The organism is Haloferax chudinovii, assembly GCF_042663345.1.
Classification (GTDB): Archaea; Halobacteriota; Halobacteria; order Halobacteriales; family Haloferacaceae; genus Haloferax; species Haloferax chudinovii.
This window is the reverse complement of record NZ_JBHTAB010000003.1, coordinates 111,566-306,185: the sequence shown is the minus strand read 5'-3', so window position 1 is coordinate 306,185 and position 194,620 is coordinate 111,566. Positions and strand designations below refer to the sequence as shown.

General features: G+C 66.0%; 191 protein-coding genes, 1 tRNA gene and 1 pseudogene (1 of these 193 only partly in view). 84 read left to right on the top strand and 109 right to left on the bottom strand.

What is annotated here, in order from left to right:
- The first annotated feature begins 287 nt into the window (after positions 1 to 287).
- From mvaD to ACFQI8_RS09040, 6 genes are all read left to right on the top strand, one after another.
- A complete protein-coding gene (mvaD, locus tag ACFQI8_RS09065) occupies positions 288 to 1,262 on the top strand; it encodes a phosphomevalonate decarboxylase MvaD (protein ID WP_390244035.1) in 975 nt (324 codons plus the stop codon).
- Positions 1,263 to 1,331: 69 nt separating this feature from the next.
- Positions 1,332 to 2,465, top strand: coding sequence for an NAD(P)/FAD-dependent oxidoreductase (locus ACFQI8_RS09060; RefSeq protein ID WP_390244034.1), 1,134 nt, complete (start codon positions 1,332 to 1,334; stop codon positions 2,463 to 2,465).
- Positions 2,466 to 2,629: 164 nt separating this feature from the next.
- Positions 2,630 to 4,339: a sensor histidine kinase gene (locus tag ACFQI8_RS09055; protein ID WP_390244033.1), complete on the top strand. Its 1,710-nt coding sequence runs from the start codon at positions 2,630 to 2,632 to the stop codon at positions 4,337 to 4,339.
- A gap of 87 nt (positions 4,340 to 4,426) precedes the next feature.
- Positions 4,427 to 5,161, top strand: a complete 735-nt coding sequence (locus tag ACFQI8_RS09050) for an HAD family hydrolase (RefSeq protein WP_390244032.1) — start codon at positions 4,427 to 4,429, stop codon at positions 5,159 to 5,161.
- Between the two features lie 85 nt (positions 5,162 to 5,246).
- On the top strand, positions 5,247 to 6,233 hold the full coding sequence (locus tag ACFQI8_RS09045; protein ID WP_390244031.1) for a phosphotransferase family protein: 987 nt from the start codon (positions 5,247 to 5,249) through the stop codon (positions 6,231 to 6,233).
- 100 nt (positions 6,234 to 6,333) lie between these two features.
- On the top strand, positions 6,334 to 6,642 hold the full coding sequence (locus ACFQI8_RS09040) for a non-histone chromosomal MC1 family protein (protein WP_390244030.1): 309 nt from the start codon (positions 6,334 to 6,336) through the stop codon (positions 6,640 to 6,642).
- 101 nt (positions 6,643 to 6,743) lie between these two features.
- On the opposite strand, the gene ACFQI8_RS09035 is transcribed toward ACFQI8_RS09040, so the two are convergent.
- A complete protein-coding gene (locus ACFQI8_RS09035; protein WP_390244029.1) occupies positions 6,744 to 8,081 on the bottom strand; it encodes a permease in 1,338 nt (445 codons plus the stop codon).
- Positions 8,082 to 8,527: 446 nt separating this feature from the next.
- A tRNA-Arg gene (locus ACFQI8_RS09030) sits at positions 8,528 to 8,602 on the bottom strand.
- Positions 8,603 to 8,696: 94 nt separating this feature from the next.
- Here ACFQI8_RS09030 and ACFQI8_RS09025 point away from each other — a divergent pair.
- From ACFQI8_RS09025 to ACFQI8_RS09015, 3 genes are all read left to right on the top strand, one after another.
- Positions 8,697 to 9,551 carry a geranylgeranylglycerol-phosphate geranylgeranyltransferase gene (locus ACFQI8_RS09025; protein WP_390244028.1) on the top strand — a complete coding sequence of 285 codons (855 nt, stop codon included), beginning with the start codon at positions 8,697 to 8,699 and terminating at the stop codon, positions 9,549 to 9,551.
- Positions 9,552 to 9,729: 178 nt separating this feature from the next.
- On the top strand, positions 9,730 to 10,341 hold the full coding sequence (locus ACFQI8_RS09020; RefSeq protein ID WP_390244027.1) for an RAD55 family ATPase: 612 nt from the start codon (positions 9,730 to 9,732) through the stop codon (positions 10,339 to 10,341).
- 132 nt (positions 10,342 to 10,473) lie between these two features.
- Positions 10,474 to 10,893 carry a CoA-binding protein gene (locus ACFQI8_RS09015; protein ID WP_390244026.1) on the top strand — a complete coding sequence of 140 codons (420 nt, stop codon included), beginning with the start codon at positions 10,474 to 10,476 and terminating at the stop codon, positions 10,891 to 10,893.
- Between the two features lie 51 nt (positions 10,894 to 10,944).
- On the opposite strand, the gene ACFQI8_RS09010 is transcribed toward ACFQI8_RS09015, so the two are convergent.
- The 6 genes from ACFQI8_RS09010 to ACFQI8_RS08985 form a co-directional block, all read right to left on the bottom strand.
- A complete protein-coding gene (locus tag ACFQI8_RS09010) occupies positions 10,945 to 11,925 on the bottom strand; it encodes a PLP-dependent cysteine synthase family protein (protein ID WP_390244025.1) in 981 nt (326 codons plus the stop codon).
- Between the two features lie 183 nt (positions 11,926 to 12,108).
- On the bottom strand, positions 12,109 to 12,438 hold the full coding sequence (locus ACFQI8_RS09005) for a DUF5798 family protein (RefSeq protein WP_390244024.1): 330 nt from the start codon (positions 12,436 to 12,438) through the stop codon (positions 12,109 to 12,111).
- Positions 12,439 to 12,536: 98 nt separating this feature from the next.
- Positions 12,537 to 13,595, bottom strand: a complete 1,059-nt coding sequence (locus tag ACFQI8_RS09000) for an ABC transporter permease (RefSeq protein WP_390244023.1) — start codon at positions 13,593 to 13,595, stop codon at positions 12,537 to 12,539.
- Positions 13,588 to 15,510 (bottom strand): ABC transporter permease family protein, encoded by a 1,923-nt coding sequence (locus ACFQI8_RS08995; protein ID WP_390244022.1) that lies wholly within the window; start codon positions 15,508 to 15,510, stop codon positions 13,588 to 13,590. The genes ACFQI8_RS09000 and ACFQI8_RS08995 overlap by 8 nt, the downstream gene beginning before the upstream one ends.
- Positions 15,507 to 16,493, bottom strand: coding sequence for an ABC transporter ATP-binding protein (locus ACFQI8_RS08990; RefSeq protein WP_390244021.1), 987 nt, complete (start codon positions 16,491 to 16,493; stop codon positions 15,507 to 15,509). Before ACFQI8_RS08990 ends, ACFQI8_RS08995 begins: the two co-directional genes overlap by 4 nt.
- A gap of 138 nt (positions 16,494 to 16,631) precedes the next feature.
- The gene (locus ACFQI8_RS08985) at positions 16,632 to 17,492 is read right to left on the bottom strand and encodes a 3-hydroxyacyl-CoA dehydrogenase family protein (protein ID WP_390244020.1); all 861 of its coding nucleotides are present in this window, start codon (positions 17,490 to 17,492) and stop codon (positions 16,632 to 16,634) included.
- Positions 17,493 to 17,616: 124 nt separating this feature from the next.
- Here ACFQI8_RS08985 and ACFQI8_RS08980 point away from each other — a divergent pair, with 124 nt between their 5' ends.
- From ACFQI8_RS08980 to ACFQI8_RS08965, 4 genes are all read left to right on the top strand, one after another.
- Positions 17,617 to 18,537, top strand: coding sequence for a helix-hairpin-helix domain-containing protein (locus ACFQI8_RS08980; RefSeq protein ID WP_390244054.1), 921 nt, complete (start codon positions 17,617 to 17,619; stop codon positions 18,535 to 18,537).
- 304 nt (positions 18,538 to 18,841) lie between these two features.
- Complete coding sequence (locus tag ACFQI8_RS08975; protein ID WP_390244019.1) at positions 18,842 to 19,735, top strand: class 1 fructose-bisphosphatase; 894 nt, start codon at positions 18,842 to 18,844, stop codon at positions 19,733 to 19,735.
- A 266-nt stretch (positions 19,736 to 20,001) separates the two neighbouring features.
- Positions 20,002 to 21,747, top strand: coding sequence for an acyl-CoA carboxylase subunit beta (locus tag ACFQI8_RS08970; protein ID WP_390244018.1), 1,746 nt, complete (start codon positions 20,002 to 20,004; stop codon positions 21,745 to 21,747).
- A gap of 190 nt (positions 21,748 to 21,937) precedes the next feature.
- Positions 21,938 to 22,297 carry a DUF5658 family protein gene (locus ACFQI8_RS08965; RefSeq protein ID WP_390244017.1) on the top strand — a complete coding sequence of 120 codons (360 nt, stop codon included), beginning with the start codon at positions 21,938 to 21,940 and terminating at the stop codon, positions 22,295 to 22,297.
- Here the strand turns inward: ACFQI8_RS08965 and ACFQI8_RS08960 are convergent.
- Both ACFQI8_RS08960 and ACFQI8_RS08955 read right to left on the bottom strand, forming a co-directional pair.
- Positions 22,281 to 22,736, bottom strand: a complete 456-nt coding sequence (locus tag ACFQI8_RS08960) for a DoxX family membrane protein (protein ID WP_390244016.1) — start codon at positions 22,734 to 22,736, stop codon at positions 22,281 to 22,283. The genes ACFQI8_RS08965 and ACFQI8_RS08960 overlap by 17 nt on opposite strands.
- Before the next feature lie 115 nt (positions 22,737 to 22,851).
- A complete protein-coding gene (locus tag ACFQI8_RS08955; RefSeq protein ID WP_390244053.1) occupies positions 22,852 to 23,352 on the bottom strand; it encodes a MaoC family dehydratase in 501 nt (166 codons plus the stop codon).
- Between the two features lie 208 nt (positions 23,353 to 23,560).
- On the opposite strand from ACFQI8_RS08955, the gene gdhB reads away from it, so the two are divergent.
- From gdhB to pyrI, 5 genes are all read left to right on the top strand, one after another.
- A complete protein-coding gene (gene gdhB / locus ACFQI8_RS08950; protein WP_390244015.1) occupies positions 23,561 to 24,847 on the top strand; it encodes a glutamate dehydrogenase GdhB in 1,287 nt (428 codons plus the stop codon).
- Between the two features lie 51 nt (positions 24,848 to 24,898).
- A complete protein-coding gene (locus tag ACFQI8_RS08945) occupies positions 24,899 to 25,738 on the top strand; it encodes an HpcH/HpaI aldolase/citrate lyase family protein (RefSeq protein ID WP_390244014.1) in 840 nt (279 codons plus the stop codon).
- A gap of 138 nt (positions 25,739 to 25,876) precedes the next feature.
- Positions 25,877 to 27,130 (top strand): Glu/Leu/Phe/Val family dehydrogenase, encoded by a 1,254-nt coding sequence (locus ACFQI8_RS08940; RefSeq protein WP_390244013.1) that lies wholly within the window; start codon positions 25,877 to 25,879, stop codon positions 27,128 to 27,130.
- Between the two features lie 187 nt (positions 27,131 to 27,317).
- Positions 27,318 to 28,232: an aspartate carbamoyltransferase gene (pyrB, locus tag ACFQI8_RS08935; protein WP_390244012.1), complete on the top strand. Its 915-nt coding sequence runs from the start codon at positions 27,318 to 27,320 to the stop codon at positions 28,230 to 28,232.
- A complete protein-coding gene (pyrI, locus tag ACFQI8_RS08930) occupies positions 28,229 to 28,696 on the top strand; it encodes an aspartate carbamoyltransferase regulatory subunit (RefSeq protein WP_390244011.1) in 468 nt (155 codons plus the stop codon). Before pyrB ends, pyrI begins: the two co-directional genes overlap by 4 nt.
- A 6-nt stretch (positions 28,697 to 28,702) precedes the next feature.
- Here pyrI and ACFQI8_RS08925 read toward each other — a convergent pair whose 3' ends face one another.
- Positions 28,703 to 28,828 carry a hypothetical protein gene (locus tag ACFQI8_RS08925; RefSeq protein WP_390244010.1) on the bottom strand — a complete coding sequence of 42 codons (126 nt, stop codon included), beginning with the start codon at positions 28,826 to 28,828 and terminating at the stop codon, positions 28,703 to 28,705.
- A 337-nt stretch (positions 28,829 to 29,165) separates the two neighbouring features.
- Between ACFQI8_RS08925 and ACFQI8_RS08920 the strand changes: the two genes are divergently transcribed.
- Positions 29,166 to 30,041 (top strand): hypothetical protein, encoded by an 876-nt coding sequence (locus tag ACFQI8_RS08920; protein WP_390244009.1) that lies wholly within the window; start codon positions 29,166 to 29,168, stop codon positions 30,039 to 30,041.
- Between the two features lie 239 nt (positions 30,042 to 30,280).
- Here the strand turns inward: ACFQI8_RS08920 and ACFQI8_RS08915 are convergent, their stop codons facing one another.
- The 7 genes from ACFQI8_RS08915 to ACFQI8_RS08885 all read right to left on the bottom strand — a co-directional run bounded on the left by ACFQI8_RS08915 (position 30,281) and on the right by ACFQI8_RS08885 (position 37,315).
- A complete protein-coding gene (locus ACFQI8_RS08915; RefSeq protein WP_390244008.1) occupies positions 30,281 to 30,997 on the bottom strand; it encodes a ThuA domain-containing protein in 717 nt (238 codons plus the stop codon).
- A gap of 72 nt (positions 30,998 to 31,069) precedes the next feature.
- Positions 31,070 to 31,879, bottom strand: coding sequence for an enoyl-CoA hydratase/isomerase family protein (locus ACFQI8_RS08910; RefSeq protein ID WP_390244007.1), 810 nt, complete (start codon positions 31,877 to 31,879; stop codon positions 31,070 to 31,072).
- Between the two features lie 67 nt (positions 31,880 to 31,946).
- Positions 31,947 to 32,999 (bottom strand): o-succinylbenzoate synthase, encoded by a 1,053-nt coding sequence (menC, locus tag ACFQI8_RS08905; RefSeq protein ID WP_390244006.1) that lies wholly within the window; start codon positions 32,997 to 32,999, stop codon positions 31,947 to 31,949.
- A 2-nt stretch (positions 33,000 to 33,001) separates the two neighbouring features.
- A complete protein-coding gene (locus ACFQI8_RS08900) occupies positions 33,002 to 33,940 on the bottom strand; it encodes a 1,4-dihydroxy-2-naphthoate polyprenyltransferase (protein WP_390244005.1) in 939 nt (312 codons plus the stop codon).
- Between the two features lie 187 nt (positions 33,941 to 34,127).
- Positions 34,128 to 35,057: an FAD-dependent monooxygenase gene (locus ACFQI8_RS08895; protein ID WP_390244004.1), complete on the bottom strand. Its 930-nt coding sequence runs from the start codon at positions 35,055 to 35,057 to the stop codon at positions 34,128 to 34,130.
- Between the two features lies 1 nt (position 35,058).
- The gene (locus ACFQI8_RS08890) at positions 35,059 to 36,276 is read right to left on the bottom strand and encodes an ABC transporter substrate-binding protein (protein WP_390244003.1); all 1,218 of its coding nucleotides are present in this window, start codon (positions 36,274 to 36,276) and stop codon (positions 35,059 to 35,061) included.
- Positions 36,277 to 36,397: 121 nt separating this feature from the next.
- A complete protein-coding gene (locus ACFQI8_RS08885) occupies positions 36,398 to 37,315 on the bottom strand; it encodes a 1,4-dihydroxy-2-naphthoyl-CoA synthase (RefSeq protein WP_390244002.1) in 918 nt (305 codons plus the stop codon).
- A gap of 122 nt (positions 37,316 to 37,437) precedes the next feature.
- Between ACFQI8_RS08885 and ACFQI8_RS08880 the strand changes: the two genes are divergently transcribed.
- Positions 37,438 to 37,902, top strand: coding sequence for a hypothetical protein (locus tag ACFQI8_RS08880; RefSeq protein ID WP_390244001.1), 465 nt, complete (start codon positions 37,438 to 37,440; stop codon positions 37,900 to 37,902).
- Entirely contained in the window at positions 37,895 to 38,431 is a 537-nt protein-coding gene (locus ACFQI8_RS08875; protein ID WP_390244000.1) for a DUF7965 family protein, read from the top strand. The genes ACFQI8_RS08880 and ACFQI8_RS08875 overlap by 8 nt, the downstream gene beginning before the upstream one ends.
- Before the next feature lie 25 nt (positions 38,432 to 38,456).
- On the opposite strand, the gene ACFQI8_RS08870 is transcribed toward ACFQI8_RS08875, so the two are convergent.
- The 4 genes from ACFQI8_RS08870 to ACFQI8_RS08855 all read right to left on the bottom strand — a co-directional run bounded on the left by ACFQI8_RS08870 (position 38,457) and on the right by ACFQI8_RS08855 (position 42,943).
- Positions 38,457 to 38,969: a hypothetical protein gene (locus ACFQI8_RS08870; RefSeq protein WP_390243999.1), complete on the bottom strand. Its 513-nt coding sequence runs from the start codon at positions 38,967 to 38,969 to the stop codon at positions 38,457 to 38,459.
- Between the two features lie 67 nt (positions 38,970 to 39,036).
- Positions 39,037 to 40,785 carry a 2-succinyl-5-enolpyruvyl-6-hydroxy-3-cyclohexene-1-carboxylic-acid synthase gene (gene menD / locus ACFQI8_RS08865; protein ID WP_390243998.1) on the bottom strand — a complete coding sequence of 583 codons (1,749 nt, stop codon included), beginning with the start codon at positions 40,783 to 40,785 and terminating at the stop codon, positions 39,037 to 39,039.
- Between the two features lie 80 nt (positions 40,786 to 40,865).
- On the bottom strand, positions 40,866 to 42,197 hold the full coding sequence (locus tag ACFQI8_RS08860; RefSeq protein WP_390243997.1) for an isochorismate synthase: 1,332 nt from the start codon (positions 42,195 to 42,197) through the stop codon (positions 40,866 to 40,868).
- Positions 42,198 to 42,349: 152 nt separating this feature from the next.
- Positions 42,350 to 42,943: a sulfite oxidase-like oxidoreductase gene (locus ACFQI8_RS08855; protein ID WP_390243996.1), complete on the bottom strand. Its 594-nt coding sequence runs from the start codon at positions 42,941 to 42,943 to the stop codon at positions 42,350 to 42,352.
- Between the two features lie 183 nt (positions 42,944 to 43,126).
- Here ACFQI8_RS08855 and ACFQI8_RS08850 point away from each other — a divergent pair, with 183 nt between their 5' ends.
- The 3 genes from ACFQI8_RS08850 (at position 43,127) to ACFQI8_RS08840 (ending at position 45,469) form a co-directional block, all read left to right on the top strand.
- Positions 43,127 to 43,339 carry a ribbon-helix-helix domain-containing protein gene (locus tag ACFQI8_RS08850; RefSeq protein WP_004043463.1) on the top strand — a complete coding sequence of 71 codons (213 nt, stop codon included), beginning with the start codon at positions 43,127 to 43,129 and terminating at the stop codon, positions 43,337 to 43,339.
- A 58-nt stretch (positions 43,340 to 43,397) separates the two neighbouring features.
- On the top strand, positions 43,398 to 43,676 hold the full coding sequence (locus ACFQI8_RS08845; RefSeq protein ID WP_390243995.1) for a UPF0058 family protein: 279 nt from the start codon (positions 43,398 to 43,400) through the stop codon (positions 43,674 to 43,676).
- Between the two features lie 140 nt (positions 43,677 to 43,816).
- Complete coding sequence (locus ACFQI8_RS08840; protein WP_390243994.1) at positions 43,817 to 45,469, top strand: rhomboid family intramembrane serine protease; 1,653 nt, start codon at positions 43,817 to 43,819, stop codon at positions 45,467 to 45,469.
- Between the two features lie 22 nt (positions 45,470 to 45,491).
- On the opposite strand, the gene ACFQI8_RS08835 is transcribed toward ACFQI8_RS08840, so the two are convergent.
- The 3 genes from ACFQI8_RS08835 to ACFQI8_RS08825 form a co-directional block, all read right to left on the bottom strand.
- Complete coding sequence (locus ACFQI8_RS08835; RefSeq protein WP_390243993.1) at positions 45,492 to 46,118, bottom strand: METTL5 family protein; 627 nt, start codon at positions 46,116 to 46,118, stop codon at positions 45,492 to 45,494.
- The gene (locus ACFQI8_RS08830; RefSeq protein WP_390243992.1) at positions 46,118 to 46,513 is read right to left on the bottom strand and encodes a DUF7961 family protein; all 396 of its coding nucleotides are present in this window, start codon (positions 46,511 to 46,513) and stop codon (positions 46,118 to 46,120) included. The genes ACFQI8_RS08835 and ACFQI8_RS08830 overlap by 1 nt, the downstream gene beginning before the upstream one ends.
- A gap of 252 nt (positions 46,514 to 46,765) precedes the next feature.
- Positions 46,766 to 47,749 (bottom strand): lamin tail domain-containing protein, encoded by a 984-nt coding sequence (locus ACFQI8_RS08825; RefSeq protein WP_390243991.1) that lies wholly within the window; start codon positions 47,747 to 47,749, stop codon positions 46,766 to 46,768.
- A 141-nt stretch (positions 47,750 to 47,890) separates the two neighbouring features.
- On the opposite strand from ACFQI8_RS08825, the gene ACFQI8_RS08820 reads away from it, so the two are divergent.
- Positions 47,891 to 48,841 carry a transcription initiation factor IIB gene (locus tag ACFQI8_RS08820; protein WP_390243990.1) on the top strand — a complete coding sequence of 317 codons (951 nt, stop codon included), beginning with the start codon at positions 47,891 to 47,893 and terminating at the stop codon, positions 48,839 to 48,841.
- Between the two features lie 65 nt (positions 48,842 to 48,906).
- Here the strand turns inward: ACFQI8_RS08820 and ACFQI8_RS08815 are convergent, their stop codons facing one another.
- A complete protein-coding gene (locus ACFQI8_RS08815) occupies positions 48,907 to 50,550 on the bottom strand; it encodes a flippase activity-associated protein Agl23 (protein ID WP_390243989.1) in 1,644 nt (547 codons plus the stop codon).
- A 103-nt stretch (positions 50,551 to 50,653) separates the two neighbouring features.
- On the opposite strand from ACFQI8_RS08815, the gene ACFQI8_RS08810 reads away from it, so the two are divergent.
- From ACFQI8_RS08810 to ACFQI8_RS08800, 3 genes are all read left to right on the top strand, one after another.
- Positions 50,654 to 50,941 carry a DUF7964 domain-containing protein gene (locus ACFQI8_RS08810; RefSeq protein WP_390243988.1) on the top strand — a complete coding sequence of 96 codons (288 nt, stop codon included), beginning with the start codon at positions 50,654 to 50,656 and terminating at the stop codon, positions 50,939 to 50,941.
- Positions 50,942 to 50,975: 34 nt separating this feature from the next.
- Entirely contained in the window at positions 50,976 to 51,458 is a 483-nt protein-coding gene (locus tag ACFQI8_RS08805; protein WP_390243987.1) for a universal stress protein, read from the top strand.
- Positions 51,459 to 51,564: 106 nt separating this feature from the next.
- The gene (locus ACFQI8_RS08800; protein WP_004969999.1) at positions 51,565 to 51,891 is read left to right on the top strand and encodes a 2Fe-2S iron-sulfur cluster-binding protein; all 327 of its coding nucleotides are present in this window, start codon (positions 51,565 to 51,567) and stop codon (positions 51,889 to 51,891) included.
- Between the two features lie 171 nt (positions 51,892 to 52,062).
- On the opposite strand, the gene ACFQI8_RS08795 is transcribed toward ACFQI8_RS08800, so the two are convergent.
- Both ACFQI8_RS08795 and ACFQI8_RS08790 read right to left on the bottom strand, forming a co-directional pair.
- Positions 52,063 to 53,211 carry an MBL fold metallo-hydrolase gene (locus ACFQI8_RS08795; RefSeq protein WP_390243986.1) on the bottom strand — a complete coding sequence of 383 codons (1,149 nt, stop codon included), beginning with the start codon at positions 53,209 to 53,211 and terminating at the stop codon, positions 52,063 to 52,065.
- Positions 53,212 to 53,274: 63 nt separating this feature from the next.
- Positions 53,275 to 55,053 (bottom strand): globin-coupled sensor protein, encoded by a 1,779-nt coding sequence (locus tag ACFQI8_RS08790; RefSeq protein ID WP_390243985.1) that lies wholly within the window; start codon positions 55,051 to 55,053, stop codon positions 53,275 to 53,277.
- A gap of 135 nt (positions 55,054 to 55,188) precedes the next feature.
- Here ACFQI8_RS08790 and ACFQI8_RS08785 point away from each other — a divergent pair, with 135 nt between their 5' ends.
- From ACFQI8_RS08785 to galK, 3 genes are all read left to right on the top strand, one after another.
- Complete coding sequence (locus tag ACFQI8_RS08785) at positions 55,189 to 55,824, top strand: rubrerythrin family protein (RefSeq protein WP_390243984.1); 636 nt, start codon at positions 55,189 to 55,191, stop codon at positions 55,822 to 55,824.
- A gap of 75 nt (positions 55,825 to 55,899) precedes the next feature.
- Positions 55,900 to 56,484 carry an MOSC domain-containing protein gene (locus tag ACFQI8_RS08780; protein ID WP_390243983.1) on the top strand — a complete coding sequence of 195 codons (585 nt, stop codon included), beginning with the start codon at positions 55,900 to 55,902 and terminating at the stop codon, positions 56,482 to 56,484.
- Positions 56,481 to 57,710: a galactokinase gene (gene galK, locus ACFQI8_RS08775; protein ID WP_390243982.1), complete on the top strand. Its 1,230-nt coding sequence runs from the start codon at positions 56,481 to 56,483 to the stop codon at positions 57,708 to 57,710. Before ACFQI8_RS08780 ends, galK begins: the two co-directional genes overlap by 4 nt.
- A gap of 168 nt (positions 57,711 to 57,878) precedes the next feature.
- Here galK and ACFQI8_RS08770 read toward each other — a convergent pair whose 3' ends face one another.
- Together ACFQI8_RS08770 and ACFQI8_RS08765 are read right to left on the bottom strand one after the other, a co-directional pair.
- Positions 57,879 to 59,117 carry a mandelate racemase/muconate lactonizing enzyme family protein gene (locus ACFQI8_RS08770; protein WP_390243981.1) on the bottom strand — a complete coding sequence of 413 codons (1,239 nt, stop codon included), beginning with the start codon at positions 59,115 to 59,117 and terminating at the stop codon, positions 57,879 to 57,881.
- Positions 59,118 to 59,200: 83 nt separating this feature from the next.
- Positions 59,201 to 59,647, bottom strand: a complete 447-nt coding sequence (locus tag ACFQI8_RS08765) for a luciferase domain-containing protein (protein ID WP_390243980.1) — start codon at positions 59,645 to 59,647, stop codon at positions 59,201 to 59,203.
- 404 nt (positions 59,648 to 60,051) lie between these two features.
- Between ACFQI8_RS08765 and ACFQI8_RS08760 the strand changes: the two genes are divergently transcribed.
- Positions 60,052 to 60,654 (top strand): hypothetical protein, encoded by a 603-nt coding sequence (locus tag ACFQI8_RS08760; protein ID WP_390243979.1) that lies wholly within the window; start codon positions 60,052 to 60,054, stop codon positions 60,652 to 60,654.
- Positions 60,655 to 60,683: 29 nt separating this feature from the next.
- Here ACFQI8_RS08760 and ACFQI8_RS08755 read toward each other — a convergent pair whose 3' ends face one another.
- Positions 60,684 to 61,904, bottom strand: a complete 1,221-nt coding sequence (locus tag ACFQI8_RS08755) for an HAD family hydrolase (RefSeq protein ID WP_390243978.1) — start codon at positions 61,902 to 61,904, stop codon at positions 60,684 to 60,686.
- Positions 61,905 to 62,042: 138 nt separating this feature from the next.
- On the opposite strand from ACFQI8_RS08755, the gene ACFQI8_RS08750 reads away from it, so the two are divergent.
- On the top strand, positions 62,043 to 62,486 hold the full coding sequence (locus ACFQI8_RS08750; RefSeq protein WP_390243977.1) for a DUF5799 family protein: 444 nt from the start codon (positions 62,043 to 62,045) through the stop codon (positions 62,484 to 62,486).
- A gap of 37 nt (positions 62,487 to 62,523) precedes the next feature.
- On the opposite strand, the gene ACFQI8_RS08745 is transcribed toward ACFQI8_RS08750, so the two are convergent.
- The 17 genes from ACFQI8_RS08745 to ACFQI8_RS08665 all read right to left on the bottom strand — a co-directional run bounded on the left by ACFQI8_RS08745 (position 62,524) and on the right by ACFQI8_RS08665 (position 78,432).
- Positions 62,524 to 62,673 carry a DUF7557 family protein gene (locus tag ACFQI8_RS08745; protein ID WP_004970780.1) on the bottom strand — a complete coding sequence of 50 codons (150 nt, stop codon included), beginning with the start codon at positions 62,671 to 62,673 and terminating at the stop codon, positions 62,524 to 62,526.
- A 200-nt stretch (positions 62,674 to 62,873) separates the two neighbouring features.
- Entirely contained in the window at positions 62,874 to 63,866 is a 993-nt protein-coding gene (fba, locus tag ACFQI8_RS08740) for a class II fructose-bisphosphate aldolase (protein WP_390243976.1), read from the bottom strand.
- A gap of 165 nt (positions 63,867 to 64,031) precedes the next feature.
- The gene (gene ptfB, locus ACFQI8_RS08735; protein ID WP_390243975.1) at positions 64,032 to 64,508 is read right to left on the bottom strand and encodes a fructose PTS transporter subunit IIB; all 477 of its coding nucleotides are present in this window, start codon (positions 64,506 to 64,508) and stop codon (positions 64,032 to 64,034) included.
- Positions 64,505 to 66,202, bottom strand: coding sequence for a phosphoenolpyruvate--protein phosphotransferase (gene ptsP / locus ACFQI8_RS08730; protein WP_390243974.1), 1,698 nt, complete (start codon positions 66,200 to 66,202; stop codon positions 64,505 to 64,507). Before ptsP ends, ptfB begins: the two co-directional genes overlap by 4 nt.
- 3 nt (positions 66,203 to 66,205) lie before the next feature.
- A complete protein-coding gene (gene ptsH1 / locus ACFQI8_RS08725; protein ID WP_008093366.1) occupies positions 66,206 to 66,475 on the bottom strand; it encodes a phosphocarrier protein HPr in 270 nt (89 codons plus the stop codon).
- On the bottom strand, positions 66,475 to 66,939 hold the full coding sequence (gene ptfA, locus ACFQI8_RS08720) for a fructose PTS transporter subunit IIA (protein WP_390243973.1): 465 nt from the start codon (positions 66,937 to 66,939) through the stop codon (positions 66,475 to 66,477). Before ptfA ends, ptsH1 (ACFQI8_RS08725) begins: the two co-directional genes overlap by 1 nt.
- Positions 66,940 to 66,984: 45 nt before the next feature.
- A complete protein-coding gene (ptfC, locus tag ACFQI8_RS08715) occupies positions 66,985 to 68,112 on the bottom strand; it encodes a fructose PTS transporter subunit IIC (protein ID WP_390243972.1) in 1,128 nt (375 codons plus the stop codon).
- Between the two features lie 105 nt (positions 68,113 to 68,217).
- Complete coding sequence (pfkB, locus tag ACFQI8_RS08710; RefSeq protein ID WP_390243971.1) at positions 68,218 to 69,135, bottom strand: 1-phosphofructokinase; 918 nt, start codon at positions 69,133 to 69,135, stop codon at positions 68,218 to 68,220.
- Positions 69,132 to 69,899: an HTH-type transcriptional regulator GlpR gene (gene glpR / locus ACFQI8_RS08705; protein ID WP_390243970.1), complete on the bottom strand. Its 768-nt coding sequence runs from the start codon at positions 69,897 to 69,899 to the stop codon at positions 69,132 to 69,134. Before glpR ends, pfkB begins: the two co-directional genes overlap by 4 nt.
- Before the next feature lie 203 nt (positions 69,900 to 70,102).
- Positions 70,103 to 71,077, bottom strand: a complete 975-nt coding sequence (gene leuB, locus ACFQI8_RS08700) for a 3-isopropylmalate dehydrogenase (RefSeq protein WP_390243969.1) — start codon at positions 71,075 to 71,077, stop codon at positions 70,103 to 70,105.
- Positions 71,070 to 71,678, bottom strand: coding sequence for a 3-isopropylmalate dehydratase small subunit (leuD, locus tag ACFQI8_RS08695; protein WP_390243968.1), 609 nt, complete (start codon positions 71,676 to 71,678; stop codon positions 71,070 to 71,072). The genes leuB and leuD overlap by 8 nt, the downstream gene beginning before the upstream one ends.
- Positions 71,675 to 73,096 carry a 3-isopropylmalate dehydratase large subunit gene (leuC, locus tag ACFQI8_RS08690; RefSeq protein WP_390243967.1) on the bottom strand — a complete coding sequence of 474 codons (1,422 nt, stop codon included), beginning with the start codon at positions 73,094 to 73,096 and terminating at the stop codon, positions 71,675 to 71,677. Before leuC ends, leuD begins: the two co-directional genes overlap by 4 nt.
- Complete coding sequence (locus ACFQI8_RS08685) at positions 73,089 to 73,352, bottom strand: hypothetical protein (protein ID WP_390243966.1); 264 nt, start codon at positions 73,350 to 73,352, stop codon at positions 73,089 to 73,091. The genes leuC and ACFQI8_RS08685 overlap by 8 nt, the downstream gene beginning before the upstream one ends.
- 11 nt (positions 73,353 to 73,363) lie before the next feature.
- The gene (gene ilvC, locus ACFQI8_RS08680) at positions 73,364 to 74,410 is read right to left on the bottom strand and encodes a ketol-acid reductoisomerase (RefSeq protein WP_390243965.1); all 1,047 of its coding nucleotides are present in this window, start codon (positions 74,408 to 74,410) and stop codon (positions 73,364 to 73,366) included.
- On the bottom strand, positions 74,407 to 75,063 hold the full coding sequence (gene ilvN / locus ACFQI8_RS08675) for an acetolactate synthase small subunit (RefSeq protein WP_390243964.1): 657 nt from the start codon (positions 75,061 to 75,063) through the stop codon (positions 74,407 to 74,409). Before ilvN ends, ilvC begins: the two co-directional genes overlap by 4 nt.
- Positions 75,060 to 76,823: a biosynthetic-type acetolactate synthase large subunit gene (gene ilvB / locus ACFQI8_RS08670; protein ID WP_390243963.1), complete on the bottom strand. Its 1,764-nt coding sequence runs from the start codon at positions 76,821 to 76,823 to the stop codon at positions 75,060 to 75,062. The genes ilvN and ilvB overlap by 4 nt, the downstream gene beginning before the upstream one ends.
- Before the next feature lie 364 nt (positions 76,824 to 77,187).
- Positions 77,188 to 78,432, bottom strand: coding sequence for a LeuA family protein (locus ACFQI8_RS08665; RefSeq protein ID WP_390244052.1), 1,245 nt, complete (start codon positions 78,430 to 78,432; stop codon positions 77,188 to 77,190).
- A 358-nt stretch (positions 78,433 to 78,790) separates the two neighbouring features.
- Here ACFQI8_RS08665 and ACFQI8_RS08660 point away from each other — a divergent pair, with 358 nt between their 5' ends.
- The 3 genes from ACFQI8_RS08660 (at position 78,791) to ACFQI8_RS08650 (ending at position 80,446) form a co-directional block, all read left to right on the top strand.
- Positions 78,791 to 79,078, top strand: coding sequence for a DUF5779 family protein (locus ACFQI8_RS08660; protein ID WP_390243962.1), 288 nt, complete (start codon positions 78,791 to 78,793; stop codon positions 79,076 to 79,078).
- 142 nt (positions 79,079 to 79,220) lie between these two features.
- The gene (locus ACFQI8_RS08655; RefSeq protein WP_390243961.1) at positions 79,221 to 79,907 is read left to right on the top strand and encodes a hypothetical protein; all 687 of its coding nucleotides are present in this window, start codon (positions 79,221 to 79,223) and stop codon (positions 79,905 to 79,907) included.
- Complete coding sequence (locus ACFQI8_RS08650; RefSeq protein WP_390243960.1) at positions 79,907 to 80,446, top strand: hypothetical protein; 540 nt, start codon at positions 79,907 to 79,909, stop codon at positions 80,444 to 80,446. Before ACFQI8_RS08655 ends, ACFQI8_RS08650 begins: the two co-directional genes overlap by 1 nt.
- A gap of 97 nt (positions 80,447 to 80,543) precedes the next feature.
- Here the strand turns inward: ACFQI8_RS08650 and ACFQI8_RS08645 are convergent, their stop codons facing one another.
- Positions 80,544 to 80,675: a hypothetical protein gene (locus ACFQI8_RS08645; protein ID WP_390243959.1), complete on the bottom strand. Its 132-nt coding sequence runs from the start codon at positions 80,673 to 80,675 to the stop codon at positions 80,544 to 80,546.
- 53 nt (positions 80,676 to 80,728) lie between these two features.
- Between ACFQI8_RS08645 and ACFQI8_RS08640 the strand changes: the two genes are divergently transcribed.
- A complete protein-coding gene (locus tag ACFQI8_RS08640; RefSeq protein ID WP_390243958.1) occupies positions 80,729 to 82,060 on the top strand; it encodes an RNA-guided endonuclease InsQ/TnpB family protein in 1,332 nt (443 codons plus the stop codon).
- Positions 82,061 to 82,109: 49 nt separating this feature from the next.
- Here the strand turns inward: ACFQI8_RS08640 and ACFQI8_RS08635 are convergent, their stop codons facing one another.
- Complete coding sequence (locus ACFQI8_RS08635) at positions 82,110 to 82,322, bottom strand: ribbon-helix-helix domain-containing protein (protein WP_004063282.1); 213 nt, start codon at positions 82,320 to 82,322, stop codon at positions 82,110 to 82,112.
- Positions 82,323 to 82,456: 134 nt separating this feature from the next.
- On the opposite strand from ACFQI8_RS08635, the gene ACFQI8_RS08630 reads away from it, so the two are divergent.
- Complete coding sequence (locus tag ACFQI8_RS08630) at positions 82,457 to 82,783, top strand: DUF5789 family protein (protein WP_007273686.1); 327 nt, start codon at positions 82,457 to 82,459, stop codon at positions 82,781 to 82,783.
- A 50-nt stretch (positions 82,784 to 82,833) separates the two neighbouring features.
- Here ACFQI8_RS08630 and aglJ read toward each other — a convergent pair whose 3' ends face one another.
- Positions 82,834 to 83,745: an S-layer glycoprotein N-glycosyltransferase AglJ gene (gene aglJ / locus ACFQI8_RS08625; RefSeq protein WP_390243957.1), complete on the bottom strand. Its 912-nt coding sequence runs from the start codon at positions 83,743 to 83,745 to the stop codon at positions 82,834 to 82,836.
- Positions 83,746 to 84,128: 383 nt separating this feature from the next.
- On the opposite strand from aglJ, the gene ACFQI8_RS08620 reads away from it, so the two are divergent.
- The 3 genes from ACFQI8_RS08620 (at position 84,129) to ACFQI8_RS08610 (ending at position 88,734) form a co-directional block, all read left to right on the top strand.
- A complete protein-coding gene (locus tag ACFQI8_RS08620; RefSeq protein WP_390243956.1) occupies positions 84,129 to 85,421 on the top strand; it encodes an RNA-guided endonuclease InsQ/TnpB family protein in 1,293 nt (430 codons plus the stop codon).
- A gap of 416 nt (positions 85,422 to 85,837) precedes the next feature.
- Positions 85,838 to 86,515, top strand: a complete 678-nt coding sequence (locus ACFQI8_RS08615) for an IS6 family transposase (protein WP_390243955.1) — start codon at positions 85,838 to 85,840, stop codon at positions 86,513 to 86,515.
- A gap of 854 nt (positions 86,516 to 87,369) precedes the next feature.
- The gene (locus tag ACFQI8_RS08610; RefSeq protein ID WP_390243954.1) at positions 87,370 to 88,734 is read left to right on the top strand and encodes a glycosyltransferase family protein; all 1,365 of its coding nucleotides are present in this window, start codon (positions 87,370 to 87,372) and stop codon (positions 88,732 to 88,734) included.
- Between the two features lie 138 nt (positions 88,735 to 88,872).
- Here the strand turns inward: ACFQI8_RS08610 and ACFQI8_RS08605 are convergent.
- Positions 88,873 to 89,220: pseudogene (locus ACFQI8_RS08605) on the bottom strand (IS6 family transposase); the annotation flags it as partial.
- A 77-nt stretch (positions 89,221 to 89,297) separates the two neighbouring features.
- On the opposite strand from ACFQI8_RS08605, the gene ACFQI8_RS08600 reads away from it, so the two are divergent.
- The gene (locus ACFQI8_RS08600) at positions 89,298 to 90,755 is read left to right on the top strand and encodes a sulfatase family protein (protein ID WP_390243953.1); all 1,458 of its coding nucleotides are present in this window, start codon (positions 89,298 to 89,300) and stop codon (positions 90,753 to 90,755) included.
- A 114-nt stretch (positions 90,756 to 90,869) separates the two neighbouring features.
- Here ACFQI8_RS08600 and ACFQI8_RS08595 read toward each other — a convergent pair whose 3' ends face one another.
- The 4 genes from ACFQI8_RS08595 to kdsB form a co-directional block, all read right to left on the bottom strand.
- The gene (locus ACFQI8_RS08595; protein WP_390243952.1) at positions 90,870 to 92,114 is read right to left on the bottom strand and encodes a polysaccharide pyruvyl transferase family protein; all 1,245 of its coding nucleotides are present in this window, start codon (positions 92,112 to 92,114) and stop codon (positions 90,870 to 90,872) included.
- A gap of 68 nt (positions 92,115 to 92,182) precedes the next feature.
- The gene (locus ACFQI8_RS08590) at positions 92,183 to 93,154 is read right to left on the bottom strand and encodes a KpsF/GutQ family sugar-phosphate isomerase (protein WP_390243951.1); all 972 of its coding nucleotides are present in this window, start codon (positions 93,152 to 93,154) and stop codon (positions 92,183 to 92,185) included.
- Entirely contained in the window at positions 93,135 to 93,950 is an 816-nt protein-coding gene (gene kdsA, locus ACFQI8_RS08585) for a 3-deoxy-8-phosphooctulonate synthase (protein ID WP_390243950.1), read from the bottom strand. The genes ACFQI8_RS08590 and kdsA overlap by 20 nt, the downstream gene beginning before the upstream one ends.
- A 9-nt stretch (positions 93,951 to 93,959) precedes the next feature.
- Positions 93,960 to 95,123, bottom strand: a complete 1,164-nt coding sequence (kdsB, locus tag ACFQI8_RS08580; RefSeq protein ID WP_390243949.1) for a 3-deoxy-manno-octulosonate cytidylyltransferase — start codon at positions 95,121 to 95,123, stop codon at positions 93,960 to 93,962.
- A 246-nt stretch (positions 95,124 to 95,369) separates the two neighbouring features.
- On the opposite strand from kdsB, the gene ACFQI8_RS08575 reads away from it, so the two are divergent.
- The 6 genes from ACFQI8_RS08575 to aglF all read left to right on the top strand — a co-directional run bounded on the left by ACFQI8_RS08575 (position 95,370) and on the right by aglF (position 101,676).
- Positions 95,370 to 96,356 (top strand): SDR family oxidoreductase, encoded by a 987-nt coding sequence (locus tag ACFQI8_RS08575; protein ID WP_390243948.1) that lies wholly within the window; start codon positions 95,370 to 95,372, stop codon positions 96,354 to 96,356.
- A 147-nt stretch (positions 96,357 to 96,503) separates the two neighbouring features.
- A complete protein-coding gene (locus tag ACFQI8_RS08570; protein WP_390243947.1) occupies positions 96,504 to 97,454 on the top strand; it encodes a glycosyltransferase in 951 nt (316 codons plus the stop codon).
- Between the two features lie 338 nt (positions 97,455 to 97,792).
- Positions 97,793 to 98,533, top strand: a complete 741-nt coding sequence (locus ACFQI8_RS08565; protein WP_390243946.1) for an alkaline phosphatase family protein — start codon at positions 97,793 to 97,795, stop codon at positions 98,531 to 98,533.
- A gap of 301 nt (positions 98,534 to 98,834) precedes the next feature.
- On the top strand, positions 98,835 to 99,272 hold the full coding sequence (locus ACFQI8_RS08560) for an acyltransferase (protein ID WP_390243945.1): 438 nt from the start codon (positions 98,835 to 98,837) through the stop codon (positions 99,270 to 99,272).
- 158 nt (positions 99,273 to 99,430) lie between these two features.
- Positions 99,431 to 100,867 carry a flippase gene (locus ACFQI8_RS08555; protein WP_390243944.1) on the top strand — a complete coding sequence of 479 codons (1,437 nt, stop codon included), beginning with the start codon at positions 99,431 to 99,433 and terminating at the stop codon, positions 100,865 to 100,867.
- Between the two features lie 95 nt (positions 100,868 to 100,962).
- Positions 100,963 to 101,676: a UTP--glucose-1-phosphate uridylyltransferase AglF gene (gene aglF, locus ACFQI8_RS08550; RefSeq protein WP_390243943.1), complete on the top strand. Its 714-nt coding sequence runs from the start codon at positions 100,963 to 100,965 to the stop codon at positions 101,674 to 101,676.
- Between the two features lie 15 nt (positions 101,677 to 101,691).
- Here aglF and aglG read toward each other — a convergent pair whose 3' ends face one another.
- Positions 101,692 to 102,633, bottom strand: coding sequence for a glucosyl-dolichyl phosphate glucuronosyltransferase (aglG, locus tag ACFQI8_RS08545; RefSeq protein WP_390243942.1), 942 nt, complete (start codon positions 102,631 to 102,633; stop codon positions 101,692 to 101,694).
- A 116-nt stretch (positions 102,634 to 102,749) separates the two neighbouring features.
- Here aglG and ACFQI8_RS08540 point away from each other — a divergent pair, with 116 nt between their 5' ends.
- Positions 102,750 to 105,884: an oligosaccharyl transferase, archaeosortase A system-associated gene (locus ACFQI8_RS08540; protein ID WP_390243941.1), complete on the top strand. Its 3,135-nt coding sequence runs from the start codon at positions 102,750 to 102,752 to the stop codon at positions 105,882 to 105,884.
- A 172-nt stretch (positions 105,885 to 106,056) separates the two neighbouring features.
- Here ACFQI8_RS08540 and aglM read toward each other — a convergent pair whose 3' ends face one another.
- On the bottom strand, positions 106,057 to 107,349 hold the full coding sequence (gene aglM, locus ACFQI8_RS08535; protein WP_390243940.1) for a UDP-glucose 6-dehydrogenase AglM: 1,293 nt from the start codon (positions 107,347 to 107,349) through the stop codon (positions 106,057 to 106,059).
- Between the two features lie 117 nt (positions 107,350 to 107,466).
- Between aglM and ACFQI8_RS08530 the strand changes: the two genes are divergently transcribed.
- Complete coding sequence (locus tag ACFQI8_RS08530; protein ID WP_390243939.1) at positions 107,467 to 108,435, top strand: DUF368 domain-containing protein; 969 nt, start codon at positions 107,467 to 107,469, stop codon at positions 108,433 to 108,435.
- Positions 108,436 to 108,558: 123 nt separating this feature from the next.
- On the opposite strand, the gene ACFQI8_RS08525 is transcribed toward ACFQI8_RS08530, so the two are convergent.
- Both ACFQI8_RS08525 and ACFQI8_RS08520 read right to left on the bottom strand, forming a co-directional pair.
- Positions 108,559 to 108,714, bottom strand: a complete 156-nt coding sequence (locus tag ACFQI8_RS08525) for a rubrerythrin-like domain-containing protein (RefSeq protein ID WP_390243938.1) — start codon at positions 108,712 to 108,714, stop codon at positions 108,559 to 108,561.
- Between the two features lie 170 nt (positions 108,715 to 108,884).
- On the bottom strand, positions 108,885 to 109,439 hold the full coding sequence (locus ACFQI8_RS08520) for a class I SAM-dependent methyltransferase (RefSeq protein ID WP_390243937.1): 555 nt from the start codon (positions 109,437 to 109,439) through the stop codon (positions 108,885 to 108,887).
- A gap of 175 nt (positions 109,440 to 109,614) precedes the next feature.
- Here ACFQI8_RS08520 and ACFQI8_RS08515 point away from each other — a divergent pair, with 175 nt between their 5' ends.
- Positions 109,615 to 109,803, top strand: coding sequence for an HEWD family protein (locus ACFQI8_RS08515; RefSeq protein WP_042663830.1), 189 nt, complete (start codon positions 109,615 to 109,617; stop codon positions 109,801 to 109,803).
- Positions 109,804 to 109,962: 159 nt separating this feature from the next.
- On the opposite strand, the gene ACFQI8_RS08510 is transcribed toward ACFQI8_RS08515, so the two are convergent.
- Positions 109,963 to 110,637 (bottom strand): phosphoglycolate phosphatase, encoded by a 675-nt coding sequence (locus tag ACFQI8_RS08510; protein ID WP_390243936.1) that lies wholly within the window; start codon positions 110,635 to 110,637, stop codon positions 109,963 to 109,965.
- Positions 110,638 to 110,769: 132 nt separating this feature from the next.
- Positions 110,770 to 111,972: a Cdc6/Cdc18 family protein gene (locus ACFQI8_RS08505; RefSeq protein WP_390243935.1), complete on the bottom strand. Its 1,203-nt coding sequence runs from the start codon at positions 111,970 to 111,972 to the stop codon at positions 110,770 to 110,772.
- Positions 111,973 to 112,327: 355 nt separating this feature from the next.
- Here ACFQI8_RS08505 and glpA point away from each other — a divergent pair, with 355 nt between their 5' ends.
- The 6 genes from glpA to ptsH1 (ACFQI8_RS08475) all read left to right on the top strand — a co-directional run bounded on the left by glpA (position 112,328) and on the right by ptsH1 (ACFQI8_RS08475) (position 120,010).
- Complete coding sequence (gene glpA / locus ACFQI8_RS08500; RefSeq protein WP_390243934.1) at positions 112,328 to 114,115, top strand: anaerobic glycerol-3-phosphate dehydrogenase subunit GlpA; 1,788 nt, start codon at positions 112,328 to 112,330, stop codon at positions 114,113 to 114,115.
- Complete coding sequence (gene glpB, locus ACFQI8_RS08495) at positions 114,102 to 115,370, top strand: glycerol-3-phosphate dehydrogenase subunit GlpB (protein WP_390243933.1); 1,269 nt, start codon at positions 114,102 to 114,104, stop codon at positions 115,368 to 115,370. Before glpA ends, glpB begins: the two co-directional genes overlap by 14 nt.
- A complete protein-coding gene (locus ACFQI8_RS08490) occupies positions 115,367 to 116,677 on the top strand; it encodes an anaerobic glycerol-3-phosphate dehydrogenase subunit C (RefSeq protein ID WP_390243932.1) in 1,311 nt (436 codons plus the stop codon). Before glpB ends, ACFQI8_RS08490 begins: the two co-directional genes overlap by 4 nt.
- A 364-nt stretch (positions 116,678 to 117,041) precedes the next feature.
- A complete protein-coding gene (gene glpK / locus ACFQI8_RS08485; protein ID WP_390243931.1) occupies positions 117,042 to 118,574 on the top strand; it encodes a glycerol kinase GlpK in 1,533 nt (510 codons plus the stop codon).
- 3 nt (positions 118,575 to 118,577) lie between these two features.
- Entirely contained in the window at positions 118,578 to 119,621 is a 1,044-nt protein-coding gene (locus ACFQI8_RS08480) for a DUF7973 family transport facilitator (protein ID WP_390243930.1), read from the top strand.
- A gap of 113 nt (positions 119,622 to 119,734) precedes the next feature.
- On the top strand, positions 119,735 to 120,010 hold the full coding sequence (gene ptsH1 / locus ACFQI8_RS08475) for a phosphocarrier protein HPr (protein WP_004976923.1): 276 nt from the start codon (positions 119,735 to 119,737) through the stop codon (positions 120,008 to 120,010).
- A gap of 89 nt (positions 120,011 to 120,099) precedes the next feature.
- On the opposite strand, the gene dhaM is transcribed toward ptsH1 (ACFQI8_RS08475), so the two are convergent.
- The 12 genes from dhaM to ACFQI8_RS08415 all read right to left on the bottom strand — a co-directional run bounded on the left by dhaM (position 120,100) and on the right by ACFQI8_RS08415 (position 132,378).
- Positions 120,100 to 120,486, bottom strand: coding sequence for a dihydroxyacetone kinase phosphoryl donor subunit DhaM (dhaM, locus tag ACFQI8_RS08470; protein WP_390243929.1), 387 nt, complete (start codon positions 120,484 to 120,486; stop codon positions 120,100 to 120,102).
- The gene (dhaL, locus tag ACFQI8_RS08465) at positions 120,483 to 121,181 is read right to left on the bottom strand and encodes a dihydroxyacetone kinase subunit DhaL (protein ID WP_390243928.1); all 699 of its coding nucleotides are present in this window, start codon (positions 121,179 to 121,181) and stop codon (positions 120,483 to 120,485) included. The genes dhaM and dhaL overlap by 4 nt, the downstream gene beginning before the upstream one ends.
- A gap of 123 nt (positions 121,182 to 121,304) precedes the next feature.
- Complete coding sequence (gene dhaK, locus ACFQI8_RS08460) at positions 121,305 to 122,303, bottom strand: dihydroxyacetone kinase subunit DhaK (protein WP_390243927.1); 999 nt, start codon at positions 122,301 to 122,303, stop codon at positions 121,305 to 121,307.
- A gap of 196 nt (positions 122,304 to 122,499) precedes the next feature.
- Complete coding sequence (gene ileS, locus ACFQI8_RS08455) at positions 122,500 to 125,631, bottom strand: isoleucine--tRNA ligase (RefSeq protein WP_390243926.1); 3,132 nt, start codon at positions 125,629 to 125,631, stop codon at positions 122,500 to 122,502.
- A gap of 492 nt (positions 125,632 to 126,123) precedes the next feature.
- Complete coding sequence (locus ACFQI8_RS08450) at positions 126,124 to 126,726, bottom strand: hypothetical protein (protein ID WP_390243925.1); 603 nt, start codon at positions 126,724 to 126,726, stop codon at positions 126,124 to 126,126.
- A gap of 32 nt (positions 126,727 to 126,758) precedes the next feature.
- Positions 126,759 to 127,064, bottom strand: a complete 306-nt coding sequence (locus tag ACFQI8_RS08445) for a DUF8036 family membrane protein (protein ID WP_390243924.1) — start codon at positions 127,062 to 127,064, stop codon at positions 126,759 to 126,761.
- Positions 127,065 to 127,191: 127 nt separating this feature from the next.
- Positions 127,192 to 128,595: a DUF4397 domain-containing protein gene (locus tag ACFQI8_RS08440; protein WP_390243923.1), complete on the bottom strand. Its 1,404-nt coding sequence runs from the start codon at positions 128,593 to 128,595 to the stop codon at positions 127,192 to 127,194.
- 185 nt (positions 128,596 to 128,780) lie between these two features.
- Positions 128,781 to 129,233 carry a hypothetical protein gene (locus ACFQI8_RS08435; RefSeq protein WP_390243922.1) on the bottom strand — a complete coding sequence of 151 codons (453 nt, stop codon included), beginning with the start codon at positions 129,231 to 129,233 and terminating at the stop codon, positions 128,781 to 128,783.
- 63 nt (positions 129,234 to 129,296) lie between these two features.
- Complete coding sequence (locus ACFQI8_RS08430) at positions 129,297 to 129,779, bottom strand: acyl-CoA thioesterase (protein ID WP_390243921.1); 483 nt, start codon at positions 129,777 to 129,779, stop codon at positions 129,297 to 129,299.
- 60 nt (positions 129,780 to 129,839) lie between these two features.
- Positions 129,840 to 130,283 (bottom strand): bifunctional nuclease family protein, encoded by a 444-nt coding sequence (locus tag ACFQI8_RS08425; RefSeq protein WP_390243920.1) that lies wholly within the window; start codon positions 130,281 to 130,283, stop codon positions 129,840 to 129,842.
- Positions 130,284 to 130,364: 81 nt separating this feature from the next.
- Positions 130,365 to 130,985, bottom strand: coding sequence for an ArsR/SmtB family transcription factor (locus ACFQI8_RS08420; protein ID WP_390243919.1), 621 nt, complete (start codon positions 130,983 to 130,985; stop codon positions 130,365 to 130,367).
- 64 nt (positions 130,986 to 131,049) lie between these two features.
- Entirely contained in the window at positions 131,050 to 132,378 is a 1,329-nt protein-coding gene (locus ACFQI8_RS08415) for a glycerate kinase type-2 family protein (RefSeq protein ID WP_390243918.1), read from the bottom strand.
- A gap of 53 nt (positions 132,379 to 132,431) precedes the next feature.
- Here ACFQI8_RS08415 and ACFQI8_RS08410 point away from each other — a divergent pair, with 53 nt between their 5' ends.
- Both ACFQI8_RS08410 and ACFQI8_RS08405 read left to right on the top strand, forming a co-directional pair.
- Complete coding sequence (locus ACFQI8_RS08410) at positions 132,432 to 134,111, top strand: TraB/GumN family protein (RefSeq protein WP_390243917.1); 1,680 nt, start codon at positions 132,432 to 132,434, stop codon at positions 134,109 to 134,111.
- Complete coding sequence (locus ACFQI8_RS08405) at positions 134,108 to 134,731, top strand: zinc metalloprotease (RefSeq protein ID WP_390243916.1); 624 nt, start codon at positions 134,108 to 134,110, stop codon at positions 134,729 to 134,731. The genes ACFQI8_RS08410 and ACFQI8_RS08405 overlap by 4 nt, the downstream gene beginning before the upstream one ends.
- A gap of 502 nt (positions 134,732 to 135,233) precedes the next feature.
- Here ACFQI8_RS08405 and ACFQI8_RS08400 read toward each other — a convergent pair.
- Complete coding sequence (locus ACFQI8_RS08400; protein ID WP_390243915.1) at positions 135,234 to 135,470, bottom strand: DUF8028 family protein; 237 nt, start codon at positions 135,468 to 135,470, stop codon at positions 135,234 to 135,236.
- Positions 135,471 to 135,885: 415 nt separating this feature from the next.
- Between ACFQI8_RS08400 and purM the strand changes: the two genes are divergently transcribed.
- Positions 135,886 to 136,860, top strand: a complete 975-nt coding sequence (purM, locus tag ACFQI8_RS08395) for a phosphoribosylformylglycinamidine cyclo-ligase (protein WP_390243914.1) — start codon at positions 135,886 to 135,888, stop codon at positions 136,858 to 136,860.
- A 72-nt stretch (positions 136,861 to 136,932) separates the two neighbouring features.
- Positions 136,933 to 138,237 (top strand): cytochrome P450, encoded by a 1,305-nt coding sequence (locus tag ACFQI8_RS08390; protein ID WP_390243913.1) that lies wholly within the window; start codon positions 136,933 to 136,935, stop codon positions 138,235 to 138,237.
- Positions 138,238 to 138,286: 49 nt separating this feature from the next.
- On the opposite strand, the gene ACFQI8_RS08385 is transcribed toward ACFQI8_RS08390, so the two are convergent.
- Both ACFQI8_RS08385 and ACFQI8_RS08380 read right to left on the bottom strand, forming a co-directional pair.
- Positions 138,287 to 138,826, bottom strand: coding sequence for a CBS domain-containing protein (locus tag ACFQI8_RS08385; protein ID WP_390243912.1), 540 nt, complete (start codon positions 138,824 to 138,826; stop codon positions 138,287 to 138,289).
- Between the two features lie 113 nt (positions 138,827 to 138,939).
- Entirely contained in the window at positions 138,940 to 139,299 is a 360-nt protein-coding gene (locus ACFQI8_RS08380; RefSeq protein ID WP_004970698.1) for a DUF555 domain-containing protein, read from the bottom strand.
- A 340-nt stretch (positions 139,300 to 139,639) separates the two neighbouring features.
- On the opposite strand from ACFQI8_RS08380, the gene ACFQI8_RS08375 reads away from it, so the two are divergent.
- Positions 139,640 to 139,813: a hypothetical protein gene (locus ACFQI8_RS08375; RefSeq protein ID WP_390243911.1), complete on the top strand. Its 174-nt coding sequence runs from the start codon at positions 139,640 to 139,642 to the stop codon at positions 139,811 to 139,813.
- 148 nt (positions 139,814 to 139,961) lie between these two features.
- Entirely contained in the window at positions 139,962 to 140,693 is a 732-nt protein-coding gene (psmB, locus tag ACFQI8_RS08370) for a proteasome endopeptidase complex subunit beta (RefSeq protein ID WP_390243910.1), read from the top strand.
- Between the two features lie 112 nt (positions 140,694 to 140,805).
- Here psmB and ACFQI8_RS08365 read toward each other — a convergent pair whose 3' ends face one another.
- Together ACFQI8_RS08365 and ACFQI8_RS08360 are read right to left on the bottom strand one after the other, a co-directional pair.
- On the bottom strand, positions 140,806 to 141,183 hold the full coding sequence (locus ACFQI8_RS08365) for a DUF8097 family protein (RefSeq protein ID WP_390243909.1): 378 nt from the start codon (positions 141,181 to 141,183) through the stop codon (positions 140,806 to 140,808).
- A gap of 112 nt (positions 141,184 to 141,295) precedes the next feature.
- Positions 141,296 to 142,825, bottom strand: coding sequence for a glutamate-cysteine ligase family protein (locus tag ACFQI8_RS08360; protein WP_390243908.1), 1,530 nt, complete (start codon positions 142,823 to 142,825; stop codon positions 141,296 to 141,298).
- Between the two features lie 118 nt (positions 142,826 to 142,943).
- Between ACFQI8_RS08360 and ligA the strand changes: the two genes are divergently transcribed.
- The 4 genes from ligA (at position 142,944) to ACFQI8_RS08340 (ending at position 146,822) form a co-directional block, all read left to right on the top strand.
- Positions 142,944 to 144,701: an ATP-dependent DNA ligase LigA gene (gene ligA / locus ACFQI8_RS08355; RefSeq protein ID WP_390243907.1), complete on the top strand. Its 1,758-nt coding sequence runs from the start codon at positions 142,944 to 142,946 to the stop codon at positions 144,699 to 144,701.
- A 73-nt stretch (positions 144,702 to 144,774) separates the two neighbouring features.
- Positions 144,775 to 145,125, top strand: coding sequence for a DUF8070 family membrane protein (locus ACFQI8_RS08350; RefSeq protein ID WP_390243906.1), 351 nt, complete (start codon positions 144,775 to 144,777; stop codon positions 145,123 to 145,125).
- A gap of 79 nt (positions 145,126 to 145,204) precedes the next feature.
- Positions 145,205 to 145,912 (top strand): MBL fold metallo-hydrolase, encoded by a 708-nt coding sequence (locus ACFQI8_RS08345; RefSeq protein ID WP_390243905.1) that lies wholly within the window; start codon positions 145,205 to 145,207, stop codon positions 145,910 to 145,912.
- Positions 145,913 to 145,988: 76 nt separating this feature from the next.
- Entirely contained in the window at positions 145,989 to 146,822 is an 834-nt protein-coding gene (locus ACFQI8_RS08340) for an alpha/beta fold hydrolase (protein WP_390243904.1), read from the top strand.
- 24 nt (positions 146,823 to 146,846) lie between these two features.
- On the opposite strand, the gene ACFQI8_RS08335 is transcribed toward ACFQI8_RS08340, so the two are convergent.
- Together ACFQI8_RS08335 and ACFQI8_RS08330 are read right to left on the bottom strand one after the other, a co-directional pair.
- A complete protein-coding gene (locus ACFQI8_RS08335; protein WP_390243903.1) occupies positions 146,847 to 147,947 on the bottom strand; it encodes a DNA topoisomerase IV subunit A in 1,101 nt (366 codons plus the stop codon).
- Positions 147,947 to 150,343: a DNA topoisomerase VI subunit B gene (locus ACFQI8_RS08330; RefSeq protein WP_390243902.1), complete on the bottom strand. Its 2,397-nt coding sequence runs from the start codon at positions 150,341 to 150,343 to the stop codon at positions 147,947 to 147,949. Before ACFQI8_RS08330 ends, ACFQI8_RS08335 begins: the two co-directional genes overlap by 1 nt.
- 254 nt (positions 150,344 to 150,597) lie before the next feature.
- Between ACFQI8_RS08330 and gyrB the strand changes: the two genes are divergently transcribed.
- The 3 genes from gyrB (at position 150,598) to ACFQI8_RS08315 (ending at position 155,314) form a co-directional block, all read left to right on the top strand.
- Complete coding sequence (gene gyrB / locus ACFQI8_RS08325; protein ID WP_390243901.1) at positions 150,598 to 152,517, top strand: DNA topoisomerase (ATP-hydrolyzing) subunit B; 1,920 nt, start codon at positions 150,598 to 150,600, stop codon at positions 152,515 to 152,517.
- Position 152,518: 1 nt separating this feature from the next.
- On the top strand, positions 152,519 to 155,074 hold the full coding sequence (gene gyrA, locus ACFQI8_RS08320) for a DNA gyrase subunit A (RefSeq protein WP_390243900.1): 2,556 nt from the start codon (positions 152,519 to 152,521) through the stop codon (positions 155,072 to 155,074).
- A 105-nt stretch (positions 155,075 to 155,179) separates the two neighbouring features.
- Positions 155,180 to 155,314, top strand: coding sequence for a hypothetical protein (locus ACFQI8_RS08315; protein WP_390243899.1), 135 nt, complete (start codon positions 155,180 to 155,182; stop codon positions 155,312 to 155,314).
- A 9-nt stretch (positions 155,315 to 155,323) separates the two neighbouring features.
- Here the strand turns inward: ACFQI8_RS08315 and ACFQI8_RS08310 are convergent, their stop codons facing one another.
- The 3 genes from ACFQI8_RS08310 to ACFQI8_RS08300 all read right to left on the bottom strand — a co-directional run bounded on the left by ACFQI8_RS08310 (position 155,324) and on the right by ACFQI8_RS08300 (position 157,719).
- Complete coding sequence (locus ACFQI8_RS08310; RefSeq protein WP_004041454.1) at positions 155,324 to 155,794, bottom strand: NUDIX domain-containing protein; 471 nt, start codon at positions 155,792 to 155,794, stop codon at positions 155,324 to 155,326.
- Complete coding sequence (gene rocF, locus ACFQI8_RS08305) at positions 155,794 to 156,693, bottom strand: arginase (protein ID WP_390243898.1); 900 nt, start codon at positions 156,691 to 156,693, stop codon at positions 155,794 to 155,796. The genes ACFQI8_RS08310 and rocF overlap by 1 nt, the downstream gene beginning before the upstream one ends.
- A gap of 105 nt (positions 156,694 to 156,798) precedes the next feature.
- Positions 156,799 to 157,719: an NAD-dependent epimerase/dehydratase family protein gene (locus ACFQI8_RS08300; protein WP_390243897.1), complete on the bottom strand. Its 921-nt coding sequence runs from the start codon at positions 157,717 to 157,719 to the stop codon at positions 156,799 to 156,801.
- A 165-nt stretch (positions 157,720 to 157,884) separates the two neighbouring features.
- Between ACFQI8_RS08300 and ACFQI8_RS08295 the strand changes: the two genes are divergently transcribed.
- Positions 157,885 to 158,418, top strand: a complete 534-nt coding sequence (locus tag ACFQI8_RS08295) for an Rrf2 family transcriptional regulator (RefSeq protein ID WP_004063234.1) — start codon at positions 157,885 to 157,887, stop codon at positions 158,416 to 158,418.
- Positions 158,419 to 158,671: 253 nt separating this feature from the next.
- On the opposite strand, the gene ACFQI8_RS08290 is transcribed toward ACFQI8_RS08295, so the two are convergent.
- From ACFQI8_RS08290 to cdd, 4 genes are all read right to left on the bottom strand, one after another.
- Positions 158,672 to 159,865, bottom strand: a complete 1,194-nt coding sequence (locus ACFQI8_RS08290; protein WP_390243896.1) for an NAD(P)/FAD-dependent oxidoreductase — start codon at positions 159,863 to 159,865, stop codon at positions 158,672 to 158,674.
- A 114-nt stretch (positions 159,866 to 159,979) separates the two neighbouring features.
- Positions 159,980 to 160,798: a nucleoside phosphorylase gene (locus ACFQI8_RS08285; RefSeq protein ID WP_390243895.1), complete on the bottom strand. Its 819-nt coding sequence runs from the start codon at positions 160,796 to 160,798 to the stop codon at positions 159,980 to 159,982.
- Positions 160,795 to 162,051, bottom strand: a complete 1,257-nt coding sequence (locus ACFQI8_RS08280; protein ID WP_390243894.1) for a M10 family metallopeptidase domain-containing protein — start codon at positions 162,049 to 162,051, stop codon at positions 160,795 to 160,797. The genes ACFQI8_RS08285 and ACFQI8_RS08280 overlap by 4 nt, the downstream gene beginning before the upstream one ends.
- A gap of 1 nt (position 162,052) precedes the next feature.
- On the bottom strand, positions 162,053 to 162,568 hold the full coding sequence (gene cdd / locus ACFQI8_RS08275) for a cytidine deaminase (protein WP_465261707.1): 516 nt from the start codon (positions 162,566 to 162,568) through the stop codon (positions 162,053 to 162,055).
- A gap of 54 nt (positions 162,569 to 162,622) precedes the next feature.
- Here cdd and ACFQI8_RS08270 point away from each other — a divergent pair, with 54 nt between their 5' ends.
- Together ACFQI8_RS08270 and ACFQI8_RS08265 are read left to right on the top strand one after the other, a co-directional pair.
- Positions 162,623 to 162,877 (top strand): DUF7520 family protein, encoded by a 255-nt coding sequence (locus ACFQI8_RS08270; protein ID WP_004970668.1) that lies wholly within the window; start codon positions 162,623 to 162,625, stop codon positions 162,875 to 162,877.
- 94 nt (positions 162,878 to 162,971) lie between these two features.
- Positions 162,972 to 163,241 carry a hypothetical protein gene (locus ACFQI8_RS08265; protein WP_390243892.1) on the top strand — a complete coding sequence of 90 codons (270 nt, stop codon included), beginning with the start codon at positions 162,972 to 162,974 and terminating at the stop codon, positions 163,239 to 163,241.
- Positions 163,242 to 163,272: 31 nt separating this feature from the next.
- Here the strand turns inward: ACFQI8_RS08265 and ACFQI8_RS08260 are convergent, their stop codons facing one another.
- Positions 163,273 to 163,854 (bottom strand): GNAT family N-acetyltransferase, encoded by a 582-nt coding sequence (locus tag ACFQI8_RS08260; protein ID WP_390243891.1) that lies wholly within the window; start codon positions 163,852 to 163,854, stop codon positions 163,273 to 163,275.
- A gap of 147 nt (positions 163,855 to 164,001) precedes the next feature.
- On the opposite strand from ACFQI8_RS08260, the gene ACFQI8_RS08255 reads away from it, so the two are divergent.
- Positions 164,002 to 166,002 carry an AMP-binding protein gene (locus ACFQI8_RS08255; RefSeq protein WP_390243890.1) on the top strand — a complete coding sequence of 667 codons (2,001 nt, stop codon included), beginning with the start codon at positions 164,002 to 164,004 and terminating at the stop codon, positions 166,000 to 166,002.
- An 18-nt stretch (positions 166,003 to 166,020) separates the two neighbouring features.
- On the opposite strand, the gene ACFQI8_RS08250 is transcribed toward ACFQI8_RS08255, so the two are convergent.
- The 8 genes from ACFQI8_RS08250 to ACFQI8_RS08215 all read right to left on the bottom strand — a co-directional run bounded on the left by ACFQI8_RS08250 (position 166,021) and on the right by ACFQI8_RS08215 (position 174,509).
- The gene (locus ACFQI8_RS08250; RefSeq protein ID WP_390243889.1) at positions 166,021 to 167,328 is read right to left on the bottom strand and encodes a dicarboxylate/amino acid:cation symporter; all 1,308 of its coding nucleotides are present in this window, start codon (positions 167,326 to 167,328) and stop codon (positions 166,021 to 166,023) included.
- Between the two features lie 137 nt (positions 167,329 to 167,465).
- The gene (locus ACFQI8_RS08245; protein ID WP_390243888.1) at positions 167,466 to 168,173 is read right to left on the bottom strand and encodes an AMP-binding protein; all 708 of its coding nucleotides are present in this window, start codon (positions 168,171 to 168,173) and stop codon (positions 167,466 to 167,468) included.
- A gap of 94 nt (positions 168,174 to 168,267) precedes the next feature.
- Complete coding sequence (locus ACFQI8_RS08240) at positions 168,268 to 168,588, bottom strand: cupin domain-containing protein (protein WP_390243887.1); 321 nt, start codon at positions 168,586 to 168,588, stop codon at positions 168,268 to 168,270.
- A 52-nt stretch (positions 168,589 to 168,640) separates the two neighbouring features.
- Entirely contained in the window at positions 168,641 to 169,798 is a 1,158-nt protein-coding gene (gene dnaJ, locus ACFQI8_RS08235; RefSeq protein WP_390243886.1) for a molecular chaperone DnaJ, read from the bottom strand.
- 153 nt (positions 169,799 to 169,951) lie between these two features.
- A complete protein-coding gene (gene dnaK / locus ACFQI8_RS08230; protein ID WP_390243885.1) occupies positions 169,952 to 171,838 on the bottom strand; it encodes a molecular chaperone DnaK in 1,887 nt (628 codons plus the stop codon).
- Between the two features lie 223 nt (positions 171,839 to 172,061).
- Positions 172,062 to 172,823, bottom strand: a complete 762-nt coding sequence (locus tag ACFQI8_RS08225) for an alpha/beta fold hydrolase (protein ID WP_390244051.1) — start codon at positions 172,821 to 172,823, stop codon at positions 172,062 to 172,064.
- Between the two features lie 126 nt (positions 172,824 to 172,949).
- Positions 172,950 to 173,645 (bottom strand): nucleotide exchange factor GrpE, encoded by a 696-nt coding sequence (locus ACFQI8_RS08220; RefSeq protein ID WP_390243884.1) that lies wholly within the window; start codon positions 173,643 to 173,645, stop codon positions 172,950 to 172,952.
- Positions 173,646 to 173,762: 117 nt separating this feature from the next.
- A complete protein-coding gene (locus ACFQI8_RS08215; protein WP_390243883.1) occupies positions 173,763 to 174,509 on the bottom strand; it encodes a proteasome assembly chaperone family protein in 747 nt (248 codons plus the stop codon).
- A gap of 161 nt (positions 174,510 to 174,670) precedes the next feature.
- Between ACFQI8_RS08215 and ACFQI8_RS08210 the strand changes: the two genes are divergently transcribed.
- The gene (locus tag ACFQI8_RS08210) at positions 174,671 to 175,612 is read left to right on the top strand and encodes an RsmB/NOP family class I SAM-dependent RNA methyltransferase (RefSeq protein ID WP_390243882.1); all 942 of its coding nucleotides are present in this window, start codon (positions 174,671 to 174,673) and stop codon (positions 175,610 to 175,612) included.
- A complete protein-coding gene (locus ACFQI8_RS08205; RefSeq protein ID WP_390243881.1) occupies positions 175,609 to 176,145 on the top strand; it encodes a DUF7122 family protein in 537 nt (178 codons plus the stop codon). Before ACFQI8_RS08210 ends, ACFQI8_RS08205 begins: the two co-directional genes overlap by 4 nt.
- A gap of 24 nt (positions 176,146 to 176,169) precedes the next feature.
- On the opposite strand, the gene ACFQI8_RS08200 is transcribed toward ACFQI8_RS08205, so the two are convergent.
- The gene (locus tag ACFQI8_RS08200; RefSeq protein WP_390243880.1) at positions 176,170 to 177,672 is read right to left on the bottom strand and encodes a DUF790 family protein; all 1,503 of its coding nucleotides are present in this window, start codon (positions 177,670 to 177,672) and stop codon (positions 176,170 to 176,172) included.
- A 176-nt stretch (positions 177,673 to 177,848) separates the two neighbouring features.
- On the opposite strand from ACFQI8_RS08200, the gene ACFQI8_RS08195 reads away from it, so the two are divergent.
- Positions 177,849 to 178,241, top strand: a complete 393-nt coding sequence (locus ACFQI8_RS08195) for a transcriptional initiation protein Tat (RefSeq protein ID WP_390243879.1) — start codon at positions 177,849 to 177,851, stop codon at positions 178,239 to 178,241.
- Positions 178,242 to 178,292: 51 nt separating this feature from the next.
- Here ACFQI8_RS08195 and ACFQI8_RS08190 read toward each other — a convergent pair whose 3' ends face one another.
- A complete protein-coding gene (locus ACFQI8_RS08190) occupies positions 178,293 to 179,669 on the bottom strand; it encodes a DEAD/DEAH box helicase family protein (RefSeq protein WP_390243878.1) in 1,377 nt (458 codons plus the stop codon).
- Positions 179,670 to 179,813: 144 nt separating this feature from the next.
- Between ACFQI8_RS08190 and ACFQI8_RS08185 the strand changes: the two genes are divergently transcribed.
- Positions 179,814 to 179,963 carry a hypothetical protein gene (locus ACFQI8_RS08185; RefSeq protein WP_390243877.1) on the top strand — a complete coding sequence of 50 codons (150 nt, stop codon included), beginning with the start codon at positions 179,814 to 179,816 and terminating at the stop codon, positions 179,961 to 179,963.
- Between the two features lie 45 nt (positions 179,964 to 180,008).
- Here the strand turns inward: ACFQI8_RS08185 and ACFQI8_RS08180 are convergent, their stop codons facing one another.
- The 3 genes from ACFQI8_RS08180 to ACFQI8_RS08170 are packed head-to-tail and all read right to left on the bottom strand — an operon-like array spanning position 180,009 to position 182,727.
- Positions 180,009 to 180,827, bottom strand: a complete 819-nt coding sequence (locus tag ACFQI8_RS08180; RefSeq protein ID WP_390243876.1) for an ABC transporter ATP-binding protein — start codon at positions 180,825 to 180,827, stop codon at positions 180,009 to 180,011.
- Positions 180,815 to 181,684 carry an ABC transporter permease gene (locus ACFQI8_RS08175; protein ID WP_390243875.1) on the bottom strand — a complete coding sequence of 290 codons (870 nt, stop codon included), beginning with the start codon at positions 181,682 to 181,684 and terminating at the stop codon, positions 180,815 to 180,817. Before ACFQI8_RS08175 ends, ACFQI8_RS08180 begins: the two co-directional genes overlap by 13 nt.
- Positions 181,681 to 182,727 carry an ABC transporter substrate-binding protein gene (locus ACFQI8_RS08170; protein ID WP_390243874.1) on the bottom strand — a complete coding sequence of 349 codons (1,047 nt, stop codon included), beginning with the start codon at positions 182,725 to 182,727 and terminating at the stop codon, positions 181,681 to 181,683. The genes ACFQI8_RS08175 and ACFQI8_RS08170 overlap by 4 nt, the downstream gene beginning before the upstream one ends.
- A gap of 256 nt (positions 182,728 to 182,983) precedes the next feature.
- Between ACFQI8_RS08170 and ACFQI8_RS08165 the strand changes: the two genes are divergently transcribed.
- Together ACFQI8_RS08165 and ACFQI8_RS08160 are read left to right on the top strand one after the other, a co-directional pair.
- A complete protein-coding gene (locus tag ACFQI8_RS08165; protein ID WP_390243873.1) occupies positions 182,984 to 184,105 on the top strand; it encodes a pyridoxal phosphate-dependent aminotransferase in 1,122 nt (373 codons plus the stop codon).
- A 130-nt stretch (positions 184,106 to 184,235) separates the two neighbouring features.
- Positions 184,236 to 185,804 (top strand): Na+/H+ antiporter NhaC family protein, encoded by a 1,569-nt coding sequence (locus ACFQI8_RS08160; RefSeq protein ID WP_390243872.1) that lies wholly within the window; start codon positions 184,236 to 184,238, stop codon positions 185,802 to 185,804.
- A 100-nt stretch (positions 185,805 to 185,904) separates the two neighbouring features.
- Here the strand turns inward: ACFQI8_RS08160 and ACFQI8_RS08155 are convergent, their stop codons facing one another.
- Entirely contained in the window at positions 185,905 to 186,324 is a 420-nt protein-coding gene (locus ACFQI8_RS08155) for a DUF5367 family protein (RefSeq protein ID WP_390243871.1), read from the bottom strand.
- An 81-nt stretch (positions 186,325 to 186,405) separates the two neighbouring features.
- Here ACFQI8_RS08155 and ACFQI8_RS08150 point away from each other — a divergent pair, with 81 nt between their 5' ends.
- Entirely contained in the window at positions 186,406 to 186,651 is a 246-nt protein-coding gene (locus tag ACFQI8_RS08150) for a hypothetical protein (RefSeq protein ID WP_390243870.1), read from the top strand.
- 209 nt (positions 186,652 to 186,860) lie between these two features.
- Here ACFQI8_RS08150 and ACFQI8_RS08145 read toward each other — a convergent pair whose 3' ends face one another.
- The 3 genes from ACFQI8_RS08145 to ACFQI8_RS08135 all read right to left on the bottom strand — a co-directional run bounded on the left by ACFQI8_RS08145 (position 186,861) and on the right by ACFQI8_RS08135 (position 190,019).
- Positions 186,861 to 188,036 (bottom strand): redox-regulated ATPase YchF, encoded by a 1,176-nt coding sequence (locus tag ACFQI8_RS08145; RefSeq protein WP_390243869.1) that lies wholly within the window; start codon positions 188,034 to 188,036, stop codon positions 186,861 to 186,863.
- Positions 188,037 to 188,196: 160 nt separating this feature from the next.
- The gene (locus ACFQI8_RS08140; protein WP_390243868.1) at positions 188,197 to 189,060 is read right to left on the bottom strand and encodes a DUF4349 domain-containing protein; all 864 of its coding nucleotides are present in this window, start codon (positions 189,058 to 189,060) and stop codon (positions 188,197 to 188,199) included.
- Positions 189,061 to 189,167: 107 nt separating this feature from the next.
- Positions 189,168 to 190,019, bottom strand: a complete 852-nt coding sequence (locus tag ACFQI8_RS08135) for a polymer-forming cytoskeletal protein (RefSeq protein ID WP_390243867.1) — start codon at positions 190,017 to 190,019, stop codon at positions 189,168 to 189,170.
- Positions 190,020 to 190,140: 121 nt separating this feature from the next.
- Between ACFQI8_RS08135 and ACFQI8_RS08130 the strand changes: the two genes are divergently transcribed.
- Positions 190,141 to 190,344, top strand: a complete 204-nt coding sequence (locus ACFQI8_RS08130; RefSeq protein WP_007274390.1) for a DUF5800 family protein — start codon at positions 190,141 to 190,143, stop codon at positions 190,342 to 190,344.
- Positions 190,345 to 190,416: 72 nt separating this feature from the next.
- On the opposite strand, the gene ACFQI8_RS08125 is transcribed toward ACFQI8_RS08130, so the two are convergent.
- From ACFQI8_RS08125 to ACFQI8_RS08115, 3 genes are all read right to left on the bottom strand, one after another.
- Positions 190,417 to 191,103, bottom strand: coding sequence for a dolichyl-phosphate hexose transferase (locus tag ACFQI8_RS08125; RefSeq protein WP_390243866.1), 687 nt, complete (start codon positions 191,101 to 191,103; stop codon positions 190,417 to 190,419).
- Positions 191,104 to 191,174: 71 nt separating this feature from the next.
- A complete protein-coding gene (locus ACFQI8_RS08120) occupies positions 191,175 to 191,516 on the bottom strand; it encodes a DUF8002 family protein (protein WP_390243865.1) in 342 nt (113 codons plus the stop codon).
- A 105-nt stretch (positions 191,517 to 191,621) separates the two neighbouring features.
- A complete protein-coding gene (locus ACFQI8_RS08115; protein WP_390243864.1) occupies positions 191,622 to 192,377 on the bottom strand; it encodes a ribonuclease H-like domain-containing protein in 756 nt (251 codons plus the stop codon).
- 107 nt (positions 192,378 to 192,484) lie between these two features.
- On the opposite strand from ACFQI8_RS08115, the gene ACFQI8_RS08110 reads away from it, so the two are divergent.
- A complete protein-coding gene (locus ACFQI8_RS08110) occupies positions 192,485 to 193,189 on the top strand; it encodes an SOS response-associated peptidase (protein WP_390243863.1) in 705 nt (234 codons plus the stop codon).
- 1,373 nt (positions 193,190 to 194,562) lie between these two features.
- Positions 194,563 to 194,620, top strand: the start of a protein-coding gene (locus tag ACFQI8_RS08105; protein ID WP_390243862.1) for a DUF5805 domain-containing protein. The gene runs 389 nt beyond the window's last position; the window shows 58 of its 447 coding nt (coding positions 1–58); the start codon lies at positions 194,563 to 194,565; its stop codon lies beyond the right edge, outside the window.

Below are 194,620 nucleotides of genomic sequence, written 5' to 3'. Positions count from 1 at the left end.
CACCGAACTCGACCAAACCAACCAACCAATCGAAACGAATCCGGCTAATCGACCACGATACTGTCACCACGATACGACAACCCACGTAACCGAACGAGCGACTGTACCGAACTCGACTGTCTCCCGCTGGAGAGGGAGACCATGCCACCTTCCTGCGCACCGATTGCGACCGACTCGCGCCGGCCGTCCCGCCGGCGCGCGCTCGATTTCCGACCGATTCTTTCCGTGAGCCGCCGGAGCCGACGCCTATCGGGACGTTTAACCCCGAGTCCGACGGGCGTTCGAACATGAAGGCCACCGCCAAGGCCCACCCGATTCAGGGCCTCGTGAAGTATCACGGGATGCGAGACACGGAGCGCCGAATGCCGTACCACGACAGCATCAGCGTCTGTACGGCCCCGAGCCACACGAAGACGACAGTCGAGTTCCGCTCCGACGCCGACGAGGACATCTACGTCATCGGCGGCGAGGAAGTCGAGGGCCGCGGCGCGGAGCGCATCCAAGCCGTCGTCGACCGGGTCCGCGAACTGGCCGGGTACGACCACCGCGTCCGACTGGAGAGCGAGAACTCCTTCCCCTCGAACATCGGCTTCGGGTCGTCGGCGTCCGGGTTCGCCGCGGCCGCGATGGCGCTCGCCGAGGCGGCCGGCCTCGACATGACGCGCCCCGAAATCTCGACTATCGCCCGCCGCGGGTCGGCGTCCGCCGCCCGCGCCGTCACGGGCGCGGTCTCGCACCTCTACTCGGGCATGAACGACACCGACTGCCGCTCCGAGCGCATCGAGACCGACCTCGAAGACGACCTGCGCATCGTCGCCGCGCACGTCCCCGCCTACAAGGAGACCGAGCAGGCCCACGCCGAGGCCGCCGACAGTCACATGTTCCAGGCGCGGATGGCCCACATCCACGCCCAGATAGACGACATGCGCGACGCGCTGTACGACGCCGACTTCGACGCCGCCTTCGAACTCGCCGAACACGACTCGCTGTCGCTCGCGGCGACGACGATGACCGGCCCCGCCGGCTGGGTCTACTGGCAACCGCGCACCATCGCCATCTTCAACGCCGTCCGAAAGCTCCGGAACGAGGAAGACGTCCCCGTCTACTTCTCGACCGACACCGGCGCGAGCGTCTACATCAACACGACCGAGGAGCACGTCGACCGCGTCGAAGAGGTCGTCGCCGACTGCGGCGTCGAGACCGACGTGTGGGGCGTCGGCGGCCCCGCCGAGGTACTCGACGAGTCTGAAGCGCTGTTCTGAGCGCGCGGCCGACCGCCGCGCACCGCGCCCGCCGTCACCCTCTTTTCTCTCGCGCCCCAGCGGTCAGTCATGCGTGTCCTGGTTCTCGGTGCCGGGTACGCGGGCCTCACGCTCGCCCGCGACCTCGAACGCCGACTCCCCGCCGACGCCGACCTGACCGTGGTGAACGACTCGCCGCATCACCTCGTCCAACACGAAGTCCACCGCGCGATTCGGCGGCCGGCGGTCGCCGACGCGATTCAGGTCCCTCTCGACGAGGCGCTCGACCGCGCCGAGGTCGTCGTCGACCGCGTGACGGCGGTGGACCGCGACGCGCGGACCGTCGAACTGGCCGCGGGCGACGCCCTCCACTACGACTACTGCGCGGTCTGTCTGGGCGCTGAGACCGCCTACTACGGCATTCCCGGCCTCGAATCGCATTCGGTCCCGCTGAAGCGCGTCGCCGACGCCGAAACCATCCGCAAGCGCTTCTTCGACGACTGCGACGAGGGCGGGACCGTCGTCGTCGGCGGCGCGGGGCTGTCGGGCGTGCAAGTCGCGGGCGAGCTCGCCGCGCTCCGCGACGAGGAGGACGCCCACGCTGATATCGTCCTCGTCGAGCAACTGGACGCCGTCGCGCCGTCGTTCGACGAGTCGTTCCAGCGGGCGGTCCGCGACGAACTCCTCGACAGGGGCGTCGAGATTCGGACCGAGACGACCGTCGAGTCGGTGACGGAGGCGACCGTCCAGACCGACACTGGGAACCTCGACTACGACCTGCTCGTCTGGACCGGCGGCATCGCCGGCGACGAGGCGATGGGCGGCGAGCGGCCCGCCGTCAGGGCGGACCTCCGACTCGACGGGCGGACGTTCGTCGTCGGCGACGCGGCCCGCGCCGTCGACGCCGACGGCGAGCCCGTGCCGGCGAGCGCCTCCGCGGCGCTCCGCGAGGCGAAGACCGTCGCCGGCAACATCGCCGCACAGGTCGAGTTCGAGGCGGACGCCGACGAGAACGAGTTCGCCCCGCGGCCCGACCCCTACCGCTTCGAGGTGCCCGGCTGGATCGTCTCGGTCGGCAACGGCGCGGTCGCGCAGGTCGGCCCGAGCATCTTCCGCGGGAAGGCCGCGAAGGCGATGAAAGCCACGGTCGGGGCGGGACATCTCACCTCCGTCGGGGCGATTTCGCGGGCGGTCGACCTCGTCGACGAGGAACTGCACGCCTGAGGCGTCACCGATAGTCGATACGCCCCGGCCGGCGGTCCGCTCGCGAAAAATGCTATATCCGTTGGCGGAGTATCTCCGTTTATCCGCTACGATACCGGGCACGACCACCGAGACTTCGCGTCCGCGGGCACTCCGCGAGGCGCGACCGCCGAGCGAGACGTTCGATGAACTGGCAGCACACGGCCTACGCCTACCCGATGGTCTTCGCGGCGGTCGTCGCCGCCGTCCTCTCGGCCTACGCGGTCCAGTTCGTCCGCCGCCGGGGGCGAAACCCGATTGTCGTCTCGTTCGCCGTGCTGACGGCCGCCGTCGCCTTCTGGACCGCGACGACGGCGGTCAAACTGCTTCTCGTCGACCCCGACGCGAAACTGCTCGCGTACAAGCTCCTCCACGTCGGCGCGATGACGGCCGCGCCGACGTTCTTCGTCTTCGCCCTCGCGTACACCGGCCGCCGAAAACTGCTCGACCGCTACGTCGTCGCGTCGCTGTACGTCGTCCCGGCGGTGTTCCTCGTCGTCCTCTTTACCAACCCACTGGAACTGGGCTACACCGGCTGGCAGTTGTCGACCGTTGACGGCGTGACGACGGTCTCCGTCACCGACGGCCCGGTGAGCGTGTTCGGCCTCGTCTACGGCTTCGTCCTTCTATTCCTCGGGTTCGGCGTCATCGGCCAGTACGCCCTCGAACTCGACCGCCCCTACCGGACGCAGGCGACGCTCCTCCTCGTCGGGATGGCCGTGCCGTCGGTCGTCGCCGCGCTCGAACTCACCGGCACGCCGCCGCTCGCCGGCGGCGTCAACCTCATCCCCGCCTCGCTCGCGGTTCCCGCGGTGACGTTCGGCATCGCCGTCTACCGCTACAGGCTCCTCGATATCCTCCCGCTCGCCTACGCGACCGCCGGCGCGCACTCGGCCGACGGGCTCGTCGTCCTCGACGCCGACGAAGTCGTCGTCCACGTCAACGACCACGTGCGCCCGCTTTTGGGAACCGGTGGCCCGCTTCTCGGCCGCCCGGCGAGCGAGGCCGTCCCGAACTACGGCGACCTCGCCGGCGACCCCCCATCGTGCGACGCGCTCGTCGAGGGCGGGCGCTACGTCGAACTGACGCGCATCCCGCTCGACCGAGCGGGCGACCCGCTCGGCTGGGTCGTCTCCGTCCGAGACGTGACGCCGCGGAAACGCTACGAACTCGCCTTGGAGTCGAGAAACGACGAGCTGGAGGTGCTCAACCGAATCGTCCGCCACGACATCAGAAACGACATGCAGCTCGTGACGGCGTACATCGACATCGTTCTCGAACACGAACCGCTGTCAGACGAGGCGCGGACCCAGTTGGAGACCGCGCTCCGGCGGGCGCTCAACACCGTGGACCTCACCGACGTGCTCGGACAGCTGATGCGCGCGACGAACGACGACGAGCGCCGCCGCGCCCTCGACGTCGGCGACGCCCTCCACGAGGCCGTCGAAGACGTGCGCGAGGGCTATCCGAACGCGACGTTCGCGGTCGGCGACCTCCCGTCGGCGACGGTGTTCGCCAACGACCTGCTCGACTCCGTGTTCGTGAACGTCCTGAAGAACGCGGTCGTCCACAGCGACCGCGACGAACCGTCGATTGCCATCGCGGCCACCGCGGACGGCGAGCGCGTCACCGTCCGCATCGCCGACGACGGCCCCGGCATCGCCGACGAACAGAAGTCGGTCGTCTTCGGGAAGGGCGCAAAGGGACTCGAAAGCCCCGGCACCGGAACGGGCCTGTACCTCGTCGACACCATCGTCTCGAACTTCGGTGGGACCGTCCGCATCGAAGACAACGAGCCGCGGGGGAGCGTCTTCGTCATCGAACTCCCGCTCGCGACCGTCGAGGCCGCCGACTGAGGCGACCCGTTCGACTTCCGGAACTTCGCCGCCGCTGTCGGCGTCGACCGTAGACGAGGTTTTACCGCCGCCGCGCCAAGAGTGAGCGTGGCACCGTTCGACGCGATTCTCTTCGACCTCGACAACACGCTCTGTACCAACGACCAGAGCGGCGAGACCATCTACGCCGGCGCGTTCGACGCCGCCGGTCTCGACCGCTTCGGCGAGCCGTCGGACCTCTGGGCCGCCCTCGACGGCCCGCCGGACCACGACGACCACGAGGGCTACCTCGCCGACGGCTTCGAGCGCGTCGCGGCGAAACACGACCGCGAGGGCGTCGACGTGCGGGCGCTTGCCCGCGGGTTCGTCGAGACGGTCGACCACTCGGCGGTCTCGTTCAGACCGGGAGCCGAGGCCGCGCTCGCCGCCGCCCGCGACCACGCGTCGGTCGGTCTCGTCACCAACGGCCCCGAGCGTCGGCAATCTATCAAACTCGACGCGCTCGGCATCGCCGACGCGTTCGACGCGGTCGTCTTCGCGGGCGACATGCCGCGTCGAAAGCCCCATTCCGACCCGTTCGAACGGGCGCTCGACGCTCTCGACGCCGAGGCGAACGCGAGCCTCCACGTCGGCGACTCGCTCGAGTTCGACGTGGACGGAGCCCACCGAGCCGGCCTCGACGCCGCGTGGTGCCCGGTCGAAACGGAGGCGGACGGCGCGGGCGGCGCGGACGGCGCGGACGGTCCGGACGCCCCGCGCGCCCCGGACGCCGGGTCGCACGCACCGGCGTACGTCCTCCGGTCGCTGGCCGACTTTCCGGCGATTCTGGACGGCGAGCCGTGACTCGGCTCCCTCGGCGTCGGCGTCGCCATCGACGCCCGGTTCGCGTCCGCTGGACCTTTGTTCGCGTCACCCTTAGAGTGGCTCCATGACCCCCGTCGCGACCGTGCTCGCCCGCGAGTTCCCCGAACGACGCGTCGCGGCGACGGCCCGCGTCCCGAACGGGAACCACAAGCAGACCGCAGTCGCGACGTTCGCCGACGGCGGAGAGGTCGTCGTCCAGACGGCGACCGACGCCGCGGCGCTGGCCCTCGAAGCCGCCCTCTCGCGGGCGGTCCGCGAGCGCACGTCGATTCCGGTCCCCCGCGTCCTCGCGTCGGGCGCGCTCGACGGGTTCGGATACGTCGTCGCCGAGCGCGCCCCGGGCGACGAACTCCACGAGCGGTTCGTCTCGCTCGACGCGACGGCCCAGCGGCGGGTCGCCCGGTCGTTCGGCGTCGGCCTCGGCCAACTCCACGAGCGGTTTTCGTTCGACGGCTACGGTCGGCTCGGTCGGCCGGCCCGCGGGAGACAACGAGCGGACGGGGGCGGCGCGGCCGAGTTCGAGTCGGGACCGGTCCGCGGGTTCGACGCCGTGAGCGCCGACGACAGCGACTGGGGAACGTGGTTCTCCGCCCACGCCCGCGAGGGAATCGCCGCGCTCCCGCCCGCGTTCGACGGGGTCCGAGAGCAGTTGGAGGAAGCCGTCGCGGCCGCCTCGCTTCCCCCGAACCCGCCGGCGCGCCTCTACCCGTGGGACTTCAGACCGGGGAACGCGCTGGTCACCGACGGCCGCGTGACCGCCGTGCTCGACTGGGGACAGCCGATGGCCGCCGCCCCGGGGCTCGCCGTCGCCAAGGTCGAACACCTCGTCGCCGACTGGTACGTCGAAGACGGTGCGCCGCTCCGCCGGGCGTTCCGAGCGGGCTACGAGTCGGTCCGGCCGCTCCCGGCGGTGCCGAGGGCCTATCGGGTCGCCGCAGTCGTCCGCTCGGCCGTCGATTCCGCGGGCGAAGTGACCCGCCCCGGCTACCCAGAACGGACCGGGTCGGCCGCGGTCGACTTCCACCGGGCGCGACTCGACGCGCTGTTGTGACCTCGCGTGGAGTCCCTCGGGGCGTCGCGACCCGTTCGAAGCCGCGCGGTGACTCTCGGTGACACGAACTACTAATTCGGAGTGCGTGGTATGGTCATGCATGGTACGAGAAGACGGCAAGCGAAACTTCGTCCTCGTCGAAGAGGGCGAGGAAACGAGCGTGTTCAGCGGAACGTATCCCCGGCAGGCGGCGCTGAAGGCGGCCCGACGCCTCCACCCCGCCCCCAGCCCCGACGATATCGACGGGAAGGCGATGCTCAGGCTCCGCGAGCGTGGGACCGACCGGGTCCACATCTACGAGGGGTGGGCGTGGACCGAGGCGAAAGACGACGACGCCCCCGAGTGGATGGACGACTACGTCACCCGGGCGAACGTCTCGAAGCAGGGCATCGAGCACCTCGAAGCGTAAGCCGGGGGTTCACGGGTCCGAGGGAACCCGGCGTCGGTCTTCGGTTTTTTCGGGTCGCGTGTCGCTCGCGCGCGTCTCACGTCGAGCGTCGAGCCGACGGCTCAGTCACCGGCCTGCGCCGCCTCGCCGTGACCGCCGCGGCCCTCGTCGCCGACCGAGTCCGAGCGGTGGAGCCAGTAGAGGACGCCGAACAGGCCGGTGGCGAACACGTTCAATACGAGTTTGTAGTCGGCCTCGATGCTCACCTCGGCGATTTGGACGCTCTCGGGCGACGGGATGACCCCCGCGCCGAGGAAGACGAAGTGGACGACGACGCCCGTCAGGACCGCCGCCACGAATATCATCCCCGAGAGGACGGCCGCGAACGTCGTCCCGTAGTACTCGCGGTAGGCGTCCATGATGGGCGGGACGATGAGGTCGGCGTAGATGTAGCTCAGGACGCTCCCGAACGGCAGGCCGTTCGAAAAGAGGACCGCCCCGAACGGGACGTTCCCGACCGAACAGACGAAGGTGGCGACGCCGATGACCGCCCCGAGGACCGCGGTCCAGAAGACGTACACCGGGAGCCCGAACGTCGGTCCCGAGAACACCGAGGTCCACACCGCCTCGGGGATGAAACCGGCGATGAGGCCGGCGAAGACGAAGCCGATGGCGATTTCGTCCCACAGCATCCCCCACTCCTTCCACTGCTTGTCGGCGAGCGCTTTCCACCCCGACAGCGACGTGGCCTGCTCGCGAACCGTCGTGTTGGCCGCCTCGGGGTCGAAGCTCTCCTTGCACGACTTCGAGCAGAAGTAGAACGTCCGCCCGTCGTGTTCGACGCTGTACTCCGTCTCGTCGGGGTCGACTTCCATCCCGCAGACGGGGTCGCGGACGGTCTCGCTTCCCTCGTCTTGGACGTTCTGTCGAGCCCGTTCGACCACCTCGTCGGGCACGACGTAGACGAGGCCGAACGCCATCAGCCCGATGAGCACGAACCCGCCGAGGATGTCGGCCACGAGGAACTGCCAGCCGAGCAGAATCCAGATGACCGCGCCGATTTCGATGACGAGGTTGGTCGAGGCGAACATGAACGCCCCGAGGGTCGCCGCGGCCGACCCGCCCTTCTTGAACAGGTTCTTCGCGGTGGCGATGGCGCTGTAGGAACACGACGAGGAGACGAAGCCGAAAAGCGAGCCGTAGCCGATTTCGCGCGGGCCGTGGCCCGCCAGTAGCTCCGAGACCTCCTCGCCGGAAGTCCACGCCTCCACGCCGCCGGCGATGGCGAAGCCGACGACGAGCGCCCACCACGTCACCCACGCCATGGCCGCGGTGGTCGAAAGCGCCTCTCGGGCGCTCTCGACGAGGAACGTTTCCAGCGGCTGTGTGGTCGTGAACACGCCGAGTCCGACCGTCGCGAGTGCGATGACCGTGAGTATCGCGTATTCGGTCCGGTCCATGTGGTTGTGTATGAGGGGAGCCGTCCCTAACTCGGTTGTGCCTAGGAGAATCGGCCTTTCGTCGGGGCGCGAGTTTGGGTTGTAAAGCCGAGCCAACGGCCGAGTTTAGAACGAAAAACCGAGCGTCGGTGCGACGGCCCCGACGCCCCTCGGAAGGTGAGCGATGCGCGCGATGGCGGGCGGTTCTCTCGAACCCAGCGGAGTAACTTCGCGTGGATTCTATCCCCGCCTCATGCCCTCACGACGGGTTCTTCACGGGGTGCGCACGAATCGATTCCCTGTTTGACTCGCGGGAGGAGGCCGCCCGACGGCGGCGACCCGTTACATGGAAGCAGTTGGAATGATTTTCTCGGTGGGTTCGAGAAAACACCGATTCGGCCGATATCGACGGCGGAGAGCCGTCTCTCGGCTTTTTAATTTCGGCTTCGAAGAACCTAAATTTCGGATGGGCGCTACAGGATTTGAACCCGTGGCAACTTGGTCCGAAGCCAAGCACTCTGTCCAGACTGAGCTAAGCGCCCTGCATCACTTCGTCTGTCGTGGACTGTTTTAAATGGATTGATTCGAGGCGGCGACTCCGCGCGATTTATACCCGACCTCGGAACAATACGGGGTATGTCTCTCGGAGCGCGGGCGCGCGGGTTCGCCGAACTCACCCGACCGGGAAACGCGGTCGCCGCGGGCGTGCTCACGTTCACTGGGGCGTTCGTCGCCGGGGCGTCCCCGAGCGATGCGCTCGTCGTCGTCGCGGCGGTGCTCGCCACCGTGTTCGCCACGGGCGCGGGCAACGCCGTCAACGACTACTTCGACCGCGACATCGACCGCATCAACCGACCGGACCGACCGATTCCCCGCGGCGCGGTGAGCGCCGCCGAGGCCAAGTGGTTCAGCGTCGCGCTGTTCGGCGGCGCGGTCGTCTCTGCGCTCGTCCTCCCGGTCGTCGCCATCGCCATCGCCGTGGTCAACCTCGTCGCGCTCCTCGCGTACACGGAGCTGTTCAAGGGTCTCCCCGGCGTCGGCAACGTCGTCGTCGCCGCGCTCACCGGCTCGACGTTCCTGTTCGGCGGCGCGGCCATCGGCGAGCCGTTGGGCGCGGCCGTCCTCTGCGTGCTCGCCGCGCTGGCGACGCTGACCCGCGAAATCGTCAAGGACGTCGAAGACATCGGCGGCGACAGAGCCGAGGGGCTTCGGACGCTCCCCATCGTCGTCGGCGAGGCGGTATCGCTGTGGCTCGGTGCGGCCGTCCTCGTGGTCGCCGTCGGCGCGAGCGCGGTGCCGTTCGTCTGGGGGGAGTTCGGACTGGCGTACCTCGGCGTGGTCGTCCCCGCCGACGCGCTCATGCTCGTCGCCGCCGCCCGGTCGTTCAGTGACCCGGCCGCGGCCCAGCGTCGACTCAAACACGGGATGTTCCTGGCGGCGTTCGCGTTCATCCTCGGCCGCGCGGCGGCACCGGCAGGAGGGATTTTATAAGTCGTGGGGTCCGTCAGTTCCCGGGGAACACCCCGACGAGCCGGAAGTGTTCGATCCTCCAATCAAAAAGAATATTACCGGCTCACTGTATGGTCGTACTATCCGATGACCCCCGGCGAGCGGAAGCGTCAGGCGAGTGCATTCCTCGGAGCCGACGACATCGAGCCGAGGTACCTGCATGTATAACCTGGGCGCTGATCTCGACGTCGAGGTCGAACCGGGCACGAACCTCCTCCTCGTCGGACCGCCGTTGACCGGCAAGCGCTCGCTGGCGCTCGATATCCTCGCGGCGGGGACTCGAAACGGCGAGGGGTCAGTCATCGTCACGACCAAAGACGGCGCGGACCGCATCCTCACTGACTTCGGCAAACGACTCGACTACGAGGGCAAACCCGTCGCCGTCGTCGACTGCGTCACGAAACAGCAGGGCGTCGGCGAAGTCCGCGACGACGAGCGAATCCGCTACACGTCATCGCCGGTCGACATGACCGGAATCGGAATCAAGCTCTCGGAGATTCTACAGGAGTACTACCAAGACCGCGGGCTCTCGGAGAACCGCATCATGCTCCACTCGCTTTCGACGCTCCTGATGTACGCCGACCTCCAGACCGTCTTCCGGTTCCTCCACGTGTTCACCGGCCGCATCCAGAGCGTGGGCGGCCTCGGCGTGTTCACCATCGACGCCGACGCCCACGACGACCGGACGATGAACACCATCAAACAGCTCTTCGACGGCATCATCACGACCCACGAGGACGCGCCACCGGACATCCGCATCGCGGACCACTAGACGAGGGGTCGCGCCGTCTGCGACTGTGGGACGACGACCGCAGAGACGGCTGACTAACACGGACGGAGTGGGACGGCGGTCGCGCCGCACAGCCGCCTGACGTTTTTATCCGAAGCCGGCCACGTCGTAGGTATGCCCATCACCAGCGATGACGGTATCCGCGCGCTGTTCGACGCCGAGACCGTCGCGGTCGTCGGCTGTTCGGCCACGCCCGGCAAGCCCGCCCACGACGTCCCGGCGTACATCCAGCGACAGGGCTACCGCGTCGTCCCCGTCAACCCGTTCCACGACGAGATTCTCGGCGAGACGGCGTACGACTCGCTCGCCGACGTGGACGAAGACGTCGACCTCGTGGACGTGTTCCGGCCGTCCGAGGAGGCGGGCGACATCGTCGACGCCGCAATCGAGCGCGCTGACGACCGCGGCGACGTGGAGACCGTCTGGCTCCAACTCGGCATCAGCGACGACGACGCGGCCGCCCGCGCCGAGGAGGCGGGGCTCTCGTTCGTTCAGGACCGGTGCTTCAAGGTCGAGCACTCGCGGCTCGCCTGAGAACTCCCGAACCGACGGTTCGGGTGGGGGCGGTGTCCGACCCGTCTTTCGTTATCCCTCCCACGATTCGAAGTCGCCGTAGACGCCCTTCGAGAGGTATCGCTCCGAGGAGTCGGGGAACACCGTGACCACGGCGTCGTGCGGGAGGTCGAGGTCGCCGGCGGCGGCCCGCTCGGCCACGTCGATTGCGGCCAGCGAGTTGGCGGCGGCGCTCGACGCGACGAGGTGGCCCTCCTCCGCGGCGAGGCGTTGCATCTCGGCGTGGGTGTCACGGTCGCCGATTTGGACGATTTCGTCCACCAGTTCGGGGTCGAACAGCTCGTTGGTCGCGGGGTCGTGCGTGCCGATGCCCTCGGTCTTGTACGACGCCTCCGGCACGTCACGGCCGTGGAGTCGGGCGTAGAGCGACCCCTCGGGTTCGACCGCGGTGACGAACGTGTCCTCGTGGCGCTCGCGGCCGTAGCGCGCCAGCCCCATGAGCGTGCCCGCGGTGCCACAGCCGGCGACGAGCGCGCCGACCTCACCGTCGAGGGCGTCGTACACCTCGGGCGCGGTCGTCTCGTAGTGCGCCTCGGGGTTGAGCGGGTTGGAGAACTGCTGGGGGACGACGGCGTCGTCGAGTTCGTCGGCGAGCTTGTGGGCGCGGTCGATAGCGCCACCCATCCCGTCGTCGGTGGGCGTGTTCACCACGTCGGCTCCGAGCGCGCGCATGAGCGTCTGTTTCTCCACGCTGAACCGCTCGGGGACGACGAACACCGCGCGGATGCCGAGCTGGCCGGCCGCGACGGCCAGCCCGATACCGGTGTTGCCGGCGGTCGGCTCGACGATGGTGCCGCCCGCGGGGAGTTCGCCCGATTCGAGCATCCGTTCGAGCATGTACTTCCCGATGCGGTCCTTGATACTCGCGCCCGGGTTGAACGATTCGAGCTTCGCGTAGACGGGTACCTCGTCGGGCGACGCGTGGACTCTGACGAGCGGCGTCTCGCCGATGGTGTCGAGCACCGAGTCGAGGGGGTCGCGGTGCGTGGTCATACGCGGGCAAAAGTTGCCCCAGACCCTGAACGTTTTCATCCCGGTCGGTCTCTCGTCGACGATTGACCCGCGGAAGGGGCGAATGACACCGGTCGAAAGCGCCGTTTTCGAGACAGACAACCGGGCTGTGGCGGGGGACGCGAGCCCGACAGAAGACGAAGAGAAACGGAGAGGACGGTCGGCTTACGCTTCGTCGGTGGCGTCACTCGACGCGTCGGCGGCAGATGCATCGGCGTCTGCGGTCTCGTCGCCGGCCGCGTCTTCTTCGGCCTCGGAGATGTGCGCCTGCGCGATTGCGGCGTCGATGTCGACGCCCTGTTCCTCCGCGACGGCTTCGAGAATCGCCCGCTGTTCGGCGTTCTCGGCTTCGAGCCGGTCGACGCGCGACTTCGTCTCGTTGACCGTCTCGCGGACCTCGACGACCTGCTCGCGCAGTTCGTTGAGCTTCTTGTACACGTCTTCGGCCATCTCTGCGACCTTCTGGAGCTTCTTCGCGGTTCCTCCGAGTGCCATGTGTCGCCTGTCGGACTCGGGGCTTGTACGACTTCCGGTGCGGCGTCGGCGGCCCCGAAAACGCGAGCGCCGAACCCCGGAAGCGACACGCGAGCACCTCAGCCGAGTTCGTTCGGGTCCACCCGGTCGACGAGGATTCGGAGGCCCACGAGCGCGACGACGCCGACGAAGACCAGCCCCGCGACGGCGGCCTTCGCGCCGACGCCCGCGGTCCCGAGCGCCAGTCGCGCGGCCGTGTTCGCGGGGTTCAGGGGCAGAAGCGACGTGCCGGCGAAGACGAGGAGCACGCCGATGGAGTACAGGAGCTGTGCCACCCGGCGGTCGGGCGAGGTAATCGCCACGGCCGCGCCGAGGGTGACGACGACCGCCGAGAGCCCGGCGACCATGCCGAACAGCCACGGCACGCTCTCGATGGCCGTCCCGTTCAGTTGGAGGAGGAGCATCCACGCGATGGCCTGCACCGGGGCCAGTCCGCCGGCCGCGAGGAGCTTCCCGTCTACGACGGCCGCGAAGCTCACGGGCGCGACCCGGAGGAGTTCGAGCGTCCCGCGGGCGACCTCCTCGGCGAGCGAATCGACCACCAGCGACCCGGAGATGAACACGGGCAGGAACAACAGAAGCGGGACGAGCACCGTGTAGGTAAAGCCGAAGTACGGGCTCGACTCCGTCGCCGGCGGGAGAGAAAGCGGGTCCGTGGCGAGGGACGCGCTCCGCTCCGCGCGCTCGGTGCGCTCCAGTTCGCGGAGCGCGTCCCGGAGGCGGACGACGACCGCCGTCGTCTCCACACCCGTATCGGGCGCGACCGCCGCGACTCGTATCCTGCCGTCCTCGCCCGTGGACGCCTCTAAGACGGCATCGACCTCCCGCCCTTGGAACGCCGTCAGCGCGTCCGACGAGGAGGCGTACGGCCGCCCGCTGAGTCCGTCTTCGGTCCCGACGGCGCGGAGCAGGTCCTCGACGGCTTCCTCGTCGCCCGTGACGGCCACGTCGACCTGATAGCTCGCCGCGCCGGGGTCGTACAGCGAGACGAGCCCGACGACGAGGAACGACGAGAACGCCGCGACGAACAGTTGGATAGCCAGCGCCAGCACGATGGTTTTCTCCTTGCGGAGACTGCCGAGTTCGCGGCGGGCGATGGCGAATCGCGGGTTACCCAAGGGCGCTCACCACCCGGAGGTTGTAGGCGAGGTGAATGGCGATTGCGCCCACGAGCGCGACGCCGTAGGCCGAGCGCCCTCGACTCGCTCCGAAGGCGGTCACGCTGGCGGTCACCGCGTGGAGCGCCAGCGGCGCGAGGAACAGGCCGAGGACGGCGAGGACGCCCACACCGGTTCCGTCGGCGATGCCGACGCCGGAGGGCGCGAAGGCGGTCTGCCCGAGGGTGAGCGACTGTAACCCGGCGAGTTGGGCGATGGCGGTGAACTTCTCGCCGACGAAGAAGCCGAGGCCGGAGAGCCCGCCGAGGACGAGCGACGACCGGAGCGTCCGGGAAAACCGCGCCTTCTCGAAGGCGGCGAGGACGTGGAGGCTCTTTGCCAACTCCTCGACGACCGCGACCGCGACGAGAATCATCGGGACGGTCAGGTCCACCGGGAGGACGAACAGCACGGCGATGGCCAGCAGTTCGGCGATGAAGACGAACGGAATCGACAGCGCCGACAGCGTCGCCACGGAGCGCGCCCGCGAGATGCGGCTGTCGAGCGCGTCGAGGAACTTCAGCGGGACCGACCGCTGGGTGAACATGTCCTCTTCGCGGTAGACGCCGACGCCGAGCAGGAACAACACGACCGCGGCGAGGAGAATCGGCCCGACCGAAAACAGGAACTCGCCGAGCGGAATCGACTCGCCGGCGAGGTCGCGGACGACGAGCGTCAACGGCGAGATGAGCGCGATGGGCGTGACGTTCGTGAAGATGGCCGGGACGAACGTGTACGTCGTCAGGAACACGGACACCGTCACCGTGACGAACGTAAGCTCCTTGAACGAGCGGGCGAACATCGCGCCGACGAACGTCGACGCGAGAAACAGCAGGCCGACGGGGACGACTGCGGCCACCGAGACGACGCCCCCGCCGACCGCCGCCGCGATGGCGACGGTAATCGCGACCGTGCCGAGCAGGTACGGAAGCGTCTTGCCGGCGACGATGTCGCCCGGCGAGATGGGCGCGACGAGGAGCAGTTCGCCGCGGCGGTTGATGCGCTCGTTGAGGACGCTCGACCCGTAGGCCTGAATCACGAAGTTCATCGGCACGAGGAAGGCGAAGGCGAGGACGAGCGAGGCGAACGGGAACGGCGGGCTGATGCTCGCCGGCGACCCGCTGGTGTCGCCGCCGAAGAGCCCCGCTATCCCGCCGAGCGACGGGGCGTCCACGCCGCCGTCGTCGGCCGCCGCGGCGTCGGACGCGCTCGGGCCGCCGCCGGCTGTCCCGTCCGCGCCGTCGTCGGTTCCACCGCCGCCCCCTGTTCCGGCGTCGGTTCCGCCGCCGCCAGCAGTCCCGGTGTCGGTTCCGCCGCCGCCAGCAGTCCCGGTGTCGGTTCCGCCGCCGCCAGCAGTCCCGGCGTCGCCGCCGCCACCGCTCGCGCCGCCGTCGACGCGGCTTCCGGTCGGCACCAGCGCGTCGCGCTCGCGGTACTGGAGGTCCACGACGACGGGGAACGCGGCCGACTGGTTCTCCTCGCGGGCCATCTGTCGCTCGTTGTACGACCGGACCGCGTCGCGGAACGCGCTGTAGGCGGCCCGGCCGGTCTGCGTGTCCGCGACCGAGATGTGCGTCTCGCTGACGACGAGTTCGACGTTCGGGTCCGAGACGGGGCGAGCGTCGAGCGCCGACGACTGGTCGACCGCGTCGTAGTAGGGGCTGTCGCCGGCGATGCCGACGCGGTAGAGGTCGCGGTCGAGCGCGACGCCGCCGACCGCCGCCCCGGCCGCGATGCCGCCGGCGACGAGGACGGCGACCAGGCCAATAACGGCGGTTCGGCGGTCGAGCGTCCCCGCCGAGCGCGACACCTCCCAGCGGGCGATGCGGAGGACGGCCCGGGCGTGTGCGACGAGTCGGGTTCGGCGGTCGGTCACGACTGCTCGTTCCCTCCGGCGACGCGGCGTTCGCGCTCGTCGACGGCGGTGGTCCCGCCAGCGCCTCCGCCGCGCCCGCCCTCGGCTTCGCTCGTCGTCGGTGCTTCCCGAGCGAGTCGGAGGAAGATGTCCTCCAGCGACGCCTCGTCGGTTCGGATGTCGGCGACGCGGCCGCCGGCGGCCTCGGCGCGCTCGCGGAGCGACTCGACGGCCGACATCTCGTCGACGACGGCGACGTGGCGCTCCTCGCCGCCGACCTCGTCGTCCGCGGGCAGGGTCTCCGCGAGCGGGACGGTCGTGAAGACCCGGTAGGTCGTCTCGCCGTGTTCCGCGCGAATCTCGGAGACCGTCCCGCGGGCGATGATCTCCCCGCGGTTCATGATGACCACGCGGTCGCAGATGGACTCGACGTGAAAGAGGTTGTGCGCGCTGAAGACGACGGTCTTGTCCTCGTCGCGGAGTTCGCGGACGAACTCCAAGACGACGTTCGTCGTCAGCGGGTCGAGGCCGCTGGCCGGTTCGTCGTAGATGAGCAGGTCGGGGTCGTTGACGAGCGACCGAGCGATGGCGACCTTGCGCTTCATCCCCTTCGACATGTCGCCGAGTCGGCGGTCGCGGTATTCGAGGTCGAGGCGGTCGAGCACCGCGCCGGTGCGCTCGTCGGCCACGTCGCGAGGCACGTCGTAGAGGTCGGCGAAAAATCGGAGGTACGACCGCGCCGTCATGTCCTCGTACAGCGGCGACTCCTCGGGGAGAAAGCCGAGTTTGCGCCGCATCGCCGGCTCCTCGGGGTCGTATCCGAGCACCGACGCCGACCCGCCGGTCGGTTCGACGAGTCCGGCGAGCATCTTCAGCGTCGTCGTCTTCCCCGCCCCGTTGGGGCCGACGATGCCGAACACCTCGCCCGACTCGACCGAGAAGTCGCTTCCCACGACGGCGGGGAAGTCGCCGTAGGTCTTCCGCAGGTTCTCGACCGTAATCATTGTGAGAGTTTCACGCGGGACAGCATAAAAGCGTTCGCGCGGGGTTTCAGGATTGATAGCCGTCCCCTTCGCGGGGCAACAGTTTCGCCGTCCCGCGGTCGGGGACGAGCGAATGGCCGCGACCGCCGGGAAGCGCCGTTAGTCGTACTCGTAGAAGCCCTTGCCCGTCTTCTTGCCGAGGTCGCCCGCCGCGACCTTGCGCTTGAGCAGGTACGCCGGCTTGTAGCGGTCGCCGAGTTCCTCGAACAGCGTCTCGGAGGCGTCCAGACAGATGTCGAGGCCGATGTGGTCGGCGAGGGTGAGCGGGCCCATCGGGACGTTCGTGCCGAGGGTCATGCCGCGGTCGATGTCCGCCTTGGAGGCGACGCCCTCGTCGTAGGCGCGGATGCCCTCGTTGAGCCACGGCATGAGGATGCGGTTGGTGACGAAGCCGGGCTTGTCGTCGGACTCCCACGTCTCCTTGCCGAGGGCCTCCGAGAACTCGTGGGCGAACGTGACGACCTCGTCGTCGGTCTTCTCGCCGCGGACGACCTCGACGCCCTTCATAATCGGCACGGGGTTCATGAAGTGGAGGCCGACGACGAGTTCGGGGCGCTCGGTCGCGGCCGCGATGGTCGTGATAGAGAGCGTGCTGGTGTTGGTCGCCAGCACGACGCCCTCCGGGACGATGTCGTCGAGGTCGGCGAAGACCTCGCGCTTGACGTCCATGTTCTCGACGGCGGCCTCGACCACGAGGTCGCAGTCCGCGAGGTCCGCGAGCTCGGTCGTCCCCGAGACGCGCCCTTTCGCCGCATCAGCCTCGTCCTCGGTCAGTTTCTCCTTGGAGACGAACCGCGAGAGGCTGTCGTCGATGGCCGACAGGCCGCGTTCGACGTATTCGGGTTCGAGGTCGCGCATGACCACGTCGTAGCCGGCCATCGCGGCCACCTGCGCGATGCCGTTGCCCATCGTTCCCGCGCCGACGACGCCCACCGTGTCGATATCTTCGGTATCGTACATGTCCGGGTCTGCGCGAGGCGGGGAGGTAAAACTTGCCGATTCGTTCGGAATAGTGACAGACTCGTGACTGTCACGGGAAGACTCAAGTCGGGCGCAAGAATGGGGATATGCAACGGTGACTGGGGTGAACGACGCCGGCAGATACGACGAAGACGACGCGGGCGGGGACGGAGGGGAAGCCGTCTCGAACGCGCGCCCGAGCGGCGGTGAGGGCGCAAACCGGGGGAACGGGCCGGACGAGGAACCGAAAGACCCCGATGAGGCGCTGACCCACCTGCTCAGACCGCGGGGCGACCGCGCGAGCGACGGCCTCCCGTCCGAGCGACAGGACCTGAAATACGTCGGCCCGGCGACCGCCGACTGTCTCGCCGAGGCGAACATCGACGCGGCCGCCATCGTCGACGGCGAGGTGTGCTACCGCGACCTCGTCGCCGCGGGGACGAACCCCGGCGTAGCGGCGAAGATTCGTCGCTGGCACTCGCTTTCGTGGTCGTTCAGCTCCGGCGACGACCTCGACCGGCGCTCCTCGCAGGTCCGCGGACTGGGCGACGACGAGCGCGCGTGGGTCGCCGCGAGTTCGGGCGACTGGGACGAGACCGACGGCGCAGACGCCGACGGCGGCGACAGCAACGGCGAGGCCGGCGATTGGACGCCGAGCGGCCGGGGCGAGGCGACGGGGACGGACAGGTCCGCGCGAGAGGGGGACTGGACGCCCTCGGGTTCTGGAGGCGAGTCGGACGCACGCTCGGGGGCGACCGCGTCGGGGGATTGGACCCCAACCGGACGAGAGGCGATCGACGCGTCGGCCGACGGCTCGGGGGACGCGCTCGCGGCCGAAGAAGTGTGGCGCGAGCGGTCGAAACCCGAGCCGCTCACGACGCTCGCCGGCATCGACGAGTCCGACGCCGAACTGCTCGGCGAGGCGGGCGTCCGCTCCGTCAGGCGACTCGCCACCGCCGACCCGGAACACGTCGCCGACGCCCTCCGAATCGACCCGACCGTCGTCAGCGCGTGGAAAGGTCAGGCGCGCGACGCCATGAAGTGACCGCCGGTTCTGACTGCCCATCCGAATTTTTACTATCTGAGTAGTAATTTCTATTCGGGTCGAATTAGTACGTAATATTTTGTTACGACCCTCATAACGACCGAATCCAGCAATATCTCCTAAACCACACTAGACGCAGTTTTTATATAGATAGTTACACCATTTTGAATCAGATGATGCCCGGTTCCGACACGGCCGTCGACGCCCCGCAGACGGTATCTCCCGCCCCGACGACGCTCGGGGTCAGCGCTCGACTCACCGACGATTCGCGTTCGACTCGCCGACGCCCCGAGGGGTGGGCCTGATGGCGACGACAGACATCAACACCGCGGAGACCGCCCGCGACGTGCGGACCATCGACGGTGTGGTCGACGTCATCGCGAGCACCGCGCCCGAGATTCGAACCGGCCTGCCCGGCCGCCGCGTCACCGCCGAAGACGAGAACCCGAGCGGCGAGACGCAGATGGCCGCCGACGTGTTCGCCGACGACCTCCTCTGTGAGCGCATCGGCGGGCTCGACGGCGTCGGCGAGTACGCCAGCGAGGAACGGCCCGAGTCGGTCGACGTGGGCACCGGTCGCCTGTCGGTCGCGGTCGACCCGCTCGACGGCTCGTCGAACCTGAAGCCGAACAACACGATGGGGACCATCTTCGCGGTGTACGAGGCCCCGCTTCCGGCCCACGGCCGCGACCTCGTCGCCGCCGGCTACGTCCTCTACGGCCCGGTCATGACGATGGTCGTCGCCCGCAACGGCACCGTCGACGAGTACGTCATCCACGACGACGCGAGCCGCGAACTCGTCCGCGAGGACGTCACGATTCCCGACGAGGGGTCGGTGTACGGCTTCGGCGGCCGCGTCCCCGACTGGACCGACGACTTCGAGGCGTTCGCTCGCGAGGTCGAACAGGACCCCTCGCGCAAGCTCCGCTACGGCGGGTCGATGATCGGCGACGTGAACCAGATTCTCACCTACGGCGGCATCTTCGCGTACCCGACGCTGGAGTCCGCCCCCGAGGGCAAGCTCCGCGTCCAGTTCGAGGGCTATCCCATCGGCTACGTCATCGAGACGGCCGGCGGCGCGACCTCCGACGGCACGAAGTCGCTTCTCGACGTGGACAAAGAGGAACTCCACGCGCGGACCCCGATGTACGTCGGGAACACCGACCTCGTGGCGAAACTCGAAGCCGCGCTGGACTGAGCGTGCACGCCCGACTCGTCGACCCGCGGGGCTGACGCGCTGGGCACGCCGGACGCGCCGAGCGCAGTAACCGCACCGACCGAACCGACCGCACCGACCGAATCGAGCGAACCGAAACGACCGGGCACACTCGTTTTCGCTGACTCCGCAGTCGATAGCGACAGGTCTCCGAACGGACTGCGGCCGGACTACCGCCGGCCCCCATTCGACCGACTGGCAAATCGTGCATGGAAAACCATTTTGAATACGGTGGTGCATCACCGAGTATGAAGGTCAGAATCGGCGACGGCGCGACCGGCGACGAGGCCGAGGCCATCGCCAACGCACTGGCGCGACACCTCGGAACGGACGTGAACGTCTTCGTCGGCGACGGCGAGGAAGCCGTCGCGGACGCCGAACCGCCCACGGACACCTTCCCGCTCGACGACGACATGGGACCCACCGAGCGCGAGGAGAGACTCCGCGAGGAAATCGCGGACATCCTCGGCGGCGGCCCCGAGAAGTACAAACAGCGCCTGCCGGAGTCGGGAAAGCTGTTCGTCCGCGACCGCCTCGACCTGTGGTTTCCCGACGGGCTGGCGTTCGAAGACGGCAAGTTCGCCAACTTCGACTCGTGGCACGAGAACTCCCCCGAGGTCGACGAGGCGGACCCGAACACCCGCCTCCCCGGCGACGGCCTCCTCACGGGAGCCGCCGAGTTCGAAGGGCGCGACCTCCACATCATGGCCAACGATTTCACGGTCAAGGCCGGGTCGATGGCTCGTCGCGGCGTCGAGAAGTTCCTCCGGATGCAACAGCGCGCCCTCAAGACGGGCAAGCCGGTGCTCTACCTGATGGACTCCTCGGGCGGCCGCATCGACCAGCAGACCGGCTTCTTCGCCAACCGCGAGGGCATCGGGAAGTACTACTACAACCACTCGATGCTCTCGGGGTACGTCCCGCAGATTTGCGTCCTCTACGGGCCGTGTATCGCCGGCGCGGCCTACACGCCCGTCTTCGCCGACTTCACGGTCATGGTCGAGGGGATGTCCGCGATGGCCATCGCCTCGCCGCGCATGGTGAAGATGGTCACCGGCGAGGAGATTTCCATGCAGGACCTCGGCGGCGCGCGGATGCACGCCGAGGAATCGGGGAGCGCCGACCTCGTCGCCCGCGACGAGGCCCACGCCCGCGAACTCGTCGCCCAGCTCGTCACCTACCTCCCCGACAAGGCCGGCGAGAAGCCGCCGCGCTCGGAGTCGAAACCGCCGCGGTACTCGCCCGACGGCATCGACGAACTCATCCCCGAGTCGCCGAACCGCCCCTACGACGCCCACGACCTCATCGAGCGCGTCGTCGACGCCGAGTCCGTGTTCGAGCTGAAGCCCGACTACGGCGAGGAAATCGTCACCGCGTTCGCCCGCATCGACGGCCGGCCGGTCGGCATCGTCGCCAACCAGCCCACCGAGCGGTCGGGAGCCATCTTCCCCGACGCCGCCGAGAAGGCCGCGGAGTTCATCTGGACCTGCGACGCCTACGAGATTCCGCTCCTCTACCTCTGTGACACGCCCGGCTTCATGGCCGGCTCGCAGGTCGAAAAAGACGCCATCCTCGAGAAGGGCAAGAAGTTCATCTACGCCACGTCGTCGGCGACGGTGCCCAAACAGACCGTCATCGTGCGGAAGGCCTACGGCGCGGGCATCTACGCCATGGGCGGCCCCGCCTACGACCCCGAGAGCGTCATCGCGCTCCCCTCGGGCGAAATCGGCATCATGGGCCCCGAAGCCGCCATCAACGCGGTGTACGCGAACAAGCTCGCCGACATCGACGACCCCGAAGAGCGGGCGCGGATGGAAGACGAACTCCGCGAGGAGTACCGCGAGGACATCGACGCCCACCGGATGGCGAGCGAGGTCGTCATCGACGAACTCGTCCCGCCGTCGACCCTCCGCGACGAGCTTGCGGCCCGCTTCGAGTTCTACGCGGACGTGGAGAAGTCGCTCCCCGACAAGAAACACGGGACCGTCCTCTGAGCCGACTCGGGGGTTAATGCTCCGTTTTTCCGGCGGGTAATCTCACGGTAACTGACCTAAGCGGCTCGTACTGAGGACGGTCGGGGTGCTACGGACTCTATCGTCGGCCGACGTCCCTCCCGTCCGTCCCATCGCGTCCCGACTGTCCCGTCTCGGCCCGGCGTCGGGAACCGTCTGCCGATAGCCCGCCATGAGCCACGAAGTTCCCCTCCCCGAGACGACCCGAACGGCACTCGCACACGCGATAAGCGACGAGCACGTCCTCTGGACCGTGACGATGCTGGCGTTCGTCCTCGACGTGTTGACGACGCTCTACGGACTCGGTCGGGGGCTGGCCGAACTGAATCCCGTCGTCCTCGCGCTCATCCCCGCGCTCGGCCCGGTGGGCGCGCTCATCTCGCTGAAACTCGTCGTGCTCGCGGTCGCGGTCGTCGCGTGGCGCGTCCTCCCGAGTCGCTACCGCGGGGCGATTCCAATCGGCGTGGCCGTCCCGTGGGGCGTCGCCGGGCTGATGAACACGCAACTCATCCTCGTCACGCTGTTCGGGTAGGCCGCCGGAGCGACTCGACCAGCACGGCCCACGCGAGCCCCGCCAGTCCGATGTCGCGGGCGAGCACGTCGCCGAACAGGCCGCCCTCGACGGCGAAGACGACCGCGAGGTAGAGACACGTCGCCGACAGCGAGACGGCCGCGACGGCGCTCGCGAGGGCGGTGTAGCGGTCGGCGACGATGGCCGCGCCGAACCCGACTTCGAGGACGCCGTTTGCGAGCATGAACGTCACGGGCGAGACGACGAGAAACGGCGCGAGCCACGGGACGACGTAGGCCGACCACGAAAGCGGGTCCAGAAGCTTGTGGACGCCCGCCGCGAACACCATCGAGCCGAGGCCGACCCGGGCGACGGTCGCCGGGTCGGGGGCGCGGTCGGCGACCGAGGTGGCCCGGTCGGTGGCCGACGCAACTCGCCCGGAGAGGCCGTCGAAGTCCATGCCCGACCTAGCGACGCCGGGGAGAAAACGGTGCGGGCGGGCGTGGAACCGCAGAGTGACACAGGCCGACCGAACCCGACCGGACCCGACCGAACCCGACCGAACCCGACCCGCCTCAGGCGTCGTCCGCGTCGGCGGCGAACTCGCGTTTCAGCGACAGCGCCGTGCGCTCGAACTCGCAGACGAGGTCGTCGTCCTGATTGAACACCTCGACGGTCATCGTCACCACGCCGCGCTCGCCGTCGGCGGTCTCGCGCTTGTCGAGGACGGTCGTCTGCGCCCGGAGCGTGTCGCCGTGGAACACCGGATTCGGGTGGGACACGTCGTCGTAGCCGAGATTCGCCACGATGGTCCCGTCGGTCGTGTCGGGAATCGAGAGGCCGACCGCGAGGCTCATCGTGTACAGGCCGTTGACCAGTCGCTCGCCGAACTGCGAGTCGGCCGCGAACTCGGCGTCGAGGTGGAGCGGTTGCTGGTTCATCGTCACGTCGCAGAAGCGCTGGTTGTCCGACTCAGAGACGGTGCGGCGCTTTTCGTGTTCGATGGTCCGGCCGACCTCGAACTCCTCGTAGTACAGACCGGTCATGGTGAATCGTGTGATAGACCGTGATAAAATCGTGCCGGTCGACCCTCCCGTATGACAACTATTGCCCCGAGCGAAACTAGATAACAACCATTATAATTATCCACAATAGAGGATTGCGAAAGCGCCCGATGGCGGCCGATTCGGTCGTCCGTTCGGTCGACGATTCGGCCGTCGCTACGGGCGCGGGACGGCGCGTCTGTCCCCCGGCACAGCCGGCGCTCGGCCGGCACGACCAACCATGGCATCCACAGTACCATCCACGGCGACGGACGACGAACCGACCGAAGAGACAGCCCTCCAGACGGCCCGCCGACAGCTCGAACGCGCGGCGGCGCACCTCGACGTCGACCCGGGCGTCATCGAGCGGCTTCGGCATCCGAATCAGGTCCACCGCGTCTCGGTGCCGCTCGAACGCGACGACGGCTCGACCGCGGTCTACACCGGCTACCGCGCTCAGCACGACAGCGTCCGCGGGCCGTACAAGGGCGGCCTCCGGTTCCACCCCGGCGTGACCGAAGCCGAGTGCATCGGGCTCTCGATGTGGATGACGTGGAAGTGCGCCGTGATGGACCTGCCCTTCGGCGGCGGCAAAGGCGGCATCGTCGTCGACCCCAAGGACCTCTCGACCGACGAGAAAGAGCGGCTCACCCGCCGGTTCGCCGAGGAGCTTCGGCCCTTCATCGGCCCCACGAAGGACATCCCCGCGCCCGATATGGGCACCGACGCCCAGACGATGGCGTGGTTCATGGACGCCTACTCGATGCAGGAAGGCGAGACGACGCCCGGGGTCGTGACGGGTAAGCCGCCGGTCGTCGGCGGGAGCGAGGGCCGCGACACCGCGCCCGGCCGCTCCGTCGCTATCATCGCCCGCGAAGCCATCGACTACCTCGGCTGGGACATCGAAGACACCACCGTCGCAGTCCAGGGGTTCGGCTCGGTCGGCGCGCCCGCCGCGCGACTCCTCAACGACGAGGGCGCGACGGTCGTCGCCGTCTCCGACGTGAACGGGGGCATCTACGACCCAGACGGCCTCGACACGCACGACGTGCCGACCCACGAGGAGGAACCGGAAGCCGTCATGAAGTACGACGCGCCGCGGAAGCTCTCGAACGAGGAACTGCTCGAACTCGACGTTGACGTGCTCATCCCGGCCGCCGTCGGCAACGTCCTGACCGCCGAGAACGCCCGCGACGTGCAGGCTGACCTCATCGTCGAGGGCGCGAACGGCCCGACCACGTCGGCCGCGGACGAACTCTTCGAGGCGCGCGAGATTCCCGTGGTCCCCGACATCCTCGCCAACGCCGGTGGCGTCACCGTCTCGTACTTCGAGTGGCTCCAAGACCTCAACCACCGCTCGTGGTCGCTCGAACGCGTCCACGACGAACTGGAGACCGAGATGCTCCGCGCGTGGACCGCCGTCCGCGAGCGCGTCGAGGAACACGACGCGACGTGGCGCGACGCCGCCTACATGGTCGCGCTCGAACGCGTCTCCGAGGCGCACGAACACCGCGGCCTCTGGCCCTGAGTCGGGTCGCCGACGAGTCGATATTTCACCGTCCCCCTCGATACACACACCATGCCCCGACGAAGTGTCCTGTTCTCGCCCGGCGACCGACCCGAACTCCTGCGGAAGGCCCCCGGCGCGGGCGCGGACGTGCTCGTCTTCGACCTCGAAGACGCCGTCTCGCCCGACAGGAAAGCCGAAGCCCGCGAGACCGTCGCCGCGGTCCTCTCGGACGCCGACTTCGAGCCCGACGCCGAGGTCGCGGTCCGCGTCAACCCCGGCGACGCCGGCCGCGACGACATCGCCGCTGTCTGCGCCACCCACCCGCCGGACGCGCTCGTCGTCCCGAAGGCGACGAGCGCCGACGACGTGACGAGCGTTGCCGGCGCGGCCCGGGAGGTCGGCGCTGACTGTCCCGTCATCGCCATCGTCGAGAGCGCGGCGGGCGTCCTCGCCGCCCCCGAGGTCGCGGCCGCGCCCGACACCGACGCCGTCGTCTTCGGCGCGGAGGACTTCGCCGCCGACGTGGATGCGACTCGGTCCGACGACGGGACCGAGGTGCTGTACGCCCGCGAGCGCGTCGTCGTCGCGGCCGCGGCCGCCGGCGTCGACGCCATCGACACGCTCCACGTCGACTATCGGGACGAGGCGGGCCTGCGAGAGGACGCCGCGTTCGGCCGGCGACTCGGCTACGACGGGAAACTCGCCATCCACCCCGCGCAGGTGCCCGTCATCAACGAGGCGTTCTCGCCCGACGAGGAGGACGTGGCGTGGGCCAAGAAGGTGCTCCGCGCCCGCGACGAGGCGGCGAGCGAGGGCAGAGGCGTCTTCGGCGTCGACGGCGAGATGATAGACGCCCCGCTCGTCAAGCAGGCCGAAAACATTCTCGACCGCGCCGGCGAGTCGTACTGAACGCGCCCCGGCCGGCCCGACGTCGACCCGGCCGAACGCCCGAGGACGGTCACTTTTTATCGATGAGTATGTGTCTCAATACTGTGGTACGCTAAAGTTCCCGCTACGCTTAACCGGATGCCCGGAGCGTATTAGAGCATGGCACAAGAGGCGAATCCCTTCGAGAGTCTGCAGGAGCAAATCGACGACGCGGCCGCCTACCTCGACGTGCGCGACGACGTTATCGAGCGGCTGAAGAACCCCGAGCGAGTCCTCGAAGCGAACCTCGCCGTCGAGATGGACGACGGCGACGTCGAGCTGTTTCGCGCCTACCGGTCGCAGTTCAACGGCGACCGCGGCCCGTACAAAGGCGGGATTCGCTACCACCCGAACGTCAGCCGAGACGAGGTGAAGGCGCTTTCGGGCTGGATGGTGTACAAGTGCGCCGTCGTCGACATCCCCTACGGCGGCGGCAAGGGCGGTATCGTCATCGACCCCAAGGCGTACTCCGAGTCCGAACTCGAACGCATCACCCGGTCGTTCGCGAAGGAACTTCGCCCCCTTATCGGCGAGAGCCGCGATATCCCCGCGCCCGACGTGAACACCGGCCAGCGCGAGATGAACTGGATTAAGGACACCTACGAGACGCTCGAAAACACGACCGCGCCGGGCGTCATCACCGGCAAGGCGCTCTCGAACGGCGGGAGCGAGGGTCGCGTCGAGGCGACCGGTCGCTCGACGATGCTCACCGCCCGCGAGGCGTTCGACTACCTCGGCCGCGACATCGAGGGCGCGACCGTCGCCGTACAGGGCTACGGGAACGCCGGCTCCATCGCCGCGAAGTTCATCGAGGACCTCGGTGCGACGGTCGTCGCCGTCTCCGACTCCTCCGGCGGCATCTACGACGCCGACGGCCTCGACACCCGCGCGGTCAAGGGGTTCAAAAACGAGACGGGCACCGTCTCCGACTACGAGGGGACGGAGGCCATCACCAACGAGGAACTGCTCACCCTCGACGTGGACCTGCTCGTTCCCGCCGCGCTGGAGAACGCCATCGACGGCGAACTCGCCCACGACGTGAACGCGGACGTCGTCGTCGAGGCCGCCAACGGCCCGCTCACGCCCGACGCCGACGACGTGCTCACCGAGCGCGAGGTCCACGTCTTCCCCGATATCCTCGCCAACGCCGGCGGCGTCACCGTCTCGTACTTCGAGTGGGTCCAGAACCGCCAGCGGTTCTACTGGACCGAAGACCGCGTCAACGACGAGCTGGAGCGCGTCATCGTCGACGCCTTCGAGGAACTCGTCGACGCCTACGAGAGCCACGACCTGCCGAACTTCCGCACCGCGGCCTACGTCGTCGCCATCCGGCGCGTCGTCGACTCATACGACTCCGCCGGCAACTGGCCGTAGAGCCGGCGTCAGTCGTCGCCTCGGCGTTTCGTCGTGCCGCCTCGGCGCCTCGTTTTCCGACCGCTTCGCCCGCCGTGCTGTGTCCGCCGCGGTCGCCGATATCGCCGATTCTGTGCATGGTGGTGAATATCACTCAGAGCGTCCGATGCCGGGGGATTCAAGTCGGTGTAGGTCGCGTCATTCATCGATGCGTCAGGACCACCTCATCTCCGCGTCGCACCTCTCGCGGGAGGACATCGAGGCGGTGCTCGACCGCGCGGCCGACATCGACGCCGACCCGGCCGCGTTCCGGCAACGACACGCCGGGAAGGTTCTCGGGCTCTGTTTCTTCGAGCCGAGCACGCGAACCCGGATGAGCTTCGACTCCGCGATGAAACGCCTCGGCGGCCAGACCGTCGATATGGGACCGGTCGAGTCGTCGTCGGTCAAGAAGGGCGAGACGCTCGCCGACACCGTCCGCGTGGTCGAGGGCTACGCCGACGCGCTCGTGCTCCGCCACCCGAGCGAGGGCGCGGCCACGATGGCCGCCGAGTTCGTCGACGTGCCCCTCGTCAACGCGGGCGACGGCGCGGGTCAGCACCCGAGTCAGACCCTGCTGGACCTCTACACCATCCGGGAGAACGCCGGCCTCGACGACCTCACCATCGGCATCATGGGCGACCTGAAGTACGGGCGGACGGTCCACTCGCTGGCCGAGGCGCTGACGAACTTCGACGCCAGCCAGCACTTCATCAGCCCCGAGAGCCTGCGGCTCCCCCGGAACGTCCGCTACGACCTCCACGCCTCGGGCGCGCAGGTCAGAGAACACACCGACCTCCACGAGGTGCTCCCCGAACTCGACGTGCTCTACGTGACGCGCATCCAGCGCGAGCGCTTCCCCGACGAAAACGAGTACCGTAAGGTCGCGGGACAGTACCAAATCGACTCGGAGACGCTGGAAGCGGCGTCCGACGACCTCACGATTATGCACCCGCTCCCCCGCGTGGACGAGATTTCGCCCGACATCGACGACACCGACCACGCGACGTACTTCGAACAGGCTCACAACGGCATCCCGGTCCGAATGGCGCTTCTGGACATCCTCCTCTCCCAAGACCGATGACAGACGACCACCAACTCCGCGTCTCGAAGATTCGAAACGGCACCGTCATCGACCACGTCGCCGCGGGGCAGGCGCTCAACGTCCTCGCCATCCTCGGCATCGACGGCACCAGCGGGGAGGCGGTCTCGGTCGGGATGAACGTTCCCTCCGACCGCCTCGGCCGCAAGGACATCGTGAAGGTCGAAGGCCGCGAGCTGAGCCAGTCCGAGGTGGACGTGCTGTCGCTCATCGCGCCCGCCGCGAGCATCAACATCGTCCGCGACTACGACGTGGTCGAAAAGAACCGGGTCGTCCGCCCCGACGCCGTCGCGAGCATCATCTCGTGTCCGAACAGGAACTGCATCTCCAACGCCGACGAACCCATCCAGTCGAGCTTTACCGTCCTCTCGGACGGCGTGCGCTGTGACTACTGCGAGACCATCGTCCGCGAGGACGAAGTCGCGGCCAACCTCGACGTGAACTGACCGTTTTCACTGCTCGTTCGACGCGCTTTTTCCCGCGGCGCTCGCCGGACAGCGGTGGTCCTCGTCGGCGAACTCGATGCCGTCGGCGGATAGGACGCGTATCGCGGAATCGAACATTTCCGTGATATCCATCAATTAATTAATACAATGATAGAGTGTATTCCGTTTTCCGCCGCCCGCCGCGGCTCCTCCCGGTGTCGTAATCACTTAGTGCGGTGCGGTCGAAGTTCTCGGTATGTCCAAGAAGGCCAAACTGGTCCTGGTACTGGCGCTCGTCGCGGTCCTCTACACCGTGTTCTCCGGAAGCGGAGAGACCGTCGAAGTCGAAATCGAAGAGTAACCGCTTTTCGGCGCTCGGTCGACCACGACCGAGTCCGCCCCACTCCCGACCGTCTAGCGGCGACGCCGGAACGCGAGCCGCACGCCCGAGAGCGAACGACTTACCCGACGCCCGCGCGAAGGCGGAGCCATGTACGGGGTCGTCACGCGCAACGAGGAGGAAGTCGACTGGCCGGAGTTCGACCGCGGATTCTACGAGGTCAAAGACGTCACCGGCCGGGCGGCCGAACCGCTGTCGAACGCCGTCAACATGATTTCGTGTTTCGGCGACAACGCCGCCGCCAACGAGAGCCCCGAACTGGTCCCCGTCGACGGCGAGGGGAACCCGGCGACGCGCGACCGCACGTACTTCGACTGGGCGTACATCTGCCCGACGAACGAGAAGTACCGCGCCGGCCTGCTCGAAATCGTCGCGGACGCCGCCGCGGCTAACGGCGACGTTCGCCTCGACGACGTGGGCTTCCCCCGCGACGAGTACTGCCGGTGTGACCGCTGTACCTCGCAGTTCGAGGCCTGGGCCGCCGACCGCGGCCGCGACGCCGACGACGAGGACGCGTGGTTCGAGTGGCGCGCCGAGGTCATCACCGACTTCGTCGCCGACGCCGCCGAGCGCGTCCCCGGCCGCCTGTATCTCACGCTGTATCCCGACCCCTATCCGGGCCACCTCTACCGACGCGCCGGCCTCGACATCGAGGCGCTCTCGGAGTACGTCGACGAGTTCGTCGTCCCGCTCTACGACACCCACTACGGGACGACCTACTGGCTCGAAACCATCGCCCGCGGCTTCGTCTCGCTTCTGGAGCCGTACGACGCCGACTTCTCGCTCGAACTGTACGCCGTGAACGTGGACGTGGACGACCTCATCCACGCCATCGAGGTCGCAGACGAGTACGCGAAGGACGTGCTGTTCGGCTACGACGCGAGCAACGCCGCCGCGACGCTCCGCCGGATGACCGCCGATGGCTCTCGCGGGAAGACCTACCACCCCGACGACGCGACCCGCTGAGCGCGCGACTCGGCGCGCCGGCGAGAGGGTCGGAGCCGGCCCGACCTCAGAACGCGCCGGCGAGGTAGCCGATGACGACGATGCCGAGGAGGAAGACGAGCGCCGCGAACGCGAACAGGGCGAACATGAGTCGCCGCTGTCCGCTCGTCGGTTGTGCCATGGGCGTTCTCCGAACCGCATCCACTTATGATAGTCGGCGCTCCGGACGATCCCGTTCGGGCGGTCCACCCCCCGTCGCCTCAGTCGAGGTCTTCGATTGGCTCCGCGTTGCCGAAGTACGGGGCGGGGCCGTCGCCGGGGGCCGCCCACGCGACGGCGTTGTCGAGGACGGTCCGAACCTCCTCTTGCTCGTAGATGGGGTAGGTCTCGTGGCCCGGCCGGAAGTAGAAGACCCGGCCCTTGCCGCGGGTGTAACAACACCCCGAGCGGAACACCTCGCCGCCCTCGAACCACGACGTGAAGACGAGGTCGTCCGGCGCGGGGATGTCGAACCGCTCGCCGTACATCTCGGCGCGGGGGACCTCGAACGACTCGGGAAGCCCGTCGGCGATGGGGTGGCCGGGCTCGACGACCCAGACGCGCTCTTTCTCGCCCGACTCGCGCCACTTCAGCGAGCAGGTCGTCCCCATCAGGCGCTTGAACGGCTTGGAGTAGTGCCCCGAGTGGAGCACGAGGAGTCCCATCCCGTCGCGGACGCGGTCGACCACGCGGTCGACAATTGCGTCTTCGACCTCGTCGTGGGCCTTGTGTCCCCACCACGCCAGCACGTCGGTGTCGTCGAGAACCGACTCGGTGAGCCCGTGTTCGGGTTCGTCAAGCGTGGCGGTCTGCACGTCGTAGCCCGCCTCGCGGAGTCCCTCGGCTATCGTCGCGTGGATGCCGTCGGGGTAGACCGCGGCGACCTCGTCGTCTTCCTTCTCGTGTCGGTACTCGTTCCAGACAGTGACGGTGACCATACTCCCGCCGTCGCCGGGTGGCGACAAGTATGCACCGAACGCGGGGCCGGTTGCGGTCGCCCGACGGCCCGACTACTGCCCTTCGAACTCCGGTTCCCGCCGGGCCATGAACGACTCCACGCCCTCGGCGTGGTCGTCGGTCTCGAACAGCACCGCCTGCGCCGACGCCTCGTGTTCGATGGCCGCCTCGATGGAGTCGTCGGGGCGGCGGAGCAGGCGCTTGGAGGCGGTGAGCGCCTTCGTCGGGCCGCCGGCGATGCGCTCCGTGAGGGCGTCGAGTTCCGCCTCGAACTCGTCCTCGCCCGCGACGCGGTTCACGACGCCGAGTTCCAGCGCCCGCTCGGGACCGAGTTTCTCGCCGGTGTAGACGAGTTCCATGGCGACGTTGCGCCCGACAAGTCGGGGGAGGAGGTAGGACAGTCCGGAGTCGACCGCGAGACCGACCCGGCGGAAGCCGAAGCTGACGGAGGCGTCTTCGCGGAGGAGTTGGAGGTCACAGGCGATGGCGAGCGCGCCGCCCGCGCCCACGGCCGGGCCGTCGATGGCCGCGACCGTCGGCAGGTCGCACTCGTAGACGCGGCGCACGCAGTCGGCGGTGTCGCGGACGACGTGGTCGACCGCCTCGGGGAGCGTCATCGCGTCGGCCTGTAGCTCTACCATGGCGTTCACGTCGCCACCGGCGCAGAACGCGCCCGCCGCGTCGCTCCCGCGGACGACGACACAGCGCGTCTCGTCGGGAAGCGAGTCCAGCGCCTCGCGCACGCCGGCGGTGACTTCGACCGTCAGCGCGTTCCGAACCGCCGGGGCGTCCAGCGTCACCGTCGCCACGCCGTCGTCGAGCGCGAGCCGTACCGCGTCGGAGTCGAGTTCGACCTCGGTCATCCCCCGGTTCGACGTGCAGAATCGTGAAAAACGTTTGGACCGTGGAGAGTTGATTTATATCTGCGCCTCAGGAGAACACCGCACCGACGTCGATGCCGAGTCCGGGTCCGTCGGGGACGCGCATCCGGCCGCCGCGCACGGGTGCCGGGTCCGCCGCGAGGTCGGCGTCGAGGAGCGACGCGGTCGCCAGCCCGTGCGCCCGGTCGCCGGGGAGCGACGCCGCGGCGTGGAGCGCGCCGAGTCGGGCGACGATGGCGTCGATGGTGGTCGTGACGACGACTTCGACGCCGGCGTCGCGGGCGCGGGCGGCGAGGTCGCGGACGCGGTCCGGGCCGCCGAGCGCCATCGGCTTGCAGACGAGCACGTCCGCCGCGTTCGAGGCGATGGCCCGTCCCGCCGGGAGCGCCGAAAGCGACTCGTCGAGCGCGATGGGCGTGTCGTGAAGCCGTCGGAGCGCGGCGTGGCCGTCGAGTTCGTCGGCCGGAAGCGGCTGTTCGAGGTAGTCGAGCTCGAGAGCCGACTCCTCGACCGACTCGAGAAATCTGTCGGCGGTCCAGCGGTCCCACGCGGCGTTCGCGTCGGCCCGGAGCGCCACGTCGGGGCCGACCGCCTCGCGGACCGCCCGCAGGCGCGCCGCGTCGTCGGTCGGGTCCCGCGCGCCCACCTTCAGTTTGAGGCAGTCGTACCCCGACGCGACGGCGGCTTCGGCGGCCTCGACGGTCGCCTCGGGGTCGTCGTCGCCGAGGGTCGCGTTCACCGGAAGCGAGGTGTGCGGGTCGGTGTCTAGGGCCGCGGCGAGCGGCCGGTCGGCGGCGCGAGCGCGGGCGTCGGCGACGGCGAGCGAGACGGCGTGTCTCGCCGCGGGCGCGTCCGCGAACGACCCGTCTTCGAGCGCGGCCTCGGGGTCGGCGTCACCCGTAGCGTCGTCTTCGGCGAGACCGGCGAGCGCGTCGCGGCAGTCGGCGAGCGATTCGGTCCAGCCCGGAAGCGGGGTCGCCTCGCCGACGCCGGTTTCGCCCGCGACATCGACCGCGACGAGGAATCCCTCGCGGCGCTCGATGTCGCCCGCGGCGGTCGAAAGCGGCGTTCGGAGGTCGACGGCGAACTCGCGGACGCGCATCGTCACGCGAGGACGAGGCCGACCGAAAAGAGGACGGCGTAGAGTGCGAGGAGTTTCCCCGTGTCTTCGAGCGCGGGGTTAAGCTTCTCGCCTCTCGTCTCGGTCACGACGGTCCGCGCGATGCGGGCCGCGACGGGCATCGAGAACACCGGCAACAGGACGTACCAGTCGAAGCCGGCACGGGTCCAGAGGTAGACGGGGACGGCGTAGGCGAGCGCGAGCATGGCGAGGTACTCGGCGCGGGCGAAGCCGTAGCCGAACCGGACCGCGAGCGTCCGCTTGCCCGTGGTCGCGTCTTCCTCCTTGTCGCGGACGTTGTTCACGACGAGGATGTTCGTGGAGATGGCGGCGATGGGGAGGCTGGCGAGGACGGCGGCGAGCGTGACGGTCCCCTCGGGAATCCCGACCGTGAAGGGGGCGGCGAGGACGCTCGCGGCCTGCACGTAGAACGTGCCGACGACGGCGACGAGGCCGAAGAAGACGAAGACGAACAGGTCGCCGAGGCCGTGGTAGCCGAGGGGGTACGGGCCGCCGGTGTAGGCGATGCCCGAGGCGACCGAGAGCAGGCCGATGACGAGGATGGGCACGCCGCCGACGTAGACGAGGGAGGTGCCGAGGAGGACGGCGGCCGCGAAGGTGAGGTACATCGCCCGCTTGACCTCGGCCGGGGGGATGAGTCCGCCCGCGGTGACGCGGGTGAACCCCTCGCGGGCCTCGGTGTCCGCGCCCTGCACCGCGTCGTAGTAGTCGTTGGCGAAGTTGGTTCCGACCTGGATGAGAAGCGCGCCCACGAGCGCCGCGAGCGCGGGGAGCGGGGCGAACAGGTCGGCGTGGACGGCGACCGCGGTGCCGACGACGACCGGCGCGGCGGCCGCCGGAAGCGTCTGCGGCCGCGACGCCATCACCCACGCCCGCCTGCGAGAGATGTCCTGCGTGCTCATTGTCTGCATGAGAGTGCCGGAGCAGTGAGTAAGTTCCTATCCGAAAGCGCGCGACCCCGAGGCGATGAGTGGGAGAACACGGTGGCTCGGCGGTCGCGCCGCCCTTGACGAGGCGGTTTCTCCCCGGCGTCGGCGACGACGTGGTCATCGCCGTCGCCGACCCGAGGATGGTGATGGTGGTTCCTCGCTACTCGGGACCGGCGTCGGAGTCGGAACCCGACCCGGCGGCGACGCCGAGGTGGCCGGCGAGTCGCTCGCGGCCCTTCTCGGCCCGGACTTCGACCGTCTCCTCGGAGACGTACATCTCGCGCTGGCGCTCCACGTCGGCCTCGCGGAGTTCGCGGAGTCGCTCCTCCGAGAGGTCGCAGTCGTCGGGGACGCGGCCGTCGAACCGCTCGCGCCAGTCGTCGCGGGCGGCCGCCTCGTCGGCGAGTTCCGCCTCGGGGCGCAACCAGTCCCAGTGGCGCGCGAGGTCCTCGGGGTACCCCCGTTCGAGGCGGTAGTCGGTGATGACCGACCGCCCGACTCGCGCGCCCTGCCCGGCCGACATGATGGCCTGCACGTTGACCTCGCTCACCGGCGCGGCGACGTACAGCCCGTCGATTGGCGTGCGCCCCTCGACGTCGGCGTAGTCGCGGTCGAACTTCGTCCGCGTCTCGCCGTCGTGCTCGTAGGTGACGAACATCTCTTCGTCGCCGAGCGGTTCGAGGAAGTCGCCGCCGTAGCGGGCGGCCGCGACGACTCGCCTCGCGGTGACGGTCTCGCCGCACTGCGTCGTGACCGCGAATCCGGGGCGGGTGGCGTCCGCGTCGTCGGCGTCCGCCGTCTCGCTCGCGTCGTCTCCGGCGGGTTCGACCGCCTCGACGAGCTCCGAAACGAGGTCACAGCCGGCCGCCTCGACGTGGTCGTGGATGAGCCCGTAGAACGTCTCGACGTCGACCCCGCCGGGGAAGCCGAGGTAGTTCTCCAGATACGCACAGCGCTGGAGCGACGACCGGCCGCGGTCGAAGACCACGGTGTCGAGGCCGTACCGGCCGGTGAAGACGCCCGCCGAACAGCCCGTCGGCCCGCCGCCGACGATGGCCACGTCGTAGTCGAACCCCGCGGCGTCCGCCATCTCAGAACTCCCCGGTGACGATGTCCGCGGCGCGCTGGCGGTCGAACAGTTCGGCGTCGCCGGTCACCTCGCCGAACTCCTCGGGGTACAACTGCTTCGCGGCGCGCTCGGTCAGGAACAGGTTGTGAATCGGTCCCTGATTGAGGTAGCCGCCGCGGTAGACCCGACCATTCCGGACGGCTGTCAGCTCGCCGCCGACGGGGTGGTCTTCCATGTACGCGAGGACGGTGTCGCGGAACTCCGCGGCCGTCTTGCGCTCGTGGCCGCGAATGAGCATCACGTCGGGGTCGACTTCGAGGAGGTTCTCGTAGTCGAGCTCGCCGCGGTTGGTCGTGCTGAGGTTCTCGATATCGGTCCCGGTGAGCGCGTCGGTGACGCCGAGGTCGTTCCACTGCTTTTTGCTCGTGCCCTTGTCGTTGAGGCGGTACGGCGAGAACGTCTCCGGCTCGGTCGTTCCCTCGTAGGTGAGAAAGACGTTCGGGCGCTCGTCCGCCGGCGGCAGTCGCGACTGTATCTCCGCGATGAACTCGCCGTGGAGCGCCGCAAACGCCTCGTAGCGGTCCTCGCGGCGAAACACCTGCGCGACCTTCTCGAACGCCTCGTAGAGCGTGTAGTAGCGGTAGTCGTGCCAGCCGTCGGACCGGCGGAAGACGAGGTTGCCGACGAACGGGGCGACGTTCTCCGCGATTTCGTCCACGTCGGCTTGGTCCCAGTCGAACCAGTTGATGAGCATGTTCGGGTCGTAGAGGTGGACGTCGTTGTCGAGTTCGTAGAACTCCTCTTTCGTCCTGACCTCGGGGTACGCCTCGATCTGCTCGCGGTCGACGCTCACGCCGGGAAGCTCGTCGTAGACGTAGGTGTAGTACCGGCCCGCGCCGCCGACGCCGGTCACCCCGTCGCCGACGCCGAGCGCGACGGCCATGTCGGCGTAGCCGCCGTCGTAGGCGGCCCACGACTCGGGGACCGACTCGAAGGTGACCTCGCCCATCGGCTCCATCGTCACCGAGTACGAGTCGTCGGCCTCGGTGGTCTGCGTCTCGGTCGCGACGGTCGTTTCGGCGGCCGCTTCGGTCGTCGTTCCGGCCGCGTCGGTCGTCCCGTCGCTCCCCGACGACTCCGACGTACAGCCGGCGAGCATCCCGGCCCCGAGCGCCGTGCCGCCGTACCGAATGTAGTTGCGTCGCGTGAGTCCCTCGGTCCCGGTGGAGTTCTCGTCCATAGAATTTAGGCTACCCTAAACACACAAGAGCGTTCCTATTTTTCGGCGCGCCTAAATCTTTGCGGGGCGACGTGTTTCGGCGCGGCGGCGGGGGCGGTCCGCTCCCGGCGGCGTCAGCGCCTCAGTAGTGCCACGGGTAGTCGCGGAAGCGGGGTTCGCGCTTTTCGAGGAAGGCGTCGCGGCCCTCTTGGGCCTCCTCGGTCATGTAGGCGAGTCGGGTCGCTTCGCCGGCGAACACCTGTTGGCCGACCATGCCGTCGTCGGTCATGTTGAAGGCGTACTTGAGCATGCGCATGGCCGTCGGCGACTTCTTCGTCATCTCGTCGGCCCACTCCAGCGCCACGTCCTCTAGCTCCTCGTGGGGAATCGCCTCGTTCGCCATGCCCATGTCGACGGCCTCCGCCGCGGAGTAGGTCTTGCCCATGAAGAACACCTCGCGGGCCTTCTTCTGGCCGACCTGTTTGGCGAGATACGCCGACCCGAAGCCGCCGTCGAAGGAGGCCACGTCGGGGTCGGTCTGGAGGAACTTCGCGTGCTCCTCGGACGCGAGGGTCATGTCACAGACGACGTGCAGGGAGTGGCCACCGCCGACGGCCCAGCCCGGCACGACGGCGACGACGGGCTTGGGCATGAATCGGATGAGCCGCTGGACTTCGAGGATGTGCAGGCGGCCGGCCTTCGCCTCGCGGACGAGCGGGTCGTCAGAGGTGTCGGCCTCGTCGTCGTCGCGGTACTCGTAGCCCGACCCGCCGCGGACCGACTGGTCGCCGCCGGAGCAGAACGCCCAGCCGCCGTCCTTCTCGGAGGGGCCGTTGCCGGTGAGCAAGACGCACCCCACGTTCGCGCGCTTCCGGGCGTCGTCGAGCGCGGCGTAGAGTTCGTCCACGGTTCCGGGTCGGAAGGCGTTTCGGACCTCGGGACGGTCGAACGCGATGCGGACCGCCGGCACGTCGAGGGCGCGGTGGTAGGTGATGTCGTCGAACTCGTCGGACCCCGGGACGGGCTCCCAGCGGTCGGGGTCGAAAATCTCCGAGACCATACCGAGAGGCGGCGCGGGCGGCGCAAAAAGATTCGCTTGCGGCGGCGGTTCGGGGGGCGGCCCGCCACCCGACCGCTCCCCCGACCCGGAGCTATTTGTCAGTTCGCGAATGACTTTCGCGCATGTCGGCCGCGACCTCCCTCCTCGTCAGACTCGTCCACCTCGTCGGGATGGCGCTCGTCTTCGGCGGCGCGGCGTTCGCGTGGGCGACGCTCAGAACCGGCGGTCCCGGACGCGCGGACGCCGGCGGCTCGACCGCCCCCCTCGGTGAACCAGCCACGCTCGCGGCCACGTACGAGTGGGTCTTCTGGGCGACGATGGGCGCGATGGTCGTCACCGGCGTCGGCAACCTCGGCGCGGTCGGCCCGCCCGGACCGTCCGGGCGCTGGGGGTCGGTACTGACGGTGAAGCTCCTCGTGGTGACCGCCTTCGTCTTCGGGTCGTTCGTCCGGACGCTCGTCGTGTTCCGACTCCGGCGAGGCGGCCCGCCTGGTTCGGGGCGCTCGCTCCTCGCGAAGAGCTACGGCGCGACCGCCGCCGCGCTCCTCGTGGTCGTCGCGCTCGCGGAGGTGTTGGCGCATGGCTGAGGCCGCCGCCGGCCGCGTCGGGGAGCGGGGGCGCTTCGAGGCGTGGGTCGTCTCGTCGTTCAACCTCGTCGCCCTGAGCCTCGTCGGACTTCTCGCCGCGCACGCGAGCGGCGCGCTCGAAGGCGAGCTCGCGGGGTTCGGGACGCTTCCCGGCGTCGCCATCTTCGCGTATCTGTGGCTCCTCACCGCGGCCGCGACCCGGTGGGCGCTAGCGGACGGCGGACTGGCGGACCTGCGGACCGGCCTCCGCGGACTGTGGCGACTCGTCGTCCGCGGGTTCGCGGCGGGCGCGCTCATCGGGGCGGCGTTCCTCCTCGGCGCAATCCTCGTCGGCGCGGTGCTGAACGGGGCACCGCTCCGTTCGCTGGCGTTCATCGCGCTCATCGGCGTCGCGGCCGCGGCCGTCGTCGGGGGAGTCGTCGGCGGCCTGTCGGTCCTCCTCGACGCCGGCTGTTACTGGGTGGCCGGTCGGCTCGTTGAACGGTGGGCGGAAACTGGTGTCTCGGGACGGGCCGCCGACGCGGAGTGAGTGAGTCTGTCAATCAGTTAGTCAGTCAGCCCCGAAGCGGTCCGCGAGGGCTCGTCAGCCACGACGCCAGCCCGACGAGTATCGCGCCCGCGACACCGACGAGAAAGGCTGTCGCCCCGGCCACGGAGCCGTAGGCGACGAGTCCGGTCCCGACGAAGGCGGTGGCGAGCGACCGGCGGCGACCCATCGACTCCGGGTAGCCGACGGCTTTGAACCGCGCGAGCCCCCACGCGGTCACGGCGACGAGCGGCGCGAGAGCGAGGCCCGTCAGGGGTCGCTGAAGGACGAACCAGAGGACGAGAACGGCGACCACGCCCGCGACGAGCGCGAGCGTTCCGCGACGGCCGAGCGCCGAGGGATAGCCGCGCTCCGCGAGGTCCGAGAGGAGTACCACGCCGAGGACGACGGTCCCGCCGGCGAACACCCCGGCGAGCGGTTCGTAGGCGATGACAGTCGCATAGGCGAACGCGAGGACGCCGAGGAACCCGGCGACGGCGTAGACGGTGCCGCGGTACTGACGGAAGCGGGCGGAGGACATGTCGCCACGATTCGGAGCGCGGGAGAAAAGTCAGTCGGTCGACTTGTTCGGTCGGTCGGACAGTCAGTCAGTCGGTCAGCCGCTCGACGGCGCGCTCGGCGATGCGCTCGCGCACCCGGTGCGAGGACTCGGCGTCGGTGCGGACCTCGATGACGTCGGTACCGTCGGTGGCGACCGACTCGGCGTAGGCGTCGCGGAAGTCGTCCGGGTCGACCGACGCGAACGAGAGGTCGTAGAGGTCCTCGGTGGCCGCGAAGTCGAGGCCGTGGGGCGTCTTGAACTGGTCGGTGAACGGCGGCTCGTACTCCTCGATGGGGAGCATGTGGAAGATGCCGCCGCCGTCGTTGTTGACGAGGACGACGGTCGCGTCCACGCCGAGGCGACCGAGCGCGAGCAGGCCGTTCATGTCGTGGTAGTACGCGAGGTCGCCGGTCAGGAGCGTCAGGTGGTCGGTCGCCGCGGAGCCGGCTCCGAGCGCCGAGGAGACGATGCCGTCGATGCCCGACGCGCCGCGGTTGCCGAGGACCGTCCGGGACTTCGTCGAGGGGCGCGCGAAGCGGTCGAGGTCGCGGACGGGCATGGAGTTCGAGACGAACAGCGTCGCGGGCTCGGGCGCGAGATCGGCCACGTCGGCCGCGAGTCGGCCCTCGAACGTGTCGGTCTCGTCGTCGACGAGGCTCCAGTAGGTCTCCTCCGCGTCGGTCCACAACGCGTTCCACGACTCGTCCGGGCGGTTGCGGACGAGTTGCGACAGCCGCCACGCGAGCACCGAGGGCTCGGCCTCCACGAGGTCGGTCGCGCCGAACTCGGCCTCGCGCCAGCGGCCCGTCGGGTCGACGAGATACTGTCGGGCGTCGGTGCGCGCGAGGTACGTCCGGAGCGCCTTCGAGGTCGGCGACGCGCCGATGCGGACGACGACCTCCGGGTCGGGCCAGTCGGCGGTGACGCGCTCGTCGAGGTAGGCGTCGTAGCCGCCGAGGACGGTCGTCGTCCGGGTGTGGCCGCCGAAACGGAGCCCCGAGAGCGGGTCGGCGACGACCGGGAAGCCGGTCGCGTGGGCGAACGCGGCGACGGCCTCGGCGTTGAATCCCGGCGGGTCGGCGGGGCCGGCGACGACGAGCCCCCGGTCGACCGCGAGGTCGTCGGCCAGCTTTCGGAGGTGGTCCTCGGAGAGTTCCGGCGCGCCCGCGGTCGTCTTGACGTAGGGTCGGCTTCCGCTCCGACCGTCGAGCGCCTCGGGGTCGAGGTCGGCGGGCACGTCGCCCTCGACGTACGTCGGTTCGAGCGGCTTTCTGAAGGGGAAGTTGAGGTGGACGGGGCCGGCGTCGACGCCGGTCGCCTCGGCGACGGCGCGGGCGGCGGTGGTTCGGAGGCCCCGAAGTTTCCTGTCGGTGGCCTCCGGTTCGGGCATGTCCTTGTACCAGCGGACGGCGTCGCCGTAGAGCTTCTCCTGGTCGACGGTCTGGTTGGCCCCGCTGTCGCGGAGTTCCGGTGGGCGGTCGGCCGTGAGGACGAGCATCGGCACGCGGGCCTGCGACGCCTCGATGACCGCGGGGTGGAAGTTGGCCGCGGCGGTGCCCGAGGTGCAGACGATAGGCGTCACTTCGCCCGTGCGCCGGGCGCGGCCGAGCGCGAAGTAGGCCGCCGAGCGCTCGTCGAGGTGCGAGAACGTCTCGATGTCGTCGTGGCGGTCGAACGCCTCCGTGAGGGGCGTCGAGCGACTGCCGGGTGCGATGCACACCGCGTCGATGCCGGTGCGTGCCAGTTCGTCGGCGAAGGTCCGTGCCCAGAGGGCGTTTCGGTTCGGTGCTGTCATCTCGTCTGTCTCGTCGTCAAATCGGATTGCGTCGAATCAGCGTCGGTCGTCGGCTCCGATGGCCGTCGTCGCTTCCCAACTCAATCGTCGCGTTCGAGTTCGTCGAGGATGGGTCGGTACTTCAGTTGCACCTCGTCCCACTCGGCGTCGGGGTCCGAGTCTGCGACGAGGCCGACGCCCGCGAACAGCGTCGCCAGCGTCTCCTCGACGATTGCCGAGCGGATTGCGACCGCGAAACTACCGTCGCCGTCGGCGTCGAACCAGCCGACCGGCGCGGCGTACCAGCCGCGGTCGAACGGTTCGGTGTCTCGAATCACGTCGAGGGCGGCCGCCGGCGGGAGGCCGCCGACGGCGGGCGTCGGGTGGAGCGCGTCCACGAGCGAGAGGACGTGTTCGTCGCGTTCGAGCGTCGCGTCGATGGGCGTCCAGAGGTGCTGGACGGTCGCGAGCTTCCGAATCCCGCGGTCGCCGACGCGAATGTCGGCCGACAGGGGCGCGAGCTGTTCCCGAATCGTCTCCGCGACGAGTTCGTGTTCGTGGTTGTCCTTCTCGCTTCCGAGCAGTTCGTTCGCCAGCCACTCGTCTTCGTCGTCGGTGTCGCCGCGGCCGGTCGTCCCGGCGAGCGCGCCGGTTTCGACCTCGCGGCCGCGGAGCGAGACGAGCCGCTCGGGCGTCGCGCCGAGGAAGCTCGCCCCGCCGTTCGGCTCGACGAGAAAGCGGTGGCAGTCGGGGTACGTCCCGCCGAGGCGGGCGAGTAGGTCGGGCGCGGCGGCGGGTCGGTCGAGTTCGACTTCGAGCGCCTGCGCGAGGACGACCTTCTGCAGGTCGCCGGCGCGGATGCGCGAAACCGCGGCGTCGACGCTCTCGTGCCACGCCTCGACCGAGGTCGTCCGGTGGCGGTCCGAGACGCCCGGCGGCCCCTCGGGGGGCGCGTCGTCGAGCGCTTCGAGCGTCGCTCGGAGTTCGTCGAGTCGGTCGCCGACGGTGTCGGCGTCGGCCTCGGCGTCGAGGGCGGTGACCGTGAGCCACGCGTCGTCGCCGTCGAAGACGACCTGCGCCTCGGGGACGACGAAGCGCGCGGCCGGAAAGTCGGCCCACGGGTCGCGGCCGGTCGCCTCCTCGTGGAAGGCGAGGCCGCCGAAGAATCGCGGGCGGGCGACGTCGGGGGCGTCCACGTCAGCGCCGTCGAACAGCGCCGTGGCCGCCCGGCGGACGCGCGCGAGTCGCTCGGGACCGCCGGCCTCGACGGCCGCGGCGACGCCGCCGCCGACGACTGTCGGCTCGTCGGGGGCGGTCCACAGCGCCCGCGGGCGGCGCATCGCCGCGAGCGACGCCGAGACGGGGGGCGCAGACAGTCGAACCGACCTGCTGACGAGGTGGGTCCCCACCTCGTCGGTCCGCAACGGTTCCATCGACCGTGGCTCAGGACCGGGGACGCTTGAAACTCTCCCTTCTGTCCCGCGCGTCGGTTCGGCGACGCGGTCGAACGCGCACGGCTGTCCACCGAACGACAACGCTGGTGGCTCGGACGCGAAACGACCGCCGAAAACGCTGGAAACTCAGCTTAGCTGTACCGCTCTTCGTTCCACGGGTTCGCCGTGTTCGAGTAGCCGCGTTTCTCCCAGTAGCCGCGTTCGGGTTCGGTGAGGAACTCGACGCCCGAAACCCACTTCGCGCCCTTGTAGGCGTACTTGTGCGGGGTGACGACCCGGAGGGGACCGCCGTGGTCGGCGGGCAGGTCCTCGCCGTCGTAGCCCCAGACGAACATGACCTCGTCGCGCATGCACTGGTCGAGCGGCAGGTTCGTCGTGTAGCCGTCCATGGCGTGGAACATCACGTGGACCGCGTCGTCGTCGACGCCGACCGCCTCGGCGAGCGCCGGGAACGTGACGCCCTCGAACTCGCAGTCGAACTTGCTCCAGCCGGTGACGCAGTGGAAGTCCTGTACCTGCGTCTCGGAGGGGAGGTCGCGGAACTCGTCGAACGAGAGGTCGAGTTCGGTGTCGACCGCGCCCCACGCCTCGAACGACCACGTCTCGGGGTCCCACGCGGGCGTGCCGCTCTTGGAGAGGACGGGGAACCGCTGGGTCTCGCGTTGGCCCGGCGGGAGTCGGTCGTCGCCGAACTCCTCGTAGAGGTGGGTCACGTCGTTAGCCATGCTCGAAACTTCGGCCCGACGCACCTATCACTAACGACTCCGGACACCCGCAGACGACCGGGGAAACCGACCGCACTAACCGAAGGTAAACGGCGGTTCGCGTTCGCCCGGACGACCTTCAGAAATCCCGATTATTCCCCCGGTAGAGTTATATACGGCCCTTCCAAAGCGACGGACGTTCAGATGCCCAAAGTAGAGATTACCGTGCCGGAACACCTGGAGATGCAGATCGTCCAACTCGTCGAACAGGGCGAGTTCGTCAACCGCGACGAGGCCATCGAGGACCTGCTGTCGACCGGTATCCGCGCGTACAAGACCAGCGGTCCGATGTCCGACGAGGACCGCGCGTACGAAGACGACGGGATGATGGGCCACGAAGACGAGTACGTCTTCTGAGCCGAGTGACAGAATCCCCCAATAACTCTTAAACCGCCTTCGCTCCTATCCAACGCTCATGCACAAGGACGAACTGCTGGAGCTTCACGAACAGATGGTTATCATCAAGGACCACTTCTCGGCCCGCGAGCACGTCGATTCGAGCCTGTTCGACCCCTACGACGAACTCGGCGTCGAGCCCTCCCACGTCCACAAGTCGAAAAGCGAGCACAAACACGCCGTGTTCGTGCTCGGCAACGCCCTCGCGACCGCGATGAGCGACGACGAGTTCTCCAGCGCGGGCCGCGTCGGCAAGCGCATGGAAGAACTGGCCGACGACGCCGAAGGCAAAATCTGAGCGGCCGTCGACCGCGACGCGCCCCCTGACCGACCGACGCGAAGTCGCCGCTGGCGGTGGCACCCATGTCGGCCGCTAGCAGTTCTCAAGCAGTTCTCCGCGGGTTTCTTTACCGCCCGTTCGCACGACACAGGTAGCTCATGCTAGAGATACCGGGCTGGATACCGTTCCAGCGGCTCGCCGCGCTCCTCGCGCTCCTCGCGGCCGCCGTCGCGCTCGCCGTCGTCGACAGGCCGACTCGCCTCTCGGCGGCGCTTCGGCGGCGCTTCCTGTTCGGTCTCCCGCTCGGAACGCTCGTCAGCGCCGGCGGCGTCCTCCTCGTCTACCTCGTGGTTCAGGACGGCTGGTCGTCGTGGTACCGCCCCGTCGTCATCCCGTTCCGGGCGTGGTCGTACTTCTATCCGACCGGGATGCTGACCGCCGCGTTCGCCCACTCCAGTCCCGGCCACCTCGTCGGTAACCTCGTCGGTACGCTCACCCTCGCCCCCGTCGCGGAGTACGCGTGGGGCCACTACCCGACGCGCCGCGGGTCCTCGTCGTTCGGTTCGGCCCGCGAGAACCCCTACGTCCGGTCGCTCGTGGTCTTCCCCGCGGTCGTCTTCGGCGTGGGGCTCCTGACGTCCGTCTTCGCGCTCGGCCCGGTCGTCGGCTTCTCGGGCGTCGTGTTCGCGTTCGCCGGCTTCGCGCTCGTCTTCCGGCCGCTGGCGACCGTGCTGGCGTTCGTCTCCGGGCGCGTCGTCAGCCTGTTTTACAACGCCATGCTCTCGCCCGAGGTCGTCTCGTCGGCCCGCCCCGTCTTCTCGACGCCGTGGTGGTCCCAAATCGCCATTCAGGGCCACGCCATCGGCTTCCTGTTCGGCGTCCTCCTCGGCGTGTGGCTCAGTCACCGCCGCGGGGGTTCGAACCCGCCCGCGCTCCGCAGTTTCGCCGGCGTCCTCCTGTTTACCGTCAGCGAGTCGCTGTGGGCGGTGTACTGGTATCGCGGCGGCGAGACCTACGTGCTGTTTCGCGCCGTCGGCTTCGCGCTCGTCGTCGCGCTCGCGGCCGTCGTCGCGCTGACGGTCGCGACCTCCGACAAGCCGCTCCGGGAGTACGCGCCCGACACCTCGATGTTTTCGGCCCGCCGCTGGCAGGCCGGGGCCGCCGTGCTCCTCGTCGTCGTCGCGGCGCTGTCGGGGCCGGCGGTGCTGTACAACACGTTCACCGCGAGCGGCGACGACCTCCCCGGCGAGAGCGTCTCGGTCAGGGACTACGAGGTGACCTACGCCGAGGACGTGCCCAACGGGCTGACCGCCGTCTTCGACGTCGAGCTGTTCGGCGAGTCGACGACGACCAACACCTCCGGGGTCATCGTCAAAAGCGAGCGGCGCGGCATCTGGACGACGGCCATCCCGACGAGTCGGCTGGCGTTCGACGGCGAGTCCGCGGTCAGATTCGGCGGGCTCGGCTGGCGCGACCGGGTGACGGCGGTCCGCGACGGCTACGTCGTCACGGGCGCGGGAGTCGCCTATCGGGTGTTCCTCGTCGCCGACGGCGAGGCGCGACTGGCGTACGAGACCGGCCCGGTCCGGGCCGAACCCGTCGTCGCCCGGCGGAGCATCTCGGTCGTACCGACGGTGACGGGCTACGACATACAGGTCTCGTCGGACAGCGGGACCGTCAGGGGACCGATGCCGACCGAGAACACGACGACGACGCTCGACGGGGTTCGGTTCGTCCGCGAGAAGTCGTTCGTCTTCGCCGAATCTCGGGGGACGAAAGTTCGCATCGCGCGAGAAGAGACGTACAATTAGGGCGCGACGGCGCGCCGCCGGCTCACCACTCGATGCGGAACACTTCGGCGTCGAGCTGTCGGCGGTCCTCGTCGTGGAACTCGAACTGGCGGTCGAGGTCGAACGTCGCCCGGAAGGCGTCAGTGAGGTCGCCGCCGGCGTCGGACGCGAACGACTCGACGAACTCCTTGCTCCCCTCGTTGTGGACCGAGTAGGACACGTCGGCGACCGACGCGACCGATTCGAGGAAGGCGCGGTCGGCGTGTTCGTTGCCCCGTTGCGCGCCGAACGGGGGGTTCATGAGCACCGTGACCTGCCGGTCGTCCGAGAGACACAGCGGCAGGCGGGTCGCGTCGGCGCGAATCCAGTCGATGGGGGCGCTCGCGCCGACCCGGCGGGCGTTGTCCGTCGCGGTGTCCAGCGCGTCGTCGTCGAGTTCGACGCCGACGACGCGGGCGGGCGAGCGGAGCGCCGCGCCGAGGCCGAGCATGCCGGTGCCGGAGCCCAAATCGAGGACCGTCGCGCCCTCGATGTCGCCGCGGAGGTCCGCGAGGTGGACGAGGTGCGCGGCGAGGTCCGGCGGCGTCGGGTACTGTTCGAGCGAGACCTTCGGGTTCTCGAAGCCGGCGACCACCGCCAACTGCGCCTCCAGTGCGGCCTTGGTTGCCATCAGCCGTGGATGGAACCTCGAAGCTCAAAAGCGACGCCCTCGCGCCGGGCGCGCTCGCCGAGGGCCGCGAGCGCCGACTCGGCGTCGTCGGGGCGACAGCACTCCGCGACGTCGACGGCGACCCGGCCGACGCCGAGGAACGCCGCGGCGCGGACGTACTCGCGGAGGCGCTCGGACTCCGACTGCACCGCGAGGGGGTCGTCGTCGTCGAAGCGGGCTTCCACGGTGAGTTCGGCCGGGAGGTAGCCCTCTTCGGCGAGTCCAGCCTTCAGGTCGCGGAGGTGCGAGGGAGCGGTCGACTCCAGCCGCGACGCCTCGAGGATGACGGGAGTCAAGTCGGCCGGACGACCGGCGGCGAGTGCGGCTTCGACGGACGAGGATTCGAGCGTGCTCATGTTGCGCATACATTTCCTTTGGTTATGTATATATCTTTGTAAATGCTCAGTAGTAATCAAACGGGAGCAGATTCGCCGATGGCGCGCGGATATCCTCGCAAAACGTGACAACCTAGAGACTGATGATGGCCGCTGTCGTATCACTCACGGGGGAACACGCTCCACCCCCATTCCCGCTGACCCGCGCGGGCGATTCGCTCGGACGCCGACGGGATTTTGTGAGCCTGTAGAACTCTGCTCGGACAGGTGTTGCTACTCGTACGTGTACGCGAGCAGTTCGTCCCCGGCGGCGTCCCGAATCGTGACCGTGTCGCCGCCGTTGTTCCACACCGCGCCGCCGCGACCCCAGTAGACGTCCTCGTCGGTGTCGGTTCCCGACCCCGTGTGGAGCGTCACCGACGCGTCGGGGTCGAGTTCGGACCCCTCGGCGAACGTGTAGGTCGCGCCGGCCGCGTCGGAGACGGTCCACCCCGAGAGGTCGACGGCGTCGTCGCCGTCGTTGCGGAGCGTGACGTACTCCTCGTTCAGGTTGTCGTTGTCGTTGCCGGGCGCGTCGGCGACGACCGAGACCGAGAGGCCGTCGTCGGTGGTCGCGTCCGCACCGCCGGCGGCCGCGCCCTCGGTCGCGCAGGACCAGAGGCCGACCCCGCGCTCTCTGGCGTCGCGCTCGGCGCGCTCGTAGCGCTCGCGCTCCTCGAACGAACTCTCGTAGAAGCGGGCGTGGCCCTCGGTGATGAGGTCGTAGTTGAACGGCGCGCCGTCGACGACGACGTACGCGAGGAGCCGCCCGTAGTAGCCGCGCTCGCCGGCCTTCTCGTCGTACCGGAGTTCGACCGTCCGGTCGGCGAGGCGGGACTTCGCGTAGGCGCTCGCGTTCTCGCCGGCCGCGCGGAGGCAGGTCCGCCCGGCCTCGGTCTCGGGCACGCCCTCGAACTCGTCGGGCGTGTTCTCGGCGTGAACCTCCGGCGTGTCGACGCCGAGAAGCCGGACCGTCTCGCGCGCGCCGTCCGGCATGACGACCTTGATGGTGTCGCCGTCGACCACCTCGACCACCTCGACTGTCACGTCGCCCGCGGCGGCCGCGGTCGTCGGCGACCCCGACTGCGACGTCGTCGACGACGCCTCGGTCGCGCTCGGTTCGACCGTCGTCGTCGCGTTCGCGCCGCCCCCGCCGAGACAGCCCGCGAGGACCGCGAGCGCGACGACAACGAGTGTCGCGGTAGCACGTCTGACCATTCGATTCACCGTTAGTCAGGGAACCGTATAAGTAGGTGCGTCCCAATTGCCCGAATCAGAACTCGTCGAATCGCCAGACAGCGGTCTCTATCATATTTCTGTTACAAAGGTTTAAATTCGCGCTCCACCAGAAACCTTTTAATGGAACGTCCGAGCCGGCAGCGTCAACGAGAGGAGGCAACGGCACAAGAGGACGAGCAAGTCAACTGCCCGGAGTGCGGCTCTGACCAGATCGTCACGGACGCAGACCAGGGGGAGCTGGTGTGTGACGATTGCGGTCTCGTCCTCGACGAGCGACAGATCGACCGCGGCCCGGAGTGGCGGGCGTTCAACCACTCCGAGCGCCAGTCGAAGTCGCGCGTCGGTGCGCCCATCACCGAAACGATGCACGACCGGGGACTGACGACGACCATCGACTGGAAAGACAAGGACGCCTACGGCCGCTCGCTTTCGTCCGAGAAACGCTCGCAGATGCACCGCCTGCGGAAGTGGCAAGAGCGCATCCGGACGAAAGACGCCGGCGAGCGCAACCTCCAGTTCGCGCTCAGCGAAATCGACCGCATGGCGTCGGCGCTCGGCGTCCCGCGGTCGGTCCGCGAGGTCGCGTCGGTCATCTATCGCCGCGCGCTCAACGAGGACCTGATTCGCGGCCGCTCCATCGAGGGCGTCGCCACCTCGGCGCTGTACGCCGCCTGCCGTCAGGAGGGCATCCCGCGCTCGCTCGACGAGGTCGCGGAGGTGTCGCGCGTCCCACAGAAAGAAATCGGCCGCACGTACCGCTACATCTCGCAGGAACTCGGCCTCGAACTCAAGCCCGTCGACCCCAAGCAGTTCGTCCCGCGGTTCGCCTCCGCGCTCGACCTCTCCGAGGAGGTCCAGGCGAAGGCGACCGAAATCATCGACGTGTCCGCCGAGCAGGGCCTGCTTTCGGGCAAGTCGCCGACCGGTTTCGCCGCCGCCGCAATCTACGCCGCGTCGCTTCTCTGCAACGAGAAGAAGACCCAGCGCGAGGTCGCGGACGTGGCGCAGGTGACGGAGGTCACCATCCGGAACCGCTACCAAGAGCAGATCGAAGCGATGGGGTTCCGCTGAGCGTCGGCCCGCCGAACCGACCCGCGACCCGGCTCACCGTCACCGACTGACGTCGTCGGCGACACTCAGTTTTTCACGAACACCACGACCGACCGCCCCCAGAGGCCGGTGTCGTACTGGTGTGCGACGTAGCCGTCGAGAAGCGGCGCGACCGTCCCGCGCTCGTCGGCGGGCGCGATGACCACCGGGGGAACCGACGACCGGGCTTCGAGCGCCCTGGGCGTCGCCGCCGACGCGGTGTCGGCCCCGAGACGCTCGACGTACCACGCCATCGGGAGTCGCTCGCCCCACGCGTCGGGGACCGGCGGGTAGTCGGCCGCGCCGTCGGCGACGTGCATCGAACTCCCGTAGTAGAGCACCGCCGGAGCCTCGTCGTCGGTCGGCCCGACCCACACAGAGAGGTTGTCGCGGAACGACGAGAACTCCGCCGACGGCTGGGCGAACTGCGCGAGTTCGGCGTCGCGGTCGCTCGGGGCGTACACCTCGGTCGACGCCACCGCGCCGGTCTGGGCGACGAGCGCGAGCAAGACGACGACCGCGGCCGCGACGCGGGAGACGTCCCGAGCGTCGAACGCGCGCCGACCCCAGCGGACGAGCGCCGCGAGGCCGACGCCCGCCGGGAGCGCGAGCGGGACGACGACGTAGACGCCGAGCCACGGCGCGGACACCTCGGTCAGCATGGGGACGAACACCAGCGACGCGCCGGCCCAGTAGACCGCCGCCGACACCTCGGAACGCGGCCCGCCGGCCGTGTAGCGGTCGACGAGGAAGACCGCCGCGCCGAGGACGACGACCGGAAGCGCCGCCAACGCGAGCGTCCCGAGGAGGTCGCCGAGATACGGGAGGTACTCGTGGGTCCCCTCGGGGTAGCGGTCGACGACGCGGACGCCGACGAAGCGACGGACCGAGTCGAAAAGGGCCGCGTCGATTGCGCCGAGCATCGTCCCCGGCGTGTAGAGGCCCGCGCCGTCGGTGTTGCCCGCCCGCGGCGCGAACGCGAAGACGGAAACTGCGACGAAGACGAGAAACGCGCGGGCCGCGGGCGTCGCCGCGCCGCGGAGTCGGGCGGCATACTCGCCGAGGCGCATCGCGGCCGGCCGCGACGACGGGAGAAGCGCCGCGTGGTCGAACGCCAGCAGTCCGGCGACGCCGAGACAGCAGAGGGCGACGACGCCGAGCCCCGACGAGGCGACGGCGAGCGCCACGGCCGCGGCGAGTCCGTAGGCGTTTCGCCGCCCCGAACCGTCGACGAGGCGGAGCGCGAAGCCGAAGGCGACGAGCGCGAAGCCGACCGCGAGCACGTCGCCGCGGGCGAACCGGCCGTAGTAGACGAGAACCGGGTTCGCCGCGAGGACGACCGCGAATCCGACGACCTCGTCGGCGGCGAGGCGACCGCGGAAGAGGAGCGCGGCGAGCGGGAGCACAGCGCCGAACAGCGCGAAGGGGAGGCGGAGCGCGAAGTCGGTCGCGCCGAACAGCGCGAGCGACGGCCGCGAGAGGTGGTAGACGAGCGGCCCGCCGGCGACGGGGCGATACGAGAAGAAGCCGGTTTCGAGCGACCGGAGACTCCAGTAGCCGACGCGGGCCTCGTCCCAGTGGAGCGGCCGGTCGCCGAGGCCGACGAGGCGGACGACGAGCGCCGCGGCCGCGAGCGCGACGACGGCGAGCGTCGTTCGGTCGGGACGCCGTCCGGCGCGGGAGGGGGTCATGAGGTGACGTGACGCGCCGGACGGCAGAAAGGTTACGACTTGTGGAGGTCCGCCGACCCGCCCCTTCGAAAGCGTCATCCCCGGCGACCGGTAGCACTCGGATATGTCACTCATCGAGTCGCTACCCCCTCGGCCCCTCGAACCGCAGGAGCTGACGTCGCTGAATCGCGCGGACGCGTTCGACCTCGTCGTCGCCGTCGAGGACGACGGCCCCGCCCGAAGCCTGCTTTTCGCCACCGACGCGTGGGTCAAAGGTGCCGCCTACCAAGAGGACGCCGGCTGGTCGGTCGTCGAGACGGTCACAGTCGACGGCGGAACCGAGCGAATCGAGGGCCTACAAGCGTGCGAGGAGGCGATTCTGTCGTTCCGGAACGACGAGAACGAGGAGTAGTATTAACCGCGTTCCGAACTAAGTATAATCCGTCATGTATAACGAAATCCTCGTCCCGACCGACGGAAGCAAGGCCGCCGAACGCGCCATCGACCACGCCCTCGACCTCGCGGAGACGTACGACGCGCGGATTCACGCGCTGTACGTCGTCGACACCAGCATCTACACCTCGCTCGACGCCGGCGCGGACGTGGTCATCGACGCCCTCGAACGAGAGGGCGACGCCGCGACCCGACACGTCCGCGAGGCCGCCGAGGAAGCCGGTATCGACGTGCAGGTCGAGGTCGTCACCGGGACCGCCTACCGCTCCATCCGGGAGTACACCGACGACCACGATATCGACCTCGTCGTCATGGGCACCCACGGGCGCACGGGCCTGAGCCACTACCTCCTCGGGAGCGTCACCGAGCGCGTCGTCCGCACCTCACCGGTACCGGTGCTCACCATCCGACTGGACGACGAAGACGAAGCCGAGGCGGACGCCGACGAGAGCGCGGACGCCGAAGCCGAGGAGTAGTCCGACAGTTCCGGGGAGACCAGACGCGGTCTCGGCCGGCCGGTCGGCGACGAGGTCGCCGCGGCTTTGATAAACAGTTTTGGTGCGGTCGCTCATACGCCGCGGTATGACCGAGTACACCGTCGAGTTCGTCGGTACGGGCGAGACTATCACCGTCTCCGACAAACAGACGATTCTCAAGGCCTGCATCGAGGAGGGCATCGCACAGGAGTACTCCTGCCGCGTCGGGATGTGCCTCGCCTGCTCCGCCGAGATTCTCGAAGGCGACGTCACCCAACCCGCCGCCCGCGGCCTGACCGACGAGGAGGCCGAGCGCTTCGCGCTCACCTGCATGGCCCGCCCGCAGAGCGACCTCAAACTCGACCGGGGCGTCTACCCGCCGAGCATCGAGGGCGACGCCGCGGCCGCCGGTACCGCCGCGGACGACGACTGACGACGGATACTCACCGGAGGGGTTCTCCGCCCCACGAGCGCGTTCTCAGTTCCGCACGACTCCGCCGAGCCGACGCGCCCGAGTCGCTCCCACCGCTCCTCTCGAACCGGCCCATCGCTCGCATCTCTCGAACCGTGCCCTCCGCTCGCGGTCTTCTCTTCGACCCGCCTCTCACGTCTCGCTCGTCGCCGCGCAGTTGTTCGGTCCCAACTCGACGTCGAACGCCTCCTCGTCGGTCAGCGAGTCGCGCCCGAGGTTCGTCTCGATGATTCCCTCGTAGTTTGCCGGCCGCGGCGGCATGTCCGAGCAGACGAACGAGACGAACGCCGCTTCGTCCATCGAGAGCGCCCCGAGCCGCTCCCGAAGCCCCCCGAGTTCGGCGACGTACGCGCCGTCTTCGTCGGGGACCGTCCGCGGGCCGCGGTGGGCGGGCGCGACCAGCGTGTCGTCCGCGAACGCGCCGTACCGTTCCGTGAGCGTCGCGTGGAGCCGTCTCGCGGCGTCGGGCGCGCCCTCGTCGCCGTCTTCGAGGTCGGGGCGGGCGACGCTCTCTAAAAAGAGGCTGTCGCCCGCGAAGAGCAGGTCACCGAGGCGGAACGCGGTCATCTCGGTCGTGTGCCCCGGCGCGTGGATGGCGACGAGTTCCGCGTCGCCGACGCCGACGGTCTCGCCGTCAGCGACGAGTCGCGCCTCGAAGTCGAGGCCGCGGTCGGCCGCGCCCGCCGGGAGGACGGCGGTCGCGTCAGCGCGGTCGCGGAGCGCGCTGACGCCGCTGACGTGGTCGGCGTGGACGTGGGTGTCGACGGCGGCGACGAGTTCCGCGCCGCGCTCGCGGGCGTCTTCGACGTATCGGTCCGCGAACGCCCGGAGCGGGTCGACGACCACGGCCTCGTCGCCGGCGACGACCAGATAGGCGAGACAGCCGCTGGAGGGGCGGTCGTACTGGAGGACCGTCGCGTCCGCATCCGCGTTCCCGACCGGGAGTTCGCGGACGCGGTAGACGCGCGCCCAGCCGTCCATGCCGGATTCGAGGTTCTCGGCGGGGACGCCGGCCTCGGAGAGCAGGTCGGCGACGTGCGCGCTCGACCGGCCCTCCGCGCAGACGACGACCACGGGCGAGGGCGCGTCTCGGAACGCGGCCGCGAGTTCGTCGACGGTCCCGCGAATCTCGGCCTGCGTGAAGCGAATCGCCGGAATCTGGGTCGCAGTCACGGTCGCGCCGTCGACGTGCCACGCCTCGAACTCGTCGCGGTCGCGCACGTCGAGTACCGCCGTGGGGTCGCCGCGGGCGAGCCGGGCCGCCAGTTCCTCGGGAGTCATACGCACACGATACGCGCGCCGAGCGGAAGAACGCTACGCGGGCCGAAGCGAGGAGACGGACTGTTACTCGGTCGTTCCGCCGTCGTTACTGAGACGGCGCGACGGCGGTTCGTCGAAGTCGAACTCGTCGAGGACGTCGCCCGGCGGGTCGTCGACCCCGCCAGCGGGCGGAGTGTCGGCCCCCATCCCCGCGGGCGTGTTCGGCTCGCCGGCGTCGTCCGACTCGCCGGCGTCGTCTGTCTCGCCGCCGCCGAGGCGGTCGGCGGCGTCGCGAATCGAGAGCACCTGCTCGGTCTGCGAGCGGTTTGCGTCGGCGATGTCGCCGATTTGGTCCGACACGGTGGTCGCGCGGGCGGTCGCGTCGTCGACCATGCCGGCGACCTGCTCGGCGCTCGCGGCCTGGTCGTCGGTCGCCGAAGCGACTTCGCCGACGCCGACGGTAGCCTGTTCGACCGCCGCCGAGATGTCGGAGAGACTCCGCATCACGTCCTCCCCGCGGTCGATTCCGTCGTACAGTCGCTCGGTCGTCTGCGAGAGGCTGTCGATGGTCTCTTGGGCCTCGGACTGGATGTCGCCAACCGTGCCTTCGACCTCGGCGGCGCGGGCCTGCGACTCCTCGGCGAGGTTCTTCACCTCGCTGGCGACGACGGCGAAGCCCTCGCCCGCGTCGCCGGCGCGGGCGGCCTCGATGGACGCGTTGAGCGCGAGCAGGTTCGTCTGCTCGGCGATGTCGTTGATGGCGTCGAGCACCTCGTCGATCTCCGCGATCTGGTCGTGGAGTCGCTGGACGTCTTCGGAGGCCGTTTCAGCGGCCTCGCTCACGTCGCGCATCACGTCGATGGCCTCGTCGGCCGCGTCCTCGCCCTCGGCGGCGCGCATGGCGGCGTCGGCGCTGGTCCGCTCGACCTCCTCCGCGGTCGCCGCGATTTCCTCGACGGTCGCGCTCATCTCGGACACCTCGGCGGCGACGGTCGCCATGTCCTCGGCCTGCGCCTGCGCCGTGGCCTCGATGTCGTCGGTTCGGTCCGTGACCTCTTCGGAACTCCGCAGGAGCGACTCGACGGGGTCGCTCACGTCGGCTTCGACCTCGTTGGCGAGCGTCCGCCGGCGCTGGGCGGCCTCGCGCGCCGCCCGACTGTACGAGTGGATGTACGTCTCCATCGCCACCTGCTGGTCGAGTGATAGGAGTTTCAACACGGGGAGGACGCGCGCGACGACCTCGTCGACGGCGGCTTCGACCCGGTCGTCGCCGCCGCCGAGCCCGCCCGAAACGCTGGACGCGCCGCCGAGAAGTCCCGAAAGCAGACCGCCGCGGCCGTCGCCGTCGCCGTCGCCGTCGGCGTGGGCGTCGCCGTCGCTCCCGGCCGTGTCGCCGCCGGTGAACTCGGCTTTCACCTCGTCCGCGACGGCACCGAGAATGCCCTCGTAGTAGACCGAGTACGCGCCGAGGTAGAACTTCGGCCCGAGGTCTATCATATCGTGTAACTTCCCGATGCGCGCCCGTTTGGCGAAGTAGTCCTCGCCGTACTCGCCACGGCCGAGTTCGCGGAGGTAGGCCGCCTGGTCGGCCCGTAGCATCTCCGTCGTCTTCGTCGAGCGACCGAAGAACTCCGTCGTCGCGTGCTCGCCGAGGTGGTCGTAGAACGACGCCGCGAACTCGTCTGCGAACTCGTCCAAGAGCGGTTCGAGGTCGCGCAGGCGACGCTCATCGGCCGCCGAGAGCCGAACGAACGATTTCCGCCGGTCGATTTCCGCCGCGTCGATATCCAACTGCGAGAGGAGCGCGTCTCCGTCGACGCGCGCTCGCGCGCCGGCGTCGACTTGCCCCGAGGTGCTCGTCATATACGCTCCTCAGCAGATACCAGTATATCAACCCTCACCGCGGGATATCACGAATGATACCGGTCGATTGCCGCGGGACGCTCACGACCGCGCGTCGGCACGAATGTTCACGTGTCTGGCGCGCGGAGACTGGGTATGGACGCCGATTCGTTCCGCGAGTCAGTCGAGACGGCGAAGCGAACGCAACTCGACCGGCTCGGCTCGTCGAAGCTCCTGTTAGCGTTGACCGAAGCGGACCTCTCCGAGCCGGCGGTGCTCCGCGCCGCCGCGTACTCCGAGCACGCGGCCCGCGGGACGTTCGCGACGTGGGCCGCAGACGAGGCCGACGACGACGCGAGAGCCGCGTTCAAGGCCACCGCGGCCCAAGAGGCCCACCACCTCGACCGCGTCCTCGACGCGCTCGACGAGGAGATCGACCTCCCGGATGAACCCGGCGTGATGCACGCGTACCTCCGCGGGCGCGAGGACGCAATCGAGCGGGCCGCCGCCGGGATGGTCGGCCGCGGCCTCGTCTCGATTCGCACCCACACCCAGGTCATCGGCTTCTTCGTCAACGAGGCGGACGAGCCCCGCGCCGACCTCTTTCGCGACCTGAAAGCCGAGACGGAGGAGACGCTGACGACCGGCCTCGACCTGTTGGCCGACCGCTGTGCGACCGACGCCGACTGGGAGCGCGCCCGGATGGTCGCCGAGTACGTCGTCCAACTGGCGTACGACGACTACGCCGACGGCCTCGCCGAACTCGGCGTCGACCCGAAGCCGCTCTGCTGAGTCGCCGCCGCAACGCCCGGCCCGCCGCGGGTCGCCGACCCAACCTATTCGTGTCCCCGAGTGGTAGCCGGTGGTATGACTTCCGAGGTTCGCGGGCGCGTCGAGGCGCTGTACACCGCGCCGTCGAAGGCCGAGCCGATGGCCCCCCACGAGACCGTTTCGGTCGCGCCGGGCGGTATCGAGGGCGACCGCTACTTCGACGGCGACGGCTTCTACTCGGCGACCGACGGCTGTCAGGTGACGCTCGTCGACGCCGCGGTGCTGGACGACGCGGCGCGCGAGTACGATCTCGACCTCGCGGCCGGCCAGCACCGCCGGAACGTCGTCGTTCGCGGCGTCGACCTCGACGCCCTGCTCGACGCGACGTTCGAACTCGGCGGGGCCGAACTCCGCGGCACGAAGCTCAGGCCGCCCTGCGCGCACCTCGCGGACCTCGTCGGCGACGACGACGTGGGCGACGCGCTCCGCGAGTCCCGCGGCGGCATCTGCGCGGACGTGCTCGAACCCGGCCGGGTCGCGGTCGGCGACGACCTCCGCGTGACCGAGGCGAACCCGCGCGAACTGGGCCGGCAGATAGCAGACCGCCTCAGCGGCGACGCGGTTGCGGGCGACGACGCCGCGGCGAGCGACGAGGAACCGCACGGGAGCGGCCGCGAATGACCGGCGGTGACGACATCGACGACGCGACCGCCGGAACCCCAGTCGAGCGCTCGAAAGCCGCGCTCGCGGCGCTCAGAGCCGCCGACGCCCCGGGGTCGGTTTCGATTTCGGAGCCGACTGCGAGCGCGGCCCCGACGGTCGCGGTCGCTCCCGGCCGCGTGAACCTCGTCGGCGGCCACACCGACTACAACGACGGTCTCTGCCTCCCGATGGCCGTCGACCGCCACGTCGCGGTCGCGGCCCGTCCCCGAGACGACGACTTGCTCCGCGTCCGCGCCGCCGACTTCGACGAGACGGCTGAACTCGCCCCCGACGACGACCCTGACGGGTGGGCGGCCTACGTCGCCGCGGTCGCGCGCGTCCTCCGCGAAGACGACCCGGTCGGCGGCGCGGACCTCGCTATCGCATCCGACGTGCCCACGGGCGCGGGACTCTCCTCGTCGGCCGCGCTCGAACTCGCGGTCGGTCGCGCGCTCCTCGCGGTCTCCGGGCGCGACCTCCCGGCCGCCGACCTCGCGCTGGCGTGCTGGCGGGCCGAGCGGGAGGGCGTCGGCGTCGAGTGCGGCATCCTCGACCAGTTCTCCGCGGCGCTGTGCGAGGCCGACTCGGCGCTCTTTCTCGACTGCCGGACCCGCGAGACCGAGTCGGTTCCCCTCGGCGACGGCGTCGGCGTCCTCGTCATCGACACCGGCGTCTCCCACGAACTGACCGAGTCGGGCTACAACGACCGCGTCCGCGAGTGCGCGGCCGCGCTCGATTCCCTCCGCGAGGTCGCCGACCGCGACCTCGATTCCCTCCGCGACGTGGACCTCGCCCTCCTCGACGCCCACGCCGACGCGCTGGAGCCGATTCATCGCCGCCGGGTTCGACACGTCGTGACCGAAAACGAGCGCGTCCGTCGCGCCCGCGACGCGCTCGCCGCCGGCGACCTCGACCGCGTCGGCGACGCGATGCTCGCGGCCCACGAGAGCCTGCGCGACGACTACGAGGTGAGCTGTCCGGAACTCGACGCGGCGGTCGAACTCGCCGCCGAGACGCCGGGGGTCTACGGCGCGCGAATGACCGGCGGCGGCTTCGGCGGAAGCGCGGTCGCGTTAGTCGACGGCGACGCGCTCGACCGGGCCGCGCGCGAGATTCGAGCCGCCGCCCCCGAACGCGTCGGTCCCGACGCCGACGTGTTCGCCTGCCGTCCCTCCGCCGGCGTTCGACTGGTCGGCGAGGAGTAAGCGCGAGCCGACGGCTCCGCGTGGTGTCTCGCAAAAAATCGAACGCGGGTCCGTGAGTTCTGGTTCGGTGCGGCGAGTCGAACGTGGCGACTCAGCAATTCGCCGGCTCGACGAAGCGTACGCTTCGTCGAATAGTGTCGAGCTTCGCTCGACTGATTCGACTTCGGCTTACGCCTCGTCGAATAGTGTCTCGCCGTCGACCATGTGCGCTTCGACGGTGTCCATGTCCAGCGTCACGCCGAGGCCCGGCTTCTCCGGAATCTCGATGTAGCCGTCCTCGATGACCGTCTCCTCGACGAGGTCGCCCCACCAGCCCAGCTCGTAGGAGTGGTACTCGACCGCCAGCGAGTTCGGAATCGCCGTGCCGACGTGCGCCGACGCCATCGTCGCGACCGGCGACGACACGTTGTGCATCGCGACCGGCACGTAGTACTGGTTCGCCACGTCCGCGATTTTCTGCGTCTCGCGCATCCCGCCGACCTTCGGCATGTCCGGCGCGACGATGTCAACGGCCTGATTCTCGATGAGGCGGCGAAGCTCCGTCACGCGGTAGCGGTTCTCGCCGACCGTGATGGGCGTGAGCGTGGACTTCGTGACCTCCTCCTGCACGTCGAGGTTCTCCGGCGGCACGGGGTCTTCGAGCCACCACACGTCGTAGTCTTCGAGCGCGGCCGCGAGACGCTTGGCGCTCCCGCCCGAGAACGTCCAGTGGCAGTCGAACGCCACGTCCGCCTTGTCCTTGACGCGCTCTGTCACCTTCTCGACGATTTCGGCCTTGTGCCGAATCTCGCCGGGCCGCAGGTGGCGGTTCGCGCGGTCCTTCTCGAAGCCGGACGGCACGTCGAGGTCGAACTTGAGGGCGTCGTAGCCGAGTTCGTCGACCACGCGCTCTGCCTCGTCGGCGCACGCTTCGGGGTCGGCCTCCGCTTCGGTGTGGCAGTCGCAGTAGACCCGGACCTTGTCGCGGTACTTCCCGCCGAGAAGCTGATAGGCTGGGATGTCGAGAATCTTGCCCGCGAGGTCGTGCAGCGCGATTTCGATGCCCGCGATGGCGGTGACCGTGATACCCTCGACGGAGCCCTCACCGGACATCTTCTGGATGAGGTGTTCGTACAGGCGGTCGATGTCGAGGGGGTTCTCGCCGATGACGAACGGCTTCATGCGCTCGATGAGCTCGGGCACGCCCGCGCCCCAGTAGGCCTCGCCGGTGCCGACGACGCCCGCGTCGGTGTAGATGCGGACGAGCGTCCACGGGAAGTTGCCGTCGACCATCGTCGTCTGCACGTCGGTGATTTCGACGTCGCGGCCGCCGCCGCGCTTGGCCGTCACGCCCATCGTCTCCGCCGACAGCTCTCGCATCGTGTACTCCGCGTTCGGATCGTGCAACTCCGCGTAGTTCTTACCCATGTGAAGTGGTTTACTCGGACGTTAGTAAAGTTTTCTGGACGAGACATGTCTCCGCTCGGGACTCGGGGGACCGGGGAGCGAGGTCAGACCGGCACGCGTCGGTCGAGCGAGTCGCGGAACGTCTCGCGGACGAGCGCGTCGAGCTCGGCGGGGAAGTCGAGCCGCCGGAGGTCGGTGTCGGGGTCCGTCTCGGGGTCGGGGTCGATTCCGCGGCGGCGGACCGCGAGGAGCCGCCAGAGATACGCGAGTCTGAGCAGGCGCATCGCGTCGGGGATGTCGGCGTCGCTTCGGACGCGGTAGGTCACCCACGCGGAGTCGGGCAGGACGTGGTGCGGGTCCGCGAGCCCGTCGGTGAGAAGCACGTCGCGGACGCGCCTCGTGAGCGCGAGGTCGACGACGCCGGCGTCGTGGACGTGGCCGATTTCCCTGCCGGCGACGACGAACTCCGTCCCCCCGAAGCGGTGCGGCGCGGTCTCGACGCCGGGCCAGCGCGAGACGCGCGAGATGATTCTGTCGATGGAGGCGGTCATACAGTGACTGTACGCGTCCCGAGGAGATAACTGCACAGAGCCGGAGCCCCTGAAACGCGTCGTCTTTCGACCCGAGGTCGATATCACGTAGCCCGACGATAACCACAGGGTTTCCAGACATTCTGTTCACAGAGAGTGTCGGTCGAAAATAGACCCTCTGATTGGTGTGGTATTCGCGGATTAACACGGGTTAGGAACGCGAATGTTCGCATCCGGTGACGGGTTCGCGCCGTTGCCTCGCGGTTCGGGCCGCGCTCTGTCGGGCGAAATTCGGAGCGCGACGCCGAGCGGTAGACGATTCGTAACGAAGCCCTCGGAACGCAAATAACAGGTCGAACCATGTCTCTGACCCCCACCGATGTACCAACCCCGGGAACAGACTCCGACCACCGGGAGGTCAGGCGATGAACCTCGGCCAGCTCGGCGTCGGCGGCGTCGTCCTCTTCATCGTCGTGTTCGCACTCCTCTCCGGCGGCGTGAATACGCCCGAGACGCCCGCGCCGGCCGACGACGCCGACAGAAGCATCGGCGTTGACGTGACAGAGGCCGGCGCGGACGACGCGCCGCCCGAGGACCCCGACCCCGGAATCGAAGCCGAGCCCGTCATCGCCAACGACGACGGGGCCGCCGACTCGGGCGACGACGCCACCGGAAACGAGAGCGAAAGCGAGAGCGGGACGTTCGAGACGGTCGAGACCGGCGACGACGACACCGACTCGACGACGAGGACGACCAGGCCGCGCGGTAGCCCGGTCGGCATCTCGAACGACGACGACGGCTCGTCCGACGACTCGTCTTCGGACGATTCGAGCGACGACGCCTCGAACGACGACAGCGCGGACGACTCGAACACCGACGACAACACCGACGCCTCGACCGACAACGATTCGAACACTGACGATTCGAACACCGACGACACCGGCTCGTCATCGGACGACTCGACCGACGACGCCGGTGACGAGACCGGTGACGACTCGGGCGACGACATCGGGATGTGCACGGTGTGAAATCCGGCCACCGTGGCAACCCGGAACCCTCAGTCGACTAGGAGATTGAGGGCGTAGGCGGTCCGGAGCACCGACGCGGCGTCGCCGCGGGGAAACACCAGTTCGTCCGTCTCGCGGACGTGGTCGAGCACGCCCGGCGAGGAGTGTTCCGGAGCCGCCGCGAGCCCGCAGTCGTTTTCTTCGGCCCACCGCATCACGTCGAGGTCGGACTTCGAATCGCCCATCACGAGGACGAACGGGTCGTCCACCCCGAGCACGTCGAGGGCCGCGCGGACCCCCGCCGTCTTGTTCAGGTCGACCGCGGAGAGTTCCGCGGCGTCGGCGTGGTAGTACGCGACCGTCACGCGTTCGAGGGTCCGTTCGACGTCCTCGGGAATCTCCGTGTCAGACTCGGGAAGCGCGTCGCGGTCGTCGAGCACGTCGCGTATCTCCGGGTCGCGCGCCGCGAAGTACGCCCGCGCCCAGTCGGGGCCGGCGGGGTCGTCGGTGAGCGCCTCTCCGAGGAGGTCGAGCAGGTAGACGAGCGCGCCGTCGATGACTGCCTCGGCGTCGTCGCTCCCGGTCTCGAAGTTCGGCTTGAGCGTGACGTTGAACTCGTTGCCCTGCAGGTGAACGCCACCGCGGAGCGCGTCGGGGAGGTCGCGGATGACCCGTCCGCGGACCGACTCGAAGACCGACTGCACCGAGTCGTCGAGCGTCTCGTAGAGGAGGCGCTTCGTGTCGGAGCCGTGGCCGGGCGTGAAGACGCCGGTGCCGGCCTCGTAGACGATGCTCACGTCACCCGAGTGGACGAGTTCGTTGCCCAGCCCCTGAATGGCGAACCCCTTGACGTTCTCTAAGGTCTGGCCGGTGCAGATGACGATGGGGACGCCCCGCTCGTGGAACCGGGTGAGGAGGTGTAGCACCTCGCGGGGAATCTCGTTGTCCGTCTGCCCCGCGGAGCGAAGCGTCTCGTCCACGTCGAGGACGAGCGCGTTCACTTCTCGCCCGTACTTCGTGTAGAGGTCGAGGGCGGTGAACGCCTGATCTCGCGTCGCGCGCGCGGCGAGTTCCGCGTAGCGGTCGCCGTCCGAAAGCGCGCGGCGAATGCGGTCTTTCTTCGCCGTGAGCTCGTCGTCGACCGCCTGCCAGTGCGACAGCGCCACCGGCGAGCCGAGCGGCGGCAAGAGGTCGACGAAGTCCTGTGCGTCCCGGACCGCGTCCGCGTCGAAGTTCCCGTACAGTCTGTACAGGAGGTCGTACCGCTCCATGACTCGGGGTCGTCACCCAACCGCATTAAACCCGCATGGGTGCCGGTTCCCCCGCGGCGTCTCGCGGGCGGAGAGCCGCGCCGCCGACGGTCGGTCGGCCCCGCAACTCTGATACCGGCCCGCCGACGACGTGTGCACATGGCACACTGGACCGACAGCATCGTCGGCGACCGGATGACGGTGGACCGCGAGTTCAACGAGCAGGTGATGAACTCCCGGTTCAACAGTCAGGAGTGGGGTCTCATCATGACGGCGACGGAGTTCGAAATCGAGAACGCGGACGACCCCGAGGCGGCCCGTATCGTCGCCGATACCGAGAAGGTCCCGCAGATCATCCCCGAACTCGACAACATCCGCAGTCAGATGGGCGGGATGGGCGGCGGGGGAGACGACTCGCCCTCCGGCGGCGGCATCGTCGACTCCATCAAGGGCGCGCTCGGCATGGGCGGCGGCGGCAAAAAGGGCGAACAGGAGAAACTGGAAGACGCGGAGCGACTCACGCAGGCGTACGCCGACGCGCTCCAAGACCACCTCGAAAAGAAGGGCAAGTGGAATCAGGTCCGGGTCAGCTACCTCGAATAGCCGGGGAGTTCCGGCGGTTGCGCTCGCACTCGGCGTCTCAGTACTCGTCGCCGGCGTGGAACAGCGTTCGCTCGCTCGCCTCGTAGATGTTCATCAGTTCGTTGATGAGTTCGTCGTACTCCTCGTCTTCCTCGCGGAGCGCGTCGAGTCGGGCGACCGTCTCGTCGTCGAGGTGAATCTGGGGCATGCCTACACCCACGCCGCGTGACACCTTAAGCGACGTGGGGGACCGGGATTGGCTCCTTACTACCCGAGAGCGCCGCAGCTGGAAGGAAGCGTACCGAACCGAAAAACCGGCGGTGTGCCGGGTGGAGACGACGGCCGGTGTCAGTCCGAGCGCGGACGTGACGAGCGCTCGACGGTGAACGCGCCACCGCCCGCGCGGTGTTACTTGAACAGCGACTGGCCGGCGCTACCGGAGACCTCGGTCAGGTCGGCGTGCACGTCGGCGATGCGCTCGCGGATGTCGCGACCGGCGACGCGGGGGTCGAACACGTCCTTGTTCGGCGACCAGTCGGTCTCGTTGAAGAACGTGTCGCGGGCGTCCGCGACGCCCTCGGGCGGGGCGATGGCGTTTGGTTCCTCGGTGTAGCGGTCGTAGGCGGTGCGCGTGTACTCGTACTGGTATCGCGTGTCCTTGTTGACCTTGCAGATGCCGTGTTTGAGCATCTCCTGCAGTTGGTCGGGCTGGACGCCCGAGGAGCCGTGGAGGACCAGCGGCGTGTCGAGGCCGTGGTCGCGCAGGGCCTGCCGGATGTCGTTGGCGAGGTCCGGGCGGAGTTCGAGGTCCTTGCCCTTGGCGACGCCGTGTTGCGTGCCGACGGAGATGGCCAGCAGGTCCGCGCCCGTCTTATCGACGAACTCGACGGCCTGCTCGGGGTCCGTGTAGAACGCCTCTTCGGCCTCGATTTCGTCCTCGACGCCCTTTATCTGGCCGAGTTCGGCCTCGATGAGGACGTCGGAGCCCGCGGCTTCCACCATCTCGACGACCTCGCGGCTCGTGGCGACGTTCTCGTCGAACGGTTCGTGGGAGGCGTCGATCATGATGGACGACGGGATGTCGAGTTCGATCTGCTGTTCGATGAACTCGAGGTCCGTCTGGTGGTCCATGTTGAGGAAGACGCCGATGTCGTACCGCTCGGCGATGGTCTCGATGTAGTTCCCCATGGCCTTCAGGCCCGCGACGGCGTCGCCGTCGCCCGCGAAGCGACAGGCCCCACCGCTCATCTGCAACAGGAGGTCCGAGTCCATCCGGTCGGCTCCCTCCATGAGACCCATCATGATGTTCGGCTCCGCGATGTTACTCGCGATGAGGCCGAATCCTTCGTCGAGCGCCTCGTCGTACACTGTGGCGAGTTCCTCCCCGCCGTAGAACGGCATTATGCGTTCACCTCGGTTTCGTCAACGACTGCGAGACTAATAATGTATGGGTCGTGAGTTTCGATTCTGCACGTTTTCGTTTGTTCGCGTTCGAGTTAATTTTCATCGGCCGACCGAGCGCCGCCGCTGAGAGACGAGAGAAAAGCGGAAACCCCGTCGGCGGCGTTACGAGAACAGCTTCTTCAGGCGGGCGAACAGCCCTTTCTCGGGGTCTCCTCCGCGGCGCACGGGTTCGTCCGATGTCGCGGCGTCGCCGGACGAGTCGTCGGTGCCGGCGTCGGCATCAGCGTCCTCGCCGTCGTCGCCGCTTCCGAACGTGACCGAACCGGTCTTGCCGGCCTCGGCGAGTTCGACGGCCTTCTCCACGACGGCCTCGGCGTTGTTGACGCCGTCTTTGACCGTCCCCTTGAGGACGAGTTTGCCGTCGAACCGGTCGCGGCTGACCGAGGTGTCCGAGGTGATGATGACCGCGTCCGCCTCGGCGATGGCGTCCGCGGACAGTTCGTCCTGCGTGCCCATCGCGCCTTGGACCTCGACGTCGATGTCGTGGCCGAGGCGCTCGCCGGCCTGCAGGAGGTTCTCGGCCGCCATCTGGCTGTGTGCGATTCCGGTCGGACAGGATGTGACTGCGACGAGTTTCATTGGTCTAGTGTAAGGATTTCCGTGACTTCAGCCTTGGTGTCGGCCTGCAGGACGCGCTCCGCGAGTTCGCGGGCGTCCGCGGTGTCGGTCTCCGCGACGGCCGCCTTGACCTGCGGCACCGTCACGGCGCTCATGCTCAGTTCGTCGAGGCCGAGCCCGACGAGCAGTTCGGTGAGGTCCGGGTCGCCCGCCATCTCACCGCACATCCCGACCCAGCAGTCCTCGCCCTCGGCCGCCGAGACGGTGGCGTCGATGGCGCGGAGGACCGCCGGCTGTCGGTAGTCGCCGAGCTCCGAGACGCGCTCGTTGCCGCGCTCGGCCGCCATCACGTACTGCGCGAGGTCGTTCGTCCCGATGCTGAAGAAGTCGACGTGCGGCGCGAACTGGTCGGCCATGAACGCCGCGGCGGGCGTCTCGACCATGATGCCGAACTCGGGTAGTTCGTTGTCGACGCCCTCGGTGTCGAGGTCGGCGGCGACCGACTCGAACCGCTCGCGGCCGGCGCGAAGCTCCTCGACCGTCGAGACGAGCGGGAGCATCACCGACAGGTTCGCACCGTCGGCGCTCGCCGCGGCGCGGAGCAACGCTCGGACCTGCGTCTCGAACAGGTCCGCGTCCGGGCCGAGCGACCGGCGGATGCCGCGCTCGCCGAGGAACGGGTTCTCCTCGTCCGGCAGGTCGAGGTACGGGACCGGCTTGTCGCCGCCGATATCGAGGGTGCGAACGACGACGCGGCCGCCGTCGAACGATTCGAGCGCCTCGACGTACGCCTCGTACTGCTCGTCTTCGTCCGGCGGCGACTCGCGGTCGAGAAAGAGGAACTCGGTGCGGAACAGGCCGACGCCGTCGGCCCCGCGGTCGACGGCCGGCCCGAGGTCCGCCAGCGTGCCGATGTTGGCGGCGACCTCGATTTCGACGCCGTCGGCGGTCTCGACCGACTCGTGTCGGACGTCCACGTCGGCGGCGGCCGCGGCGGCCTCCGTGCGCTCGTCGGTCGGGTCGACCACGAAGTCGCCCGACTCGCCGTCGACGACGACTTCCGCGCCGTCCTCGACGGACTGGAGTTCCTCACCCACGCCGACGATGGCCGGCAGGGCGAGCGAGCGCGCGAAGATGGCCGCGTGGGAGGTGCGGCCGCCCGTCACCGTGACGAAGCCCGCGACGCGCTCCGGGTCGAGTTGCGCCGTGTCGCTCGGCGTGAGTCGTTCCGCGACGACGACGCTCCCTTCCGGCAGGGACGAGAGGTCGACGCGCTCGCCGTCCGCGAGGACGCGCACGAGCCGGTCGCGCACGTCGCGGAGGTCGTCGGCACGTTCGCCCATGCGACCGCCCATGTTCTCGAACTGCTCGACGAACTCGGAGAACGTCTCCTGAACGGCGTGTTCGGCCGGGAGCCCGCCCTCGATGGCGTCGGTGACACCGTCGGTTATCTGCGGGTCGTTGAGGAACTGGACGTGCGCGTCGAACACCGCGGCCTCCTCCTCGCCGACGCGTTCGGCGGTCCGCTCGCGCTCGGCTTCGAGTTCGTTCTCGGCGGCCGCGCGGGCGTCCTCGAAGCGCGCCAGTTCGGCCTCCGCGTCCACGTCTTCCGGGGCCGGCGGTTCGGGGAGGTCGGCGTCCGGTCGGTACCAGACGACGGTGCCGACGCCCGAAAGCGGTGTCACGCCGATGCCGGAGAGGGTTCGTTCGGTCATAGCTTACTGTTTGGCTTCGGGCGTCGAAAGGATGTCCTCTAGGGCGTCGAGTGCCGCTTCCGCGTCGTCGCCCTCGGCGACGAGTCGGACGGACTCGTCGTGGCCGACGCCGAGACCGGTGACCGCGAGCATGCTGGCGGCGGGGACGAGGTCGTCCTCGTCGGCGCGGCCGAGTTGGATGTCGGCGTCGAACTCGTTCGCGGTCTCGACGAACTGCGAGGCCGGCCGAGCGTGAAGCCCGTCTTCGGGGACCACCGTGACGGTCCGCTCCATCACTCGACCACCTCGGCGAGCACGTCCTGGACGGTCTGTTTGCTCTCGGCTTCGAGGAGCTTCTCGCGGACGTCCTCGTGCATGAGCGACCGCGAGAGGGCGCTCAGAATCTCTAGGTGGTCCTCGCCGCCCGCCGCGGGGACGAGAATCATAAAGAGGAGCTTCGCCGGCTTGTCGTCCATGGCGTCGAAGTCGATGCCCTCGGTCGAGCGCGCGAAGCCGACCGTCGGCTTCGAGACGGCGTCGGTCTTCGCGTGGGGGATGCCGATGCCGAAGCCGACGCCGGTCGTCGCCTCTTCCTCGCGTTCGAGGAGGGCGTCGAGCGCGGCGTCGCGGTCGTCGACGCGGCCGGCGTCGACGGCGAGGTCGAGGAGGAACTCGATGGCTCCCTCCTTCGTCGCCGGCGGCTCTTCGAGCGAGATCAGTTCGAGCGGTGTGATGGTGCTGATGTCAGTGACGTCCATTGTATGGTGCTTCGTTCGAGTACGGAAAGATTAGTTCGGTTGTGGTCAGTCGTCGGAGCTCTGGGCCGCCACCTTGGCGTCGAAGTTCGGCTTGATGGCCGTCGCGATGACGGCCGTGACGATGGAGCCCAGGAGGATGCACGCGATGAACATGAACGGCTGGTTCGACAGCGGAACCACGAAGATGCCGCCGTGGGGAGCCGGCATGTTCACGCCGAGCGCCATCGAGGCCGCGCCGGCGACGGCGCTCCCGGCGACGACGCTCGGGATGACGCGGGCCGGGTCGGCGGCCGCATACGGAATCGCGCCCTCAGTGATGAACGAGAAGCCGAGGAGCACGCCGCTCTTGGCGTTCTCGTACATCTCGGCCGCGTACTTCTGCGGCGCGATGAAGTTCGACAGCGCGAGGCCGATGGGCGGGACCATGCCCGCGATCATGACCGCGGCCATCGGTGCGGTGACGCCCTCGGAGATGAGGCCGACGGAGAACACGTAGGCGACCTTGTTGATGGGGCCGCCCATGTCGGCCGCCATCATCGCCCCGAGGAGAGCCCCCAGAACGATTGCCTGTCCGCCGCCCTGCATGTTGCTCAGGAACTCGGTGAGCCCCGCGTTGGCGATGGAGATCGGAACGCCCAGCACGAACAGCAAAACGGGCGTGAGGACCGCCGTCGTCGCCACCGGGATGAGGAGCACGGGCATCATCGGTGCGATGAACTCCGGCACGTCGCGCTCCTTGAACCAGCGCGCGACGATACCGGCGAGGAACCCGGCGACGATTGCGCCGAGGTAGCCCGCGCCGGCGGAGCCGCCCTGAAGGCCGATGACGTCACCGGCCGCCTGCAGGACGTTGCCCTGCTGGATGATGTACGACAGGATGAAGCCCGGTGCGAGGCCCGGCCGGTCGGCGATTGCGTACGCGATGTACGCGCCGAGAACCGGGACCATGAGCGTCAGCCCGGCGTTCCCGACCTGCGCGAGGAACCAGCCGGCGGTCCCCGTGCTGTTGAACACGTCTTGGACGTTGTTCGAAAGCGAGGCTACCGCGTAGCCCAGCGCAAGGAAGATTCCGCCGATGGTCACGAACGGAATCATGAACGATACCCCGGTCATCAGGTCCTCCTTCACCGACGTGAGGTAGGACCGAACCGCGTCTTCTGCGTCGTTTGCCATAGTGTTGCCACCCCTACGAAAGAACGTACGCAAATGTGCTCAAAAACCCTTTCGAATATGAACGTTACTGCGCGTTTTGGTCGTTAACAAACGTTCATATGAGAATCACCGAGTCCGGACGGTCGTCACCTCGACGCGCGTTTCGTTCGTCAGCACGTCTTCGAGGTGCGGGACGCGGGTCCCGGCGACGCCGACGACGCGCGCGGCCGTCAGGACGCCCATTCGGAGGGCGTCGGCGTCCGACAGCCCGTGTTCGCGCGCGGCGAGGAAGCCGGACATGACCGCGTCGCCCGCGCCGACCGTGTCGACGACCTCCACGTCGAGCGCGGGCGCGGAGAGCACCTCGTCGTCGGTGACGAGGAGCGCGCCGTCCCCGCCGAGCGACGCCAGCACATATTCGAACCCGCGCGCGTGAAGCTCCTCGGCGGCCTCGACGGCGTCGGCTTCGGTCTCGACCGTTCGACCCGTCGCCGCCGCGAGCTCAGAGCGATTGGGTTTGCAGACGTAGTAGTCGGCGTCCAGTTCGGCGAGGTACTCGCCGCCCATGTCCACCGCGATTTTCCAGTCGCCCGCGCGGGCGAGCCTGTCGACGTCGGAAAGCGACATCCCCGGCGGGAGACTGCCGCCGACGAGGAGCGTGTCCGGCTCGTTCGCCTGTGCGGTTTCGACGAGCTCGTCCACGTCGGCTGGTCGAATCTGCGGGCCGTTGTGATTGAGTTTGTACTCGCCGTCTTCCGCGAGCACGGTCGTGTTCAGCCGCGTGTCCGCGTCGATGGTGACGAAGTCCGAGGCGATGCCGTCGGCGTCGAGTCGGTCGCGGACGAACTTCCCGAAGTGGCCGCCGAGAAAGCCCGAGGCGGTCGCGTCGGCATCGAGCGCCGAGACGTACTTGGCGACGTTGATGCCCTTGCCGCCGGCGGTGAACACCGCGTCGTCGGTCCGGTGGACGACGCCGGTCTGAAGCGGTTCGTCGAAGTGAATCGTGTGGTCGACTGCTGGGTTCGGGGTGACTGTGAGAATCATCGTGCAACTCCGTCGACGACGGTGACGCCCGCGCTCTCTATCTCCTCTCGGGAGTCGGTGTCGAGCGTGCCGTCGGTGATAAACAGGTCGATATCTTCGAGCGATGCGAACTGGACGAAGCTCCGTCGGCCGAGCTTCGAGAGGTCGGCGACGAGGACGACCTTCGCGGCCTTTTCGACCATCAGTTCCTTCATCCGCGCCTCGTCCTCGTTCGGGGTCGTGAGGCCGGATTCGACGTCGAGTCCGTTCGTGCCGAGGAACAGCAGGTCGAAGTTCGTCCGCTCCATGAACGACTCCGCGGTCGGCCCCACGAGCGCCTTCGTCCGCCGGCGGAGCGTCCCGCCGGTGAGTTTGACCTCGTTGTCCTCCTCGTTCAGTTCGATGGCGAGTCGCGGCGAGTTGGTGACGCCGAGTATCGTCCCGTCCTTGGGGACCTTCCGCGCCACCTCCATCGTGGTCGTCCCGGCGTCGAAGAACACGACCTGCCCCTCGGCCAGTTCCTCGACCGCGCGGTCCGCAATCGCGCGTTTGCCTTCGAGATTCTGTACTTCTTTTTGGCCGTAGGTCTGCTCGCGCCCGACGGAGGTCACGGGGACGGCTCCGCCGTGGGACCGCTCGATGAGCCCACGGTCTTCGAGTTCGCGCAAGTCGCGCCGTATCGTCGCCTTCGAGTAGCCGAGGTGTTCGGACAGCGACTCGACCGACCGACCGTCCGAGTCGGAGACGAGTTCGACGATGCGGCGTTTGCGCTCTGCTGGTAACATCGGTGGCGATTCCTCGTTACGAGGAAGGTAGGTCGGGGAGTAGTGTTAATTGTTTATGTTGGATTCCGACTGTCTCTGTTCGAAACAGAGTGATACCACACAGGAACGAAAACCGATGGTTCGTCGGTGGGAAAACGAACAGAAACGAAAACGAGCGCGTTCGAAACGAGCATCGAGCCGGCGCTTCCGCGCGTCGCCGACGCTCAGAGACGGTCGAGAACCGCGGCGGTCACGTCCTCCGTGGAGGCCTCGCCGCCGAGGTCCGGCGTGCGCGGCCCGTCGGCGAGGACGCCTTCGACGGCCGACCGAACGCGGTCGGCCTCCGCCTCGTAGTCGAGGTAGTCGAGCAACATCGCCGCGGACAGAATCGTCGCCGCGGGGTTGGCGATTCCCTCGCCGGCGATATCGGGCGCGGAGCCGTGAACCGGTTCGAACAGCGCGGCGTCCGGGCCGATGTTCGCCGAGGGGAGCAACCCGAGACCGCCGACGAGGCCGGCGGCGAGGTCCGAAAGCACGTCGCCCGCGAGGTTCGCACAGACGATGGTGTCGAACTGCGTGGGGTCCAGACAGACGCGCGTCGCGAAGGCGTCCATCAGGACCTCCTCGGTCTCGACGCCGCGGTCGTCGGCGACTGAGACGACGGCGTCGCGGAAGCGGCCGTCCGTCTCGCGCATCACGTTCGCCTTGTGGGCGACCTGGAAACTACCACCCTCGCCGCCGACGTAGTCGCAGGCGTACTCGGCGAGTCGCTCGGACGCCGAGGTGGTGACGACGCGCGTGAGCGTCGAGAGGTCCTCGGAGAGGCGGTCCTCGTGGCCCGAGTAGACGCCCTCGGTGTTCTCCCGGAGGAAAACGAGGTCCGTCTCCGGGCGGAGCGCGTCGACGCCGGGGTAGGCCTTCGCCGGGCGAACGTTGACGAAGGAGTCCACCGCGGTCCGAAGCGGCAGGATGACGTCCGCCGCGGTCTCGCCGGCCGCACCGAACAGCGTCGCGTCCGCCTCGGCGGCGAGGTCGTACGTCTCCTGCGGGAGCGCCTCGCCCGTCTCTTCTTTGACGTGGTCGCCGGCGTCGGCCTCGACGAACTCGAAGTCGCCGACGGCCTTCAGCACGTCAACCGCCGCCGGGATGACCTCCGCGCCGATGCCATCGCCGGGGATGACGACGATTTCCTCAGTCATCGACGTAGGGCAGGGCGGCGGCTTTCTCGGCGACCGCGTCGGCGTTCGACTTCATGAGCGCCGTCGTGTCCCAGACGCCCTCGGTGAGCGCCTTTCGCTGTGCGTCGTCGACGGTCACGTCCACGGTGGTGTCCCTGTAGGTGACCGTCTCGTTTTCCACGTCCACGTCGATGTCAGCGTCCGGGTGCTCGTCGACCCAGTCCTGCAGTTCGGTGATGGTGTCGTGGTCCGCGGTGACCGTCGGGATGCCGAGCGCGAGGCAGTTGCCCGCGAAAATCTCGGCGAACGACTCGCCGATGATGGCGTCGATGCCCCAGCGCATGAGCGCCTGCGGGGCGTGCTCCCGGGAGGAGCCACAGCCGAAGTTGGCGTTGACGACCATGATGGAGGCGTCCTGGAACTGCGGCTCGTTCAGCGGGTGGTCTTTGGGTTCGTCGTTCTCGTCGTAGCGCTGGTCGAAGAACGCGAACTCCCCGAGGCCGTCGAACGTGACGACCTTCATGAACCGCGCCGGGATAATCTGGTCCGTGTCGATGTCGTTGCCGCGGATGGGCACACCGGAGCCGAACGCGGAGTCGATTTCGGGAATCTCGTCGGTCATGCGGTGGTCACCTCCTTGAGTTCGCGCACGTCAGTCACTTCCCCGGTGACGGCCGCCGCGGCGACCATCCGCGGGTTCATCAGGACGGTGCGGCCGTCTTTCGACCCCTGCCGACCGATGAAGTTGCGGTTCGACGAGGACGCGGAGGCCTCGTCGCCCTCCAGTTGGTCCTCGTTCATGCCGAGACACATCGAACAGCCGGCCTCGCGCCACTGGAAGCCCGCTTCCGTGAATATCTCGTCGAGGCCCTCCGCCTCCGCGGCGGCCTTGACGCGCTGACTGCCGGGGACGACCATCGCGCGGACGCCGTCGGCGACCTGTCGTCCCTCGACGACTCCCGCCGCGCGGCGGAGGTCGGGCATGCGGGCGTTGGTACACGACCCGAGGAAGGCCACGTCGATTTCGTAGCCCTGCATCGTCTCGCCGGGCGTGACGCCCATGTGCTCTTGGGCCATCCGAGCGGTGTCCTGCTTCTCCTCGGGCAGGTCCTCCGGGGCCGGAATCGGCTGGGTGATGCCGACACCCTGTCCGGGCGTGGTCCCCCACGTCACGACGGGTTCGAGTTCGGAGCCGTCGATGGTGACGACGTCGTCGTACTCGGCGTCCTCGTCGGAGCGGATGGACTCCCAGTACGGCTTGAGTTCGTCGAACCGCTCTGGGTTCTCCTGGAAGTACTCGGTGTCTTTCAGCCAGTCGTAGGTGGTCTCGTCGGGGTTGACGTAGCCCGCGCGAGCGCCGCCCTCGATGGACATGTTACAGATGCTCATCCGACCCTCCATGTCGAGGTTCTCGATGGCCTCGCCGGCGTACTCGTAGACGTAGCCGACGCCGCCTTCGGTGCCGAGGCGACGGATGATTTCGAGGATGACGTCCTTGGCCTCGACGCCGGGACCGAGTTCGCCCGTGACCTCGATCTTCCGGACCTTCTTTTTCTCCATCGCGACCGTCTGGGTCGCCAGCACGTCGCGAATCTGACTCGTCCCGATACCGAACGCGAGCGCGCCGAACGCGCCGTGGGTCGAGGTGTGGCTGTCGCCGCAGACGATGGTCATGCCGGGCTGGGTGAGTCCCTTCTCGGGCCCGATGACGTGGACGATGCCCTGCTCGCCCGACGTCGGGTCCGAGAAGTTGATGCCCGCGTCGCGGACGTTCTGTTCGAGTTCGGCCATCATCTCTTCGGCGGCGTCGTCGCGGAACGGCCGCGACTGGTCCGACGTGGGGACGATGTGGTCGACCGTCGCGTGCGTCCGGTTCGGGTAGGCGACTTCGAGGTCGCGCTCCTGCAACATGCCGAACGCCTGCGGGCTCGTCACCTCGTGGATGAGATGGAGGCCGCAGAACAGCTGTGTCTGGCCGGTCGGAAGCTCCGAGACCGTGTGTTCCTCCCAGACCTTGTCGTACAGCGTTCCCTCACTCATGGCCGTCACCCGGTACGACGCGGTCGTCGTGGCCGCGTTCCCAGACTCGGTTCGCGCCCTCGCCGTTGCGGGGCGTGTGGTCCACGTCGCCCATCGTCTCCGTCTCGGTCGCGTCCGTCGCCGCGGGCGTCGCGTCGCTCCGACCGCCGTCGGTGACGGCCGGACCGCGCTCGTAGACCGTGGTGAACGTCTCGTCCGTATAGGGGTTCGTGTGGCTGATGTCTCGCATTCGGTCTGTCGTGTCGTCGCGTGTCATTGGTGTCGTGTTCAGTCGTCCGCCGGCGCTTCGGCTTTCTCCGCGTCCGCCTCGTCTTCCTCGTCGGCCCACGCGAACAGGTCGCGAAGCGGCTCGCCGACCTGTTCGATGTGGTGGTTCTCCTCTGCGTCCTTGAGCTGGGAGTACGACGGCCGGCCCGCCTGATTCTCCAGAATCCACTCGCGGGCGAAGGTGCCGTCCTGGACCTCCTCCAGAATCTCCTCCATGTTCTCGCGGGCGTGCTCGTCGACGACGCGGTCGCCGCGAGTCAGCCCGCCGAACTCGGCGGTGTCGGAGACTGAGTGCCACATCTCGCCGAGCCCGCCTTCGTACATCAGGTCGACGATGAGCTTCAGTTCGTTCAGGCACTCGAAGTAGGCCATCTCGGGGGAGTAGCCTGCGTCGACGAGCGTCTCGTAGCCCTGCTTGACCAGCGAGGTGACGCCGCCGCAGAGGACGGCCTGCTCGCCGAACAGGTCGGTCTCGGTCTCCTCTTGGAACGTCGTCTCGATGACGCCCGCGCGGGTGCATCCGAGGCCGTGTGCGTACGCCAGCGCCTCTTCCTTAGCGTCGCCCGTCACGTCCTGATAGACGGCGATGAGACCCGGTGTCCCCTCGTTCGCCTCGTAGTTACGGCGGACGAGGTGGCCCGGCGACTTCGGCGCGACCATCGTCACGTCGACGTCTTCCGGGGGGCGAATCTGGTTGTAGTGGATGTTGAAGCCGTGGGCGAACTGGAGCGTGTCGCCGGCGTCGAGGGAGTCGCGAATCTCCTCGAACACCGCCGGCTGGACGGTGTCGGGGACGAGCACCGAGACGATGTCGCCCTCGGCGGCCGCCGCGGCCGGCTCTTTGACGCGGAGGCCGTCGGCTTCCGCGGCGTCGCGGGACGACGAGCCGGCGCGGAGGCCGACGACCACGTCGACCCCGCTGTCGGCGAGGTTCTGGGCGTGGGCGTGGCCCTGACTGCCGTAGCCGATGACGGCTACGGTCTTGTCGTCGATTTGGGAGCGGTCGGCGTCGTCGTCGTAGTAAACTTCCGTGGTGAGTTCTGTCATTGCGTGTTGGTGTTGGGTTTGGTGGGTTCGCCGGAGGTTCCGGGTTCCTCTCCGGGGACGGTCTTCTTCGAGCCGTGGGCGAGCGAGGTCTGGCCGGTCCGGGCGATTTCGATGATACCGAACCGCCGGAACGCGTCCACGGCGTCGTCTATCTTCCGCTCGTCGCCGGAGAGTTGGACCGTGATGGTCTCGGGGCCGGCGTCGAGCGTGCGGCCGTCGTACATCTCCGTGATGGCGTGGACCTTGTCGGGGTCCTCGCCGCGGACCTTCAGGAGGACGAGCTCCGCGCGAACGGCGTCGTCGTCCAGCTCGCCGACGGAGATGACGGGCTTGAGCTTCGCGAGCTGTTTTTCGATCTGGTCGATGCCCGGTTCGGGCTCTTCGACGACCATCGTGATGCGGGAGTGGCCGTCGACCGTCGTCGGGCCGACGGTGAGGCTCTCGATGTTGAACTGACGGCGGGCGGCGAGGCCGGCGACGCGAGAGAGCACGCCGGGTTCGTCCTCGACGATGGCCGAAAAGACCGCGCGCCGCGGTTCGTGTTCCGATTCCGCTTCGGGGTCGATGCGGATGCCCTGCGCGTTGCGGCGGCCGTCGGGGTGTGGCCGCTCGTCGGGCGCGGGACCCTGCAGTCCTGTCCGATTGTCGCTCATAACTGGTCCTCCGAGAGTGCGAATCTGCCGTTCGCGCCGCCCGAGGAGACCATCGGGTAGACGTTCTCCGCCGGGTCGACGTGGAAGTCGATAACCGAGGGGCCGTCGTACGCGAGCGCTTCCTCGATGGCGTCGGGAACCTCCTCGTAGGAGTCGACGGTCCAGCCGCGCGCGCCGAACGCCTCGGCGAGCTTGTCGAACTGGGGACACCAGTCGTAGCCGGCGGCCATGCGTCGGCCCTCGAAGAAGGCGTCCTGCCACTGGCGGACCATCCCGATGTACTCGTTGTTCAGGATGGCGACCGTGATGTCGAGGTTCTCGCGGACGGCGACCGACAGCTCCTGAATCGTCATCAGGAACGAGGCGTCGCCGTCGACGCAGACGACCGTCTCGTCGTCGTCGGCCGCGACCCGCGCGCCGATTGCGGCGGGCAGGCCGTAGCCCATCGTGCCGAGCCCGTGGGATGAGACCCACCGCCGCGGCTCGGTGAACGTCCAGTACTGGGCGGCCCACATCTGGTGCTGGCCGACGCCACTCGTGACGATGGTCTCGTCGGGCGTGGCCTCGTCGAGCGCCTCGACGACGAACTGCGGCTTCAACGGCTCGTTGTCCGGGGCCGCGTAGTCCATCGGGTAGTCGTCTTTCCACGCGAGACACTGGTCGACCCACTCGCGCGCGTCGGGGGCCTCGTCCAGTTCGGCGTCGACGCGCTCGATGGCGCGGCCGGCGTCGCCGACGACCGGGTAGTCCGCGTGGACGTTCTTCGAGATTTCCGCCGGGTCGATGTCGATGTGGACGACCTCCGCCTCGGGCGCGAACGTGTCGATGCCGCCGGTCAGGCGGTCGTCGAACCGCGTGCCGACCGCGATGAGACAGTCGGTGTGCGTGATGGCCATGTTGGCGTAGCCGGTGCCGTGCATCCCCGCCCACGACAGGCAGAGTTCGTGGTCCTCCGGCATCGCGCCGATTCCGGGCATCGTGGTGACGACCGGAATCCGGTGTTCGGTCGCGAACTGCCGGGCGACCTCGGTCGCGTCGGCCTTGACCACGCCGCCGCCGAACAGCAAGAGCGGTTTCTCCGCGCGCTCGATTGCCCGCGCGGCCGCCTCGACCTCCGAGTCGGCCGGGTCGGTGCGGGCGCGGCACGTCTCTGGCGGCTGTGCCGGCCCCGGCTCGCGGTCGGTCTCGTTGAGCGAGACGTCTTTCGGGAGGTCGACGAGCGTCGGGCCGGGGCGGCCCTCCGCCGCGAGCGCGAACGCCTCGCCGACGGTGTCGCCGACGGTGTCGGGCGACGAGGCGAAGTAGTTGTGCTTCGTGATGGGCGCGGTGACGCCCGTGGTGTCGGTCTCTTGGAACGCGTCGGAGCCGACCATGTCGGACGGGACCTGCCCCGTGAGCGCGAGCACCGCGTCGGAGTCCATGTTCGCGTCGGCGATGCCGGTCACGAGGTTCGTCGCGCCCGGACCGGACGTGGCGAGGCAGACGCCGGGGTCGCCGCGAACGACGCCGTACGCGTCGGCCGCGTGCGCCGCGCCCTGCTCGTGGGCCATCGTCATGTGACGGATGTCAGAGTGGTACAGCGCGTCGTAGATCGGCATTATCGCCCCGCCCTGCACGCCGAAGGCGGTCTCAACGCCGGCGTTTTCGAGGGCGCGGACGACTGACGTCGAACCCGAGGTAATCTCGGTCTGCGTCTCGGTCGAATCGTCGGCGGCTTCCGCCGCGTCGGGGTCGGTCGTGGCTGCGGTTCGTTCGCTCATGTGTGGGCTCCGTGGTGTGTGGTCGGTCGTCGATACGGACTGTCTGGTGACTGCGTGTGGTGCTGGTGCGCCATTGTGGGGACTGCGGACGTGTCTGAAAACGGTGCGGATACGCGGGACGGAGAGATGGTGTGATAGGGGGCTATGCCCCTACAATAATGAGCGACCGAATCGCGCCGACGGCGGCGTCGCTGGCCCCGGCGTCCGGGGTCGCGCGAACCGCGTGTTCGTCGTGCGAGGTCATCGTATGCAACACGTCCGTCCCGTCGGTAATAATGCTTTCGCGGCGGGCAACGATTGCACGCCCGGTGGGAGGTCGAACGCGTGCAGGGCGGTCGCCCCGTAGGGCCACAGCCCGGCGCCATCAGGCGCGGACCTCCTCCTCCGTGTCGTCCTCGTGGGTGACACCCACGTCGCGGGCGAACACCTCGAGCGTCGAGTCGTCGACGCGTTCTTTCTCCGCGCCGTGGTCTTTGACGCGGCGGGTGACCTCCCGGACCTCGGCGTCCGAGGGCTCGAACCCGATGTCTGCGAGGCGTTTGCGTACCGAGTGCGTCCCCGTGTGCTTACCGAGTACGAACTCGCGGGTCGCGCCGACCATCTCCGGGGTCATGACGCCCGGTTCGAAGGTGTCGGCGTTCTCGATGACGCCGGCGGCGTGGATGCCGCTCTCGTGGGAGAAGGCGTTGCGGCCGACGACCGGCTTGTTCGCCGGGACCGGGATGTCGGACGCCGCCTCGACGACGCGAGCCAGCTCGGTTATCTTCGTCGTGTCGATGCCGGTGTCGACGCCGTAGAGGGATTCGGCGGCCATGACGACCTCCTCGTAGGCGGCGTTGCCGGCGCGCTCGCCGATGCCGTTGACCGACACCTGCGCCTGTGCGGCGCCGGCCTCGAAGCCGGCCATCGCGTTCGCCGACGCCAGTCCGAAGTCGTCGTGCGCGTGCACGTCGATTCTCGCGTCGGTGTGTTCTCTGACCGTCGCCACCATGCGGGCGAATCGAGTCGGCGTCGCCACGCCGCAGGTGTCCGGCAGGTTTATCCAATCGACGCCCGCCTCGGAGACGGCCTCGACGACTTCGATGAGGAAGTCCTCGTCCGTCCGGGTGGCGTCCATCGGCGAGAACATTACTTCAACGCCCGCGTCGCGGACGTGTTTGACACTGCGGACGGCCCGCTCGACGGCTTCCTCGCGGGAAGCGTGCATCGAGTCGGCCAACTGGACGTCGCTGGTGCTCACGAACGTGTGCACCATGTCCACGCCGGAATCCAGCGCGGCTTCGATATCCTTGTCGACGACGCGGGCCAACCCGCACGTCGTCGCGTCCGTCGAGGCAGCGATATCTGCGACTGCCTCGAACTCCGCCTCGGAGTTCACCGGGAACCCCGCCTCGATGACGTGGGTACCCATGTCGTCGAGGGTCTCGGCGATGTCGCGCTTTTCCTCGTAGCTGAACGAGGTTCGCGGTGACTGTTCGCCGTCGCGGAGCGTCGTGTCGAAGATTCGTACGTCTTCGATTTCAGATTGTTGGGCTAATGTGCCCTGGAAGAACTCGACCCGCCGGGGAACCCGACGAATCCTCCGTGTCTTTGTGAGACATCGTGTCAGTCACGTGCTCGAACTCCTATTTAAACGTTTCTCCCCGACAGTATCACGAACGTTCAGGGGGTGTTGCGTGACAACCACTCTCGAGGGTAATCGCGGTACCTAAACGGCCTTATATTATATCATGACATATGTTGACTTGATATATGCGCTCACTGTTCGATAGCCCCGGAACGATAATACAACCAAATAGAGTTTAGAAACAAAATTTAGTACCCGGTGCGCGCACCGACGACTGGACAAACGTGGATCGAAACACGACTGTCGTATGAAACATGATAGCAATACTCTCGTTGCGTGCTCGACGGCGGGCTCGCGGCCCGACCGAACCCTTTTCTCGTCGCTCGACAACCGGGCGGGTATGGGCGATTTCAATCTCAACTTGCAGACGGCCGAAGAACACCTCGACGAGGACGACGCCGAGGGCGATGTCGTCCTCGGCGTCCTCGACGACTCGACCCCGCCCGAAAAGTGGGTCCAGTCCGTCGCCCACGGAAACGTCCTCTTTCTCGCCATCGAAGGCGACCTCAACAAGCTCGCGTCGGGCTTCGCACGCGACGTCAAAGACATGGGCGGCCAGCTGATGCACTTCCGGAAGTTCCTCATCGTCTCCCCACCGGGCGTGGACATCAACACGGACGACCTCTGACGGACCGAGGCGAGTCCAGCCCCCTCGGTCGACCCGACGTACCGCCGCCGACGACCCGACGTACCGCCGACACAGAACACGACAACCGGGTGCATCGGCCGCGGGGAGAGTCCTTATCCGGCGCGCGCGCCAGGATACTGGCATGCCAATGAAAGGACGCGGCACCGCCGAACTCCGCGAAATCGACCGATGGGACCACGGCGTCGGCTGGCTCGCACACCCCGACGAGACCATGCAGCGCGCCAGCCACGCCGTCGCCGTCGACGGCGACGTGTGGGTGTTCGACCCCGTCGATGCCCCCGGTATCGACGACCTGTTCGCCGAGTTCGGCGACGTGGCCGGCGTCGTCGTCGGCCTCGACCGACACAAGCGCGACTCGGCGGCCATCGCCAACCGCCACGAGGCCCCCGTCTACGTCGCCTCGTGGATGACCGGCGTCGCCGACGAACTCGACGCGACCGTCGAGCGCTTCGGGGCCGACCTCGCCGACTCGGGCTTCGAGGCGTTCCGCCTCGTCGACCGCTCTCTCCCGCCGTGGCAGGAAGTCGGCTTCTACCACGAGGACTACGACCTGCTCGTCGTCCCCGAGTCGGTCGGCACTGTGGACTACTTCTGCGCCCGCGGCGAGCACCTCGGCGTCCACCCGATGCTCCGGCCGTTCCCGCCGCGGCGCGTGCTCTCGCGCTACGACCCCGAACGGCTACTCGTCGGTCACGGCGCTGGCGTGCCCGTGAACGCGGGCGACGAGCTTCGAACCGCACTCGGAAACGCCCGGCGAAACCTCCCGAGCGCCTACGCCCGGGCGTTCACCTCGATGCTCTCGAACTGATGCCCGACGATACGACCACCCCCGGCGACGAGCATCTCTCCGGTGCGGAGCCGACGCCCGACCGCACGACCGACGGGGAAACCACCGAGACCGAGACCGAGACCGAGACCGAGACCGAACGGCGACGGGTTCACGTCACCCGAGGACTCGTCGACCTGCTTCTCGACATGGCCGAAGACGCCGAGCCGTCGTCGGTGAACCTCGTCCTCGCACCGACGCCAGCGGGCCAGTTCGACGCCGACCTCGGGGTCGACCCGGAGACGCCGGTACTCACTCACTTCTACATGGCCGAGGCCGGCCAGTCCGTGAGCGCCGTCTTCGGGATGGACCTCGGAACGCCCGCCGGGCGCGGCCGCGCTCGGTTTCTCACCCACCCGCAGGGACCGTTCGAGCTCACGGAACGCGACGACCTCGCGGCCGTGGTGCTCCTCGCCGTCCCCCCGTGGGAGCGGCGGACGCTCGCCGCCTTCGACCGCGCCGGTCGGAAGTTGGAACTCGCCGTAGTCGACGCCGAACCACCGCGAGAAGAACTCGACTGAGCCGACCGTCTCCGGCCGACTACCTAATCAAGGAGGGAGTCCCGCCCTTCAGGGTGGGCGTGAATCCGACAACTGGGGCGATTCTCACGAACGACGCTCACTCCGTGGTATCCAAGTCATTCGCTGCGTGAAGCAACATTCCCTCCCACGTCAGGCCGTGGTCGTTCTTAATTCGACTCAACCGTTCATGCACGTCGTCGTCGACGACAACGTGGATGTTCTTCGCCATGCATACATACAAATTCTAAACATAAATTAGTCTTCGGATACAACGTCCTGTTGATGAAGCGCACCAACGAGTTCGTCGTACGCCCTCGCTCCAAGAAGGACGAGGAGTTACTTCGACACCTGTTGGACGCTTCTGCCGCTCTCTGGAACGAAATTAACTACGAGCGCCGCGAGAACTACGCCAACCCCGACGCCGACGTCTGGGACATCAGCGAGTACCGCGGACGCTACGGCGGGACGCTCGGTGCGTCCACTGTCCAGCAAATCGAGCGGAAGAACCGCGAAGCGTGGCGGTCGTTCTTCGCACTCCAAGAGAAGGGCGAAGCCAATGGCAAACCCGGCTTCTGGGGGAGCGGCGACGACCGCGAGCTCCGTACGTACATCCGGAACACGTCGTACTCGGTCGAATGGGGGGAATACTCTCGTCTTGAGATTCTCGTTGGTCAAGACCTGAAAGACGAGTACGGGCTTGGATACCACGAGCGCCTTCGACTCGAAGTTCGGGGCGACCCGAACTGGAAAGAGTACGACAAACAAGGTCGGTTAGAACTGTATCACGACGAAGATTCAAACGAGTTCAGGGCCTTTCAGCCCGTCACTATCGACACTTCTCGGCTGGCACAACCACTGGCTTCGGAAGAAGCCGCTCTGGACATCGGTGTGAACAACCTCGTCGCGTGCAGCACGACGACCGGCCAGCAGTACCTCTACGAAGGACGCGACCTGTTCGAGCGTTTCCGCGAGACGACGCGCGAGATAGCGCGTCTGCAGTCCAAACTGGACGACCAGCGGCGGTCAAGCAACCGAATCGACCGACTGTATCGGCGTCGGACGCGACGGCGAGACCACGCTCAAGACGCGCTCGCTCGCGACCTCGTCGAACGTCTCTACGACGAAGGTGTGGAGACCGTGTACGTGGGCGACCTGACGGACGTTCTCGAAACGAGCTGGTCCGTCCAGGCGAACGAGAAGACACACAACTTCTGGGCGTTTCGGCGGTTCATCAACCGACTCACACACACCGCCGAAGAGTACGGTATCACGGTCGAAGTGCGTTCGGAGGCATGGACGTCGCAGACGTGTCCGAACTGCGGGTCGGCCGACCGGACAACGCGACACCGAGACACGCTGACGTGCGAGTGTGGCTTCGAGGGCCACGCAGACCTCGTCGCGTCCAAGACGTTCCTGAGACGTCATCAGAACTCAGAACGTTCTGATTGGCGAACGAGACACGCTGTGTCTCGTCAACGGCAGACCGACGTAGCAAGGCCGATGGCACGGCCTGTATGCCTCAAGTGGGACGACCACGAATGGTCGGAGTTACCACGCTCTCACCGTCCCAACGAGGAGCATACGAACCCGAAAGTTGCCTCCGTGGTTCGGTAGTCGATACCACCAGCGAGAGGAAACCCTGTCGTTCACGGCGGGGAGGATGTCATCGCAGGTACCCGAGGTCAGTGAGCTGTTCCGCTATCTCTTGGAACTCGGCCTCCGAGAGGTCGCCGCCGGAGCGCTCGTGCTGGATGACGATACTGCGCAGGAGGAATCGAACGAGATCGCTCGTGCTCGAGAAGGTGGTTCCCTCGATGGTGTCGTCGACGCGAGCGGCCAACTCCTTCGGGATCGAGACCGTCGTGTACTCGGTCATGGCTCGACCGTGGCACCCGGCGAGGTTAACCCCAACGGTGGCGACCGCGACCGCTCGTCCGGTCTCCCGGCGCTCACCGGCGATATCACCGAAGGTCGGGGGTTTTTCCATGCGGGACATCCTATACACGTTCGATGGCCGCGAGACCGCCGCAAAACGATACGTCGGAGCCGAACTCAATCGAATTCGGTATCGCCGCGCTCGCCGATGACGTCGACACCGCAGACATCGACTACCCGGCAGACGCAAGCGAGATCGTGCGAGCACTCGACGACGTCGCCGTGCCGATTGACGCCGCGGGCAATACGGTCGCGATCAGCGACGCCCTCGCCGCCGCGCCGAAAGACCGATTCGACTCCCGCCGCGACCTCCTGGAGACACTCCACCCGGTGTTCGAGGAGTTCCGCGCCAAAGCGTCGAAGAGCCTGATGGGTCGGCTTCGTTCCCTCGTCCCGTTCTAACGGCGGCCTCGGTCGAATCCCCGGTCTCGACGGCCGGCGCGACCCGGCGCTCACTCCAGTTCTTCGATGCGCTTCATCTGCTCGCGATGCAACGACAAGATGAGGTCCGACAGCACGCCGAACATCAGTAGCTGCACCCCGAAGAGGATTCCCGCCATGGAAACGACGGCGATGACCTCGTGGGAGACCGAGCGAACGACCCACTCGTAAGCGACGTAGAGAGCGAGACCGACTCCGGTCGCAGTCGACGCGAACCCAACGCTTCCGAAGTAGAACAGAGGGTTGTTGGTCTTGGCGCGGCGGTACAGTTCGAGAAAGATGATACCGCCGTCGCGGATCGGGTCGAGGTTCGTGTCCGACCCATCGGGCCGCGGGTAGTAGGTCGTGGGGACAACCGTCGTCTCGATACCACGCTTCGCGCACTCGACGGCCATCTCTGTCTCGATGCCGAAGCCGTCGGAGGTGAGCGTCATGTCGAGAAACGACTCGCGAGTGAACGCCCGGTAGCCGCTGAGGATATCACGGAAGTCCTGACCGTGAATGAACGCGAATGCCCGGTTGATGATGCGGTTTCCGACCCTGTTGAGCCGCGTCATCGCGCCCGGCCGCATGTCAGCAAAGCGGTCGCCGATGACGTGGTCGTACCCCTCGGTGAGTGGTTCGAGCATCTTGGCGGCGTCCGTCGCTTCGTAGGTTCCGTCGCCGTCGAGCATCAGGACGTACTCGGCTGTGACGTAGTCCTCGATGGCTTCTCTGACTGCTTGGCCTTTCCCCGACCCCGACTGGACGACGACATGAGCGCCGGCGTCTTCGGCAATCTCACGCGTTCCGTCCGTCGAACCGCCGTCGATGACGAGGACGTTTGTGAATCCCTCGTCCCGGTAGTCTGAGACGACGTCAGCGACAGTTTCCGCCTCGTTGTAGGTGGGGACGAGGATACAGACGGCGTCGGGGGTGGGCATTGTTACTGTGGTGGTTGAGGACTTCTCAAAAGGGTTTTCTCTTTAGCTGATTGAGTCGCTAAGCCCCCTTCCTCAAGGAGCGACCGAAGAGAGTGAGAAGGAGGGCATACAGCGTTCACGAGAGCAAAGCTCTCGTGGGCGAACGAGACGCCCTGCGTCTCGTCAACGCCGCACAGTTCTCAAACATGTTCGACGCTCTGCCCACAGGCCAACGTTTCACGATAACTATTATGCGTGTATCGTGCATACTGTGCATTACGGTGAAACGGAAGACAATCACTATTCGCGAGGACCAAAATGCATGGATTGAGGACCAACATCTCAATCTCTCGTCGTTCGTCCGCGAGCAGTTGGACGAGTTAATCGAGGAACGAGAGTAACGGATGTACTACGCCTACAAGTACCGTCTCAAGCCGTCCGACGCCCACCGCGAGAAGTTGGACCGCCACCGAGACATTTGTAGGCAACTGTACAACCACACGCTCTACCGCCTCAGCGAGTACCAAGGCGAACACGGTGAACTGCCGTCCATGACCACGCTTCGGTCGGAACTGCCCGAGCTCAAGAAGTGGTGGGACGGCCTCTCGGACGTGTACTCGAAGGTTCTTCAAACCGTCGTGGAACGCCTGTTCGACAACCTCAAAGGACTCTCCAAACTCAAGGAGAACGGCTACGGCGTCGGCCAACTCAAGTGGAAGCCGCCACGGGAGTTCCGCAGTTTCACGTACAGTCAGTCTGGCTTCAAGCTCGACAAGAAGGGCGGTCAGACTATCCTGTCACTCTCGAAACTCTCGGATATACCGATCCGTCTTCACCGGGCCATCCCCGACGACGCCACCGTGAAGCAGGTCACAGTCAAGAAGGAACCGACGGGCGAGTGGTTCGCTACGTTCGGCGTGGAAATGGACTGTGAGCCGCCCGAACCGCCTGAGAATCCCAAGAAGTGTGTCGGTATCGACGTAGGAATTCTCAAGTACGCCCACGACACCGACGGCACTGCGGTCGGGTCGCTCAACCTCTCCGACGAGCGCGAACGGTTGGAGCGCGAGCAACGGAAGCTATCGCGCAAACAGCACGGGTCGAACAACTACGAAACGCAACGGCGGCGAGTCGCGGAGTGTCACGCCGACCTTCGGCGGAAACGTCGTGACTTTTTGCACAAGCTCTCGGCGTACTACGCTCGAGAGTATGACCTCATGGCTGTCGAAGACCTGAATGTGAAGGGGATGATGGAGTCTCCGTCGAACAGTCGAAACACGGCGTCTGCCGCGTGGCAGACGTTCCTCTCGTTGCTCGAATACAAGTGTAAGCGGGAGGGGACGCACTTCGTGGCGGTCAACCCGAGAGGGACGACTAAGGAATGCGCGGCGTGCGGTGTCTCGACGGAGAAGCCGTTGTGGGTGCGTGAACACTCCTGTCCCGCCTGCGGGTTTGAGGCGGACAGGGACGCGAACGCGGGGTGGAATATTCTTTCTCGCGGCCTCGAAGACGTAGGAGTGGGATACTCCGAATCAACGTCCCCAGAAATCGATGATTTCTGGTGCGCGAACGAACCGCTCCGCGATTCGTTAACGCCTGTGGAGACTGCGCTCCCTGTGGATACACCCGTATCTGCAAAGCGCGTCGTGGAAGCAGGAAGCCCTACCCTCAAGCGCGAGCCGTCAGGCGAGCGGTAGGGTGGGGTAGTTCACTATCAAGGGCACGGCTTAGTCGCGAACCTGACGAGTCATTCTCTGTCGAGCGTGCTACGCTGTGGCAGTTGACGCTGTGTGAGATGACGCCGCCAATAACGTAGTATTCTCACGACCATGGGAACCCCTGTTTCATTTCCAAACTGTGTCTGTTTGTGTCTCCTCGTCCACTGGGTTCAGTCAGGGAGGTTTCCTACGAGTGCTTCTCACGTGGGCAGTTATCGATCCATGACTACCGCCAATATGCCGTGTGTGGGTCGCAACTATAGTAGAATCTGGAAGTCTTTGCGGGTCCACCAGCCGGAAACGGTCGTATCACGCCGACTCTCAGTAATACAGAGACAACTGTGAGTAGGGCACCGTCTAGTTAAGGGATGAACAGGTCGAAGAGCTAGTTTCCTATGCTGCTCAAAGACCTGCTCAGCGAGAGTTTGGACACAGCTACGCTTGAATGTTGGCAGCGCGAGCGGACGGCGACGCCCGTCAGGGCGTTCGCCGTCCGGCTCCATGCTGCCGGTCTTTCACTCAGAGAGACAGAAGCGATTCTCCAGCTACTCGGCGTGGAACGCTCGTTTCAAGCAGTTTTTCAGTGGGTACATCGACTGTCTGACAGCGTTTCAGACCCGCCGAAGGCGACGCCGAGGCGGGTCGCAGTCGACGAGACCGCTGTCAAAATCAATGGGAAGTGGTCTTGGTTGTACGCTGCAATAGACCTTGACACAAAAGTGATTCTTGACGTTGCGCTGTTCAAGCGTCATGGAACTGATCCAGCAGCTGCATTTCTCCACGGAGTCTGTGAGAAACACGACTGTTCAGAGACGGTGTTTCTGGCTGATGCCTTCGGATATCGGACTGCCTTCTCTCGATTAAGGTTGAACGGTCGGGTCGACTACACAGACCGAAACCTGATTGAAAAGTGGTTTCAGACGTTCAAAATGAGAGTCGACCGTTTCCACAATTCATGGGTGGGCAGTCGGCTGAGCGTCCGCCAGTGGCTTGCAATGTTCGTTCACTACTATAACTATCAGCGACCGCATCAATCGCTCGACGGACGACCGCCAGCTCAAGAGGTTAACTAGACAGTGCCGTGAGTAGATACTTCTGGAGATTACTATAGTTGGTTAAAACCAGGCGTCGATGATGGCGTGATCCGAGAGGCCGTGCAGCCCCAACGAGAGCAGAGCAACATTTGACAGAGTTTCATCGAAAACCTATCAAGTGCCTCAACCAAGTCAGTTCGTCATCGAAATTTCTGCTCTGCTGAATAGCGACGTCCGAACTGGGATGAATCAACAGCGATTGTGGGACCACGATGCTCACCCGCTCACAAGCCGATTCACATTCTGATCGTCTGTCTACTCACCGCTATTCAACAGAGCAGAAATTTCCACTCTTGAATCCAATCTCTCGACAGTGCGTTATTTCGATCGGCAGATCCACGTCAGTTCGGAACAATTTATCAAAAGATAAATCCACAAACAGAGTAGCGATACGAGGTCGTAGTCAGCGAAACCGCCACACCCTTCTGGGGCAGCAACTTCGTCTTAATCACCGACAGCACCTTAGTGACGTGATTACTTTTGTCCTGAAACGGGGATCTTCAGGATAGCCCATCGCTGATTCCCCGATTTATTTCCAAGTTCTAACAGTTCATAACCGACGCCGTCTAATGTTTCTCCAGATCCAGATAAGAGAAACTACAAGTGATGAAAGATCCGTACTGAATCTCTAGAAAAAGTATCGATGTCCAATCAGAGGTCTACTAAGGTGTTGGCCACCGTCTCATGGAGCGTTAAAGGATAACCAAAGGACTGTCACCGAAGAACCACCCAAATTGAATATGGATGTGGTTGATATCACGGTAACCAGTGGCTAATTCCAATATCTCGGCTATGTTTGAATTCATCAACGCGACTACGCCAATACTCACACTATGAAGACGGAAGAACTCGGACAAGAATTCGCAGAGAATCCATTTCTCTTCGCGGGGTATCGTGGACTTTTTGCCAATGAAAATGATGAAGTAGTTCCTGAGGAGAACACCCTCCCGTTTCTCCGTACGGTACTGTTTCTACCGGCTATTTTTGGGTATCTCATTTACCAAAGAGTGACAACATCGTTGACTAGCGATACCTTCTCACCCTCTCAATACGGCCACATTATTTCGATTACGTCAACGAGTGAGTACCGTTCGTACACCCTAGTTGAGGTCGCCAAAGAACTCGAAGCAAAGGGAGAGGATGTTCTGTTTTTGTGCTCGCCAAGCGGTGAAGGAAGAATCGACGAATGGCGCGGGATCGCTGAAACAGTCTCCCACAAACAACTCCACGGAACAATCAGCCTACGAACGCTTTTCAATATCCCAATTAAAAGTTTCAGAGACACATACTACTTGTGGACAGAACTCTCAACGGAAAATATCGATAGGCGTACTTTTGTCTTTGTGTTCAACCTAATCATACTAGAGTACGTTAAATACCACAGTATTGAGCCAGTGACGCTTGGAGAACCGAAGATACATACATTGAAACCGATGCCTTACTTTCTTGAATCGACAAGCAAAGAGAACGTCTACGTGTATCAACACGGAACGCAGGTTGCCTACCCCGAACAAACGTGGCCGGGGATCGAAGATGGACAGCGAGATATCGACCTCAAGGCATCGGTTCCGTACTACGTTCCCCTTACGTACTTCGTCTGGGGTGACGCGTGGAAAGAGAACTTCAAACGACTCGCTCATCCAGACTCTACTGTCGTTGTAACCGGTAGCCCTTGGTACGACAGCCTAGCTTCGATGAACCAACAAGAGAGTTCGAAAGACATCGACGTTCTGTTTATCAGCCAATCACATGCCGTACTCGAATCGAAACTCACACAGTATGAGAAAATGGTCGAGATGCTCGTAGCGATCTGCGCCGAGCGCGATCTCGAACTCGCAGTAAAACTTCATCCCCGCGAAAGTGTCGAATGGTACGAAGATCGGGGGATAGCGAACTACGTCTGTGAATTCGACGACATTGATACGGCACTGGTTCGATCGAAGGTCGCAGTGACCGACACGTCGACAGCATTCATAGAGGCGAACGTTTTTGGCACACCAAGCGTCGTTGTCGATATATCAGAACGAGGGTTACAAGAGATCGGCCCCACTAAGAACGTCTACTTCTCTCAGTCATTACGCGGACTGGAAGACGATTTATTGGACGCATTAGAATCACGCCCGGTAGAAACAGAGAATGGAAGAGAGTTAGTTCGCGTCGGAGATTCGGTGTCTCGCCTTCTGCAGTGCATTGGTTGAACCCACATACAGACGGTACAGTTGATGATCTCTCATATTGGAGGTCAATTCACTCCTTCAAGAATTGGATTGTAGTAGTTTGATTCAGGAGAGTACCCTCACCAATTAAATTAGTTTGGGCTAGTGCGACGGTAGTGTTTAGTTTGGGGCATTGAACCACGCGGCAAATGCTTGGAGCCAATTTTCGGCAGTTTGGGGCTCAACGTGGCTGAAACAGTTCGAGAACGAAGATGTATGGCGCTTGAGTTCTCGAAAAATTCGTTCGATGGCGTTCCGATTTCCATGTCGCGTAGTTTGAAATCGGAGACTAGCTCTGGCCAGTGCAGTGTGGAGATGTTGAGCGCCATCGACGAGAAACACGGCAGATTCGACATCGTGTTTCTGGCGGAGTTCTCGCAGGAAAATCTCAGTTAATGCGGTTGTTGTCGTCGAAAAGAGTCGGAAATGGAGCAACTCGTTTATGTCAGGATTAACTAAACATAACCAGCGCGACGACCGAACCATTCCATATTCAGAGAACATTTGCCTCTTAGATTTTTAAGCCTGGGTAGGGACTATTACCTATGGAATGTCATTTGGATAACGTCTTATTGATAATTTTTGACACATTGAGGGCAGACTATCTGTCGTGTATCAACAGCGACGCAGAGAAGGAAACACCGAACCTAGATTCATTTGCGGAAGATAGTGTTCTCTTTAAGCAAGCCTTTGCGACAGCCCCAGAAAGTGCATCATCACATGCAACAATGTTCACAGGGCTGTATCCAAGTAACCACGGAGTCGCTTGTGATACTCCACAACCCCCGTTACGGGATGATGTGCCCACCGTTGCGGAGTGGTTAGGAAAGCACGGTTTCGATACGTACGCTATTCCGGGGCCAGCAAAAGCAGGGTCAGATTATGGTTACGATCGAGGATTTGACGAATTTGTCGAATTCTACGATGAACTTGAACTGTTATTCACATTTGACGGACTAAAGGAATGCATTTTAGATCCGCGAATCGGACGCCATACACTAAGGGCAATAACTAATGGTCCAGACAACTATGGGCGGTTGAAGTTTGAATATGCGCTTGATGCGATGTCTGATGAACTTGACCAGCCATTTTTTTTGATGATGAATCTCACTGGGTGCCACTCACCATACCGAGCACCGAGACCCTTCATGGAAGAGGCGACGTCGAAACTCTCACGCTCTAAATACCAGTTTATAGAAAAGATCCGACAAGAACTCGGGCAGGGAGTAGGAAGGTTTGACGACTCAGATGTCGATCTTGAGAAGATTTGGAATTTCAGCGACAGTATCGACCGTTATCTCGCAGATTCCAACTGGTTAAATAAGAACGAAATAGAGATCTGGAAGAGATGGTACACAGCAGAGTTAGCATACTTAGACGAACAGTTTGGTTGGTTTATCGAAGAATTCAAAAAGCTGGATGTTGCTGACGATACAGCCATTATCTTCACTGCGGACCATGGAGAACTCCTTGGAGAACACGGCTTAGTGTACCACAATAATTTTTTGTTCGATGAGCTCTTACACGTACCGCTAATTGTCTCGGGCAAGGGAATACGATCGGAAGTGAGGAATGATCTGTGCTCACTTGTCGATTTATTTCCGACAATCTGTGATTTGACTGACGTAGAGTCTCCGTCGTTACTTGACGGAGAATCAATCTTCGACAGTGATGAGCGTTCCTACGTATTTGGGGAAATTGGTGAACGAGACATTAGTCTGAACTACAATAAGGAATATATGAGTCCGGAGCGGAAAGAATACTTTGACGCCGGAAAAAAATGTATCCGAGACCACAAGACGAAATATATATACTATTCTAACGGTGAACGAGAACTCTACGACCTATCTGAGGGAGAGACACTGATCGACGAAGAAAATCCTGCGGAGTATCACAAAGAACTTCTTTCAACTCTGGGTGAAGAGTTCCAGAGACCCAGTGAAGAATCGGTCGAATTAAAGGAATCAACCATCAGTCATTTGCAGAATCTTGGATACAGGTAACGAAATAAGACCGAAACAGCGTTTCACATCGATAGCCCAAAACTTTCGGATATGGAAACGCACGTTAAGATATTCAACCAGTCTGATAGAAACAGGCATCATACTCAGACAGTCTCAAGGAACATTTTCATTGACTAGTTCAGAAACTTTAGAAGCTTTTTCAGCTACTTCGTCATTTTTCTCTCGTTCCACCCCATCAAGTGCACGGCATATTATTTCATTTGTATCTTTGGAAAGATTAAATGGATTGTAAACGGGCTGGTTCAGATCCAAATGTTCAAGTAAACCCTGTATCTTATGCGTGTTTCCGCCAAACAGAACTAGTGTTGCACCACCTCTCGCGGCGAATATACTAGGATGCCATCGACCACCTACATACGCAGAGGCATTTCCGATGAGGTCGATAGCGGCTTTGTATGATGCATCCACTGGAACCAATGGAATATCATGTGACTTGCTAATCTGCTGTAAAAACTGTTCGTCAGCGCGGGCTGAGCTCGTTAGAATAACTTGTGTTGCTTGATCAAGCTGTTCGACGATATCTCCGATATCTTCACTGGGGTCAAACGAGGGTTTGAGATTGAACGCCGAACTGCCACCGACTGCTACATATGGGTCGCTTGGGTCAAGATCAATTTCTGGGTCGCCCAAGGTAGGAATCGCTCCACTAGAGATTGCATTAATTACATCCCGCCGGTTTCGGGTCGGTTCGAAGAGAAATGCCGCATCAGCTGAAAGTACAGATTGAACCTCAACCTTGTCAGGAAAATGACGAAGAGACACAGGTTCGCGGAAGGCGACAGTATCAAACTTTGGATAAGCTTTTTTTGCGATGTGTTCGACGACCGGGTCGTCCAGTTCGACTGAGTGATTGACTAGGTGGGTTGGCTTCCCCAACTCCGAAGAGAGGTAGCCGATGTAGAGCAAAAAGCGTGCCTGTCGTTGGCACCCGTGGATACTACCTTCTCCATTTATCACAACGTGGTCAACAGCAGTAATTCGATCAACGAGTTCTTTGTGCCGTTTACCACTAACTGCTTTCTTGACAATCGAATCGAGTTCTGATGCCGTTGTCGGAATGTTATCAAACCACTCTTGCGGAAACATAACTCTGCCACGATTGTGAGACGTCCTGAATCCGCGATTAATTCCAAAGATTCCCAAACGGTACACCGACCGAAAAACAGTCACCAGATTCGGGATCCGAATCCTTGGACGTGAGTTTGATATCTCATCTAGGAAAATCGTATCAGATATTGTATAATTTGACTTTTTCAAAGCACTTCTCAGTGCTGCGGTAGTCGCCTGAGAACCCCAATTTTCTTCACGAGAAGTGTCTGATACGAAAAGTACATCCATACCCTGGAATCACCATACAGCAATAAAAACTATTTTGTTACGTAGGTCGGTCAGGGGTTAATATCTCGTTATTTAATCCCTTCGCTCATTAAATCGTGAATATGGAGGATTCCGTCGAATTTGCCATCGCGCTCAACCACGAGTTGTGTGATACTCCGATCTTCTAGAAGTTGCAACGCAGTCACGACAGAGTCGGATGGACTAACCGAAATTGGGTCACTCGTCATGACTTCCCCAGCAGTCGTATCGTGGAAGTCGAAACCAGTCTCAATGAGTCGACGAAGGTCACCGTCGGTGATTACACCCTCAACTCCACCGTTTTTGTCGGTGATGACTGCGATTCCTTTGCCACCCTCACTCATCTTATAAATTGTCTCGACAAGAGAGTGAGATTCCGAGACCGAGTCAATGTCGTCACTCATCACATCTTCGACGGTGAGGAGCAGTCGTTTCCCGATAGTGCCTCCAGGGTGGAAATTCGCAAACTGTTCCTCGTCGAAGTTACTGAGGCACATGACTATGTTGGCGATGGCGTCTCCAATTGCCATCGTTACCGTCGTACTCGTCATCGGAACGAGGTCAACGAACGCACCCTCTTCATCCACTTTCGTGTCGATATGAACGTCTGCCAACTGGCCTAACTCGGACTCTGGATCCGACGTGATTGCGATGGTCGTCGCCTCAAACGAGTTCGCAAAGTATGCCAAATCGACGACTTCAGACGTGTTCCCACTGTTCGAAATCAGAATAACGACGTCATCCTCGGAGATAACTGCCAAGTCACCGTGTTGTGCTTCTACAGGGTGGATAAAGAACGATGGCTGACCAATACTGGTCAATGTTGATGTGATTTTCTTCGAGATATCACCAGACTTCCCAATACCGGTCACAATGACGCGGCCACCACTATCGTGAATGACATTAGCAGCGCCCACAATGTCCGAAAGGGAGTCAGAGTCAGCGAGTTTCGTTAACGCGGTACTTTGGGTACGAAGCGTCTCAACAACGAGTCGTTCCATTTCAGTTTTTGACTTGCTCATCGATGGCTTTGACTGCCCGAAGCGTTTTCTCGGCATCCTCGAGTGGAATCTGGGTCGCCGAGTCACTTTTCGCCGATTCTGGTTCTGGATGTGCTTCCATGAACAGTCCGGCAATACCGACTGCTGTCGCGGCCCGTGCAAGTGGGAAAGCGAACTCTCTGTTCCCTCCAGTTGAGTCTCCACGGGAACCCGGCCGTTGGACTGAGTGTGTAGCGTCGAAGACGACCGGCTGACCAGTCTGTTTCATCACTTCGAGGTTTCGCATGTCTGCGACGAGGTTGTTGTATCCAAACATCGCACCGCGTTCACAGAGCATCACGTCCTCGTTCCCCTTTGATTTGGCTTTCTCAACAACGTTGGTCATCCCTTCGGCTGAGAGGAACTGCCCCTTTTTGATGTTGAGCGGAACGCCCGTTCGTGCTGCTTCGACGATCAGGTCCGTCTGCCGACATAAAAATGCAGGAATTTGAATCACGTCGACGACTTCAGACACCGGTTGTGCCTGTTCTGATGTGTGAATGTCGGTCAATACAGGGACGTCAAGTTCTGACCGAACACTATCGAGGATTTCCAATCCCTTTTCCAGACCAGGCCCTCTGTACGATTCGACAGAGCTTCGGTTCGCCTTGTCGAACGAGGATTTGAACACGTACCCGATTCCCAATTCGTTTGTTATTCTTTTGAGTTCCCGGCCAACTTCAAGCGCAATCTCTTCTGATTCCAGTGCACACGGGCCACCAATCAAGACCAGCGGATCGTCATTCGAGGCAGTGAAATCACCAATATCAATTTTCATCGACTTATCTCAAAGATATTTTTCCACGCGTTGAATATCTTCCGGGACATTCACTTCTGCACCAAGGTATTCGACTTCCACGGTCTGAACGTCGTAACCATTCTCCAACAAACGGAGTTGTTCAAGATCTTCTTGAGATTCGAGAGAGGACTCCAGTTCTGTGTACGTGAGGAGCTGCTGTTTAGTAAATGCGTACAGTCCAACGTGCTTCCACGCTTCGTCGACGGTTGCACGTGATGGGATTTTTGACCGTGAGAAGAAGAGTGCACGACCTGAGCAATCGACGACGACTTTCACGGTGTTCTCATTTGTTAGTTCTGACTCTGACTCGATAGCCGTAATGGGCGTCGCAATGCCAACCGGGTTCGACCGGAGTGCCTCAACCGTTGCATCGATGACTTGGGGAGAAATAAGTGGTTCGTCACCCTGAATATTGACGACAATCCCTGCATCCACGTTCGCGGCAACTTCTCTGACGCGATCAGTCCCGCTTCCGTGGTCTGAGGAAGTCATCCTCGCAGACCCACCAAACGATTCCACAGCCTCTACAATTCGGTTATCATCGGTAGCGACCACAATTTGGTCGATCGAATCTGCTTTCTGCACCTGTTCGTACACGCGCTGAATCATCCGTTTTCCACCAACCTTTACAAGAGGCTTTCCTGGGAAACGAGTAGAGGCATATCGCGCAGGGATAACACCAAGTACAGGAGTATCGTCTACTCTGAGCGTGTCTAATAGCTCACGCACTGCACCGTCACCACCGTTTGCAGTCGTAACGATATCAGCGAGTTCCCTAACCTCTGAGACTGCATCAGCAGGCGCTGCAGAGATACCCGCTTGATCCATCGCCCCCACGTCACCTTGTTCATCGGTCATAAAGACGACGTCATCAAGAGAGATTCCAAATTCGTCAGCCAACTCAGAGATCTTAGATTCCTTGTCACTCACACCTTGGACGACGGTTTTAACACCAAGTTCACTTGCACGTTGTTCTAATAATTCAGAACTTCGACCGGTGAGAAACGCAATATCACCACCGGAGGAAATCCATTGGCTTATTCCATAGCCGTCTTTGACGTCGAAAGATTTGAAAATTTCACCTGATTGACCAATATTGATTCTTCCATCGGTGAGGACACCGTCAACATCGAGTACAACGAGTCGGTTCATTGTGAACCAGTCCAAACTCGGATCGTGAAAATGTATCGGTCAAACAATGTAGTTCTCCAGTATAGTCACAGAGAGAGTAACCAGTGATACAGAACCGATTAATCTAAATGGATCTAAATAACTAGTTTGGTTAGTATAGTACTTCTGAACCTGGTCAATTTATTCCAGGTTCGCGCAACGAATCTATTATTGACTGTGATTTAGAATGGGTAGAGTTTTTATCTCGGCGGCGGCCACGGACATACTATGCAGATACTCGTGACAGGAGGTTCAGGATTTATTGGCAGCCATTTGGCTGAATACTTCGTCAACGAAGGTCACGATGTGGTCGCTCTCGATGTTTTGGACCCCTTCTACAATCTCGAACTTAAGAGACAGAACCGCAAGGTGGCTGAGCGTAGTGCTGAACAGACGAACGGAAGCTACACGTTCATCGAAGGGAGTGTCCTAGATACTGACCTCGTTGGAAAATTGGTATCAGATACCGATGCTATCTTTCACCAAGCAGCGCAGGCAGGCGTTCGAACTAGTGTGAGAAACCCAACAAAGGTACACGAGATAAACGTTACAGGAACGATGAACTTGCTCGAAGCCGCACGGGATACGGAACTCACTCGGTTTGTCAACGCAAGTTCGTCGTCTGTATACGGGAAGCCGAAGGCGTTGCCGTACGATGAGGAACACCCGACAGAGCCAGTTAGCCCATACGGGGCTTCGAAATTAGCAGCGGAACACTACACGAGAGTTTATCACGAAGTGTACGGAGTTCCAACGGTCTCACTCCGCTATTTCACAGTCTATGGGCCACGGATGCGACCAAACATGGCGTTCACAAATTTTGTATCTCGATGCATTCATGGAGAACCACCGATAATTTTCGGCGACGGGTCACAGACGCGGGACTTCACCTACGTAGAAGATATTGTCGACGCCAATGCACGTCTGTTGGAATTAGACAACGCCGATGGAATCGTCCTTAACATAGGCAGCGGCGACCGAATCACGATCAACGAACTCGCCAAGTTCATTCGAGACGAGATTAACCCCGACATCGACATCAGATACGAAAGTTCGCGAGATGGGGATACAAGACACACCCACGCCGATATTAGAAAGGCGAACGAACTCCTTGGATACGAACCAACCGTCTCAATCAAAGAAGGGGCACGCCTGTTCGCGGACTGGTATCGAAACAACGTTGATTGGTACGACGCGCTCGTTCGACAGTCTTAATCAGTGGGTTCGAAACCACGTGTCTGAGTCAGAACTCATCAACGAATATATCATCAGAATAAACCCATTCCGGATTAAGAGTCAGGACGACGATACACCGTATTCACCACAAGATAAACCACGTCGGGACCGATATTCTGCACCACGATGAGCAACAACGGGCTGAGTATCCTTCATTTAGTAACTTCGGAAGAGATTTTCTTTCAATACCAGATAGATGTCTTAGAAGAGAAGGGAGTTGAGTGTACGGTTCTTCCGGTTCCTGGTCAGGATCAAATAGACGGAGATATGGGGGTGAAACGGGGTCTCAAAGAGTATCTGCAGTACTTTCCGAAAGTAAGACGACAACTCCGTCGAGGAGGGTTTGACCTCATTCACGCGAACTATGGGTTAACAGCACCATTTGCAGTCACGCAATTTAGCCTTCCGGTCGTCCTAACCCTGTGGGGTTCGGACGTAATCGGGTTCGACGGATTCGTGACGAAGACGTGTGCTTGGCGGTGTGATGCTGTGACTGTCCGAAGTAAAGAGATGCGCGATCTGCTGGGTCGGAACGATGCACACATTATCCCAAGCGGAATCGATATGGAGCGGTTTCACCAAATCGACAGAGAAGAAGCCCGAAAGCGGGTGGGGTGGGATATCGACGGGATATATATTTTGTTTCCGTACTCACCAGAGTATAAACGAAAAAATTACCCACTTGCACAGTCAGTCGTCGAAGATTGCCAAAACGAATTTAGCAGAGAGATACAGCTTCAAACTATTTCTGGAATCCCACACAACGAAGTCGTATACTATCTCAATGCTGCCAACGCAGTACTGGTCACGTCAGACCATGAGGGGTCACCGAACACTGTCAAAGAGGCACTCGCGTGTAACGTCCCCGTCGTGTCCACAGATGTCGGTGATGTGAGAGAACGGTTAGACGGGGTGACCCCGTCAGGAGTTGGAACGACGAAAAAAGAGCTCGTCCACTTGTTGCGAACGGTTCTTGAATCCGGAGCACGATCGAATGGTCGTGAGAACGTGAGAGAAGTGAGTTGGGACCGGATTGGGGACCAATTAATCGAGATCTATAGACGTGTCCTCAACTAACGGGTAGAGTGAAACAACCCATTCGTCTCTGGCTATCGGGTTCGTCGCACAGTTCTCACCCCCCGAGTTTGGTAGTCACTGAAACCACATACATGGAAGCACTTACCTAAGGTCAGTTGGAATCGGAGAAGTAGCGGTTACACTTCAAAGAGATGTACTCACTTTCGCAAATTCGGAAAGGGATCAAGTGGGGTCTCGAAAGTCCGTCACTCGTGTTTCGAGAAGCGAATCGTATTTATTACGGTGTTCGAAAAGGGTTCGACTACAATCACGATGGAACATCTGTCCTTGACGAAGATTGGGACACTCTAATCATTCTCGACGCCTGCAGGTACGATATGTTCTGCGAGGAGAGCACCTTCTCGGGACCAATCGAAAAGCGAGAATCTCGAGGGTCGCACACATCTCAGTTCATTCGCGGGAATTTCGACGGACGGACACTCCACGATGTCGTGTACACGAACGGCTCACCGCAACTCGAAAAGCGCCGTGACGAGATTGATGCCGAATTTCACGCGGTGAGTAACGTATGGAACTCTAATCGATGGAATGATGACTTAGGGACTATTCCTCCAGAAGACATGACCGATGCGGCGATTGAGGCCCATCAGGACTATCCAAACAAACGCCACATCGTCCACTACATGCAACCACATTACCCATTCTTTGAATCGGACATTAACAGGGGAACGAACTGGAAAGAACGTGGGAAATTTGATCTCTGGGACCAACTGATTCGTGGTCGGTACGAGGTGTCACCGGACAAAGTCTGGGAAGCGTACCGAGATACACTCAGGAGAGCACTTCCAGCAGTACAGGAGTTGTTAGATGAAATTGACGGTCGAGTTGTCGTTACCTCTGACCATGGAAACATGATTGGTGAACGAGCATCGCCGATTCCGATCAAGGAGTGGGGACATCCAATAGGGATATACACGGACGAGCTCGTGACTGTTCCTTGGAACGTCCACGACGATGGGACACGGAGGAAAATCAAGGCTGAGAGACCTCAATCTTCCGAGAGTTCCGTAGAAGATACAGTCGTCACTGACAGACTTCAAGACCTTGGATACGTTTGAACCAAGGCGATGTCTGCTTGTTTCTGCACGGACATTCGTTGAACATCGGTTCGTCTTGACGACTTATTTGCCGTCACATCCATGTGGACAAGTAAGAAGCTGTAAGGGCTACCCGATACGTACTGACGACTCACGAGGCGAGCCAAAACTAATGGATAAACTGCGCCGAGTAATGGAAATTGTTCATCGACACGGTGTGAGAGCACTGCTTAGAAAATCTCTGGATTACGCGGTGCCATACGCTTGGACGCAATTAATCTCACTACTGGGAGTCAACATCCATCGGAGTTCGAAAGTTTCGATGGGTGCTGAGTTCAAAGGTACCGACATCACCGTCGGCAAAAAGTGTAAACTCCGGTCGGGAGTAAAGTTAATCACCTACGGTGGGCATATTTCGATTGGAGACAATTGCACAGTAAACCCCTATACAATCCTATATGGCCAAGGAGGACTCGAGATTGGGGACGGTGTGCGTATTGCTGCCCACACGACGATTGTTCCCGCAAATCACATCTTTGACGATCCTGACACGTACATCTACAAGCAAGGTGAAACCAGGGAGGGTATCGTAATAGGAGACGATGTCTGGATCGGTGCAGGCTGTCAAATCTTGGACGGAGTGACGATTGGTGAAGGTTCAGTTATCGGTGCAGGCAGCGTTGTCACTGAATCGGTTCCGGCGTATTCAGTTGCCGTCGGGAGTCCAGCGAGAGTGATTAAATCCCGTTTGAAACAGTAATGTCCGCGAAGACCCTACTAAGATCGGTAGGTGGTCCACCCGGTATCCACCAAATACAACACCCTCACCGAAACGTCAGTGTGAGACTTCTGTCGCACATCAAAACCTCGAAGAATTAATGGACACTTCTAAACGGCGTTCACACTGAGTAGAATAGTATGCGAATCGGTCAAACGTCGTTTATATTCTTTGTCTCAAAATTAGTCGCCTCACTGTTGGGGTTCGTAGCAACCATCTACTTTGCACGTACTCTCGGACCTGATGTGTTAGGATATTATGCGTTGGTAGTCTCGCTCGTTGCGTGGATTGAACTCGGAGGGCGTAGTTTTTCTACTGCTGTAAAGAAGCGAATTAGCGAAGCTACCGACCCAAATCAATATTTCACTGCTGGAGGTATAACGTTGGTTTTTGTCGGATCACTTGGAATTCTGTTGATACTCGTTTTTCAAACTCAGATAAATAACTACGTCGGAGAGAACGTTGCGCTGTTCGCGGCAGCGCTACTGGTTGCCAATCTCATCTATGTATTTGTAAGTGCCGTTCTAGAAGGTGAACGTCAGGTACATATCTCCGGAATACTCGTACCACTGCGTACGGGGATCCGGAGTGCCGTGCAAATTTTTCTGGTGTTGTACGGCTTTCAACTCGTGGGGATGCTTGCAGGATATCTCATCGCGGGGATCGCCACAGGGATTATCGGGTTTGCCTATATCTCGTCCAAATTTGAAATTCCGAAGAAGCGTCATTTCAAGAGTATGTATAACTATGCTAAATTCTCTTGGCTTGGAACATTAAAAGCAAGGACGTACAACGATGTAGACATTATTGTCCTAGGTGCATTGACATCTTCGACGTTCGTCGGGATATATTCAGTCGCATGGGGGATATCCAAGTTCATGGCGGTTTTCGACAGTTCCTTACGTTCTGCACTCTTCCCAGAAATCAGTAAAGCGAAGGTCGAAAATGACGAACAAATCGCCGGAAAGCTCGTGTCAGATTCGCTCCGGTATAGCGGATTTGTCTCTATCCCAGGATTATTTGGTGGAATGGTTCTCGGCGATCAAATACTGCAGATATACGGCCCAGAGTTCGTCCAAGGAACAACAGTTCTCAGCTTGTTGATTTTGGCGACGGTTATCTACGGATATCAAACGCAGCTTACGAACGCAATTGATGCCCTAGATCGTCCAAAGATTTCCTTCAATATCAATATTGTATTCATCTTAACAAATGTCGTTCTGAACGTCTTGCTAATACCCATCGTCGGTTGGGCCGGTGCAGCAGCTGCAACCGTCCTCTCAGCATCGTTGGGCGTGGTACTCGCTTTCCAAGCCCTCACAAATTTACTCGAATTTGGAGTGCCAATTAATGAAATCGTTTACCAAGTTGGTTCGGGACTCTTGATGTCGGTTGTCGTCATCGCCTTACAGGATGTGTTGGTGACCACACATATTGTGGATAGACCGACTGGGAGGCTAGTTATCCTCATAATAGCTGGGGCACTGGTGTACTTCTTGACGTTGTTGGCCATATCACGGGATTTCCGTAAAACAGTAGATTCGAATCTACCGTTCAAAGTCCCATTCGTCCATTAGGAACATCCATTCGGCAGAGATAAATCAATAAAATTAATTGTCTCCGCTCGCCTCAGCAGAGAACCTATTAGTATGCTTGATAATATGCTCTGTATATGCAAGCAGTCGTTCTCGCCGCTGGCAAAGGGACTCGCCTTCGGCCTCTCACCGAAAGCAAGCCTAAGGGAATGGTTGAAGTCGACGGCAAACCCATCCTCACACATTGTTTTGACCAATTAGTCGAACTCGGAGCGGAGAAGCTCGTTGTCGTCGTCGGATATAAAAAAGAGGTTATCATCAGCCACTACGACGACGAGTACCGTGGAGTTCCCATCACCTATTCCCACCAGCGTGAACAGAAGGGTCTTGCACACGCCCTCCTAACTGTGGAAGACCATGTTGATGAAGATTTCATGCTTATGCTCGGCGACAACATCTTTAACGCCAACTTGAGCGACGTTGTCAAGCGACAGCGTGAGGATCGCGCAGATGCTGCGTTCCTCGTCGAAGAGGTGGAGTGGGACGAAGCCTCCCGCTACGGCGTCTGCGTAACCAACGATTACGGTGAGATCACAGAGGTTATCGAGAAACCCGAAGAAGCGCCGTCGAATCTCGTGATGACTGGGTTCTACACGTTTACCCCTGCAATCTTCTACGCGTGTCACCTAGTTCAGCCTTCGAACCGTGGCGAGTACGAGATCAGTGAAGCAATCGACCTGCTCATTCGCTCTGGGAGAACGATTGACGCGATTCGTATCGACGGCTGGCGGATGGACATCGGCTATCCAGAAGACCGAGAAGAGGCAGAACGGCGTCTCCAATCGGAGTAATCTGAAACAGGTACGCTATGCGTTTGTCTTCTCCACAAGGTTCGGCGTCAATAGACCGTACACGTAACCAAATCCAACCGCCGCAGTGAATACGAAGATAGCAATTAGCTGTTGGGCTTTCGCCATCGATGGCTCTTTGACGAGATTTTTGAGTCGGTTAACGACATAGACGAGCATCAAGTCCTTCAGATACTCGTTTTTGTCATCTGATGCTTGCGGGTACAACAAGTCCATCACACGCTTCGAGTAGCCCTGCCAGAACGAACGAAAGACGAGCCAGTCGAACTTAGTTCGATACTCGAAGAGTTTGTGGTTTACGCGCGCTTTCTTATTGTAGATAACGCGTTTGCCCGTCTGCTCGTGGATACGGATACAGACAGGTGCTTCGTGTGCCTGTACGTGTTTATCACCTTTTCGACCGGTGTTCGTGTCGTAGCCGCCTACTTCGAGAAAAATGTCGCGCTTGAACGAGATATTCGAGCCGTAGGTGTTCCGAATCTCCTCCATATGTTCGCCGAATCCACGTTCGTCACAGCCGACGAGCCAGTAGAACTCTTCAGGGAAAAAGTCGGGTTTTTGGGCGACCCAGTCTGGAACGACGTGACCACCGACAGCGACAGCTTCAGGTGTTTCCTCGTAGGTCTGGATGAGTTTCTCTATCCAGTCGGGTTCCGCCGTCGCGTCGTCATCGATCATTGCAACAATTTCACCGGAGGCGATTTCTGCCCCCTTTGTTCGACTATAAGAGATACCTTGATTCTCGTCGTTGCAGTGGATAACGACATCGTCGATGTCACCGAAGTCATCTTGCACGCGGGCGAACACCTCTTCGTTTCCATCGACAACGATGACGATTTCGAGGGGTTCGTAGGTCTGTTCGAGGACACTCTCGACAGTCTCGGAGAACGACTCGTACCGTTCCATCGAGTACGTACAGACCACGACGGAGACTTTCATAAGTCGGGGTTACCGAGGAGTCACGAATAAGCATTGTCCTTCGATATGTGACTAGCTATTTCTACAGACACAGACTATCACAAGGCTTATGAACGGCTTGGCGGTTGTTGCTCACAATGAGCGACGAGCAAACAGAGTATTCGCCCTCCATAGCGGATCTCGCTCGCGACTGGTATCACATACCAGTCCTCTCGACTATTATCCTCGTCATGCTGTGGATACGCCTCCGCAGTTATGACGCGTTCATTCGAGGGGGCTCGGTATTCTTCTCAGGAAACGACGCCTGGTATCATCTTCGTCAGGTGGAATACACCGTCCGGAACTGGCCCACCACGATGCCGTTCGATCCGTGGACTGAATTCCCGTTCGGCCGGACCGCAGGCCAGTTCGGGACAATTTACGACCAAATCATCGCGACCGCCGCGCTCGTCGTCGGTCTGGGAAGCCCGTCTTCAGATCTTGTGGCTAAGACGCTCTTGGTAGCTCCGGCTGTCTTCGGTGCGTTAACCGTTATCCCAGCCTACCTTATCGGGAAACGTCTCGGTGGTCGCCTCGGTGGTCTCTTTGGTGCAATTATTCTGATGCTTCTCCCAGGAGCATTCCTCCAACGTGGACTCGTCGGGTTCGCAGATCACAATATCGCAGAACCGTTCTTCATGGGATTTGGTGTCTTGGCGATCATGATCGCTCTGACGGTTGCGGAAAGAGAGAAACCCGTCTGGGAACTCGTTGAGGCACGTGACCTCGATGCGCTCCGTGAACCCCTGAAATGGTCCGTACTCGCCGGCGTCGCAACGGCCATATACATGTGGTCGTGGCCACCGGGAATCCTTCTCGTCGGTATCTTTGGCCTCTTCTTGGTCCTGAAGATGGTCTCCGACTACGTCCGCGGTCGGTCACCCGAACATGCTGCGTTCGTCGGTGCTGTCTCGATGGCAGTCACTGGCATGTTGATGTTTATCCCAATTGAGGAGTCGGGATTCGGTGTGACCGGCTTCAGCTTCCTGCAACCAGTGTTCTCACTCGGTGTAGCCCTCGGTGCTGTGTTCCTCGCTGCACTCGCCCGGTGGTGGGAATCGAGCGGCGTCGACGATCGGTACTATCCTGCAGTGGTTGGCGGAACCATGCTTGTCGGAATAGTGCTGTTCTCTCTCGCCCTCCCGAGTGTTTTCGATTCGATTGCACGCAACTTCCTCCGCACGGTCGGGTTCAGCGCCGGTGCTGCGACCCGAACCATCAGTGAAGCCCAACCGTTCCTCGCAGCAAACGTCCTCCAATCAAGCGGTCAAACTGCTGTCGGCCGTATCATGTCGGAGTACGGTTTCACCTTCTTCACAGGTGCTCTCGCAGCAGTTTGGCTCGTCGCTAAACCACTTGTCAAGGGTGGGAACTCGCGGAAGATCGGCTACGTCATCGGGAGCCTTGCCCTCATCGGAGTACTCTTCTTGATACCGGCGCTTCCGGCAGGGATCGGGAGTGCCCTCGGCGTCGAATCGTCGCTCGTCAGTCTGACCATCGTCACCGCACTCATCGTGGGCGCGTTGATGCAAGCCGACTACGAGAGCGAACAGCTGTTCGTCCTCGTGTGGGCAGCGATCATCACTTCGGCAGCGTTCACGCAGGTTCGTTTCAACTACTACCTCGCGGTGGTCGTCGCGGTGATGAACGCCTACCTCCTCCGAGAGGCCCTCAGAATCGACTTCATCGGCCTCGCGACTGTCGATCGCCTCGAGGACGTCTCGTATGGACAGGTCGCAGCGGTCGTGATTGCCGTCCTCCTCATCCTCACGCCCGTCCTCATCATCCCGATCCAACTCGGTAACGGCGGCGTGTCTCAAACCGCCATGCAAGCGTCCCAGACCGGCCCAGGGACCGTCACGCAGTGGGACGGGAGCCTCTCCTGGATGCAGAACAACACACCCGCGGAAGGCGAGTTCGGCGGCGCGTCGAACCGGATGGAGTACTACGGAACGTACGAGTACGCAGACGATTTCGACTATCCGGACGGTTCGTACGGCGTTATGTCCTGGTGGGACTACGGTCACTGGATTACCGTCCTCGGCGAGCGCATCCCGAACGCGAACCCGTTCCAAGGTGGTGCCACCGAGGCAGCGAACTACCTCCTCGCCGAAGACGAACAGCAGGCTGAATCGGTGCTCACCTCGATGGGTGACGACGGCGAAGGCGATCAGACCCGCTACGTCATGGTCGACTGGCAGATGGCTTCGACCGACTCGAAGTTCAGCGCGCCGACCGTCTTCTACGACGAGTCGAACGTCTCTACGTCGGACTTCTACAGTCCGATGTACCGCCTACAAGAACAGAACGGGCAGACGACTATCGCCGCCGCATCGAACGTCAAAGACCAACGCTACTACGAGAGCCTGATGGTTCGGCTCTACGCGTACCACGGCAGCGCTCGCGATGCGTCGCCGGTCGTCGTCGACTGGGAAGAACGCACGTCCGCCGACGGCTCGGTGACGTTCAAAGTGACGCCCTCGGACGGGCAGGCGGTCAGAGTGTTCGACAACATGAGCGCCGCCGAGGAGTACGTCGCGAGCGACCCGACCTCACAGATCGGCGGTCTCGGCACGTTCCCCGAGGAGCGCGTTTCGGCACTCGAACACTACCGTCTCGTGAAGTCCTCGAACAGCTCGGCGCTCCGCTCGGGGTCCTACCAGAACTCCATCGTCAGGGAGGGCAACACCTACGGCATCCAGCCACAGACGCTCGTCCCCAACAACCCATCGTGGGTCAAGACGTTCGAGCGTGTCCCCGGCGCGACGGTCGAAGGCAGCGGTGCCCCGGCCAACGCGACGGTGACCGCGCGCGTCCAGATGCGCGACCTGACCACGGGCACGAACTTCACCTACACACAGCAGGCGCAGGCCGACGCCGACGGTGAGTTCGCGATGACGCTCCCGTACTCCACGACCGGCTACGACGAGTACGGCCCGGACAACGGCTACACGAACGTCAGCGTCCGCGCGACGGGCGGCTACGCGTTCACCGGGCCGACCTCCGTCGCCGGGAACAACACCATCGTCAGCTACCAGGCAGAGAACGTCACCGTCGGGGAGGGCCTCGTCAACGGTGCCGAAGACGGTGCCGTGCAGGTCACCCTCGAACGGAACGAACAGGAACTCAACCTGCCCGGAGACTCCGCATCGGACGACTCGCAGACGAACGAGTCGACGTCGGCCTCCGTCTCGGCGTCAGTCGATGCCGGCGCGGTCGCGGTCGCTCCGTAACGGAACGAACGGCGACGCCGACGGCTTTTTCTCGTCTTCTGTGAGGTCGATTTTCGAACCGACCGTCGGTTAGCTGAACACACACCGAAGAATCCGTTCGAGAGTAGCCTTCGGAGCCGACGCAGACGGTCGGCTCGTGAGACCGATTCAGAGAGCGACTCGTGGGAGAGCCTTAGACGAGCGACTCGTAGTCGATGCCCTCGCGTCGGGTTACGATGCGGCGGCCGTCGATGACGATGGGCGAGCGCATGGCGTCGAACTCGTCGTCGAGCGCCGCGAACTCGTCCCAGTCGGTCGCGACGAGCGCCGCGTCGGCGCCCGCGAGCGCGTCGGCGGCCGAGTCGGCGTACTCGATGTCGGGGAATCGCTCGCGCATGTTCTCGGTTGCGACGGGGTCGTAGCCGACGACGCCGGCTCCGGCGTCGAGGAGGGAACTGATGAGTAACGTCGCCCGCGACGTCCGGACGTCGTCGGTGCCGGGCTTGAACGCGAGCCCGAGCACGGCGACGCGCTTGCCGCCGAGGTCGATTCGCTCTCGGAGGAGGTCGAGCAGTCGCTCCGGTTGGCCGTCGTTGACGTCGACGGCGGCCTGCAACAGACGTGGTTCGTAGCCCCGACCGCGGGCGGCGGCGATGATGGCGGCCGTGTCCTTCGGGAAGCACGACCCGCCCCATCCGAGACCCGCACCGAGGAACGCCGACCCGATACGGGAGTCGAGGCCGATAGTCTCCAACACCTCCGCGGAGTCGACGCCGAACTCCTTACAGATGTTCGCGAGGTCGTTGGCGAGGCTGATTTTCGACGCGAGGAAGGCGTTGTTGGCGTACTTTATCATCTCGGCCTCGCTGATGCCGGTCTTGACGACCGGCGGGTTCCCGGCGCGTTCGACGAGCGGGGCGAACAGTTCGTCTAACTGCTCGTACGCGCGGTCGGTCTGTGCGCCGAGGACAATCTTGTCCGGCGCGAGGAAGTCGTCGACGGCGGTGCCTTCGCGGAGGAACTCGGGATTCATCGCGATATCGAACCCTTCGCCGACACGTTTCCCCGACGCCTCCTCGATTCGCGGTCCGATGACGTCGACCGTCGTCGTCGGGACGACCGTGCTCTTGGTGACGACGAGGTGCGGGCCGTCTTTCCGCGCCAGCGTCTCGCCGAGCGACGTCGCCGCGGCCTTCATCGCGCCGAGGTCGATACTGCCGTCGTCGTTCGACGGCGTCGGCAGGGCGAGGAAGGTGGCCTCCGTGTCGAGAATCTCGTCGTAGTCGGTCGTCGCTCGGAGTCGGTCTCCCGCGTGCCGTTCGACGAGTTCGGCCAGACCGGGCTCGTGAATCGGGCACCGGCCCTCGTTCAACGCCCGAACGATATCGTCGTCGATGTCGACGTTGACGACGTGGTGGCCGAGCTCCGCGAAGCAGGCCGCGACCGTCGTGCCGACGTACCCGCTACCGATGATGCTGAGCTTCATTGACAGAGCTGTGCACGCCGTGAGCTTTGATTCTTTCCGAGTACGGTTCACACCCGAGCGCGCCGCAACGTCGAACGGTGGACTGATATCCTCGCCGAGAGAGCATCCGACAACGAAATGTCGAGGAACTCAGACGGGTCGACAGCCCGTTTCTCGTGGCTTCTCATCTACCTGAAAGGCGTCTGTATGGGTGCCGCCGACGCCGTTCCGGGCGTCTCGGGCGGAACAATCGCGCTCATCACGGGGATTTACGAACGGCTCATCGGCGCGGTGACGGCCATCACGCCCGGCCGCATCAAACGCGTCCTCGGCGTCGTCGTCCCCGGAGGCCGAGCCGACGCGGTCGCGGCGATGCGCGAAATCGACATCGGCTTCCTGCTCGCGCTCGGCGCGGGTATCGCCACCGCCATCGTGTCCGTGATGCGCGTGCTCCACATCGCGCTCACCGACGCGCCGGTGCCCACCTACGGCTTCTTCTTCGGGCTCATCGCCGCGTCGGCGGTCGTCCTCTATGCCCAAGTGTCGCTCGACGGCCCGCGTCAAATCGCGGCGGCCGTCGTCGGGTTCGGCCTCGCGTTCGTCGCCTCGGGCGGGAGCGGCGGCGCGTTCGGGCACTCGCCGCCAGCGATTGCGGTCGCCGGCGGAATCGCCGTCAGCGCGATGATTCTCCCCGGCGTCTCCGGGTCGCTTCTCCTGTTGATTCTCGGGCAGTACGAGTACATGAACGCGGCGCTCAACGCGTTCATCGACAGCCTCCTCGACGTCGCCGGCGGCGCGCCGCCGTCGGTCGTCGTCGAGTCGGGCACGGTCGTCGTCACGTTCATGCTCGGAGCCGTCGTCGGCCTGTTCACCATCGCGCACGTCGTCCGCTGGGCGCTCGAACACTACCGCCGGGCGACGCTGGCGTTCCTCGTGAGCCTCATCGTCGGGGCGCTCCGCGCCCCGGTGGTAGAGAGCACCGCCGCGCTCGTCGACGCGGGGCGGTCGTGGACGACCGAACTCTACGCCGCGTTCGCCGTGGCCGCAGTCGTCGGCGCGGCGGTCGTCCTGCTCGTCGACCGCTACACCGGCGTTATCGAGTCGTGAGCGGCGCGTCGTGGCGGCGCGACACGGCGGGCGACTGACGGGGGCTACGACGCTCCGTGTGCCTCGTGAGAAGGAAGTCGAGTTGTTCGGAGTCGGTGACGCGCCGGTCGCGCGAGTCGCTGGTCACTCGCGAGCGACGGCGATGTTCCGGACCGACCCGCCGCAGTCGGGACACTCCGACAGATAACTCGCGCTGACTGTTCGCGTGCGACAGGAGCGACATTCGTAATACCCCTCTTTCGGGTGATAGTCGTCGATGACTGAGTTATGTAGTACCATGATGTATGATACCATATCTTTCGCCGTAAGCGTTGTCCTGATATTCTCCGAATTACTCTAGGATATTAATATTAGATTCCGAGATTAGTGCCCGAGGTAGGGGAGAAGCCGACATCTCCCACAGTAGTGTTCAGTTTTCGAAGTGGGCGGTTTGGCTGACGCCGTTCGCGTCAGCGCCGGGCGACGCAGACGAACGTCTCGCGTCGCGTCTCGGCGTGAGAGACCGTAAATCCGACCGATTCCAGCGCCGAGACGGCGTCCCCGAGGCCGAATCGCTCGTCGAGCGGCGGCCCGTCGTCGCCCGAACCGGACGTGGACCAATCGACCACGACCACTGTGCCGCCGGGACGGACGGCGCGGGCGAGTTCGGCGAGCGCGTCGTCGGTGGCGAACTCGTGGTAGGTCATCGTCGAGAAGGCGGCGTCGAGGTGGCCGTCGTCGAAGGGGAGCGACGCCACGTCGGCCGTGACGAACTCGACGGTGTCGGGCGCGCCCTTCTGGCGGTAGAAGTCGTGCATGACCTCCTGTACGTCCACGGCGTAGAGCGTCCCGACGTGCGGGGCGACCTCGTCGGTGAAAAAGCCGGTGCCGCTTCCGAGGTCGGCGACGACGCTATCGGGGGCGACGCCGAGGTGCGAGAGGAGCTCCTCCCGGGAGACGAAGCGGAACCGCGCGGGGTCGTCCAGTTTCGCCGCCCTGTCGGCGTCGAAGGTGTGAAAGCCCATGCGCACACTCCGCACCCCGGCCCGTAAGTCCCATCGGTTCCGACCTGAGTCGTGTTCGACTCGTGCACATCCGTCCGCAGGTCGGTCGGCTGGCGGGGCGACGCGAGGCCCAGCGGCCGGCCGCGAAACTGCCGACGGCGATGGGCTTTTTTGCTCGGCAACCGGTCACACACGTATGGAACCCCAACTTCGACGGCCGACGCGACGCGTCTGCGAGCGCTGTGGTCGGGTGGAACGCTGGGACGACGACGCCGCGACGTGGCTCGTCGCCGAAGCGGACGGCGAAAAACAGGTCGGAAGCGCCTACTGCATCCACGAGTGGGACATCAACGGGCGCTTCGCCCCCTTCGAGGAACCGGCCTGAGACGCCGTCCGGCTCCGCTACCGGGCCGTTCGGGTCCAGTCACATCGGGCGGAGCGACTGCACCGCCGTAGTCTGCGTCGCCGGTCGATGTCGTCGGCCGGGCGGAGCGGGGCGGAGCGGAGCGGGACAGAGCGGTGCGGAGCGAGACAGAGCGGACGCCTACTCGTTTTCGCGGAGCGATTCGAGCACGGACAGCGTGCCGTCCATGTACGACTGGTCGAGCACCGTGTCGGCGGCCTCTTTGGCCACGTCGTCCGCGTTGGCGACGGCGAACGACCGCCCGGCGACGCCGAACGTCGAGGCGTCGTTCTCGCTGTCGCCGACGGCGACGAAGTCGGCCGGGTCGTAGTCGAGCGTCTCACAGACGTGTTGGAGGCCGACGCCCTTCTCGACGCCGCGAGTCTTGACGTGGTAGGCGAACCCGGTGTCGATGACTTCGAGGTCGAACTCGGCGGCGACCTCCCGGAGGAGCGCCTCGTCGGCGTCGAGGTTGACCGCGATTTCGGTGTCGCGCCAGCGGTTGACGGTGTCGGCGTCGCCCCACCCGAGGTCGCCGCCGCGCGCGATGAACTCGTCGGCGGCGGCCTGCGCGGCCTCGCGGTCGCCGGCGTAGGTCACCTCGCCGTCGGCGAGGACGACCCCGCCGTTCTCCGCGATGACCGTCTGCGGGAGCCCGAGGTAGTGACACAGCGAGACAGGGTAGGGAAACGCCTTGCCGGTGGCGAGGATGACGGGGGCGTCCCACGTCGGGAGCACTTCGAATGCGCGGGGGTCGAGGTGGCCTTCCGCGTCGGTGAGCGTCCCGTCGATGTCGAGTACGAGGGGCGGAACCATACCCGGAGTTGGGAGACGGGGGAAAAAGGTTCAGCGGTCGGGGAGAAGCGCGCCGCAGGTCGGGGCGAGGCGGGATGAGTCGGCGCAGGTGAGTCGGCGCGGGTGAGTCGGCCGAGTCGTCGCTCGCACAGTTCAGCGCTCGCCGTCGTCCAGCCCGCGGAACGCCAGCGTCGAGAAGTTCGGGACGGGCCGCGTCGCCGGCCGCCCCGGGCCGTCGGTGGGGTCACAGTCCGAGACTCGCCGGACGATTCCGAGGTCCGAAAGCTCGTAGAGGACGCGCCGGATGGTCGCGGGCGACAGCGACACCCGCGGCGACGCGGCGATGTGCTCGGTCGCCGCCGACACGGAGGCGGTCTCCTCGTCGTCGAGCGCGACGAACGCCCGAAGGACGCGGCGACGGCTCTCGGCAAGCGCGAACACGCGGCCGAGCGAACAGCCGTCGTCGGGGACGGCGTCGATGCCGGCGCAGACGTACTCGGTGTCGATGGTGTCCGCGCCGTCGGCGGCGGCGAGCGTTGCCGCCCCGTAGAGCGCCGACAGCGCGTCGTGGGCGTCGCCGTCAGCCCACTCGGCGACCTCGCGCGTCGCCTCGTGGGGAAGCGCGTTTCGGGTGACGCCGTCGGACGCGCGCGCGACGAGGATGTCGACGAGGCTGTGGCGTTCGTAGGCCGGGACGGCGATTGACGTCGCGTCGGTCGCGGCGGTGCCGCCGTCCGTCTCGCCGCCCGCACTCGGGTCGTCGCGGGGCTCGCGGCCGACGGTGAGCACCGAGAGGTGCGGCGACACTGACGCGAGCGTCTCGACCGCCGTCGCCGCGGAGTAGGTCTCCGGTTCGCCGACGTGGTCGACGGCGACGACCGTGTGTTCGTCGTGAGCGACACACTCCGCGAGCCGCTCGCGGAGCGCCTCGACGCCGACACCTTGCGACGGAACCGGCTCCTCGCAGAGCGCGTCGAGCGCCGCGTGGAGGAGCGCGAACTCGGTCGGGGCGTCACGAGAGTCGACGTAGGCGAACGAGGTCGTCGGCGTGGCGGCGGTGCGCGTGGTGGTGTGGATGACCGACCGTCCGGTGGGGAGCGCGCTGGCGAGGTGGTCGAACAGCGACGCGACGACCGCCGACTTCCCGACGCCCTTCGGTCCGTGGACGTGGGCGTTGGACGGCAGGTCGCCGTCGAACACGGGGTCGAGGTGGTCGAGGATGCGTTCGAGCGTCGGACCGCGGCCGGTCGGCTCTTCGGGGTGGGCTGTCGGGTCGAGCTCGCTCAGGTCCCGAACGAGTCGGGGGCGCTTCCCGCCGCGGCGTTGTCGCCTGGTGATTCTGTCTTCGAGGCGCATGGCGTGGTAGGTCTCTGGCCGACGGTATCCGGCGCACGCGTAAAAACCGACCACTCCCGACAACGACCCTGACAAGTGAGAACACGAAACACTGAAATCGGCCGTGACGGCCGCCTCAAAGCCAGTTGAGAGGTTCTGGTCCGCCTCCCTAATCGAGTCGAGCGTAACTAATTGGAACAATGATTTTGAATTATCGCCGTCGTTTCGATTCGGTGTAGAAACGCCGAGCTACGGCGTTCTACGGGCACTCAGATGGTAGTCTCGCGACTGAAGTGGTCTGTTTCGTGAGACGAACGGGACGCGAGACGAGTGAAGGTAAAATAAAGTGCCGTCGGTCCTACCTCACGAAAGACAGATGAAAAAATCGCCGAGCGTCCTCGTCATTGGCGGGGGGTCGACCGGCACGGGTATCGCGCGCGACCTCGCGATGCGCGGGCTGGACGTGACCCTCGTTGAGAAGGGGAACCTCACACACGGGACGACGGGGCGGATGCACGGACTCCTCCACAGCGGGGGCCGGTACGCGGTATCGGATCAGCCGTCCGCAAAGGAGTGTATTGAAGAGAACCGCGTCCTCCGGCGCATCGCGGGCCACTGCGTCGAGATGACGGGCGGGCTGTTCGTCCAGCGCCCCGAGGACTCCGACGAGTACTTCGAACAGAAACTGGAGGGTTGCCGCGAGTGCGGCATTCCGGCCGAGGTGCTGTCCGCCGAGGAAGCGCGCGAGATAGAGCCGTACCTCGCAAAGGACATCAAACGCGCCATCAAGGTCCCGGACGGGGCGGTCGACCCGTTCCGCCTCTGCGTGGCGAACGCCGCGAGCGCCGCCGAACACGGCGCGCGAATCGAGACGCATTCCGAAGTCACCGACGTGCTCGTCGAGGACGGCGAGGTCGTCGGCGTCGAGGTCACCCACCAGACCGGCACCGGCCCGTACGTCCACGGCGAACCCGGCGAAGTGGAGGAAATCCGCGCCGACTACGTCGTCAACGCGACGGGCGCGTGGGCCGGCCAAATCGGCGACTTCGCGGGCGTCGACGTCGAGGTCCGGCCGTCGAAGGGCGTCATGACCATCATGAACACCCGGCAGGTGGACACGGTCGTCAACCGCTGTCGCCCGAAAGGCGACGCCGACATCATCGTCCCCCACGAGACGACGTGCATCCTCGGGACGACAGACGAAGAGGTCGAAGACCCAGAGGACTACCCCGAGGAGGGCTGGGAAGTCGACCTGATGATAGAGACGCTGTCCGAGCTCGTGCCCATGTTGGCCGACGCGCGGACGATTCGCTCCTTCTGGGGCGTCCGCCCGCTGTACGAGCCGCCGGGCACCGGCACGGAGGACCCGACGGACATCACCCGCGAGTTCTTCCTGTTGGACCACGCCGACCGCGACGACCTCCCGGGCATGACGAGCATCGTCGGCGGCAAGCTCACGACCTACCGGATGATGGCCGAGCAGATTTCGGACCACGTCTGCGAGAAGCTCGACGTGGAGGCCGAGTGCCGCACCGCCGACGTGCCGCTTCCGGGAAGCGAGGACTTCACCGTCCTCCGCGACTACATGGACGACTTCGGCCTGCGGTCGCCCATCGGCCGCCGGTCGGCCCAGCGGCTCGGCTCGCGCGCCGACGAGGTGCTCAACAGCGTCGACCCCAACCCGGTTGTCTGCGAGTGCGAGGCCGTCACCCGCGCCGAGATTCAGGACGCCCTCGACACCGCCGGCACGGAACTCAACTCCGTTCGCATCCAGACGCGCGCCTCGATGGGCAACTGTCAGGGCGCGATCTGCTGTCACCGGATGGCGAACGAACTCGCCCCCGAGTACGACGAGGAGACCGTCCGGGCCTCTCTCGACGACCTCTATCAGGAGCGCTGGAAGGGCGAGCGCCACGCCATGTGGGGCACCCAGCTCTCGCAGACCGCGCTGAAGCACCTGCTCCACGCGGCGACGATGAACCGCGACGAGGACCCCGCGGCGGGCGACGCCGACATCGACTTCGCCGCCTTCGACGACGGCGACGCTTCGGAGGACGACACCTCGGGCGTCGCGTCCGGCGGGGCGGTCGCAGACGGTGGTCGAAGACGGACCGCGGACCGCGCAAGCGACGACGCGCCCGGAGGTGTCGATGGCGATAACTGACGACGTGCTCGTCATCGGCGGCGGTATCGCCGCCTGCACGGCCGCGCTCTCGGCCGCCGAGATGGGCGCTCGCGTGCGCCTGCTCGCCCACAAGAAGAGCACGCTCCGGCAGGCAAGCGGCCTCGTGGACGTGCTCGGCTACGCCGGCGGCGACGGTCCACTCTCGGACCCCTACGCCGGCCTCGACGCGCTCCCGGAGGGACACCCTTACCGCGTCGTCGGCGAAGACGGCGTCCGCGCCGGTCTCCAAATCTTCGACGAGGCGGTCGGCGACGTCTACCGCGGCGGTCACACCGACTCGAACGCGCTCGTGATGACCCACGGCGGCGCGGTGAAGCCGACGGCGCGCTACCCCGAGTCGGTCGCGCCCGGTCTCGCCAGCACCTCTGGCGACACGCTTCTGGTCGGCTTCGCGGGTCTCACGGACTTCGACGCCCCCGTCGCCGCGGACCACCTCGCGGCCGCCGGCGTGCCGTTTTCGGCCCGTGGCGTCACCGTGGAGTTCCCCAAGCGGTTCCGCGCCGACGCGAAGGTGACCCGGTTCGCCAAGGCGCTCGACCGCGACGAGGAGGTCAACGGTGGCACGGTCCGTTCGGTCCTCGCCGACACCGTCGCCGAGGAGATAGACGGCGAGTCGCGCGTCGGCTTCCCGGCGATGCTCGGCGACGACCACGACGAGGAAGTCCGCGCGGAGCTTTCGGACCGGCTCGGCGTCCCCGTCTTCGAGGTGCCGACCGGGCCGCCGAGCCTGCTCGGGCTCAAGCTCGAAGACATCCTGTTCGACGCGCTCGACGAGGCTGGCGTTCGCATCTCGACGGGCAACCCGGCGGTCGATTTCGAGGCCGCCGACGGCCGCGTCGAGACCGTCATCGTCGACCAGAAGAGCCGACCGACGCCCTACTCGGCCGAGCAGGTCGTCCTCGCGACGGGCGGCCTCGTCGGCAAGGGTCTCGACTCCGACCGCGAGTCGGTCACAGAGCCCGTCTTCGGCTGTCACGTGCCGCATCCCGAGGACCGCTACGACTGGTCCGAACCCGAGGCGTTCGGCGACCACGCGTTCGCGCGCTTCGGCGTCGTTCCCGACGACGAGCTTCGGCCGACCGACGAAGACGGCGAACCGCACTTCGAGAACCTGCGCGCCGCGGGCGGCGTCGTCGGCGGTGCCGACGTGGCGCGCGAGAAATCCGCGAGCGGCGTCTCCTTGGCGACGGGTGCCGTCGCCGGGCGACTCGCGGGCGAGGAGGCAACCAGATGAGTGACGCAGAATCCCCAAGCAACCCGACTTTGACCCCCGATGCACAGACAGACGACTTCGAGGCCGTCGAGGTGTTCCCCGACAGCACCGACATGGACCTCCGTCCCGGCGCGGACAACTGTTACAAATGCACCGCCTGCGACGTGTCCTGCCCGGTCGCGGAGGTCGACGACGAGTTCCCCGGGCCGAAGTTCCAGGGCCCCGAGCAGTGGCGGCTCAAGCGCAAGGAAGACGAAGCCGTCGACGACTCCATCATGTCGTGTTCGAACTGCATGCGCTGTGACGACGCCTGTCCCTCGGGCGTCCCGCTCAGCCAGATGCACAACACGGCCCGCGGCGAGTACGTCGACGAGGAGATGGACAAGCTCTCGCGGGAGTACATCCGCAACCGCATTCTCGCTAACTACGGTACGCTCGCCCAGCTGGGAGGCATGTTCCCGCGGTTGGCGAACGCCGTCATGGGCAACTCGGTCGTCCAGCGGATAAACGAGAAAGTGCTCGGCATCACGGCCGAGCGCGACTTCCCCGAGTTCGCCACCCAGACGTTCCGCGAGTGGTGGAACGAACGCGGCGGCCCGCAGGTCCGCTCCGAGGAGAAGCGCGTCGCCTACTTCCACGGCTGTTACTCCAACTACAACACGCCCGAGGTGGGCAAGGCGATGGTCCGCGTCTTCGAGTCGTTCGGCTACGAGGTCGTCGTCCCCAAACAGCGCTGTTCGGGGACGCCGATGTTCGCGAACGGCATGCTCGACGACGCCAAGCGCGCCGCCGGCATCAACGTCGACAACTTCGCGGGGCTCATCCCCGAGGGCTACGACATCATCGCGTCGTGTACCTCCTGTTCGATGTCGCTTCGACAGGAGTACCCCGAACTGTTCGACATCGACGGTATCGAGGACCTCTCGGCGCACACCTACGAGGCGCTGGAGTATCTGCGCATCCACGAGGACCTCGAAGACGCGGTTCGCGAGGCCTCGGTCGACGACCAGGCGTTCGCCTACCACGCGCCGTGTCACGGCCGCAATCAGGGCCTCGACCGGCAGGCGGTCGAGCTGTTCCGCCAGCTCGACGGCGTCGAAATCGAGGACGTCGGCGACTCCTGTTCCGGTATCTCCGGCACCTACGGCTGGAAGGAGGAAAAATACGACAAGTCGATGCAGATCGCCGCGGACATGTTCGACCACATGGAGCACGCGCAGGGAAGCGTCGGCATGACCGAGTGTCCAACCTGCTCGATGCAGATGGAACACGGGACGGGGTACGACATCAAACACCCGCTCCAACTCCTCGAAGAGGCACTGGTCTGACGCGCGCGCACGGCTGACGACCCGCCCTCGTTCGAGCGTCGGACCACTCGAACGTCGTCGCGCTCGGCGCGCGCGCCGAGTCGCCGGCGTTTTTGCGGACCATGTTGCCCCTAAATCGCCGTTTTTTGCCGTTACTCGGCGGACGCGGTCGTTTTGTCCACGGGACCATCCTACTGATTAAAACGTCCGAAAAAGCGCCCGTGTGAAATAGTACTCCCAGAAATAAAGCGCTTTAGGCCCCCTACATCGATTTTAGTCGTTGCATAATACGAGGGAGTAGTAAAGAAACATTTATCATATAATTTGTACACGTTTGTAGTGGTAGGACTCTCACACCGAGAGTTCGTATCGAGGTTGGTTAGAAATGTCAGGAGAAACTTACGTCGGTGCCATCGATCAGGGCACTACAGGCACGCGGTTCATGGTGTTCGACCACGACGGCAAGGTGGTCGCTAACGCTTACGAGAAGCACGAACAGATCTACCCAGAGCCCGGTTGGGTCGAACACGACGCAAACGAGATTTGGGACAACACGAAGAACGTCATCGACGCGGCACTTTCGAGCGCCGGGGTCGATGCCGAGCAGTTGGAGGCCATCGGTATCACGAACCAGCGCGAGACGACGCTCATCTGGGACCGTGAGACCGGACAGCCGATTCACAACGCAATCGTCTGGCAGGACCGTCGGACGACCGAACGCATCGAGACGCTCGAAGCGGACGGTAAGACCGACGACGTGCGCGCCAAGACGGGTCTCGAACCCGACGCGTACTTCTCTGCGACGAAAGCCGAGTGGCTACTCGACAACTCCGACCCCATCAAGCTCCAGCGCTCCCGCCCCGAGGACATCCGCGACCGCGCCGCCGACGGCGAACTCGCGTTCGGGACCATCGACACGTGGCTCATCTACAAGCTGACGGGGAACCACATCACGGACGTGACGAACGCGTCGCGGACCATGCTGTTCAACATCCACGACATGGAGTGGGACGACGAACTCCTCGAGGAGTTCAACGTCCCGCGGGAGCTCCTCCCCGAGGTCCGCCCGTCGTCCGACGACGACCACTACGGCGAGACCGACGCGAACGGTTTCCTCGGCGCGGAAGTCCCCGTCGCCGGCGCGCTCGGCGACCAGCAGGCCGCGCTGTTCGGCCAGACGTGTTTCGACGCGGGCGACGCGAAGAACACCTACGGCACCGGCTCGTTCATGCTGATGAACACCGGCGACGAGGCGGTCATGTCCGAACACGGCCTGCTCACCACTGTCGGCTTCCAGCGCTCCGGTGAGCCGGTCCAGTACGCCCTCGAAGGCTCCATCTTCATCACCGGCGCGGCAATCGAGTGGCTCGAAGACATGACGCTCATCGACAACGCCACCGAGTCCGAGAAGCTCGCTCGGTCGGTCGAGTCCACCGACGGCGTCTACTTCGTCCCCGCGTTCACGGGCCTCGGAGCGCCCCACTGGGACCAGCGCGCCCGCGGCACCATCGTCGGCATGACCCGCGGCACCCGCCGCGAGCACATCGTCCGCGCGACGCTCGAATCCATCGCGTTCCAGACGCGCGACGTGGCCGAGGCGATGGAGTCCGACAGCGACATCGACCTCTCCAGTCTCCGCGTCGACGGCGGCGCTGTCAAGAACAACTTCCTCTGTCAGCTCCAGTCGAACATCCTCGACACGGAGATTGTGCGCCCGCAGGTCGACGAGACGACCGCCCTCGGTGCGGCCTACGCGGCCGGTCTCGCCGTCGGCTACTGGGAGACGCTCGACGAACTCCGCGAGAACTGGCAGGTCGACCGCGAGTTCGCCCCGAAAGACCCACAGAACGTCGAAACGCGCTACGGCCGCTGGAAGGAGGCCGTCGACCGCTCGCTCGACTGGGCACGGGAGGAATAATTCGTGTTCGAAACATTCGCACTCCAGATTCCGGTCATCGGCGTCAGCGCCGAGCGGTTCGTCGTCCTCCTGCTCGCGGCGTTCGCGGGCGGGATGTTCGGCGCGTCCGTCGGAGCGCTCCCCTCGTTCGTCTTCACCGGCTTCGTCGTCCTCCTCGGCGAGACGGCGGGGACGGTCATCCGACAGTTAGAAGGCGTGGACCTCGTCACCGCCGGCGAACTCGGTACGGGCATCACCGGTAGTATCGGGTTCGGCCCGTTCGTCGGCCCGCACATCGTGTTCGCGGCCGGCGTCGCGGCCAGCGCCTACGCCGGCAAGAACGCCGAGTTCGACGTCGACGGCAAGAACATCCTGCACGCGTTCGGGACTCGACCCGACGTGCTCGCCATCGGCGGCGTCTTCGGCGTGCTCGGCCTGCTCATCGCCCGCATCTCCAGCGGTATCGGCCTCCCGCTCGACGGCGTCGCGCTGTCGGTCATGACGACCGCGCTCATCGCCCGACTCGCGTTCGACTACCCGCTCATCGGCACGCCCGCCGGCGACGGCTACCTCGACATGACGCCGTTCGAGAAGGGCACGCTCCGCGGCGACGGAAGCGACCGGCTGGCAGTCGAGCCGTGGCTCCCCCAGCAGTACGAGTGGGCTAGCGTCTCCGCCATCGGCCTCGCGGCCGGCATCCTCGGCGGCTGGGCGTGGCTCGTCACCGGGAGCTTCTTCCTCGGTTACGGTATCTCCGCGGCGAGCCTGCTGTTCTTACAGCTCGGTGTCGAGAACTTCCCCGTCACCCACCACATCACGCTCGGCGGCTCGTCGTTCGCGGCGGTCGCCGCGCCGATGGTCGGCGGCAGTGAACCGCTCATCCTCGTGGCCGCCGCGGTCGGCGGCCTCGTGGGCGCGCTCCTCGGTGAAGTCACCCAGCGCGTCGTCTACTCCCACTCCGGGACGCACGTGGACCCGCCGGCGATGTCGATTACCATCTACTCGCTCATCCTCGGCGTGCTGTTCCTCCTCGGGGTCATCCCCAACGCGGCGTACCTCGGGCTCTAACCCCGGACGCCCCCGGCCCCGCACACCCCCGGTCCCGCACACGTCGTTCACGATTTTTTGCCGCCGCGTTCCGCAACCGGTAGCGATAACGCTCCGCGGTCGATACCCGACGTATGGAACGCATCGTCGCCGTCGTCCCGAAAGACGGCCTGCACGCTCGTCCCGCCTCCCAGTTCGTCGAGACCGCGAACTCCTTCGACGCCGACGTCCAACTCGGCCGCGCCGACGAGGACGACCTCGTCCCCGCCGCCAGCATGCTCGCCGTCACCGGCCTCGGCGTCGGCCACGGCGAGGAGATTCGCCTCGTCGCCGAGGGTGACGACGCGGAAGCCGCGCTCGACGCACTCGAAGCAGTGCTCTCGACGCCCGAAGCCGGCGACGAAGAATAACGAAACGAAACCGCGGGCCGACGCGTCGCGCGGCGGACGCTCTTTTCGGCAGTCGGTTCGGTGGCCCGGACGCCCGGGCCCCGACCGGCTCAGTTCAGCTTCCGGTAGTCGCGGGCGTCCTCGGCGCGCTCGACGACCGAATCGAGCGTCGCCTTCTTGCTCGTCGTCTCGACGGCCGCGTTGAGCGTGCCCTCCAGCACCGGCGCGTCCGCGATGACCGCCTCGGAGTCCATCGCCATCTCGATGGCGAGTTCCGCGTTCATCACGGCACTGCCGAGGTCCACGAGGATGACGACGCCGTCGCCGTCGTCCGCCTCCTCGATGCCCTCGCGGATGCGGTCCGGCGAGGTGCCGATGCCGTCTTCGTCGCCGCCGGCGGGGACGATGCGGGCGTTGCCGCCGCCCATCTGCGCCGCGACTTCCGCGATTCCCTCGGCCGCCTTCGCGCTGTGCGAGACGACGACGAGGCCGATCATTCGTCTCTCCCGACGGCGTCTTCGGCCCGCGCGTCGCGGTCGACCTCACCGTCGAGGTACTCCTCGGCGGTCGCCAGTAGCTCTTCGAGGATGAACAGCGTGCTCGTCGCACCGGGGTCCTGATGGCCGACAGAGCGCCAGTCGAGGAACGACGCACGCCCCTTCATCGCCTTGATGGGGACGGTGAAGGCGACGCCGCGTTCGGCCGCGTCGACGGCCTTGGCGAGCGCTTCGAGCGGCGGGAGGTCGTCCTGCTCGATGGACTTCTTGTAGGTGTGGACGGCGGGGACGAGCGCGTCGACCATCGTCTTCGCGCCGACCTGCGCGCCGCCGCGGTCTTTGACCTTGTCGAGATACGCCTCGGCGAACGCCACCGAGGTCTCGACGGTGATGCCCTCTTCGAACTCTTGGCTGGCGAACATGATAGAGCCGCCGTAGAGGGGGCCGGACGCCCCGCCGACGTTCGAGATGAGCGTCGTCCCGACGTTCTTGACGACCTCGTTCGGCTCCATCTCGGCGAACTCCTCGCGCTTGTCGGCGGCCTTGCCGAAGCCGCGCTCCATGTTCGCGCCGTGGTCGGCGTCGCCGATGGCGGAGTCGAGGTCCGTGAGATACTCCTTTTCCTCGGCGAGGCGCTCGGCGACGTTATCGAGCGCGTCCAGCACCGCTTCGCGTTGTGTCTCTGAGTCAGCCATGGCTGACCTTCGTCGGCCGGGGGTTAATCCCTTGTCCCGCGGGACTGTTCTGCCGCGAAAAATCGGTGACGTGTCGGGGGTCGCCGCCGCTAGCTCCCGGCGACCGACGACGCGGCGCGTCGCTTACTCGGTGACGGTCAGACCGGGCGTCTCCGCGGGCGCACCGAGCAGTTCCTTCAGCTCGTCGTCGACGCGGAGCACGGAGATCGAACAGCCCATCATGTCGAGCGAGGTCATGTAGTCGCCGACCCACGCGTCCCACGTCTCGACGCCGCGGTCGTCGAGGATGGACTGGAGCTTTCGGTTGACGATGTACAGCTCAGACAGCGGCGTGCCGCCCATGCCGTTGACCATCGTCACGACCTCCTCGCCCTCGTCGAGGTCGAGGTCGTCGAGGACGTTCTCGGTCAGGTGTTCGGTAATCTCGTCGGCGCTCATGAGGTCGGCGCGCTCGGTTCCCGGCTCGCCGTGGATGCCGATGCCGAGTTCGATCTCGTCCTCGCCGAGGTCGAACGTCGGCTCGCCCTTCTCGGGGGTGACACAGGAGGTGAGCGCCATCCCCATCGTCCGCACGTTGTCGACGACTTTCTCCGCGACCGCCGTGACCTCGGCGAGGTCGCCGCCCGCGGCGGCCTTCGCGCCCGCGCACTTGTGGACGAAGATTGTGCCCGCGACGCCCCGGCGGCCCGAGGTGTACAGCGAGTCCTCGACGGCCACGTCGTCGTTGACGACGACCTGCTCGACGTCGACGCCTTCCATGCCGGCCATCTCGGCGGCGGTGTCGAAGTTCATCACGTCGCCCTCGTAGTTCTTGACGACGCAGAGGACGCCCTCGCCCGCGTCCGTCGCCTGAATCATCTCGTTCAACTGGTCGGCCGTCGGCGAGGTAAAGACCTCACCGGCCGCCGCGCCGTCGAGCATCCCCTCACCGAGATAGCCCGCGTGCGTCGGCTCGTGGCCCGACCCGCCGCCGGAGACGACCGCGACCTTCCCCCCGACCGGCGCGTCGCCGCGGACGAGGACGTTCGTGCCGTCGAGCCGGCGGAGTTCGGGGTGCGCCGCGACCATCCCGTCGAGCATCTCGTCTACGACTGCACCGGGTTCGTTGATGAGTTTCTTCATGACTCACCGTCCATCACGTTCGATAAGGCCAAAAGTGTTGGTCAGTCGGAAGTCGATACGGTCGCTATCTGCGAAAAATCGGCCTAAAGAACCCCGCGTTGTACGGGTCGCGGCGGCGGCCGAGCGTCGGGCCGGCGGAGACGCCGCGGGCCGGTGCGGGCCGGTGCGAGCCGGTGCGGACGGGCGCGCGACCGCCTCAGTCGAGTTGGGTGACCGCGATGGTCACCGACACGTCCTCGACGTCCCACGTCTCGACCGTCTCGCCCTCGGCCGACCCGAGGTCGAACTCGCGGGCGCGGACCTCCTCGGCGATGAGGTCGCTGTTCTCCGCGACGAAGCCGGCGACGCGCTCGTCGTCGACCGCGAGCGACACGTCGATTTCGGCCTCCACGTCGAGGTCGAGCTGTTTGCGCATCTCCTGAATCCGGCGGATGACGTCGCGGGCGTAGCCCTCGGACTCGATGTCGTCGGTGAGTTCCGTATCGACGTAGACCGTGCCGCCCTCGAAGTCGGCACCGCTGACGTGTTCGGGCGGTTCCGCGCGGTACGAGACCATCTCGTCGGTGAGGTCGTACGTCTCGCCGTCGACCGCAACGCCGGATTCGACCTCGGCGCGCGAGAGCCCTTCGACGGCCTCCATGATTTTCTGGGCGTCAGCGCCGAACTCCGGCCCGATGACGCTCATCTGCGGCTCGGCCGTCTCGACGAGTTCGTCGAAGACCTCGACGACCTGCACGTCGCGGGTGTTCACGCGCTCTGCGAGGAGGTCCGAGAGGGCGTCGACCGCCTCGGCGACGGCGTCGTCCTTGGACTCGACGACGATTCGCGAGACGGGCCAGCGGAGCTTGCGGCCGCCGAGTTGGCGGGCGTGCGCCGCGGCCTCCTCCACGTCGCGGAGGACGGCCATGTTGGCTTCCAGCTCCTCGTCGCGGAGCTCCTCGTCGGCCTCGGGATACGACAGCATGTGGACGGACGTCTCCGAGCCGTCGAGCCGCTGGTACATCCGCTCGGCCATGTAGGGCGCGTAGGGCGCGATGAGCCGGATGGACTCCGAGAGCACCGTCGAGAGCGTGGCGTACGCGCCGAGCTTCGACGCCGAGTCCGCTTCGTCCCACATGCGCTCGCGGATGGCCTTCACGTAGAACCGCGAGACGTCCTTTGTGATGAAGTCCAAAAGCGCGTTGAGCGCGGTGGAGACCTCGTAGTCGTCCCACGCGTCGGCCATCTCGGCCTCGACGGTCTGGAGCCGCGAGAGCACCCACTCGTCGACGACGGTGAGTTCGCCGTCCGAGCGGTCGGCCTCGGCGGGGTCGTAGCCGTCGAGGTCCATGTACGGAAGCGGGAATCGGAAGACGTTCCAGAAGATGTTGAGCGTCGACTGGGTGTCGGCGAGGCCGTCCCACTCGAACGAGAGGTCGACGCCCTGCTGGTCGTGGCTGAGGAGGTAGGCGCGAAGCGGGTCGCGGCCGGCGCGGTCGATGGCCTCCTCGGGCGTCACGATGTTGCCGACGGACTTCGACATCTTGCGGCCGTCCTTGTCGTTGGCGAAGCCGTGCATGATGACCTCCTTGTACGGCGACTCGCCGGTCGCGGCGGTGCCCATGCCGAGTTGCGACCAGAACCAGCCGCGGGTCTGGTCGTGCGCCTCGATGATGAGGTCGGCGGGCCACAGCTCGTCGTAGGCCTCCGTCTCGCCGGGGAAGTCGAGCGTGCCCCACGTGGCGACCGAGGAATCAATCCACACGTCGAACACGTCGGGGACGCGCTCGTAGGTCACGCCGTCTTCGGTGATGGTGATGGGGTCCACCGAGGGGCGGTGGAGGTCCACCGTCTCGGGGTCGATATTCTGGTCGGCGCGCTCGGCGAGTTCCTCGCGGGTGCCGACGACGATCCTCTCCTGTGCGCCCTCCGCGTCGGCGTCCTGCGGGACCCAGATGGGAAGCGGGATGCCCCAGTAGCGCTGGCGGGAGACGTTCCAGTCGGGCGCGTCGCTCACGAAGTCGCGGAAGCGGTTGTCGCGGGCCCAGTCCGGGTGCCACTCGGACTCCTCGATGTTGTCGAGAAGCTGGTCTTTCACGTCCGTGACCGTGATGAACCACTGGTCGGTAGCGAGGAAGATGATGTCCGTGTCACAGCGCCAACAGTGGCCGTAGCGGTGGTCGTGCTCGCCGGCGTGGAGCAGGTGGCCGAGTTCGTCGAGGTCCTCGATGACCTCCGGGTTGGCGTCGCGGACGAAGGTGCCCGCGTAGTCGCCGCCCTGCTCGGTGAACTCGCCTTTGTCGTCGACGGGGACGAACACGTCGAGCCCGAGTTCCTGCCCGCGGGCGAAGTCCTCCTGACCGTGGCCGGGCGCGGAGTGGACGAGGCCCGTGCGGTCGGCCTCGACGTAGTCGGCGGTGTACACCTGTCCCGCACCCTCGAAGTCGGCGTACTCGGTGACCACGCCGGCGAGCGGGTGGTCGTACTCCCAGCCGACCATCTCCTCGCCCGTGACCTCCGAAAGGACCTCGTAGTCCTCGTAGCGGCCTTTCTTCAGGACCGCCTCGACGCAGGGCTCGGCGAGGTACAGCACCTCGCTCTCGCCGTCCTTCTCGGCGCGGACCTCTTGGTACGTCATCTCGCCGTCGACGGCGACGAACGTGTTCGCGGGGATGGTCCACGGCGTCGTCGTCCAGATGACGAGGTTGCCCTCGCGGCCCTTCAGCGGAAACTTGACGTAGATAGACGGCGAGGTGATTTCGTCGTACTCGACCTCGTTGGCCGCGATGGCGGTCTGACAGCGCGGGCAGTAGTTGACGCTCCGCTTGCCCTGTTCGACCAGCCCGTTTTCGGCGACCTTCGAGAAGGCCCACCACGCGGACTCCATGTACTCGGGCGACAGCGTCTGGTAGGGGTTGTCCCAGTCCATCCACGCGCCGATAGACTGGAAGTCCTCGTCCATCGCCTCGCGGTTGCGGACGGCGAACTCCTTGCACTTCTGGATGAACTGCTCCATGCCGAACTCCTCGATGTCGCGCTTCGAGGTGAAGCCGAGTTCCTCCTCGACTTTGACCTCGATGGGGAGGCCGTGCATGTCGTAGCCGGGGCGGTCCGTGACCTGATGGCCCGTCATGCGCTTGTGCCGGATGACGGCGTCCTTCAGCGTCTTGTTCCACGCCGTGCCGAGGTGCATCTGGCCGGAGGTGTACGGCGGGCCGTCGACGAAGAAGAACGACGGGTCGTCGGCGTGTGCCTCCTTCGTCGCCTCGTACGCGTCGTTTTCGTCCCAGTACTCGCCGACGACGGACTCCACGTCCGACGGCGTGTACTGGTCTGCGATGTCTTCCATACCCCGTCCTTCTCGTGGATATATATCAAAACGGCGGGTCTGGTCCGCGTCGCCCGGGCGTTCCGTCGGGTCGGTCTCAGACACGGTCGACCCTCCGCTGTCGGGGGGCGACCCGCCGCGCTCGCGGGCGCGGTCGCCGGGTTGCTGGTCGCTGTCGATGGCCTGCTGGTCGCTGTCGATACGCCTGTCGGGTGGGGAGAGTGTGTCGCTCCATTGGAGTTCCGGTGGTCAGACCGGAGGGAGACCGCTGTCGCTCGGAGGTCGATACGGACGGTGGAGTGAGGATGAGAGATGTGCGAGGCTACCGCCCCGCGATACTGGGCGACGGGGCGACGACCGAGCGTCGGGACTGGCCGACCGCGGGCGAGCGGGGGACAGTCCAGCGTGGTCGCATGGTATCCGAAACCAGTCGCGCGAGGAGTATAACGCTTACTCCGGGGTCGACCCCGACGCCGACCCCGACGGCGAGGGGACGCCGACGAGACCCCGACGCTACCGGTCCGACCAGCGACCGACGCGATAGGTCGCCACAGTCTGTTCGGAGTCCGACCCAAGCGAACTGCCGGCGTCGTCGTCGCGCTCGAACACCCGGAGCGTGGCGTTCGTCGGCGCGGCGTCGCTTCCCACGTCGAACGTCGAGAGATGGGTGCAGACGAGCGTGTCGGCCTCGAACACCTCGGGGTCGGACGGCGGCGACCGTCGAATCGGGATGTCGGCGTCGCGCCACCCGCTCCACGACGGGGAGAGCGCGACGTTGTAGAACGCGGCGTCCTCGCGGGGCATGCGGACCTCGAACAGGAGGACGAACGAGTCGCCGTCGGCCCCCAGCAGGTCGTTCGAGTACTGCCCCTGCATCGCGCGGTCGGTGAACACGTCCCGCTGGTCGGCCGGCGGGTCGGAAAAGAGCCACCCGCGGAAGTCGGCGTCCTCGGGGAACGACCCCGTCACGTATCGCTCGTCCGCCGGATGGAGTTGCGAGTGGCCGGTGTCGGCGCGGATTCGACCGCTGGCGGTTCGTCGGGCGTCGGCGAGACAGCCCGAGAGGCCGGCAAGCGAGAGCGCGGCGGCGCTCGAGAGGAGGGCTCGGCGGTGCATGCAAGGAGGCTCGGAGGCCTCCGAGTTAACGTTTAATCCCACGTGATCCACAGGAGGACGGCCAGCGCGACCGCTTGGAGGACGTGGATTCCCATCAGCACCCGCCACGCCGCGGCGGGGACGGCGGTGGCGAACCAGACCGATAGCGTCGGGTCGACGAGGTAGTAGTAGAGCGCGAAGAGGCTCTGGGCGAGGAGGAACGCGCCGAAGACAACCAAGCCGAGCGCGTGCTTCGACCGGAACAGCAGGTAGTTCCGCCCCCAGACGCCGAGCAGGACCACGAGGAACACCGCGCTCGCGCCGAGCGAGAGCCGCGCGGCGTCGACCCAGACGCTCATGGCCGCCGCTGTGCGCGGGGCGGTCCGCGTCGTCGGGGTCGCGTTGGCGTCATTCGTTCGGGTGGAAGGTCTCCCGGATGCGGTGTCGGGTCGGGGGCGCTCGCAGGCCGGACGGGCCGGTCTGCGGTCAGTTGTCCGCGACGACGCTGAGGTCGAACGCGGCGTCCGCCGGCTCTCCGTCGGGCGTCAGGTAGCCGAGCGCGATGGCGGTGTAGGCGCGCCCGCCCTCGACCGCGACGTCGAACTCGGCGACCACGTCGCCGTCGTTCGAGTCCGTGTCGCCCCGTATCTGGAGAGTGTATTCGCCCGCGGGAACCTCGACGGTCGCGGCGTCGCCGAAGGCCGCGCCGTCGACGAGGGCGTCGCCCGACCCCACGACGGTCACGTCGACGGCTGGCGCGTCCGGCGAGGCGTGAAGCACCCGGATGCGGGCCGCGTCGTCCGCGGGGGCCGACCGGTCGTCTTCGAGGAGCGAGACGGCGAAGCCGTTGTCGGCTCCCGAGTCGAGCTCGCCGAGCGCCGCGGCGGTGTACGCGCCGGCCGCGAGGTCAAGCGTCTCGTCGAAGACGACGGTGTCGGGCGCGTCGGTCGCGCGAATCGTCACCTGATGCGAGCCGGCGGTCAGCGCGAGATAGTCGCTGACCGCGCCGAACGGCACGTCGGCGAGCGCGACCGCGTCGTCGACGAGGACGTCGACGTTCGGCGCGTCTGGCGAGAGATGCGCGGCGCGGAGCGACACGTCGCGCTGGACGAGTCCCCCGCCGCCGGAGCCGGCGTCGACGACCACGACGGGCCGGAAGCCCGCGTCGGCCGACTCGTCGTCGGGCGTCAGGTAACCCGCCGCGAACACCGTGTAGACGGTACCGCCGGCGAGTTCCACGTTGAACTCGGCGACCGCGTCGCCGTCGTTCGATTCCGTATCGCCCCTGACCTGAAGCGCGTAGGTGTCGGCCGGCACCTCGACGCTCCCGGACTGGGTGAAGGAGACGCCGTCGAAGAGCACCGTGTCGCCGGCGGTCACGTCGACGGCGGGCGCGTCGGGCGAGGCGTGGACCACCCGGACCCGAGCCGTGTCGTCGGCCGGGAGCGACACGTCGTCTTCGAGGACGAGCGGTTCGAACGTCCCTTCGGCGAGTTCGCCGACCGCGGCGACGGTGTAGGTCGCCTCGGCGACGTCGAGGTCCCCCTCGAAGGCGACTGTCGACTCGTCGCCGGCGGCGGTCACTTTCACCGTCCGGGTCCCGACGGGAACCGAGAGGTAGTCGCTGACCGCGCCGAACGGCACGTCAGAGAGCGCGACCGAGTCGTCGACGTACACGTCGACGTTCGGCGCGTCCGGCGAGAGATGCGCCACGCGGAGCATCGCTGTCTCCGGTTCTGGCGTCGGGGTCGGCGTCGGCGTCGGCGTCGACGTCGTGGTCGTCTCGGTCTCGTCGTCGGCCGTGCCGCCGCCCATACACCCTGCGAGTCCGCCCGCGATAGCGACGCCACCGAATCCACGGAGTACGTCGCGTCGTTTTATGTTCGTCATAGCGACAGGTGATGAGAGCGCCGATTGGAATATCACCGTTTTCCCAAATCTGACCACAATCCCTCCACAAATATGTATATCTCGTGAGAATATCACGAATAAGAGACTATTCTCAACGGTTTTCTGGAGGTGATTCGTGAGAAGCCGAGCCGAGAAAAACGACAGGGAGGGGAAAAGCGGCGACCTCAGAAGTCCGGCAGGTCGTCGGGCGCTTCGTACTCGGACTCCCAGTCGATGTAGTCGTCTTTGAGCACGTCGCACACGTCCTGTCCGAGTTCGGTGAGGCCGGCGTTGATAGACGACACCTCGCCCCACGAGGTCAGGTCGGGGTGGAGGTCGCGCTCCTTCCAGTCCTCGGGGATGCCGGGGGCGTGGTAGCCGACGCGGTCGGCGAAGTCGTCCCAGAAGAAGTCGAAGTAGGTGAGGAGGTCGAGGTCGAGGACGACTTCCCACTGCGCCTCGGTGACGGGCGTCTCGGCGGCCCACGCCTCGAAGGCGTCGGTCCACGCGCCGGCTTCGAGGAACGCCTCCAACTCGGCGCGCTTGAAGTCGGCGTCGGCCGCCACCTGCGCGTCGTCGTACTGATTCGGGTCCACCGTCGGGAGCGACGGCGGGTCCGGGACGGGAACGTCGAGCATGGTCGCCAGTCGGTCGCCGTCGGGGAAAAGGGTTCGGCGCTGTCGCCGGTGGGGTCTTCCGCCCTACTCCATGCGCTCGATGACGGATTCGAGCTGGTCGGCGCGGGCGGCGACCGCCTCGGCGCGGAGTTCGTCTTCCTCGTCGGTCTCACAGACCAGTCGGGGGACGGGCGTCGGCTTCCCGTCGTCGTCGAGCGCGACGAACGTCAGAAACGACGTGGTCGTCTTCCGAAGCTCGTCGGTCTTCGGATTCTCGGCGTGCACGTCGACTTTCACGTCCACGCTGGTCCGGCCGACGTTGAACACGTACGCCTCGATGACGGCCACCTCGCCGAGGTCGATGGGGCCGATGAAGTCGACGTGATCCATCGACGCGGTGACGCACTGGCGGTTCGAAAAGCGCATCGCGGCGATGGCCCCGCAGATGTCCATCCAGTGGAGGACCGCCCCGCCGAGGGCTCGCCCGAGGTTGTTCGTGTCGTTCGGCAGGAGGAGCTCGGTCATCTCGGTGCGCGACTCGCCGAGCGTCGCAGTAGATTCGCTCATGCGAGCAGGATCACGCCGAGGGGGCTTGAAATCGTGGGGCGCGGCGGCGACGCCCCGCGTTCAGCCGTCGAAATCGGCGTCGAACGCCTCGGGCGACTGGCCGGCGGCGTCGAGCACCTCGTCGGAGACGAGGATGGGGCAGTCCACGCGGATGGCGAGGGCGATGGCGTCGCTCGGGCGCGCGTCGAAGACGACCGACCGAGCCTCGCCGTCGTGGTAGCGCTCCGCGTCGACCTTGGCGAGAAACGTGCCGTTCGAGAGGTCGTCGATGCGGATGCTGTCTATGGCCCCGCCGAACTCCGTCACCATCTCGACCAAGAGGTCGTGGGTCAGCGGGCGCTCGAACTGCTCGCCGGAGAGACCGAGTTGGATGGCCTGAGCCTGGTCCGACGTGATGACGATGGGCAGGAACTCGTCGCGCGCTTCGAGGACGACCGCCGGGACGTTCGAGCCGTCTTCGCCGACGCCGACCCCGATACCGCGGACCACGGCACGGTGTTTCATGCTATGCTGTAGTTGGCGGGAGTACGAATAGTTACCCCAGCGCGAATCGCCGACCCGGTCGCCGTCGACTCCCGCGGTGCCTCACCGTCGGGCGAACTGGACGGCCGCGACGACGAGCAGGATGACGAGGCCGCCGGCGAAGAAGGCCAGCCCCGGCGGGACTCCCTGCGCCGCCGCGGGCGCGGCCTCCGCGGCCATCGTCGAGACCGCCGTCGCGTCGGCGGACTCCGCGGCACCGCCGGCACCGCCGAGGACGCCGAGCCCGCGCGTGGTGACCCACTGGACGAGCGCCGACAGCAGAGCCAACACGGCGACGCCCCCGAGCAGGCTCGTCAGCATGGACGCGAGACCCGTCCGGGTCTCCTCACCGCCGGCGACGACGACGAGCGGCCTGTCGGCGGGCGCGTACACCTTCATCTCGCGGCCCTTCTCGGAGTAGACGATGTCGACCACCTCGACGAGGCCCGCGTCGTCGAGCTTTCGGAGGTGGTACTGCACGTTCTGGAGCGACGTGTCGACCCGCTCTGCGAGTTCCGCGGCGTTCGTCGGCTCCTCGTGGAGCGCGGCGAGCACGCGGCGGGCCGTCTCCGACGAGAGCGCCGACAGGAGGTCCGACGCCTCGTCGTCGTCGAGACCGATGACCCGCGGGGAGGACTCCTCCGCGGCGGAGGTGTCGGGAGTGGAGGGCAACAAACCGGCCATGGGGAGGAGTACTCCGCCGGAGGATACAAACCTGTTGTCCCGCCAGCCGAAGACTCCTCGGCGCTCAGACGCCCTCGCCGACCACGAGGACGCGCAGGTCGTTGACGTTCGTCCCCGTCGCGCCGGACTCGACGAGCGCGCCGGCCTCCCGGAGCACCGGGAGCGCGTCGTTTCTCGCCAGCGCGGCGTGGGCGTCGCCGGCGGCGACCGACGAGGAGTCCACGACCGCGCCCGCGACGTCGGTCCCGCCGTCCTTCCCGTCGCTGTCGATGCTGGCGAGGACGGTTTCGCCGGGGAGTTCAGCGGCGGCCGCGAGGCAGAATTCGAGGTTCGGTCCGCCGTCGCCGTCGCCGCGGACCGTCACGGTGCACTCGCCGCCCGAGAGCACCACGGCGGGCGCGGAAATCGGGTTCCCGGTCGCGAGTGACTCCTCTCCGACGGCGACGTGGGTCTTCGCGGCCTCGCGGGCCTCGCCGCGTACGCGAGACGAGAGGATGAGCGGGTCGTAGCCGCGTTCGTCGGCCACCTCGCGGGCGGCGTCGAGCGCGGTGAAGGTGTCCGCGAGAACGTGGTTCGTCACGCGGTCGAACACCGGGTCGCCGGGCTTCGGCGTCTCCGGCAGGTCGCCGGCGGAACCGCGGGCGAGGCGCGTGCGGACCGATGTCGGCACGTCGAGGTCGAACCGGTCTAACACGTCGAGGGCGTCGTCGTACGTCGTCTCGTCGGGCGCGGTCGGGCCGGAGGCGATGACGCCGAGGTCGTTTCCGACCACGTCCGAGAGGACGAGGCCGACGACCGTCGCGGGCGCGGCGAGCCGCGCGAGACCGCCGCCCTTCAGCGTCGAGACGTGCTTTCTAACCGCGTTGAGGTCGTGAATCTCCGCGCCGCTTTCGAGCAGTCTGTCGGTCGTCTCCTGCAACTCGGCGAGCGAGATGCCCTCGGCGGGGGCCGGGAGGACCGCGCTCGCGCCGCCCGTGATGGCGGCGAGGACGAGCGTCCGGTCGTCGAGGTCAGAGAGGAGGTCAGCGAGTCGTCGGGTGCTTTCGACGCCGCGCGCGGAGGGGACCGGGTGGTCGCCGGGGAGTCGCTCGATGCGCCCGTCGGCGCTCGGCGTCGGGTCGGGCGTCACCACGACGCCGCCGTCGATGCGGTCGCCGAGGACGGCTTCGAGGGCGTCGGCGACGCCGTCGCCGGCTTTGCCCCCGCCGACGACGAGGATGCGGTCGTAGGCGGTCAGGTCGTACGTGGCGTCCGCGACGGTCAGCGTGTCGCCGTCGAGCGACACCGACTCGCGGACGACGCGGTCGGGGAGCACGGCCTCGACGCCGGCCTGTAGGCAGTCGATGGCCGTCTCGTGGGCGGGCGTCGGGGTTCGCGCGTCGAACTCCTGCATAGTTCGTGGGGGATGCCGACACGGATAAAAACCGTGGGGCGGTAAACCCGGCGATGAACGATTCGTCGCCCGGCGAGGGTCACGTCCGCGTCGTCGGCACGGCCCACGTCTCGGCCGACAGCGTCAGAGAGGTCGAAGAGACCGTCAGAGAGGAGCGCCCGGACGTCGTCGCGGTCGAACTCGACGAGGGGCGCTACCGACAGCTGAAGGGCGGAACGCCCGACGACATCGAAGCGCGCGACCTGCTTCGCGGCAACACCGTCTTCCAGTTTATCGCCTACTGGATGCTCTCGTACGTCCAGTCGCGGATGGGAGATAAGTTCGACGTGAAGCCCGGCGCGGACATGCTCGCGGCGGTCGAAACCGCCGAAGACGAGGGCCTCGACGTGGCGCTCGTCGACCGCGACATCCAGGTGACCATCCAGCGCTTCTGGCGGCGGATGGGCACGCTCGAAAAGATGCGCATGGCCGGCGACCTCCTGTTCGGGGTCGCCGACGCCCGCGGCATCGGCGCGGTGTTCGGCATCGCCGTCGGCGTCGTTCTCGGGCCGCTCGTCGGCCTGTTCGGGGGCGCGGTCGGCGTCACCGACCTCCTGTTGACGCGCACCGCGACCGCCGCGGTCCTCGGGGCCGCGGCCGCGTACATGCTCTACACCGTCGCCTCGTTCTCCCTCGAGGGCGATGACGCGGTCCTCGCGGGCCTCGGCGGCGGCGCGGCAGTCGGCATCGTCGCCGGGTTCGGCCTCGGCCTCGGCACCGGCCTCGTCTCGGGAGTCCTCGGGAGCCTCGGAATCGCCATCGTCGGGAGTCTCGTCATCGGCGTCCTCGCGGGCGTCGTCGTGGGCGTCACCGTCGGCGCGGTCCTGAACGCCTTCGGCCTGTTCGCGCCCGTCGAGGGCGACGCCGACTACGAGGAGTTCGACATGGCCGAACTGACCGACGGCGACGTGGTCTCGGCGATGATGGAGGAGTTCCGCCGGTTCAGCCCCGGCGGCGCGGAGGCGCTCATCGACGAGCGCGACGCCTACATCGCCCACCAACTCGTCGCGCTCCGGCAGTCCGGTCGGCACGTCGTCGCCGTCGTCGGCGCGGGCCACCGCGAGGGCATCGAGCGCTACCTCGAACACCCCGAGACGCTCCCGCCGATGGAGTCACTCGTCGGCGTCGCGGAGAAGGACGGCTTCCCGTGGGGCAAACTGCTCGGCTTCGGCGTCACCGCGGTGTTCGTCGCCTTCTTCGTCCTCCTCGCGATGGCCGGCGTCGGCAACCAGCGACTCCTGACCATCTTCGGCGCGTGGTTCCTCATCAACGGTGTGTTCGCCGCCGCGCTCGCCAAGGTCGCCGGCGCGCGGTGGACCTCCGCCCTCGTCGGCGGCCTCGTCGCGTGGATGACCTCCATCAACCCGCTTCTCGCGCCCGGCTGGTTCACCGGCTACGTCGAACTTCGACACACACCGGTCAACGTCGGCGATATCGGCAAACTGAACGAACTGCTCTCCGACGAGGAGACGCCCATCGTCGAACTCGTCGGCCAGATGCTCGACGTGCCGCTGTTCAAGCTCATCATGGTCGTCGCAATGACGAACATCGGGAGCATCGTCGCGAGCTTCCTCTTCGTCACCTACGTCATTCCCGTCATCGCCTCCGACCTCGGCGGCGTCGCGGGCGTGACGAACCTGATGTTCGAGGGCGCGCGCAACAGCGCCGACCTCATCTGGAGGTCCCTGACGTGAACGTCTCGTTTTCCTCGCGCGAGCTCCGCGACCTGCTCGTCGCGTGGGTCGCGCTCGGACTCGCCTTCGCCATCTTCTTCGCCGGCGGCGGCAACCGCACCATCCAACTGCTGACGAGCGGGTCGTTCGGCCTCGCGCTCGTCGTGAGCCTCCTGACGGCCGGCGTGGGCTTTCTCCTCCACGAAGTCGCCCACAAAGTCGTCGCCGTCAGGTTCAATCAGGTCGCCGAGTTCCGCGCCGACTACGGCATGCTCGCAATCGCCATCATGAGCGCGCTCGTCGGGTTCATCTTCGCCGCGCCGGGTGCGGTCTACCACCGCGGCGTGCTCACCGAGCGCGAACACGGCCTCATCGCCCTCGCCGGGCCGGTGACGAACCTGCTTCTCCTCGTCGCGTTCGCGCCGGTGCTCGTCGTCGGCGTCCTCGTCGGCTCCGACGTAGTCCAGCTCGTCGGCTCGCGCGGGCTCATCATCAACGCCTTTCTCGCGGCGTTCAACATGCTCCCGTTCGGCTCGCTCGACGGCAAGACGGTCCAGTCGTGGAGCACGCCGGTGTTCGCCGGCGTGCTCGCCCTGTCGATTCTCCTCACTGTCGGCCTGTTCCTGTTCGTCGGGTTCTGAGCCGACCGAGGGCGGTTTCGGGCAACCCTCAACTCTCGATTTTCGGGTCGTCCCGTTCTCGAAGCCTCAAGCGACCGCTGGAGTCGAGACGCGGCAGAGAGCACTCGGAGGGCTCGAAGGGCTCGGCTCAGAATGCACAGACGGGACTCAGAGCGCGACAGTGACGAATGGAGGGAGAAGGGGACCACACGAATGCGGCGGGGACCGGTCGCCGTGGAGGTCGAGGTTCGAGAGCAGGTTGCGACCGTGGTGTGCAGTTCGGGACGCGAGGTCGGGAGTGGGCAGAGGTGGGCTGAGGTTGGTGTTCGGGCTGGAGTTGGGCTGAGGTTGGTGTTCGGGCTGGAGTTGGGCTGAGGTTGGTGTTCGGGAGAGGGCCGCTGTCGGGTGAGCAGGCCAGCGAGCGGTTCGCGGTCGGTCAGGGTTGACGCGCGCTCTGTGGAGGGGCGGCGTCGGCGGGAACCGAGACGAATCCGGGTTGGGCGTACGCGCCGAGGACCGCGATTTACTGCTGGCCGTGGTCGCGCCCGAGGACGAGCGCGACGGCGTGGAAGGCGATGAGCCCGGCGAAGATGGGGAGTTCGCCTGAGCTCAGACCGCCGCTGAGGACGGGCAGATACGCGAGGGGCAACGCGACTGCCGACCAGAAAGCGACGGTTTCGAAAGGGGCGTACGCGAGGCGACCGACGGCCGATGCGAAGTCGAGCGCAATCGAGTCGTTCGTGGAGGGGATTCCGGACATCGTCACTTCTGCATACGACAGGGACCACCATATAAGGGGCCGAGCGTTACCGTGAATTCGGTTCCTTTTTCGACCGTTCAGGGCCGGGAGATGGGAGACGTTCTCCTTTCGTAACGTTTTATGAATCGCTCAAATCGTCCGAGAAAGTTTATACGCCGCTCTCGTGCTTTTTCGCAAATGTTGTGAAGGTTATTGATTATTCGTCAACATTGGGTCGAAATCCCCCGATTAGGAGGGTCGTAGCGGAGGCCCTCGGAGGGCGCGCGCGTCCGGCAGGAGATGGGTAACCGAACGGGCGACACCGGTCCATCGTCCGTCCGTCGGCGGCCGGGTCGCCGGCGAACGCTCACCTATGCGAGAACGTGTATGGTTCGTACCCTGTGATTTTATATTTCGGCCTATCTCGTACACGAACATGACGAACGACGACTCCGACGGGATGACCTACGCCGACGCGGGCGTCGACATCGAAGCGAGCGAGGCCGCGACCGCGGCGCTCGTCGCGCAGGTCGGCGGCGGGTCGGGCGACTACGCCGGCCTGCTCGACATCGGCGACCGCTACCTCGGACTCGCCACCGACGGCGTCGGCACCAAACTGCTCGTCGCCGAGGCGCTCGGCGACTACTCGACGGTCGGCATCGACTGCATCGCCATGAACGCCAACGACCTCGTCGCGGCCGGCGTCCGGCCCGTCGCGTTCGTGGACTACCTCGCGGTCGACGCCCCCGATGAGACGTTCGCCGAGCAGGTCGGACAGGGCCTCGCCGCGGGTGCCGAAGAGGCAGACATCGAACTGGTCGGCGGCGAAACCGCCGTCATGCCCGAGGTCATCAACGGCCTCGACCTCGCGGGAACCTGTGCGGGATTGGCGAAGAAAGACGCCATCTTCCCCGGCGAGGCCGAGGAAGGCGACGCGCTCGTCGGCTTCCCGTCGTCGGGCATCCACTCGAACGGCCTCACGCTCGCCCGCAAGGCCGCGACGGCCGACGGCGACTATGACGACGCGTGGGACGGCGACGGCTACGACACCGTCGGCGAGGCGCTCCTCGAACCGACGCGGCTCTACACCTACCTGCTGGACGACCTGCGCGCCGCCGAGACCAACGCGGCGGCCCACGTCACCGGCGGCGGGTGGACCAACCTCGAACGCATGGGTGAGTTCCGCTACGCCGTCGACGACGCCTTCGACCCCCAACCCGTCTTCGAGTTCGTCCAAGCGCGCGGCGGCGTCTCCGACGAGGAGATGCACACGACGTTCAACATGGGCACCGGCTTCGTCGCCGCGGTTCCCGAGGAGAACGCCGAGGCGCTGGTCGAGGCGACCGACGGCCGCGTCATCGGCCGCGTCGAGGCGGGCGAAGGCGTCTCGATTCGCGGGCTCGACCTCTGAGGCCGAACCGAGCGCCGAGTCGAACTGTTCGATGGGAAGCACTATTGTATCGATGTTCGCTGTACTGGGGATGTGACTTCACCGCCACCGACCCCGAGCGGCCTCCCGCTCGTGGGACACACCGTCGGCTTCGCGGCCGACCCGTTCGGCTTCGTCGCCGACCTCCTCGCGGACCACGGCGTCGAGGACGCGGTCGGCCTCGACGTGGTCGGAATGGACGACCTGTACGTCCTCGCCCACCCCGACCACGTCGAGCGGGCGTTCGTGACCGACCGCGACTCAGTCGTCAAGGGCGGCGAGTTCGAGGCCGCCTTCGGCGACGCCGTCATCGCCGCCGAGGGGGCCGAGTGGCGGCGACAGCGCGACGAGCTCGAGCCCTTCTTCCGCTGGGAGCGGGTCGACGAGTACGCGCCCGCGATGCGCCGGCAGGCCGAGCGCCGCCTGCGCACGTGGCCCGACTCGGGAACGCTGTCGCTCGAATCCGAGATGAAGGCGGTCACCTTGGACATCATCTTCGACACCATCCTCGGACGGGAGCTCGACCTCGACGGCGACGAGCGGATTCGAGCCGCCGCCGACGGCCTCAACGGTCGCTTCGCGCCCGCGTCGTGGGTGTTGCCCTCGTGGGTGCCGACGCCGAGCCGACGCCGGTTCGACCGGGCCGACCGCGCCCTCCGCGAGGAGGTCCGCGAACTGGTCGAGACCGCCGACGAGGCGAGCCTCACGCGCCGACTCGCCAACGCGCTCGGAAGCGACGCCGACTACCCGACGACCGTCGAGTCGCTGGAGAACCAGCTCGTGGGCATGATTTTCGCCGGCCACGAGACGACCGCGCTCGCGCTCACCTACGCGCTGTACCTGCTCGCGACCGACCCCGAGACCCGCGAGCGCGCCGCCGCCGAGGTCGACCGCGTCGTCGGCGACGGCCCCGTGACCGCCGACGCGACCCGAGCGCTCCCGGTACTCGAACGCGTCATCAAGGAGGCGCTCAGGCTCTATCCGCCGGTCCACACGCTCCCGCGGGAGACGGCCAAGCCGTTTTCGACCGGCGACCGAGTCATCCCGGCGGGCACGGACGTCCACCTCTCTGTCATCCGCATCCATCGCGACGAGCGGTGGTACGACGACCCGCTCGCGTTCCGACCCGAGCGATGGGACGACGAGACCGACCGCCCCGCCTACGCCTATCTCCCCTTCGGGGCCGGACCGCGGAGCTGTCTCGGTCGGGCGTTCGCGCTCACGGAGGCGAAAATCGTGCTCGCAACCGTCCTCCGCGACTTCGAACTCGACTGGGGCGGCGACGGGGAGTTAGCAATCGCGCCCGAGATGACGACCCAACCGAAGGGCGAGACGCCGCTCGTCGTCCGGCGGCGCTGAGTCCGAGGCGGCGTGCCTCGAGGAGTCGTCGTCGGCTTCGGGGTCCCTCTCAGATGTGGGCCGCGATGTCGGCCTCGGTGATGATGCCGACCGTCTCGCCGCTCTCGACGACGATGATGGCCGAGTTGTGGTCGAGGTAGACGCCGATTTCGTCCAGCGTCGTGTCGGGTTCGACCGTCGTGACGCCCTCGGACATGACCTCGTTGACCGGGCGGTCGGTGACGTCGTCCTCCTGAACGTGGCGGATGTCGGCGTTCGAGATGATACCGAGCGGGCGGCCGTTCTCGATGACGGGCAACTGCGAGAAGCCAGCGTCGAGCATGATGTCGCGCGCCTCGCGGACGGAGTTGTCGGGGGCGACGCTCCGGACGGTCGTGTTCATGATGTCCGCCGCGCGAACGATGCGCCCTTCGGCCTCGTCCAGCGCCTCGACGATGCGCCGGAGCGTCGAGAGCCGCGGGTCGACGTCGCCGCCCTCGATGCGGGCGATAAGCGGCTGGGAGACGCCGGCCATATCGGCGAGTTTGCTCTGCGTCAAATCGAGGGAGTTCCGCCGTTCCCTGAGGTCTTGGGGCGTGGGGAGTTCCATGCCGAGGTAATTACCTGTAGTTATGAAAAAGTGTTCCGGTCGCTCGTGTCGGGCGGTCGCCCCGAGTGCGGTGGCCGGCGCGACGCGGTGCGGCCGGGCGCGACAGCGCGGCGTTACTGATCTTCGTCCGAGTCGAACTCGCGGATGTCGATGACGTCGAGGGGGACGTCGCGGAGCGCGCCGCCGACCTCGCTTTTCGCGATGCGGGAGGCGTGCTTCTCGCCGTCCGCGTTGAAAATCTTGATTTCGAGGAGCAGGCCGACCAGCGCGGTGTTGGCCGCGATGAACGCGGAGTCGAACGGTTCGCCACAGGCGGGACAGGGCGTCGCGCCGACTTCGACCTCGACGTACTCCTTGTCCTTCTGGTTGAGTCGCTTGCCGGCCTCGCTGACCGCGACGCCGATGGCGTCGTCGATGTCTTCTACGTCCCGGACCAACCAGGCCGCCTCCATCGCGACGAGATAGTTGCTCATACACACGTTACGCGCCGGTGGGGTTTCGTGTCTTGTGGTTCGAGCGCCGGGGCGTGTGGGATTCACACGCCCGGCGCGCGCGCCGGCCGCGACGCGCCCGAATCCGCGACACTCCCCCCGTTCGACCGGAGCGCGCGCGACCCGCGCATGCCACGGCGATAATCGCTATAACTTACGAAAAAGCGCTCCGCGGGTCACGTGCGACCCACGCCGAATAGTCGGTCTAGTTGGATTAGAGACAACTGTGCTTTAATCGGCAGACAGCGCCGGGGTGTTACGCACCGGGGTGAGAGAAGACTTATATACGGGCACCGCCCGAGCCTCGACTGAAGACACGGTGATGATTCCCCGCCTAACCAAGTACGTCCTGTTCGCCGCCTACCAGCTATCGGTCGCGATGGGTATCGCGCTCCTCCCCGTCGCGCTCGCCGCTCGCCGGATGGGTGTGACCCTCCCGATTCGCCGGCTCGTGGAAACGACCGGAACCGCCTACAAACGCGCCGCGGGTCGCTAACCCGACTCGCGCGACCGCTTCCGTCCGATGATACTCGCCGCGAGCGACCGCGCCGCGCGGCCGCCGCCGACGCGCGTCTGACGCTTTGGCACCGGCAACGGCGAGGTGAAGGGTTGCATTTATCAGCGCCGAAGTGCAATCGCTGACAATGCGTACCCCGACTCACGACGAGTTCTCCGGCCGTCTCGACTCGCTGAACGGCGACCGCTCGAACGTGTTCGGCCCCGAGCTCGGCGAGTTCTCGCACGCCGAGCGTCGCGCCGACTCGCTCGGTGACAAAGAGACGAAGACCGGAACGACCACCGTCGGTATCAAGACCGAAGACGGCGTCGTCCTCGCGACCGACATGCGCGCGAGCATGGGCTACATGGTCTCCTCGAAGGACGTCCAGAAGGTCGAAGAGATTCACCCGACGGGCGCGCTGACCATCGCCGGCTCCGTCTCGGCCGCCCAGTCGCTCATCAGCTCCCTGCGCGCGGAGGTCCGCCTCTACGAGGCCCGCCGCGGCGAGAATATGAGCATGCAGGCGCTGTCGACGCTCGTCGGCAACTTCCTCCGCTCGGGCGGGTTCTACGTCGTCCAGCCCATCCTCGGCGGCGTCGACGAGACCGGCCCGCACATCTACAGCATCGACCCCGCCGGCTCCATCCTCGAAGAGGAGTACACCGTCACCGGCTCCGGTAGTCAGTACGCCCTCGGTGTGCTCGAACAGGAGTTCGAAGACGGCCTCAGCATCGAGGAGGCGAAACAGGTCGCCACGAAGGCCATCCGCTCCGCGGTCGAGCGCGACCTCGCCTCCGGCAACGGCATCAACATCGCCGTCGTCACCGAGGACGGCGTCGACATCCAGCGCCACCAGAACTTCGAAGGCCTCGAATAAGTCGCCCGCAGTCGGCGGTCTCTCTCCGTTTTCGCGATTGTCCACCGGCGGGACTGGCCGGACTCCCGCGATGGGACTCCCGCCACGGAACCCCCGCGGTCGCAGTTCTCACTCAGTCGTCGCTCGGAAGCGGCCGCAGAAACCCGTACCACGTCCGGTAGGCGACCACGCCGAAGACGCGCCCGAACCCGAAACTGTACCGGAACGACTCGGTGCGGGGGAGCAGTCGGCGCTGGACCGCGATACCGACGAGGCTGACGGCCATCCCGCGACGCCGATTCGTGCGAACCTGCCAGCTATCGCGGTCGTTGGCCCACACCTGCCCGGCACCCCACACCCCACCGACGGCGAACCCACTCGGCGACAGCGGCGTCGGCTCGTGGGACTCGTCGTCGCTGGAGCGGAGCAGACGACGCATCGACACCATCCACAGCGCGGTGAGAACTGCGATACCGAGTTGGACGACCGCTTTCGTCCGACGGGAGACCATACGCGGTCTTCGTGGGACGCGACAATAGGTATTTCTCCGACAAAACGCGAGAGCGTCAGCGAGTGACGAGACGGCCGCGAGCGCCGTCGCGGACGCGGGCGCTCGAGTTCCCTCAGAGCCAGTCGGCGAACGCGCCTTCGAGGAGCGAGTCGGACTGTCGCTCGACGTACTCGCGTTGCATCTCGCGGAGCGCCGCCTCGAAGTCGCCGCCGTCGCCGAGGGCGTCGCGGACGCGGGCGCGCTTCCAGTCGGCCGGCGTGACGCCCATCTCGACGCGCTTGCGCAGGGGTTCGAGGTAGTAGTTGGCCTCCTCCTCGGAACAGCCCGCGAGCCGAAGCCCGTCGCGGGCGTGGACGAGCAAGTCCTCGTAGAGGTCCGCGCCAGTCACCTCGTCGCCGTCGACGTCTATCCAGCGCAGGTCGCCGTGCGGCCCCTCGCGCCTCGCGGTGTAGAAGTTCTTCTCTGCGGTCTCCCAGTCGAGGTCGATGACGGGGTGGTCGAGTCGGGGGAGCCGCTCCATGAGGCCCGCGAAGGCGGCCTGAAACGCCACCGAGTCGCGGACGGTCGGCTGGCCCGCGATGGGGCGGAACTCGATTCGGGCGTTGGCCGACGACCGGGACGCGCCGTCGAACACCGGGCGGACCCACCGCCAGTAGGTGCCGTGTTTCCGGCGGAGCGTGGCGAAGTCGTCGTCGAAGCGGTCGCCGCGCTCGACCGACATGGGGACCATCGTGGAGTCCTCGACGACGCGGTCGACGGCGTCTTCGACGGTGTCGAGGTCGCCGGGGAAGGCGACTTTCTCGTGGTCGCCGGAGTTGAGCACCGACTCGAACACCGCGATGCGGTTTTCGTCCCAGCCGTCGACGAGAATCTCCTCGCCCGTCACGTCCTCGTCGTAGAGGTCGGCCGGGAAGAACGGCGAGTTGACGCCGAGCGCGAGGAGCGGTCCGGCGACCCGGAGCGCGTAGTTGAAGTGGTGCGGCAGGTCGGCCGCGTGCGGGACCTGATAGTGCGGCTGGATGGACGTGATGAGCGCCTCGGGCATCACGGTGTCCGCTTCGAGCGAGACGTGCGGCGCGTCGAGCCTGAACGACTCTGGGGCGGTCGGTCCGTTCGCCATCGCGTGGTATCGCACGGAGTTGCTCATGTTCGTCGCGAGGCGGACGCCCCCGTCGGTGACGGAGTCCGTCAGGTACTCGCGGGCGCTCTCGCCGGCCGGCGGGATGCTCCACATCCCGTCGGAGACGAGTCGCATCCCCTCGGCGGCGGCGCAGTCGAGCGCGGCGTCGAGTCGGGCGCGGACCTCGGACTCCTGCGCGCGGAGGCCGTGGGGGTTCAGCGGCTGGGGGCTCGTGGTCATCTCGGCGTTGTGGAGCCCCAGTTCCTTCTCGAAGCCCATGAGTCCGAGCAGTCGGCGCGGGACCCGCATGAGCGCGTGCACGTCGTCTTCGCTCGCGGACCAGCGACCGTCGGAAACGGCGTAGAACTCGTACTCCAAGCCGACGATAGACTGGTGGTTGTCGAAGGTCCCCTCGCGCAGTTCGCGCTTGAGCACATCGGCGTCGGCTTTCGCTTGCGCTTCGAACTCGGCCGCGTCGACCGCGAGCACGTCTTCGACGCGCTCTGCGAGGTCGTCGCTCATACCCGGCGTTCTGACGGCGAACGTCTTCAACTTCCCGGCACCGCGGTCGTTCGGTAGCGAATCACACCCCCGACGACTGTCGAGACGCTTTTGCCCCGCGCGGCGATACCCACGGACGATGGAGTTCGCCGAGTTCGCCGCCCGCGCCGCCGAGATAGAAGCCGAGCCAGCGGACCTCGCGGTCGTCTCGCTCCTCTCAGACCTCTTTCGCGACGCTCGCGACGACCTCCCGACAGTCGCCCGGTTCGTCCAGGGCCGCGTCTTCCCGGCGTGGGACTCGACCACGCTCGACATCGGCCCGCGGCTCTGTCACGAGGCCATCGCCCGCGCGGCCGGCCCGAACGTCTCGGCCGACGACGTGGAGGACCGCCTCGCCGACCGCGGCGAAATCGGCGCGGTCGCCGCGAGCTACGACTTCGGCGGCCAGCGCGGCCTCGCCGCCTTCGGGTCGGGCGGTCGAGACGGCCTGACCGTCGCGGAAGTCGATTCGGAGCTCCGCGCCCTCGCGGCCGCCTCCGGTTCGGGGAGCGAGGAAACGAAGCTCAAGACGCTCTACGGCCTGTTCAACCGGACCGACCCCGACGAGGCGCGCTTCCTCGCCCGGCTCGTCCTCTCGGAGATGCGCATCGGCGTCGGGGAGGGAACCGTCCGCGACGCCGTCGCCGAGGCGTTCGTGGTCGACCCCTCGGACGCCGCCGCCATCCGCGACGACGAGGCCGACTCGGAGACCGAAGCCGCCGCCCGCGACCGCCGGAACGAGGCAATCGCCGCCGTCGCCCGCGCCCTGCAGGTGTCGAACGACTACGGCATGGTCGCCGAACTCGCCCGCGACGAGGGCGAGGCCGGCCTCGACGAGGTCCGCCTCGAAGTCGGTCGCCCCGTGCAGGCGATGCTGGCGCAGGCCGGCACCGCCGCCGACGCGCTCGACGAGTGGGAGACCGCCGCGGTCGAGACCAAGTTCGACGGCGCGCGCGTGCAGGTCCACCGCGACGCCGACGGCGAGGTCTCGCTGTTCTCGCGCAACATGGAAGACGTAACCGGCGCGCTCCCCGAGGTAGTCGAGTTCGTCGCGGACGCGGTCGACGAACCCGTCATCCTCGACGGCGAGGTCGTGGCGATGGACGACGGCGGCGAACCCCTCCCGTTTCAGGAGATTCTCCGGCGCTTCCGCCGCAAGCACGACGTGGGTCGGATGCGCGAGGAGGTCCGCGTCGAACTCCGGGCGTTCGACTGCCTGCACGCCGACGGCGACGACCTCCTCACCGACCCGCTTTCCGCCCGTCACGACCGACTGACCGCGGTGCTCGGCGACGAGTCGGCGGCCGTCTCCGACCTCTTCCTCTCGGACGACCCCGACGAAATCGCCGCCTACGAGGCCGACGCGCTCGACGCCGGCCACGAGGGAATCATGCTGAAGAACCCCGACGCGCCGTACTCGCCGGGCGACCGCGGGAAGAACTGGCTGAAGCGCAAGCCCGACGTGGAGACGCTGGACCTCGTCGTCACCGGCGCTGAGTGGGGCGAGGGCCGCCGCGCGGAGTCCCTCGGAACGTTCCTGCTTTCGGCCCGCGTCGAAGCCGACTCGGGCGACGACGCCTTCGAGACCATCGGCAAGGTCGCCACGGGCATCACCGACGAGGAGTTGGCCGAGTTGACCGACCTCCTCGAACCCGAAATCGAACGCGAGGCGGGCAAGGAGGTCGACATCCGCCCGTCGGTCGTCTTCGAGGTCGGCTACGAGGAGATTCAGGCGTCGCCGACGTACTCCTCGGGCTACGCGCTTCGGTTCCCGCGGTTCGTCACCGTCCGCGAGGACAAGACCGCCGAGACGGCCGACTCGCTGGACCGCGTGGAGCGACTGGCCGACTCGCAGTGACCGAGGCTCCCCGCGGGTCGCGCCCAAAGAGAGATACTATCTGGGATTCGACGTGTTATCATGGTGACGACACGTGAACGTTGACGCCCTCCTGAAGCCGGTCGTCCGCTATACGGGTCTCCTCGGACTGCTCACGGTCGGGACAGTGTATTTCGCCACGCACTCGGGGATGTACATGCTGGCGTTGGCGGGGGCCGGCGTACTGCTCGTCGTGCTCGGCGGCGGGGCTGTCGGCCGGATGGGGCCCAGCAACGTCGAACACGCGGGCGAAAAGGGCGGGACGAACAGGGTCGTCTCGAACGCGGGGCTGTGGTCGCCCGTCGAGACGAACACCTCGCTCCGACTCGCCCTCCTGTGTTACGGGGCCGGCGTGTTCCTGTGGAGCCTCGTCGTGTTCGGCGTCCTGCGCGACACGCTCGTCTGACACGGCGTTCGACGCCCTCGCGTCCGTCCCGTCCGGCCCAAGAGCCGCGCTTTTGACCCCTCGGTTCGAGGTGTCGCGTATGACTATCAAACACGACGGCCTCGACGTGTCGTGGCTCGGCTACGCGACCGTCAGAATCGAGTCGCCCGACGGCTTCGTCGTCTACTTCGACCCCGGCCGCTACGGCGTCCTCGACGACTACTACGCCCGCGACGGCGACCTGATTTTGGTCACGCACAACCACCACTACGACTCCGACGCCATCGAGCAGGTCGCCGACGCCGACGCGACCGTCGTCGCCTTCGAGGGCGTCGACGCCGCGACCATCGACCGCGACGTGGTGCCGGTCGAAGACCTCCCCTACGAGACGGTCCGCGTCGGCGAGGAGGACCACCTCACCGTCGGCGAGGTCGACGTGTGGTCGCTCCCGGCGTTCAACGACCCCGACGGGCCGCACCTCCGCGACGGCGACGTCGTCCACCCCCGCGGATTCGGCTGTGGCTTCCACATCTCACTCGCCGACCGAACCGTCTTCTGGCCCGGCGACTCCGACGTGCTGGCGGGCCACGAACACCTCGAAGTGTCGCTGTTTCTCGCCAACATCGGCGGGTCGGTCGTGATGGACCGCCACGAGGCCGCCGACCTCGCGGAGACGCTCGACCCGGACCTCGTGCTCCCGATTCACTACGACACGATTCCGCTTCTCGAAACCGACCCCGACGCCTTCGTCGTCGACGTGGCGAACCGCGGTATCCCGGTCGTCATCGACGACCCCGACCAAGTCTGAGGCGGAGCGGCGGGACGGACAGACGGACAACCGGACGGACAGAACGATTTTGCCGCGCCGGGCCGTCAGTTCGGGTATGGACCTCGACTACGGCATGCTCGGCGGCCGGCGGCCCTACTACCGCTTCGGCGACGCCGACGCCGACCCACTCGTGGTGCTTCCCGGCCTCTCGGACGCCTTCCAGCGCATCGACCCGAACCGCGGGGCTGCGGCGGCGCTCGCCGGTCTGTTCCGCGAGTTCGACGACCGCGACGTGTGGGTGGTCGGCCGACCGCGACACCTCCCGGTCGGGTCGACCACGCGCGACATGGCCGCGGGCTACGCGGGCGTCATCGACGAACAGGACCTCTGGCCGGCGGACGTTATCGGCGTCTCGATTGGCGGGCTGGTCGCCCAGTATCTCGCCGCCGACTACGGCGACTACGTGGACTCGCTGGCTGTCGTCTCCGCGGGGACGCGACTCGGCGGCCACGGCGAGAACATCGTGACGCGCTGGCGCTCGCTGGCGGGCAAGGGCCGCTGGGCCGAGGTCGTCGCGGACGCGGAGCGGGAGTCAGCGACCGGCCTCGAAGCGACGGTCGCTCCGGCGCTCATCGAGGCGGCCGGTCGGCTCGTCGACCTCCGACCCGCCGTCCCCGCCGACGCCGTCGTCTCCTGTACGGCCTGCCTCGAACACGACTCCCGAGAGATACTCGGCGGCGTCGACGCGCCGACACTCGTCGCCGTCGGGAAGTCCGACCGACTGTTCCCCGAGCCGCGGGTTCGAGAACTCAAAGACGGCGTCGCGGACGCGACGCTCGCGCTGTTCTCCGGGGCGGGGCACCATCTCGCCACGAGCGAACCGCGAGCGCTGAACGGCGTCGTCAGACGCTACTTCGACGGGTTCCGCGGCGACGGGCTGTATCCCTGACCGGGACGGAAACCGGCGCTCGGGTTAGATGATACCCATCTCGTCGAGGCGCGTCGGCAGGTACTCGTCGGTCACGAAGTCGAGACCGCGAGAGGCCAGCGCCTGCTGTTCGGCCTTCTTGCCGATGTCGAGTTGGAGCTCTATCTGTTCGGTCCAGTAGTCGCCCATGAACCGCGGGTCCTCCAGTTCGGACTGGAGCGCGTTGACGTCGGAGTCCGCGAGCGGGTCGGTCGGGAGGTCGTAGTCCACGATGTCCTGCGGCTGGATACCCACGAACTTCGCGTCGGGCGTGGCGAGATACTCCGAGAGGTGCGCGGACTTGATGGAGCCGTAGGCGACCGAGCCGAAGATGCGGTAGGACCACGGGTCGCCGTCGGTGAAGACCACGACCGGCAGGTCGAGTTCGTCGTGCAGGCGCTTGGTGATACGGCGGGTGGCGCGCGCCGGCTGGCCGCCGAGGTGGACGACGAGCGCGTTGTAGTCGTCGTCGAAGCCGTTCTCGACGAGTCGGTCGCGCATCCCGCCGGTCTCGACGCACATGACGAAGTCGATGTCGTGTTCGAGGAACTCGATGGTGTCGGGGTTGTTCGGAATCTGGTAGCCGCCCTGTCCCACGTCCAACTGGCAGTGAATCTCGCGGTCGCCGCGGTTCGTCTGCTCGCGGATTTTGAGCGGGCCCATGAGCTTCGCGCCGGACTCCTCCGGGCGCATGTGGAAGTCCTCGCGCTTGACCTCGCTGACGATTTCCAAGTCCTCGATGAGCTTGTTGGACTCGTCTTGGTCGGAGAAGTGCGCCTCCTCGTTGTCCCACGACTCGGAGATGTAGTACAGCTCACGCAGGGTGGACGAGCGGTCCTCGTCTAACTGCCGCGCGAGGAACTCGATGGTGTAGGCGGCCTTCAGGAGCTTTCTCGCGCCCCGAACGCTGTTCGCAGAGCGCTTCGAGGTCCGGTCGCCGTACACCCAGACGTTGGCGTCCTCGTCGTACTCGATGTTGCTTTTCGTCCGCGTCGGGAGCGTCATGTACGGAATCTCCCCCGCGTCGAACTGGTCGTAGAACTCCGCCGCGAGGTCGATGAGACGCTCGCGGACGCGTTCCTCGGATGTCTGCCGTTCGGATGCCATTATACGTTCACCGTGAGTTTCTCCGTCTCGACGCCGTCGACGTTGATGTCGAACGACGCGTCCTGTGCGACCGAGTACGTGAGCGTCGCCGTCTCACCGGACGACACCTCGGGGTTCCACTTGACGAACCACTCCCCGTCGAGGTCGACGACCGTCGCCTCCCCGTCGAGGCCGGCCGGCTCCGCCGAGACGATGTCCGTGATGTCCGGCGACTCGTTCGTGTTGGAGTGGTTCGTCACCGTGAGCGTCACCTCGCCGTCGTCGACGGCCCGCTCGACGGTCAGGTTGTTCATGATGCGGCCGAGCGCGCCGTCGATGTTGGGCTCGGGTCGGCCGGTGACCTCCGAGAGCTTCGTCGCCATCTGCGGGAGGATGCGACCGAGGACGTCCTGTTTCTCGCGGCGCTTCTGGAGCGACCGCCGCTTCGAGAGATAGGACTTGAGGTCGCGGGCCGCCTCGCGGATGGCGAGTTCGACCTCGTCTTGAATCGCCGGCACGTCCGCGAGCGCGTCCTTCGACTCGCTCGTGAAGGGGACGTTCGTGGAGGCGACGTGGACCATGAGGACCGCGGGGCCGTTCGGCATGCCGGTGCCGCCGGGTTGGTCGAGCCCGTAGTTCCGCCAGCCGATGTCCTTGACGACGTGGGTGATGGTACACGCGCCCTGCTGGTAGACGAGCGGGACGCGGTTGGCGAACCGGAGCAGGTCGATTTTCCCCTCGGACTTCAGTTCGCCGCCGTAGGCGATGCCGGCCTCGACGATGAACGGGTCGCCGCCGTGGACCTCGGCGTCGCGGGTCGCCGCGGCGTAGAAGTCGGCGTCGAACTCCTTTTTCAGGCCGGCTTCGACGAGTTCCGCCGAGATGGGTGAGAGACAGTCCGTCGGCGGCGCGAGGATGTCCGTCTCGCGCATCGCGTCGAGCAGGTCGCGGGCCACGTCGCGGTCGTCGGCGACCTCGCGGACCTTCGGCACCTCGTCGGAGACCGTACGCATCCGCGACCAGATGGCGTCGGCGACGTTCTCTTGGGCCGTCTCGCCGTAGGTCTCGTCCTCGCGCTCTTCCGTTCGGTCGGCGGCCCACGAGACGAACTCGGCCACGTCGCCGCGGGTGGCTCGGTCGGCCGGGCCGGTCGTCTCGGCGAACTGCGTGGCGATGGAGCGCGCCATCGACAGCTTGCCGGCGTCGTCTTTCTGCGTGGTCGTCACGTCGTCGACGATGGCGTACACGTCGCCCTCGCGGTCGTCGGTGAGAGCGGGCCACAGCGCCTCGATGACGTTCTCGCGGACCGTCTCGCCGAACGAGGTGTCGGTCTCCTCGCCGACCGTCTCGGCGACGTTTTCGACGACTGCGACGAGTTCGCCGTGGGCGATGCGCTCTTTGCCGACGACGATATCGACCAACTCCTCGGCGAACGCCGCGGTCGCCTCCTTGCCCTTGTTGGCGACGGCGTCCTCGACGACGGCGACGAGGTCGGCCGCCTCGGTCGCGTCGGGCGTCCGCCACGTCATCTCGCGGCCGAAGTGTCGGTCGCGGAAGGCGTCGTGAACCTTGTCCGAGGTCTTCGCGCCGACGCGGGTGAACTCCTCTTGGAGGAAACCGGAGACGGAGTACGACTCGGTCGCCGAGAGCATCTTCAGGAGCGTCCCGAGTTCGACGCCGTGGGGGTGGGGACGAATCTCCTTCGTCTGCTTCGGAAGCTGGTCGGTCGCCCGCTCGAACTTCATCGGCTCGTCGAGACCGGGTTCCCGGAGTTCGAGTCGGGCGTGGGGGTTGACGACCGCCGTGTGGAGGATGTAGTCGTGAAGCTGTTGGCGGGCGCGCATGTTGGCTTCCATCTCCAACTCGATGCGCGTGCCGTGGGAGCGGTCCCACGAGGTGGTCTTCTCGGTGCGAATCTCGGGTTCGTTCTGGTCCGTGTTGATGACGAGTTCGAAGTACTCGGCGTCCTCCGAACCTTGCGTCCGACTCGTCACCTTGGCGGGCTTCCCGCTCGTCAACTGCGAGTAGAGAACCGCCGCGGAGATGCCGATACCCTGCTGGCCGCGGGACTGCTCGCGCGCGTGGAAGCGAGAGCCGTAGAGGAGCTTCCCGAACACTTTGGGCACCTGCTCTTTCGTGATGCCCGGCCCGTTATCCTCGATGACGAGGCGGTAGTAGTCGCCCGCCTCGGCGATTTCCACGTAGATGTCGGGTTGGATGCCCGCCTCCTCCGTGGCGTCGAGCGCGTTGTCCACCGCCTCCTTGACGGCGGTGACCAACCCGCGGGCTCCGCTGTCGAAGCCCAACATGTGCTTGTTCTTCTCGAAGAACTCGGCGATGGAGATCTCCCGCTGGCCCTTCGCCAGCTCCTCTGCGATCCCCGGCTCGTCACCGAGTGTCGACTGGAACGAGGTCATTTCCTGATGCGCATCTACCCAGTCCCGCGTTAAGTACTCACCGGCAACGGAGTGAAAGTGAAATCGCGGCGTTGACGCCCTTCGAGGGCCGTCCGCAACGGAACGCCGAATCGTGTTATACAGAGTCACCCACGAAACGCGGGGTCAGCCAGTCGGAATCGCCGGGCTCGGAAACCGCTACGCGGGACTCCAGTAAGTAGTTCGCGCCCGCGCGTGCGAGCCTTTAAGGGACGGGCTATCCTAGGCCAGTTCAGATGTCTCAGGATAACGAGTACGGGGCCGGACAGATTCAGGTCCTCGAAGGGCTCGAAGCCGTTCGAAAGCGTCCGGCGATGTACATCGGGTCCACCGATTCTCGCGGACTCCACCACCTCGTCTACGAAGTCGTCGACAACTCCATCGACGAGGCGCTCGCGGGGCACTGCGACGCCATCGAGGTCGCCCTCCACGAGGACGGCTCTGTCAGCGTCACGGACAACGGCCGCGGGATTCCGGTAGATACGCACGAACAGTACGACCGACCCGCGCTGGAGGTCATCATGACCGTCCTCCACGCCGGCGGGAAGTTCGACAACAAGTCCTATCAGGTCTCCGGCGGCCTCCACGGCGTCGGCGTCTCCGTGGTCAACGCGCTGTCGAGCGAGCTCGAAGTCGAGGTCAAACGCGACGGCGCGGTGTGGACACACCGCTTCGAGTTCGGCGAGCCGCAGGTCGACGAGTTCGAGCGCGTCCGCGACCTCGAACCCGGCGAAGACACCGGGACGACCATCCGCTTTTGGCCGGACGACGGAATCTTCGAGACGACCGAGTTCGACTTCAAGACGCTCGAAAACCGCCTGCGCGAACTCGCGTTCCTCAACTCCGGCGTCGAGATTTCGCTCGCCGACGAGCGGACCGACGAGTCGAGTACGTTCCGCTTCGAGGGCGGCATCCGCGAGTTCGTCGAGTACCTCAACGAGACCAAGACAGCTCTCCACGACGACATCATCTACTACGACGACGAGTCGGAGGGCATCGAGGTCGAAATCGCCATGCAGGCGACCGACGAACTACAGGGGTCGATTCACGCCTTCGCCAACAACATCAACACGCGCGAGGGCGGCACGCATCTGACCGGGTTCAAAACGGCGCTCACCCGCGTCGTCAACGACTACGCGAACAGCCACGATATGCTGGACGACCTCGACGGCGACAACCTCCGCGGCGAGGACGTCCGCGAGGGGCTCACCGCCGTCATCTCAATCAAACACCCCGACCCGCAGTTCGAGGGCCAGACGAAGACGAAGCTCGGAAACTCCGAGGTCCGCGGTATCGTCGAGAGCGTCACCCACCAACAGCTCGGGACGTTCTTCGAGGAGAACCCGGACACGACGACGGCCATCATCTCGAAGGCCGTCGAGGCCGCCCGCGCCCGCAAGGCCGCGAAGCAGGCCGAGGAACTCACCCGCCGCAAGTCCGCGCTCGAGTCCACCTCGCTCCCGGGGAAGCTCGCGGACTGTCAGAGCCGCGACCCTTCGGAGTCAGAGCTGTTCATCGTGGAGGGCGACTCCGCTGGCGGCTCGGCGAAGCAGGGCCGCGACCGCAAGTTCCAGGCGATTTTACCCCTCAAGGGGAAGATTCTGAACGTCGAGAAACACCGCCTCGACCGCATCCTCGAAAACGACGAGATACGGGCGCTCATCACCGCCATCGGCGGCGGCGTCGGCGACGAGTTCGACATCGAGAAGGCGCGCTACCAGCGGCTCATCCTGATGACCGACGCCGACGTCGACGGCGCGCACATCCGGACACTCCTCCTCACGCTCCTGTACCGCCACATGCGCCCGCTCATCGAGGCCGGCTACGTGTACGCGGCCCAACCGCCGCTGTACCGCGTCCGCTACCGCGGCAACACCTACGACGCGATGGACGAGGCGGAGCGAGACCGCATCATCGAGGAGCAATGCAACGGTAACCCCACGCAGGTCCAGCGGTTCAAGGGGCTCGGCGAGATGAACCCCGACCAGCTGTGGGACACGACGATGAACCCCGAAAACCGCGTCCTCAAGCGCATCACCGTCGAGGACGCCGCCGCCGCCGACCGGATGTTCAACATCCTGATGGGCGACGCCGTCGGACCGCGAAAGCAGTTCATCAAGGACCACGCGAACGACGCCGAATGGGTAGACATCTAATATGAGTTCTGACGCACCAGATTCTTTCGAACCGGGCGCGGGTATCGCGGCCGAAGTGAAAAACGCGCGCATCGAAGACGAGATGGAGCAGTCGTACATCGACTACGCGATGTCGGTCATCGCGGGTCGGGCGCTCCCCGACGTTCGCGACGGCCTCAAGCCGGTCCACCGACGCATCCTCTATGCGATGCATCAGGCCGGCGTGACCTCCAACTCGTCGCACCGCAAGTCCTCGTCCATCGTGGGCGAGACGATGGGTGACTACCACCCCCACGGCGACTCCGCCATCTACGACACCCTCGCGCGCATGGCGCAGGACTTCTCGATGCGCTACCCGCTCGTCGACGGGCAGGGGAACTTCGGCTCCGTCGACGGCGACCCACCGGCCGCGATGCGCTACACGGAGGCGCGGATGTCCTCCATCGCCGAGGAACTCCTCGACGACATCGACAAGGACACCGTCGACTTCCAGTCGAACTACGACGACCGCAAGCAGGAGCCGACGGTGCTCCCGTCGTCGTTCCCGAACCTGCTGGTCAACGGGTCGTCCGGCATCGCGGTCGGGATGTCCACGAACATCCCGCCGCACAACCTCGGCGAGGTCATCGACGCCACGGTGGAACTCATCGAAAACCCGGAGGCGACCATCCCGGAGTTGATGGAACACATCAAGGGCCCGGACTTCCCGACCGGCGCGAACATCGTCGGTCGCAACGCGGTCCACAAGGCGTACAAGACGGGCCGCGGTCGCGTCCGCGTCCGCGCCGACTACGACGTGTTCGAGGAGGAGGGCCGCATCGTTATCAACGAACTCCCGTATCAGGAGAACAAGGCCCGCCTCATCGAGCGCATCGCCGACGACGTGAACGAGGGCAAAATCGAGGGCATCCGCGACATCCGCGACGAGTCCGACCGCGACGGCATCCGCGTCGTCATCGAACTCAAGCGCGGCGCGATGGCCGAGGTCGTCAAGAATCAGCTTCTCGACAACCACCTCGAATCCACGTTCGGCGTCATCAACCTCGCGCTCGTCGACGGCCAGCCGCAGGTGCTGACGCTCAAGCAGACGCTCGAACACTACCTCGACCATCGCCGCGACGTGGTCCGCCGGCGCTCCGAGTACGAACTCGCCGAGGCCGAAGACCGCGCACACATCCTCGACGGCCGCCTGAAGGCCCTCGACAACATCGACGACGTGGTCGAGACCATCCGGCACTCCGAGAGCCGCGACGACGCGAAGGCCGCGCTCCGCGGCGAGGTCACCGTCGAAGTCGACGGCGCGCCGCTCCCGTCGTTCGACTTCTCCGAAGAGCAGGCCAACCACATCGTCTCGATGCAACTCGGCTCGCTCACCTCGATGGAGGCCGCCGAAATCGAAGACGAGTACGAGGACGTCCAAGCGACCATCGACCGCCTCGAAACCATCCTCGGCGACCGGTCGGAACTCGACGCGGTCATCGAGTCCGAACTCCTCGACATCAAAGACGAGTACGCCGACGACCGGCGGACCTCGTTCGTCGCCAACACCGGAGAGGTCACCCGCGCCGACCTCATCCCCGAGGAGGACGTGGTCGTCATCGTCAGCGAGGACGACTACATCAAGCGGATGCCGGTCTCCCGGTTCCGCGCCCAGCACCGCGGCGGCAAGGGCATCATCGGGACGGACCTCAAGGAGGGTGACAACGTCTCGTCCGTGTTCGTCACGAACACCCACGATGACCTGCTCTGTTTCACCAACCACGGGCAGGTCTACCAACTGAAGGCCTACCAGGTGCCCGAGATGTCGCGGACCGCCCGCGGGAAGTCGGCGGTCAATCTCCTCGACTTCGACGACGGCGAGGAGATCACGGCCGTCGTCAACTGCGACGACCTCGAAGACATCGAGGGCTACCTGACGATGGTGACCCAGAACGGCTACATCAAGCGGACCGGCACCGACCGGTTCCAGAACATCCTCTCGACGGGCATCATCGCCACCAAACTCGACGAGGGCGACGAACTGGTCGACGTGGAGGTCACCGACGGCGAAAGCGACCTCGTCATCGGAACCGAACAGGGGATGTCCATCCGCTTCGACGAGGACGAGGTGCGCGCGATGGGCCGGTCGGCCCGCGGCGTCCGCGGCGTCAAACTGACCGGCGACGACGTAGTCGCCGGCGTGGCCGCCATCGACGAGGCCCACCACAGTTGGATTCTCACCGTCACCGAGAACGGCTACGGGAAGCGCACCGACCTTGACGCCTACCGCAAGCAGTCCCGAAACGGTAAGGGTCTCATCGACATCAAGACCAACGAGCGGAACGGCCCGGTCTGCGCCATCAACACCGTCGGCGAGGGCGACCACCTCGTCGTCATGTCCGACGAGGGCCAGATTCTCCGGACGCCCGTCGAGGACATCTCGACGGTCGGCCGCAACACGATGGGCGTCATCGTGATGGACCTCGACGAGGGCGACGACGTCGCCTCCGTCGACGTGATTCCGGCCGCGATGACGACCGAGGCCGAGGAACTCGACGACGTGGAAGGCGACGCGGAAGCCGACGCGGCCGACGAGTAAGTCGACTTTCCGCGACGACGGATTCTTTTATGCACCCACCGGAGAGCCGCGGCTCCGAACGTCGCGCCCCGAAGGCATTTACCTCGGCCGAGAGGTCGTCTCGGTATGAGAGTCCGGCCGCGGGCGAGAATCGCCGGCGTCTCGGCGCTTGCGTTCGCGGCGGGCGGTGTCGGCGAGGCCGTCGGCTACGTCGTTCGAGTCGTGCGGAAACGCGGGACAGCCAGCGGTCGAACCTCGTAGTCGGCTACTTTACTTCTCGACGTCCGAGGGTTCTCGCGTCAGGTCGTAGGTGTAGTGTCGCGGCTTGCGGTCCCGGAGCCAGTCGCGGAGCGGTTCGACCCGCGGCCGGTAGGTGAGCGTCGACCCGAGGGCGGTCAGCGGGAGGAACTTCGCCGCCTCGATTTCGTCGTCGGGGTCGCTCGGCGACGGCGTCGGGTCGTCGGCGACGGGCGTCGCGTGGTAGAACCGCTGGAGATAGATGCGGTGGTCCGGGGCGCGAATCTCACTCGTGAACGCGAGCGACTGGATTTCGACTTCGACCCCGGTCTCCTCTGCGGCCTCGCGGGCGGCGGTCTCGAAGAAGAACTCACCGGGTTCGGAACCGCCCTTCGGCAGTCCCCAGCGGTCCTTCTCGTAGACCGCGAGCACCGAGTTCTCCCGTAAGACGACGACGCCGGCGGCCAGGTCGTGCGGAGCGGGGGCTTCTCTCGGCGTCGACATCAGAGGATGCGCTTGCCCAAGGCGCTTGCGGCGAGTTCGGTCGCGAGCGTCGCGGTCTCGTTGTGTTGGTCGAGGATGGGGTTGACCTCCACGAGTTCGAACGACCGCATGGCCTCCGAGCGGGCGACGAGCTCCATCGCCGCGTGCGCCTCGCGGTAGGTCACGCCGCCGCGGACGGGCGTCCCGACGCCGGGGGCCTCGCGGGGGTCGAGCCAGTCGAGGTCGAGGCTGACGTGAATGCCGTCGGTGCCGGCGGTCGCCACGTCGAGGGCGTCGTTCGTCACCTCGGTGACGCCGCGCTCGTCGATATCGGACATCGTGTAGACCGTCACGTCGCTGTCGCGAATCGCCTCGGCCTCCACGCCGTCGACGGAGCGCAGGCCGACGATTGCGACGTTTTCTTCCTTGAGGCCGGCGGCGTTCGCCCACTCGACGCCCGCGAAGTCGCCGACGCCGAGCGCGGCGGCCAGCGGCATGCCGTGGACGTTGCCGGACGGCGAGGTGCTCGGAGTGTTGAAGTCGCCGTGGGCGTCGAACCAGATGACGCCGATGTCGGCGTCGCGGGCGCTCCCGACCAGCGAGCCGATGGCGATAGAGTGGTCGCCGCCGAGCGCGAGCGGGGTCGTCCCCTCGGCGAGCGCGGTCGAGACCGCGTCGGCGAGGCTCGTCGTTACCTCTTCGACCTCTTGGACGTGCTTGGCGTTCGCCGCCCCGGCGTCCGCGTCCCGCGTCGCGTGGTGCGGGACCGCGAGGTCGCCGGCGTCCGTCGGCGAGACGCCCGCGGACTCGAGTTCCTCCGCGAGCCCGGCGTACCGAATCGCGGAGGGCCCCATGTCCACCCCGCGTCGATTGGCACCGTAGTCCGTCGGCGCACCCAGAATTCTGACGTTCCGTTCCATAGCTGATGCACTCGTTCGGGGCGTTTAGTGGCATCGGAAAAACACCCTTATCGATGATGCCGTCTGTCGACTCCGGGGAGGCCGCCGTGTGGCGGAATGCGGGAGCTACTCGGCGAGATACGGTTCGCAGACGCGCCGGACGCCCTCCTCGAAGGGGATTTCAGGTTCCCAGCCGGTCGCCTCGCGCATCTTCGTGCAGTCGGCCATCGTGTCGTGGACGTACACGTCGAGGGGGTTTTCGATATACACCGGGTCGACGTCGGTTCCGAGCGCGTCGTTTATCAGCTCGACCATCTCGTTGAACGAGTAACTCTCGCCGGTGCCGAGGTTGTAGATGCCCTGAAGCCGGTGGTCGGCGGCGAGTTCGATGCCGCGGACGATGTCGTCGACGTGGGTGAAATCGCGGGTCTGGGTACCGTCGCCGAACAGCTCCGGCGACTCGCCGGTCGCAATCTGGTCGGCGAACTGCGCGACCGTGTTGGCGAACTCGCCTTTGTGTTCCTCCGCGCCGCCGAAGCCCTGATACACCGAGAAAAACCGGAGTCCGGCCGTCCGCACGTCGTAGTGGTGGTGGAAGTACTCCGCGTAGCGCTCCCGCGCCAGTTTCGACGCCTCGTAGCCCGTGCGCGCCTCGACGGGCATATCCTCCGGTGAGGGCTCGGTCCGAGAGCCGTAAATCGAGGACGTGGAGGCGTAGACGACGGTGTCACAGCCGTCCTTCCGCGCCTGTTCGACCGTGTTGACGAAGCCTTCGACGTTGACGCGCGCGCCTTTCGTCGGGTTCTCCTCGTGCATCTTGTACGACGACAGCGCCGCGAGGTGGAACACAACGTCGACGCCCTCGGTCGGGAGGTCGTCGTCGAGGACGCTCGCGTCGTGGAACTCGACCGCGTCGTCGAGGTTCGCAGGCGTCCCGAGATAGAGGTCGTCGACCGCGACGACCTCGTTGTCGTCGGCGAGGTGGTTCGCGAGGTTCGAGCCGATGAAGCCGGCACCGCCGGTGACGAGGACTCGTTTCCCGTTCATGCGCTACCGGACTCTCGTGAGCCGTATAGTGCTATCGACAGCATCGAGGCCGAATCGAGGTTCAAAATGAACATTCATGAGTGTGATACGGTTACAAAGTAGACGAACGGCAGATTTGAACCGTCATCCATCGGATTTAAGGACGTATGTAGCGAACCATTCTCCATGTCATCAATCGAGCTCACGTCGAGTCAGAAAACCATCTTGACTGCCCTCATCAACCTCTATCGGGACTCCGAAGACGCCGTAAAGGGTGAGGACATCGCGACCGAGGTCAACCGAAACCCCGGCACCATCCGAAACCAGATGCAGAGCCTGAAGGCGCTCCAGTTGGTCGAGGGCGTCCCCGGTCCGAAGGGCGGCTACAAGCCGACCGCCAACGCCTACGAGGCGCTCGACGTGGACAAGATGGACGAGCCCGCGTTCGTCCCCCTGTTCCACAACGACGAGGAAGTCGAGGGTGTCAACGTCGACGAAATCGACCTCTCCAGCGTCCACCACCCCGAGCTGTGCCGCGCCGAGATTCACGTTCAGGGCTCCGTCCGCGAGTTCCACGAGGGCGACAAGATTCGCGTCGGTCCGACGCCCCTCTCGAAGCTCGTCATCGACGGCACCCTCGACGGCAAGGACGACACGAGCAACATCCTCATCCTCCGCATCGACGATATGCAGGCACCCGTCGGCGAACCCCAGCACTAACCACGCATATCTCTTCGTCTTTTTCCGGGCACTCTCCGCCCACTCCGACCGGCTGGTTCGGCGTGCGGACGGCGAAGCGGTCCGTCCGACGTGATGAGACGGTTCGGCCAGCGATTGAGCTCGGCAAGCGACGACGCGATGCGTCGCTCGCGACTCGGCAGTGTTCGACAGTGTAACGGAGCCGAAGAAACCGAAACGCAGTCGGCGAGCGTCGGGCGGCGCGTCACCCGGCGGTCGGTCGGATGCGGTCGAGTTAGAGGTCGTTCCAGGCAGAGAGCGCGCGCTTCGGCGACGTCACGTCCGCGATCCAGTTCGCGGCGATGCCCTTCTTCAGCGTCCGCGCGAGCGGGCCGCCGAAGACGTTGACGGGGAACTCGCCGAAGACCGGGAACTTCACGCCGTGGGCGACGGCATCGTGGCCGATGGAGATAACCGTCCCCTTGTCGGTGAACGTCCAGCGCTTGAGCGGCTTGCCGGCGATGGCGCGGGCGATGTTCTCGCCGGCGACGTCCGCGGCGTCCCAGGCGGCCTGCGCCGTCGGCGGCGCGACGCTGTCGGGACCCTGCTCGACGAGGGCGCAGTCGCCGACCGCGAAGACGCGGTCGTCGCTAGCCTGGAAGTCCTCCTCGGCGAAGAAGCGGTGGGAGCGCTCGTCCTGTTCGAGTTCGACGTCGGACGCCTCGGGCTGGCCAGTGATACCGCCGGTCCAGACGAGCACGTCGTAGTCGAGTTCCTCGGGGGCCTCGTCCTCGCCGCCACCGATGAAGACGGTCTCCTCGTCGACCTTCGAGATGAAGTCGCCCGTGAGGATGTCGATGTCGAGGTCTTCGACGCGGCGGCGGAGCGCGCCCTGCAGTTCGGGGTCGTTGCCGGGGAAGATTTCGTCCATTCCCTCGACGAGCTTGATGTCGATTGGCGCGCGGTTCGTGTCGCGGTACTCGGCGACCTCGGCGGCCGTCTGGATGCCGGAGAGTCCCGCACCGCCGATGACGACCTCCGCGGGGTCGTCGCGGGAGGCGTCGGCGGCCGCCTCCTTGATGTCCTGGTGAATCTCGCGGGCGTCGTCGAGGCCCTTGAGCTGGTGGGCGAACTCTTCGAGGCCCTCGATGCCGAAGAAGGCGGTCGAAGAGCCGATGGCGACGAGCAGATAGTCGTAGTCGACGTCGTCGCCGCCTTCGAGTTCGACGACGCGCTCGTCGACGTTCACGTCGGTCGCGCGGCCCTTGACGAAGTCGGTCGAGTCGGACTTGATTTCGTCGACGGGGATGGTGATGCTGGACTCGACACTCGGGTCACGGATACAGCGGTGGACCTCGTGGAGGACGAGGTGGTAGTCGTGTTCGGCGACCCACGTGAGTTGCGCGTCGTGACCGAGCTCTTCTTCGAGGGTTGTGACAGCGCCGGCCCCGGCGTACCCCGAGCCGAGAACGACGACCTGCGTGCTCATGTCGTCGTCTGTGTAGTCATCCGATAAAGGGGCTTTGAAACCGTCTCCACAGCCGGGGTAATTTTGACCGCTACGCCCCCGAAACGTCGAAATACGAGTTCGACGGTTGTCGGACTAGTCGAGGCTGAGGCCCGCGTGCCAGCGGTCGACGCCCGCCTCGCGTTTGACTTCGTCCATCTCGGCGAGGAGGTGGACCGCGAGACTGGCGGTCTCGGCCGCGCGCGACTCGCCTTCGGTGCGGAACTCGCCGGTGACGCGGTTCGCGTAGACCGAGCAGACGGCCCCCGCGCGGAACCCGTAGACGTTGGCGATGGTCAGGAGCGCCGCGGCCTCCATCTCGATGTTCTTCACGTTCGCCTCGCGGAGTTCCTCCACCAGCGAGTCGGAGCCGGCGGCGCGGAAGCCCTCGAAGCCGGGGCGTCCCTGCCCGGCGTAGAAGGAGTCTGCGCTCATCGTGAGGCCGACGTGGTAGTCGTAGCCGAGGCGCTCGGCGGCCGCGACGAGCGCCGAGACGACCTCGTGGTCGGAAACGGCGGGGTAGTCCTCGCGGACGTACTCCTTGGAGGTGCCCTCCTGTCGGACCGCGCCCGAGGTGATGACGAGGTCGCCCACGTCCATCTCGGGCTGAATCGCTCCGCAGGAGCCGACGCGGATGAAGGTGTCCGCGCCGGCGCGGGCGAGTTCCTCGACGGCGATGGCCGCCGAGGGACTCCCGATACCCGTCGAAGTGACCGAAATCGGCGTCTCGTCGTAGCTCCCCGTGGCGGTCCGGTACTCGCGGTGGTAGGCCTTCTCCTCGTGGTCCTCCCACAGCGCCGTCACCTTGTCCACGCGCTCTGGATTCCCGGGGAGCAACACCGCGTCGGCGAGGTCCGCGGGACCGACTTCGAGGTGGTACTGGACCTCGTCGTTCGGGTCCTCGCTGTCGTTCATGGCAGTACTCGCGGGCGCGCGGTGGAAATTCTTGCGTTCTCGGAGGGGACCCCCGCGGGCGTCGTCGCGTTCTCGTCCGCGTTCTCGTTCGCGGTCGCGGCCGGCGAGGCCGTCGCACGTGGGGTCGTCGTCGACCGCCGCTCGCCCGCGACGCCGCGCCACGCCGGGTCGTCGGCGGGGTCGCCGTCTCGGAACGGCGGCGGGAGGTCAGCCCGCTCGTCGGCCGCAAGCAGGTAGCCGAGTCCCGCGCCGACGTACCAGTCGACCAGTGACGGGGCGAGGTCGGCGTCTACCACGAGGTCGCCGCCGGTGTACCACTCCAGCGCCGCGTCGTCGTCGGCGTCGACGCCGGTCCGCCGCCAGCGCACGCCAGAGCCGCCGTCTCGGAACGCCGACACCGAGAGCGTCACGTCGGCCATCGCGGGGTCGGAAACGCGCTCGAACGAGCGGTTCGCGGGCGCGACGCCGTCGGACCCGGACCCGTAGTACGACAGCGCGTGGTCGATTTCGGCCTCGTAGGTCGCCCGCTCGCCGGGCGAGACGTTCGAGAGGTCGACGTGGACTGCGACGGTCCGCTCGCGGAAGGGCGACTCCCGCTCGGCGGCGTCCGGCTCTGGCAGTCGCGTCGTCTCGACGCGCTCGGACAGCACGGGGAACGCGTCGGCGTCGTCGTGGGTCAGCCCGAGCAGGTGGCCGAACTCGTGGCGCAACACCGTCTCGGTCGTCCGGTCGTCGTAACCGGCGGCGACGACCACCGAGACCGACTCCGTCGGCCCAGTGGGTTCGTCGCCGTCCAAGAGGGGCGCACAGCCGACCGCGTCGCCACCGGCGTAGTCGCCGCAGGCGTCGATTCGCTCGACGACCGAGACGGTCACGTCCGGTGCCGAGGCGTTCGGCACCACGACGAACGCCGGGTCGGAGGTGACCGCCGACGCGTTCGCCCGCCAGTAGTTCACCGCCGATTCGACGAGCGAGGCGTAATCGCGGCCGTCCGCGGGCACGTCGATACCGACGACGACGGGCGCGTGGCCCCACGGGTTGTCGGCGGGGCGCGTCTCCGGCATCGCCGACGACCCGGTTCTACCGACGGCGGCAGAGACGGCCCCGTCGTCGCCGTCGCTCGCGTCGGCCGACGGGGTACCGAGGGCGGCGTCCACGACCGGCGGGGACGGCGACAGCGACGCACACCCCGAAAGTACGACGAGAAAAGCGAGCGCGAGTGCGGCGATTCCGCGGTCGGCGGCGAGCGACACGTTACTCGTCGGCGTCGCGGTTCGCCGCGGCGGCTTCCAGCGTGTCCAGCGAGATGGTGTTCGGGAGGAGTTCGCTCAGGGTGTACTCGACGACGTCGTCGCCGCCGAGGTCGCAGACGACCGGGAGGTCTTCGTCGCAGAACTCCGCGAGCGTCTGGCGGCACATCCCGCAGGGGGTGACGCCGTCGCGCGCGCCCGAGGTGACGACGAGGCGGTCGAACTCCGTGTGGCCGTTTTTCACGGCCTCCGCGATGGCGACCTCCTCGGCGTGGAGGCTGTTCGAGTAGTTCGCGTTCTCGATGTTACAGCCGACGTAGACCTCGCCGTCGGCGGTCCTGAGCGCCGCTCCGACGGCGTACTCCGAGTAGGGAACGTAGGCGTTGTCGAGGGCTTCGCGGGCGCGTTCGACGAGTGAGTCGGGCATTGGGCGCTCATTCGCGTGGGGTGGTTTAGTTCGTTCGGCTCCCCGAGACTGTCGCCTCGGCCGATGGGCGCGGGCGGCGGCTCCGAGGGACATCTCCAATCGCGTCGTCCCGCAAGCGACTATACGACGCGGCCCTAACGCGGCGTCGTGAACGACACATCCGGCGGACGACGAATCCTGCTTCTCGTCGGCGCGAGCGTCGTAGTTATCTCGGGCATCCTCGGCGTCTTTATCGGCGAGAACGGCGGTCAGGTCGCCGCCGAGATATCGCTGTTCGGCGTCCTCTCACTGCCGACCAGTCCGCTCGCCTTCAGCCTCTACGGGATGGCCTTCTCGGCCGTCATCCTCGCGGTGCTGTTCGCGCTCGTCGAGTACGCCTCGCGCGTGGAGAACGCTCAGTAACGGGGGCTCGCACCGCATCGAAACGCCCGTCTCGGTCGGGGAACCGCGACCGGAAGGCGGACCGCTTTTGCTCGTCCGGCCCCGACGGACCCGCATGGACGCGCCCTCGTCGACCTCGACCTCGGACGCCTCGGCCGGCGACGCCACCCCCGGCCCGCTCCCGGAGGACACGAGCGGGAAGAACCGAAAGCGCGCCGCGCTGGCGACCGCGCCGTTCCTCGCGCTCGGGCTGGCCGACGTGGTACTCATCCTCTTGCAGGGCCTCGAACCGCTCTGGGGCTTCGCCATCCTCCCGCCGATTCTGTTCTGTAGCGTGCTGACCTGGATCGTCTTCAGCACCGACTTCCTCGACGACCGGACCTGAGCCGGCCGCGACTCGGTGCCGGGGATTCGATTCAGCGCCGCAGGTTCGTGGAGTACTTCGTCGGCGTCTCCTCGTCGTAGCCGAAGTCCTCGGCGGTCAGTTCCGGGTCGGCGTCCCCGGCGCTCGCGGGCGCGGCGACTTTGAACCGCTCGCGGAGGCGCTCGGGCATCGAGAACGCCTCGCGGTCGAGTCGGAGCGCGATGGCGTCCGCGTCGTCCCCCCTAACTCCGTCGAGTCGCGTCCGCGGCCCCGCCGGGAGGTCCTCGGCGTCGACCGGCTCGAACCCGAACTGCGCGCAGTAGCCGTGGTCCGAGGTGAACCCGTAGACGGTGTCGAACGCCTCGGCCGCGGCGCGGTCGACCAGTCGCTCGACGACGTGTGCCCCGACGCCCTGCCCGCGCCACCGCTCCGAGACGCCGACGCAGGTGACCTCGCAGAACGGCTCGTCGGTCTTGTGGACCCGGATGCGCCCGAATCCCGCCTTCTCGCCGGACTCCTCGTCGAGCGCAATCACGTAATCGCGGGACCGAAAGGAGCCGTCGTCGAGTCCGAGTTCCTCAAGCGAGTCGAGCAACCAGACCTCGTCTCGGTTCTTCGCGTCTCGGACGTACATGCCTATCAGTAGCACACCACCCGACAAAAACGCCTCGGGCCGGGACGCCGATTACGCCTCAGTCGGGGACGCCGATTCCCGCCGCGTCGGCCGAACGCAACGAAAGAACAGTAAAGATTCATGGTTCCGCTCGCGGAACCACGGTTCATGGACGTGCCCGACACCGACACCGTGGTACACGAACCGGACCCGGCGTTCGTCGAGGACGCCAACGTCACCCGCTTCATGCGGGAACACGACATCGAGGACTACGACGAACTCATCGAGCGGACGACGACCGAGGTTCCGGGGGTCAACGCGTCCGGCGTCGAGTGGTTCTGGGACGAGCTCGTCGACTACCTCGACATCGACTTCTACGAGGAGTACGACGCGGTCCGCGACGACTCGGAGGGGCCGCAGTTCTCCCGCTGGTATCCCGGCGGCGAGCTAAACGTCGCCCACAACACTCTCGACCGCCACGCCGCGGTCGACTCCGGAAACCGGAACCGCGTCGCCTGCATCTGGGAGGGCGAAGACGGCGAGGTCGTCCAGCGGACCTACCACGACCTCTACCGCGAGGCCAACCGCGTCGCCAACGTCCTCGAATCGTACGGCGTCGAGACCGGCGATACGGTGGGGCTGTACATGCCGATGGTGCCCGAGGTCATCTCCATTCTCTACGGCTGTTTCAAGGTCGGCGCGATAGCCGTCCCCATCTTCTCCGGGTTCGGCGTCGACGCCACCGCGACCCGCCTCGCAGACCCGGAGTGCTCGGTGCTTTTCACCGCCGACGGCTTCTACCGCCGCGGCTCCGAAATCGGGCTGAAAGCGGCCGCGGACGAGGCCGTCGAAGAGGCCGGATGCGTCGAGAACGTCGTCGTCTACCGGCGGTTCGGCGACGAGAGCGGCGACGCCGACGTGCCGTGGAACGACGACCGCGACGAGTGGTGGGACGACACCGTCGGCGCGGCCGACTCCGAGTACGAAACCAAATCCCTCCCGTCGGACGCCGAGTCGATGTTGCTGTACTCCTCGGGGACGACCGGCAAGCCGAAAGGCATCGTCCACACCCACGCGGGCGTCCAGATGCAGACCGCAAAGGAGATTCACTTCGGCTTCGACCAGAAGCCCGAGGACCGCTTCTTCTGGGTCTCCGACATCGGCTGGATGATGGGCCCGTGGACGCTCATCGGGAACCACACGTTCGCCGGCACGGTCTTCATGTACGAGGGCGCGCCCGACTACCCGAACCCGGACCGCTTTTGGGACATGATAGAGCGCCACCGCATCACCACCTTCGGCATCTCGCCGACGGCCATTCGCGCCCTACGGAAGTACGGCGACGAGGCGGTCGAGAAACACGACCTGTCGAGCCTGCGCCTGCTGGGGTCGACCGGCGAGCCGTGGGACCCCGAGTCGTGGATGTGGTTCTACGAACACGTCGGCGGCGGCGAAGCACCCATCATGAACATCTCCGGCGGCACCGAAATCTGCGGCTGTTTCCTCATGCCGATGCCGACCCAACCGCTCAAGCCCTGCTCGCTCGGCGGCCCCGGCCTCGGGATGGACATCGACATCGTGGACGCCGCGGGCGAGTCCATCGCCGACACCCACGAGCGCGGCTTCCTCGTCGCGCGCGACTCCTGTCCCTCGATGACCAAGAGCCTCTGGGAGGGCGACGAGCGCTACCTCGACACCTACTGGTCGTCGTGGGAGAACCGCTGGGACCACGGCGACTGGGCGCAGAAGGACGAAGACGGCTTCTGGTTCCTGCACGGCCGCGCCGACGACGCCCTCAACGTGGCCGGCCGCAAGGTCGGTCCCGCCGAGGTCGAAGGCGCGCTCATCGAACACGACGCGGTGAATCAGGCCGCCGCGGTCGGCGTCCCCGACGACACCACCGGGACGGCCGTCGTCGCCTACGTCGTCCTCGAAGACGGTATCGAGGAGAGCGACGACCTCCGCGAGGAGCTTCGGGGCGTCGTCGGCGAGGAGTTGGGCAAGCCGTTCCGCCCGCGGGAACTCCTGTTCGTCGACGAGTTCCCGAAGACGCAGTCGGGGAAGATAATCCGCCGCGCCATCGCCTCCATCTACACGGGCGAGGACCTCGGCGACATGAGCAGTATCGAGAACCCGGAGTCGCTCGAAAAAATAGCGAACGCGTCCTGAGGCGGTTTCGGCTTTCGTTCAGTCGGACAGCGCCGCGCCGACGCCGTCGTTCCACGCGTCGGCGGTGAAGTCGACCGCGTCGTTCCACGTGGCGACGACCGTCGTCACCGCGAGGTCGCCGGTCACGTTCACCATCGTCCGAATCCGGTCGAGGATTGGGTCGACGCCGGCGACGAGCCCCACGATTTCGAGCGGTAGGCCGAGTTGCGTCAAGACGAGCGTGAGCATGATGAGTCCCGACCCGGGCACGCCGGCGGTACCGATACTCGCCAGCACGGCCACCGCGACGACGGCGAACTGGTCGGCCAGAGAGAGGTTCACGCCGACGATGTTCGCCGCGAAGATGGCCGCGACGCCCTGGTACATCGCCGTGCCGTCCATGTTGATGGTCGCACCGAGCGGGAGCGTAAAGCCGTAGATGCGCTCTTCGATGCCGAGGTTCTCGTCCGCGTCCGACATCGTGACCGGGAGCGTCCCGGACGACGACCGGATGCTCAGTGCGGTCACCATCGCGTCGCGCGCACCGGAGAGAAACGCGACCGGAGACCGACCCGCGACCCCGACGACGAACGCGCCGAGGTAGACGAGTCCGATGTGGACGACGGCCGCGAGGAGCATCGTTCCGATGAGGAGCGCGAAGGGAACGATAGCGTCGACGCCGGCGGTGCCGAAGACGTTCGCCATGAGCGCGAAGACGCCGAGGACGCCGAACTCCATCGCCCCCCAGACGACCTTGTACATCGCCTCCGCGCCCGCGTCGGCGAGGTCGAAGAACGCCTCGATGCCGCGTTTGACCTGCTCGTCGTCGGTCTCCTCCCACGCCAGCGTGAGACCGAGGCCGAACACGACGACGAAGAAGATGGTCGGCAACACGCTCCCGTCGGCCATCGCGCCCACGGGGTTCGTCGGGACGATGTTGAGGACGACTTCGACGGCGTCGGGGGCCTCGGCGCTCTGTGCCTCGGCACCGGCGAGCAGTTCTTCGAGCCCGCGGGAACCGGGGGAGACGAGGTTACTCACACCGAGTCCGATGGCGACCGCAAACGCGGACGTGAGCGCGTACAGGCCCACGACTTGCGCACCGACGCGACCGAGCGACGACGGCGAGAGCTGTCGGACGCCCATCAGGAGGGTGAACACCACGATGGGGACGATGAGCATCTTCAGGAGTCGGACGAACAGGTCGCCGACCGGTTTCAGGGCCGTCGCGGGTTCGCCGACGACGAGGCCGACGAGCGACCCGAGGACGAACGCGACTCCGATTCGGTAGACGATGCCGACCGAGCGATACCGGTTCCAGAGAGAGACGATACCAGTCTGTGACATATAATGTGTGTGAACTAACCCTACAGCCAAATCATAAATGTAACGGTTGAAAATCAGGATTTAACACGTTCGTGGAATTTAAACTCAAGTATCGAATAAATATTTGACTCTCGAACAATAGACCGCCAGAGCCGTCGTCACCACGCGTCGCCGGGTGCGAGCGCGACCGGCTCGGGAGCCCCGTCGCCGACCGAGAGCGCCGCCTCGACGGCCTCGCCGCCCGCGGGAACCCGAATCGTCCCGCCGGCCAAAAGCGGCGCGAGCACGCCGGCGACGACGGTGCCGGGCCGGGAGAGCGACGACCGGACCGCGACCGTGTCGCCCGCTTCGAGGTCGAAGTCGGCGACGACCTCGCGGGCCGCGTCGAGCAGGTCGCCGTGGGCGAACTCGCGGTCGTCGGCGACGAGCGCCGGGTCGGCGGGCGCGACGACTTCGGGGTGGACCGCGGGGTTCTCGCTCCAGACCTCCTGTTCCCAGTGGGTCGTCGCGGGCGAACTCGGCGGGCCGCCGAACACGGCGAGTTTCTGCCCCGGCGGCAGGTCGTCGAACTCGGACTCGCGGGCGACGGCGACGACGGTCGCCCGCGCCTCGACCGCGGGGTCGAACGCCGTCACCGCGCCGAGTTGCGCCGCCCCGAGGAACGTCAACAGCGGTTCGGGAAGCGACAGCGGGTCGACCGCGACGCGAGCGCCCTTACGGACGCCGAGGTAGCGGAGGACGTTCCCGGCCTTGTACGAGGTCGTGATGAGGTCGTGGTACGTGTAGGTCCGGCCGGGGCCGTCGACCCGGAGCGCGAGTCGGTCGCTCCGCCGGTCGCGGGCCATGAGGTCGCCGATAACGTCCATAGCCGACCGTACGGAGTCGGTGTGAAAAAAGCCCCCGAGGCGCGCTCGCGGTTCGAGAACGCGACGGGAAAACGGCGTCGTCCCTCGATGTGAGTCAGGGCGCGCCCGCGATGACGAACGTGCTCTCCTCGGGACCGTTTCGCAGTTCGCGCGTGTCCTCCGGCGAGACGCGCACGGCGTCGCCGGGTTCGAGGTCGAGTTCCTCGTCTTCGACGACGAGCGTGGCCCCGCCGGAGACGAGATAGTACACCTCTTCGTGGCCCTGTTCGGCGTGGTCGTGGGGCTGGCCGGACCAGTCGGGGTCCGCCTCCAACACGCTGAAGCCGAGTTCGGCGCAGTCGAGCGCGTCCCGCAGGAAGTGGAGCCCGCCGCCGACCGGGTCTACGTCCTCGTAGTTCGCTTTCGTGTAGGACATCGCCTGAACTGACGGCCGCGGGACAAGAGAGCGTGACGGTGCCGGAAATCCGTTACAGGGAGTTCTTCAGCTTCTGGAAGAGGCCCTCTTTGACCTCCTCGCCGCCGGCCTCGGCGAACTCCTTGAGCGCCTCGCGCTGTTCTTTGTTGAGGTCCTCCGGCGTGACGACGTGGACCTCGACGTACAGGTCGCCGTGGCCCCGGCCGTCGAGGTGGGGCATCCCCGCGTCGGAGACGGTGAACGTCGACCCGCTTTGGGTGCCAGCGGGCACCGTCAGTTCCTCCTCGCCGTCGAGCGTCGGCACCTCGATGGTCGCGCCGAAAACGGCCTGCGGGAAGGAGATGGGATGGGTGTAGCGGAGGTCGTCGCCGTCGCGCTCGAACTCGTCGTGGTCGCGGACGGTAACCTCGACGAACAGGTCGCCGTTGGGGCCGCCGTTCTCGCCGGGTTCGCCCTCGCCGCGGTAGCGGAGGCGCTGGCCGTCGCGGAAGCCGGCGGGGATGGTGATGGTCACGTCGCGGGTGCGGCGGACGCGACCACTCCCGCGGCACTCCGAACAGTCCTCGCTGTACGTCTCACCCTCGCCGCCGCAGGCGCGACAGGTCGTCGTCTGCTGGACGCGGCCGAAGGGCGTCTGCTGGACCGTCGTCTGCTGGCCCGAGCCGTTACACTCCGAACAGGTGTTCACCTCTGCGTCGTCGGGGTGGCCCTCGCCGTCGCACTCCGGACAGACCTCGCGGCGGCGAACCGTCACGTCCCGCTCGACGCCGTGGTAGGCGTCTTCGAGGTCGATTGAGATGCGCTGGGCCACGTCGCGGCCCTGCTGGGGGCGGGTGCGCTGTTGGCCGCCCGCCCCGCCGTTGAACAGGTTGTTGAAGATGTCCTCGAAGCCGCCGCCACCGCCGCCCATGCCCCCGAACGGGTTCCCGCCGCCGCCGAAGGGGTTGCCACCGCCGCGGCCGCCGCCACCGCCGCCGCGTTTCTGGGACTGCTGGAAGCGCTCGTGGCCGACTTGGTCGTACATCTGCCGCTTCTCGTCGTCCGTGAGCACCTCCTTGGCCTTCTGGACCTTCTTGAACTTCTCCTCGGCGTCGTCCTCGTCGGAAACGTCGGGGTGGTACTTCGCGGCCTTCTTGCGGTACGCGTTCTTGATTTCGTCTTTCGAGGCGTCCCGCGAGACCCCGAGTACGTCGTAGAAGTCCTCGCTCATCAGTTGCTATCTTGTAGCCGGTGAAGGTATTTGAAAAGTCCGTCTCTCGTATCGCGGCGAGCGCGAGCGGGGTCAAACCGTGGAGTTCACCCGGATTCGACCGCCGGCGTCGGGTCCCTCGGCGACTCGAGAGTCGGTCAGTCGGTCAGTCGGTCAGTTGTCCGCTTCGTCCTCGTCGAAGTCCGCGTCGGCGTCGACGAAGTCCTCGGGGTCAGCGCCGCCGGGGCCGCCGGCCGCGCCCGCACCAGCGCCAGCGCCAGCGCCGCCGGCACCGCCGGCACCGCCGGCCTGCGCCTGCTGTTGGTACATGCGCTTGCCGATTTCCTGCAGTTCCTTCGAGAGGTCTTCGGTCACGTCTTCGAGTTCGTCCGTGGAGGCGTCGTCGTCTTCGAGGACGGCTTCGACGTCCTCGATGGCCGCCTCGATGTCGTCGCGGAGTTCGTCGTCGACGTTCTCCTCGTTCTCTTCGAGGAGCGTCTCCGCGCGCTGGACCGCGCCCTCGGCCTCGTTGCGGGCCTCGACGGCGCGGCGGCGCTCTTTGTCCTCTTCGGCGTGCTGTTCGGCCTCCTGTTGCATGCGGTCGATTTCGTCGTCGGAGAGGCCCGCGCCGCCCTCGATGGTGATGGACTCGGCGTTGCCGGAGCCTTTGTCCTCGGCGGAGACGTTGACGATGCCGTTCTCGTCGATGTTGAAGCCGACCTCGATCTGCGGGGTTCCGGCGGGGGCCGGCGGGATGCCGGAGAGCGTGAACTCGCCGAGGAGTTCGTTGTCCTCGGCCATCTCGCGTTCGCCCTGGAAGACGCGGACCTGCACCGTCGTCTGGTTGTCGGCCGCGGTGGTGAATACCTTCGACTCCTCGGTCGGAATCGTCGTGTTCTTGTCGATGAGGCGCTCGAAGAGGCCGCCTTTGACCTCGATACCGAGCGACAGCGGCGTCACGTCGAGGAGGACGATGTCGTCGACCTCGCCGCCGAGGACGCCGCCCTGGATGGCCGCGCCGAGCGCGACGGCCTCGTCGGGGTTGACGGACTTCTTCGGCTCGGAGCCGAGCAGTTCTTCGACCTTCCCGCGGACCTGCGGCATCCGGGTGGAGCCGCCGACGAGGATGACGTCGTCGATGTCGCCTTTGTCGTAGCCGGCGTCTTCGAGCGCCTGCTCGGTCGGCTCGACCGTCCGGTCGATGAGGTCAGTGGTGAGCGATTCGAACTTCGCGCGGGTCAGGTCGTATTCGAGGTGGACCGGCCCGGAGTCCGTTGCCGTGATAAACGGGAGATTGATGGTCGTCTCCTTGCGCGAGGAGAGCTCGATTTTGGCTTCCTCTGCCGCGTCCTTGAGGCGCTGGAGAGCCTGTCGGTCCTCGCGGAGGTCGATGCCGTGGTCGTTTTCGAACTCCTGTGCGAGCCAGTCGATGATGGCGTCGTCCCAGTCGTCGCCGCCGAGGTCGTTGTCCCCGTTCGTGGCGACCACTTCGTAGACGCCGCCGCCGAGGTCGAGGACGGACACGTCGAAGGTGCCGCCGCCGAGGTCGTAGACGAGCACGGTCTGGTTCGACTCGTCGTCGAGGCCGTAAGCCATGGAGGCCGCGGTCGGCTCGTTGACGATGCGCTCGACGTCGAGACCCGCGATTTCGCCGGCGTCTTTCGTCGCCTGACGCTGTTTGTCGTTGAAGTACGCGGGGACGGTGATGACGGCCTTCTGCAGTTCGTCGCCGAGGTAGTCCTCGGCGTCGCGCTTGATCTTCTGGAGAATCATCGCCGAAATCTGCTCCGGCGTGTACTCCTCGCCCTCGATGTCGACGCTGTAGCCGTCCTCGCCCATGTGGCGCTTGATGGACCGAATCGTGCGCTCTGGGTTCTGGATGGCCTGGTTCTTCGCCGGCTTGCCGACCAACCGCTCACCGTCGTCGGTGAACGCGACGACGGAGGGGGTGGTTCGGTCGCCTTCTGCGTTCACGATAATCTCCGGGTCGCCGCCCTCCATCACCGCGAACGCGCTGTTCGTGGTGCCGAGGTCGATACCCAGAATCTTGTTGCTCGCCATCTTGCCCGCAAATACCGTCTTTTGCCGGTTAAAGGTTACTAGATACTGCGACGCACGGTGTACGACGAAGTCGACGCTGTCTTGCGATTTTCTGTTCTCGCGTCGAAACAGGTCGGTCGATTTATGTAGAACCGCCGACCGCGTCGCGGCGACGGCTCCGAGCGTGAGCGCCCGGCGGCGACCCGACGCCCGGTCGGCGACCGACCGCGCGGCCCCCGAACCGTCAGTCGGTCGGCCGCGGGGGTTCGGTTCCGTCGGCCGAATCGGGCGCGTCAGCGCCGTTCACCCGAAGCGACGACGCGTCGGCCCCATCGAGGGCGTCGAGCACCGTCGAGAGCGTCCGCTCGCGGCCCTCGCTGGCGAAGAACTCGTGACCCCCGTCGTACGGGACGAGATTCGCCGCGGGCGTCCGGTCGCCGATTGCGCGCACGTCCACGACCCGGTCCGAAAGCGAGACGAACACCACGTCGTCGGAGCTGAACGGCGGCAACGACTCCTGTGCGCCGCGAATCATGCGGAGGAAGGCGGGCGAAGCATTGTCCGGGGCGTCGGCCAGCTCGGCCGCGAGCTTCAGCTCGCCGAGGTCGTCGCGGGAGATGCCGGACGGGACGACGGCTTTGGTCGTCGGCAGTCGGCTGATGAGGGGCAAAAAGAGCGTGGCGAGCCCCGACACCGCGGTTCCCCACCACGGGCTCACGAAGACGTTCCGGACCGCGAGGTCGAGATGGGCGGCGACGAGGCCGCCGGTGCTGTGGCTGAGGACGAGGTCGATGTCGCGGTCGACTGCGTACGCCCGCACCGGACTCACGTACTGGCGCTCGAACTCCCAGCCGTTCGTCGGGAGTTCGACGGCGTGGACGTGGTAGCCCTCGTAGGTGAGGCGGTCGAGGAGCCACTCGACGCTCCGGTGACCCGGCTTGTTGCCCCACCCGAGGACGAAAAGCAGGTCGTCGTCGCCGGGGTCGCCGTGTTGGGTGACACGCACGGTCGGCCGCCGCCGACGAGAACGAAGTCGCATGGCGTAGTGATAGCGAGGTGAGAACAAAAGTCCTCCCCGGTCGGTGCGGGGCGAGACCGCCCCGACGACGGCGAGCGCCCGGTCGACGGCGCGCTAGTCGCCCTTACTGACCGTGATTTGCGCGGCGCGGATGACCTTGTCGGCCATCTCGTAGCCGGGCTGGAACACGTCGGCGACGGTATCGGCCGGTTCGTCGCTGTCGACGCGCATCATCACCTCGTGGCGGTTCGGGTCCACGTCGGTCCCCGGTTCGGGGTCGATGATTTCGACGTTCTCGTCTTCGAGGATGCGGTCGAACTCCTTGAGCGTCGATTCGAGGCCGCCGCGGATGTCGGCGTCCCCGTCCTGGTCGAGCGCGCGAACGAGGTTGTCGCGGACGGTGACGACGCGCTCGACGAAGTCCTCGGTGGCGCGCTCTTTGATTTGGGACTGCCGCTTTTTCGCGCGCTTCTTGTAGTTCTGGAAGTCGGCCTGCGTGCGCTTGAGACGCGACTGGAGTTCCTCGGCCGTCGCTTCTGCCTCGTCGCGCTCGGCTTCGAGGTCGGCGACGCGGGCTTCGAGCGCCGCGACCTCGGCCGCGAGGTCGTCGTCGTACTCGGCGACGCGGTCGGCGACGGTCGGCCCGTCACCCGCCGCGTCGGATTGCTCGGCCGCCGACTCGGCGCTCGACGCCTCGCCGTCGGCGTCCGTCGCCGCGTCTTCGGCCGCCTGCGCCGCTGCGTCGGATGCCGCGTCAGTCTCGGTGTCTGCGTTCGCGTCCGTGACCGACTCGGCAGGGTCGTCGCTCATGGGCGGGAGAAGTGTCCGACGCGGCTTAAACGTGTAGACTGCGGGTCGGCCGAAACGCTTCTCAGGGCGGAGCGGTCGCGCGGGTCGAGACTCCCCGCGACCGACGGCCAGCGCCGCTTACTGGTACATCCCGAGCGGTCGGGCCTGCGTGCTCTCCTCGTCGGACTGTTGCATCCGCCGGGCCAACTGCTCTTTGGCCTGCCGTATCTCGGTGGCGCTGTTCACGAGGTCGTCCACGGGCACCTCGATGCCGACGAGGGGTTCGATGCCGTGTTTGATGACGACACGGGCGGCCTCGGGGTCGGGGAACTGCGGGTCAGACTCGACGACCAGCGCGAGCGCCGGGCGACCGACCGAGACGGCGTTGCTCAGGAGCGCGCCCGTCGGTCCCGAAACGAGGCCGGTCTCCGTCGGCCGGTCGATATCGGCGGCTTCGAGCCGCGACCGCGCGCCGTCGGTGCCGACGCCGTAGAGCGCCGGCACCTCCTCGGACTTCTCGCGGGCGATGCCCGACAGGAACACGGGGAGCACGTCGAGCTCGTCGAACCACGGGCCGAGACAGGTGGCGAGCTCGGTCGCCGCCTCGGGGCGGATGGGAATGTCGCTCTGGAGGACGAGCAGGTCCCGCTCCGCGTCGGCGTAGAGCCTGACCGGCGGGTGCAACGCCGGGTCGTCCTCCATGTAGACCGCGACCTGCGGGACGCCCTCGCAGAACACGTCCGCGTAGTGGGTCATGCCGAACTCCGTTACCAGGTGGTCGGCCGCGATTTTGCCGACCAACCCCACGCCCGGCAGTCCCTCGACCAGCGTCGGCGACTCCAGTTCGTCGGTGAGTTCCTCCGCGAGGACGCGAATGCGTGCCATACGTGAACATGGTCACCGAGGCGAAGTAAATCCGACGGGCGAGTGCGCGGTCATCGGCCGCCGGCCCCGCCCCGGCGTGACTGCTTCGACCGTGGCGTCTCCCGGCGACGACGCCGGCGACTCCGAAACCGACAAACGCGCCCGCGCGGAATCGAGTAGTCATGAACCCGCTCCAGCGGTACGCGCCGCTCGTAGACGACGAGGAGGCCTTTTTCGCGGCCTGCGAGCGGCCGCTTCCCTCCGTCGTCCGCGTCAACACCATCAAGACGACGGTGGCGCGCGCCCGAGAGGCGCTCGACGACGAGGGCGTCGCCTACGAACCGACAGACTGGCACCCCGGCATCCTGAAACTCGAAGACAGCAGTCCGGGGACGAACTGGCCGTACTTCCACGGCTGGCTCCACGGTCAGGAGGAGGTGTCGGCGCTCCCGGCTATCGCCCTCGACCCGCAACCGGGCGAGCGGGTGTGGGACACCTGCGCCGCGCCGGGGTCGAAGACGACTCAGATTGCCGCCATGATGGACGACGAGGGGGTCCTCGTCGGCAACGACAACAACCTCGGTCGGCTGTCGGCGCTCCGCCACAACGCCGAGCGCCTCGGCGTGACGAACCTCGTCGTGTCGAATCAGGACGCCCGCAACTTCTCGATGAAGCCCTTCGGGGAGCGGACCCCCGAGAAGGCGGGGTCGTTCGAGCAGTTCGACCGCGTCCTCGTCGACGCGCCGTGCTCCTGCGAGGGGACCTGCCGGAAGAACCCCGACGTGCTCGACGAGTGGACGATGAACCACGTGAAAAGCGTCGCCGGCATCCAGAAGGGCATCCTCCGGCGGGCCGTGCAGGTGACGAAAGCCGGCGGCACCGTCGTCTACTCCACCTGTACCTTCGCGCCCGAGGAGAACGAGGCCGTCCTCGACTTCGTCCTCGACCGCGAGGACTGCGAGGTCGTCGAGTGGGACGTTCCCGACGGCTTCGAGACTGCGCCCGGCATCACCGAGTGGGAGGGCGACGAGTACGACCCGTCGGTGGCGAAGGGCCGCCGCGTCTACCCGCACCACAACGACACGGGCGGCTTCTTCACCGCCAAACTGGAGGTGACCGCATGAGCGACGACACCGCCCCCGACGAGAACTGGGGCCAGCAGTTCGACCGCCTGCCGCCGACGGCCGCCGACCGCGTCGTCGAAGGTCGCCCCTCCCGCGAGGAGGTCGTCGACTGGTGGGACGAACGGTTCGGCGTCGGCCCCTCGGTCTTCGACAGCTACACGTTCTGGGAGAAGGGCGCGGGCAAGATTTGGGCGTTCCACGGCGAGGTCGTCGACCCCATCGAAGTCGAGGGGCTCGGGATGCGCATCCTGCGGACCCGCCAGCGCCACTGGAAGCCCTCGACCAACGCGGTCCAGCGGTTCTGCGGCGACGCGACGAAGAACGTCGTCGAACTGAGTCCGGGCGAGGCGAAGGCGTTCGTCGACGGCCGCGACCAACAGCTCGACCGGTGGGACGGCGACTGGGGCTACCTCACCGCCGCCCACGAAATCGCCGGCGAACTCGAACCGCTCGGCGTCGGCCTCTACCTCCACGGGGAGCTCCGCTCGACCGTCCCGAAGGGCCGGCAGGAAGACCTCGTCAAACTCGACTGAGCGGCTCGGATTCGCCATCCGCGACTACTTCTCTCTGACCGTCCCGCCGGTCAGCCCCTCCCACTCGACCCGGTAGCCGAGCCGCGAGAGGACCGCGCTCGAATCGTCGAGGCCGCGGTCGTCGAGGGCGGCTTCTGCGGCAGACAGCGACATCCCCGCCTCGACCGCCCCGGCGAGCGCGTCGAGGACGGCCGGGCGGACAAGCGTCCGCCCGACGAGTTCGTGTTCCGGAAAGGCCACGTCGTCGAGCGCGTCGACCGAGACGCCGCGGGCGGCCGCGAGGTCCGACAGCGTCACTACGTCGTCGTCGGGCGCGAGTTCCGCGGGGAGCGACGAGACCGCGTCGGCGACGAGGTCGGACTCGTAGTCGCGCAACACGTCAACCACGTCCTTCACGCGCACGGAGCCGGCGTACGGGACGGCCCGATGGTCGCGGGCGGCGATGTCCTCGCCGACGCCGAGCGAGTCGTCGACGGCGACGACGAGTTCCACGTCCTCCACGTCGGCGAGTTGGCCCAACTTCTTCTCGACGTACTCGGGCGTCCAAAAGCCCATAATCTCGAAGAAGACGCGGAAGTCGGCGTGCGCGTAGTCGAACGCGAAGTCGGGAATCATCACGCTCGTCCCCGTTTCGAGGGGTTCCGGCTCCCGGACGAGCGACCAGTCGAGGTCGAGGCCGCGGAAACGGGCGGCGAAGTCGGCCTCCACGTCGCTGTCGAAGCCGGGTTCGGCCATCGGCTCGACGCCGGGGACCGACACGTCGTCGCTCGTGAGCGTCAGTTCGCGCTCGGTCCCGCGGTCGTCGATGGTCGCCACGAGTCGCCAGTCGCCGGCGGTGGCGACCGATCGAAGCAGGCGGGCGAAGGCGGTCCCGTACCGCCGAGTTCGCCGAAAGAGCGCGTCGGGGCCGGTGACGACGACCTCGCGGCCGGCGTCGGTCTTCCGAACCTCGTACATCAGCCGGAGTCGCTTGACCGCCGAGACGACGGCCTTCGGGTCGGAGCTTCGGACGCGCACCTCGGTCGCGTCGAACAGGGCTGTCTGGGCGAGCGAGAGGTTGTACTGCGCGAGCAGTTCGTCGGGCGTCCACCGCGGGTCGAACTCGGACAGCACCTGTTCGACCTCGCGGTCGGCGGTCAGCGACGCGTCGACGCCGTCGGGCGACGACCCGAGCGAGGACGCCGCGCGGTCGAGCGCCGCGGCCCGCTCGTCGGGCGTCGTCACGCCGCCGACCGCCATCGCGGCCTCGAACGCGGCGCGGCGGGCGCGAGCGGGCGGTAGGGGGGCCGCCGTCTCGAAGACCGCCTCGCGGTCGAGGAGCGACGCGAAGCCGCGGGCGAGTTTGAAGTCGTCGGCCTCGGCTTCGAGGTCGGCGAGAGCGTCGTCGAGGGCGGCCCGCGCGTCGCCGACGTGTCGCCGGAAGACGCCGATTGCCTTCGCGGCCAGCGGGCGGTCGCCCCGGTCGGCGAACTGCGGGTGATAGCCGCCGCCCGCCCGCGACACGCGAAGCAGGTCCTTCGTCAGCACGCTCGCCACGAGGGGGCCGCGGGACAAAAGCGACTCGGGCGGCGAGGGAGACGCGACCGACGGCGCGGCCGACAGCACGGCCGACAGCGCGGGCGTCGCTCGACCGACGACACGGCTGAGAGACCGACGACGACACGGACGACAAGGTTCATTGCGCCCGCGGCGGACGCCACCGTATGGAGCGACGACGCCTCCTCGGACTGGTCGCGGTCGGCCTGTCGTCGGGCTGTCTCGGCTCGCTACCGGGCGCGACGGGGCCGCGAAACCCACCGGCGGCACCGGCGGGCGACCCCCGAAACACGCCCGAGGTTTCCCCGGTCCGAATCGAAGATATCGACTACGAGGCGACCGGCGACGGCCGTCTCCGGGTGTTCGGGTCGGTCCTCAACGACGGCGGGGCCGAGCGGCTCACAACGGTCGAAGTCCGGGTCACCGTCGGCGGCGAACGGTCGACGCGGTCGCAGGAACTCGCCGTTCCGGCCGGCGGGACCGCAGACTTCGAAATCGAGTTCGACGTCGAGTACGACGCCTTCTCGGACGACGGAGACCTGAACGTCTCGCTGGTCTGAGGTCGAAGGCGGTCGACTCTCCCGCCGGCGTCGACCCGCGTCCGCGTCGCGTCACCGACGGCGGGCCGCCACCCGTTCTTCCGCCGTCTCGACGCTCACGAGTTCGTAGAGCGTCGCGGTCGAGCCGTCGGCCTTCGGGCGGAGGATGCGACCGAGACGCTGGGTGAACTCGCGTTCCGACCCCGACCCCGAAAGGAGGATGCCGACGTTGGCGTCGGGCACGTCAACGCCCTCGTCGAGCACGTTGGCCGCGACGACGGTGTCGTAGGTGCCGTCGCGGAAGCGGTCGAGGATTTCGCGGCGCTCTTTCGTGCCGGTCTCGTTCGTTATCGGCGGGACGAGAAAGCGCCGCGAGATGCGGTAGACGAGGTCTGTCGAGGCGGTGAAGACGATGACGCGGTCCTCGCGGTGCCGCGCGAGCAACCGAGCCAGTTTGTCCACCTTCGCCTCGGAGTTCATCATCACGTCGCGGGCGCGTTGTTTGGCGAGAAGCGCCTGCCGCGCTCGCGGGTCGTTTCCCGACCGCATCACGAGCTTCTGGTAGTCGCTTCCCGACTGCATCGACAGCCCCGAGGTGCGCAGGTAGTTCACGAACGTCTCCTGTGCCTCGTCGTACGTCTCGCGCTCGTCGGCCGTGAGTTCGACCTCGACGCGGCGGACCTCGTAGTCCGCGAGGTGGTCGCCCGCCAAGTCGTCCACGTCGAGGCGGTACGCCCGCGGGCCGACGAGTTCCGCCACGCGCTCGTGTGCGCCGTCGGGGCGCTCGAACGTCGCCGTCAGGCCGAGGCGGGCGGGCGCGGCGAGAAACCGCGGGATGTCCCGATACCCCTCGCCGCCGAGATGATGCACCTCGTCGAAGACGACGAGGCCGAAGTCGCCACCCACGTCGTCGGCGCGGAGATACGCCGAGTCGTACGTCGAGACCGTGATGGCCTCCTGCGTCTGTTCGCCGCCGCCGAACCGGCCGACCGGCACGTCGAACTCGGTTTCGAGTTCGCGTATCCACTGGTCCTGTAAATCGATGGTCGGCACGACGACGAGCGTCGGCACCGAGCGGGCGACCATCGCGGCGACCGCGAGCACCGTCTTGCCCGCGCCGGTCGGCAGTTCCACGACGCCCGCGGCGTCTGCATCGAGCCACGCGTCGAGGGCGGCGCGCTGGTAGTCGCGGAGGTCGTAAGTGGTCGAAAGCGGGAGGGGGGAGTCGAGCGCGGCCGCGACTCGGTCGTCGTAGTCGATGCCGGCCGCGTCGAGCGCGTCCCGAACCGCGGCGTACCGCATCGCTGGGGCGCGATAGCCGCCGCTTCGGGGGTCGGCTTCGACGCTCGGCACGTCGGCGAGGGCGGCCCGAACGTCGGCGTCGGCGTCGTCGCCGTCGTCATCGGTGCCGACGTGGACGGTGCCGTCCTCGAAGCGGAGGGTCGTCACTACCGGCGCGTTGGCGGGCCGCGGTGATAAACCGACGGTCCTCGCTGTGGGTGGTGTCCACGGGGACCGCCGCGGGTCGCCGACCCGTTGACCCGCCGTCCGCGAGCCGAAGGTTCAAATCCGATGGCGGGGCTACGGACCCGTATGAGCGACGACCTCGACGACGCGGTCGCACAGTTCCTCAGCGACTACAACAGCGCGATATCGGAGTACGAGAAGGGCTACGTCGACGCCGACGCGACGCTGTCGGTCATCGACGCGCACATCGACGAACTGCGAGAGGCGAGAGAGTAGGTACGAGAGACGAGCGGGGAGAGACGCGAGAACCGGGAGCCAGAGCTACTTCCCGATGAGCCCGCGAATCCGTTCGACGTATTCCGCGAACTCGCTTTCGGTCCGCTCGCGCGGGCGGTCGATATCGACCGAGACGATTTCGCGGACGCGACCCGGGTTGGCGGCCATGACGACCACCCGGTCGGCGAGCGTGACCGCCTCCTCCACGTCGTGGGTGACGAACAGCACCGTCTTGTCCGTCTCCGCCCAGATGTCGAGCAGTTCGCCGTGGAGCATGCCGCGGGTCTGCGCGTCGACCGCGCCGAACGGCTCGTCCATGAGGAGGAGTTCGGGGTCGACCGCGAGCGCGCGGGCGATGCCGACGCGCTGTTTCATCCCGCCGGACAGCTCTTTTGGGTAGGCGTCCGCGAAGCCGTCGAGACCGACGAGTTCGAGCATCTCGGTCACGCGTTCCGAGTGTTCGGGCTCCTCGACGCCCTGTTCTTCGAGCCCGAAGGCGACGTTCTCGGTGACGGTCCGCCACGGGAACAGCCCGTACTCTTGGAACACCATCCCGCGGTCGGTGCCGGGGCCGGTGACGGGCGAGCCGTCGAGCGTAACCGCGCCCGTCGTGGCGTCTTCGAGACCGGCGATGATGCGGAACAGCGTCGTCTTGCCGCACCCCGAGGGGCCGACGATACAGACGAACTCGCCGTCCTCGACGGCGAACTCCACGCCTGAGAGGGCTTCGACCGTCCGCCGGTCGGACGCGTAGGTCTTGCCGAGCGAGTCGACGCTGACCTTCGCGGCCTCGTCGGTGCCCGTCGCGGCCGCGGTCGTTCCCGCGTCCGCGCCCGCGTTCGCGTCGTCGCTCATGCTCGCCACTCCAGAACCCGCCGTTCGACCCGGCGGAACAGGCCGTCGCTCACGAGGAAGACGATGCTGATGACGAGCATGTAGGCGACAGAGACGTCCATCGCGAGGTTCTGCGCCGTGTTGAGAATCTCGTAGCCGACGCCGACGCCGACGATGAGTTCGGCCGCGACGACGATCATCCAACACTGGCCGATGCTCGTCCGGATGCCGGTCATGATTGAGGGGCTGGCCGCCGGGATGACGACCTTCCGAATCATCGTCCAGTCGTCGTCGACGCCGAGGGTCGCGGCGACCTCTTTGAGGTCCTCCGAGACGCCCTCGACGCCGCCGTAGGCGCTGTAGAAGTTAATCCAGAACGAGCCGATGGCGACGATGAACGTCGCGCCACGGTGGTTGACGCCGAGCCAGATGATGGCGAAGCCGATCCACGCCAGCGGCGGAATCGGGCGGAGGACGCGCGTGACGGGCGTGAAGACGCTGTCGACGCGAGCGTTCCAGCCCATGGCGACGCCCGCGAAGACGCCGAGCGACGTCCCGATGAGCAGTCCCGGCACGTAGTGGTAGAGGCTCTGGATTAGCTTGACGAGCAGTCGGGTCGCCGGGAGTTCCACGCCGGTGAGGGGAATCGACAGCGAGGCCGGCGCGGTGAGCTCGACGACGAACGCCGCGAGCACCTCGACGGGCGACGGGAGGAGATACGTCGGCTGGAACAGCGCGGCGACGTACCAGACGGCGAGAAAGCCCGCGAAGCCGGCGACCGCGAGCCCCGTCTGTTCCGACGAGACGGCCGCGAGTCGGTCGAGCAGTCGCTCGTCCGCCTCGGTCTCCGAGAGGGTGACGCCCGCGCCGACTTCGTCGTTGCTCATAGCGAGCCGTAGACCCCGTAGTCGAACATCTCGTCGATGCTCAACTGCGCTTCGGTCTTCCCGAGCGTCTGGGCGTAGTCGGCGAAGATTTCGGCCCCGCCTTCGATGTCGTGGGGGTCGGTGATGAAGTCGGACGCGGGCGAGTCGAGCGCCGCGCGGGCGGTCTCGACCGGGAGCGCGCTCTCGCCGATGACCGAGCTCGCGTGCTGGGCCGCCGTGTCGGGGTCGTCGGCGACGAAGTCCGTCGCCTGCTGGTGGAGTTCGACGAACTCCGTGGCGAGGTCGCGGTTGTCCTGCCGGAGGCGGTCGTGCATGAGCGTGACCGCCGCGGGCTGACCGGGCATGAAGTCGCCCGCCCACGCGATGGACTGGAACGGCGCGTCGTTGGCGTCGATGACCGTCGGCACGGGCTCCATGATGCTCGTGCCGTCGACGTTGTTCGAGAGGAGCGCCTGCTGGACCGCGGCCGCGCCGCCGAGGCCCTTGATGTTTACGTCCTCCTCGGGGTCGAGGCCGAGCGTGTTCTGAATCCAGTAGCGGAGCAGGATGTCCGGGACCGACCCCGGCGGGAACGTGCCGAACGTGAACTTCCGGCCCTTCTGTGCCTCGAACTCGGCGAAGGCGTCCGAACCGTGTTCCTCCCACAGGGCGGCGAACTCGTCGGTGGCGAGAATCTGCATCGCGTTCTTGATGTTCGCCGCGGTTATCTTCGCGGGGATGCCCTTGTCCATGACAATCATCGCCGGGACGATACCGAACATCATCACGTCGAAGTCGCCCGTCGCGGACGCCTGCACGATGCTCGGGCCGTCGGAGAACTTCTTGCCCGCGACCGGGACCGAGAGCTGGTCGAACAGCCCCTCTTCTTCCATCACGAAGTACTGCATGTCCGGGTAGATGGGCATGTAGGCGACGTTGAGTTCGTCCAGCCCGCTCCCGCCGGAGCCGCCGAGACAGCCCGCGAGGCCGGCGGTCGCGGCGAGGCCGGAGCCCTGCAGGAATCGTCTACGGCTAGTCGAAGTCGAGCGTGGTGCCTCTGTCATTGTCCTCGTTACGAATCAGCGCCTTATTCCGGGCGCGTACCCGGTAACGATAGACGCGGTAGATGACGCGTCGAAACCGGAGAAAGTCCGGTCTGCGGCCGTATCCGGGGTTTGAGCGGTCGGTTTTTCTGAATCGACGCCTCCCAGATAGCGGCAGTAACCTCCGACAAACGACGCCGGTCACATCATCGAGACAACGGGTCAATCGCGGCCGTGCGTGGGAAGAACTATCCCGAACGGCGACACGGGATAGGATATGACGCACTTCTCCGACCGAGTGGAGCGCATCTCCATCAGCGGCATTCGCAAGGTGTTCGAGGCGGCTGGCGAAGACGCTATCAACCTCGGGCTGGGTCAGCCCGACTTCCCGGCCCCGGACCACGCCCGACGGGCGGCTGTCGAGGCCATCGAGGCCGGCGAGGCCGACGGTTACACCGGGAATAAGGGCCTCCCGAGCCTGCGCGAGGCCATCGCCGAGAAACACCGCCGCGACCAGGGCGTCGACCTCGACCCCGACGACGTCATCGCCACGGCCGGGGGGAGCGAAGCGCTCCACATCGCCATCGAGGCGCACGTGAACGAGGGCGACGAGGTCATCATCCCCGACCCCGGCTTCGTCTCCTACGACGCGCTCACCAAACTCGCCGGCGGCGACCCGGTGCCGGTCCCCCTCCGCGACGACCTGACGCTCGACCCCGAGGCGGTCGAAGACGCCATCACCGACGACACCGCGGCGTTCGTCGTCAACAGCCCCGGCAACCCGACGGGCGCGGTCTCGCCGCCCGACGACATCGCCGAGTTCGCCCGCATCGCCGACGAGCACGACGTGCTCTGCATCTCCGACGAGGTGTACGAGTACACCGTCTTCGAGGGGGAACACCGCTCTCCCATCGAGTTCGCCGAGACCGACAACGTCGTCGTCGTCAACTCGGCCTCGAAGCTGTTTTCGATGACGGGCTGGCGGCTCGGCTGGGTGTACGGCTCCACCCGCCGGGTCGAGCGCATGCTCCGCGTCCACCAGTACGTGCAGGCGTGCGCCTCCGCCCCGGCGCAGTTCGCCGCCGAGGCCGCGCTCAGCGGCCCGCAGGACCGCATCGAAGAGATGACGGAGACGTTCCGCGAGCGCCGCGACCTCGTGGTTGCGGGGCTGGAGGACATCGGTCTCACTGTCCCGTCGCCGGGCGGCGCGTTCTACGTCATGCCCGAGGTGCCCGAGGGCTTCGTCGACGAGTGCATCGACCGCGGCGTGATTATCGTCCCCGGCGAGGCGTTCGGCGAGCACGGCCGCGGCTACGCCCGCCTGTCGTACGCGACTGATACCGAGTCGCTCCGCGAGGCAATCGAGATAATGGGCGAAGCGTACGACGCGGTCGTCTGAGGCCCTCAAGCGCCCGAAATCAGCCGATTCGTCGGCCGAACTACGTCAACTAACGGCATCCGATACGTCTTATTCTCAGCGTTCGAAGTGAAAACCCTTAAATTCGGGAGCAGGTGACGAAACGTTTGTCATGCCCGTAGAGACGCAGGGAGTCATCAGCCTACTGCCGGCGCTCTTCGCAATCGTGCTGACGCTCGTCAGTCGGCAGGTGCTCCTCTCGCTTTTCACCGGTATCTGGATCGGTGCGACCATCTTGGTGGGATGGAACCCAATCGGCGGGGCCGCGTACTCCCTCCAGTTGGTCATCAACAACGTGACCGAGTCGTTCAACAGCAAACTCCTCCTGTTTACGTTCCTCTCGGGCGCGATGCTCGGGATGATATTCCTCTCGGGCGGGATGAACGCGCTCGCACAGCGCATCATCGCCCGAATCAAGACCCGGAAACAGGCCGCGTTGGGGACGAGCGTCCTCGGGATGCTCATCTTCGTCGACTCCTACGCGAGCACGATGATTACGGGTTCGGTGATGCGGCCCATCACCGACAAGTTCGACATCAGCCGCGAGAAGCTCGCGTACCTGCTCGACTCGACCACCTCGCCCGTGGTGAGCGTCGCTGTCGTCTCGACGTGGGTCGGCTTCGAGGTCGGCCTCATCCGCGAGCAGTTCGCCTCGCTCGGCATCGACCAGAGCGCCTTCGTGGTGTTCCTCCAGAGCATCCCGTTCCGCTTCTACAGCCTGCTCGCGGTCGCGCTCGTGTTCATCCTCGTCGTGATGGACTGGGACTTCGGGCCGATGAAGCGCGCCGAGCGCCGCGCGAAAGAAGAGGGGAAGGTCCTCGGCGACGACGCCGACCCCCTCATCGAGACGCGCGAAGAGGACATCGTCACGCCCGACCACGTCGACTCGCGCTGGTGGTACTTCGCCGCGCCTATCGTCGCGCTCGTCGCCGTCACCGGCTTCGGCCTGCTGTACTCCGGCGGCTGGCCCGGGGTCGCACCCGTCGAGGCGCTGAAGGAAGCGGCCACCGCCGACGCCATCCTCTGGGGCGTCTTCTCGGCGTGCGCGCTCCTGCTCGCCATCCTCGTCGGCCACGCCCGCGTCCAACTCGAAGCCGTCAGCGACGCCATCTTCGAGGGATTCAAGATGGTCATGTTCCCCGTGGCCGTCCTCTCGCTGGCGTGGACCATCGGCGGCGTCAGCGAGGCGCTCGGCGTCGGTCCCTTCGTCGTCAGCATCGCCGAGGGAATCATCACGCCCGAACTCCTGCCCGCGGTCGTCTTCCTCGCCGCGGCCATCATCTCGTTCTCGATAGGCACGTCGTGGGGGACGATGGGTATCATGTTCCCCGTCGCGGTGCCGCTTGCCTACCAGCTCGGCGCGCCGCTCCCCGGAGCCATCGGCGCTATCCTCACCGGCTCGCTGTTCGGTGACCACTGTTCGCCCATCAGCGACACGACGGTTCTCTCGTCGATGTTCGCCGGCGCGGACCACGTCGACCACGTGAACACGCAGATTCCGTACGCCGTCCTCTGCGGAACCGTCGCGACGGGGCTGTTCCTCGCCAGCGGTTACGGCGTGGGCTCGCTGGCGCTCCTCGGCATCGGCGTCCTCGCGCTGTTCGCGCTCGCGTACTACCTCTCCCAACACGCCGACGTGAGCGTCCCGACGGCCTTCGGTACCTCGTCGGAGTCGGACTGACGAGTCGGACTTCGACCGCCGCTTCGCGTCTTATTCTTCGGTCGCGGCGTCCCGCTCGGGAGACGAAAAGAGCCGTATCGTCGCTTCGTCGCCGCCGCCGTCACCGACCGACGAACCCTGCGACGAGCATCGTCGCGTACGCCAAGAGCAACAGCCCGCCGAAGAGCCCCGCGGATTCGAGGCCCATGTTCGGGTAGACGACCGAAAACAGCGCCGTCGAGACCGCGTCGACGAGCATCCCGGGGACGACGAGCAACACCGCGGCCTCCCGCCGCGCGCCGCCGGAGAGCCCCCGCCACCGGAAGACCCCGACCGCGAGCGCCCACATCGCGGGAACCGTCAACGCGAACACCGCGGCCGTGACCAGCGGGTGGGAGGGAGCCAACACGAGTTGGCCGACGACGCGGAAGACGAGGCCGGCGACGAGGGCAATCGCCAGCCCGACGCCGAGGAGCACCCGCGTCTCGGACAGCGGAAGCCGGCGGGCGTCGGTCTCGAAGACCTGTGAACCAGTTGTCATGCGCTCCGTACGCGGGCAGAACGTATCAGCGTTCGTGCCGGCCGGAGGGTATTATGTCACCCGGCCATAACGATTGGTCGAATGTCAGTTCTCTCGACCGCCGACGAAGGGAAGTTCCTCATGGATGAGGAGGCCGAACAGATCGGAATCGTGACCGAAGTCGACGCGGACGCCCAAGTCGCGTACGTCGAACCCGACCCGGACCTCGCCGAGGCGGTCCTGCAGGGCCTCGGTTTCGGCGACGCCGACGGCGACGACATCGAGGTCCCGGCCGAGTCGGTCGAGACGGTCACCGACTCGGAGCTTCGCGTCGCAAAGGACCTCTGAGCCGCCGCCGCGACGAATCATTTTCCGCGCGACAGCCGAGTCGACAGCGACGGCTCCGCCTCCTGTGTTTGGTCCGCTCTCGGTGAACCACAACTTGCGCCCACTCTCCAATTCTGTATAGCGAAATTCAGTTTACGTGTGGTGTGACAGACGAATAACTGACCGATGAGAAACAACTAAATCCGGCAGAAAAGACGAGTTACTGACAGTTACTTCGCCGTCGAGACGATTTTGATGACGTCGCCCGCTTCGAGTTCGTGGTCTTCGGCGATGCGGCGGTTCGCCCGCGCGTCGACCGCGTGGAGGTAGCCGTCGCCGATGTCGGAGTGGACCGCGTACGCGAGGTCCCGCGGCGTCGACCCCCGCGGGAGGAGGAAGGCGTCGGGGAGGACGTTGCCCGTGCCGTCGGTCCACTTCGACTCGTTTTGGACCGGGTAGACCGTGATGCGGTCGAGCACGTCGTAGACCGCGGTGTCGATGGCCTCCTGCGTGCCGGTGCCGCCGTGTTCGCCCATCAGGTCGCGGATGCGTTCGAGGCCTTTCTCCTGTGCGCCGCTCACGTCGCCGACGAGTTCGAAGTCGTCGTCGCCGGGGTGGTAGTCGATGATGCCCGCCTCGCGGGCCCGCCGGAGCGCGAGTTCGCCGTCCGTGGTCGCGGCGATGACGGGCTTTCCGGTCTCGGCGAGTCGTTCGAGGTTTGCCGGGGGCGCGATGTCGACCTTGTTGGCGACGAGGACGATTGGCTTGGTCCGCTGGCGAATCGCGCGGGCGAGTTCGACGCGGTCCTCGTCGTCCCAATCTTTGGGGTTCGGCGAGTAGTCGAGGTCCCGCAGGACGGCGGCGATGTCGTACTCGCTCGCGCCGACGCCCGTCAGGAGGTCCGAGAGGGCGTCGTCCATGTCGAAATCGGGCGACCGCGACTTGCGGACCACGGACTCCCAGTTCTTGTGGACGATGCCCGCGAGCCACTGTTCGAGTTCCTCTTCGATGAAGTCGACCTCCTCGACGGGGTCGAACGTGCCGACTTCGACGGGTTCGCCCTCGGCGTTCGTCCCGCCGGAGGCGTCGACCACGTTGACGATGGCGTCGGCGTTCGTCAGTTCGTCGAGGAACTGATTGCCGAGGCCGCGACCCTCGTGCGCGCCGGGGACGAGGCCGGCCACGTCGACGAGTTCGACCGGAACGTAGCGGATGCCGTTCTCGCAGTTACCACAGCGCTCGTCGCGGTCGAGACAGGGACAGCGGGTGCGAGCGTGCGTGACGCCGCGGTTCGCGTCGATAGTCGTGAAGGGATAGTTCGCCACGTCGACCTCGGCGAGCGTCGAGGCCGTGTAGAACGTCGATTTGCCGGCGTTCGGCTTGCCGGCTAACGCGAGAGAGAGCATGGCTCGACGATGGTCGCGGACGCGGAAAAACGCTCGCGTGCGAGGGAGCGCGAGCGACGACGGAGCGACGGACGACGAAGCGATTGACGACAGAGCGATTGACGACGAAGCGATTGACGACGAAGCGACTGACGACGAAGCGACAGGCGAGACGCGAGGGTCAGTTCGTCAGTCGCCTGAGCACGGCGCGGCCGGCGACCACCGCCCCGCTCCCGAGAATCGCGAGGAGGCCGCCGAAGACGACGAGGTACGGGGCCGCGTAGGCGACGGCGACGACGAGCGCCCGGAGGGCGACGAACGCGCCGTTGACCGACTCGGAGAACGCCTGTAAGACCGGCGTGTCGTACCACTGCGCCGGGCCGGGCGGCCGCTCGGACAGCGAGACGCGGACGGTCGAGAGGGCGGCCCGGTCTTCGAGCGACTGCTTCTGGGCTTCGAGCCGCTCGATTTCGGTCTGGACCTCGGTCAGACGCTCTTCGACCGCGAGCACGTCTTCGGTCGTGTTGGCCGACTCGTAGAGGTCGCGGAGGCGGTCGCGCTGGGCGCGGAGGTTGCTCAGGCGCGCTTCGAGGTCGACCAGTTGGTCGGTCACGTCTTCCGAACTCGTCTCGACGCGCTCGACTTCGCCGAGGTTCTGCGTCTCGGACATGAACGCCGAGAAGTTCTCGGAGGGGACGCGCACGACGAGTTGCCCCGAGCGGTAGGTGCCGCCGCTCCGACGGTTGACGTACTCGTTCGAATCGCTGACGTAGCCGCCGTAGGATTCGGCGGTCGCCTCGACCGCGTCGCGCGACTCGTTGAAGTCGTCGACGGTCAGCTCCATCTGGCCGTTCCTGATGACCGCCCGCCGCTGGACCTGCGGGAGGTCGTCGCCGCCCGCCTGTTCGGCCTCGGCGGAACCGGACGCGTCGGCGGTGAGCGAGACGCTCTCTGCACCGCCGGCACCCCCGTCCGCCGCGCCGCCGGAACAGCCGGCGAGGACGACGAGGAGGGCGACCGAGAGAAGTTTCAGTCGGTTGTCCATAGACGACACTCTCGACGTGAAGGATTAATCGTTGGGTAAACACAAACGGCGACTGTTGCTATCGGGGCCCGCAGATGCCGCGGTCGGTCAGTCGGACGCGACGCCGACTACTCGGCCTCGCGGGGGAGGTTGTCGCGGTGGATGCGCATCTCACCGCGGGCGCGCATCGTGCCGTCGACGTGCGCACCGGCTTCGAGGACGAGGTCGTTACAGGACACGTCGCCGAGGACGCGCGCGCCCTCGTGGATGCGGACCTCACCGTTCCGGGTGGTCACGTCGCCGTGGATGCGCGTCCCGCTCCCGACGACGACGTCGTCGCGAGCGCGGAGGCTCCCGAAGACGTTGTTGTCCTCGGCGAGGTCGATGGACTTCGCGCGGATGTTGCCGTGAATGCGGCAGTCCGAACCGACGTGGGCGGGCGTCGAGACGCGCCACGCGTCGTCGGAGACGGTGGCGTTCCGGGGAATCACGAGCGGGTCGTGCGGCGACTCGCCCGCGAGCGTTTCGGCGAGTTCGTCGGCCGCCTCGTCCTCGCCGAGTCGGAGGAGTTGCGAGAAGACGATGAAGTAGAACACGAGCGTCGGAATCGGGTTGCGGATGACGATCCAGCCGTTGGCCTCGAACCCCTCTTCGATGTCGACGTCGTCGCCGATGTCGAGGTCGCCAGAGACCATCAGGCGGCCGGCGATGTGGACGCGCTCGCCGAGGTAGGCGTCGTTGCCGACGAGGACGTTGCCGGCCACGTCGTCGAGCATGTCGAGTCGACAGTCGGCCTCGGCCTCGATGTCGCCGCCGAAGGTGACGCGCTCGCCCGCGAGGACGTTCCGGCCGCGGACGCCGAACTCGACGGTGCTCTGCCCGCCGACGACCACGTCGCCGTCGGTGACGAGGTCGTGTTCCTCGACCGTCGTCCCGTCGGGGATGTCGAGCGCATCGAGCGGGTCCGTACCCAGTGACACGCTCCGAACCAACACCCGTGCCGTAATAAACCGTCCGCAAGACGACCGTCAGACGCGACGGAGGCGGCCGGTTTCGCGACGACGACGCGTATTTAACTACGCGCGGGATACAACGAGAGGTATGACGATTCTCTCTTTCGACGACGACGGCGTAGACGTGGTCTACGAGGGAACGGAGTTCCGCCTCGAAAAGGCCCTCATCGAGGAGGCCATCGGAAAGTCCTACCCCGACGTGACCGACCACGAGGTGCTGAAAATCGTCGAGAAGGAGCCCGCTCTCTCCGGCGAACCGCGGCGCGTCCGCGACATCCTGAACTCGTCGTGACGGCCGCCTGAACGACCGACCCCCTCGGTTTCCGCGTATCGCTCTCGAATCACGCGCGCTCGCCGTGCGAACTCAGAACCGAAGCCGTTCTTCCAGACAGACTTTGACGATGGATTTCCCGATGGCCGCGCCGCCGGCGAGGGGGTCGAGTTTCGTCTCGCCCGCGCGCTCGCGATAGGGGATGGGAACCTCGGCGATGTTGTAGCCGCGCATCGCGGGGCGGATGAGGAGTTCGGCGGACAGTCCCGTGTTCTCCGTCCACTCGATGTCGTGGAGGAGTTCGCGGCGGTACGCCCGCATGCCGGTGGTCGTGTCGTGGACGGTCGCGCCCATGAGAACGCTGGCGAGGCGGGCGAACGCGACGTTTCCCGCGCGGTTCAGTCGGGGCATCGTCTCCGCGCCAGTCGTGATTCGGTCGCCGGAAACCACGTCGTAGCCGTCGTTGATGAGGTCGAGGAACTTCGGGAGATACTCCATCGGATAGGTGTCGTCGCAGTCCGTGGTGACGACGACCGGGCGGTCGGGCGCGAGCACCGCGGCCTCGACCGCGACGCCGTACCCCCGCGGCTCCTGTTCGATGACGCGCGCGCCCATCTTCCGGGCGATTTCGGGCGTCCGGTCGTCCGAGCCGTCCACGCAGACGACCTCGGCGCGCCCGTCGGTAACCCGGTCGATGTCGGCCAACACGGACCCGATGGCCTGTTCTTCGTTGTACGTCCCCATCACGACCGCGAGGTCGTCGAAGGTGAACTCGGTCATTGGGCGGGGTTGTCGACGGCCGCTCTTGAGCGTTTAGGTTTGCCAAAACCGAAGCGGTGCGAGTGCCGGCGTTAGCTGAGTCCGCGGGTGTCGGGCTGGTCTTCCAGCTCTTTCGCGTGGTCGACGAGGTAGTCCATGAGTCGAGTCGCCGACGCCTCCACGTCGTCGAGTTCGTCGTTGGACTGCCCGCTGACGCGGACGGAGAGTTCGTAGAGATCGAGTTCGACGTGCGGGACGGTCTCGTCGCCGTTGCCGTTATCGTCGCGCTCGTCTGTGCCGCCGTCCGCCGCTTCGACGGCCGCGTCGGCGTCGACCGGCTCGTCGCCGTCGGTCGCCTCGGTCGCGTCGTCGGACGGCGGGGTCGAATCGCCGGGGTCGTCCGCCCCTGAGTCGGCGTCGGGGTCGTCGGTCATGTGCGGCGGGTCGCTTTGGGGGATGAAAAAAGCGCGGGGTTCCGTCATGCTTGCGCCGGTCGGCTGTCGTCCGGCCGCGGGCGTGGAGTCGGCTCGCCGCCGGCCTCAGGCGAAGTCCGCGTCGAGCCCCTCGCAGGCGCGGTCGTGGAGGCGGCCGGTGACGGTCTCCATGAGGCGTTCGAGGTTGACCGCGTCCTCGCGGTTGTACGACACGAGCGTGTCGAGCGACGACTGGTCGCCGCGCTCGTACTCGCGCCAGAGGCGGACGGCGTCGCGCCCGGAGATGTCGGGGCGGTCGCGGTCGATGCCGACGTCCGTCTCGATTTGCTTCAGCCCGCCGGTGAGGTCGAGCGTCCGGCACGGATACATCAAATCGACGTGCGGCACGTCGATGGAAACGTCGAACGAGGTCTCGAGGAAGGGCACGTCGAAGCGCGCGCCGTTGAACGTCGCGATGAGTTTCGCGTCGGCGAACTGCTCGCGGAGGGCATCGGCCGTCAGGTCCTCCCCGCTGACGAGCGTCGTGGTCTCGCCGTCCTGATAGAACGAGACGGTCGTCACCGAGTCGCGCTCGGGCGACAGGCCGGTCGTCTCGATGTCGAAAAAGCACGTCTCGTCGCGGAAGTTCTCGTACAGTCGCCAGCGCTCGCCCGAGGGGAAGCAGTCGTCGAAGAACCGCGAGTTACCGTCGTCGAGGTTGGCGGCGGCGTCGGCGATGAACGTCTCGATTCGGTCGCCCGTCTTCGCGCCGACGAGCGAGGCGTCGAACTCGTCCCAGTGGGTCGCCCCCGCCCGCCAGAGATTCCGCTCCGTCCGCTCGCCCACGCCGCGGACGGGGATGAAGCTGTTCTCGATTCGCATGTCCGACAGGGGGGCGTCGGCGACCCTAAATGCGTCGTCTGAGGCGACGACGCGCTTCCCGCGTCCCCGTCGCGGGCGTTTTACCCGCAGAGCGCGAAGTCGGAGATATGTGCGGCCGCTACACGCTGTTTACCCCTCCCGAAGAACTCGAGACGCGGTTCGACGCGACGCCGACGCGCCCGCTTTCGGCGCGGTACAACTGCGCGCCCGGGCAGGAACTCCCGGTCGTGACCAACGACGCGCCCGAGGAGTTCCGCTTTCTGAAGTGGGGTCTCGTCCCCTCGTGGGCCGACAGCGAAAGCGTCGGCAACGACCGAATCAACGCCCGCGCGGAGACCGTCCGCGAGAAGCGGAGTTTCGCCGACGCCTACGAGGCCCGCCGGTGTCTCGTTCCCTCTGACGGCTTCTACGAGTGGGTCGACCGCGGCGGGGACAAACAGCCCTACCGCGTCGCCTTCGAGGACGACCGCCCGTTCGCCATGGCCGGCCTCTGGGAGCGATGGACGCCCCCGACCAAACAGACCGGCCTCGGCGACTTCGGAAGTGGCGGTCCCTCGCGCGAACAGGAACCGCTTGAGACGTTCACCGTCGTCACGACCGAGCCGAACGACCTCGTCTCCGAGTTACACCACCGGATGGCGGTCGTTCTCGACCCCGACGAAGAGGAGACGTGGCTCCACGGCGACCCCGACGAGGCGGCGGCCCTCCTCGACACCTACCCCGACGACGAACTCACGGCGTACCCCGTGTCGGCGCGGGTGAACAGCCCCGCCAACGACGGCCCCGAACTGATAGAGCGAGTCGAAGCGTAGCGTGCCGGGTAAAATCGTCGACATCCGGCCGTTTCGGCGACTCGAACGCGAATCAGCCGGAGTCAACGAGACCCCGAATCTTCCGAAGTCGGTCGAAATCGCGAACCGGAATTGTGTATAGCGAGATATAATATACGAGTCTCGAATCGGACAATCGACGACCCGACAGAGAGACCGTAATCTACAGAGAGTCGGCGATTGAGTCGCGTTGACGCGGAAACTCGGAGTTCCAGCGGTCGATAGCGTTTGAGCCCGCTCAACGTCACAGCGCGACAGTCGCATCACGCCCCGGTTCGGGTGGTTCGTATCGCAGTCGGGAGTACACAGAGTGCGTCGGCCGCAGGTCCGGTCGTGTAGGCAGAGTCTGGGGTCGCATTCGAAATTCGGGCGGTCCGCTCGAACGAGTCGGCGGCCGGGGAGCTGGTTCACTCACACGGGTCGTCGCCGCCGAAAGTGAGTCGTCGAATCCGACCGTGAGCGAGACCCGAAGCCCCAGATTCACAGGAGTCCATCAGGACGGCCACAGCGCGCTTGAGCGCCGCTTCACCTGAGATGGAGGACACACGCCGAGTTACTGTTCTCACCGCGAAGACGAGGGCTGTGGAGGCGTCAAAAGAGAACGAATCCGGCCAGCAAAGACCTCGGTTGGGTTCGTCGTCAAGCATTCGGAACGGCGTCTCCCGGGTGGTTGCGTGTTCGAATTAGACAACACTCTACGGAGTTCGTCGTGATGACACCAACATGATAACAGGCAATTTTATATCGAAATGAAGTCACGTCCGACGACAGATATTCAGAGGAGGATAACGGGTATAATCGGTGAAAATATCGGTTTGATTCTGGTTGAAATATAGTTGTACGAGAGAACGCGGGTGACGTGTCGTCCCGCATATAAATTCTCGAAGAAATAGACGGAAATTATATTTAAAATAGTTCGCGTCTTGATGAGAGAAATAAAATTGGAGCCAAACCAGTGTTATCCGGTTTTGTAATAATTCAGTAAAATAAAAGATGGAATAACGAAACCCGTGTACGTGGTTCGTCCATGCGTTACCCCAGGGGTAAATGGGGAGAGGAACACCATCCAAAAATCGGTCGTCATCACAGAAAAGAGAAGGTGACGTGCAAAATTCGACCTATCGAAAGCAACGGAATGTCGGGCGAGTCTCAAATTCGCTCGAAACGCCCGAAATCGGCGTCTTCCGAGAAAATCAGATATCCGTAATACTGCATGTAAATCGCCGAAACCATGATTGCAGTATTCAGGATAACTAAATCTCACCGCCAAAAACCCGCATGTACTACTCAGGATAATCTCTCTTATTCTGGACTGTGCCGGTGGATTGAATATCGACCCCCGTGTCGACCCGTGCATGAGCGACGAGACCGACCGCGCGACGGTGCAAACCTACCTCCCGGCCCACCAGAAGG

What these genes read in the sequence shown, in the direction of transcription:
- ACFQI8_RS08650 (WP_390243960.1), top strand. Translation starts at nt 79,907, where the DNA reads ATGCCCGACGATACGACCACCCCCGGCGACGAGCATCTCTCCGGTGCG.
- ptsH1 (WP_004976923.1), top strand. Translation starts at nt 119,735, where the DNA reads ATGGAACGCATCGTCGCCGTCGTCCCGAAAGACGGCCTGCACGCTCGT.
- ACFQI8_RS08765 (WP_390243980.1), bottom strand. Translation starts at nt 59,647, where the DNA reads ATGACCGCCTCCATCGACAGAATCATCTCGCGCGTCTCGCGCTGGCCC.
- cdd (WP_465261707.1), bottom strand. Translation starts at nt 162,568, where the DNA reads ATGTCCCTCGGAGCCGCCGCCCGCGCCCATCGGCCGAGGCGACAGTCT.
- ACFQI8_RS08150 (WP_390243870.1), top strand. Translation starts at nt 186,406, where the DNA reads ATGTCAGTTCTCTCGACCGCCGACGAAGGGAAGTTCCTCATGGATGAG.
- ACFQI8_RS09035 (WP_390244029.1), bottom strand. Translation starts at nt 8,081, where the DNA reads ATGGACCGGACCGAATACGCGATACTCACGGTCATCGCACTCGCGACG.
- ACFQI8_RS08885 (WP_390244002.1), bottom strand. Translation starts at nt 37,315, where the DNA reads ATGGTCTCGGAGATTTTCGACCCCGACCGCTGGGAGCCCGTCCCGGGG.
- ACFQI8_RS08940 (WP_390244013.1), top strand. Translation starts at nt 25,877, where the DNA reads ATGGCACAAGAGGCGAATCCCTTCGAGAGTCTGCAGGAGCAAATCGAC.
- ACFQI8_RS08285 (WP_390243895.1), bottom strand. Translation starts at nt 160,798, where the DNA reads ATGAACGACAGCGAGGACCCGAACGACGAGGTCCAGTACCACCTCGAA.
- aglM (WP_390243940.1), bottom strand. Translation starts at nt 107,349, where the DNA reads ATGAAGCTCAGCATCATCGGTAGCGGGTACGTCGGCACGACGGTCGCG.
- ACFQI8_RS08175 (WP_390243875.1), bottom strand. Translation starts at nt 181,684, where the DNA reads ATGAGCAACGACGAAGTCGGCGCGGGCGTCACCCTCTCGGAGACCGAG.
- kdsB (WP_390243949.1), bottom strand. Translation starts at nt 95,123, where the DNA reads ATGAACCGACTCGTTGTACTCGATGTTGACGGTGTCCTCACCGATGGA.
- ACFQI8_RS08780 (WP_390243983.1), top strand. Translation starts at nt 55,900, where the DNA reads ATGACTTCCGAGGTTCGCGGGCGCGTCGAGGCGCTGTACACCGCGCCG.
- ACFQI8_RS08685 (WP_390243966.1), bottom strand. Translation starts at nt 73,352, where the DNA reads ATGACACGCGACGACACGACAGACCGAATGCGAGACATCAGCCACACG.
- ACFQI8_RS08910 (WP_390244007.1), bottom strand. Translation starts at nt 31,879, where the DNA reads ATGACCGAGGTCGAACTCGACTCCGACGCGGTACGGCTCGCGCTCGAC.
- ACFQI8_RS08875 (WP_390244000.1), top strand. Translation starts at nt 37,895, where the DNA reads ATGGCTGAGGCCGCCGCCGGCCGCGTCGGGGAGCGGGGGCGCTTCGAG.
- ACFQI8_RS08640 (WP_390243958.1), top strand. Translation starts at nt 80,729, where the DNA reads ATGAAGCGCACCAACGAGTTCGTCGTACGCCCTCGCTCCAAGAAGGAC.
- ACFQI8_RS08365 (WP_390243909.1), bottom strand. Translation starts at nt 141,183, where the DNA reads ATGGTCTCCCGTCGGACGAAAGCGGTCGTCCAACTCGGTATCGCAGTT.
- ACFQI8_RS08660 (WP_390243962.1), top strand. Translation starts at nt 78,791, where the DNA reads ATGGGCGATTTCAATCTCAACTTGCAGACGGCCGAAGAACACCTCGAC.
- ACFQI8_RS08525 (WP_390243938.1), bottom strand. Translation starts at nt 108,714, where the DNA reads ATGGTACTACATAACTCAGTCATCGACGACTATCACCCGAAAGAGGGG.
- ACFQI8_RS08895 (WP_390244004.1), bottom strand. Translation starts at nt 35,057, where the DNA reads ATGGCGGACGCCGCGGGGTTCGACTACGACGTGGCCATCGTCGGCGGC.
- ACFQI8_RS08615 (WP_390243955.1), top strand. Translation starts at nt 85,838, where the DNA reads ATGCTGCTCAAAGACCTGCTCAGCGAGAGTTTGGACACAGCTACGCTT.
- ACFQI8_RS09040 (WP_390244030.1), top strand. Translation starts at nt 6,334, where the DNA reads ATGGTACGAGAAGACGGCAAGCGAAACTTCGTCCTCGTCGAAGAGGGC.
- ACFQI8_RS08310 (WP_004041454.1), bottom strand. Translation starts at nt 155,794, where the DNA reads ATGTCGACGCCGAGAGAAGCCCCCGCTCCGCACGACCTGGCCGCCGGC.
- pfkB (WP_390243971.1), bottom strand. Translation starts at nt 69,135, where the DNA reads ATGATTCTCACAGTCACCCCGAACCCAGCAGTCGACCACACGATTCAC.
- ACFQI8_RS08195 (WP_390243879.1), top strand. Translation starts at nt 177,849, where the DNA reads ATGGAGCGACGACGCCTCCTCGGACTGGTCGCGGTCGGCCTGTCGTCG.
- ilvN (WP_390243964.1), bottom strand. Translation starts at nt 75,063, where the DNA reads ATGAGCGACAATCGGACAGGACTGCAGGGTCCCGCGCCCGACGAGCGG.
- ACFQI8_RS08570 (WP_390243947.1), top strand. Translation starts at nt 96,504, where the DNA reads ATGAGCAACAACGGGCTGAGTATCCTTCATTTAGTAACTTCGGAAGAG.
- ACFQI8_RS08790 (WP_390243985.1), bottom strand. Translation starts at nt 55,053, where the DNA reads ATGACGAGCACCTCGGGGCAAGTCGACGCCGGCGCGCGAGCGCGCGTC.
- ACFQI8_RS08155 (WP_390243871.1), bottom strand. Translation starts at nt 186,324, where the DNA reads ATGACAACTGGTTCACAGGTCTTCGAGACCGACGCCCGCCGGCTTCCG.
- ACFQI8_RS08515 (WP_042663830.1), top strand. Translation starts at nt 109,615, where the DNA reads ATGGAACCCCAACTTCGACGGCCGACGCGACGCGTCTGCGAGCGCTGT.
- ACFQI8_RS08440 (WP_390243923.1), bottom strand. Translation starts at nt 128,595, where the DNA reads ATGACGAACATAAAACGACGCGACGTACTCCGTGGATTCGGTGGCGTC.
- ACFQI8_RS08160 (WP_390243872.1), top strand. Translation starts at nt 184,236, where the DNA reads ATGCCCGTAGAGACGCAGGGAGTCATCAGCCTACTGCCGGCGCTCTTC.
- dhaK (WP_390243927.1), bottom strand. Translation starts at nt 122,303, where the DNA reads ATGAAGAAACTCATCAACGAACCCGGTGCAGTCGTAGACGAGATGCTC.
- ACFQI8_RS08215 (WP_390243883.1), bottom strand. Translation starts at nt 174,509, where the DNA reads ATGGCACGCATTCGCGTCCTCGCGGAGGAACTCACCGACGAACTGGAG.
- ACFQI8_RS08590 (WP_390243951.1), bottom strand. Translation starts at nt 93,154, where the DNA reads ATGAGCAAGTCAAAAACTGAAATGGAACGACTCGTTGTTGAGACGCTT.
- ACFQI8_RS08115 (WP_390243864.1), bottom strand. Translation starts at nt 192,377, where the DNA reads ATGCGAATCGAGAACAGCTTCATCCCCGTCCGCGGCGTGGGCGAGCGG.
- ACFQI8_RS08300 (WP_390243897.1), bottom strand. Translation starts at nt 157,719, where the DNA reads ATGAACGGGAAACGAGTCCTCGTCACCGGCGGTGCCGGCTTCATCGGC.
- ACFQI8_RS08925 (WP_390244010.1), bottom strand. Translation starts at nt 28,828, where the DNA reads ATGGATATCACGGAAATGTTCGATTCCGCGATACGCGTCCTATCCGCC.
- ligA (WP_390243907.1), top strand. Translation starts at nt 142,944, where the DNA reads ATGGAGTTCGCCGAGTTCGCCGCCCGCGCCGCCGAGATAGAAGCCGAG.
- gdhB (WP_390244015.1), top strand. Translation starts at nt 23,561, where the DNA reads ATGGCATCCACAGTACCATCCACGGCGACGGACGACGAACCGACCGAA.
- ACFQI8_RS08240 (WP_390243887.1), bottom strand. Translation starts at nt 168,588, where the DNA reads ATGTCCTACACGAAAGCGAACTACGAGGACGTAGACCCGGTCGGCGGC.
- pyrB (WP_390244012.1), top strand. Translation starts at nt 27,318, where the DNA reads ATGCGTCAGGACCACCTCATCTCCGCGTCGCACCTCTCGCGGGAGGAC.
- ACFQI8_RS08785 (WP_390243984.1), top strand. Translation starts at nt 55,189, where the DNA reads ATGGACGCCGATTCGTTCCGCGAGTCAGTCGAGACGGCGAAGCGAACG.
- ACFQI8_RS08750 (WP_390243977.1), top strand. Translation starts at nt 62,043, where the DNA reads ATGGCACACTGGACCGACAGCATCGTCGGCGACCGGATGACGGTGGAC.
- ACFQI8_RS08490 (WP_390243932.1), top strand. Translation starts at nt 115,367, where the DNA reads ATGAGTGACGCAGAATCCCCAAGCAACCCGACTTTGACCCCCGATGCA.
- dnaK (WP_390243885.1), bottom strand. Translation starts at nt 171,838, where the DNA reads ATGGCGAGCAACAAGATTCTGGGTATCGACCTCGGCACCACGAACAGC.
- leuC (WP_390243967.1), bottom strand. Translation starts at nt 73,096, where the DNA reads ATGAGTGAGGGAACGCTGTACGACAAGGTCTGGGAGGAACACACGGTC.
- ACFQI8_RS08600 (WP_390243953.1), top strand. Translation starts at nt 89,298, where the DNA reads ATGGAATGTCATTTGGATAACGTCTTATTGATAATTTTTGACACATTG.
- ACFQI8_RS08770 (WP_390243981.1), bottom strand. Translation starts at nt 59,117, where the DNA reads ATGGGTAAGAACTACGCGGAGTTGCACGATCCGAACGCGGAGTACACG.
- aglG (WP_390243942.1), bottom strand. Translation starts at nt 102,633, where the DNA reads ATGAAAGTCTCCGTCGTGGTCTGTACGTACTCGATGGAACGGTACGAG.
- ACFQI8_RS08125 (WP_390243866.1), bottom strand. Translation starts at nt 191,103, where the DNA reads ATGACCGAGTTCACCTTCGACGACCTCGCGGTCGTGATGGGGACGTAC.
- ACFQI8_RS08620 (WP_390243956.1), top strand. Translation starts at nt 84,129, where the DNA reads ATGTACTACGCCTACAAGTACCGTCTCAAGCCGTCCGACGCCCACCGC.
- ACFQI8_RS08430 (WP_390243921.1), bottom strand. Translation starts at nt 129,779, where the DNA reads ATGAGCGAATCTACTGCGACGCTCGGCGAGTCGCGCACCGAGATGACC.
- leuB (WP_390243969.1), bottom strand. Translation starts at nt 71,077, where the DNA reads ATGACTGAGGAAATCGTCGTCATCCCCGGCGATGGCATCGGCGCGGAG.
- dhaL (WP_390243928.1), bottom strand. Translation starts at nt 121,181, where the DNA reads ATGGCTGACTCAGAGACACAACGCGAAGCGGTGCTGGACGCGCTCGAT.
- ACFQI8_RS08820 (WP_390243990.1), top strand. Translation starts at nt 47,891, where the DNA reads ATGGAACGTCCGAGCCGGCAGCGTCAACGAGAGGAGGCAACGGCACAA.
- ACFQI8_RS09060 (WP_390244034.1), top strand. Translation starts at nt 1,332, where the DNA reads ATGCGTGTCCTGGTTCTCGGTGCCGGGTACGCGGGCCTCACGCTCGCC.
- ACFQI8_RS08505 (WP_390243935.1), bottom strand. Translation starts at nt 111,972, where the DNA reads ATGCGCCTCGAAGACAGAATCACCAGGCGACAACGCCGCGGCGGGAAG.
- ACFQI8_RS08205 (WP_390243881.1), top strand. Translation starts at nt 175,609, where the DNA reads ATGAGCGACGACACCGCCCCCGACGAGAACTGGGGCCAGCAGTTCGAC.
- ACFQI8_RS08835 (WP_390243993.1), bottom strand. Translation starts at nt 46,118, where the DNA reads ATGGCAACCAAGGCCGCACTGGAGGCGCAGTTGGCGGTGGTCGCCGGC.
- purM (WP_390243914.1), top strand. Translation starts at nt 135,886, where the DNA reads ATGACGAACGACGACTCCGACGGGATGACCTACGCCGACGCGGGCGTC.
- ACFQI8_RS08890 (WP_390244003.1), bottom strand. Translation starts at nt 36,276, where the DNA reads ATGGACGAGAACTCCACCGGGACCGAGGGACTCACGCGACGCAACTAC.
- ACFQI8_RS08375 (WP_390243911.1), top strand. Translation starts at nt 139,640, where the DNA reads ATGATTCCCCGCCTAACCAAGTACGTCCTGTTCGCCGCCTACCAGCTA.
- ACFQI8_RS08855 (WP_390243996.1), bottom strand. Translation starts at nt 42,943, where the DNA reads ATGGCTAACGACGTGACCCACCTCTACGAGGAGTTCGGCGACGACCGA.
- ACFQI8_RS08445 (WP_390243924.1), bottom strand. Translation starts at nt 127,064, where the DNA reads ATGAGCGTCTGGGTCGACGCCGCGCGGCTCTCGCTCGGCGCGAGCGCG.
- ACFQI8_RS08965 (WP_390244017.1), top strand. Translation starts at nt 21,938, where the DNA reads ATGAGCCACGAAGTTCCCCTCCCCGAGACGACCCGAACGGCACTCGCA.
- ACFQI8_RS08340 (WP_390243904.1), top strand. Translation starts at nt 145,989, where the DNA reads ATGGACCTCGACTACGGCATGCTCGGCGGCCGGCGGCCCTACTACCGC.
- ptsH1 (WP_008093366.1), bottom strand. Translation starts at nt 66,475, where the DNA reads ATGGAGCGGACCGTCACGGTGGTCCCCGAAGACGGGCTTCACGCTCGG.
- ACFQI8_RS08960 (WP_390244016.1), bottom strand. Translation starts at nt 22,736, where the DNA reads ATGGACTTCGACGGCCTCTCCGGGCGAGTTGCGTCGGCCACCGACCGG.
- ACFQI8_RS08795 (WP_390243986.1), bottom strand. Translation starts at nt 53,211, where the DNA reads ATGACTCCCGAGGAACTGGCGGCCCGGCTCGCCCGCGGCGACCCCACG.
- ptfA (WP_390243973.1), bottom strand. Translation starts at nt 66,939, where the DNA reads ATGGACGTCACTGACATCAGCACCATCACACCGCTCGAACTGATCTCG.
- ACFQI8_RS08645 (WP_390243959.1), bottom strand. Translation starts at nt 80,675, where the DNA reads ATGGCGAAGAACATCCACGTTGTCGTCGACGACGACGTGCATGAACGG.
- kdsA (WP_390243950.1), bottom strand. Translation starts at nt 93,950, where the DNA reads ATGAAAATTGATATTGGTGATTTCACTGCCTCGAATGACGATCCGCTG.
- galK (WP_390243982.1), top strand. Translation starts at nt 56,481, where the DNA reads ATGACCGGCGGTGACGACATCGACGACGCGACCGCCGGAACCCCAGTC.
- leuD (WP_390243968.1), bottom strand. Translation starts at nt 71,678, where the DNA reads ATGACCGACGAGATTCCCGAAATCGACTCCGCGTTCGGCTCCGGTGTG.
- dnaJ (WP_390243886.1), bottom strand. Translation starts at nt 169,798, where the DNA reads ATGAGCGAGGACTTCTACGACGTACTCGGGGTCTCGCGGGACGCCTCG.
- glpB (WP_390243933.1), top strand. Translation starts at nt 114,102, where the DNA reads ATGGCGATAACTGACGACGTGCTCGTCATCGGCGGCGGTATCGCCGCC.
- ACFQI8_RS08165 (WP_390243873.1), top strand. Translation starts at nt 182,984, where the DNA reads ATGACGCACTTCTCCGACCGAGTGGAGCGCATCTCCATCAGCGGCATT.
- ACFQI8_RS08415 (WP_390243918.1), bottom strand. Translation starts at nt 132,378, where the DNA reads ATGCAGGAGTTCGACGCGCGAACCCCGACGCCCGCCCACGAGACGGCC.
- ACFQI8_RS08610 (WP_390243954.1), top strand. Translation starts at nt 87,370, where the DNA reads ATGAAGACGGAAGAACTCGGACAAGAATTCGCAGAGAATCCATTTCTC.
- menC (WP_390244006.1), bottom strand. Translation starts at nt 32,999, where the DNA reads ATGCGCGTCCGCGAGTTCGCCGTCGACCTCCGAACGCCGCTTTCGACC.
- ACFQI8_RS08900 (WP_390244005.1), bottom strand. Translation starts at nt 33,940, where the DNA reads ATGAGCACGCAGGACATCTCTCGCAGGCGGGCGTGGGTGATGGCGTCG.
- aglJ (WP_390243957.1), bottom strand. Translation starts at nt 83,745, where the DNA reads ATGCCCACCCCCGACGCCGTCTGTATCCTCGTCCCCACCTACAACGAG.
- ACFQI8_RS08915 (WP_390244008.1), bottom strand. Translation starts at nt 30,997, where the DNA reads ATGGTCACCGTCACTGTCTGGAACGAGTACCGACACGAGAAGGAAGAC.
- ACFQI8_RS08290 (WP_390243896.1), bottom strand. Translation starts at nt 159,865, where the DNA reads ATGAGCACGCAGGTCGTCGTTCTCGGCTCGGGGTACGCCGGGGCCGGC.
- ACFQI8_RS09015 (WP_390244026.1), top strand. Translation starts at nt 10,474, where the DNA reads ATGCCCATCACCAGCGATGACGGTATCCGCGCGCTGTTCGACGCCGAG.
- ACFQI8_RS08360 (WP_390243908.1), bottom strand. Translation starts at nt 142,825, where the DNA reads ATGAGCGACGACCTCGCAGAGCGCGTCGAAGACGTGCTCGCGGTCGAC.
- psmB (WP_390243910.1), top strand. Translation starts at nt 139,962, where the DNA reads ATGCGTACCCCGACTCACGACGAGTTCTCCGGCCGTCTCGACTCGCTG.
- ACFQI8_RS08745 (WP_004970780.1), bottom strand. Translation starts at nt 62,673, where the DNA reads ATGCCCCAGATTCACCTCGACGACGAGACGGTCGCCCGACTCGACGCG.
- ACFQI8_RS08315 (WP_390243899.1), top strand. Translation starts at nt 155,180, where the DNA reads ATGAGAGTCCGGCCGCGGGCGAGAATCGCCGGCGTCTCGGCGCTTGCG.
- ACFQI8_RS08825 (WP_390243991.1), bottom strand. Translation starts at nt 47,749, where the DNA reads ATGGTCAGACGTGCTACCGCGACACTCGTTGTCGTCGCGCTCGCGGTC.
- pyrI (WP_390244011.1), top strand. Translation starts at nt 28,229, where the DNA reads ATGACAGACGACCACCAACTCCGCGTCTCGAAGATTCGAAACGGCACC.
- ACFQI8_RS08260 (WP_390243891.1), bottom strand. Translation starts at nt 163,854, where the DNA reads ATGTACGTCCGAGACGCGAAGAACCGAGACGAGGTCTGGTTGCTCGAC.
- ACFQI8_RS08510 (WP_390243936.1), bottom strand. Translation starts at nt 110,637, where the DNA reads ATGGTTCCGCCCCTCGTACTCGACATCGACGGGACGCTCACCGACGCG.
- ACFQI8_RS08970 (WP_390244018.1), top strand. Translation starts at nt 20,002, where the DNA reads ATGAAGGTCAGAATCGGCGACGGCGCGACCGGCGACGAGGCCGAGGCC.
- ACFQI8_RS08185 (WP_390243877.1), top strand. Translation starts at nt 179,814, where the DNA reads ATGAGCGACGACCTCGACGACGCGGTCGCACAGTTCCTCAGCGACTAC.
- ACFQI8_RS08870 (WP_390243999.1), bottom strand. Translation starts at nt 38,969, where the DNA reads ATGTCCTCCGCCCGCTTCCGTCAGTACCGCGGCACCGTCTACGCCGTC.
- ACFQI8_RS08250 (WP_390243889.1), bottom strand. Translation starts at nt 167,328, where the DNA reads ATGTCACAGACTGGTATCGTCTCTCTCTGGAACCGGTATCGCTCGGTC.
- ACFQI8_RS08265 (WP_390243892.1), top strand. Translation starts at nt 162,972, where the DNA reads ATGGACGCGCCCTCGTCGACCTCGACCTCGGACGCCTCGGCCGGCGAC.
- ACFQI8_RS08220 (WP_390243884.1), bottom strand. Translation starts at nt 173,645, where the DNA reads ATGAGCGACGACCCTGCCGAGTCGGTCACGGACGCGAACGCAGACACC.
- ACFQI8_RS08450 (WP_390243925.1), bottom strand. Translation starts at nt 126,726, where the DNA reads ATGCACCGCCGAGCCCTCCTCTCGAGCGCCGCCGCGCTCTCGCTTGCC.
- ACFQI8_RS08990 (WP_390244021.1), bottom strand. Translation starts at nt 16,493, where the DNA reads ATGATTACGGTCGAGAACCTGCGGAAGACCTACGGCGACTTCCCCGCC.
- ACFQI8_RS09020 (WP_390244027.1), top strand. Translation starts at nt 9,730, where the DNA reads ATGTATAACCTGGGCGCTGATCTCGACGTCGAGGTCGAACCGGGCACG.
- ACFQI8_RS08560 (WP_390243945.1), top strand. Translation starts at nt 98,835, where the DNA reads ATGGGTGCTGAGTTCAAAGGTACCGACATCACCGTCGGCAAAAAGTGT.
- rocF (WP_390243898.1), bottom strand. Translation starts at nt 156,693, where the DNA reads ATGGAACGGAACGTCAGAATTCTGGGTGCGCCGACGGACTACGGTGCC.
- ACFQI8_RS08850 (WP_004043463.1), top strand. Translation starts at nt 43,127, where the DNA reads ATGCCCAAAGTAGAGATTACCGTGCCGGAACACCTGGAGATGCAGATC.
- ACFQI8_RS08400 (WP_390243915.1), bottom strand. Translation starts at nt 135,470, where the DNA reads ATGTCCGGAATCCCCTCCACGAACGACTCGATTGCGCTCGACTTCGCA.
- ACFQI8_RS08110 (WP_390243863.1), top strand. Translation starts at nt 192,485, where the DNA reads ATGTGCGGCCGCTACACGCTGTTTACCCCTCCCGAAGAACTCGAGACG.
- ACFQI8_RS09055 (WP_390244033.1), top strand. Translation starts at nt 2,630, where the DNA reads ATGAACTGGCAGCACACGGCCTACGCCTACCCGATGGTCTTCGCGGCG.
- ACFQI8_RS08860 (WP_390243997.1), bottom strand. Translation starts at nt 42,197, where the DNA reads ATGGAACCGTTGCGGACCGACGAGGTGGGGACCCACCTCGTCAGCAGG.
- dhaM (WP_390243929.1), bottom strand. Translation starts at nt 120,486, where the DNA reads ATGATCGGCCTCGTCGTCGTCTCGCACAGCGCGAAGGCGGCCGAGGGA.
- ACFQI8_RS08830 (WP_390243992.1), bottom strand. Translation starts at nt 46,513, where the DNA reads ATGAGCACGCTCGAATCCTCGTCCGTCGAAGCCGCACTCGCCGCCGGT.
- ACFQI8_RS08385 (WP_390243912.1), bottom strand. Translation starts at nt 138,826, where the DNA reads ATGGAACTCCCCACGCCCCAAGACCTCAGGGAACGGCGGAACTCCCTC.
- ACFQI8_RS08520 (WP_390243937.1), bottom strand. Translation starts at nt 109,439, where the DNA reads ATGGGCTTTCACACCTTCGACGCCGACAGGGCGGCGAAACTGGACGAC.
- ACFQI8_RS08920 (WP_390244009.1), top strand. Translation starts at nt 29,166, where the DNA reads ATGTACGGGGTCGTCACGCGCAACGAGGAGGAAGTCGACTGGCCGGAG.
- ptfC (WP_390243972.1), bottom strand. Translation starts at nt 68,112, where the DNA reads ATGGCAAACGACGCAGAAGACGCGGTTCGGTCCTACCTCACGTCGGTG.
- ACFQI8_RS08985 (WP_390244020.1), bottom strand. Translation starts at nt 17,492, where the DNA reads ATGTACGATACCGAAGATATCGACACGGTGGGCGTCGTCGGCGCGGGA.
- ACFQI8_RS08255 (WP_390243890.1), top strand. Translation starts at nt 164,002, where the DNA reads ATGGACGTGCCCGACACCGACACCGTGGTACACGAACCGGACCCGGCG.
- ACFQI8_RS08635 (WP_004063282.1), bottom strand. Translation starts at nt 82,322, where the DNA reads ATGACCGAGTACACGACGGTCTCGATCCCGAAGGAGTTGGCCGCTCGC.
- ACFQI8_RS08140 (WP_390243868.1), bottom strand. Translation starts at nt 189,060, where the DNA reads ATGGACAACCGACTGAAACTTCTCTCGGTCGCCCTCCTCGTCGTCCTC.
- ptsP (WP_390243974.1), bottom strand. Translation starts at nt 66,202, where the DNA reads ATGACCGAACGAACCCTCTCCGGCATCGGCGTGACACCGCTTTCGGGC.
- ACFQI8_RS08845 (WP_390243995.1), top strand. Translation starts at nt 43,398, where the DNA reads ATGCACAAGGACGAACTGCTGGAGCTTCACGAACAGATGGTTATCATC.
- ACFQI8_RS08760 (WP_390243979.1), top strand. Translation starts at nt 60,052, where the DNA reads ATGAACCTCGGCCAGCTCGGCGTCGGCGGCGTCGTCCTCTTCATCGTC.
- ACFQI8_RS08435 (WP_390243922.1), bottom strand. Translation starts at nt 129,233, where the DNA reads ATGCTCGACGTTCCCGTCCCGGACCCGCCGTCGCTCCCGACGGTGGAC.
- ACFQI8_RS08330 (WP_390243902.1), bottom strand. Translation starts at nt 150,343, where the DNA reads ATGACCTCGTTCCAGTCGACACTCGGTGACGAGCCGGGGATCGCAGAG.
- ACFQI8_RS08595 (WP_390243952.1), bottom strand. Translation starts at nt 92,114, where the DNA reads ATGGATGTACTTTTCGTATCAGACACTTCTCGTGAAGAAAATTGGGGT.
- ACFQI8_RS08755 (WP_390243978.1), bottom strand. Translation starts at nt 61,904, where the DNA reads ATGGAGCGGTACGACCTCCTGTACAGACTGTACGGGAACTTCGACGCG.
- ACFQI8_RS08295 (WP_004063234.1), top strand. Translation starts at nt 157,885, where the DNA reads ATGTCATCAATCGAGCTCACGTCGAGTCAGAAAACCATCTTGACTGCC.
- ACFQI8_RS08840 (WP_390243994.1), top strand. Translation starts at nt 43,817, where the DNA reads ATGCTAGAGATACCGGGCTGGATACCGTTCCAGCGGCTCGCCGCGCTC.
- ACFQI8_RS08335 (WP_390243903.1), bottom strand. Translation starts at nt 147,947, where the DNA reads ATGGCATCCGAACGGCAGACATCCGAGGAACGCGTCCGCGAGCGTCTC.
- ACFQI8_RS08210 (WP_390243882.1), top strand. Translation starts at nt 174,671, where the DNA reads ATGAACCCGCTCCAGCGGTACGCGCCGCTCGTAGACGACGAGGAGGCC.
- ACFQI8_RS08130 (WP_007274390.1), top strand. Translation starts at nt 190,141, where the DNA reads ATGACGATTCTCTCTTTCGACGACGACGGCGTAGACGTGGTCTACGAG.
- ACFQI8_RS08815 (WP_390243989.1), bottom strand. Translation starts at nt 50,550, where the DNA reads ATGACCCCCTCCCGCGCCGGACGGCGTCCCGACCGAACGACGCTCGCC.
- ACFQI8_RS08975 (WP_390244019.1), top strand. Translation starts at nt 18,842, where the DNA reads ATGGCGACGACAGACATCAACACCGCGGAGACCGCCCGCGACGTGCGG.
- ACFQI8_RS08800 (WP_004969999.1), top strand. Translation starts at nt 51,565, where the DNA reads ATGACCGAGTACACCGTCGAGTTCGTCGGTACGGGCGAGACTATCACC.
- ACFQI8_RS08945 (WP_390244014.1), top strand. Translation starts at nt 24,899, where the DNA reads ATGCCCCGACGAAGTGTCCTGTTCTCGCCCGGCGACCGACCCGAACTC.
- aglF (WP_390243943.1), top strand. Translation starts at nt 100,963, where the DNA reads ATGCAAGCAGTCGTTCTCGCCGCTGGCAAAGGGACTCGCCTTCGGCCT.
- ACFQI8_RS08655 (WP_390243961.1), top strand. Translation starts at nt 79,221, where the DNA reads ATGCCAATGAAAGGACGCGGCACCGCCGAACTCCGCGAAATCGACCGA.
- ACFQI8_RS08805 (WP_390243987.1), top strand. Translation starts at nt 50,976, where the DNA reads ATGTATAACGAAATCCTCGTCCCGACCGACGGAAGCAAGGCCGCCGAA.
- ACFQI8_RS09010 (WP_390244025.1), bottom strand. Translation starts at nt 11,925, where the DNA reads ATGACCACGCACCGCGACCCCCTCGACTCGGTGCTCGACACCATCGGC.
- ACFQI8_RS08410 (WP_390243917.1), top strand. Translation starts at nt 132,432, where the DNA reads ATGAACGATTCGTCGCCCGGCGAGGGTCACGTCCGCGTCGTCGGCACG.
- fba (WP_390243976.1), bottom strand. Translation starts at nt 63,866, where the DNA reads ATGCCGTTCTACGGCGGGGAGGAACTCGCCACAGTGTACGACGAGGCG.
- ACFQI8_RS08540 (WP_390243941.1), top strand. Translation starts at nt 102,750, where the DNA reads ATGAGCGACGAGCAAACAGAGTATTCGCCCTCCATAGCGGATCTCGCT.
- ACFQI8_RS09045 (WP_390244031.1), top strand. Translation starts at nt 5,247, where the DNA reads ATGACCCCCGTCGCGACCGTGCTCGCCCGCGAGTTCCCCGAACGACGC.
- ACFQI8_RS08245 (WP_390243888.1), bottom strand. Translation starts at nt 168,173, where the DNA reads ATGGACGTTATCGGCGACCTCATGGCCCGCGACCGGCGGAGCGACCGA.
- ACFQI8_RS08555 (WP_390243944.1), top strand. Translation starts at nt 99,431, where the DNA reads ATGCGAATCGGTCAAACGTCGTTTATATTCTTTGTCTCAAAATTAGTC.
- ACFQI8_RS08630 (WP_007273686.1), top strand. Translation starts at nt 82,457, where the DNA reads ATGGCCGCGAGACCGCCGCAAAACGATACGTCGGAGCCGAACTCAATC.
- ACFQI8_RS08120 (WP_390243865.1), bottom strand. Translation starts at nt 191,516, where the DNA reads ATGACCGACGACCCCGACGCCGACTCAGGGGCGGACGACCCCGGCGAT.
- ACFQI8_RS08420 (WP_390243919.1), bottom strand. Translation starts at nt 130,985, where the DNA reads ATGGCCGGTTTGTTGCCCTCCACTCCCGACACCTCCGCCGCGGAGGAG.
- ACFQI8_RS08530 (WP_390243939.1), top strand. Translation starts at nt 107,467, where the DNA reads ATGTCGAGGAACTCAGACGGGTCGACAGCCCGTTTCTCGTGGCTTCTC.
- glpK (WP_390243931.1), top strand. Translation starts at nt 117,042, where the DNA reads ATGTCAGGAGAAACTTACGTCGGTGCCATCGATCAGGGCACTACAGGC.
- ACFQI8_RS08565 (WP_390243946.1), top strand. Translation starts at nt 97,793, where the DNA reads ATGTTCTGCGAGGAGAGCACCTTCTCGGGACCAATCGAAAAGCGAGAA.
- ACFQI8_RS08380 (WP_004970698.1), bottom strand. Translation starts at nt 139,299, where the DNA reads ATGAGCAACTATCTCGTCGCGATGGAGGCGGCCTGGTTGGTCCGGGAC.
- ACFQI8_RS08880 (WP_390244001.1), top strand. Translation starts at nt 37,438, where the DNA reads ATGTCGGCCGCGACCTCCCTCCTCGTCAGACTCGTCCACCTCGTCGGG.
- glpR (WP_390243970.1), bottom strand. Translation starts at nt 69,899, where the DNA reads ATGTTACCAGCAGAGCGCAAACGCCGCATCGTCGAACTCGTCTCCGAC.
- glpA (WP_390243934.1), top strand. Translation starts at nt 112,328, where the DNA reads ATGAAAAAATCGCCGAGCGTCCTCGTCATTGGCGGGGGGTCGACCGGC.
- menD (WP_390243998.1), bottom strand. Translation starts at nt 40,785, where the DNA reads ATGACAGCACCGAACCGAAACGCCCTCTGGGCACGGACCTTCGCCGAC.
- ilvC (WP_390243965.1), bottom strand. Translation starts at nt 74,410, where the DNA reads ATGACAGAACTCACCACGGAAGTTTACTACGACGACGACGCCGACCGC.
- ACFQI8_RS08170 (WP_390243874.1), bottom strand. Translation starts at nt 182,727, where the DNA reads ATGACAGAGGCACCACGCTCGACTTCGACTAGCCGTAGACGATTCCTG.
- ileS (WP_390243926.1), bottom strand. Translation starts at nt 125,631, where the DNA reads ATGGAAGACATCGCAGACCAGTACACGCCGTCGGACGTGGAGTCCGTC.
- ACFQI8_RS08810 (WP_390243988.1), top strand. Translation starts at nt 50,654, where the DNA reads ATGTCACTCATCGAGTCGCTACCCCCTCGGCCCCTCGAACCGCAGGAG.
- ptfB (WP_390243975.1), bottom strand. Translation starts at nt 64,508, where the DNA reads ATGAAACTCGTCGCAGTCACATCCTGTCCGACCGGAATCGCACACAGC.
- ACFQI8_RS08145 (WP_390243869.1), bottom strand. Translation starts at nt 188,036, where the DNA reads ATGCTCTCTCTCGCGTTAGCCGGCAAGCCGAACGCCGGCAAATCGACG.
- gyrB (WP_390243901.1), top strand. Translation starts at nt 150,598, where the DNA reads ATGTCTCAGGATAACGAGTACGGGGCCGGACAGATTCAGGTCCTCGAA.
- gyrA (WP_390243900.1), top strand. Translation starts at nt 152,519, where the DNA reads ATGAGTTCTGACGCACCAGATTCTTTCGAACCGGGCGCGGGTATCGCG.
- mvaD (WP_390244035.1), top strand. Translation starts at nt 288, where the DNA reads ATGAAGGCCACCGCCAAGGCCCACCCGATTCAGGGCCTCGTGAAGTAT.
- ACFQI8_RS09025 (WP_390244028.1), top strand. Translation starts at nt 8,697, where the DNA reads ATGTCTCTCGGAGCGCGGGCGCGCGGGTTCGCCGAACTCACCCGACCG.
- ACFQI8_RS08575 (WP_390243948.1), top strand. Translation starts at nt 95,370, where the DNA reads ATGCAGATACTCGTGACAGGAGGTTCAGGATTTATTGGCAGCCATTTG.
- ACFQI8_RS08345 (WP_390243905.1), top strand. Translation starts at nt 145,205, where the DNA reads ATGACTATCAAACACGACGGCCTCGACGTGTCGTGGCTCGGCTACGCG.
- ACFQI8_RS09005 (WP_390244024.1), bottom strand. Translation starts at nt 12,438, where the DNA reads ATGGCACTCGGAGGAACCGCGAAGAAGCTCCAGAAGGTCGCAGAGATG.
- ilvB (WP_390243963.1), bottom strand. Translation starts at nt 76,823, where the DNA reads ATGAGCGAACGAACCGCAGCCACGACCGACCCCGACGCGGCGGAAGCC.
- ACFQI8_RS08425 (WP_390243920.1), bottom strand. Translation starts at nt 130,283, where the DNA reads ATGAAACACCGTGCCGTGGTCCGCGGTATCGGGGTCGGCGTCGGCGAA.